Source organism: Streptomyces sp. NBC_01341 (genome assembly GCF_035946055.1).
In the GTDB taxonomy this organism is placed as follows: domain Bacteria; phylum Actinomycetota; class Actinomycetes; order Streptomycetales; family Streptomycetaceae; genus Streptomyces.
Genome location: NZ_CP108364.1, coordinates 1714052 through 1944737, shown reverse-complemented (window position 1 = coordinate 1944737; position 230686 = coordinate 1714052). Strand labels below are relative to the sequence as shown.

At 71.2% G+C, this 230686-nt stretch carries 159 protein-coding genes, 11 pseudogenes and 2 riboswitches (2 of these 172 cut by a window edge); of the genes and pseudogenes, 115 read left to right on the top strand and 55 right to left on the bottom strand.

What is annotated here, in order from left to right:
• The 3 genes from OG206_RS08220 to hflX form a co-directional block, all read left to right on the top strand.
• A protein-coding gene (locus tag OG206_RS08220; protein ID WP_327113789.1) for a RelA/SpoT family protein crosses the window boundary here: on the top strand, positions 1-1291 show its 3' portion. It extends 854 nt beyond the left edge of the window; only the last 1291 of its 2145 coding nucleotides appear in the window; the start codon falls outside the window, past its left edge; its stop codon occupies positions 1289-1291.
• 100 nt (positions 1292-1391) lie between these two features.
• Positions 1392-2882, top strand: a complete 1491-nt coding sequence (locus tag OG206_RS08215) for a M1 family metallopeptidase (protein ID WP_327113787.1) — start codon at positions 1392-1394, stop codon at positions 2880-2882.
• Positions 2883-3016: 134 nt separating this feature from the next.
• Positions 3017-4537, top strand: coding sequence for a GTPase HflX (hflX, locus tag OG206_RS08210; protein WP_327113785.1), 1521 nt, complete (start codon positions 3017-3019; stop codon positions 4535-4537).
• A 180-nt stretch (positions 4538-4717) separates the two neighbouring features.
• Here the strand turns inward: hflX and OG206_RS08205 are convergent, their stop codons facing one another.
• A complete protein-coding gene (locus tag OG206_RS08205; protein WP_327122211.1) occupies positions 4718-5929 on the bottom strand; it encodes a trypsin-like serine peptidase in 1212 nt (403 codons plus the stop codon).
• A gap of 346 nt (positions 5930-6275) precedes the next feature.
• Here OG206_RS08205 and OG206_RS08200 point away from each other — a divergent pair, with 346 nt between their 5' ends.
• The 5 genes from OG206_RS08200 to OG206_RS08180 are packed head-to-tail and all read left to right on the top strand — an operon-like array spanning position 6276 to position 14280.
• Positions 6276-7667: a diaminobutyrate--2-oxoglutarate transaminase family protein gene (locus OG206_RS08200; RefSeq protein WP_327113783.1), complete on the top strand. Its 1392-nt coding sequence runs from the start codon at positions 6276-6278 to the stop codon at positions 7665-7667.
• Positions 7668-7695: 28 nt separating this feature from the next.
• A complete protein-coding gene (locus tag OG206_RS08195; protein WP_327113781.1) occupies positions 7696-9621 on the top strand; it encodes an IucA/IucC family protein in 1926 nt (641 codons plus the stop codon).
• Between the two features lie 40 nt (positions 9622-9661).
• A complete protein-coding gene (locus OG206_RS08190; RefSeq protein ID WP_327113779.1) occupies positions 9662-10357 on the top strand; it encodes a GNAT family N-acetyltransferase in 696 nt (231 codons plus the stop codon).
• Between the two features lie 60 nt (positions 10358-10417).
• Positions 10418-12262 carry an IucA/IucC family protein gene (locus OG206_RS08185; protein WP_327113777.1) on the top strand — a complete coding sequence of 615 codons (1845 nt, stop codon included), beginning with the start codon at positions 10418-10420 and terminating at the stop codon, positions 12260-12262.
• A 50-nt stretch (positions 12263-12312) separates the two neighbouring features.
• Positions 12313-14280 (top strand): ATP-dependent DNA helicase, encoded by a 1968-nt coding sequence (locus OG206_RS08180; protein WP_327113775.1) that lies wholly within the window; start codon positions 12313-12315, stop codon positions 14278-14280.
• 277 nt (positions 14281-14557) lie between these two features.
• Here the strand turns inward: OG206_RS08180 and lexA are convergent, their stop codons facing one another.
• Positions 14558-15355, bottom strand: a complete 798-nt coding sequence (gene lexA / locus OG206_RS08175) for a transcriptional repressor LexA (RefSeq protein WP_327113773.1) — start codon at positions 15353-15355, stop codon at positions 14558-14560.
• A 567-nt stretch (positions 15356-15922) separates the two neighbouring features.
• Here lexA and nrdR point away from each other — a divergent pair.
• On the top strand, positions 15923-16438 hold the full coding sequence (gene nrdR, locus OG206_RS08170; RefSeq protein WP_327113771.1) for a transcriptional regulator NrdR: 516 nt from the start codon (positions 15923-15925) through the stop codon (positions 16436-16438).
• Positions 16439-16585: 147 nt separating this feature from the next.
• Complete coding sequence (locus OG206_RS08165) at positions 16586-19495, top strand: vitamin B12-dependent ribonucleotide reductase (protein ID WP_327113768.1); 2910 nt, start codon at positions 16586-16588, stop codon at positions 19493-19495.
• Positions 19496-19660: 165 nt separating this feature from the next.
• Here OG206_RS08165 and OG206_RS08160 read toward each other — a convergent pair whose 3' ends face one another.
• A complete protein-coding gene (locus OG206_RS08160) occupies positions 19661-20191 on the bottom strand; it encodes a TerD family protein (RefSeq protein ID WP_327113766.1) in 531 nt (176 codons plus the stop codon).
• Positions 20192-20394: 203 nt separating this feature from the next.
• On the opposite strand from OG206_RS08160, the gene OG206_RS08155 reads away from it, so the two are divergent.
• From OG206_RS08155 to OG206_RS08130, 6 genes are all read left to right on the top strand, one after another.
• A complete protein-coding gene (locus OG206_RS08155) occupies positions 20395-21000 on the top strand; it encodes a YdbC family protein (protein WP_327113764.1) in 606 nt (201 codons plus the stop codon).
• Between the two features lie 92 nt (positions 21001-21092).
• Positions 21093-21752, top strand: coding sequence for a histidine phosphatase family protein (locus OG206_RS08150; protein ID WP_327113762.1), 660 nt, complete (start codon positions 21093-21095; stop codon positions 21750-21752).
• A 12-nt stretch (positions 21753-21764) separates the two neighbouring features.
• Positions 21765-22679: an ADP-ribosylglycohydrolase family protein gene (locus OG206_RS08145; RefSeq protein ID WP_327113760.1), complete on the top strand. Its 915-nt coding sequence runs from the start codon at positions 21765-21767 to the stop codon at positions 22677-22679.
• 211 nt (positions 22680-22890) lie between these two features.
• Complete coding sequence (locus OG206_RS08140; protein ID WP_327113758.1) at positions 22891-24786, top strand: DUF4153 domain-containing protein; 1896 nt, start codon at positions 22891-22893, stop codon at positions 24784-24786.
• 539 nt (positions 24787-25325) lie between these two features.
• Positions 25326-26036 (top strand): ribonuclease HII, encoded by a 711-nt coding sequence (locus OG206_RS08135; protein WP_327113756.1) that lies wholly within the window; start codon positions 25326-25328, stop codon positions 26034-26036.
• Positions 26037-26091: 55 nt separating this feature from the next.
• Complete coding sequence (locus tag OG206_RS08130; RefSeq protein ID WP_327122210.1) at positions 26092-26739, top strand: hypothetical protein; 648 nt, start codon at positions 26092-26094, stop codon at positions 26737-26739.
• Between the two features lie 57 nt (positions 26740-26796).
• Here the strand turns inward: OG206_RS08130 and OG206_RS08125 are convergent, their stop codons facing one another.
• Positions 26797-27429 carry a hypothetical protein gene (locus tag OG206_RS08125; RefSeq protein ID WP_327113754.1) on the bottom strand — a complete coding sequence of 211 codons (633 nt, stop codon included), beginning with the start codon at positions 27427-27429 and terminating at the stop codon, positions 26797-26799.
• A 286-nt stretch (positions 27430-27715) separates the two neighbouring features.
• Positions 27716-29887: a RecQ family ATP-dependent DNA helicase gene (locus OG206_RS08120; protein ID WP_327113752.1), complete on the bottom strand. Its 2172-nt coding sequence runs from the start codon at positions 29885-29887 to the stop codon at positions 27716-27718.
• Positions 29888-29998: 111 nt separating this feature from the next.
• Here OG206_RS08120 and OG206_RS08115 point away from each other — a divergent pair, with 111 nt between their 5' ends.
• The 6 genes from OG206_RS08115 to OG206_RS08090 all read left to right on the top strand — a co-directional run bounded on the left by OG206_RS08115 (position 29999) and on the right by OG206_RS08090 (position 38072).
• Positions 29999-31378 carry a DUF4192 domain-containing protein gene (locus OG206_RS08115; protein WP_327113750.1) on the top strand — a complete coding sequence of 460 codons (1380 nt, stop codon included), beginning with the start codon at positions 29999-30001 and terminating at the stop codon, positions 31376-31378.
• A gap of 144 nt (positions 31379-31522) precedes the next feature.
• Positions 31523-32287 (top strand): NUDIX hydrolase, encoded by a 765-nt coding sequence (locus tag OG206_RS08110; RefSeq protein WP_327113748.1) that lies wholly within the window; start codon positions 31523-31525, stop codon positions 32285-32287.
• A 146-nt stretch (positions 32288-32433) separates the two neighbouring features.
• On the top strand, positions 32434-34194 hold the full coding sequence (locus OG206_RS08105; protein WP_327113746.1) for an ABC transporter ATP-binding protein: 1761 nt from the start codon (positions 32434-32436) through the stop codon (positions 34192-34194).
• A 180-nt stretch (positions 34195-34374) separates the two neighbouring features.
• Positions 34375-35235, top strand: a complete 861-nt coding sequence (locus OG206_RS08100; protein WP_327122209.1) for a FadR/GntR family transcriptional regulator — start codon at positions 34375-34377, stop codon at positions 35233-35235.
• 323 nt (positions 35236-35558) lie between these two features.
• Positions 35559-37106, top strand: coding sequence for an RNA polymerase sigma factor (locus tag OG206_RS08095; RefSeq protein ID WP_327113744.1), 1548 nt, complete (start codon positions 35559-35561; stop codon positions 37104-37106).
• Between the two features lie 135 nt (positions 37107-37241).
• Positions 37242-38072 (top strand): S1 family peptidase, encoded by an 831-nt coding sequence (locus tag OG206_RS08090; RefSeq protein ID WP_327113742.1) that lies wholly within the window; start codon positions 37242-37244, stop codon positions 38070-38072.
• A 106-nt stretch (positions 38073-38178) separates the two neighbouring features.
• On the opposite strand, the gene OG206_RS08085 is transcribed toward OG206_RS08090, so the two are convergent.
• On the bottom strand, positions 38179-38412 hold the full coding sequence (locus OG206_RS08085) for a DUF7455 domain-containing protein (RefSeq protein ID WP_327113740.1): 234 nt from the start codon (positions 38410-38412) through the stop codon (positions 38179-38181).
• A gap of 432 nt (positions 38413-38844) precedes the next feature.
• Between OG206_RS08085 and OG206_RS08080 the strand changes: the two genes are divergently transcribed.
• The 6 genes from OG206_RS08080 to OG206_RS08055 all read left to right on the top strand — a co-directional run bounded on the left by OG206_RS08080 (position 38845) and on the right by OG206_RS08055 (position 45616).
• A complete protein-coding gene (locus OG206_RS08080; RefSeq protein ID WP_327113738.1) occupies positions 38845-40971 on the top strand; it encodes a DNA gyrase/topoisomerase IV subunit B in 2127 nt (708 codons plus the stop codon).
• 121 nt (positions 40972-41092) lie between these two features.
• Entirely contained in the window at positions 41093-41620 is a 528-nt protein-coding gene (locus OG206_RS08075; protein ID WP_327113736.1) for a DUF1453 domain-containing protein, read from the top strand.
• Positions 41617-42780 carry a sensor histidine kinase gene (locus tag OG206_RS08070; RefSeq protein ID WP_327113734.1) on the top strand — a complete coding sequence of 388 codons (1164 nt, stop codon included), beginning with the start codon at positions 41617-41619 and terminating at the stop codon, positions 42778-42780. The genes OG206_RS08075 and OG206_RS08070 overlap by 4 nt, the downstream gene beginning before the upstream one ends.
• Entirely contained in the window at positions 42777-43454 is a 678-nt protein-coding gene (locus OG206_RS08065) for a response regulator transcription factor (protein WP_327113732.1), read from the top strand. Before OG206_RS08070 ends, OG206_RS08065 begins: the two co-directional genes overlap by 4 nt.
• A gap of 96 nt (positions 43455-43550) precedes the next feature.
• Positions 43551-44027 (top strand): DUF485 domain-containing protein, encoded by a 477-nt coding sequence (locus OG206_RS08060; RefSeq protein WP_327113730.1) that lies wholly within the window; start codon positions 43551-43553, stop codon positions 44025-44027.
• A complete protein-coding gene (locus OG206_RS08055) occupies positions 44024-45616 on the top strand; it encodes a solute symporter family protein (RefSeq protein ID WP_327113728.1) in 1593 nt (530 codons plus the stop codon). The genes OG206_RS08060 and OG206_RS08055 overlap by 4 nt, the downstream gene beginning before the upstream one ends.
• A 265-nt stretch (positions 45617-45881) precedes the next feature.
• Here OG206_RS08055 and OG206_RS08050 read toward each other — a convergent pair whose 3' ends face one another.
• Positions 45882-46559, bottom strand: a complete 678-nt coding sequence (locus tag OG206_RS08050) for a response regulator (protein ID WP_327113726.1) — start codon at positions 46557-46559, stop codon at positions 45882-45884.
• Entirely contained in the window at positions 46556-48286 is a 1731-nt protein-coding gene (locus OG206_RS08045) for a sensor histidine kinase (RefSeq protein WP_327113724.1), read from the bottom strand. The genes OG206_RS08050 and OG206_RS08045 overlap by 4 nt, the downstream gene beginning before the upstream one ends.
• A gap of 453 nt (positions 48287-48739) precedes the next feature.
• On the opposite strand from OG206_RS08045, the gene OG206_RS08040 reads away from it, so the two are divergent.
• Positions 48740-49747, top strand: a complete 1008-nt coding sequence (locus OG206_RS08040) for a LacI family DNA-binding transcriptional regulator (protein WP_327113722.1) — start codon at positions 48740-48742, stop codon at positions 49745-49747.
• A gap of 158 nt (positions 49748-49905) precedes the next feature.
• Here the strand turns inward: OG206_RS08040 and OG206_RS08035 are convergent, their stop codons facing one another.
• The gene (locus OG206_RS08035; protein WP_327113720.1) at positions 49906-51372 is read right to left on the bottom strand and encodes a citrate/2-methylcitrate synthase; all 1467 of its coding nucleotides are present in this window, start codon (positions 51370-51372) and stop codon (positions 49906-49908) included.
• A gap of 146 nt (positions 51373-51518) precedes the next feature.
• Here OG206_RS08035 and OG206_RS08030 point away from each other — a divergent pair, with 146 nt between their 5' ends.
• Complete coding sequence (locus tag OG206_RS08030) at positions 51519-52706, top strand: citrate synthase/methylcitrate synthase (RefSeq protein ID WP_327113719.1); 1188 nt, start codon at positions 51519-51521, stop codon at positions 52704-52706.
• On the top strand, positions 52703-53851 hold the full coding sequence (locus tag OG206_RS08025) for a CobW family GTP-binding protein (protein WP_327113718.1): 1149 nt from the start codon (positions 52703-52705) through the stop codon (positions 53849-53851). The genes OG206_RS08030 and OG206_RS08025 overlap by 4 nt, the downstream gene beginning before the upstream one ends.
• A 28-nt stretch (positions 53852-53879) precedes the next feature.
• On the opposite strand, the gene OG206_RS08020 is transcribed toward OG206_RS08025, so the two are convergent.
• On the bottom strand, positions 53880-56330 hold the full coding sequence (locus OG206_RS08020; protein ID WP_327113717.1) for a DNA gyrase/topoisomerase IV subunit A: 2451 nt from the start codon (positions 56328-56330) through the stop codon (positions 53880-53882).
• Positions 56331-56577: 247 nt separating this feature from the next.
• Here OG206_RS08020 and OG206_RS08015 point away from each other — a divergent pair, with 247 nt between their 5' ends.
• The 4 genes from OG206_RS08015 to OG206_RS08000 all read left to right on the top strand — a co-directional run bounded on the left by OG206_RS08015 (position 56578) and on the right by OG206_RS08000 (position 61409).
• Positions 56578-57930 carry a M16 family metallopeptidase gene (locus tag OG206_RS08015; RefSeq protein WP_327113715.1) on the top strand — a complete coding sequence of 451 codons (1353 nt, stop codon included), beginning with the start codon at positions 56578-56580 and terminating at the stop codon, positions 57928-57930.
• 26 nt (positions 57931-57956) lie between these two features.
• The gene (locus tag OG206_RS08010; protein ID WP_327122208.1) at positions 57957-59339 is read left to right on the top strand and encodes a M16 family metallopeptidase; all 1383 of its coding nucleotides are present in this window, start codon (positions 57957-57959) and stop codon (positions 59337-59339) included.
• Between the two features lie 189 nt (positions 59340-59528).
• Positions 59529-59697, top strand: a riboswitch (cyclic di-AMP (ydaO/yuaA leader).
• A gap of 13 nt (positions 59698-59710) precedes the next feature.
• On the top strand, positions 59711-60469 hold the full coding sequence (locus tag OG206_RS08005) for a M23 family metallopeptidase (RefSeq protein WP_327113713.1): 759 nt from the start codon (positions 59711-59713) through the stop codon (positions 60467-60469).
• Between the two features lie 235 nt (positions 60470-60704).
• Positions 60705-61409: a GntR family transcriptional regulator gene (locus OG206_RS08000; protein WP_327113711.1), complete on the top strand. Its 705-nt coding sequence runs from the start codon at positions 60705-60707 to the stop codon at positions 61407-61409.
• 160 nt (positions 61410-61569) lie between these two features.
• On the opposite strand, the gene OG206_RS07995 is transcribed toward OG206_RS08000, so the two are convergent.
• Positions 61570-61851 carry an HPr family phosphocarrier protein gene (locus OG206_RS07995; protein ID WP_018520603.1) on the bottom strand — a complete coding sequence of 94 codons (282 nt, stop codon included), beginning with the start codon at positions 61849-61851 and terminating at the stop codon, positions 61570-61572.
• A gap of 164 nt (positions 61852-62015) precedes the next feature.
• Here OG206_RS07995 and OG206_RS07990 point away from each other — a divergent pair.
• The 5 genes and pseudogenes from OG206_RS07990 to OG206_RS07970 all read left to right on the top strand — a co-directional run bounded on the left by OG206_RS07990 (position 62016) and on the right by OG206_RS07970 (position 68013).
• Positions 62016-64905 (top strand): annotated as a pseudogene (locus OG206_RS07990) (bifunctional acetate--CoA ligase family protein/GNAT family N-acetyltransferase).
• A 59-nt stretch (positions 64906-64964) separates the two neighbouring features.
• On the top strand, positions 64965-65561 hold the full coding sequence (locus OG206_RS07985; protein ID WP_327113707.1) for a DUF5998 family protein: 597 nt from the start codon (positions 64965-64967) through the stop codon (positions 65559-65561).
• Positions 65561-66748: an alkaline phosphatase family protein gene (locus tag OG206_RS07980; protein WP_327113705.1), complete on the top strand. Its 1188-nt coding sequence runs from the start codon at positions 65561-65563 to the stop codon at positions 66746-66748. The genes OG206_RS07985 and OG206_RS07980 overlap by 1 nt, the downstream gene beginning before the upstream one ends.
• A gap of 60 nt (positions 66749-66808) precedes the next feature.
• Positions 66809-67459: a thymidine kinase gene (locus tag OG206_RS07975; protein WP_327113703.1), complete on the top strand. Its 651-nt coding sequence runs from the start codon at positions 66809-66811 to the stop codon at positions 67457-67459.
• A 113-nt stretch (positions 67460-67572) separates the two neighbouring features.
• Positions 67573-68013 carry an SRPBCC family protein gene (locus tag OG206_RS07970; protein WP_327113701.1) on the top strand — a complete coding sequence of 147 codons (441 nt, stop codon included), beginning with the start codon at positions 67573-67575 and terminating at the stop codon, positions 68011-68013.
• 89 nt (positions 68014-68102) lie between these two features.
• Here the strand turns inward: OG206_RS07970 and OG206_RS07965 are convergent, their stop codons facing one another.
• The gene (locus OG206_RS07965) at positions 68103-68426 is read right to left on the bottom strand and encodes a hypothetical protein (protein ID WP_327113699.1); all 324 of its coding nucleotides are present in this window, start codon (positions 68424-68426) and stop codon (positions 68103-68105) included.
• Positions 68427-68592: 166 nt separating this feature from the next.
• Here OG206_RS07965 and OG206_RS07960 point away from each other — a divergent pair.
• A pseudogene (locus tag OG206_RS07960) lies at positions 68593-70045 on the top strand (ABC transporter ATP-binding protein).
• A 116-nt stretch (positions 70046-70161) separates the two neighbouring features.
• Here OG206_RS07960 and OG206_RS07955 read toward each other — a convergent pair.
• On the bottom strand, positions 70162-70938 hold the full coding sequence (locus OG206_RS07955) for a VOC family protein (protein ID WP_327113697.1): 777 nt from the start codon (positions 70936-70938) through the stop codon (positions 70162-70164).
• A gap of 239 nt (positions 70939-71177) precedes the next feature.
• Between OG206_RS07955 and OG206_RS07950 the strand changes: the two genes are divergently transcribed.
• Positions 71178-72005 (top strand): sulfurtransferase, encoded by an 828-nt coding sequence (locus tag OG206_RS07950; protein WP_327113695.1) that lies wholly within the window; start codon positions 71178-71180, stop codon positions 72003-72005.
• 83 nt (positions 72006-72088) lie between these two features.
• Here OG206_RS07950 and sepH read toward each other — a convergent pair whose 3' ends face one another.
• Positions 72089-73147 carry a septation protein SepH gene (sepH, locus tag OG206_RS07945; protein ID WP_327113693.1) on the bottom strand — a complete coding sequence of 353 codons (1059 nt, stop codon included), beginning with the start codon at positions 73145-73147 and terminating at the stop codon, positions 72089-72091.
• Between the two features lie 496 nt (positions 73148-73643).
• Between sepH and OG206_RS07940 the strand changes: the two genes are divergently transcribed.
• Positions 73644-74609, top strand: a complete 966-nt coding sequence (locus tag OG206_RS07940) for a hypothetical protein (RefSeq protein WP_327113691.1) — start codon at positions 73644-73646, stop codon at positions 74607-74609.
• A gap of 9 nt (positions 74610-74618) precedes the next feature.
• Here OG206_RS07940 and OG206_RS07935 read toward each other — a convergent pair whose 3' ends face one another.
• Both OG206_RS07935 and OG206_RS07930 read right to left on the bottom strand, forming a co-directional pair.
• Positions 74619-75938 carry a D-arabinono-1,4-lactone oxidase gene (locus OG206_RS07935; protein WP_327113689.1) on the bottom strand — a complete coding sequence of 440 codons (1320 nt, stop codon included), beginning with the start codon at positions 75936-75938 and terminating at the stop codon, positions 74619-74621.
• On the bottom strand, positions 75898-77142 hold the full coding sequence (locus tag OG206_RS07930; RefSeq protein WP_327113687.1) for an MFS transporter: 1245 nt from the start codon (positions 77140-77142) through the stop codon (positions 75898-75900). The genes OG206_RS07935 and OG206_RS07930 overlap by 41 nt, the downstream gene beginning before the upstream one ends.
• Before the next feature lie 126 nt (positions 77143-77268).
• On the opposite strand from OG206_RS07930, the gene OG206_RS07925 reads away from it, so the two are divergent.
• Both OG206_RS07925 and OG206_RS07920 read left to right on the top strand, forming a co-directional pair.
• Positions 77269-78393: a ferrochelatase gene (locus tag OG206_RS07925; RefSeq protein WP_327113685.1), complete on the top strand. Its 1125-nt coding sequence runs from the start codon at positions 77269-77271 to the stop codon at positions 78391-78393.
• Between the two features lie 67 nt (positions 78394-78460).
• Complete coding sequence (locus OG206_RS07920; protein ID WP_327113683.1) at positions 78461-79261, top strand: inositol monophosphatase family protein; 801 nt, start codon at positions 78461-78463, stop codon at positions 79259-79261.
• A gap of 102 nt (positions 79262-79363) precedes the next feature.
• Here OG206_RS07920 and OG206_RS07915 read toward each other — a convergent pair whose 3' ends face one another.
• The gene (locus OG206_RS07915) at positions 79364-79537 is read right to left on the bottom strand and encodes a hypothetical protein (RefSeq protein WP_327113681.1); all 174 of its coding nucleotides are present in this window, start codon (positions 79535-79537) and stop codon (positions 79364-79366) included.
• Between the two features lie 362 nt (positions 79538-79899).
• On the opposite strand from OG206_RS07915, the gene OG206_RS07910 reads away from it, so the two are divergent.
• The 4 genes from OG206_RS07910 (at position 79900) to OG206_RS07895 (ending at position 83475) form a co-directional block, all read left to right on the top strand.
• On the top strand, positions 79900-80553 hold the full coding sequence (locus OG206_RS07910; protein WP_327113679.1) for a response regulator transcription factor: 654 nt from the start codon (positions 79900-79902) through the stop codon (positions 80551-80553).
• A gap of 8 nt (positions 80554-80561) precedes the next feature.
• Positions 80562-81806: a sensor histidine kinase gene (locus tag OG206_RS07905; protein WP_327113677.1), complete on the top strand. Its 1245-nt coding sequence runs from the start codon at positions 80562-80564 to the stop codon at positions 81804-81806.
• 404 nt (positions 81807-82210) lie between these two features.
• Positions 82211-82507: a DUF4193 domain-containing protein gene (locus tag OG206_RS07900; RefSeq protein ID WP_003965732.1), complete on the top strand. Its 297-nt coding sequence runs from the start codon at positions 82211-82213 to the stop codon at positions 82505-82507.
• An 11-nt stretch (positions 82508-82518) separates the two neighbouring features.
• Entirely contained in the window at positions 82519-83475 is a 957-nt protein-coding gene (locus OG206_RS07895) for a hypothetical protein (RefSeq protein WP_327113675.1), read from the top strand.
• A gap of 5 nt (positions 83476-83480) precedes the next feature.
• Here the strand turns inward: OG206_RS07895 and OG206_RS07890 are convergent, their stop codons facing one another.
• Positions 83481-83936, bottom strand: a complete 456-nt coding sequence (locus OG206_RS07890; protein ID WP_327113673.1) for a DUF3093 domain-containing protein — start codon at positions 83934-83936, stop codon at positions 83481-83483.
• Between the two features lie 100 nt (positions 83937-84036).
• Here OG206_RS07890 and OG206_RS07885 point away from each other — a divergent pair, with 100 nt between their 5' ends.
• From OG206_RS07885 to OG206_RS07850, 8 genes are all read left to right on the top strand, one after another.
• Positions 84037-84579, top strand: a complete 543-nt coding sequence (locus OG206_RS07885; protein ID WP_442805939.1) for a PaaI family thioesterase — start codon at positions 84037-84039, stop codon at positions 84577-84579.
• Positions 84579-85106 carry a dUTP diphosphatase gene (dut, locus tag OG206_RS07880; protein ID WP_327113669.1) on the top strand — a complete coding sequence of 176 codons (528 nt, stop codon included), beginning with the start codon at positions 84579-84581 and terminating at the stop codon, positions 85104-85106. The genes OG206_RS07885 and dut overlap by 1 nt, the downstream gene beginning before the upstream one ends.
• Position 85107: 1 nt before the next feature.
• A complete protein-coding gene (locus tag OG206_RS07875; RefSeq protein ID WP_327113668.1) occupies positions 85108-85872 on the top strand; it encodes a DUF3710 domain-containing protein in 765 nt (254 codons plus the stop codon).
• A gap of 148 nt (positions 85873-86020) precedes the next feature.
• Positions 86021-86755 carry an ABC transporter ATP-binding protein gene (locus OG206_RS07870; RefSeq protein WP_327113666.1) on the top strand — a complete coding sequence of 245 codons (735 nt, stop codon included), beginning with the start codon at positions 86021-86023 and terminating at the stop codon, positions 86753-86755.
• A 168-nt stretch (positions 86756-86923) separates the two neighbouring features.
• The gene (locus OG206_RS07865) at positions 86924-89467 is read left to right on the top strand and encodes a DUF4118 domain-containing protein (protein ID WP_327113664.1); all 2544 of its coding nucleotides are present in this window, start codon (positions 86924-86926) and stop codon (positions 89465-89467) included.
• A gap of 70 nt (positions 89468-89537) precedes the next feature.
• On the top strand, positions 89538-90245 hold the full coding sequence (locus tag OG206_RS07860; RefSeq protein ID WP_327113662.1) for a response regulator: 708 nt from the start codon (positions 89538-89540) through the stop codon (positions 90243-90245).
• Positions 90246-90446: 201 nt separating this feature from the next.
• A complete protein-coding gene (locus OG206_RS07855; RefSeq protein ID WP_327113660.1) occupies positions 90447-90863 on the top strand; it encodes an OB-fold nucleic acid binding domain-containing protein in 417 nt (138 codons plus the stop codon).
• Between the two features lie 3 nt (positions 90864-90866).
• Positions 90867-91643 (top strand): DUF3159 domain-containing protein, encoded by a 777-nt coding sequence (locus OG206_RS07850; RefSeq protein WP_327113658.1) that lies wholly within the window; start codon positions 90867-90869, stop codon positions 91641-91643.
• 67 nt (positions 91644-91710) lie between these two features.
• Here OG206_RS07850 and OG206_RS07845 read toward each other — a convergent pair whose 3' ends face one another.
• Positions 91711-92388: a potassium channel family protein gene (locus OG206_RS07845; protein WP_327113656.1), complete on the bottom strand. Its 678-nt coding sequence runs from the start codon at positions 92386-92388 to the stop codon at positions 91711-91713.
• On the bottom strand, positions 92388-93056 hold the full coding sequence (locus OG206_RS07840; RefSeq protein ID WP_327113654.1) for a potassium channel family protein: 669 nt from the start codon (positions 93054-93056) through the stop codon (positions 92388-92390). Before OG206_RS07840 ends, OG206_RS07845 begins: the two co-directional genes overlap by 1 nt.
• A 345-nt stretch (positions 93057-93401) precedes the next feature.
• On the opposite strand from OG206_RS07840, the gene OG206_RS07835 reads away from it, so the two are divergent.
• The 4 genes and pseudogenes from OG206_RS07835 (at position 93402) to OG206_RS07820 (ending at position 98416) form a co-directional block, all read left to right on the top strand.
• On the top strand, positions 93402-95447 hold the full coding sequence (locus OG206_RS07835; protein WP_327113651.1) for an APC family permease: 2046 nt from the start codon (positions 93402-93404) through the stop codon (positions 95445-95447).
• A 149-nt stretch (positions 95448-95596) separates the two neighbouring features.
• Positions 95597-96955 (top strand): class I SAM-dependent RNA methyltransferase, encoded by a 1359-nt coding sequence (locus tag OG206_RS07830; RefSeq protein WP_327113649.1) that lies wholly within the window; start codon positions 95597-95599, stop codon positions 96953-96955.
• Between the two features lie 44 nt (positions 96956-96999).
• Positions 97000-97463 (top strand): annotated as a pseudogene (cobF, locus tag OG206_RS07825) (precorrin-6A synthase (deacetylating)); the annotation flags it as partial.
• A 368-nt stretch (positions 97464-97831) separates the two neighbouring features.
• Positions 97832-98416 carry a 3'-5' exonuclease gene (locus OG206_RS07820; RefSeq protein WP_327113646.1) on the top strand — a complete coding sequence of 195 codons (585 nt, stop codon included), beginning with the start codon at positions 97832-97834 and terminating at the stop codon, positions 98414-98416.
• A 249-nt stretch (positions 98417-98665) separates the two neighbouring features.
• Here OG206_RS07820 and OG206_RS07815 read toward each other — a convergent pair whose 3' ends face one another.
• The 3 genes and pseudogenes from OG206_RS07815 to OG206_RS07805 form a co-directional block, all read right to left on the bottom strand.
• Positions 98666-100054: an IS1380 family transposase gene (locus OG206_RS07815; RefSeq protein WP_327113643.1), complete on the bottom strand. Its 1389-nt coding sequence runs from the start codon at positions 100052-100054 to the stop codon at positions 98666-98668.
• A 973-nt stretch (positions 100055-101027) separates the two neighbouring features.
• Positions 101028-105745: pseudogene (locus tag OG206_RS07810) on the bottom strand (DUF6531 domain-containing protein); the annotation flags it as partial.
• A gap of 1302 nt (positions 105746-107047) precedes the next feature.
• Positions 107048-107467: a hypothetical protein gene (locus OG206_RS07805; protein ID WP_442805818.1), complete on the bottom strand. Its 420-nt coding sequence runs from the start codon at positions 107465-107467 to the stop codon at positions 107048-107050.
• Between the two features lie 228 nt (positions 107468-107695).
• Between OG206_RS07805 and OG206_RS07800 the strand changes: the two genes are divergently transcribed.
• The 5 genes and pseudogenes from OG206_RS07800 to OG206_RS07780 all read left to right on the top strand — a co-directional run bounded on the left by OG206_RS07800 (position 107696) and on the right by OG206_RS07780 (position 114561).
• Entirely contained in the window at positions 107696-108106 is a 411-nt protein-coding gene (locus OG206_RS07800) for a hypothetical protein (RefSeq protein WP_327113639.1), read from the top strand.
• Entirely contained in the window at positions 108103-108759 is a 657-nt protein-coding gene (locus tag OG206_RS07795) for a hypothetical protein (protein ID WP_327113637.1), read from the top strand. Before OG206_RS07800 ends, OG206_RS07795 begins: the two co-directional genes overlap by 4 nt.
• Positions 108760-108761: 2 nt before the next feature.
• Positions 108762-112996: pseudogene (locus OG206_RS07790) on the top strand (putative T7SS-secreted protein).
• Between the two features lie 7 nt (positions 112997-113003).
• The gene (locus OG206_RS07785) at positions 113004-113759 is read left to right on the top strand and encodes a hypothetical protein (protein WP_327113635.1); all 756 of its coding nucleotides are present in this window, start codon (positions 113004-113006) and stop codon (positions 113757-113759) included.
• Positions 113760-113802: 43 nt separating this feature from the next.
• Positions 113803-114561: a hypothetical protein gene (locus tag OG206_RS07780; RefSeq protein ID WP_327113633.1), complete on the top strand. Its 759-nt coding sequence runs from the start codon at positions 113803-113805 to the stop codon at positions 114559-114561.
• An 848-nt stretch (positions 114562-115409) separates the two neighbouring features.
• Here OG206_RS07780 and OG206_RS07775 read toward each other — a convergent pair.
• The 4 genes from OG206_RS07775 to OG206_RS07760 all read right to left on the bottom strand — a co-directional run bounded on the left by OG206_RS07775 (position 115410) and on the right by OG206_RS07760 (position 118509).
• Complete coding sequence (locus OG206_RS07775) at positions 115410-115646, bottom strand: contact-dependent growth inhibition system immunity protein (RefSeq protein ID WP_442805817.1); 237 nt, start codon at positions 115644-115646, stop codon at positions 115410-115412.
• Between the two features lie 41 nt (positions 115647-115687).
• Positions 115688-116128 (bottom strand): hypothetical protein, encoded by a 441-nt coding sequence (locus OG206_RS07770; protein WP_327113631.1) that lies wholly within the window; start codon positions 116126-116128, stop codon positions 115688-115690.
• 145 nt (positions 116129-116273) lie between these two features.
• Positions 116274-116915 (bottom strand): RNase A-like domain-containing protein, encoded by a 642-nt coding sequence (locus OG206_RS07765; RefSeq protein ID WP_327113629.1) that lies wholly within the window; start codon positions 116913-116915, stop codon positions 116274-116276.
• Positions 116916-117105: 190 nt separating this feature from the next.
• Positions 117106-118509 carry an NAD(P)-binding domain-containing protein gene (locus OG206_RS07760; RefSeq protein WP_327113627.1) on the bottom strand — a complete coding sequence of 468 codons (1404 nt, stop codon included), beginning with the start codon at positions 118507-118509 and terminating at the stop codon, positions 117106-117108.
• Between the two features lie 665 nt (positions 118510-119174).
• Between OG206_RS07760 and OG206_RS07755 the strand changes: the two are divergent.
• Positions 119175-119402, top strand: a pseudogene (locus OG206_RS07755) (IS5/IS1182 family transposase); the annotation flags it as partial.
• A gap of 169 nt (positions 119403-119571) precedes the next feature.
• Here OG206_RS07755 and OG206_RS07750 read toward each other — a convergent pair.
• The gene (locus OG206_RS07750; protein ID WP_327113625.1) at positions 119572-120006 is read right to left on the bottom strand and encodes a VOC family protein; all 435 of its coding nucleotides are present in this window, start codon (positions 120004-120006) and stop codon (positions 119572-119574) included.
• Positions 120007-120408: 402 nt separating this feature from the next.
• On the opposite strand from OG206_RS07750, the gene OG206_RS07745 reads away from it, so the two are divergent.
• Positions 120409-120786, top strand: a complete 378-nt coding sequence (locus tag OG206_RS07745; protein ID WP_327113623.1) for an ArsR/SmtB family transcription factor — start codon at positions 120409-120411, stop codon at positions 120784-120786.
• Positions 120787-121210: 424 nt separating this feature from the next.
• Here the strand turns inward: OG206_RS07745 and OG206_RS07740 are convergent, their stop codons facing one another.
• From OG206_RS07740 to OG206_RS07730, 3 genes are read right to left on the bottom strand one after another with little or no spacing between them, the layout of a single operon-like run.
• Complete coding sequence (locus OG206_RS07740; protein ID WP_327113621.1) at positions 121211-122272, bottom strand: ArsO family NAD(P)H-dependent flavin-containing monooxygenase; 1062 nt, start codon at positions 122270-122272, stop codon at positions 121211-121213.
• Entirely contained in the window at positions 122269-123387 is a 1119-nt protein-coding gene (gene arsB / locus OG206_RS07735; RefSeq protein ID WP_327113619.1) for an ACR3 family arsenite efflux transporter, read from the bottom strand. The genes OG206_RS07740 and arsB overlap by 4 nt, the downstream gene beginning before the upstream one ends.
• Positions 123384-123692, bottom strand: coding sequence for an ArsR/SmtB family transcription factor (locus OG206_RS07730; protein WP_327113617.1), 309 nt, complete (start codon positions 123690-123692; stop codon positions 123384-123386). The genes arsB and OG206_RS07730 overlap by 4 nt, the downstream gene beginning before the upstream one ends.
• 96 nt (positions 123693-123788) lie before the next feature.
• On the opposite strand from OG206_RS07730, the gene OG206_RS07725 reads away from it, so the two are divergent.
• On the top strand, positions 123789-124202 hold the full coding sequence (locus OG206_RS07725) for an arsenate reductase ArsC (protein WP_327113615.1): 414 nt from the start codon (positions 123789-123791) through the stop codon (positions 124200-124202).
• Positions 124199-125173, top strand: a complete 975-nt coding sequence (gene trxB / locus OG206_RS07720; protein ID WP_327113613.1) for a thioredoxin-disulfide reductase — start codon at positions 124199-124201, stop codon at positions 125171-125173. Before OG206_RS07725 ends, trxB begins: the two co-directional genes overlap by 4 nt.
• 371 nt (positions 125174-125544) lie before the next feature.
• Here the strand turns inward: trxB and OG206_RS07715 are convergent, their stop codons facing one another.
• Positions 125545-126876: a TerD family protein gene (locus tag OG206_RS07715; RefSeq protein ID WP_327113611.1), complete on the bottom strand. Its 1332-nt coding sequence runs from the start codon at positions 126874-126876 to the stop codon at positions 125545-125547.
• Between the two features lie 158 nt (positions 126877-127034).
• Here OG206_RS07715 and OG206_RS07710 point away from each other — a divergent pair.
• A protein-coding gene (locus OG206_RS07710) for an IS3 family transposase (protein ID WP_327111122.1) occupies positions 127035-128239 on the top strand; the annotation gives its coding sequence in 2 pieces (ribosomal slippage) (positions 127035-127326 and positions 127326-128239; 1206 coding nt in all).
• A 311-nt stretch (positions 128240-128550) separates the two neighbouring features.
• On the opposite strand, the gene OG206_RS07705 is transcribed toward OG206_RS07710, so the two are convergent.
• From OG206_RS07705 to OG206_RS07690, 4 genes and pseudogenes are all read right to left on the bottom strand, one after another.
• Positions 128551-129531: an NmrA/HSCARG family protein gene (locus OG206_RS07705; RefSeq protein ID WP_327113610.1), complete on the bottom strand. Its 981-nt coding sequence runs from the start codon at positions 129529-129531 to the stop codon at positions 128551-128553.
• Positions 129532-129905: 374 nt separating this feature from the next.
• The gene (locus tag OG206_RS07700) at positions 129906-130940 is read right to left on the bottom strand and encodes a zinc-dependent alcohol dehydrogenase family protein (RefSeq protein WP_327113609.1); all 1035 of its coding nucleotides are present in this window, start codon (positions 130938-130940) and stop codon (positions 129906-129908) included.
• Positions 130941-131030: 90 nt separating this feature from the next.
• Positions 131031-131879: an aldo/keto reductase gene (locus OG206_RS07695; protein ID WP_327113608.1), complete on the bottom strand. Its 849-nt coding sequence runs from the start codon at positions 131877-131879 to the stop codon at positions 131031-131033.
• A 103-nt stretch (positions 131880-131982) separates the two neighbouring features.
• Positions 131983-132239: pseudogene (locus tag OG206_RS07690) on the bottom strand (aldo/keto reductase); the annotation flags it as partial.
• Between the two features lie 349 nt (positions 132240-132588).
• Between OG206_RS07690 and OG206_RS07685 the strand changes: the two are divergent.
• Together OG206_RS07685 and OG206_RS07680 are read left to right on the top strand one after the other, a co-directional pair.
• Positions 132589-133314 (top strand): annotated as a pseudogene (locus OG206_RS07685) (helix-turn-helix transcriptional regulator); the annotation flags it as partial.
• A gap of 124 nt (positions 133315-133438) precedes the next feature.
• A complete protein-coding gene (locus OG206_RS07680) occupies positions 133439-134050 on the top strand; it encodes a dihydrofolate reductase family protein (protein WP_327113606.1) in 612 nt (203 codons plus the stop codon).
• A 136-nt stretch (positions 134051-134186) separates the two neighbouring features.
• On the opposite strand, the gene OG206_RS07675 is transcribed toward OG206_RS07680, so the two are convergent.
• Positions 134187-136205: a beta-N-acetylhexosaminidase family protein gene (locus tag OG206_RS07675; protein ID WP_442805816.1), complete on the bottom strand. Its 2019-nt coding sequence runs from the start codon at positions 136203-136205 to the stop codon at positions 134187-134189.
• A gap of 602 nt (positions 136206-136807) precedes the next feature.
• Here OG206_RS07675 and OG206_RS07670 point away from each other — a divergent pair.
• Positions 136808-137140 (top strand): annotated as a pseudogene (locus OG206_RS07670) (GNAT family N-acetyltransferase); the annotation flags it as partial.
• Positions 137141-137570: 430 nt separating this feature from the next.
• On the opposite strand, the gene OG206_RS07665 reads toward OG206_RS07670, so the two are convergent.
• Positions 137571-138662 (bottom strand): mannose-binding protein, encoded by a 1092-nt coding sequence (locus tag OG206_RS07665; protein ID WP_327113602.1) that lies wholly within the window; start codon positions 138660-138662, stop codon positions 137571-137573.
• A gap of 528 nt (positions 138663-139190) precedes the next feature.
• On the opposite strand from OG206_RS07665, the gene OG206_RS07660 reads away from it, so the two are divergent.
• The 4 genes from OG206_RS07660 (at position 139191) to OG206_RS07645 (ending at position 146056) form a co-directional block, all read left to right on the top strand.
• Positions 139191-140030 carry a type VII secretion system-associated protein gene (locus OG206_RS07660; protein ID WP_327113600.1) on the top strand — a complete coding sequence of 280 codons (840 nt, stop codon included), beginning with the start codon at positions 139191-139193 and terminating at the stop codon, positions 140028-140030.
• The gene (locus OG206_RS07655) at positions 140027-141373 is read left to right on the top strand and encodes a ricin-type beta-trefoil lectin domain protein (protein WP_327113598.1); all 1347 of its coding nucleotides are present in this window, start codon (positions 140027-140029) and stop codon (positions 141371-141373) included. Before OG206_RS07660 ends, OG206_RS07655 begins: the two co-directional genes overlap by 4 nt.
• A 145-nt stretch (positions 141374-141518) precedes the next feature.
• A complete protein-coding gene (locus tag OG206_RS07650) occupies positions 141519-144830 on the top strand; it encodes a right-handed parallel beta-helix repeat-containing protein (protein ID WP_327113596.1) in 3312 nt (1103 codons plus the stop codon).
• The gene (locus tag OG206_RS07645; protein ID WP_327113594.1) at positions 144827-146056 is read left to right on the top strand and encodes a S8 family serine peptidase; all 1230 of its coding nucleotides are present in this window, start codon (positions 144827-144829) and stop codon (positions 146054-146056) included. Before OG206_RS07650 ends, OG206_RS07645 begins: the two co-directional genes overlap by 4 nt.
• An 85-nt stretch (positions 146057-146141) precedes the next feature.
• On the opposite strand, the gene eccCa is transcribed toward OG206_RS07645, so the two are convergent.
• The gene (gene eccCa / locus OG206_RS07640) at positions 146142-150203 is read right to left on the bottom strand and encodes a type VII secretion protein EccCa (protein ID WP_327113592.1); all 4062 of its coding nucleotides are present in this window, start codon (positions 150201-150203) and stop codon (positions 146142-146144) included.
• Positions 150204-150605: 402 nt separating this feature from the next.
• On the opposite strand from eccCa, the gene eccD reads away from it, so the two are divergent.
• The 10 genes from eccD to OG206_RS07590 all read left to right on the top strand — a co-directional run bounded on the left by eccD (position 150606) and on the right by OG206_RS07590 (position 186226).
• Entirely contained in the window at positions 150606-152012 is a 1407-nt protein-coding gene (gene eccD, locus OG206_RS07635; RefSeq protein ID WP_327113590.1) for a type VII secretion integral membrane protein EccD, read from the top strand.
• A gap of 46 nt (positions 152013-152058) precedes the next feature.
• Complete coding sequence (eccB, locus tag OG206_RS07630; RefSeq protein WP_327113588.1) at positions 152059-153651, top strand: type VII secretion protein EccB; 1593 nt, start codon at positions 152059-152061, stop codon at positions 153649-153651.
• Positions 153652-154117: 466 nt separating this feature from the next.
• On the top strand, positions 154118-154453 hold the full coding sequence (locus OG206_RS07625; protein ID WP_327113586.1) for a hypothetical protein: 336 nt from the start codon (positions 154118-154120) through the stop codon (positions 154451-154453).
• Positions 154454-154542: 89 nt separating this feature from the next.
• Positions 154543-154851, top strand: a complete 309-nt coding sequence (locus tag OG206_RS07620) for a WXG100 family type VII secretion target (protein ID WP_327113584.1) — start codon at positions 154543-154545, stop codon at positions 154849-154851.
• Positions 154852-155004: 153 nt separating this feature from the next.
• Positions 155005-155469 carry a type VII secretion system-associated protein gene (locus OG206_RS07615; RefSeq protein WP_327113582.1) on the top strand — a complete coding sequence of 155 codons (465 nt, stop codon included), beginning with the start codon at positions 155005-155007 and terminating at the stop codon, positions 155467-155469.
• A 144-nt stretch (positions 155470-155613) separates the two neighbouring features.
• Entirely contained in the window at positions 155614-158964 is a 3351-nt protein-coding gene (locus OG206_RS07610; RefSeq protein WP_327113580.1) for an AAWKG family protein, read from the top strand.
• A 181-nt stretch (positions 158965-159145) separates the two neighbouring features.
• A complete protein-coding gene (locus OG206_RS07605) occupies positions 159146-159601 on the top strand; it encodes a YbaB/EbfC family nucleoid-associated protein (protein ID WP_327113578.1) in 456 nt (151 codons plus the stop codon).
• A gap of 2 nt (positions 159602-159603) precedes the next feature.
• The gene (locus OG206_RS07600) at positions 159604-159975 is read left to right on the top strand and encodes a hypothetical protein (RefSeq protein WP_327113576.1); all 372 of its coding nucleotides are present in this window, start codon (positions 159604-159606) and stop codon (positions 159973-159975) included.
• 84 nt (positions 159976-160059) lie between these two features.
• Positions 160060-185595, top strand: coding sequence for a lonely Cys domain-containing protein (locus tag OG206_RS07595; protein ID WP_327113574.1), 25536 nt, complete (start codon positions 160060-160062; stop codon positions 185593-185595).
• A complete protein-coding gene (locus tag OG206_RS07590; protein WP_327113572.1) occupies positions 185588-186226 on the top strand; it encodes a type VII secretion system-associated protein in 639 nt (212 codons plus the stop codon). Before OG206_RS07595 ends, OG206_RS07590 begins: the two co-directional genes overlap by 8 nt.
• A gap of 154 nt (positions 186227-186380) precedes the next feature.
• On the opposite strand, the gene OG206_RS07585 is transcribed toward OG206_RS07590, so the two are convergent.
• From OG206_RS07585 to epsC, 10 genes are all read right to left on the bottom strand, one after another.
• On the bottom strand, positions 186381-187007 hold the full coding sequence (locus OG206_RS07585; RefSeq protein WP_327113570.1) for a flavin reductase family protein: 627 nt from the start codon (positions 187005-187007) through the stop codon (positions 186381-186383).
• Complete coding sequence (locus tag OG206_RS07580; protein ID WP_327113568.1) at positions 187004-188485, bottom strand: dihydroorotase; 1482 nt, start codon at positions 188483-188485, stop codon at positions 187004-187006. The genes OG206_RS07585 and OG206_RS07580 overlap by 4 nt, the downstream gene beginning before the upstream one ends.
• Positions 188473-189708: an acyl-CoA dehydrogenase family protein gene (locus OG206_RS07575; protein ID WP_327113566.1), complete on the bottom strand. Its 1236-nt coding sequence runs from the start codon at positions 189706-189708 to the stop codon at positions 188473-188475. The genes OG206_RS07580 and OG206_RS07575 overlap by 13 nt, the downstream gene beginning before the upstream one ends.
• On the bottom strand, positions 189687-190790 hold the full coding sequence (locus OG206_RS07570; RefSeq protein WP_327113564.1) for a PrpF domain-containing protein: 1104 nt from the start codon (positions 190788-190790) through the stop codon (positions 189687-189689). Before OG206_RS07570 ends, OG206_RS07575 begins: the two co-directional genes overlap by 22 nt.
• A complete protein-coding gene (asnB, locus tag OG206_RS07565; RefSeq protein ID WP_327113562.1) occupies positions 190787-192643 on the bottom strand; it encodes an asparagine synthase (glutamine-hydrolyzing) in 1857 nt (618 codons plus the stop codon). The genes OG206_RS07570 and asnB overlap by 4 nt, the downstream gene beginning before the upstream one ends.
• A gap of 8 nt (positions 192644-192651) precedes the next feature.
• Positions 192652-193500, bottom strand: coding sequence for a cupin domain-containing protein (locus OG206_RS07560; protein ID WP_327113560.1), 849 nt, complete (start codon positions 193498-193500; stop codon positions 192652-192654).
• Positions 193501-193787: 287 nt separating this feature from the next.
• Positions 193788-194738: a DMT family transporter gene (locus tag OG206_RS07555; RefSeq protein ID WP_327113558.1), complete on the bottom strand. Its 951-nt coding sequence runs from the start codon at positions 194736-194738 to the stop codon at positions 193788-193790.
• A gap of 63 nt (positions 194739-194801) precedes the next feature.
• Positions 194802-195350 carry a cupin domain-containing protein gene (locus OG206_RS07550; protein ID WP_327113556.1) on the bottom strand — a complete coding sequence of 183 codons (549 nt, stop codon included), beginning with the start codon at positions 195348-195350 and terminating at the stop codon, positions 194802-194804.
• A gap of 2 nt (positions 195351-195352) precedes the next feature.
• Entirely contained in the window at positions 195353-196336 is a 984-nt protein-coding gene (locus OG206_RS07545; protein WP_327113554.1) for a PLP-dependent cysteine synthase family protein, read from the bottom strand.
• Positions 196337-196410: 74 nt separating this feature from the next.
• Positions 196411-197121, bottom strand: a complete 711-nt coding sequence (epsC, locus tag OG206_RS07540; protein ID WP_327113552.1) for a serine O-acetyltransferase EpsC — start codon at positions 197119-197121, stop codon at positions 196411-196413.
• Between the two features lie 270 nt (positions 197122-197391).
• Here epsC and OG206_RS07535 point away from each other — a divergent pair, with 270 nt between their 5' ends.
• The 3 genes from OG206_RS07535 to OG206_RS07525 all read left to right on the top strand — a co-directional run bounded on the left by OG206_RS07535 (position 197392) and on the right by OG206_RS07525 (position 199257).
• Positions 197392-197631: a tautomerase family protein gene (locus tag OG206_RS07535; RefSeq protein ID WP_327113550.1), complete on the top strand. Its 240-nt coding sequence runs from the start codon at positions 197392-197394 to the stop codon at positions 197629-197631.
• Entirely contained in the window at positions 197628-198614 is a 987-nt protein-coding gene (locus tag OG206_RS07530) for a hypothetical protein (RefSeq protein ID WP_327113548.1), read from the top strand. Before OG206_RS07535 ends, OG206_RS07530 begins: the two co-directional genes overlap by 4 nt.
• Before the next feature lie 241 nt (positions 198615-198855).
• Entirely contained in the window at positions 198856-199257 is a 402-nt protein-coding gene (locus tag OG206_RS07525) for a hypothetical protein (RefSeq protein ID WP_327113546.1), read from the top strand.
• A 160-nt stretch (positions 199258-199417) separates the two neighbouring features.
• Here OG206_RS07525 and OG206_RS07520 read toward each other — a convergent pair whose 3' ends face one another.
• A complete protein-coding gene (locus tag OG206_RS07520; protein WP_327113544.1) occupies positions 199418-202459 on the bottom strand; it encodes an AfsR/SARP family transcriptional regulator in 3042 nt (1013 codons plus the stop codon).
• 561 nt (positions 202460-203020) lie between these two features.
• Between OG206_RS07520 and OG206_RS07515 the strand changes: the two genes are divergently transcribed.
• Together OG206_RS07515 and OG206_RS07510 are read left to right on the top strand one after the other, a co-directional pair.
• Entirely contained in the window at positions 203021-203968 is a 948-nt protein-coding gene (locus OG206_RS07515; protein WP_327113542.1) for a sugar kinase, read from the top strand.
• A complete protein-coding gene (locus OG206_RS07510; RefSeq protein ID WP_327113540.1) occupies positions 203965-204591 on the top strand; it encodes a bifunctional 4-hydroxy-2-oxoglutarate aldolase/2-dehydro-3-deoxy-phosphogluconate aldolase in 627 nt (208 codons plus the stop codon). Before OG206_RS07515 ends, OG206_RS07510 begins: the two co-directional genes overlap by 4 nt.
• A 119-nt stretch (positions 204592-204710) precedes the next feature.
• Here OG206_RS07510 and OG206_RS07505 read toward each other — a convergent pair whose 3' ends face one another.
• On the bottom strand, positions 204711-206111 hold the full coding sequence (locus OG206_RS07505; RefSeq protein WP_442805814.1) for a lipase family protein: 1401 nt from the start codon (positions 206109-206111) through the stop codon (positions 204711-204713).
• A 290-nt stretch (positions 206112-206401) separates the two neighbouring features.
• Here OG206_RS07505 and OG206_RS07500 point away from each other — a divergent pair, with 290 nt between their 5' ends.
• The 3 genes from OG206_RS07500 to OG206_RS07490 all read left to right on the top strand — a co-directional run bounded on the left by OG206_RS07500 (position 206402) and on the right by OG206_RS07490 (position 210559).
• Complete coding sequence (locus OG206_RS07500) at positions 206402-207088, top strand: TetR/AcrR family transcriptional regulator (RefSeq protein WP_327113538.1); 687 nt, start codon at positions 206402-206404, stop codon at positions 207086-207088.
• A gap of 477 nt (positions 207089-207565) precedes the next feature.
• Positions 207566-209119: a pectate lyase family protein gene (locus tag OG206_RS07495; RefSeq protein ID WP_327113536.1), complete on the top strand. Its 1554-nt coding sequence runs from the start codon at positions 207566-207568 to the stop codon at positions 209117-209119.
• Positions 209120-209335: 216 nt separating this feature from the next.
• On the top strand, positions 209336-210559 hold the full coding sequence (locus tag OG206_RS07490) for a cysteine desulfurase-like protein (protein WP_327113534.1): 1224 nt from the start codon (positions 209336-209338) through the stop codon (positions 210557-210559).
• Between the two features lie 210 nt (positions 210560-210769).
• Here the strand turns inward: OG206_RS07490 and OG206_RS32595 are convergent.
• Positions 210770-210844 (bottom strand): annotated as a pseudogene (locus OG206_RS32595) (hypothetical protein); the annotation flags it as partial.
• A gap of 444 nt (positions 210845-211288) precedes the next feature.
• Here OG206_RS32595 and OG206_RS07480 point away from each other — a divergent pair.
• From OG206_RS07480 to OG206_RS07465, 4 genes and pseudogenes are all read left to right on the top strand, one after another.
• Complete coding sequence (locus OG206_RS07480) at positions 211289-212617, top strand: enolase C-terminal domain-like protein (protein ID WP_327113533.1); 1329 nt, start codon at positions 211289-211291, stop codon at positions 212615-212617.
• Between the two features lie 3 nt (positions 212618-212620).
• Positions 212621-213069 (top strand): annotated as a pseudogene (locus OG206_RS07475) (HAD-IC family P-type ATPase); the annotation flags it as partial.
• 84 nt (positions 213070-213153) lie between these two features.
• Entirely contained in the window at positions 213154-213606 is a 453-nt protein-coding gene (locus OG206_RS07470; RefSeq protein WP_327113531.1) for a flavodoxin family protein, read from the top strand.
• 131 nt (positions 213607-213737) lie between these two features.
• Entirely contained in the window at positions 213738-214376 is a 639-nt protein-coding gene (locus OG206_RS07465; RefSeq protein WP_442805813.1) for a TetR/AcrR family transcriptional regulator, read from the top strand.
• A 159-nt stretch (positions 214377-214535) separates the two neighbouring features.
• Here the strand turns inward: OG206_RS07465 and OG206_RS07460 are convergent, their stop codons facing one another.
• Positions 214536-214766 (bottom strand): hypothetical protein, encoded by a 231-nt coding sequence (locus tag OG206_RS07460; protein ID WP_327113529.1) that lies wholly within the window; start codon positions 214764-214766, stop codon positions 214536-214538.
• Positions 214767-215122: 356 nt separating this feature from the next.
• Positions 215123-215309: riboswitch (cyclic di-AMP (ydaO/yuaA leader) on the top strand.
• A gap of 2 nt (positions 215310-215311) precedes the next feature.
• Between OG206_RS07460 and OG206_RS07455 the strand changes: the two genes are divergently transcribed.
• Positions 215312-216166 (top strand): LysM peptidoglycan-binding domain-containing protein, encoded by an 855-nt coding sequence (locus OG206_RS07455; RefSeq protein WP_327113527.1) that lies wholly within the window; start codon positions 215312-215314, stop codon positions 216164-216166.
• 230 nt (positions 216167-216396) lie between these two features.
• Positions 216397-217008, top strand: a complete 612-nt coding sequence (locus OG206_RS07450; protein ID WP_327113525.1) for a hypothetical protein — start codon at positions 216397-216399, stop codon at positions 217006-217008.
• A gap of 70 nt (positions 217009-217078) precedes the next feature.
• On the opposite strand, the gene OG206_RS07445 is transcribed toward OG206_RS07450, so the two are convergent.
• On the bottom strand, positions 217079-217972 hold the full coding sequence (locus tag OG206_RS07445) for an SIS domain-containing protein (RefSeq protein WP_327113523.1): 894 nt from the start codon (positions 217970-217972) through the stop codon (positions 217079-217081).
• Positions 217973-218377: 405 nt separating this feature from the next.
• On the opposite strand from OG206_RS07445, the gene OG206_RS07440 reads away from it, so the two are divergent.
• The 12 genes from OG206_RS07440 to mmuM all read left to right on the top strand — a co-directional run bounded on the left by OG206_RS07440 (position 218378) and on the right by mmuM (position 228321).
• Positions 218378-219448 (top strand): MBL fold metallo-hydrolase, encoded by a 1071-nt coding sequence (locus OG206_RS07440; protein WP_327113521.1) that lies wholly within the window; start codon positions 218378-218380, stop codon positions 219446-219448.
• On the top strand, positions 219417-220892 hold the full coding sequence (locus OG206_RS07435) for an ATP-binding protein (protein WP_327113519.1): 1476 nt from the start codon (positions 219417-219419) through the stop codon (positions 220890-220892). The genes OG206_RS07440 and OG206_RS07435 overlap by 32 nt, the downstream gene beginning before the upstream one ends.
• A complete protein-coding gene (locus OG206_RS07430) occupies positions 220889-221311 on the top strand; it encodes a roadblock/LC7 domain-containing protein (protein WP_327113517.1) in 423 nt (140 codons plus the stop codon). Before OG206_RS07435 ends, OG206_RS07430 begins: the two co-directional genes overlap by 4 nt.
• On the top strand, positions 221308-221661 hold the full coding sequence (locus tag OG206_RS07425; protein WP_327113515.1) for a DUF742 domain-containing protein: 354 nt from the start codon (positions 221308-221310) through the stop codon (positions 221659-221661). The genes OG206_RS07430 and OG206_RS07425 overlap by 4 nt, the downstream gene beginning before the upstream one ends.
• Positions 221639-222253, top strand: a complete 615-nt coding sequence (locus OG206_RS07420; protein WP_327113513.1) for a GTP-binding protein — start codon at positions 221639-221641, stop codon at positions 222251-222253. The genes OG206_RS07425 and OG206_RS07420 overlap by 23 nt, the downstream gene beginning before the upstream one ends.
• Positions 222250-223557 carry a cytochrome P450 gene (locus OG206_RS07415; protein WP_327113511.1) on the top strand — a complete coding sequence of 436 codons (1308 nt, stop codon included), beginning with the start codon at positions 222250-222252 and terminating at the stop codon, positions 223555-223557. Before OG206_RS07420 ends, OG206_RS07415 begins: the two co-directional genes overlap by 4 nt.
• Before the next feature lie 75 nt (positions 223558-223632).
• Positions 223633-224040 (top strand): cell division protein SepF, encoded by a 408-nt coding sequence (locus OG206_RS07410; protein WP_327113509.1) that lies wholly within the window; start codon positions 223633-223635, stop codon positions 224038-224040.
• Positions 224041-224095: 55 nt separating this feature from the next.
• Positions 224096-225265 carry an ATP-binding protein gene (locus OG206_RS07405; RefSeq protein WP_327113507.1) on the top strand — a complete coding sequence of 390 codons (1170 nt, stop codon included), beginning with the start codon at positions 224096-224098 and terminating at the stop codon, positions 225263-225265.
• Complete coding sequence (locus OG206_RS07400; RefSeq protein ID WP_327113505.1) at positions 225262-225621, top strand: nucleotide pyrophosphohydrolase; 360 nt, start codon at positions 225262-225264, stop codon at positions 225619-225621. The genes OG206_RS07405 and OG206_RS07400 overlap by 4 nt, the downstream gene beginning before the upstream one ends.
• Positions 225622-225784: 163 nt before the next feature.
• Entirely contained in the window at positions 225785-226309 is a 525-nt protein-coding gene (locus OG206_RS07395) for a DUF6099 family protein (RefSeq protein WP_327113503.1), read from the top strand.
• 89 nt (positions 226310-226398) lie between these two features.
• A complete protein-coding gene (locus OG206_RS07390) occupies positions 226399-227322 on the top strand; it encodes an LLM class F420-dependent oxidoreductase (RefSeq protein ID WP_327113501.1) in 924 nt (307 codons plus the stop codon).
• A 66-nt stretch (positions 227323-227388) separates the two neighbouring features.
• Positions 227389-228321 carry a homocysteine S-methyltransferase gene (mmuM, locus tag OG206_RS07385; protein ID WP_327113499.1) on the top strand — a complete coding sequence of 311 codons (933 nt, stop codon included), beginning with the start codon at positions 227389-227391 and terminating at the stop codon, positions 228319-228321.
• 162 nt (positions 228322-228483) lie between these two features.
• Here mmuM and OG206_RS32590 read toward each other — a convergent pair whose 3' ends face one another.
• A complete protein-coding gene (locus OG206_RS32590; RefSeq protein ID WP_442805811.1) occupies positions 228484-229071 on the bottom strand; it encodes a DUF4328 domain-containing protein in 588 nt (195 codons plus the stop codon).
• A gap of 20 nt (positions 229072-229091) precedes the next feature.
• On the opposite strand from OG206_RS32590, the gene OG206_RS07375 reads away from it, so the two are divergent.
• A protein-coding gene (locus OG206_RS07375; RefSeq protein ID WP_327113495.1) for a 3' terminal RNA ribose 2'-O-methyltransferase Hen1 crosses the window boundary here: on the top strand, positions 229092-230686 show its 5' portion. The gene runs 31 nt beyond the window's last position; only the first 1595 of its 1626 coding nucleotides appear in the window; its start codon is at positions 229092-229094; the stop codon falls past the right edge of the window.

Below are 230686 nucleotides of genomic sequence, written 5' to 3'. Positions count from 1 at the left end.
ACGCGGGGAGATGCGCGGCACCGACTTCGGCCGGCTCCTGGTGCTGGTCGGCGAGGACGCCGACTGCTACGCGGTCCTGGGCGAACTGCACACCTGCTTCACCCCGGTGATCTCCGAGTTCAAGGACTTCATCGCGGCCCCGAAGTTCAACCTCTACCAGTCGTTGCACACCGCGGTCGTCGGTGCCGAAGGAGCCGTCGCCGAGGTCCTCATCCGCACCCACCGCATGCACAAGGTCGCCGAGGCAGGGGTCGTCGCCCTCGGCAACCCGTACACCCAGGACGGCACCGGCAGTGCGCACCAGGTCGAGCCCGCCGACGGCGAGCGCGCGGACCCGACGCGGCCGGGCTGGCTCTCCCGCCTCCTGGACTGGCAGGAATCCGCGACGGACTCCGACCAGTTCTGGACCACACTCCGCGCCGACCTGGCCCAGGACAAAGAGATCACGGTCTTCCGGACCGACGGCGGCACCCTCGGGCTGCCGGCGGGTGCCAGTTGCGTCGACGCGGCCTACGCGCAGTACGGCGAGGAGGCGCACGGCTGTATCGGCGCCCGCGTCAACGGTCGTCTGGCCACGCTCAGCACCGGGCTGAAGGACGGCGACACCGTGCAGCTGCTGATCGCCCAGGACGGCTCCTCCGGTCCGTCGCCCGAGTGGCTCGACCATGTGCGCACCCCCGGCGCCCGTATCGCGATCACGGCGTGGCTGGACACCCATCCCGACGGTGCGCAGGGCACCCACAAGAGCCCCGACGCCCCGAGACCGCAGGCGCAGCCTGCCGACGACACGGGGAACAGCAGGGAGAAGGCCACCGGCCGGGACCCGAGCGTGCTCGTCGACAGGCCGGGCGCACCGGTCCGGCTCGCGGGCTGCTGCACGCCCGTGCCGCCCGACGCCATCGTCGGATTCACCGTGCGGGGCGGCGCCGTCACCGTGCACCGGGACGAGTGCCCGGCGGTCGCCCGTATGCGCGGGCTCGGCCGGCCGGCCGTCGGGGCCCGCTGGAACGACCCGGGGGAGTGGAGCCGCAGCGCGGACTACCGGGTCACCCTCGTCGCCGAGTCGTTCGGACGGCCCCGGCTGCTCGCCGACCTCACCGAGGCCATCGCGGCAGCGGACGCGGCCATCGTCGCCGCGACCGTCGAACCGCCCAGCGAACAGCGCGTCCGGCACACCTACACGCTGCAGCTGCCCGACGCGGCGGGACTGCCCGGCCTCATGCGGGCGATGCGCGACGTGCCCGGTGTGTACGACGTGAGCCGGGCGCAGCAGCCCGCGGCCACCGGCTGACCGCGCTCCGCCCGCCACCTTGCCGGGTGCCGCGACCCGTTCGGGTGGTGCGGCGCGCGCCACCCCCCGTCCGGACGGTGCGCGCTGATAGCCGTAGTCCATGCCGCTCCCCTCGCGCCGACTGCGCGCCGCTCTGCTGGCCACCGCTTCGCTCACCCTCGTCGCCGCCACCCTGCCCGCACCCGAACCGCTGGGCATCGGCGACCGCCTGTTCCCGCATCTGGGCAACCCCGGTTACGACGTCCTCTCGTACGACATCTCGCTCACCTACAAGGGCGCCAACACCAAGCCCCTCGAAGCGGTCACCACCATCGACGCCCGCACCACCGCGCCGCTGGAGCGCATCAACCTGGACTTCGCTCGCGGCACCGTGCGCTCCGTCGAGGTCGACGGACTGAACGCCGACTTCGCCACCGCGCAGGAGGACCTGATCGTCCGGGCACCCGTCCGGCTGCCTTCCGGAGCGCATGTGCGGATCACCGTCCGGCACACGAGCGATCCCGCGGGGGAGAAGGCGAACGGGGGCTGGGTCCAGACCGCGGACGGACTCGCCATGGCCAACCAGGCCGACGCCGCGCACCGGGTCTTCCCCGGCAACGACCACCCGGCCGACAAGGCGTACTTCACCTTCCGCGTGACCGCGCCGGACGACCTCACGGTCGTGGCGGGCGGCCTGCCGGCCGGCAAGCGGCATCACGCGGGCGCCACGACCTGGACCTACCGCACCCGCCACCCCATGGCGACCGAGCTGGCCCAGGTGTCCATCGGCCGCTCCGCCGTGCCGCGGCGCACCGGGCCGAACGGGCTCCCCGTACGCGACGTGGTGCCCGCGGGCGACCGCGCGAGGCTGGAGCCGTGGCTGAAGAAGACGCCCGGGCAGCTGGCCTGGATGGAGAAGCAGGTCGGCGCGTATCCGTTCGAGACGTACGGACTTCTCGTCGCCGACACCGAGACGGGTTTCGAGCTGGAGACGCAGACGCTCTCGCTGTTCGAGCGCTCCCTGTTCACCGGCACCGGCTACCCGGAGTGGTACGTCGACTCCGTCATGGTCCACGAGCTCGCCCACCAGTGGTTCGGCAACAGCGTCTCGCCCCGCTCCTGGTCGGACCTGTGGCTCAACGAAGGGCACGCCACCTGGTACGAGGCGCGCTACGCCGAGGAACACGCGGACAAGCCGATGGAGCGGCGGATGAAGGACGCCTACGCGCGCTCCGACGCGTGGCGCGCCGCGGGCGGCCCACCGGCCCATCCCGACGTCCCGACCCCGGACCACAAGATCAGTCTGTTCAGGCCGGTCGTCTACGACGGCAGTGCGCTCATCCTCTACGCACTGCGGGAGGAGATCGGCAGGGCCGCGTTCGACCGACTGGAGCGGACCTGGGTCCGTGAGCACCGGGACGGGTCGGCGACCACCCGCCAGTTCACCGACCTCGCGTCGGGGATCGCCGGCCGGGACCTCACGGCGTTCTTCGACGGCTGGCTGTACGGCGAGAAGACCCCGCCGATGCCGGGTCACCCGGACTGGCGCAGCCAGAAGCCCCGGAACGCGGCGGGCGGGCAGAGCACGGCGAGGGCACCGAAACCCGCGTGACGGGCCGGGCGCGGACATGCCACTATCGACGGGTCGGCACGGCGGCCGGCCGGCCGGTCCCCCCTCGCGGGAATCTTCCGGTGGCGTCACGCGTTGTGACTGGCGTAACGGACTTCTATCGACGTAAGGATCCAATGACCTCCTCTTCTTCCCTTCCCCAGGACGCGCAGGACGCGCAGAGCGCCACGGAATCCGTATCCGAGAGCCTCAACGAGGGCCTTCGGGCCGACGCCCTGATGGAAGAGGACGTCGCCTGGAGCCACGAGATCGACGGAGAGCGGGACGGCGACCAGCTCGACCGTTCCGAGCGTGCGGCGCTGCGCCGTGTGGCCGGTCTCTCCACAGAGCTCGAGGACGTCACCGAGGTCGAGTACCGGCAGCTGCGCCTGGAGCGCGTCGTGCTCGTCGGTGTCTGGACCTCGGGCACGGTCCACGACGCGGAGATCTCGCTCGCGGAGCTCGCGGCGCTCGCGGAGACCGCGGGCGCCCAAGTGCTCGACGCCGTGTTCCAGCGCCGCGACAAGCCCGACCCGGCCACGTACATCGGATCGGGCAAGGCGCTGGAGCTGCGCGACATCGTGCTCGAGTCGGGGGCCGACACCGTCGTCTGCGACGGTGAACTCAGCCCGGGCCAGCTGATCCATCTCGAAGACGTCGTCAAGGTGAAGGTGGTCGACCGTACCGCCCTGATCCTCGACATCTTCGCCCAGCACGCCAAGTCCCGAGAGGGCAAGGCCCAGGTCTCGCTGGCGCAGATGCAGTACATGCTGCCGCGCCTGCGCGGCTGGGGTCAGTCGCTGTCCCGTCAGATGGGCGGCGGCGGTTCCAGCGGCGGTGGCGGCATGGCCACGCGTGGTCCCGGTGAGACCAAGATCGAGACGGACCGGCGTCGTATCCGCGAGAAGATGGCGAAGATGCGCCGGGAGATCGCGGAGATGAAGACCGGCCGCGAGATCAAGCGCCAGGAACGCAAGCGCAACAAGGTGCCCTCCGTGGCGATCGCCGGATACACCAACGCCGGCAAGTCCTCGCTGCTCAACCGGCTCACCGGTGCCGGGGTCCTGGTGGAGAACGCCCTGTTCGCCACCCTGGACCCGACCGTACGCAGGGCCGAGACCCCGAGCGGCCGGATCTACACGCTGGCCGACACCGTCGGGTTCGTACGCCACCTTCCCCACCACCTCGTGGAGGCGTTCCGGTCCACGATGGAGGAGGTCGGTGAGTCCGACCTGATCCTCCACGTCGTGGACGGCGCCCACCCGGTGCCCGAGGAGCAGCTCGCCGCCGTGCGCGAGGTGATCCGGGAGGTGGGCGCGGTCGACGTGCCCGAGATCGTCGTGATCAACAAGGCGGACGCGGCGGACCCGCTGGTACTGCAGCGGCTGATGCGTGCCGAGAAGCACGCGATCGCCGTGTCGGCGCGGACCGGTGCAGGCATCGACGAACTCCTCGCGCTCATCGACGCCGAGCTGCCGAGGCCGTCCGTCGAGATCGAGGCACTCGTGCCCTACACCCAGGGTGCGCTCGTCTCCCGGGTGCATGCCGAGGGCGAGGTCATCTCCGAGGAGCACACTCCGGAGGGCACGCTGCTCAGGGCCCGGGTCCACGAGGAACTCGCGGCCGACCTGGGCATGTTCGCACCGGTCGCCCACTGACACGACGGCGCTGACGCACGTGGGCCGGGCTCCCGAACGGGAGCCCGGCCCACGTGCGTCCCGGCGGCCCGCGCACCACCGGTTCGCCGGCGAAGCCCCCGGGCCCCCGCCCGGGACGGAGCCGGGGCGCACCGGGCCCCCGGCCGGCGGTCGCCGTACCGGGGGCCCGGAAGCGCGGTCCTACCGCCCCGCGTACTTCTTGCTGACGGAGTCGTAGACGCCCTTGGCCTCCTGGCCGAGGCGAGGCCCGGCCAGCCAGCCCGCCGTCACGGGGCCGATCGAGGTGTTGGACACCAGGGCCGGCTTGCCGTCCTGGCCCTCAGCGACCCAGCCGCCACCGGACGAACCGCCCGTCATCGTGCAGCCGATGCGGTACATCGTCGGCTGGTCCTCGAAGACCGCGAGGCGACCGGGCCGGTCGGTGCACTGCAGCGCGCTCTGGCCGTCGAACGGCGGGGCCGCCGGATAGCCGGTTGCCGTCATGCTCTCGATCTCCGGGACCGCCGGGGCGTTGAAGTCGACGGGGAGGGCCGAACCGACGGTCTCCTCCAGGGACTTGCCCGTGGAACCCTTCTCCGGTGCGACCTGCAGGACCGCGAAGTCGTACGGGGCACCCTGGCCACCGGTCGGCGCGCCCTGGTTGATCCACTGCTCGGAGGTCTGCGCCCACTGGCCCCACCACACGCCGTACGGGGCCACCTGCTCCCTGGAGGCGTTCTCCAGCCCGGCACCCGTGAGGCCGCTGTCGTTGTACGACGGGACGAAGGCGATGTTGCGGTACCAGCCGCCGTTCTTGCCCGCGTGGACACAGTGGCCCGCGGTCCACACCATGTTGGACCTGCCGGGGCGGGCGGGGTCCTGCACCACGGTCGCCGAGCACACCATCGAACCCTCGGGCCCGTCGAAGAGGAGCTTGCCGGACGCCGGGGCGTTGTCGTGGTACGGCGTCGCCAGGCCCGCCGCCCGTACCGGGGCGGGGGTCGGGTCCGTCACGCCCTCGTCGCCGGAGATGTCGTTGGCGACGGGATTCTCCGGGGGCTTGTCGGCCTCCCGCATCCGGTCCGGGTCCCAGAGGTCCTCGATGATCGGGTTCACGTAGTCCTGGGCCTCACGCAGCCAGGTGTCCTTGTCCCAGTTCCTCCACTCGCCGCCGCGCCACTTGTCGAGATCGATCCCGTGTTCCTTGAGACGGTCCTTCAGGTCGTCCGGGATGGCGATCTTTCCGTCCGTGGCCTGGTCGGCGGACGCGCTCGGCTCGCCGGAGGCCCCGTCGTCCTCGGGACCGCAGGCGGCCGCGGTGAGAGTCAGGACAGCGGCGAGAGCGGCTGCGGCGAACACCCGGGGGGTGCGACGGGCGCTCCCCCCGCGGCGTGCGGTGTCGATCGGGCGCATGGGTCGCATCTGGTGATCCCCCTGGGACTTCGTCACTGACTTCGTTACCGCACCGCGGACTTCGGGCGGGCCACGGCGTACCGCCTGACCGCGGCGACTCACCGAGGACGCCGGAGCAGGGCCCCGTCCGGGGTGCGGCACCCACTATGCCGGTGCCGTTGGGGACGGCGCTCGGCAGGTCCGCGGTTCCCCGCGCGCAAGGATCTTCCGATTTACCCGTGATCTCCCGCGTCCGGCGTCGTTGGTACGTACGGGGGACACCGGGACAGCGTTCATCGGCGCGGTCCGTCCCCGGGGGATCGCACCGAGGTGCAACGCAACTGTTACCGCAGGAGGACCGACAGCCGTGGCCGTGACCCAACCAGCTCCGGTGGCACCTCCCGTCACGCACGACGGGATTCTGCGGCGGCAGGCGCAGCGCGAGTCGGCGGCACGCACCTACGCGCGATCGCTGCCGATCGTGCCGGTCCGGGCGCGGGGCATGACCATCGAGGGCGCGGACGGGCGCCGTTACCTCGACTGCCTCTCGGGGGCCGGCACGCTGGCACTCGGTCACAACCACCCCGTGGTCCTCGAGGCGATCAGGAAGGTCATCGACTCCGGCGCGCCCCTGCACGTCCTCGACCTCGCCACCCCGGTGAAGGACGCGTTCACGACCGAGCTGTTCACCACCCTGCCCCGGGAGTTGGCCGACGACGCCCGGATCCAGTTCTGCGGTCCCGCGGGGACGGACGCCGTCGAGGCGGCGTTCAAGCTGGTGCGGGCGGCGAGCGGCCGCAGCGAACTCCTCGCCTTCACCGGCGCCTATCACGGGATGACGGCAGGCGCGCTGGGCGCGTCGGGCGGCGCCCCCGACGTGCGGGTGTCCAGACTGCCCTTCCCGCACACCTACCGCTGCCCTTTCGGCGTCGGCGGGGAGCGGGGCGCTGACATCGCCGCGCGCTGGACGGAGTACCTCCTGGACGACCCCAAGGGAGGGGTGCCCGCTCCGGCCGCCATGATCCTGGAGCCCGTCCAGGGCGAGGGCGGAGTCAATCCCGCGCCGGACGGCTGGCTGCGACGGATGCGGGAGATCACCCGGGACCGCTCCATCGCGCTGATCGCCGACGAGGTGCAGACAGGGGTCGGCAGGACCGGCGCCTTCTGGGCCGTCGAGCACAGCGGCGTCGTGCCCGACGTGATGGTCATGTCCAAGGCCATCGGCGGCTCGCTGCCCCTCGCGGTGATCGTCTACCGCTCGGGCCTCGACCTCTGGCAGCCCGGTGCCCACGCCGGCACCTTCCGGGGCAACCAGCTGGCCATGGCCGCGGGCACCGCCACCCTCGCGTACGTACGGGAGAACAAGCTCGCCGAGCGGGCCGGGACACTCGGCGCGCGCATGCTGGCCCGCCTCCAGGCCCTGGGCTCGGCCCATCCCAGCATCGGCGACGTCCGGGGCCGCGGCCTGATGATCGGGATCGAGCTGGTCGACCCCGAGGCCGAGCCGCTCACCGTCACCGCGGAGAGCGGCTCCGCCCCGCCGCCCGATCCCGCCCTCGCGGCGGCGGTGCAGCAGGAATGCCTGCGCCGCGGCCTCATCGTCGAACTCGGCGGGCGTCACGGCGCCGTGGTCCGGCTGCTGCCCCCGCTCACCCTCACCGACGAGCAGGCGGCCGCGGTCGTCGACCGTCTCGCCGACGCGCTGAGCGCCGCCGAGCGCTCTCCGAACCGCCGGGCCGCTGCCGGGCCGACCCGCTGATCCCGGACCCCTCACAAGAAAGACCGCCGTGAACCCCACCCCTGCGCCCGAGGCCGACGGCCCCCTCACCCGCGAGCAGCGAGGACACGAACTGCCGGACGGCCCGCTCGCGGTCGAGTCGACGACCGTGCCGCGTCAGAAGGCCGGTCCGCACGGAACCCCGCGCGCGGGTTCGGACACCCCGACGGGTGCCCTCCCGGCGGAACGCTCCGGCCAGGGCGGTCCGCCCGAACTCCCGGACCCGCTGGACCATCCGGACCCGCTCCGTGCCGCCGACTCGGCGGGCACGGAGAACCTGCTGCGCTGCTGGGCCAGGGAGAGCGACCTCCCCCGGCCGTTGGGGGCCACCCTGCGTGTCCCCCTCCCCGCGAGCGGTACGGCCCTGCTCGTCCCGGTCTCCCACTGGTCCCCCACCGGCTGGCACCGCTTCGGCACGCCGGTCCTGGAGAACGCGCCCTCCGGCACCCCGGGCGTGGACGCCGTCACCGTGGCCGCACTCCTCGGGCGCGAGAGCGAGCGGAGCGCGGGCGTCGATCTGGTGGCCAGGGTGGCCGACTCCGTACGGCACACGGCCACCTTCATCGCGGAGCGGCGGCGTACACCCTCCGCGTCGTCCGACGCGGGTCCCTTCCTGACCGGCGAGCAGTCCCTGGTCCTGGGCCACCCGCTGCACCCCACGCCGAAGAGCCGCGAAGGCCTCTCCGAATCCGAAGCGGTCCTCTACTCACCCGAGCTGCGCGGCTCCTTCCCGCTCCACTGGATGGCCGCGGACCACTCCGTACTGGCCACGGACTCGTCCTGGACGAAGGCCGGACGGCCGGTGACGGCCCGGTCGCTCCTCGCACCCCACGCCGACGGACTGCGCCTCCCCGAAGGCACTACAGCCCTGCCGCTCCACCCGTGGCAGGCCGCGGAGCTCATGCGGCGCCCCGAGGTCACCGCCCTGTGCGAGAAGGGGCTCCTGCACGATCTCGGTCCGCACGGCGCCCGCTGGCACCCCACGTCCTCGGTGCGCACCGTGTACCGGCCCGGGTCCGACCTCATGCTGAAACTCTCCCTCGGTGTGCGCATCACCAACTCCCGGCGGGAGAACCTCCGCAAGGAACTCCACCGCGGAGCCGAGGTCCACCGACTGCTGCGCACCGGGCTGGCCGACCGGTGGCACGCCGCACACCCCGGCTTCGACATCGTCAGGGACCCCGCGTGGCTGGCCGTGGACGGTCCGGACGGCACCCCCGTCCCCGGCCTCGACGTGATGCTGCGCCACAACCCGTTCGGCCCGGCCGACGACGCGGTCTGCATCGCCGGGCTCACCTCACCCCGCCCCTGGCCCGGGCGTCCGGGCACGCATTCACGGCTCGCGGACACGGTGTCCTCGCTCGCCGCCCGTACCGGACGGACGACCGGGGCGGTCTGCGCCGAGTGGTTCCTGCGCTACCTCGACCGGGTGGTCCTCCCGGTCCTCTGGCTGGACGCGCACGCGGGCGTCGCCCTGGAGGCTCATCAGCAGAACACGATCGTGCTCCTCGACGGAGACGGCTGGCCGGTCGGCGGCAGGTACCGGGACAACCAGGGCTACTACTTCCGTGAGTCCCACCGCACCGCGCTGGAAGCGCGGCTGCCCGGCATCGGAGCCGTCAGTGACACCTTCGTCTCCGACGCCGTCACGGACGAGCGTCTCGCCTACTACCTGGGCATCAACAACGTGTTCGGGCTGATCGGAGCCTTCGGTGCGCAGCGGCTCGCCGACGAGCGGCTGCTCCTCGCCGCCTTCCGGCGCTTCCTGGAAAGTACCGCGAAGCTCGGCTCTCCCCTCCCCGCGTATCTGCTCGGCACCGGACAGCTGCGCTGCAAGGCCAACCTGCTCACGAGGATGCACGGCCTCGACGAACTGGTCGGGCCCGTCGACACCCAGTCCGTGTACGTCACCATCGCCAACCCCCTCCAAAACTGAGAGACATGACCGCCTGAACGCACGAGAGGAGAGCGTCACCGTGCATCATGCCGAAGCGCACACCGGAGACGGCACCGAGGACACCCTCGAGCTGCGGCTCACCGAAGAGCTCCTCGGACTGCTCGGTGACGTCTCTCCGCAGCCGGCCGGACAGGCCGACGTCGCCGCCCTCGTGGGCAGCCCGGACGCGTGGAGCCCCGCCGCCACCTCCGCGGGAGCGTTCCATCTGGTCACCGTGGAACCGCAGCGCGACCTTTCCGTCATCAGTCGCTGGATGAACGATCCCGCGGTCGCCGCCTTCTGGGAACTGGCGGGCCCGGAATCCGTCACCGACGCCCATCTCCGGCGCCAGTTGGAAGGGGACGGCCGCAGCATCCCCTGTCTCGGAGTGCTCGACGGTAGGCCCATGAGCTACTGGGAGATCTACCGGGCGGACCTGGACCCGCTGGCCCGCCACTATCCCTCCCGCCCCCACGACATGGGCGTCCACCTCCTCGTCGGCGGTGTGGCCAACCGCGGACGGGGCATCGGCTCCGTACTGCTCAGGGCCGTCTCCGACCTCGTGCTCGACAACCGCCCGCTCTGCGCCCGCGTGGTCGCGGAGCCGGACCTGCGCAACACCCCGTCCGTCGCCGCCTTCCTGAGTGCCGGCTTCCGCTTCTGCTCGGAACTGGAACTCCCGGACAAGCCTGCCGCACTCATGATCCGCGACCGGGCTCACCGTGATCACCTGTGAACCACGCGCCGCACCGCACAGCCCGCTCGAACCCCATCGGTCCCACCCGGAGGAGTCCCCGTGCCGACATATCCCGCGAGCCCACACCCGGCGGCGCTCCACACACCGCTCGACACCCCAGAACTCGACCGGACGCGCTGGGAGCGGGTGGCGGCGGCGCTCCTGGCGAAGATGCTCGGTGAGTTCGCCTACGAGGAAGTCGTCCAGCCCACACCGCAGGAGTACGAGGGCCGCCAGAGCAGCGGCACCTACACCCTGACCCTCGACGACGGCGGCACCCTGTCCTTCCACGCCCGGCGGGGTGCCTACGGCAGCTGGCGGGTCGACCCCACGACGATCCGCGAGGTGAAGGCAGGCGGGGCCGACGGCACGCCCTTCCGCGACCCGCTCAGCTTCCTCGCGCGCGGCCGGCACCTCCTCCGCCTCGACGGTGCCACCCTCGCCCACCTCATCCGCGAGCTCACGGCCACGCTCGTCGCCGACGCCCGCATCGACCGGACCGCGCTGCGTGCGGCACAGCTGGCCGAACTTCCCTACGCCGAGCTCGAGGGCCACCAGACCGGGCACCCGTGGCTCGTCGCGAACAAGGGCCGCCTCGGCTTCTCCGCCGCGGACGCCGCGCGCTTCACGCCCGAGGCACGCTCGGCCACCGCGCTGCCCTGGATCGCCGTCAGCTCGCACATAGCGCAATACCGGGGGGTGGGACGCCTCGCGGCCCCGGACGTCCTCTACGACCAGGAACTCGACCCGGAGGTCAGGGACTCCTTCGCCACGATCCTGCGCGGACGCGGCCTGGACCCCGGGGACTACCTGTTCCTGCCCGTGCACCCCTGGCAGTGGGACGAATGGATCGTCCCCCTCTTCGCCCCCGCCATCGCGGACGGCGCCGTGGTGCCCCTGCACGCCGACGACGACCTCCGCCTGCCGCAGCAGTCCATCCGCACCTTCACCAACGTCGGACGGCCCGACCGGCACACGGTCAAGCTGCCGCTCTCGATCCTCAACACCCTTGTCTGGCGCGGCCTGCCCACCGAACGCACCCTCGCAGCCCCCGCCGTCACCGCGTGGGTCCAGGGGCTGTGCGAAGGTGACCCGTTCCTGCGCGACACCTGCCGGGTCGTCCTGCTCGGAGAAGTGGCCTCCGTGACCGTGGAACACCCGCTCTACGACCGCCTCCCCGAGTCGCCGTACCAGTTCAAGGAGATCCTCGGCGCGATCTGGCGCGAGCCCCTGCAGCCACGGCTGGCGGCCGGGGAGCGCGCCCGTACGCTGGCCTCGCTGCTGCTCACCGACCCCGACGGCCGCTCCTTTACCGCCGAACTCGTCGCCCGTTCGGGGCTGACCCCCGTGGCCTGGCTCACCCGGCTGTTCGCGGCGCTGCTGCCCCCACTGCTGCACTTCCTCTACCGCTACGGAACGGTGTTCTCCCCGCACGGCGAGAACGCCATCGTCGTCTTCGACGAGAACGACGTACCCGTACGCCTGGCGATCAAGGACTTCGTCGACGACGTGAACGTCAGTGCCCGGCGGCTGCCCGAACTCGACGCGATGCCGCCGCACGTCAGGGAGATCCTGCTCACCGAGGAACCCGCCTTCCTCACCCAGTTCATCCACTCCGGACTCTTCGTGGGCGTCTTCCGCTATCTGTCCCCGCTCTGCGAGGAACAACTCGACGTACCGGAGGGCGAATTCTGGTCACTCGTCCGAGCCGAGATCCTGCGGCACCATGCCCGCTTCCCCGAGCTCAAGGAGCGCTTCGAGATCTTCGACATGCTGACGCCGACGATCGAGCGCCTGTGCCTCAACCGCAACCGTCTGCATCTGGACGGCTACCGGGACCGGCCGCAGCGCCCGCACGCGGCCGTGCACGGGAGCGTCGACAACCCGCTCCACCCCTCCGTATGAGTCCGGGAGTGAGCACCGTTGTCGGTGGCGCGCCGTAGGGTGGACGCGCTATGACGAAGCCATCTCTCCCCGAGCTCCTCCACGCCGCCGTCGCCGCTGTCGGCGGTACGGAACGGCCCGGCCAGGTCTCCATGGCCGAGGCCGTGGCCGAGGCGGTCGACGACAATGCCCACCTGCTCGTCCAGGCCGGTACCGGCACGGGCAAGTCCCTCGGCTACCTCGTGCCGGCACTGGCCCACGGCGAGCGCGTCGTGGTGGCCACGGCGACGCTGGCCCTGCAGCGCCAGCTGGTGGAGCGGGACCTTCCGCGTACGGTCGACGCACTGCATCCGCTGCTGCGGCGCCGCCCCCAGTTCGCGATGCTCAAGGGCCGCTCGAACTACCTCTGCCTGCACCGGCTCCACGAAGGGGTCCCGCAGGACGAGGAGGACGGCCTCTTCGACCAGTTCGAGGCTGCCGCTCCGTCGAGCAAGCTGGGCCAGGACCTGCTGCGCCTGCGTGACTGGGCGGACGAGACGGAGAGCGGCGACCGGGACGACCTGACACCGGGTGTCTCGGACCGGGCATGGGCACAGATCTCGGTCTCCTCACGGGAGTGCCTGGGCGCGACGAAGTGTGCGTACGGCGCCGAGTGCTTCGCGGAGAGCGCCCGTGAGCGGGCCAAGCTCGCCGACGTGGTCGTCACCAACCACGCCCTGCTCGCCATCGACGCCATCGAGGGTGCCCCGGTACTCCCGAAGCACGAGGTGCTGATCGTCGACGAGGCCCATGAGCTGGTCTCCCGCGTCACTGGCGTGGCCACCGGTGAACTCACCCCCGGCCAGGTCAACCGTGCGGTGCGCCGTGCGGCCAAGCTGGTCAACGAGAAGGCAGCCGACGCACTCCTGACCGCCTCGGAGGGATTCGAGCGGGTGATGGAGCTGGCGCTCCCGGGACGTCTGGAGGAGGTGCCGGAAGACCTCGGCTACGCGCTGATGGCCTTGCGTGACGCCGCGCGTACGGTGATCTCCGCCCTCGGTGGCACCCGGGACAAGTCCGTCCAGGACGAGGACGCGGTGCGCAAGCAGGCCATGGCGTCGGTCGAGTCCATCCACGGGGTCGCGGAGCGCATCACCCAGGGCTCGGAGTACGACGTCGTCTGGTACGAGCGCCACGACCGCTTCGGTGCCTCCGTCCGCGTCGCACCGCTGTCGGTGTCCGGGCTGCTGCGCGAGAAGCTCTTCGCCGACCGCTCGGTGGTCCTGACGTCGGCCACGCTCAAGCTCGGCGGTGACTTCAACGGGGTGGGGGCGTCCCTGGGACTCGCGCCCGAGGGGACCGCGGGCGACGACATCCCCCAGTGGAAGGGACTGGACGTCGGCTCGCCGTTCGACTACCCGAAGCAGGGCATCCTGTACGTCGCACGCCATCTGGCCACGCCCGGGCGTGAGGGCTCCCGCACGGACATGCTCGACGAGCTCGCCGAGCTGGTGGAGGCCGCGGGCGGCCGGACCCTGGGCCTGTTCTCCTCGATGAGGGCGGCGCAGGCGGCGGCCGAGGAGCTGCGGGGCCGGCAGGACAAGCCGATTCTGCTCCAGGGCGAGGAGACGCTCGGAGAGCTGATCAAGAACTTCGCCGCGGATCCCGAGACCTGCCTCTTCGGGACGCTCTCGCTCTGGCAGGGAGTCGACGTGCCCGGCCCGAGCTGCCAGCTCGTGATCATGGACCGGATTCCGTTTCCGCGCCCGGACGACCCGCTGATGAGCGCGCGGCAGAAAGCGGTGGAGGAAGCCGGTGGCAACGGCTTCATGGCGGTGGCAGCGACCCACGCGGCCCTGCTGATGGCCCAGGGCGCGGGGCGTCTGGTGCGTGCCATGGGAGACAAGGGCGTGGTCGCTGTGCTCGACCCGCGTCTGGCCAATGCGAGGTACGGGAGCTACCTCCGCGCCTCATTGCCCGACTTCTGGTACACCACGGACCGCAATCAGGCCCGGCGCTCGCTGGCTGCGATCGACGCTGCTGCCAGGACGGCGGAGTGAGGGCCGAGTGAGCTGCTCTGCCGCCCGCCCCTGACATCGGAAACCGTGCGGGAGCGTGGGCGGCCTCACCGGTGTGCGCAGGTCTCACCGGGTGTGCAGGCGTCACCCGACATGCGCAGGCCCGCTCTGCGGCGGAGAGATCCCGCGCGCACAGCGCGCATTGCTGACGGGCGCCGATACCGAGGACGCCAGGCAGTGACATCCGGACATGCCCCGGACATGCCAGGGCCCCGGGATCGGCGCAGTGATCCCGGGGCCCGGTCCGAACCGGCGGGCCTCACACCCGCCGCAGCACCGCCACGACCTTGCCCAGGATCGTCGCCTCGTCGCCGGGGATCGGCTGATAGGCGGAGTTGTGCGGGAGCAGCCACACGTGGCCGTCCTCGCGCTTGAAGCGCTTGACGGTGGCTTCGCCGTCGAGCATCGCTGCCACGATGTCGCCGTTCTCCGCGACGGGCTGGCGCCGGACCGTGACCCAGTCACCGTCCATGATCGCCGCCTCGATCATCGAGTCGCCGACGACCTTCAGCACGAAGAGCTCGCCGTCACCGACGAGCTGGCGGGGGAGCGGGAAGACGTCCTCGACGGACTCCTCGGCCAGGATCGGCCCACCTGCCGCGATCCGGCCTACCAACGGTACGTACGAAGCCGCCGGCTTACCTGTGGTGTCGGTCGGCTGGTTGCTGGGCTGGTCCGAGCCCCGGACCTCGTAGGCGCGGGGCCGGTGGGGGTCGCGGCGCAGGAACCCCTTGCGCTCCAGTGCCATCAGCTGGTGGGCGACGGACGAGGTGCTGGACAGGCCCACCGCCTGGCCGATCTCCCGCATCGACGGGGGATAGCCCCGTCGTTGCACGGAATCCCGGATCACCTCGATCACGCGCCGCTGCCGGTCCGTGAGCCCTGAGCTGTCCGCCCGGATCCCGGGTGGGCGTCCGGGCAAGGAGCGCGCGGGTCGCGAGGGCTCTGGCCCCTCCGCGTTCATGACTGCGTCATTCATGGCATGCACCGGCTCAAGTCGGCTCTGGGAGCGGTGGTCCTGGGCAGTGATGGCGGCACTGTCTGCGGTGGTGGTCACGTCGGCCCCTCTCGAATGGTCTCCCTAGTTAGGCAACGGTAGTAGCTTTCGAAAGGTTGCGCCAAACACACGTTCGAGTGAAAAACAAATAAAGGGCTGTCGTGGTCCTACCGAGAGGTGTATGAGCTGACCCGACGAGCTGGGGTCGAACGGTGACTCCGGGGGTCCACGCTAGCGGCCCACCGGGCCGAGGGAGTCTCCGGGGGTGCGGCCGGGGATGTCCGCGGAGTGTGCCCGCGGGGGGTCCGGCCGCCGGACCCCTGGGGTTCCCCGCCGCCCTCCGGGGCGCCGGACCCCTGGGGCCCGATGCCCCGGCCGCCGGGCGTTTCCCATACCCTCGTGCCGGGCCGTAGGCTGCCTGCCGACCGCTGGGGAATCGCGACACGCGCCAGGTGTGGCGGTAAAGCCAAACCCAATATGTAGTGGTTGGATTGTCGTCGCAGCCCACAAGTAGTGGTCCCCGGTCCTCCTGGGTCGAGTTCATCGCCTATGCTTGAGGCTGTCATCGAGGGCCTGTGACGGGCCCCCGAGGCCATTCAGTCGTGCCGTGAAGGAGGGTTGGGAGACATGCACTGCCCCTTCTGCAGGCACCCCGACAGCCGGGTCGTCGACAGCCGTACGACGGACGACGGGACGTCGATCCGACGGCGCCGCCAGTGCCCCGACTGCTCCCGTCGTTTCACGACGGTGGAGACCTGTTCGCTGATGGTGGTGAAGCGCAGCGGCGTGACCGAGCCCTTCAGTCGCACCAAGGTCATTTCGGGTGTCCGCAAGGCGTGCCAGGGCCGTCCCGTCACCGAGGACGCACTGGCGAAGCTCGGCCAGCGGGTCGAGGAGGCAGTGCGGGCCACCGGGAGCGCCGAGCTGACGACGCACGACGTGGGCCTGGCCATACTCGGCCCTCTGCAGGAACTCGACCTCGTCGCGTATCTGCGTTTCGCGTCCGTGTACCGGGCGTTCAACTCCCTCGAGGACTTCGAGGCCGCCATCGCGGAACTCCGCGAGGAGCGGCCCCCCGCGGCGCAGTACGGGAGCGGTGGGACCCCCGAGGTCCCCGCGCCCGCCGCTGTCGCCGCTGATTGATCACCGAGCCGGGCCGGGGTACCGGCGGCCGGCGGCACCAGACCTGTTCCGAGGCGCTGTGCGTGGCGTCCGGAGCATAAGACACAGACTGTGCCCTGGGAAGAACTGGGTACTTCAGGGCGTTTTTGCCCACATATGGGAGGCGGCATGACAGAGACGGCGAGCGGCCCGGCACGAGGTTCCCGCACCAAGGGAGCCAAGTCGACTGCGACCAAGCAGGGCCTGCGCATCGAGCGCATCCACACGACTCCCGGCGTGCACCCGTACGACGAGGTCGCGTGGGAGCGCCGTGACGTCGTCATGACCAACTGGCGCGACGGCTCGATCAACTTCGAGCAGCGTGGCGTCGAGTTCCCCGACTTCTGGTCGGTGAACGCGGTCAACATCGTCACCAGCAAGTACTTCCGGGGGGCTGTCGGCACGCCGCAGCGCGAGACCGGTCTGCGCCAGCTGATCGACCGGATCGTGAAGACGTACCGGAAGGCCGGCGAGGACTACAACTACTTCACTTCCCCCGCCGACGCCGAGATCTTCGAGCACGAGCTGGCCTACGCCCTCCTGCACCAGATCTTCAGCTTCAACTCGCCGGTCTGGTTCAACGTCGGGACGCCGCAGCCCCAGCAGGTGTCCGCCTGCTTCATCCTCGCCGTCGACGACTCCATGGAGTCCATCCTCGACTGGTACAAGGAAGAGGGGATGATCTTCAAGGGCGGCTCCGGAGCCGGCCTGAACCTCTCCCGTATCCGCTCCTCCAAGGAGCTCCTCTCCTCCGGCGGCAACGCATCGGGCCCGGTCTCCTTCATGCGGGGCGCCGACGCGTCCGCGGGCACCATCAAGTCCGGTGGGGCCACTCGCCGCGCCGCCAAGATGGTCATCCTCGACGTCGACCACCCCGACATCGAGAACTTCATCGAGACCAAGGTGAAGGAGGAGGAGAAGATCCGCGCCCTGCGCGACGCGGGCTTCGACATGGACCTGGGCGGGGACGACATCACGTCCGTCCAGTACCAGAACGCCAACAACTCGGTCCGGGTGAACGACGAGTTCATGAAGGCCGTCGAGTCGGGCGGAAAGTTCGGCCTGCGCGCCCGGATGACCGGCGACGTCATCGAAGAGGTCGAGGCCAAGTCCCTCTTCCGCAAGATGGCGGAAGCCGCCTGGGCCTGTGCCGACCCCGGCATCCAGTACGACGACACCATCAACAAGTGGCACACCTGCCCGGAGTCCGGCCGCATCAACGGCTCGAACCCCTGCAGCGAGTACATGCACCTGGACAACACCTCGTGCAACCTGGCGTCGCTGAACCTGATGAAATTCCTGAAGGACGACGGCAACGGCCGCCAGTCCTTCGAGGTCGAGCGCTTCGCCAAGGTCGTCGAGCTGGTCATCACCGCGATGGACATCTCGATCTGCTTCGCGGACTTCCCGACGCAGAAGATCGGTGAGAACACCCGCGCCTACCGCCAGCTGGGCATCGGTTACGCCAACCTGGGCGCCCTCCTGATGGCGACCGGCCACGCGTACGACAGCGACGGCGGCCGCGCGCTCGCCGGCGCGATCACCTCGCTGATGACCGGCACGTCCTACCGCCGCTCCGCCGAGCTCGCCGCGGTCGTCGGCGCGTACGACGGCTACGCCCGCAACGCCGAGCCCCACCAGCGCGTCATGAAGCAGCACTCCGACGCCAACGCCGTGGCCGTCCACGTGGACGACCTCGACTCGCCGATCTGGGCCGCCGCGACGGAGGCCTGGCAGGACGTGATCCGCCTCGGCGCCAAGAACGGCTTCCGCAACGCGCAGGCTTCGGTCATCGCCCCGACCGGCACCATCGGTCTCGCGATGTCCTGTGACACCACCGGCCTCGAGCCCGACCTCGCCCTGGTCAAGTTCAAGAAGCTGGTCGGCGGCGGTTCGATGCAGATCGTCAACGGCACCGTCCCGCAGGCGCTGCGCCGCCTCGGCTACCAGCCGGAGCAGATCGAGGCGATCGTCGCCCACATCGGCGACAACGGCAACGTGATCGACGCCCCCGGCCTCAAGACCGAGCACTACGAGGTCTTCGACTGCGCCATGGGTGAGCGTTCCATCTCGGCCATGGGCCACGTGCGGATGATGGCGGCGATCCAGCCGTGGATCTCCGGCGCGCTGTCCAAGACGGTGAACCTGCCGGAGACGGCCACCGTCGAGGACGTCGAGGAGGTCTACTTCGAGGCGTGGAAGATGGGCGTCAAGGCGCTCGCGATCTACCGTGACAACTGCAAGGTCGGCCAGCCCCTCTCCGCGAAGACGAAGGAGAAGGAGAAGACCGAGGTGACCGCGAAGGCCGAGGGCACCATCCGTGCCGCGGTCGAGAAGGTCGTCGAGTACCGCCCGGTCCGCAAGCGTCTGCCCAAGGGCCGTCCGGGCATCACCACCAGCTTCACCGTGGGTGGCGCCGAGGGCTACATGACCGCCAACTCCTACCCGGACGACGGTCTCGGCGAGGTCTTCCTGAAGATGTCCAAGCAGGGCTCGACCCTCGCGGGCATGATGGACGCCTTCTCGATCGCCGTCTCGGTCGGTCTGCAGTACGGCGTGCCCCTGGAGACCTACGTCTCCAAGTTCACGAACATGCGCTTCGAGCCGGCCGGTATGACGGACGACCCGGACGTGCGGATGGCGCAGTCGATCGTCGACTACATCTTCCGCCGCCTGGCGCTCGACTTCCTGCCGTTCGAGACGCGCTCGGCGCTGGGGATCCACTCGGCCGAGGAGCGTCAGCGTCACCTCGACACCGGTTCGTACGAGCCCGAGTTCGGGGACGACGAGCTCGACGTCGAGGGGCTCGCCCAGTCCGCTCCCGTGCACGTGGAGCCGCTGAAGGCGGTCGCGTCGCCCGAGGTGAACGTCGCGGAGAAGCCCGCCCCCAGGGCGGCCCACACCTCGGCCGAACTGGTCGAGATGCAGCTCGGCATCAGCGCGGACGCCCCGCTCTGCTTCTCGTGCGGTACGAAGATGCAGCGCGCCGGATCCTGCTACATCTGCGAGGGCTGCGGCTCGACCAGCGGTTGCAGCTGATTCTGGGCGCCGCTGGGGCGTAGATTGCCTGGTCAGGGCGGTGGAGCCGGTCTCCGGCTCCACCGCCCTCGGCGTGCGTTGTGGGTGTTGCGGACGCGGTCACGCGTCCGGTGCGGCTACAGACCTCGGTCCGGCAGCGCCCTCGGTGACCGACCGGATGCGGGATCAGTCCGAGTGGTTTCCCATCACGGCGGCGAACGAACCGGGATCGCTGTCGAACCCGCGCACCGCCGGTATGAACCCCCACGATCCCGACGCGTCACGGACGAACTCCGCGACGACGGCCGCGGTGGCGTCGGCCACCGCCGAGAAGTCGTCCTCGGCCAGATTGGTGTAACCCTCGCGGACCTGCACGGCCGTGTTCTCTATGTGGCCGAAGGTCTTGCGACCGTCACGCTGCTGGATGGCCACACCGACGACGACCCGGGCGTAGGCATCCGACAGCCGGTCCAGTTCGAGTGTCATGACCTCATCGAAGCCGTAGCCCTGGCCCGTGCGGCTGTCCCGGTTCAGTGTGATCGTGCCGTCGGGCGACCTGCTGTCGAAGTGCACGAGGTACACAGGGCTGCCGTACGGCGCTTCCGTCCCGTAGGTGGCCGCGATGATGTCGAGGTCGTTGGCGGGCTCGCCCGTTTCGCTCGGGTCCCACTTGATCCGCACCTCGACCTTTTCGATGTCCTTGTTGGGGGTGCTCATCGGACGTGTCTCCTCGCGTCTGGGCCGACGGGCCGCTTACACCCTCAGATCATGTCCGTAACTGTCCGTGAATCCAACCGCGTTGGAAGTGGGCGTCGTTTTCGCGCCAGGGTGTGGCCGGGTGTGCGCGCTGCGGGGCCGCGCTCGGCCCGGGGCGGGTGGGAGCGTGACCCGCGCCACGCCCGGCGCCGTAGGATGGCGCGGTGCTGGTCAAGTGGATTCGCTGCACCGTGGTCGATCGCCAGGGTTTCGAGCGCGGGCAGCGGAAGTGGGCGGGGCTGCTCGGCGAGCCGGGATTCCGCGCGCAGAGCGGCGGCTGGAGCCGTGGCCTGCCCGATGTCGCTCATGTGTTCGCCTTCTGGGAGAACCGTGTCTTCTACGATGCCTTCATGGCCCGGGAACACGACCGGCTCGCCGCTGCCCAGTCCGGCACGTACAAGGACATGCAGGTCAAGCTCTTCGAGTACCGCTTCGATGTGAAGACCGGATTCGAGCCCCATTTCACCGACGCGGACGTGGTCAGAGTGGCTCACAGCCGGGTGTTCGAGGACCGGGCCGAGCACTTCGCCCTGATGCAGCAGAAGGTGTGGAACCCGGCAGTCGCAGGTTCGCCCGGCATGCTGCGCGGCGTCTTCGGTGAGGCGCCGGGCCACGAGTTCCTGGCGCTGTCGATGTGGCAGTCGGGCTCCGAACGCGGCAAGTACCGGCCGGAGGGAGCCGCCAGGCTTATGGCGCGCGCCGATACGGAGCGGGACGTGGAGACGCTCACCGGGGACGTGGTGCAGCTCGAACCCTCGTGGACGGTCTGATCGCACTCCCGCCCCGCGTCTCGTTGGTCACATATGCCCGATGGATCCCTCGCCGTCGCCCGATCGCGCCTGCGGGGATCTAGGGTCGTCACATGGCACGACCGCAACGCATCGTTCTCGTCCGGCACGGGGAGTCGGAGGGCAACGCCGACGACACGGTCTACGAACGCGAACCCGACCACGCGCTGAAACTCACGGCCAAGGGGCAGGGGCAGGCGCGCGAGACGGGTGCGCAGCTCAGGGAGATGTTCGGTGACGAGCGCGTCAGCGTGTACGTCTCCCCCTACCGGCGCACCCACGAGACCTTCAGAGCCTTCGGCCTCGACCCGGAGCACGTACGGGTCAGGGAGGAGCCCCGGCTGCGTGAGCAGGACTGGGGCAACTGGCAGGACCGCGAAGACATCAGGCTGCAGAAGGCCTACCGGGACGCCTACGGGCACTTCTTCTACCGCTTCGCGCAGGGCGAGTCCGGAGCCGACGTCTACGACCGGGTCGACGCGTTCCTGGAGAGCCTCCACCGGAGCTTCGAGGAGACCGACCATCCCCCGAACGTCCTGCTGGTCACCCACGGACTGACCATGCGGCTCTTCTGCATGCGCTGGTTCCACTGGTCGGTCGCCGAGTTCGAGTCGCTGTCCAATCCGGGCAACGGCGAGTCCCGGACCCTGCTCCTAGGCGAGGACGGTCGCTACGTACTCGACCGGCCCTTCGAACAGTGGCGTACCCCCGAGCCGTACGGCATCACCGGATAGGGTGGCATCGCGATGACCGCTGACTCCGCTTCCGACGGGCGCTTCGAACGCGCCCTGGCCAGCCTGCGAGGACTGTCCGTGGGAGATGCCCTCGGCTCCCAGTTCTTCGTCCCGGCCAACTACCCGCTGCTCAGGAACCGGACCTTGCCGCCCGACGCGTGGCAGTGGACCGACGACACCGAGATGGCCTGTTCCGTGCTGGCGGTGCTGGCCGCGCACGGGCGCGTCGACCAGGACGCCCTCGCGCGGTCCTTCGCCACACACCACGACTTCGACCGGGGCTACGGGCCCGCGGTCAACCGGCTGCTCAGGCTCGTGAGGGAGGGGGGCGACTGGCGTGAACTCGCCTCGGCGCTCTTCAAGGGCCAGGGCTCCTGGGGCAATGGTTCGGCGATGCGGATCGCGCCGCTCGGAGCCTGGTACGCGGACGACCCGGAGCAGGCCACCCATCAGGCCGAGATCTCGTCGTACACCACCCACCAGCACCGCGAGGCAGTCGTGGGCGCGATGGCCGTCGCGGCCGCAAGCGCCCTGGTTGCCGCACCAGGGGGCCCGCCGGCACCCGAGGCACTGCTCGACGGCGTCGTCGCTCTGGTCCCGCGCAGCGCGGTGGGGGCGGGGCTCCGCAGGGCGCGGGACATGCTCGACTACAGGGACGCCGGCACGGTCGCAGCGGTGCTGGGCAACGGGCGCCGCACCAGTGCCCACGACACCGTGCCGTTCGCCCTCTGGTCGGCGGCACGGAGTCTCGGCGACTTCGAGGAAGCCTTCTGGGTGACGGCGCAGGCGGGCGGTGACGTGGACACCACCTGTGCCATCGTCGGCGGGATCGTCGCCTCGAACCCGGCGGGAGCGCCCCCGGCCGACTGGCTGACCCGCACGGAGGAACTGCCCGGCTGGGTGCCCCTCGCACCGGTACGCGGCTGACGGTCCGCCCGCCGGGCCTCCCGCGAGGCCCGGAACACGTGTCACGGTCCTGCCACAGGGAACGCCCGGCCAGGCCGAACGGCCCGGGCGGCCCTTACTCTTTCGGCCACGCCGTCCCCCATTGATCCTGGGGGACGTGCGCCTGTAGACGCCGGGGCCGACGCGCCGCAACGTGGTCGTGCGAGCGGACCCCGGTGGGGGGAGGGGTCCCATGTCAGATCAGCCGTCAGACCAGCCGTCCGAGACGTCCCGCCGGACCGGTGCGTCACCGGAGTCCGGAGACGCGCGTACATCCACATCCGCACCCACATCCGGTTCCGGCCCGGCACCGGCGGGCGGAGAGACTTCCGCCGGTGCCGGGAGCGACGACGCTCCCGCAGGTCCTGTCGCGACGAAGCCCGCCGCGGGGCCGTCCGCAGGAGCAGCCTCCGCGCCTGTGCCGCCTCAGAACGCCGGCCCCGTCGCAGGCGGGACCGTGGACGCGGCCGCGCCCGTGCCGCCCCGGAGCGCCGGCCCGGACATACCGAACGTGCCCGCGTACCTCCATGCGCCGCCCGCCCCGGACGTCTGGCGGCGCCCTGGCGTGCACCCTGCGCCCGGTCCACTGTCCCGCCTTCGGCCGGGGCCCCCGCGGCCGGTCCAGCCGGCGACGCTGTGGTCGGTTCTCGCCACGGGTCTGCTGAGCGCCCTGCTGCTCGGCGACGGCCTGGGGCTGAACCTGCTGATGGTGGCGGTGCCGGCGGCCCTGGCCGCGTTCTTCGCCGCGCGGACCGCGGGAAGGAAGCTGCGGCCCTGGACCGCCGTCTGGGCGGTCGGCGGCCTCGCGCTCCTGGCGATACCGGCCCTCCGCGACGCGGGATGGCCGGTGTTCCTCGCTGTGGTGTCGGCCCTGGCCCTCGGCTCGCTCGCCTTGCACGGCAGCCGCAGCTGGCCGGGCGTACTGCTCGGCTCACTCGGGTTGTTCCCCGCAGTTGCGGGCGGCGTGCGCTGGGGCTGGCGTGGGGTCCGCGACCGTGCGGACGACTCCCGCGGCCGGGTGCGCACAGTGGTGCGCAGCACTGCGGTGGCTGTCGTCCTGCTCCTCGTGTTCGGCGCGCTCTTCGCCTCCGCGGACGCCGCCTTCGCCGATCTGCTGGGCGCGCTCACTCCCGACATCTCCGTCGGAGACAGCCCCTGGCGCGTCTTCCTGTTCGCGCTGGGCCTCGTAGGAGCCCTTTCAGCCGCCTACACCGCAGCCGCACCGGTGCGCTGGGACGGCATGACCGTCCGGCCCGGCAAAGCCAGGAACAGAGTGGAGTGGGCGCTTCCGCTGATCCTGCTCGACCTGCTGTTCGCGGCCTTCATCACGCTCCAGCTCGTCGTCCTTCTCGGCGGGTACGACAAGGTGGCGGAGAAGACGGGCCTACTGCCCGCCGAGTACGCCCGCCAGGGATTCTGGCAGCTCCTCTGGGCCACCGTGCTGACACTGATCGTCATCGCCCTGGCCCTGCGCTGGGCACCCCGAGGCGGTCCGCGCGACCGCACGCTGGTCCGGAGCGTCCTTGGTGTGCTGTGCACGCTCACCCTCGTCGTCGTGGCCTCAGCGCTGCGCCGCATGGACCTCTACGTGGACGCCTTCGGGCTGACCCGGCTGCGCATCTCCGTGGCGGCCGTGGAGCTCTGGCTCGGAGTGGTGCTGCTCCTGATCATCGCCGCGGGGGTCTTCGGAGCCCGGCTTCTGCCGCGCGCCGTCGCGGTGAGTGCCGCCGCCGGCGTACTCGCCTTCGGCCTGCTCTCACCCGACGGGCTGATCGCCGAGCAGAACGTCGAGCGGTACGGGAGCCACAAGTCGATCGACATCCAGTACCTCAAGGGGCTTTCGGCCGACGCCGTACCTGCTCTGGACACCCTTCCGGAGCCCTTGCGGTCCTGTGCGCTGGATTCCTTCCGCCGCGACTTCGCCGCATCCAGAGCATCGTGGTACGCCACCAGCTGGGGCGAGACCAGGGCCCGGGACATCCTCGAAAAGCATCCGGTGAAGGACGGCGGGATCCAGTGCTACGACGTCGGCAGGGAGGCCGACGAACGTGACGGCCACGAGGACGAGGACTCCTACGATCCGTACTGAGTGACCTCGCGGTGCGTTCCACCGCTCCGAGGCCCAGGCCCCAGGCCCCCCAGGGCCGGGCTTGGGCCGACCGTCCGCCGTTCAGCTGCCGTGCGATCCGCCGCACGCGCCCGGAATGGACGGCCCGCGTCGGGCCACGCCTGCGTGTCGGACCGGCTCGGGTTTCAGCGGCGGCCGCCCGGCCGAGGTTCCGCCCGGTCCTCCAGGCCGCTGCCGCGACTCCGGATCGACGGCACCCGGCGCTCTCTTGCCGAGGCCTCAAGGAACGGCCTCAGAGACGACTTGAGGGACGGCTCCACAGGCGGCTTGAGGGACGGCTCCACAAGTGCGGCACCACGTCCGGGCCGGCCTCTCCAGCACCGCTCCCGCACAGATCCGTCGGCTCCCCGGAGCACGGTCCCGCACCGGTCCGCGTCCCGCGCCCAACGCGCTGTGCGGGGGCCGGCCGGCCCCCGTCGGCGAAAGGGTGCGGGTCGCCCCCGCCGGACGGTGCCCCGGGGTGTTCTTGCTCCGCGTATCGGCGTAACCTTGCAGGCGCCATGCCGTACGAACCACCCACGCACACCGTCGAGCGCTCACTGCGCGCTACCTCCGGTGCCAGGATTGTCGCCGGAGTCGACGAGGTCGGACGCGGAGCGTGGGCCGGCCCCGTCACCGTGTGCGCGGCCGTCACCGGTCTCCGCAGGCCCCCCGAAGGCCTCACCGACTCCAAGCTGCTCACGCCCAAGCGACGGGCTGAACTTGCCCCGCTGCTCGAGAGCTGGGTCACGGCCTACGGGCTGGGGCACGCCTCACCGTTGGAGATCGACGACCTCGGCATGACCGCGGCACTCCGTCTGGCCGCTGTCAGGGCGCTCGACGCGCTGCCCGTGCGGCCGGACGCCGTGATCCTCGACGGAAAACATGACTACCTCGGGCATCCCTGGAAGGTCCGCACGGTGATCAAGGGCGATCAGTCCTGCATCGCCGTCGCCGCGGCCTCGGTGATAGCCAAGGTCAGGCGGGACACGATGATGGCCGAACTGGGCGCGGACGCGGGGCTGTACACGGACTTCGCCTTCGGCGCGAACGCGGGTTACCCGTCGCCCGTGCACCGGGCCGCACTCGAGGAGTTGGGGCCCACGCCCCACCACCGCCTCAGTTGGTCCTACCTCGACGCCCTTCCCAGGTGGCAGCACCTGAAGAAGGTCCGGTTCTCCGCCGAGGCGGCCGCACTCGAAAGCGGGGGCCAACTCGGCTTCGAATTCTGACCGCGCCAGCGCGTTTACCCGCCGACGCCTGCCGCGTCGGCTGTGACAGACAACCATTCATTTTCCCGAGGAGCCTCAGATTCCCGAGAGCGCCCAGAGTCCCCGCGTCGCATCGGCCACAGGCCGCGTCGCGCCGACCCCCCGCCCCGTACCCGGTCCGCGTTCAGCGGCCACGCCCCGTCCCGGAAGCCCGGGCCGTGGTCCCGCGCGCCCCGCGCCCCCGGCGCCGCGCCCGCATCCCACACCTGCCCCGGCACCCGCTGCGGCGTCCACCGTCGCTCCTGCTGCGCAGGCGCGGTCGGAAGACCGTGCCGCAGCTCAGTTCCAGCTGATCCCGGCCCCCGTCGGCGGCGCGATCGACGCCGCCGACGAGGCCGTCGACCTGCTGCTCGACTCCGGTCGGGCGCCTGGCGACATCCTGGTCCTCACCACCGGGGAGCAGCACCCCTGGGCCGCACACGAACTCTCCTTCGGAGAAGCCGCGTACTGGGCCCAGCACGACGCCGGCGACGACGTGTTCTTCGCCGGCACCGCGAACACGGGCCGCTACGCGCCCCGTCCGGTGATCATCGTCGCTGTCAACGGTGACCTCGACGACGCCTCGGTCCGTGCCCTGTCCGACGCGCGGGAGCGCGCCGGCGTGCTGCTGATCGTGTGCGGGGACCCGCAGAGCGTCAACGCCGCGCTGGGCGCGGGCGTCTGACTCGTCGGAACGTGGGTCCTGTCCGTCCGTCAAGGACGCTCGGGGCCCACGTCCCGTTCACCGGGCGGCGCTGCGGCGCAGTGCCTCCGCCGCTCCACCGCCCGTGCGCAGGGGAACCGGATCGCAGTCGGCCGACGCGTCCGCGAGGGTGGACGGCCCGGACAGTGAAGTCGGTCTGCGCCCGCCGCGGCCTTCACCCAGAACCTGCCAACCTCCGTGTGTCAGGGTGATGTAGGCGCCGCAGCGCAGTCCGTGCAAGGTGCAGGCATCCCTCAGACCCCACATCCATGCGCCGTCCTCCTCCGTCCACCGCTCGTCGCCTTCACGGCAGTAGAGCAGAACAGCGGTGCGCACCGGGGTACGGCGGCGCAGATCGTGCGGGATCACCCGCCGCAGGTGGGACAGCAGTGCGTTGCGGAACTCCCAGCCGTCCGCAGCCGTGGTGGTCCGCCGGACGAACGACGCGCTGGCCGTGAGCCGTTCCTCGTGGTCGAGTACCGCGACGACTGCGGTGGCCGGAGTCGGGCGGTGCCGTGCGTGGAGGCCGCTGACGACCTCGCGTGGACTACGCAGCAGCGGTATGCCGGCCGAAGCCCACTCGGCCGGCTCGAGCATTCTGGCGACGTGGTTGACGGAGCCGGCGGACGCCGACAGTGAAGTGGCTGCGGACGGAGCGAATCCGAAGGTCACGGTCCTCCCTTCGCTACGCGCCCACGATGGGGGCAGGGTCGAGTGGGGGCGCGCCGCGGCACAGCCCTTCCGGGCCCGCGAAGAGACCGTGCGGGGAGCGACTCCAATTCTTCCTGTCGTATCGGCAGGCGGCAACGAGCAATTGACTCGGCTGACGGGTATCAGTCGGAATGGCACAGATATCCCTGCCCGCTCGGCGGTGGATCAAGCCCTGGGCCGGGCATGGACGGCAGGTTCGGCGGGAACCCCGTCCAGCGATCGGCTCGGCGGCGTATGACGGCGAGCGTCACCCCTGAACGGCGAGGACCAGCGGGAACACCCCCTCAGCTCCCGCCCGGCGAAGCAGCCGCCCGGCCACGGCCAGGGTCCACCCGGTGTCGGAGAGATCGTCGACGAGCAGAACGGGGCCTTCCGCGGACGCGAGGGCTTCCGCCAGCGCGGGCTCCACCACGAGCGCCTCGTGCAGCGCCTTCACCCGCTGCGCGCTGTTGGTCTGAGAGATCCGCAGGTCTTCGCTGCCCGGCGCGTAGCTGACGGTGCCCAGCAGCGGCATGCGACCGACCTCGGCGATGTGGCTGCCGAGGGACTGGACGAGCTGCGGCCTCCGGCGGGAGGCGACCGTCACGACGCCGACCGGCCGCGGGGCGGCGTCCGGTGCCCCGGAAGCCCAGCCGCCCGGCCCCTTCGCCCAGTCGGTGATGACCGTGACGACTGCGGCCGACACGTCGTCGGGGACCGGGGTGTCCTGCGCCTGCGCAGCGAGCATCGGACGGAGTCTGTTGCCCCAGCCGATGTCCGAGAGTCGGCCGAGCGCCCGTCCCGGCAGGGTCATCTCGCCTGCTGGAATACGGCCCTTGAGATCGACTCCCACCGCAGAGAGACCCGTCGGCCACATCTTGCGCGGCTCCACCTCCACACCGGGCCTGCCGAGTTCGCCGCGCGCACCGTCCAGGGCCGCGGTGGAGACCTTGTCGTCGAACCGCGCCCCCGCACAGTTGTCGCAGCGTCCGCAGGCGGTCGCCTCCTCGTCGTCCAGCTGGCGTCGCAGGAACTCCATGCGGCACCCGGTCCCCGCGGCGTAGTCCCGCATGGCCTGCTGTTCGGCGGCCCGCTGCCGCGCGACCCAGGCGTACCGCTCGGAGTCGTAGATCCACGGCTCGCCGGTGGAGATCCAGCCGCCCTTGACCCGCTTCACCGCGCCGTCGACGTCCAAGACCTTGAGCATCGTCTCCAGGCGGGTGCGCCGCAGGTCGACGAGGGGTTCCATGGCGGGCAGCGACAGCGGGCGGCCCGCCTGGGCGAGGACGTCCAGGGTCCGGCGAACCTGCTCCTCGGGAGGGAACGCGACGGAGGCGAAGTACTGCCAGATCGCTTCGTCCTCCTTGCCGGGGAGCAGCAGCACCTCGGCGTGCTCCACACCACGTCCCGCACGTCCCACCTGCTGGTAGTAGGCGATGGGGGAGGAAGGCGACCCGACGTGCACGACGAATCCCAGGTCGGGTTTGTCGAAGCCCATACCCAGCGCAGAGGTGGCGACCAGCGCCTTGACCCGGTTGGCCAGCAGATCGTCCTCGGCCTGCTGCCGGTCGGCGTTCTCGGTCCTGCCGGTGTAGGAGGTGACCGGGTGTCCGCACTGACGGAGGTAGGCGGTGATCTCCTCGGCGGCGGCGACCGTCAGGGTGTAGATGATGCCGGAGCCCGGCAACTCCCCGAGGTGGTCTCCCAGCCAGGCCAGGCGGTGCGCGGCGTTGGGCAGTTCGAGCACACCGAGGCTGAGGCTCTCCCTCTCCAGCGGGCCGCGAAGCACCAGTGCGTCCGTGCCCGCGCCGGTCCCTAGCTGCTCGGCGACGTCCGCGGTCACGCGCGCGTTGGCGGTGGCCGTCGTGGCGAGCACGGGGACCCCCGCGGGCAGATCGGCGAGCATGGTCCGCAGCCGGCGGTAGTCGGGCCGGAAGTCGTGGCCCCAGTCCGAGATGCAGTGCGCCTCATCGACGACCAGCAGGCCGGTGGCGGCGGCAAGCTGGGGCAGCACCTGGTCCCTGAAGTCGGGGTTGTTGAGCCGCTCGGGGCTGACCAGCAGTACGTCCACCTCGCCGGCCGCCACCTCGGCCTGCACCGTGTCCCACTCCTCGGTGTTCGATGAGTTGATCGTGCGGGCGCTGATGCCCGCCCGGGCGGCCGCCGCCACCTGGTTGCGCATGAGGGCGAGCAGGGGGGAGACGATCACCGTGGGTCCGCTGCCCTGCGCGCGCAGCAGGGACGTCGCGACGAAGTAGACCGCGGACTTGCCCCACCCCGTCCGCTGGACGACGAGGGCTCTGCGCTTGTCGGCGACGAGGGCCTCGATCGCACGCCACTGGTCCTCGCGCAGTCGCGCCGTGCCGGTCGTGTCCCCGACCAGGCGGGCGAGTACGGAATCGGCCGAGGCCCTGAGATCTGCGCGGTCTGCGTTGGTCATACCCCCATGCAACCCGATGCGTACGACAATGCGCGAACGCTGGTGGGGTCCCTGTGGACAAAGTTATCCACAGGGGTCGCGGAAATCGGTGCCCCGCGGGACGGTCGTGGCATGAACAAGAGCCACGAATCCACCGGACCGTCCGACGTGCAGGAGATCACCCTGCGCAGTCCCGCCGAACTCGCCGACGCCCTTCCGTACCTGATGGGATTCCATCCGAACGACAGCGTGGTCATGGTGGCCCTGCACGGCGGCCGGGGCCGCTTCGGAGGCCGGCTGCGGCTGGGCATCCCGCACGATCCGCAGGAGTGGGCGCCGGTAGCCGCCCAACTCGCGCAGAGCCTGATCGCGGGCAGCGAGAAACGGGACTCCCGTCCGGACGCCATCGTCGTCTTCCTCTGTCAGGACCCGGCCGAGGGGGAAACCGCTCCCGAGACCATGGAGCGGCTCAGGCCGCTGGCGCAGAGCCTGCGCACGGCCTGCGGCGCGCTCGATGTCCCCGTGCTCGAGGCGCTGTGCATCTCGGACGGCCGCTACTGGTCCTACTGTTGTCCGGACGGCCGCTGCTGCCCTGCCGAAGGCAAACCGCTGGCACTTCCGGGCACCACGGTCATGGCGGCGGCAGCCGCATACGCCGGTATCCAGGTTCGAGGATCGCTGCGGGACATGGAGTCCGGGCTCACGCCGTGGCGGACTCCCGCGGCGGCGGAGCAGGAGCGCGCGCTGGATTCGGCGGGGGCCGTGATGGTGGCCCGGATCCTCGATGCCGACGGCCGGGGTGAGGTGGCACGAGAGACCCTGTCGCTCGCGCGCCGGTTGATGGACCGCCTGAGCGCTGCGCCGGCCGTGGGCCCCGGAAGCGCCGACGACAGGGACGATCGTCTGGTCGGTGCGGGCGAAGCTGCAGCCCTCGTCCTCGGTCTGCAGGACCGCGAGACGAGGGACAGGGCGGCCGAGTGGATGGAGGGCGGCGATGCCGAGAGCGCGCTGAGGCTGTGGAGGGCGCTCGCGCGTCGGTGCGTCGGCCCGTACGTGGAGCATTCCGCCGCTCCACTCGCGCTGGCGGGCTGGGTCTCCTGGTCGACGGGCGACGAGGCGGCGGCCCGGGTGGCCCTCGGGCTCGCACTCCGAGCGGACCCCGACTACACCTTCGCGCAGTTGCTGCATCAGGCGTGCAACCAGGGACTGGATCCCGAGACGCTTCGCCGGTGTCTGCGCGGGGAGCGGGAACTGCGACACGGTGATGTCGCGGAGAGCACCCTGGAGCAGGACGCCACACGACATCCCGGGCCCCCACCGGGAGGTCGGAGCCGGCGCGTCCCGGCTTCGAAACAGGGACAGAAGCCTCCGTGCGGTCCCACTCCGATGCCGGGGAACGGGCGGCCGCCGGGCGCCGGCCACCGGCCGAACGTGCCGGGAGGTCCACGCCATGTCCACGACGCCCGTAGGCGTGGCCGGTACGGCGCCGAAGGCACGGGGGACGGGGGCTGAGGTGCCTCTGGCGGTAAGGGCCGTGGCCTGCCGCGCCACGCGCATGGCGTCCCGGGCGGGCGAAGCGCACAGCACCCGCGCCGGGGAAGGAACCAACATCGCGAAGGGAGTGTTTATCGTCAGGGAGACGACTATGATTTCGGTATGCCGCCCTACGACCCGTCGACGTTCCCGCCCTTCGCCGTCACCGTCGATCTGGTTGTCCTCACGGTGCGTCGGCACGCTTTGTGCGCCTTGGTGGTCCGCCGTGGCGAATCGCCCTTCCAGGGCAGGTGGGCGCTGCCGGGCGGATTCGTCCGTGCCGACGAGGACCTCGGAGCGGCGGCCGCGCGTGAGCTCGTCGAGGAGACAGGTCTCTGTGCTCACGATCCGGCCGCACCCGCCGTCGGGAACGGTGCGCACCTCGAGCAGCTCGCGACCTACGGCGATCCCGGGCGGGACCCCCGGATGCGGGTCGTCAGTGTCGCTCATCTCGCACTCGCGCCGGATCTTCCCGCGCCACGTGCGGGCGGTGACGCGAACAGCGCGCGCTGGGCGCCCGTGGGCGACCTGCTCGGCCCCGGAAGCGGATTCGGTCCCGACGACGAGCAGTCCGCGTCACTGGCCTTCGACCATGCGCGGATCCTCGACGACGGTGTGGAGCGAGCCCGTTCCAAGATCGAATATTCATCGCTCGCCACTGCGTTCTGCCCGCCCGAGTTCACGGTGGGGGAGCTGCGAAGGGTGTACGAGGCCGTGTGGGGTGTGGTTCTGGACCCCCGCAACTTTCATCGCAAGGTCACCGGCACACCCGGCTTCCTGGTTCCGTCCGGGGGGACGACGACACGTCAGGGCGGGCGCCCCGCGCAACTGTTCCGGTCGGGTGCGGCCACGGTGCTCAACCCTCCGATGCTGAGGCCGGAGGTCTGACGGCGCCCGGGCCCGGCGCGGGTGCCGAGCGGGCCGCGCGGAACGCCCACAGAAACATTGGTGCACCGAAAGTCTGAAATGTCGCGTTATCTTGCTGGGGTACCCCACCCTGCCGCCGAGCGGTCTCACCCTCAGCGAGAGAAGCGATGCTCCAGGCCATCGGACTCACCAGTGCCCCCCGCCGCGACAACCCCCCCGCCGTGGACGACCTGACCTTCGAAGCCCCGCCGGGCCGTGTCACCGTGTTGCTCGGTGCTCCTGGGTCCGGCAAGTCCACCGCTCTCCGTCTGATGCTCGAACTCCAAGCGGGGCGGGGTGTCACCTACTTCAGGGGCCGACCGCTGCATCGCATCGGTCATCCCGCCCGCGAGGTTGGGGTGCTGCTCGGAGACGTACCGGGGAACCCGGTGCGCACTGCACGCGGGCAGCTCCGCATGCTCTGTGCCGCAGCCGGCGTTCCCGCCTCCCGCGCAGACGAACTGCTCGAGGTGGTCGGGCTCGCGGGACTGGGCGATCAGCGCATCGGCACTCTGTCGGCGGGCATGGACCGGAGGCTCGGCCTTGCCTCGGCGTTGCTCGGCGACCCGCACACCCTTGTGCTCGATGAGCCGTCCAAGGGCCTCTCGCCACGTGAAAGGAGCTGGCTTCACGGGCTGCTGCGTGCGCACGCGGCCGAAGGGGGCACGGTGCTGCACACGACGAGTGATCCCAAGGAGGCCGCCCGCGCCGCCGATCGCGTAGTCACCATCGACGACGGCCGGCTCGTCGCGGACCAGGACGTCGCGGATTTCTCCCGCACCCGTCTCCGTCCACGTGTCGCCGTACGGACCCCGCACGCGGCCCGGCTGGCAGCGGCGATGAGCCGGGAGGCCAGGGTCTCCCGGCGCTCGGTCGAGGTCGTGACCGAAGGTGGCAGCCGTTTGTCGGTGTACGGCAGCAGTTGCGCGGAGGTCGGGGACGCGGCGTACAGGCACGGCGTCCCCGTGCACCAACTCGCCGACGAGACCGGTGACGCGGGCCCTGTCCGAGTCCTGGGGCAAGGGCGGCCCGGGGGGGCACCGAGGATCGTTTCCCCTGGACCCGCCTCGGCGGTGGCGATCTCGGAGCTGCCTCCTCCGATCCCGGTACGGCCGGCGCGCGGCCCGCTGCGGCCCCTCCGCTACGAGCTGCGGCGCCTCTTCGGCGTCAGGACGACCATCATGATCATGGCGGCCGCACTCGTGGTCTCGGCGGCTCTGTCCGTGGTGCTGGCCCGGTCCGGGAGGGTGCCCCATTCTGATCTGTTGGTCGCGTGGCCGCCCCTGCTTCCCCTTCCTCCGGCCGCTTTCGCCGCGGGGCTGCTGGGCGCGCTGTCGTTCGGTGACGAGTTCCGCTACCCGGCGCTCGCCTCGGGGCGCGGGACGGTGCCGCGTCGTCTCGGCCTCCTGCTGGCCAAGCTGATGGTCTCCGCGGGGGTGGCCCTTCTCCTCGCTTTCCTCGCCGTCCTGGGCAACGCCGAAGTCCTGCGGCTCCTCTACGGGGGTGACTTGGTCTCTGTTCCAGACAACGCGCCTCGACTGGCGGCAAGTTGGGCAGGACTCTCGATCGGATGCGCCTGGGCCGGTTTGCTGGCCGCCGGTGTTTTCAGGCTCACGGGGGCGGGAGTCGCCGCCGTCCTGGCAGTTCCGGTTCTTGTCGTGCCACTGGTACAGAAGCTCCTCGCGGTCCCGTCCGCACGTTCGATCACGGGACTTCCGGGCCGGCTGCGCGAACTGGCCTGGCTGCAGTGGCCGTACGAAGTGGACCGTTGGGCCATGGCAGCCGTGAGAGTCGTGGCGCAACCCGTGGGGCTGGCGCTCACACTCTCGTTGTCGACTCTGATCTGCGCGTATGTGCTCACCGGCCTGCGCGGGAAAGCTCGTTGGTGATCACTGTGCGGCCAACGGCGACCCCTCATCCGTAACTCCGCTGGAAACGCTCGATTTCTACCGATAAGGCGTCAATTGAGAGGTGGGTGGCGATCACCCTTTCGTGTGCTTTTCAGCAAAGACCTCAAGGGGTGGCTGAGCCGCGCCGACAAAGGATGCGTGAGTACCCTTGCGCATACCATGATGACCGCCGCCCGCTCCGCCGACTCCGGCCTGGCCGGCCCGGGCGAAATCGACCGTTACCCGTACACGGAGGCGCCGCCCGGTGAACGTGCCGCGCTGCGCTCCTGGGGCGGCACCGATTCCGAACTGGGGCGGGTGGGCCGACGCGGCGCTGCCAGCCGCGGCCGCGGGCTTCACGGTCAACTGGTCCAGCAGCTCGGCCAGATGATCGTTTCGGGAGACCTCGGCGCCGACAGGCCCCTTGTCCCGGAGGAGATCGGGCAGCGTTTCGAGGTCTCCCGCACCGTTGTCAGGGAATCCCTGCGCGTGCTCGAGGCCAAGGGGCTGGTGAGCGCCCGGCCCAACGTGGGCACGCGGGTCCGGCCGGTGAGTGACTGGAATCTGCTGGACCCGGACATCATCGAATGGCGCGCATTCGGCCCGCAGCGCGAAGACCAGCGCCGCGAACTGGACGACCTTCGGTGGACCATCGAGCCGCTCGCTGCCAGGCTGGCGGCAGGTCATGGCCGGGAGGATATTCAGCAGCGCCTGGGCGACATGATCGAGATCATGGGGCACGCCATGGGGCAGGGTGACGCCATCACCTTCTCCCGGGCGGACGCGGAGTTCCACGCCCTGCTCATTCAGGCGGCGGGCAACCGCATGCTCGAACACCTCTCCGGCATCGTGTCGGCGGCGCTGCACGTGTCCGGCGGGCCGGTCACGGGTTGTGACAGGCCCGCTGAGTCGTCGCTCGGTCATCACGCGCGCATCGCCGAGGCTCTGGCTTCGGGTGACGGTGTCGGCGCCGAGACCGCGATGCGTCAGCTGCTGGTCGGGCACCAGGAGCGGGTGGTCCCCGCGCCCCGCGAGCACTGAACCAGCTGGCCCGGGGTATGGGGTCCGTGTGCCGCCGCGTCGGTGCGGCTCGGCGGCACAGTTATACGGAGATATGACCTCTGGTTCGGTTTGTCGCGAATGAGGTGTGACTGGGGCCACGCGAATTGGGCGTAACACTCCTCGAAACAGTGCGATGACCTAAGAGGTGACCGCCGCGGAAGGAATACAGCAGCCATGCAGTGCGCTGTGCAGTTCTGAGGCCAAGCCCGCGCCGTCGGCGACATCCCCAGCCGCCGGTCGTCGGTTCCAGTCCTCTTCAGGGCCGGGCCGGAAGCCGTTTCCATCGTTCCGAGAGGTTGTTCGTGTCGGCCAGCACATCCCGTACGCTCCCGCCGGAGATCGCCGAGTCCGAGTCTGTGATGGCGCTCATCGAGCGGGGAAAGGCTGATGGGCAGATCGCCGGCGACGACGTGCGTCGTGCCTTCGAGGCTGACCAGATTCCGCCAACCCAGTGGAAGAATGTTCTGCGCAGCCTCAACCAGATCCTCGAGGAAGAGGGTGTGACGCTGATGGTCAGTGCCGCGGAGTCGCCTAAGCGCGCCCGCAAGAGCGTCGCAGCGAAGAGCCCGGTCAAGCGCACCGCCGCCAAGACAGTCGCCGCCAAGACGACCGTGACACGAACCGTCGCGGCGTCCACCGCCCCGGCCGCCGAGAGCGCGGACGTCGCAGCGGACGACGCTGCCGTTGCCGCTCCTGCGAAGAAGACGGCAGCCAAGAAGACGGTTGCCAAGAAGACCGCCACGAAGAAGACCGTGGCGAAGAAGACCGCCGCGAAGAAGTCCGGCAAGCAGGACGACGAACTGCTCGACGGTGACGAGGCGGCCGAGGAAGTCAAGGCCGGTAAGGGTGAGGAAGAGGAGGGCGAGGGCGAGAACAAGGGTTTCGTCCTCTCCGACGACGACGAGGACGACGCGCCTGCCCAGCAGGTCGCTGTCGCCGGCGCCACGGCCGACCCGGTCAAGGACTACCTGAAGCAGATCGGTAAGGTCCCCCTCCTCAATGCCGAGCAGGAGGTCGAGCTCGCCAAGCGCATCGAGGCCGGCCTGTTCGCCGAGGACAAGCTCGCCAACTCCGACAAGCTCGCGCCGAAGCTCAAGCGCGAGCTGGAGATCATCGCCGAGGACGGCCGCCGGGCCAAGAACCACCTGCTGGAGGCCAACCTCCGTCTCGTGGTGTCGCTGGCCAAGCGCTACACGGGCCGCGGCATGCTCTTCCTGGACCTCATCCAGGAGGGCAACCTGGGTCTGATCCGCGCGGTGGAGAAGTTCGACTACACCAAGGGCTACAAGTTCTCCACGTACGCCACCTGGTGGATCCGTCAGGCGATCACCCGGGCCATGGCCGACCAGGCCCGCACCATCCGTATCCCGGTGCACATGGTCGAGGTCATCAACAAGCTCGCGCGTGTGCAGCGCCAGATGCTCCAGGACCTGGGCCGTGAGCCCACGCCGGAGGAGCTGGCCAAGGAGCTCGACATGACCCCTGAGAAGGTCATCGAGGTCCAGAAGTACGGGCGTGAGCCGATTTCTCTCCACACCCCGCTGGGTGAGGACGGGGACAGCGAGTTCGGAGACCTGATCGAGGACTCCGAGGCCGTCGTGCCGGCCGACGCGGTGAGCTTCACGCTGCTCCAGGAGCAGCTGCACTCCGTGCTCGACACGCTCTCCGAGCGTGAGGCAGGCGTCGTCTCGATGCGCTTCGGTCTCACCGACGGTCAGCCGAAGACCCTGGACGAGATCGGGAAGGTCTACGGGGTGACGCGCGAGCGCATCCGCCAGATCGAGTCGAAGACGATGTCGAAGCTTCGCCACCCGTCGCGTTCGCAGGTGTTGCGCGACTACCTCGACTAGACCGCGTCGAGTACGGACAGGGGCCGGGGCCCGGGACCAGAAGAGGTTCCGGGCCCCGGCCCCTGTCCGCGTGCGGCCCCCCTCGGCGGGTATCACGCTGAGTGGACACTGATCACCTCGGCGTAAGGAGTCTTCATGCCCCGCGTCCTCGCCCGTGTCCTGCCGGCGGCCTGCACTCTGGCGATAGCTACCGCCGTCATACCGCTCGGCCCCCCGCCCGCCGCGGCGGCCGACAGCATCATCGTCGGCGGCAGACCAGCGGCGGTCGCGGACAGTCCGTGGGTGGTGGCCCTGTCGAGCCGTGACCGATTCGGAGGAACCCGCGCGGGCCAGTTCTGCGGGGGTGTGGCGATCGCTCCCAAGCAGGTGCTGACCGCTGCCCACTGTCTGAGGCAGGACGTCCTCGGGGCGGCTGTCTCGGAGATCCGCGATCTGCGGATCATCGCCGGGCGGGACGAACTGGGCGGATCGGGTGGTCAGGAGATCTCGGTGCGGTCCGCATGGGCCAATCCGGCGTACGACCCCCGCACGAACGCCGGCGACCTCGCGGTGGTCACCCTGGCCCGAGCGCTCCCGGAGGGTAGCGTCATCCCGATGGCGAGAGCGGGGAGCGCGGCATACGAGCCGGGTACGGCTGCGAAGGTCTACGGCTGGGGGGACACGACCGGATACGGCACCTACGCGGTCCGGCTGCGTGCCGCATCGGTGCGAGTGCTGCCGGACGGCGACTGCGCCCGGGCCTACCCCGGCGGCACAAGGGGCACGTACGACGCCTCAGCGATGCTCTGTGCCGGTGACACCGCCGGGGGGCGGGATGCGTGCCAGGGGGACAGCGGAGGGCCGCTGGTGGCCCGTGGGCGCCTTGTCGGGCTCGTCTCGTGGGGCAGTGGCTGCGGGAGCCCCGGAAGCCCCGGTGTGTACACGCGTGTCTCGTCGGCGATCCGGTGGATGGCCGGTCGGAGCTGACCGCCGGATCGTGTCGCGGGCCATGAGAACGGGCGGCCCCCCTGCCGGGAGGCCGCCCGTCGGCCGGTCGTGGACCGGACCCATGGCTCGTCGTGGATGCGAGGTGTCAGTGTTGTTCCTCGTCGGCGGAACTGGCCTGCACGGCAGTGAGCCGGTCCGTCTCATCCTGTATTTCCGCGGCGATCTTCTTGAGTTCCGGCTCGAACTTGCGACCGTGGTGGGCGCAGAAGAGCAGTTCACCGCCGCTGATCAGGACGACGCGCAGATATGCCTGGGCGCCGCAACGGTCACAGCGGTCTGCTGCGGTCAGCGGGCTCGCGGGGGTCAGAACAGTAGTCACGTCGCCTCTTCTCTAGCTCGACGAGCTGTCGTACCAGGGTCAACATCCAACCAGGCCGAAAACGTTCCCGCTCGTGGCATTTCTTCGAAACTTCTTCTCGGGATGGCTGTCTGTCGCCGGTTGGCGGCGAATGTGCCGTATTGCGTAGCGCTACGGTTTCGCGTTGCTTGTGTGGGACGGTCCGCCGGCTGGCGTGCCGGTTGTTCATGAGGACGTGCCCGGAGCCTAAATGGTTCATGCCTCGAAGGGAACGTGATGTGCGCGTCACTCCGACGAGTGATCGAACGCCTATGCGAGGCTGGACTAGCATAAGGATTCCCCGTGGGTGGCGTTACAACCGCTCTACCAGGCCTCGGTAGGCTCTCAGCGGCTACCGAGGCCGAGCCCGACCCCCACTGGGCCCCACATGAAATTCAGCGAGGAGCGAACCGCGTGACCGCCGATTCCGTGCCGTCCACTGCGCTGCTGACCGGAGCAGGCGGCGCAGACAGGGACAGCTCCAACTACACCGCGCGGCACCTTCTCGTCCTCGAAGGGCTCGAAGCGGTTCGTAAGCGCCCCGGAATGTACATCGGGTCCACGGACAGCCGCGGACTCATGCACTGCCTCTGGGAGATCATCGACAACTCGGTCGACGAGGCCCTGGGCGGCTACTGCGACTCGATCGAGGTCATCCTGCACGACGACTCCTCCGTCGAGGTGCGTGACAACGGCCGGGGGATCCCGGTGGACGTCGAGCCGAAGACCGGCCTCTCCGGCATCGAGGTCGTCATGACCAAGCTGCACGCCGGCGGAAAGTTCGGCGGTGGCTCCTACGCGGCCTCGGGCGGCCTGCACGGTGTGGGCGCGTCCGTCGTGAACGCGCTCTCCGCCCGGCTGGACGTCGAGGTCGACCGCAACAGTGCGACCCACTCCATCAGTTTCCGGCGTGGGGTCCCGGGCATGTTCACCGAGCAGGGTCCCGACAGCCCCTTCGACCCCGCCAACGGCCTCCGCAAGGGCAAGCGGGTCGCCAAGACGCGTACCGGCACCCGTGTGCGGTACTGGGCCGACCGCCAGATCTTCCTCAAGGACGCCAAGCTCAACCTCGAGACGCTGTACCAGCGGGCACGCCAGACCGCCTTCCTCGTGCCCGGCCTCACCATCGTCGTACGCGACGAGCGGGGCGTCGACGGCGAGGGCAAGACGGAGGAGACATTCCGCTTCGACGGCGGGATCAGCGAGTTCTGCGAGTACCTGGCCCAGGACAAGGCCGTCTGCGACGTGCAGCGGCTGAGCGGGACCGGGACGTTCAAGGAGACCGTGCCGGTGCTCGACGACCGGGGACACATGACCGCGACCGAGGTCACCCGGGAACTGGGTGTGGACATCGCCCTCCGCTGGGGAACCGGCTACGAGACCAACGTCAAGTCCTTCGTCAACATCATCGCCACCCCCAAGGGCGGCACCCACGTGTCGGGCTTCGAACGCTCCCTGACACGGACGGTCAATGAGGCGCTGCGCTCCGCCAAGCTGCTGCGCGTCGCCGAGGACGACGTCGTCAAGGACGACGCCCTCGAAGGCCTCACGGCGGTCGTGACCGTGCGCCTCGCGGAGCCGCAGTTCGAAGGCCAGACCAAGGAGGTGCTGGGTACCTCCGCGGCCAACCGCATCGTCGCCAACGTGGTCGCCAAGGAACTCAAGGCCTTCCTGACGTCCACGAAGCGGGACGCCAAGGCCCAGGCCAGGGCTGTCCTGGACAAGGCCGTGGCCGCGGCCCGCACGCGCATCGCAGCCCGCCAGCACAAGGACGCGCAGCGCCGCAAGACAGCGCTCGAGTCCTCGTCCCTGCCGGCGAAGCTCGCCGACTGCCGCAGCGACGATGTGGAGCGCAGCGAGCTCTTCATCGTCGAGGGCGACTCGGCGCTCGGCACCGCGAAGCTGGCTCGCAACAGCGAGTTCCAGGCCCTGCTGCCCATCCGCGGAAAGATCCTCAACGTCCAGAAGTCGTCGGTCTCGGACATGCTGAAGAACGCCGAGTGCGGCGCCATCATCCAGGTCATAGGAGCTGGATCCGGCCGCACGTTCGACATCGACGCCGCGCGCTACGGCAAGGTGATCATGATGACGGACGCCGACGTCGACGGATCACACATCCGCACCCTGCTGCTGACGCTCTTCCAGCGCTACATGCGGCCCATGGTCGAGGCGGGGCGGGTCTTCGCGGCGGTACCCCCGCTGCACCGGATCGAGCTGGTCCAGCCCAAGAAGGGCCAGGACAAGTACATCTACACGTACTCCGACAACGAGCTCCGCCAGACGCTGCTGGAGCTGCAGCGGAAGAACGTCCGGATCAAGGAATCGATCCAGCGGTACAAGGGCCTCGGCGAGATGGACGCGGACCAGTTGGCGGAGACCACGATGGACCCGCGCCACCGCACCCTGCGGCGCATCAACATCGGGGATCTGGAATCGTCCGAGCAGGTCTTCGACCTCCTGATGGGCAACGAGGTCGCGCCCCGCAAGGAGTTCATCACCAGCTCGGCGGCCACACTGGACCGCTCGCGCATCGACGTCTGACCTCTCCACCCGTGGGTGGAGAGCGTTTCTCCACCCACGGTCAACCCCTGGGCCGATCTCATGATCACCGATCCTCCGTAGCGTCGAAGACAACACTTCGTCACGTCTCCCGGAGGCAGCCATGGCAGGGTTCTTCGACGTTCTGGTGATCTGCGCGGTCGTCGCGCTTCTCGTCGTGCGCCAGTTCTCGACCCAGCGGGTCGGTGACGAGCGGCGCTGGTGGCTGCTGCCGGCCGTTCTGATGCTCGTCGCCCTGAAGAACGACGGCGTCATCGACCCTCGTCACGAAGCGATGTCCGGTGCGATGCTCGGCATGGGTCTGCTGGTGGGGCTGGTCACCGGTGCAGGCTGGGGCTGGACCGCCCGGCTGTGGCAGGAGACCGACGCGTCGGTCTGGAGCCGAGGGACCAGGGCCACTCTCTTCGTGTGGGCCGCCGGCATGGGCCTGCGCGCATCCCTCGCAGCCGTCACCCTCGCCCTCGGCATACATCAGGGCACGGCGGCCCTGCTCGTCTCGCTGGCAGCGATGCTGCTGGCCCGCAGCGGCGTGCTGGTCCTGCGGGCCCGGGGGCTGCGTGAGCAGTACGGTGTCGCAGCGGGCGTCATGCCGCCAACGTCCGCGCAGAGCATGGGGAAGGGCCGCGCGTGATGCGGAGTACGTGGACGGGCTGGCCTTCGAGAGAAGCTCTCACCAGGGCGCCCCAGGCCCGCAGCCGGGCGGTGATCGCACGGATCGTGTGGAGCGCGGTCCTGATCGGTCTCCTCTGGTCCGCCTTCTCCGGCGGCCGGTTCGCGCTGTGGCAGATCGCGATCGGTCTGGTGCTGACAGTCGGCTGCGCGATGGCGGGCAGGGCGTTCTTCCGCACCTCCAGGGAACACCGGCTGTGGCCCTCTCTCGGGTTGCTGGTGTTGCTGATGGCGGTGGCGTTCGGGGCCCTGGAGGCGGGGGCGGGCGCGCTCGCGGTGGCGTTGTGGTGCGGCTGCGCCATGATCGCGCTGGAGCGCCTTCCGCTCTCGGCCGGGGTACCTTTCACGGCGGTGGCGCTCGTCGCCTACGCCGCTGTGAAACAGGACGGCTGGCTGACCACAGCCATTACCACGGGCAGCCTCTGCCTGGGCGGATACGTGCTGCGACTCGACGCGGAGGCCCGTGGCAGTTCCCAGAGGCTCCTCGCCCAGGAAAGGGCCGCCCGCGAAGCAGAAGCAGGGACGGCCGCCCTGGCGGAGAGATCCAGGATTGCCCGCGAGATCCACGACGTACTCGCCCACAGCCTGTCTGCACAACTGGTGCATTTGGAGGCGGCCAGGCTGCTGATCGAGCGGGAGCCTGCCGGGCCATTCCGTGATCAGGTGCTGGAGAGGGTGGTGGCCGCGCGGGCCATGGCGCGTGAGGGTCTCGCCGAGACGCGCCAGGCGCTCTCCGCGTTGCGTGGGGAGTTGACTCCGGTTGAGGAGTTCCTGAGACAATTGGTCGCCGGCGAGCCGGCCGAGGTGTCCGTGGCAGGGGAGCGCCGGGAGCTTACCGCGGAGGCGTCGCAGACGGTCCGCAGAGTCGCCCAGGAGGCGCTGACGAACACCCGGAAGCATGCCCCCGGGGCGGCCGTGTTCGTCCGCCTGGAGTACGGGCCGGAGTCAGTGGCACTTGAGGTTCGGGACGCCGGGGGTAACCGTCCAGGTGCGGACCTCGCTGACAGTGGGTCCGGTTACGGTCTTCTCGGGATGAGGGAGCGCGCCGAGCTGCTCGGCGGCACCCTGGAGGCAAGACCGGACGAGGAGGGGTTCGTGGTGAGTCTGCGGGTTCCCGCGTGACCGCGCGGGTGGTGGTCGCCGACGACCAGTCGGTCGTCCGCGAGGGCATCGTCATGCTGCTGGGACTGCTGCCCGGAATCGATGTCGTGGGGGCGGCCAAGGACGGGGAGGAAGCGGTCGCCCTCGTCGAGGAGAAGGCGCCCGACGTGGTCCTGATGGACCTCCGGATGCCGAGATGCGATGGGGTCGAGGCGACTCGTCGCATCCGCCGGGAGCATCCGCGTACTCAGGTGGTAGTCCTCACGACCTTCGCCGACGACGACTCCCTGTTCACCGCTCTGCAGGCGGGTGCTCGTGGCTATCTGACCAAGGACGCCCGCGGCGAGGAGATCGCGCAGGCCATCCAGGCGGTGTTGTCCGGTGAGGCGGGGCTGTCACCGAAGGTGCAGCGCAGGCTGCTTGAGCGGGTCACCGCCCAGGCCGTCCTGTCGGGTTCCCCGGCCCCGTCCGAACTGCCCGACGGGATCACGCCCCGCGAGGCCGAGGTGCTGATCCTCATCGCGGACGGGCTCTCCAACGCGGAGATAGCCCGCACCCTCCACATCTCGCGGGCCACGGTGAAGACGCACATCAACAACCTCTTCGCCAAGACGGGGGCGCGCGACCGAACAGGAGCCGTGCGCTATGCCTACGGCAGGGGGATCGCACACCCACCCGGGACTTCCGTCACCTGAAATGGTGAAGCACGACGAATGAAGTGCCCGGGATCTTCCCGATCTGCCCATTCTTGGCTACGCGGCCGAAAAGGCTCGTGGACAAGGGAGTTGTTGGTGGAGAAGGAAGCAGGGCCGGACGCCGCAGGACTGCGGCTCGACGACCCGTGGTACGAGGCGCCGGCCGCCGGGTGGGGCGAGCCGGACGGCGCGGGAGGCAGTACGGCCGGGGACGGCTGGTCCCATGCGGGGGCACGGCATGAGTACAGCGCGGCCGAGATCTATCTGGAGGTGCAGAACAGTCCGGCCTTTCGCGAAGTACGGCGCCGGTACAGGCGGTTCGTCGTACCTGCGGCTGCCGCGTTCCTGCTCTGGTACCTCGCCTATGTCATCGCGGCCACCGCGGCTCATGGCCTGATGGCGCACCCCGTGGCCGGAGCGCTCAACGTGGCGATGGTGGCGGGGCTGGGACAGTTCCTCACGACCTTCCTCCTCACCTGGGCGTACGCGCGTCATGCGCGGTTGCACCGTGACCGGGCTGCGTTGGAACTGCGTTGGGAGACACAGGAGATGACAAGAGGGATCAGCCGGTGAGCGGGAACCACCAGACGCTGGCGCTGCTGCTGTTCAGCGTGTTCATCGCCGTTACGCTCGGCATCACGACTTGGGTGAGCCGGAACCGGCAGGGCTCCGCAGAGGAGTTCTACGCCGGAGGCCGGTTGTTCTCACCCATGGAGAACGGGTTCGCCATCGCCGGGGACTACATGTCCGCCGCTTCCTTCCTCGGCATCTCGGGGCTGATCGCGCTCTTCGGCTACGACGGCATGCTCTACTCGGTCGGCTTCCTTGTGGCCTGGCTGGTCGTCCTGCTCCTGGTCGCGGAACTCGTGCGGAACTGCGGGCGTTTCACGCTCGCGGACGTGGTCGCCGCCCGTATGGCGGAGCGCCCCGTGCGTACGGCGGTGGGGACGTCGTCCGTCACCGTCTCGGTGCTGTACCTCGTGGCGCAGATGGTGGGCGCGGGAAGCCTTGTCGCGCTGCTGCTGGGTGGTACGAGCGGCACCGCCCGGTCCTGGACGGTGGTCGGGGTCGGAGCACTCATGGTGATCTACGTGTCCCTCGGCGGTATGCGTGCCACGACCTGGATCCAGATCGTCAAGGCCGTCCTGCTCATGGCCGGGGCCGTAGCGCTCACAGTCCTCGTCCTCGTGCACTTCCGAGGGGACTTCAACGCTCTCCTCACCACCGCCGCCGACCGCAGCGGCCACGGCAAGGACTTCCTCGCGCCAGGGCTCAGGTACGGCGGCAGCTGGACCGCGCGCTTCGACTTCATCAGCCTCGGCCTGGCACTCGTCCTCGGAACGGCGGGCCTGCCGCACATCCTGTCGCGCTTCTACACCGTGCCGACGGCGCGCGCGGCCCGTCGCTCCGTCGTCTGGTCCATCGGCCTGATCGGCAGCTTCTACCTGATGACGATCGTCCTCGGCTTCGGAGCTGCCGCGCTCGTGGGTTCGGCCGATGTCCGTGCGTCGAATGCCTCCGGGAACACGGCGGTTCCGCTTCTCGCGCTGGTCCTGGGAGGCGGGGAGGGCTCAACGGGAGGCACGGTGCTCTTCGCCGTGGCGGCCGCCATCGCCTTCGCCACGATTCTCGCCGTCGTCGCCGGCATCACCCTCGCCTCCTCCGCGTCCGTCGCCCATGATCTCTACGCCTCCTTCCGTCGGCCGGGTGCCAAGCAGCGCAGCGAGGTAGGCGTGGCAAGGGTGGCAGCGGCCGGCGTCGGGGTGGTGGCCATCGCGCTGGGTCTCCTCGCGCAGAACCTGAACGTCGCCTTCCTGGTGGGGCTGGCCTTCGCGGTCGCTGCTTCGGCCAACCTCCCGGCGCTGCTCTACTCGCTGTTCTGGCGGAACTTCACTACCCGGGGAGCGGTCTGGGCTGTGTACGGCGGACTGTTCCCGGCGATCCTGCTCGTGCTGCTCTCGCCGGTCGTCAGCGGGGGGCCGGCGTCACTTTTCCCCGGTGTGGACTTCGCCGTGTTCCCGCTGGAGAACCCCGGACTGGTGTCTATTCCGGCCGGATTCCTGGCGGGCTGGATCGGCACCGTCACGTCCTCCGAACCTCCGGACACGGCGAAGCACGCGGAGACGGAGGTCCGGGCGCTCACCGGAGCGGGGGCGGCGTAGCCCCGGCGAGCGGCGGGGCTTTCGGATCGTGGCCTTGGCTTCGCGGCTGTTGGGATCCAGGAGACCCTGAGGGCCCGCGGGGCGGCGGGAGTGCCCAGTGCCCGGTCTTGCGAGCGCACCGCCGTCCCGGCCGCCCTTCTGCAGAGTTGGGATGCCCGGCTGGCGTTGCGCGCACTGGGTGTGCCGCCGGACCGGCTGGGTCGCGTGCACTGGCCGTGCCGCCGGACTCCTCCGCGCAGACTTCAGAGGCCCGCTCCGGCGGAGCTCAGGATTTCGTGGCCCAGGTGTACCGGTGTTCGGGGCGGCCCGTCTCGCCGTACTTCAGGGTCAGCCGCACCCGGCCTGTGCGTTCCAAAAGCTTGAGGTAGCGCTGGGCCGTCTGCCTGCTCATGCCGACGCGTTCCGCGATCTCCTGAGCGGAGAGCGGCCCGTCGGCCGAACGAAGGGACTGACGGACGAGTTCCGCTGTCGTCGGCGAGTGCCCTTTCGGCAGGCCTGATTCGCCCGGCGCCCACAGAGCGCCGAACAAGCGGTCCACCTCGGTCTGCTCGGCCTCGCCGCCGCTCTCGAAGGTGCAACGCAACGCCGCGTACGCCTCCAGCTTGGTGCGGAGCCCGGCGTACGCGAACGGCTTCACCAGATACTGAAGGGCACCGTGGCGCATCGCGGCCTGGACGGTGGCGACGTCGCGGGCCGCGGTCACCATGATCACGTCGGCCTGGTGACCCAGTTCGCGCAACTCCCTCACCACGGACAGGCCGTTGCGGTCCGGCAGGTAGTGGTCGAGCAGGATCAGGTCGATCGGCATCTCTCCGACCCGGGCGAGAGCCTCGGCAGCGGAATGTGCCACGGCGGCCACGCGGAATCCGGGCACCTTGGCGGCGTAGGCCGCGTTGATGCGGGCCACCCGTACGTCGTCGTCCACGACGAGGACCTCGATCACAGGGCTTCTCCAGACTTGGCTGACTGTGCTCGGGCCGACGGGCCGCAGGGACCGGAGATACTCGGCTGGTCCTCGCCCGTCGGGTCCGGCCCGGGTTCCGATCCCGGCGTCGTCTCGCGCAGCGCCTCGGGGAGGACGACGGTGAACACCGCCCCGCCCTCGTCGGCGCCCGTCACGGAGACGCTGCCTCCCTGTCGCTCCGCGAACCGGCGTACGAGGGGTAGTCCAAGGCCCCGCTTGCCGTGGGCCGGAACCTCCTTGGTCGACCAGCCCTCGGTGAAGATGCGTTCCCGGTCCTCCGCAGCCACGCCCGGCCCGCTGTCGCGCACCCGCAGAACCGCGGTACGCCCTTCGGCGCGCAGCCCCACCTCGATCCGGGCGTCGGCGGATCCCGCAGCCGCGTCCAAGGCGTTGTCCACGAGGTTACCGAGGACTGTGACAAGGCCCCGTGGATCCACCAGCCGGTCCGGCAGCAACGACCCCGGCGCGATTCGCAGGGCGACACCCCGCTCCGCGGCCACGGTCGCCTTGCCGACGAGGAGCGAGGCCAGCAGAGGGTCGTGCACCTTCTCGGTGACCTGCTCGGCCGTCGCCCGGTGGACGCCGACGACTTCCGTGACGAACTCCATCGCATCCTCGTGCATCTCCAGCTCCAGGAGCCCCAGGAGGGTGTGCAGACGGTTCGCGTGCTCGTGGTCCTGAGCGCGCAGCGCGTCGATGAGGCCGCGGGTGGAGTCGAGTTCGCGGCCGAGGTACTCGAGCTCCGTGCGGTCCCGCAGGGTGGCGACGGCTCCGCCGTCGTCGGTCGGCATCCGGTTGGCGAGGAGCACACGGCTGCCGCGTACGGTCATCAGGTCGTCGCCGACGACCCTCCCTGCCAGCACATCGGCCGTCCGGCCTGGACCCAGGGCCTCCTCGAGCTTCTTGCCCGCGGCGTCCGGGCCGAGGCCGAGCAGGCGCTGGGCTTCGTCGTTCAGGAGCCTGATGTGCCCGGTGCGGTCCAGCGCGACGACGCCCTCACGGATGCTGTGCAGCATGGCCTCACGCTCTGTCAGCAGCGCGGAGATGTCGGAGAACGCCAGATCGTGGGTCTGCCGCTGGAGGCGCCGGGAGATGAGATAGGCGGCCAGGGCGCCCACAGCGAGTGCCCCGCCGGCGTAGGCGAGGAGACCGGGGATCACGGAGAGCAGCCGGGCGCGGACGCTGTCGTACGCGATGCCGACCGAGACGGCCCCGATGACACGGTCCGATCCGTCGCGCAGCGGCACCTTGCCGCGTGCAGACCGGCCGAGCGTGCCGCTGTCGATCTCCATCACCGGCCTGCCGGCGAGCGCGGTGCCGGGGTCGGTCGAGACGACGCCGCCGATGCGGGAGGTATCGGTGTGGGACCAGCGCACCCCGCGCACATCCATGATCACGATGTATTCGGCGCCGGTCGACCGCCGGATCCGTTCGGCGGCGGTCTGGACGGGGCCCTGTGGGCTCGCTTCGGTCGTGAGCAGGGACTCGGCGATCTGCGGTTGCGCCGCCGTACTCTGCGCGATGGCCAGGGCGCGTCGCATGGCCTGGTCGTCCAGCTGCGCACTGAGCGGCGCCAGGAAGAGCCCGGTGGCGAGAACGGTGACTCCGGTGACGATGGCCAGCTGCATCAGGAGGACCTGCGAGAAGACCCGTCTCGGCCGGCCGAACCGGCGCGGTCCCCGCGGGGTGGTCGGTGGGGCGCTCATCGTGCGAACGGTAGATGCCGAACGCGGCCTTCCCGAAATCTGCGCGGTTCGGTCTTGTCACCACGACAGCTGGTCACCGCCGGCGCTCACCGCCCCTGACCACGTACGCCTGGTCACCCATGCTGATCACGAACGCTTGATCACGAACGCTTGATCACGAACGTCTGATCACTGGAGCTGATCGCCGACGGTCGGCCGCCGAAGCCCGGCCCTCGTGCCCGATCATGGTCGGTGGCCGACGGTGTGCGACCGAGTCCGGGTGTTACCCCGCAGTCCGGCGCGGGGGCCCGTCCGCGCGAGGGGCTGGTGGACCGTGAAGGCAGCGCGTCGGCCAGGTTCGGCCGAAGACCGGCGCCACCGGAGCCCTTGCCTTCGGGAGCCGCGTCTGTGAGCGTTCTCTGGGCATCCGACTCCATGCAATCTGTTTGCGCTTCTTGCGCTAATCTTGCGTTCATGACGCGACGACTTGCTCAGGTTGCCAAGAAAGTAGGGGTCAGCGAGGCCACGGTCAGCCGCGTGCTGAACGGCAAGCCGGGCGTCTCCGACGCCACACGGCAAGCCGTCCTCTCCGCCCTCGACGTCCTCGGATACGAACGTCCCACGCAGCTCCGCGGTGAGCGGGCCCGACTGGTCGGACTGGTCCTGCCGGAACTGCAGAACCCCATCTTCCCGGCCTTCGCCGAAGTGGTCGGTGGCGCGCTCGCCCAGCAGGGGCTGACCCCGGTCCTCTGCACGCAGACCAAAGGGGGCGTCTCCGAGGCCGACTACGTCGAACTGCTGCTCCAGCAGCAGGTATCAGGAGTCGTGTTCGCCGGTGGGCTCTACGCCCAGGCCGACGCCCCCCACGATCACTACAAGGTGCTCGCCGACCGCAAGATCCCGGTCGTGCTGATCAACGCGGCCATAGCTCGTCTCGGCTTCCCCGCGGTCTCGTGCGACGACTCGGTGGCCGTCGAGCAGGCGTGGCGCCACCTCGTCTCCCTGGGACACGAGAAGATCGGGTTCGTCCTCGGCCCGGCCGATCACGTGCCCTCCCAGCGAAAACTGGCCGCCGCCCGTGCGCTGGCCGAGCAGTCGGGGGTCACGGTGCCGGACGAGTGGGTGGCACGTGCCATGTTCTCGCTCGAGGGCGGCCAGGCCGCGGCGATGCGGCTGCTGGAGCACGGCGTCACCGGCATCATCTGCGCCAGCGACCCGCTGGCTCTCGGGGCGGTGCGGGCGGCGCGTCGCCGCGGACTGTCCGTCCCCGGGGACGTCTCCGTCGTCGGCTATGACGATTCGGCGTTCATGAACTGCACCGAGCCGCCCCTGACCACGGTGCGGCAGCCGATCGAGGCCATGGGGCGGGCCGCCGTCGAGTTGCTTTCGGTGCAGATCGCCGGGCGTACGGTGCCTTCCGACGAGCTCCTGTTCGAACCGGAACTGGTGGTACGCGGTTCCACCACCCGTCCGCCCCGGTAGCGCCCAGGAGAGAATTGCCGTCGGGCTGTAGCTAATTTGCGGCGACGACCCAGGTGTTGGTTGCTTCAGCTTCTTAGGGCGACGGTCCGGGCAGTCGCACCCCCGCGTCGTACTACGGCCCCCGCGTTCGCGGCGCCCCACCCTCACACGACGGCGCCCTATTCTGCGCCCGGTGCGGGCAGGGGAGTCGGCAGGGGGCGGGGCGGGCGCGGCCCGCAGTACTGCCCGCTGGGCCGCATGCGCAGAGGACGCTCCCCGTACTCCTCCATGGCGTGGGCGATCCAGCCGACCGTGCGGGACACCGCGAACACCGTCTCGCCCGCCTCCCCGGCCATGCCGGAGGAGACCGAGAGCACGGCGAGTGCCAGGTCGATGTTGGCGTGCAGGGGGGTGTGGCGGGCAGTGGTGGTGACGACGTCGCGGGCTGCCGCGAGTGCGGGCTCCGCCTGGGGCACGGCCTCCAGCAGTGCGAAGAGCAGCCGTGCCCGCGGGTCCTCGCCCGTGTAGAGCCTGTGGCCCAGTCCCGGGATCGGCCGGCCCGCCCTCAGGTGTTCGGCGACCACCGGTGCCGCGCTGCCCCGGTCCACGACCTCGGCCAGCATGCGGTGGGCCGGCCCGCTCGCGGCGCCGTGCAGAGGGCCCTCCAGGACGCCGAGGCCGGCGGAGACCACGGCGTACGGGTGCGCGTGCGTCGACGCGGCGACCCGCGCGGCCAGGGTCGAAGCCGCCAGATCATGGTCGGCGAGCAGTGCGAGAGCGGTGTCCAGCACGTTCAGCGAGGCCGCGTCCACCGGTCGGGCCGAGAGCTTCGGCCACAAGCGGCGGGCCAGCGATCCACCCGCACCGCCGTCCCCGCCGGCGCCGCTCTCCTCCGCCTCCGGTGGATGGGCCACCGGCCCCGGCCTGACTGCGGCCGGACCTGCCGCAGCGGCATCGGGCAGGGCCCCGACCAGGGTGGGGACCAGGTTGCGGGCGCAGTCGATGACCCCCTGGGCGGAGAGATCGAACCGCAAGGGATCCGCAGCCGCCGCTGCTGCGACCGCCGCCCGCAGTCTGTCCGTGGAACTGCTGTGCCGGGGCAGCGCGGCAGCCGTGCGCCGGGCGGCGGCCAGTGAGTCGGGGGCCGCGGCGAAGCGGATGCCAGGGCGCAGCTCGCCGGTCCAGATCCACTCGGCGACCTCCTCGAAGCCGTACCGACGAGCGAGCTCCGTCGCGTCGACGCCGCGGAAGAAGTACCGGTCCGGCTCGATGAGCGTGAGGCCGGTGCGGAAGACCAGATCACCGGCTGCCGCGCCTGGATCCCTCCGCCCGGTCCGACGCGCCAGTGCCTCCACCTGTGCGGCATCGAGCGTGCTGCCGCGTCCGCCGGGAGTGCGCCTGCTGGTGAGCTGCCCCCGGCTGACGTACGCGTAGACGGTCTCGGGCTTCACCCCCAGCAGATCCGCCGCCTCCCGGGTGGTGAGCCTCCCGCTCCGGCCGGGCGTTCCGGCGTCCGGACCGCCGGCCGTCCCCCCGGCTTCCTGGCCGTCGGTCGTCCCCGGAGCCTCCCGGCCCTCGTCGGCCTCCCGGTTTCCACCGACCTCCTGGTCGTCCGGCGCGGCGCTCTGGACTGGCTCATGCGTCATGGCCTCACCGTACCCATATCCATGTCTCGTCCACATCACGTCAGATGCAGTCCGCCATATTCATTGATTCAATCAATGTTGACGCCACACCATCAACCCTGGACAGTGGAATCAATGCCTGACTCCACCGTGGAAAGAGACTTGCCATGCCTGCCACGCGCACAGAAATCACCCCGCTCGACGTGCCCCGGGGGCTCGCCGGTGTGATCGTCACCGACACCGCTCTCGGTGACGTACGGGGACGCGAGGGCTTCTACCACTACCGGCACTACTCGGCGATCGAGCTCGCGCGGACCCGTAGTTTCGAGGACGTCTGGTACCTGATGTTCCACGGGGAGCTTCCCGGCCCGGGCGCCTCCGAGGAATTCGCCGCACGTACCGCGGGTCTGCGGCGCCTGCCCGAGGAGGTGCGGGAGGCGCTGCCGTCCATCGCCCGCGCCGGAGCGGTTTCCGGTCCGCTCGCCGGCCTCCGTACCGCGCTCTCGCTCCTCGGCGCCACCGCCGGTTTCCGTCCGGTGTACGACATCGGCGCGGACCGGCGCCGGGACGACGCGCTCGCCGTGTGTGCCGTGGTTCCCACCGTGCTGACCGCCCTGTACCGCCTCGGCATCGGCCTCGAACCGGTCGAACCGCGCGACGACCTCCCCTTCTCGGCGAACTACCTGTACATGCTCACCGGTGAGGAGCCGGACGCGGCACGGGCCTCGGCGGTCGAGCGGTATCTCATCTCCACGGTCGATCACGGTTTCAACGCCTCCACGTTCACCGCGAGGGTGATCGCCTCCACCGGCGCCGACATCGCCGCGTGTCTGGTCGGGGCGGTGGGCGCGCTCTCCGGGCCGCTGCACGGCGGCGCACCCAGCCGGGCGCTGGACACCCTGGACGCCATCGGCAGCCCCGACCGCATCGACGCCTGGATCCGGGAACGGGTCCTCGCGGGGGAGCGGATCATGGGGTTCGGGCACCCCGTCTACCGCACCGAAGACCCGCGCTCACGCATGCTGCGCTCGATCGCGCAGGGGTTCGGCGGACCGCTGGCCGACTTCGCGGTCGAGGTCGAGCAGCGGGTCGAGGCGATCCTCGCGGAGCTCAAGCCCGGGCGTGAGCTGCACACCAACGTGGAGTTCTACGCCGGTGTCGTGATGGAGCTCTGCGGGCTTCCCCGCGAGATGTTCACCCCCACCTTCTGTGCCGCGCGCATGGTCGGCTGGAGCGCCAATATCCTGGAACAGGCGCAGGACCCGAAGATCATCCGGCCGGCGGCCCGCTATGTCGGAATGCCGCCGACGCGCTCCGTACCGGCGCTCCGGCCGACCCAGGAAGGCACCAGTTGACCCCGCCCCACACCTCGCAGATCCCGGTCGTCGTCCTGGCGGGGTTCCTCGGTTCCGGCAAGACGACGCTGCTCAATCATCTGCTCCGCAACAGGTCGGGCAACCGGATCGGCGTGATCGTCAACGACTTCGGTTCCATCGAGATCGATGCCATGACCGTCGCGGGCCAGGTCGGGTCCACGGTTTCCCTGGGCAACGGCTGTCTGTGCTGCGCGGTCGACGCGAGCGAACTCGACACCTTCCTGGAGACGCTCACCCGGCCGAGCGCCCGGCTCGACGTGATCGTGATCGAGGCCAGCGGCCTCGCCGAGCCCCAGGAACTCGTGCGGATGCTGCTGGCGAGCGACAACCCGCACATCAGGTACGGGGGACTGGTCGAGGTCGTCGACGCCGCCGAATTCCCCGCGACCAGGGCGCGCCACCCGGAGATCGACCGCCATCTCGCCGTCGCCGACCTGATCGTGCTGAACAAGACCGACCGGGTGACGGAAGCGGGCCTGAGCGAGGTGCGGAGGGCCGTCGGCGAGGCCGGCGGCAAGGCTGCGGTGATCGGCGCCGCGTACGGGAGAATCGACCCCGAGCTCCTCTTCGACCCCGCCCTCGGGCCGGACGAGGACGACATCGCGCGGCAGCTGACCTTCGAGGATCTGGTTCCCGAGGCGGACCGTCTGCACGAGGCCCATCTGCACGCGGCGTACGAGAGCGTCTCCTTCACCACCGAACTGCCTCTCAGCCCTCGCAGGTTCATGGAGTTCCTCGACTCCCGGCCGGCCGGGCTCTACCGCATCAAGGGCTTCGCCGACTTCGGCGCCGGCGACCGGGACAACCGTTACGCCCTGCATGCCGTCGGCAGGTTCCTGCGCTTCGTCCCGCAGGCGTGGCCCCGGCAGGAGCCCCGGCGGACCCAACTGGTGCTGATCGGGTCAGGCATCGACGCCGAGGCGCTCCACAAGCAGCTCGAGGGGTGCCGCGAGGAGCAGCGGAACGCCCCCGACGGGCAGGGGCAGGACCCCGGGATCATCCGCACGCGACAGGACACCGACGCCACCCGCGAGCGGCAGGACGCCGGCGCCGCCGATGAGCTGGAACGCAGCATGTGGGGCGTCCTGCGCTATGTGCGGCAGCCGGACGACGGGGCCCGATGACTTGGTGGCCCCGCCGTCCGGCCGGGTGCTACAGCGGTCCGGCGATCACCGCGACGGGGCTCGTGGACGGTGTCCCGGAACCGTCACGGCGCGGATCCGGGGCAGGCAGGTCGGCCGGCGTGCCGTTCTTCTGCGCCGCCCGTGCCGGCGTCTCCCCGGCCCAGGCGAACACCAGGACGTCCTCCCCCTTCAGGAAGCGCTGGCAGCGCACCCCGCCGGTGGCCCTGCCCTTGCGCGGATACTGATCGAACGGGGTGAGCTTCCAGGTCCGTTCCGAGTCGTCCAGCGTTCCGTGCGACCCCGCGACCGTGAACACCACCGCGTCCGCCGAGGGATCGACAGCGGCGAACGACAGGACCGCGGAGCCCGCCGCGAGCTTGATGCCCGCCATGCCACCGGCTGCCCGCCCCTGCGGACGGACCTGAGCCGCGGGGTAGCGCAGCAACTGAGCGTCGGACGTGATGAAGACCAGGTCCTCCTCGCCCGTACGCAGCTGGGAGGCGCCGACGATCCGGTCGCCGTCCCTCAGTGAGATGACCTCCAACTCGTCCTTGTTGGCCGGGTAGTCGGGCACCACTCGCTTCACCACACCCTGCAGAGTGCCGATGGCGAGACCCGGCGACTCCTCGTCCAGGGTGGTGAGGCAGACCAGGCTCTCGTCCGCCTCCAGCGTGAGGAACTCCGAGATCTGCGCCCCACCCGACAGGTTGGGTGCCGCGTGAGTGTCCGGCAGCTGAGGCAGGTCGATCACCGACAGGCGGAGCAGCCGTCCGCCGGACGTCACCGCACCCACGTCGCCGCGTGCCGTCGCGCGGACGGCGGAGACGATCACGTCGTGCTTCGCCCTCCTCGCGTCCTCGGCCTGGACGATCGGCTCGGCGTTCGCCGTACGGGCCAGCAGGCCGGTCGAGGAGAGGAGCACCTGGCAGGGGTCGTCGGCGACCTCCAACGGCACCGAGGCGACCTGCGAACCCGACGACTCCAGCAGGACGGTGCGCCGGTCGGTGCCGAACTTCTTCGCCACCGCGGCCAGTTCTGCGGAGACGAGCTTGCGCAGCTCGGCGTCCGACTCCAGGATCGCGGTCAGCTCGGCGATCTCCTGGTTCAGGCGGTCGCGCTCGGTCTCCAGCTCGATCCGGTCGAAGCGGGTGAGCCGGCGCAGCGGGGTGTCCAGGATGTACTGCGTCTGGATCTCGCTCAGCGAGAAGCGCTCCATCAGGCGCTCCTTCGCCTGACCCGAGTTGTCGCTGTCCCGGATGAGGCGGATGACCTCGTCGATGTCGAGCAGGGCGACGAGGAGGCCCTCGACCAGGTGGAGCCGGTTCCGGCGCTTGGTCCGGCGGAACTCACTGCGCCGGCGCACCACGTCGAAACGGTGGTCGAGGTAGACCTCCAGGAGCTCCTTCAGCCCCAGGGTGAGCGGCTGCCCGTCGACGAGCGCGACGTTGTTGATGCCGAAGGACTCCTCCATCGGCGTCAGCTTGTAGAGCTGCTCCAGCACGGCCTCGGGCACGAAGCCGTTCTTGACCTCGATCACCAGCCGGAGCCCGTGCGCGCGGTCCGTGAGGTCCTTGACGTCGGCGATGCCCTGGAGCTTCTTCGACCCGACCAGGTCCTTGATCTTGGCGATCACCTTCTCCGGACCGACGGTGAAGGGAAGTTCGGTGACCACGAGGCCCTTGCGGCGCGCCGTGACGTTCTCTATGGCGACCGTGGCGCGGATCTTGAACGTGCCGCGCCCGGAGGCGTACGCGTCCTTGATGCCGCCCAGGCCCACGATCCTGCCACCGGTCGGCAGGTCGGGTCCGGGGACGAAACGCATCAGCGTCTCGAGGTCCGCGCCCGGGTGCCGGATCAGGTGGCGCGCGGCGGCGACGACCTCGCCGAGGTTGTGCGGGGGCATGTTGGTGGCCATGCCGACCGCGATCCCCGAAGCGCCGTTGACCAGGAGGTTCGGGTACGCCGCCGGGAGGACGACCGGCTCCTGCTCCTGGCCGTCGTAGTTCGACTGGAAGTCGACGGTGTCCTCGTCGATCGACTCCGTCATCAGTGACGTGGCGTCGGCCATCCGGCACTCGGTGTACCGCATGGCGGCAGGCGGGTCGTCGTTGCCCAGGGAGCCGAAGTTGCCGTGCCCGTCGACGAGGGGCAGGCGCATCGAGAACGGCTGTGCCATGCGCACCAGTGCGTCATAGATCGACGCGTCGCCGTGCGGGTGCAGTTTGCCCATCACCTCGCCGACGACCCGTGCGCACTTCACGTACCCACGGTCGGGGCGCAGTCCCATCTCGTTCATCTGGGACACGATGCGGCGGTGCACGGGCTTCATGCCGTCCCGGGCATCCGGCAGAGCCCTGGAGTAGATCACCGAGTACGCGTACTCGAGGAAGGAGCCCTGCATTTCGTCGACGACGTCGATGTCGAGGATCTTCTCCTCGAAGTCGTCCGGCGGCGGGGTTTTGGTGCTGCGGCGGGCCATCGCGGCTGCGACTCCTTCACAGATTCTGTCGGGCAACCTCAGGTTCTGACGCCGACCATTGTGGACCGCCGCACCGACAACCCCGACCTCGACCCGTCCGAAGCGCTCTCCGGGGGCCCCGCGAAGCCCCTCTTCACGGCAGGATCTACGACAACATTCACCCGGCGGGAACTTCGCCAGGTGCCCGTGCGCTTGCTTACAGTGGCAGGTCCGGCAGGAAAATCCTGTACCGATCGAAGGGACGTACATGCCCATGGGTCACACGGCCACAGCCCAGGCCGGTTCCGGCGGCTTGACGGCGACCGAGCACCGGCTGGCCAACGGCCTGCGCGTGGTGCTCTCCGAGGACCATCTGACCCCGGTCGCCGCGGTCTGCCTCTGGTACGACGTCGGTTCCCGCCACGAGGTCGAGGGCCGTACCGGCCTGGCTCACCTCTTCGAGCACCTGATGTTCCAGGGCTCGGGCCAGGTCAAGGGGAACGGACACTTCGAGCTGGTGCAGGGAGCCGGCGGTTCCCTCAACGGCACCACCAGCTTCGAGCGCACCAACTACTTCGAGACGATGCCCACGCACCAGCTGGAGCTGGCCCTGTGGCTCGAGGCCGACCGGATGGGCTCGCTGCTCGCCGCGCTCGACGAGGAGTCCATGGAGAACCAGCGGGACGTGGTGAAGAACGAGCGCCGCCAGCGCTACGACAACGTCCCGTACGGCACGGCGTTCGAGAAGCTCACCGCGCTCGCCTACCCGGAGGGCCACCCGTACCACCACACGCCGATCGGTTCGATGGCCGACCTGGACGCGGCGACGCTCGAGGACGCGCAGGCGTTCTTCCGCACCTACTACGCGCCGAACAACGCCGTGCTGTCCGTCGTCGGGGACATCGACCCCGAGCAGACGCTCGCCTGGATCGAGAAGTACTTCGGATCCATTCCCTCCCACGACGGCAAGCAGCCCCCGCGTGACGGCACGCTGCCGGACACCATCGGCGGCCAGCTGCGGGAGGTGGTCCATGAGGAGGTGCCGGCACGTGCGCTGATGGCGGCCTACCGGCTGCCCCACGACGGCACCCGCGCGTGCGATGCCGCGGACCTCGCGCTGACCGTGCTCGGTGGCGGCGAGTCGTCCCGCCTGCACAACCGCCTGGTCCGCCGCGACCGCACGGCCGTGGCCGCGGGATTCGGGCTGCTCCGGCTCTCCGGCGCACCCTCGCTGGGCTGGCTGGACGTCAAGACGTCCGGCGGCGTCGAGGTCCCGCGGATCGAGGAGGCGGTCGACGAGGAGCTGGCCCGCTTCGCCGAGGAGGGCCCCACCCCGGAGGAAATGGAACGCGCGCAGGCACAGTTGGAGCGCGAGTGGCTCGACCGGCTCGGCACGGTCTCCGGCCGTGCCGACGAACTGTGCAGGTACGCCGTTCTGTTCGGCGATCCGCAGCTCGCGCTGACCGCGGTCGGCCGCGTGCTGGACGTGACCGCCGACGAGGTCAAGGCCGCTGCCCGGGCCCATCTGCGGCCCGACAACCGTGCCGTCCTGGTCTACGAGCCGGTCGAACCGGCGGACGAGACGGACGGCAACGACGCGCACGAGGGGGCCGACAAGTGACCGACGCCGCCGTGACTGGAGTAGCGATGGAGTACCACCCGCAGCCGACCGCCGGCGAGGCCAGGCCCTGGGCCTTCCCCGCGCCCGAGCGGGGCGCACTGCCCAACGGCCTGACCGTGCTGCGCTGTCACCGCCCCGGCCAGCAGGTCGTCGCCGTGGAGATCTTCCTCGACGCGCCGCTGGACGCCGAGCCCGAGGGCCTCGACGGTGTGGCCACGATCATGGCCCGCGCGCTGTCCGAAGGCACGGACAAGCGCTCCGCGGAGGAGTTCGCGGCCGAGCTGGAGCGCTGCGGCGCCACACTGGACGCCCACGCCGACCACCCGGGTCTCCGCGTCTCTCTGGAGGTCCCGGTCTCCCGGCTCGCCAAGGCGCTCGGCCTGGTCGCCGAGGCGCTGAGGGCCCCGGCCTTCGCGGAGAGCGAGATCGAGCGGTTGGTGGGCAACCGGCTCGACGAGATCCCCCACGAGCAGGCCAACCCCGCCCGGCGGGCGGCGAAGCAGCTCTCCAAGGAGCTCTTCCCGGCGACCGCCCGGATGTCGCGTCCGCGCCAGGGGACCGAGGAGACGGTGCGGCGCATCGACGCCGCGGCCGTCCGTGCCTTCTACGACGCCCACGTCCGTCCGTCCACCGCGACCGCCGTCGTCGTCGGCGACCTCACCGGCATCGACCTGGACGAACTGCTCGCCGAAACCGTCGGCGACTGGTCCGGCAATTCGGTCCGGGCACGCCCGGTGCCTCCGATCACCGCGGACGACACCGGACGTGTGGTCATCGTGGACCGTCCCGGGGCGGTGCAGACCCAGCTCCTCATCGGGCGGATCGGTGCCGACCGGCACGACAGCGTGTGGCCCGCCCAGGTCCTCGGCACGTACTGCCTGGGGGGCACCCTGACTTCCAGGCTGGACCGCGTGCTGCGCGAGGAGAAGGGCTACACCTACGGCGTCCGGGCCTTCGGCCAGGTACTGCGCTCGACAGGTCCCGGTTCGTCCTCCGGACCCACGGGCGCGGCGATGCTGGCCATCAGCGGCTCGGTGGACACGGAGTCGACGGGGCCGGCGCTCGACGACCTGTGGAAGGTCCTGCGCACCCTCGCGGCCGAGGGGCTCACCGACGCCGAGCGTGAGACCGCCGTGCAGAACCTCGTGGGCGTGGCCCCGCTGAAATACGAGACGGCGGCCTCCGTCGCGGGGACCCTCGCCGACCAGGTGGAGCAGCACCTCCCGGACGACTACCAGGCCACGCTGTACGCGCGCCTGGCCGATACGGGCACGGTCGAGGCGACCGCCGCGGTGGTCAACGCCTTCCCCGTCGACCGTCTGGTCACCGTGCTGGTCGGCGACGCCGCGCAGATCGCCGACCCCGTCAGGGCGCTGGGCATCGGCGAGGTGTCGGTCGTCAGCGGCTGACGGTCCGCCACATTCAGGACTCCGGCGGACACTCCGCCGGGGTCCTGTCTTTTGTCTGATTTATCAAGAGAAGTGCGTGTTCATCCTGTGGGATGTCCGACAAAAGACCCTTTCCGTTTGGTGAGGGGGAGGGGCCCGTCCTAGCGTCGGCTCGGCTGTCCGTCGGACCCGAGCCGCGACCGCGGCGCCGGACAGTCATCGCCGAGTCCCCGTCAGGCGCGAGCCTGGGGAGCCGGGGACCCACGAAGTCCCTGGGGTGAATCGGATCCCTGCGTCTCGCGCGAGACGAGAGGGGCCCGTAGGAGACCTTCCTGCTCCGAACCCGTCAGCTAACCCGGTAGGCGAGAAGGAAGGAAAGGACCAGCCACTTCATGGCGTTCATCCGTGCCACCGGGAAGCACCGTGCCCCGAGCCGCCTGACGCGCAGGAGCGCCCGGGTCGCCGGCATCGCGGCCCTGGCCACCACCGGTGTCATCGGCGCCACAGCATCCCCGGCGCTCGCCGCGGACTCCGAGGTCACCGCGAGCGGCACCGGTCTGGCGCAGACCGTCGCCCTCGACATGAGCCTTGCCGCGCAGATCGAGGCCCAGGCGCAGGCCCAGCAGCACCAGGCGGAGGTCGCGAAGGCGAAGGCCGAGGCCAAGCGCAAGGCGGAGGCCCGCGCCAAGGAGGCCCGTGAGGAGAAGGCGCGTGCCGCACGCGCCGCCGAGCGCGCCCGTCTCAACGCCTTCCACCTCCCGGTCGCCGGTTCGCACGTCACCACCGGCTACAAGTCCGGCGGCGCGCTCTGGTCCTCCGGCACCCACTCCGGCGTGGACTTCCAGGCCGCGTCCGGCACTTCCGTCGTCGCCGTCGGTGCCGGCACGGTCGTCGAGGCCGGCTGGGGCGGCGCGTACGGCAACAACATCGTGCTCAGGATGAAGGACGGCACGTACACCCAGTACGGCCACCTCTCCTCGATCGGCGTCTCGGTCGGCCAGAGCGTCGGCTCGGGGCAGCGGATCGGCCTCTCCGGGTCGACCGGCAACTCCACCGGACCGCACCTGCACTTCGAGGCCCGCACCACCCCCGAGTACGGCTCCGACATGGACCCCGTCGCCTACCTCCGCGCCCACGGCGTCCAGGTCTGACCCCGGGTCCGCCCCGTTCGCCCGCACGCACCGCTCCGACGAAGGCCCCGGCATCGCGCCGGGGCCTTCGCCGTGCCCCGCGGCACGGCGCATCCGAGCCGCGCGGAACTGCCTTCCGGCCAAAAGATATCCATGGATTCCACCCCGCCGTCGGAAATTCCGACCGGTTGCAATAGAGTCACAGAACAGGCGTCGATCGGCCGCGTTTCGCGGGGATTAAGGCGGAGGTTCGGACATGCGCATTCCCGCGCATTCGGTATGCACGGCAATCCGTGACGACATCGTCTCCGGTGTCTTCGAGCGCGGCAGCCGCCTCACCGAGGAGGTGCTCGCGCGCCGCTACGGCGTCTCCCGTGTCCCTGTGCGCGAGGCACTGCGCACCCTGGAGTCCGAGGGGTTCGTCGTCACCCGTCGGCACGCCGGTGCCTGTGTCGCCGAACCCACGGAGCAGGAGGCGGCCGACCTGCTGGAGATCCGGATGCTGCTGGAGCCGCTGGGCGCCGCGCGTGCGGCCCGGCGACGTACCGACGCGCACCTGAAGGTGCTCCGGGGCCTGGTCAGGCTGGGGCAGGAGAGGGTGCGGCGGGGCGAGGGGGAGGACCTGCGCTCGCTCGGTGGCTGGTTCCACGAGACGCTCGCCCAGGCGTCGGGCAGCCCCGCCCTGATCGCGCTGCTCACGCAGCTGAGGCACAAGATCGCCTGGATGTACGCCGTCGAGCAGCCGGCCAGGCCCGCGGAATCCTGGGCCGAGCACGGTGCCCTCGTGGACGCCGTGGCGCGCGGGGACGCGGAACGGGCCAGGGCGCTCGCCGTCCAGCACGCCGAGCGGGTCACGGCGGCCCACCGGCTGCGCCGCACGGACCGGCCCGACCGGGCGGCGGGCGGAGCCCGGGTGAGGACTTCGCAACACCACGTAAACATCGCGGGAGTCCGTCATTAACAATTGCACCGTATACAAAGAGGGCAATTGTCGAAGGGCTTTCTTCCTGCTGCCTTGATCCGCTTTTCCGGGGCTGGTTCCCGGCAGTTCGGGAAACAGAAAAGCCGCAGAGCCCGGTGGGGGCGCCGCGGCTTTTCCGCAGAGAGAATTCCGGCCGGGATCAGACGGTCTCCGGGAGCTCCTCGAGCCCTTCGGCAACCAGCTTCGCCAGGCGGTCCAGGGCGGCCTCGGCGTTGTCCGCCTCGGAGGCGAGCACGATCTCCTCGCCGCCCTGCGCGCCCAGGCCGAGCACCGCGAGCATGGAGGCGGCGTTGACGGGGTTGCCGTCCGCCTTGGCGATGGTCACGGGGACGCCGGAGGCCGTGGCGGCACGGACGAAGATGGAAGCGGGGCGGGCGTGCAGGCCCTCGGCCCAACCGACGTTGACGCGGCGCTCAGCCATGGTTCTGCCCTTCAGGTGTCAATGAGTTGTCTAGACCAGTCTCTCATGTGGTGCGCCCTGCTGTGCCCGGCCCCGGAGCGGGCCGGGCGGCCGCCCGCAGGCTCACTCAGCGTGCCCCCGCCGGGAACCCGCCGCGACCGCTGCGGCGGTCGTAGGCTTTGCCCATGGAGCCCATCCCGGAGCAGAGGCCGCATCACGCGTACCCCGACCACTGGGAGGCGGACGTGGTGCTCCGCGACGGTGGCACCGCCTGCATCCGGCCCATCACCACGGACGATGCCGAGCGGCTGGTCAGCTTCTACGAGCAGGTCTCCGACGAGTCGAAGTACTACCGCTTCTTCGCCCCGTACCCCCGGCTCTCCGCGCGTGACGTGCACCGCTTCACCCATCACGACTACGTCGACCGGGTGGGACTGGCCGTCACCGTCGGCGGCGACTTCATCGCCACCGTCCGCTTCGACCGCATCGACGAGCGGGGCCGCCCCGCCTCGGCCCCCGCGGACGAGGCCGAGGTCGCCTTCCTCGTCCAGGACGCCCACCAGGGCCGCGGAGTGGCGTCGGCGCTCCTGGAGCACATCGCGGCGGTCGCCCGGGAGCGGGGCATCCGTCGCTTCGCCGCCGAGGTGCTGCCCGCCAACACCAAGATGATCAAGGTGTTCCGCGACGCCGGGTTCACCCAGCAGCGCAGCTTCGAGGACGGCTCCGTCCATCTCACCCTCGACCTGGAACCCACAGCCGAGTCCCTCGCCGTCCAGCGCGCACGGGAACAGCGGGCCGAGGCGCGCTCCGTGCAGCGCCTGCTCGCACCCGGCTCCGTCGCGGTGGTCGGCGTAGGCCGCGCGGAGGGCGGGGTCGGCCGTACGGTCCTGCGCAATCTCCTGGGCTCGGACTTCACCGGACGCACCTACGCGGTGAACACCTCCTTCGCCACCGGCCTGGCCACGGTCGACGGCGTCCCCGCGCACCGTTCCGTGGGCGAGATCGGCGAGCCCGTCGACCTCGCGGTCGTGGCGGTCCCCGCCGACCGGGTGCCGGAAGCCGTCGCCGACTGCGGTGAACACGGGGTGCAGGGCGTCGTCGTCCTCTCCGCCGGCTACGGCGAGCGCGGCGCCGAAGGGCGGGAACGCCAACGCGAACTGGTCCGCCAGGCGCGGTCGTACGGGATGCGGATCATCGGGCCGAACGCCTTCGGCATCATCAACACCTCCGACGCCGTCCGCCTCAACGCCTCCCTCGCCCCGGAGTCGCCCCAGGCCGGGCGCATCGGGCTCTTCACCCAGTCCGGGGCCATCGGCATCGCGCTCCTGTCCGGTCTCCACCGGCGCGGCGCGGGACTGTCGTCGTTCATCTCCGCGGGCAACCGGGCCGACGTCTCCGGCAACGACTTCCTGCAGTACTGGTTCGAGGACCAGGACACCGATGTCGCCCTGCTCTACCTCGAATCACTCGGCAACCCGCGCAAGTTCACCCGGCTCGCCCGCCGGACCGCCGCAGTCAAACCCGTGGTCGTGGTCAAGGGCGCCCGGCACAGCGGTACGAACCCGCCGGGCCACGCCGTGCCCGTCAGCCGTATCCCCGACGCGACGGTCTCCGCCCTGATGCGCCAGGCCGGTGTGATCCGGGTCGACACGGTGACCGAGATGGTCGACGTGGGCCTGCTCCTCGCCGGACAGCCCCTCCCGGACGGCCCCAGGGTCGCGATCCTGGGCAACTCCGAGTCCCTCGGGCTCCTCACGTACGACGCATGCCTGGCGGAAGGACTGCGCCCGCGCCCGCCCCGCGACCTCACCACGGCCGCGGGCCCGAGGGACTTCCGGGACGCTCTCGCGCAAGCACTGGCCGACCCGGGCTGCGACGCCGTGATCGTGACGGCCATCCCCTGGGTGGGGGAGAACGGCGAGGCGCAGACCGGCGAGGGGGAGGTCCTCGGGGCCGCGCTGCGCGAGGCGGCGGCCGATGGCCCGGCCAAGCCGGTGGCCGTCGTGCACGTGGAGATGGGCGGCCTGGCCCACGCGCTCGCGGACGCGGCCGGCGACGGCCGCGCCGCCCCCGCCCCGGCCGTCCGCCGCCCCCGCGACAGGACCCCGGACCGCCGCGCCGGCCGGGAGCGAACCGCACGGCCCCGCACCGGCGGCGCCCGGAGCGGCCGCCGACGAGACGCGGCACGCCCCCCGCGCCGGACGGATCCCCGCCTACCCCGCGGCCGAGCGAGCCGTGCGCGCTCTCGCCGAAGCGGTGAAGTACGCGCAGTGGCGACGTCAGGCCGCGTCCCCCGGCAAGGTGCCCGAATTCCTCGACGACACCATCGACGGACCGGGCACCGCGGCACGCATCGACGCGCTCCTCGGCGCCGATCCCGACCCGCGCGGCCGTCCCCTCACCCACGACGAGTCCGAGGAGCTCCTGGCCGGCTACGGCGTGACCGTGCGTCCGGCGCTCCCCGCACTCGACCCCGAGGCCGCCGTCGCCGCCGCAGGGCGGCTGGGCTACCCGGTCGCTCTCAAGACCACCGCGCCCCATCTCCGCCACCGCGCCGACCTGGGCGGCGTCCGGCTCGACCTCGTCGACGAGGACGCGCTGCGCCGCGCCTACGACGAACTGACGGACCTGCTCGGCACACCCGCCGAACTCCGGCCCGTCGTCCAGGCCATGGCACCCCGGGGCGTCGACACCGTCGTACGGGCCTCGATCGACGCGGCCGCCGGGGCCGTCCTCTCCTTCGGCCTGGCCGGCGCACCCTCCGAGCTGCTGGGCGACACCGCCCACCGCCTCGTGCCCGTCACCGACCGGGACGCCGCCGAACTCATCCGGTCCATCAAGGCGGCGCCGGTCCTGTTCGGCTGGCGAGGCTCCACGCCGGCCGACACCGCGGCGCTCGAGGAGCTCCTGCTGAGGGTGTCGCGGCTGGTCGACGACCATCCCGAGGTGGTCTCGGTCGCCCTGGAACCGGTCGTCGTCGCGACGCGTGGCCTGACCGTGCTCGGGGCGAGCGTCCGTCTCGCACCGCCGCCCGCCCGGAGCGACCTCGGCCCCCGGCGGCTCCCCAGCTACTGACCCCGGCGGGCCGCGCACGGCGTCCCCGGCAGCCACCGGCCCCCCGTAGGATGGTCCGCATGGCAAAGACCGGTACGACGACCCAGGGGCTGCGCACGGCGATCGAGCGCAGCGGCTACTACCCGGCCCTCGTGGCCGAGGCGGTGGAGGCCGCCGTCGGCGGGGAGCCGGTCGCGTCGTACCTGGTGCACCAGGAGACCACCTTCGACTCCAACGAGGTCCGCCGCCACGTCACGGTCCTCGTCCTCACGGACACCCGCTTCATCGTCAGCCACACGGACGAGCAGGCTGCCGACAACAGTTCCCCGACGCCGTACGCCACGACGTCGACCGAGTCCGTCAAGCTCGACAGGATCTCGTCCGTCGTGGTGAGCCGCGTCGTCGCCGACCCCGAGAAGTACGTGCCCGGCACGCTGCCGCGCGAGGTCGTCCTCACCATCGGCTGGGGCGCCGTCTCCCGGATCGACCTGGAGCCCGCCGCCTGTGGCGACCCCAACTGCGAGGCGGACCACGGCTACACGGGCAGTTCCACCGCCGACGACCTGAGCCTGCGCGTCAGTGAGGCCGGCGACGGCCCGGACACCGTGCGCCAGACCCTCGCCTTCGCACAGGCCCTCTCCGAGGCCACGGCCGTGACCGCGGCGACCGGTCGCTGATGGTCCAGCCGGCCTGGCAGGATCCCGTCCTGCTCGCTCCCGAGTCAGCTCCGGCGCCGGAGTACGGCAGCGGTTCGCTCGCCGACCTGCTGCCCACCCTCGCCGCCGGACAGGGTGTACCCGGCTTCGAGGCGTCGATCCCCGAGCTCACCCCGGCCGACCGGAACTGCGTCTTCCTGATCGACGGCCTCGGCTGGGAGCAGATCACGGCGCACCCCGACGAAGCGCCCTTCCTGCACTCCCTCCTCCCCACCTCGCGGGGTGGTACCGGCCGGCCCATCACGGCGGGCTTCCCGTCCACCACGGCGACCTCGCTCGCCTCCGTCGGTACGGGCCTGCCCCCCGGGGAGCACGGCCTTCCCGGCTACACCGTGCGCAACCCGGAGACGGGCGCGCTGATGAACCAGCTCCGCTGGAAGCCCTGGACCGCGCCCAAGGTCTGGCAGCCCCACCCCACCGTCTTCCAGCTCGCCGACGCCGCGGGCGTACGTACGGCGCAGGTCTCCGCACCCCACTTCGAGCAGACCCCGCTGACCAAGGTCGCGCTCAGCGGCGGCTCCTTCCTCGGCCGGCTCACCGGCGAGGACCGCATGGACCTCGCCGCCGAGCGGCTGGGCGCGGGCGACAGGTCGCTGGTCTACACGTACTACAGCGAGGTCGACGGCCAGGGCCACCGCTTCGGTGTCGACTCCGACGCCTGGCGTGGCCAGCTGATGTACGTCGACGGGCTCGCCCGGCGCCTCGCCGAGCAGCTCCCGCCCCGCTCGGCGCTCTACATCACGGCGGACCACGGCATGATCGACATCCCGTTCGACGAACAGTCCCGGATCGACTTCGACGAGGACTGGGAACTCGGCGCGGGAGTCGCCCTGCTGGGCGGCGAGGGCCGCGCACGCCACGTGTACGCGGTGCCCGGCGCCGAGGCCGATGTGCTCACCGTGTGGCGCGAGGTGCTGGGCGAGCAGTTCTGGGTGGCGAGCCGGGACGAGGCCGTCGCCGCGGGCTGGTTCGGCCCCCGGATCGACGAGCGCGTGTACGGCAGGATCGGCGACGTCGTGGCCGCCGCCCACGACGACGTGGTGATCACCGCTTCCGTCAACGAACCCCACGAGTCGGTGATGGTGGGGATGCACGGCTCGCTGACCCCCGTGGAACAGCTGGTCCCACTCCTCGAAGTACGCTCGTAACCCCGCTTGCCCGCACCACGAACGCACCGCACACGCACCCCGAAAGGCGCGCACCCCCTCATGCCCGAGCTCGTGTTCTTCTCCGGAACGATGGACTGCGGAAAGAGCACCCTGGCCCTCCAGATCAGTCACAACAGGTCGGCCCGCGGTCTGCAGGGAGTGATCTTCACCCGCGACGACCGGGCGGGCGAGGGGAAGCTGTCCTCGCGGCTGGGCCTGGTGACGGACGCCGTCGAAGCGGCACCGGGTATGGACCTGTACGGCTATCTCGTGGGCCGCATGTCGAGGGGCGACAAGGTCGACCACGTGATCGTGGACGAGGCCCAGTTCATGGCGCCCGAGCAGATCGACCAACTGGCGCGGGTCGTGGACGACCTCGGCCTGGACGTCTTCGCGTTCGGGATCACCACGGATTTCCGGACCAAGCTCTTCCCCGGCTCGCAGCGGCTGATCGAGCTGGCGGACCGCATAGAGACACTCCAGGTCGAGGCCATGTGCTGGTGCGGGGCGCGCGCCACGCACAATGCCAGGACCGTGGACGGGGCCATGGTCGTCGAGGGGGAGCAGGTCGTCGTGGGCGACGTCGACCGGCCGGCCGGAGAGGTCGGCTACGAGGTCCTCTGCCGTCGTCACCACCGCCGCCACATGACGAGCGCCGCTGCCTACGCGGGTGCGCTCTCGCCGGACGTCCTGCCGGTCAACCACGGCTGAGCCCGCCCCTGCCGGCCGACCCGCAGCCGGGTGGGCCGGGGATCATGCGTGGGGGGACGCCGAGCGGGTACTCGGGAGCGGAAGTCGCAATCGAGTACGAAAAGGGTGATGACATGTCCTCCTCCCTCGTCGAAACCGTCGACATCAAGGCGCCGGTCGCCGTTACCTGGGCGCTGTGGAGCGATGTGACGCAGTGGCCGAAGTTCCTGAGCCACGTCCGGCGCGTCGACCCGATGGACGAGCGCCGCTTCTCCTGGCAGCTGTCCCTGCCGGGCGCCGACAAGGGCTTCGTCGCGGAGCTCACCGAGGTCGTCCCGCAGGACCGCATCGCCTGGAAGACGATCGAGGGTGTGCACCACGCGGGAGTGGTCACCTTCCACCGGATCGACGACCACTCCAGCCGGGTGGCCCTGCAGATCGAGTACGACCCCAAGGGGTTCGTGGAGCACCTGGGGGCCCTGACGAATCTGGACTCGGCGCTGGCCAACTACGACCTGGGCGAGTTCCAGAAGCTGGCCGAGGCGGCGGCGGGAGACGGCCCCCGGGGCCTGTGATCCGCAGCTGCCCGTACGTGAACCGCCCGTGTGCACCCAGGAGGCGCACACGGGCGGTTCACGTCGTCGGTCCCTGACCTGACGGTACGTCAGTGCGGCGCCTGAGCCGAGGAGTCCTGCGAGCGGCCGGCGGATCCGGCACCGGCATCCGTGCCGCTGTCCGCGTCCGATGTTTCCCCGTACGCCACGGCGGCCTCCCGGCGGCGCGCCTCCGCCGCCTCGCGTGCGGTGCGCAGCGGCGACTGCGTCCACTCCGCGAACCACCAGACGGCCGCCACCAGAGAAGCCCACAGCAGGCCGCCCATGGCCGCGCTCGGCCAGGGTGCGTCCTCGGCCACCCGCTCCACCGCGGTCAGTGCCACCCAGCCGCTGAGCAGCACGGTCAGAATTCGTACGCGCCTGTGCCTGAACATTCCTCGCGGCTACCCGGGCCGGAGACGCTCACGCGGCGAGTTCCCGAAAACAACCCCTTCGTTGGGAGTGCGGCCCGCGTGGGCAGGTATGCCGGCCGGTGTCCCGGGCGTCTCCGTACGCGGAACGGGGCTTGTCGGTGACCTCGGGACCGGGTGGGATGCTCGTATGAAGAAGGCGCTTCCGACGCTCTCCGCCGAACCCCTGGCACCCTTCGACCACCGCTACCGCGGCGAGAACCCGGTCCGTACCCTCGGCCACCTGTTCCGCCCCGACCGCGGCCGGCTCGCCCTGGCGGCGGCCGTCTTCGTCGTGAAGCACAGCCCCATCTGGCTGCTGCCGCTGATCACCGCAAAAGTGCTCGATGTCGTCGTCCAGCACGGCCCCGAGTCAGGCATCTGGAAGTCCACCGGCATCCTGCTGTTCATCCTCGTGATCAACTACCCCCTCCACCAGTGGTACGTGCGCCTTCTCGGCGGCAGCATCCGGCGTGGGTGAGATGACCACCCTCATCCCCATCACCCGGGCCCACGGCCTGGAGCGGACCGCCCTCGGCCGCGTCGACGGCTCCCTGCGCCAGGTGTTCGCGGCCGGTCTGCGCCTGGACATGATCAACGGCCGCTTCGGCCCGCTCGCCTGGGCCATTCTCAACACACTGGGCGTGCTGTGCCTTTCCGGCTCGGCGCTGGTGGCCTACCACGGGTGGATGCCGGTCACGGCCGGGGACGTGGTCATGCTCAGCGCCTTCTTCACCGTCCTGACGGGTTCGGTGACGACCCTGCTCGGCCTGGCCCCCATCCTCACCAAGGGAGTGGAGTCCGTGCGTTCGGCGGGGGAGGTGCTCCAGGCGCCCGACCTGGAGGACAACGCCGGCAAGGCGCAGGTGGACGACGTCGTCGGCCGCATCGACTTCGAGGACGTGGGCTTCGCCTACGACGGCGGGGAGCCCGCGGTCGACGGGTTCACCCTCTCCGCACGGCCGGGCGAGACCATCGCGCTGGTGGGCGCCTCCGGGGCGGGCAAGTCCACCGTGCCCAACCTGCTCATCGGGTTCATCCGGCCGACCTCGGGACGCATCCTCCTGGACGGCACCGACATGGCGGGGCTGGACCTGCGCAGCTACCGGCGCTTCCTGTCGGTGGTGCCGCAGGAGTCGATCCTCTTCGAGGGGAGCATCCGCGACAACGTCACCCACGGCATGGGCGACACGGACGAGGAGTCACTGACGCGCGCTCTCCGCGACGCCAACGCCCTGGAGTTCGTCAACGGCCTGTCGCGCGGCCTGGACACGGTCATCGGGGAGCGCGGTGCCCAGCTGTCGGGCGGTCAGAAACAGCGGCTCGCCATCGCCAGGGCACTGATCAGGGATCCGAGGGTGCTGGTGCTTGATGAGGCGGCCTCCGCGTTCGACAACCGTTCCGAGGCCCTCGTGCAGGAGGCCCTGACCCGGCTCGTGCGCGGCCGGACCGTCTTCGTCGTCGCGCACCGGCTGTCCACGATCCAGGGGGCCGACCGCATCGTGGCCATGCGGGGCGGCCGTGTCGCCGAGGTGGGCACGCACGAGCAACTGCTGGACAGGGACGGCGTGTACGCGGGACTCCAGCCGACACGGCCGAGCTGACATGCCCACCTCTCGCCGGGCGCCCCGAGCGGGCGTCGACTCCGGTACCGGCGTGCACCCGCCCGCAGCCCTCCGGCCCGTGGAGGTGCGCCGGGGGCGGCGGCCGACCCGTCCGCTCAGTCCTCCGGCGGCCTGACGACGGTGAACACCGCTCCCTCCGGGTCGGCCACCGTGGCCAGCCGGCCGCTCGGCGTGTCCCCCGGCGGGTGCAGTACCCGCCCGCCGAGTTCGGTCACCCGTGCCGCGGCCTCGTCGGTGTCGGCGACCTGGAAGTACGTCATCCAGTGCGGCCCCCGGTCGCGCGGCAGCCCGTGCCCCACGCCGTGCAGGGCCGCGACCGGGCGCCCCCGCAGGTGCAGCGTCTGGTAGTCGAAGTCGGCCGAGACGACCGCCTCGGTCTCGAAGCCGAACACCGCCTGGTAGAACTTGGCGACCGACGCGGTCTCCCGCGTCACCAGCTCGTTCCACACGGGGGTGCCGGGCGTGCCCGCCAGCGCCGTACCGAGGTGCTCGGCGGCCTGCCAGATGCCGAACACGGCACCGCCGGGGTCCGACGCGAGCGCCAGCCGGCCCGCACTGCCCGCGACGATGGGCCCGACCGCCACCGTACCGCCGCAGGAACGGATGGCCTCGGCCGTGGCGTCAGCGTCCTCCGTGGCCAGATAGGTCGTCCAGGCGATCGGGAGGTGCCGGTCCGGCGGCAGCTGCCCGATGCCCGCGACCTCCTTGCCGTGCAGGAGGGCCCGTACGTACGGCCCCAACTGCTCGGGACCCGGCCGGAAATCCCAGCCGAACAACTGGCTGTAGAAGTCCTGGGTCGCGGACAGGCCGTGCACGATCAGACTCACCCAGCACGGTGCTCCGGGAATGCGCCGGGTGGCAGCCTCGGTCATCTTCTTCTCTCTCCTCGTACCATCGGGGTCGCCGTACGGGAGGACGGGGCCTGCACGACGTCCAGCGGTACGGATACGGGTGCGTACGCTCCGTGCAGATGCTCGCACCACTGAGCCTCCGAGGCACCCCGGCCGCGCCGCATTTTCCGGCTTCCGCTCGCCGTGTTGCCTGCTTTGATGGGGTATATCCGCTTAGGTGAGGCGGCGTCGCGGGCGGTTACTGCGCGAGGATGGCACCCATGAAGCCCATCATCACCGCATCCGAATACCTGAGCGAGTCGACTGGGCCGCGCCCGCCGGTCCTCCTCGACGTCCGCTGGCAGCTCGGCGGACCGCACGGCCTCGCCGCCTACGAGGCCGGGCACATCCCGGGCGCGGTGTTCGTCGACCTGGACGCCGAGCTGGCCGGACCGGTGGGCAGCGGCGGCCGCCACCCCCTGCCGGACCCGGAGGACTTCGGGGCCGTCATGCGGCGCGCGGGTGTGGGGAGCGAGACCCCCGTGGTGGTGTACGACGGCGGTCAGGGCTGGGCGGCCGCCCGAGCCTGGTGGCTGCTGCGCTGGACCGGCCACCTCGACGTCCGCGTGCTGGACGGAGGGCTCGCCGCGTGGACGGGCGAGCTCACCACCGCGCTCCCGAAGCCCGCCGAGGGCGACTTCCGGCCCGCGCCGGGTGCGCTCGGTCTGCTGGACGCCGACGGCGCGGCCGGCCTCGCCCGCTCCGGGCTCCTGCTCGACGCGCGGGCGGCGGAGCGCTACCGGGGCGACGTCGAGCCCATCGACCGTGTGGGCGGCCACATCCCGGGCGCGGTCTCCGCCCCGACCACCCAGAACGTCGACGAGGACGGTCGGTTCCTGCCGGCCCGATCGCTGGCTTCCCGCTTCGCGGCCCTGGGCGCGGACGGCGCCACCGAGGTCGGTGTCTACTGCGGTTCCGGTGTCTCGGGCGCGCATCAAGTGCTGGCGCTGGAGATCGCCGGACACCGGGCCGCCCTCTATGCCGGCTCCTGGTCGGAATGGTCCGCGGACGAGTCCCGGCCGGTCGCCACGGGACCTGACCCGCGCTGAAGCCACCGACCGCCCCGAGGATTGAGGGCCCGTGCGCCACTGCGCACGGGCCCTCCTCATGACGTCGGCGTCCGGACCCGTCCTCAGTCCTGCTTCTTCCGGCGCGTACCGAAGACGATCTCGTCCCAGCTCGGCACCGCAGCCCGGCGTCCGGGGCGAACCCCGTCGGCCTCGGCCTGGCGGTCCGTGGTGCCGGTCAGCCGGTCCCGGTGCCCGGCCACCGCGCGCGGCATCAGCACGTCGGCGTAGGCGGAACCGGCGCCCGCCGCAGCCGCCGCCGGAGGCTCGTCCACCTCGGGCTCCTGCTGCGGCGCGGGTTCGAGTGCGGGCGGCTCGGGCTGTGACGGCCGCTCGGGTACGACCATGTCCCCGCGGAAGCTCGGTACCGCTTCCAGGAGGCTGGTCAGCGAGTCCCGCTCGCCCGCGGAGACACTGCCGAGGCGCTCGTCCGGCTCCGGCGCCGAAGGGGCGGGCCGCTCGATCTGGCGGTCCAGGGCACGGTCCAGCGGCCGGTCGCGCGGCAGGCGGGCGATCCGGGGTACGAACGGGAAGCTGGGCTCGGGGGCGGCGTCGTCGGTCTCGCCGATCAGCGAGCGCGCCTCCTCGTCCACGGCCTGGACCAGCCGCCGCGGCGGGTCGTAGGTCCAGCTCGCGGAGTGCGGTTCGCCTGCGACGCGATACACCAGGAGGACCTCCCAGGTGCCGTCGTCCCGGCGCCAGGAGTCCCACTGCACGGTCTCCCGGTCGGCGCCGCGCAGCAGCAGCCGCTCCTGCACCGCGTCACCGAGCTGGGGTCCGGTGTTCTCGCCGGGACGGCGCACGGCTGTCTTCCGGGCCCGCTCGGCCATGAAGGCGCGCTCCGCGAGCACCGGACCCTCGAAGCGGCGCACCCGGTCGACCGGGATGCCGGCGAACTGTGCGACCTCCTCGGCGGAGGCACCGGCGCGTATCCGCGCCTGGATGTCGCGGGGGCGGAGATGGCTCTCCACCTCGATCTCGATCTGGCCCAGGCGTGCGCGGTCGTTGCGCACGGCGGCACGCAGCCGCTCATCGATCGGAAGCGTGTACTCCGTGCTGTCCGCAGCCTTGAGCACCAGTCGTGTGCCGTCGTTTGAGACGGCCACGACACGCAGTTCGGGCATGGGAACCTCCCGGGTGGTGCCTGCCGACGTCACGTGCGTCGCTGCTTCCGCTAGTCGAGTGTGACCTGCCCGGGTTCAGCCTGCCACAACCTTGCCAAGTTACCCGGCGTGTCGGGCCTTGGCCCTGGAACGCCACGATGGCACGGTTACCAGTTTGCGACGCGGAGTGACCGATTCGTCACTCCGTGCAGCAGGCGCCCGTGCGATGCCGCGGCGCCGCCGGTTCGAGTGCCGATTTCGGCTCCCTCCCGTAGGTCCGGCCACCCATGCGGGAGTCCGGCCCCAGGGCTCGTCACAGTACTCCATTCGGGCCACGTGGGTGGACCGGCGCGCCGCCGAAGTTCACGCCGGACACGGGAGTTGGGTTACCCCGTTCTCGGCCGTATGCCCGCGTTGCGTGGGCTGCTTCACAGAAACTCCAGAATCGGAACTATCCGGTTCGCTCATATGTCCCTTCCTGGTGCAAGGTGGGGTAGTTGTCGAGCAGGGGCTGATCATGGTTCAGAAGCCGCAGAATGATGCGGAACGTAAGGAAAGGCGCATAGATCTGAGCCTGCCGCAGGTTGCCGGGAGCGCGGTCGCGGCGGTCGCGGCGGCGGTCATGGCCTCACAGCTGGGCGTGTACGGAACCATCGCGGGCGCCGGTGTGATGAGCGTGGTGGCCACCTGCGGAGGGTCGGTCTTCCAGCACTTCTTCCGCCGCACCGGCGAGCAGATCCGTGAAGTGACGGTCCAGGTGAAACATCCGGCGGGCCGTCAGGTGACGGTGCGCACCAAGGAGACGTCACCCGCGTCGCAGTGGCCGCGGGACGAGGCGACCACGGTGATGCCCCCCGTGACGGAGTCCGACGCCGAGCGCACCCGGCTGCTCCGCCGGGTGCGGCCCGGTGACGGCCGCCCGGTGACGGAGGCGGCCCACCTCGGGACGTTCCAGGGCGAGGCCACCGCGGACGACGCCTACTCCGCCGCCCGCACCCACGGCACCCGCGTCCGGGGCTGGAAGCGTTCGGCCCTGGCGGCGGCCGGTGTGTTCGTGATCTCGATGGCCGGCATCACGGTGTACGAGGCGGCGTCCGGCCATGATCTCGGCGGCAACGGGGGGACGACCGTCGGCTCGGTCGTCCGGGGCGAGCCCGACGGCAGGACGGAGTCCCCCGAACCGTCCAGCGGAACCGGGCAGGACGACGGGGACGACGTACGCCGCCCGGACACGGGGGCCACGACGACGCCCGGCACCGACCCCCGCGACGGGCAGAGCGCGTCGCCCGACGCGTCCGGAGGCGGCGGTGCGACCGAGGAACCGGCTCCCACGCCCTCGGCCTCCTCGGACCCCACCACGCCGGAGAGCACACCGTCCGCCCCCGGTGACGGTGGCACCCCGTCCGCACCCGCCACGACCGGTGCCGGCGACGCCGCCGGCGTGCAGGACGACGCGGCATCCGGGGCGGACACCGGCCGGTGAGCCCGCCCGTCAGGTGCCGAGCACGCGGCGCAGGTAGTCGTTGGCGAACAGCCGGCCCGGGTCGAGCCGGTCGCGTACGGCGGTGAACTCGCCGAAGCGCGGATAGGCCCCCGCCAGGTACGCGGCGTCCCGCGTGTGGATCTTGCCCCAGTGCGGGCGCCCGTCGTAGCCCGTCATGATCCGTTCGACGGCGGTGAAGTACGACTGGTACGGCGTGCCGCGGTACAGGTGCACCGCGATGTACGCGCTGTCCCGGCCCGAGGCCGTGGACAGCGCGATGTCGTCCGCGGGAGCCGTGCGGACCTCCACCGGGAAGCTGATGCGCAGCGGCGAGCGGTCGACCATGGCTTTGAGCTCCCGCAGCGCCTCGACGGCCGCCTCGCGCGGCAGGGCGTACTCCATCTCGACGAAACGCACCCGCCGGGGGCTGGTGAACACCTTGTACGGGATGTCGGTGTACGTACGGGCCGACAGGGCGCGGCTGGAGATCTTCGCGAGGGCGGGGATGGTCCGGGGGACCGCCCGGCCCACCGTGCAGGCGACCTGGAAGATCCCGTTGGAGAGCAGCTCGTCCTCGACCCAGCCCCTGACCCGACCGGGCGGAGCGGCCGGGCCGGCGCTGCGGTTGTTGCGCTTGGTGTTGCAGTTGCCCGTGTGCGGGAACCAGTAGAACTCGAAGTGCTCGTTCTCGGTGACGAGCTGATCGAAGTCGGCCGTGACCCGGTCGAAGGTCATCGGTTCCTCGCGGGCGGTCAGCAGGAAGACCGGCTCGACCGCGAAGGTGACCGCTGTGACCACGCCGAGCGCGCCCAGGCCGACCCGGGCCGCCGCGAAGACGTCAGCGTTCTCGACGGCCGAGCAGCGGAGCACCGTGCCGTCGGCCGTCAGCAGTTCGAGCGCCCGGATCTGCGCCGACACCGACGCCGAGTCACGTCCGGTGCCGTGGGTGCCCGTGGAGGTGGCCCCGGCGACCGTCTGCTCCATGATGTCGCCCATGTTCGTGAGGGAGAGCCCCTCGCGGGCGAGTGCGGCGTTGAGGCGCTTCAGCGGCGTGCCGGCCTCGACCGTCACCGTCATCGCCTCGCGGTCGATGTCCCGGATGCCGGTGAGCAGGTCCGGGCATATGAGGACCCCGTCCGTGGCCGCGGCCGCGGTGAACGAATGACCGGTGCCCGCCGGCTTCACGGTCAGGCCGTCCTCGGACGCCCGGCGGAGGACGGCCGCCAGCTCGTCGACCGATGCGGGGGACTCCACGCGCGCCGGCCGGGCGGTGACATTGCCCGCCCAGTTACGCCACGTGCTCGCTGTCCGTGCGTAGGTGTCGGTCATCTTCCCCGCGCCCTCCCGTAGGAACCGGCTCCGCGAGCCGGCGATACCCCAGGAACGCCACCGCGGCCGCGAGCGCCCCCGCTGCGACGGGCACCACGTACCCCGACTCGGCCCCCGAGGCGTCGACCACCCAGCCTGCGGCGGAGGAGCCGAGCGCCACCCCGACCGCGAGTCCCGTACTGGTCCAGGTCATGCCCTCGGTCAGCTGCGTGCGCGGTACGTGCTGCTCGACGAGGGCCATCGTGGTGACCATCGTCGGTGCGATGGCGAGGCCCGCGGCGAAGAGCGCCACGGCCAGGAACGGCAGGCTCCCGGCCAGTTGGAGGGGGATCATACTCACGGCCATCGCGCATACCCCCACCAGCCACCGGGTGGCCGGCTTCCCCTTGAGGTGGACCAGGCCGAAGACCGCCCCGGCGAGGCAGGAGCCCAGGGCGTAGACCGCGAGCACGAGACTGGCCGCCGCCTTGTGGCCGCGCTCCTCCGCGAAGGCCACCGTCACCACGTCCACGGCCCCGAAGATCGCGCCCGTGGCGACGAACGTGAGCACCAGCACCCGGAGACCCGACGAGCTGAGGGCCGAGCCGCCTGCGTGGTGCTCCTTCGGGTGCGGCGTGGGCTCCGTGGCGCGCTGCGCCGTCAGCCAGAACACACCCACGACCAGGAACCCGCCGGCCAGCAGGGGGCCCGCCTCCGGGAACCAGGCGGTCGACAGACCGATGGAGATGATGGGGCCGAAGATGAAGCACGCCTCGTCGACGATCGACTCCCACGAGTACGCCGTGTGCAGCTGCCGCCCCGACCCCCGGTAGATCTCGGCCCAGCGTGACCGGACCATCGACCCCACGCTCGGGACGCAGCCCGCGCCGGCGGCGAAGACGAAGAGTGTCCAGTCGGGCAGCCGCTGCTGCGCACAGATCAGCAGCCCGGCGACGGAGGCGACGGCGAACAGGGTGGCGGGGCGCAGGACACGGCGCTGCCCGTACCGGTCGACCATTCTGGACACCTGCGGCCCCATGGCCGCCGCCGCGAGTGCGAGCGTCGCGGAGAGCGCGCCCGCCAGCCCGTAGCGCCCGGTGAGCTGGGACACCATGGTGACCACGCCGATCCCCATCATGGCCAGCGGCATCCGGCCGAGGAATCCGGCGGCCGAGAAGGCCAGGCTTCCCGGGGCGGAGAAGATGGCGCGGTAGGGGCTGGGCAAGGGGTGCTCCGATGAAGCCTGTCAGGTGTGCAGATGCCTGATACAGCTTACGGGCGGTCACCCGGCACCCGGCACCGGCGGATGTCGGTTGCCGCGCCGCCGGTACCGGGTGGCAGGATCGGGGGCATGTCCGATCTGCGTGATCCAGCCCCGTACGACGCCCTGCTGCTGCTCTCCTTCGGCGGTCCCGAGGGCCCCGACGACGTGGTCCCGTTCCTGGCGAACGTGACGCGCGGCCGGGGCATCCCCGAGGAGCGCCTCAAAGAAGTCGGCAAGCACTACTTCCTCTTCGGCGGCGTGAGCCCGATCAACGCGCAGAACCGGGCGCTGCTCGACGCCCTGCGCAAGGACTTCGCGGACCACGGCGTGGAGATCCCCATCCACTGGGGCAACCGCAACTGGGCCCCGTACCTCACCGACACCCTCCGCGAGATGATCACCGACGGGCACCGCCGCATCGCCGTGCTCGCGACCAGCGCCTACGCCTCGTACTCCGGCTGCCGCCAGTACCGCGAGAATCTGGCCGAGTCGCTGGCCGCCCTGGAGGCCGAGGGGCTCACGGTGCCCCGGGTCGACAAGCTGCGGCACTATTTCAACCACCCCGGCTTCGTACGGCCGATGGTGGACGGCGTGCTCGCCTCGCTGGCCGACCTCCCCGAGGACGTCAGGGCGGGGGCGCACCTGGCCTTCACCACGCACTCCATCCCGACCTCCGCAGCCGACACCTCGGGGCCGGTGGAGACCCACGGTGACGGCGGCTCCTACGTGGCCGAGCACCTTGAGGTGGCACGCCTGATCGTCGATGCCGTGCGCGAGGAGACGGGCGTCGAGCACCCGTGGCAGCTCGTCTACCAGTCGCGCAGCGGCGCCCCGCACATCCCGTGGCTGGAGCCCGACATCAGTGACCACCTGGAGACCCTCCACGGTGACGGGGTCCCGGCGGTCGTCATGGCACCGATCGGTTTCGTCTCGGACCACATGGAGGTGCTGTACGACCTCGACACCGAGGCGACGGCTAAGGCCGCCGAGCTCGGGCTGCCGGTGCGCAGGTCGGCGACGGTCGGCGCCGACCCCCGCTTTGCCGCAGCCGTGCGCGAACTCCTGCTGGAGCGGGCCGCCGGCGAGCAGGACCGCCCGGCCGAGCGATGCGCCCTGGGCGCCCTCGGCCCCTCGCACGACCTCTGCCCCGTCGGGTGCTGTCCGGCCAGGGCCCCCAAGCCGGCCGCGGCAGGCGCCGACAGCCCGTACTGACCGCCTTCCCGCAGCGCGGGGCCGCCGACAGCCCGTCCCCGTCCCGCGACACCACGTCTGGAGCGTTGTGAACGACCCCCTCCTGTCCGAACTGCTCGACCTCGCCCTCGAAGCGGGACGCCGGGCCGGGGCCCTGCTCCGTGACGGCCGTCCCGCCGACCTGGGGGTGGCCGCGACCAAGTCCAGCCCCATCGACGTCGTGACCGAGATGGACATCCGGGCCGAGAAGCTGATCACCGGCTACCTCTCCGAGCACCGCCCCGCAGACGGCTTCCTCGGCGAGGAGGGCGCCAGCGCCGAGGGAAGCAGCGGCATCCGCTGGGTCATCGACCCCCTCGACGGCACCGTGAACTACCTCTACGGCCTGCCGACCTGGTCGGTGTCCATCGCCGCCGAGCGTGACGGCGAGCGGGTCGTCGGCGTCGTGGAGGCCCCGATGCGCCGCGAGACGTTCCACGCGGTCCTCGGCCGGGGCGCGTACGGCAACGGTGAGGCGCTGCGCTGCCGCCCCACTGCGCCGCTCGACCAGGCCCTGGTGTCCACCGGCTTCAACTACGTCACCGAGGTCCGTGCCCATCAGGCTGCCGTCGCGCAGCGACTGATCCCCAGGCTGCGGGACATCCGGCGCGGCGGATCGGCGGCCATCGAGCTCTGCGACGTCGCGGCGGGCCGCCTGGACGGCTACTACGAGCGAGGGCTGCACCCCTGGGACGTGGCGGCCGGCGACCTCATCGCCCGGGAGGCCGGCGCGCTCACCGGTGGACGCCCCGGCCTCCCCGCGGACGGGGACCTGACCGTCGCGGCGACACCCGGGGTCTTCGAGCCGCTGCAGGCGCTCCTCGATGAACTCGGCGCCTGGCACGACTGACACACGACCCTCCGGCGCCCCTGGAGGCGCGCCGGAGCCGCCCGGTACGACGGGAGGGCCCGGGCGCAGCCATAAAGGCTGCCCGGGCCCTCCCGTAGCGGCTCAGACGCTTGTGGCGCCGATTTCCACGCCGTGCTCGGCGGCCAGGCGGTGCAGGTCGTCGAGCTCTCCCTGCTCGACGTCCGCGAGGAAGTCGTCGCCCGTCTCACGGGCCATCGTGAGGTCGGACTCGGTGGTCTTGATTCGTTGCAGCAGACCTGCGGTGAAAGCGTCCATGGAGCGCCCCCTCATCGTGGGTCGGTGGCACGGGGGTGTGCCCGGTGGTCCCCCGGCGCGAAGGCCGGGGTGCGGGTGATCACGCAGTCCCTCTGGAAGCAGGACGGGCTGTGGTACGCCACATACATGGCGTGATCGCGGGTGTGAGGTCGTCCTCCCCCCGCCCGGCCCCGAAGAAACCTCAACTGCCCGGGAAATCCGGTCGATTCCTCGGAGGGGCGGCCCCGACGCGTCGTCTTACCGCCGGTTTATGGGTGTTGAAGGCAGGATGGACACGCACAGTCGGTGCCGCTGACGTGCAGCGAGCGGCCGTATCGAGGGCCGCTCGCCGTATTTCCGGAGATCTAGGGAAGGACTGCGCCGTGCGCGTACTCGTCGTCGAGGACGAGCAGCTGCTCGCCGATGCGGTGGCCACCGGACTGCGCCGGGAGGCCATGGCCGTCGACGTCGTCTACGACGGAGCGGCCGCCCTCGAGCGGGTCGGGGTCAACGACTACGACGTCGTCGTGCTGGACCGGGACCTCCCGCTCGTGCACGGTGACGACGTCTGCCGGAAGATCGTCGAGCTCGGCATGCCCACCCGGGTGCTCATGCTCACCGCGTCCGGTGACGTCAGCGACCGGGTCGAGGGCCTGGAGCTCGGCGCGGACGACTACCTCCCCAAGCCGTTCGCCTTCAGCGAGCTGACCGCCCGCGTACGCGCCCTGGGGCGCCGTACGACGGTCGCCCTGCCTCCCGTGCTGGAGCGGGCGGGCATCAAGCTCGACCCCAACCGCCGCGAGGTATTCCGGGACGACCAGGAGATCCAGCTCGCCCCGAAGGAGTTCGCGGTCCTGGAGGTCCTGATGCGCAGCGAGGGCGCGGTCGTCTCGGCCGAACAGCTGCTCGAGAAGGCATGGGACGAGAACACCGACCCGTTCACCAACGTGGTGCGGGTGACGGTCATGACCCTGCGCCGCAAGCTCGGCGAGCCCGCGGTCATCGTGACGGTCCCCGGCTCCGGATACCGGATCTGAGGGGCGTGATGGCGGCGTCCCCGGGGCCTGTCACGGCGCCCCCGAAACCGACCTGGGAACCGAAGCAGCAGGAGACCACCTACCCGTGGCTGCGTCCGACCATCCGGATACGGCTCACGCTCCTCTACGGCGGCATGTTCCTGATCGCGGGCATCCTGCTGCTCTCGATCATCTACATGCTGGCCGCGCAGGCCCTGCACGACGCGGGCGGCGGGCTCGTCTTCCAGGTCTCCGGCACGAATGTCCGGATCTCCAGCGACACCTGCCCGCAGCTCGGCTCCGCGCTGAACAACAGCCAGCTCAACGAGGCGATCAAGGACTGCACCGCCTCACAGCGGCAGCATGCCCTGGACAGCCTCCTGAACAGGGCGCTCCTGGCCCTCGTCGGCCTCAGCATCATCGCCTTCGCCTTCGGCTACGCCATGGCCGGCCGGGTCCTCTCCCCACTGGGCCGGATCACGCGTACCGCCCGGAGGGTCGCCGGCACGGACCTGACCCGCCGGATCGAGCTGGACGGCCCGGACGACGAGCTGAAGGAGCTCGCGGACACCTTCGACGAGATGCTCGACCGCCTGGAGCGGGCCTTCACGGCGCAGCAGCGGTTCGTCGGGAACGCCTCGCACGAGCTGCGGACACCCCTTGCCATCAACCGCACGCTCCTGGAGGTCCACCTCTCGGACCCCGGGGCGCCCATGGAGCTCCAGCAGCTCGGCAAGACGCTGCTGGCCACCAACGAGCGCAGCGAGCAGCTCGTGGAGGGCCTGCTCCTGCTCGCGCGCAGCGACAACCAGATCGTGGAGCGCAAGCCCGTGGACCTGGCCGAGGTGGCCGACAGGGCCATCGACCAGGCCAGGACGGAGGCTGCGGACAAGGGGGTGGAGATCCGGGGCGAGCGCGTGCCGGCGGTCGTCCAGGGCAACGGCGTCCTCCTGGAGCGCATCGCGCTCAACCTCGTGCAGAACGCCGTGCGCTACAACGTCGCGGAGGGCGGCTGGGTGGAAGTCACCACCGAACTCCAGCACGGGCAGGCGGTCCTCCTCGTCACGAACACCGGGCCCGTCGTGCCGGCGTACGAGATCGACAACCTCTTCGAGCCGTTCCGGCGGCTGCGCACGGAGCGGACCGGGAGCGACAAGGGCGTCGGACTCGGCCTGTCGATCGCGCGATCCGTCGCTCGGGCGCACGGAGGCCGTATCATCGCGGAGCCCCGCGAGGGCGGTGGTCTCGTGATGCGCGTCACCCTGCCGGTCTGAGAGGCTTCACGACGTGAGGCCGGATTGGATCGCTCTGTTCGCTTTGGGCGGAATTTTCGAACTCTCTTACCGTTCCGCCCCTGTGTGATCGATCACAAGAGCACATTCGGGCACCTCTACTCTCCGTGATCACAACTCTCCCAGAAAGCTTGGAAAAGTCCGGGTTTTCGGGGGGTGATATCACGGGAAGTACACGGGGTGGCGCCCGTGAACTGCAGTAATCGGACCGTGTACGGTCCCCATCGCCACCCAAGCTGATCGCTCACGGGAGATCCGGTTGGGTGTCGATTGAGTAACAGACCTTGATGTGAGGCAAAATCTCCGCCTCAGGTCGGGCACAAGTCCGGCCTCTCACGCGTTACGTGCGCTGAGACACCGCAGACACCCATGAGGGGGAGAGCGACATGGCAACGGATTACGACACCCCACGGAAGACCGACGACGACGTCGATCAGGACAGCCTCGAAGAGCTCAAGGCTCGTCGGAGCGACAAGACGGCATCCGCCGTCGACGTGGACGAGTTCGACGCGGCAGAGGGACTGGAGCTGCCCGGCGCAGACCTGTCCAACGAAGAGCTGGCCGTGCGGGTTCTGCCCAAGCAGGCCGATGAGTTCACCTGCATGAGCTGCTTCCTCGTGCACCACAGGAGCCAGCTGGCGCGCGAGAAGAACGGTCAGCCCATCTGCCGCGACTGCGACTGAGGGTTCCGGCCGTGGCAGGCGACACACCGTTCCGGAAGCGGCGCTTGCGGCGCACGAAGTCGTCGGAGGCGCAACAGGGCGGCACAGGCCCGGCGGAGGGCGAGAACCCCACCGCCGAGCATCAGGCCGCCCTGCCGCCCTCCCCTGGCACATCCGACAACGAGCGGGGCCGTCCGGCCTCGCTCGAAGCAGCACGGACTGCGGGCTCGGCACACGAGCCCGGGCAGGACGGACACGAGCCGTCCCCGGAGGAGTCCGGCTGCCTGAACTCACTGAAACGGGGCGTCCTGAGAAGCCGGGCGAGTGCCCGGGCCGCGGTCGGCATGGTGGCCGACCGGATCATCGACACCGCCCCTCGCGTCCCCGTGCGGGACCTCGCCACCCTGCGGAGACAGTTCCCGGGTCTCGGGCCCGAGGAACTCGCCGACAAGCTCGTCGCAGGTGCGTGCAACGCCACCGCGACCGTCGGCGCGGGCATCGGGGCGGCGGCGATGATGCCCGTCCCGCCCGCCATGCTGGCCGAACTCGCCGCGGAGATCACCGGTGTCGCCGTCGTCGAGATGAAGCTCGTCGCCGAACTCCACGAGGTCTACGGCCGACGCCCCCCGGGCAACCTCGGGCAGCGCAGCACCGCCTACCTCACGGCCTGGACGGAGGAGCGCGGCATCGACGTCTCGCGCCCCACCACCCTCAACGCCGCCCTCGGTGGGCAGATGAAGCGCGAACTGCGCCAGCAGATCATGAAGCGCACGGTGCGCGACCTGCCCAACCTCATCCCGTTCATGATCGGAGCCGTCGTCGGCGCGATGATGAACCGAAGGGACACCAAGAAGCTCGCCGACCGCGTCAGGGACGACCTGAGGCGCCACCAGGTGCCCTGGGACCGCCTCCTGGAGCTCCCCCCGCTGGAACAGCCCGCGCGGCCCGCCGAGGAGCTGCCCAAGGGCCTGGACGGCCCGGGCCTCTGACCGCTCTAGGCAGGCACCGGTGCGAGGGCCGCCACCAGGGCCTGCGGCTCCCGGGTCGACAGGTAGACGTACGGAGTCGGGTCGGCCGGGTCCGTCACCTTCACCCGGACCGCCGTCGGGATGTAGCTGCGCAGCAGCATGAAGGCCCGGAGGTCCGCCTTGTACGTGCGCCAGGCGCGGGCCTCCTCGCCCTCCAGGACCTCGGCGTCACCGAGCGCCTCCAGCGGGATCCGGGCGTCGCCCGCGACGAGCGCGCCCGCCACGACCCGGATCCGCGCGGAGCCGTACGAGCTCACGACGGCGCACGCCGCGGCCGTCCCTCCCACCAGGCCCCCGAGCAGCGGCAGGGCGCCGAGGGGAAGGAGGATCAGGGCACAGGCGACGCCGATCCCGAAGGCGATGAGCCACCACGTACGGGGCGCGGTGAGACGTTCGTCGAAGGGGGGTGCGGAAGGCTGCATGAAACCTAGCTTGGCACGGCGCGACCGCCGGTCGGCCGCGCGGGTAAGGTCTGCGCCTGTGAGTGGAACATCTGCACGTCTGACACCCCCGGCCGCGGCGGTGAAGCCGGTCCGTCATCCCGACGCCCCCGCGCCCGGTGAGCTCCTCGGCTCGCACTACGAACACTGTTTCGGCTGCGGAACCGGCCAGCCTCACGGACTGCACCTACAGGCGCGGGCCGGAGAGGGCGTGAACGTCACAGCCGAGTTCACCGTGAGGCCGGCCCACCAGGGCGCCCCGGGACTCGCGCACGGCGGTGTCCTGGCCACGGCGATGGACGAGACGCTCGGCGCGCTGAGCTGGCTGCTCCGGGTGATCGCGGTGACCGGACGGCTGGAGACCGACTACCTCCTGCCGGTGCCGGTGGGCACGGAACTCTTCCTCGAGGCCGAGGTCACCGCCGTGCACAGCCGCAAGAACTACTGTCGCGCGACGGCACGGATCGGCGGCCCCGAGGGACCTGTCGCCGTCCACGCCGAGGCGCTCTTCATCGAGGTCAAGGTCGAGCACTTCACCGAGAACGGACGGCCGGAGGAGATCCGGGCGGCGATGGCCGACCCGGACCAGATCAGGCGCGCGCGTGCCTTCGAGGTGAACCCCTGATGCGTAATCCCGTCGACGTACTGATCCGCCGGGTCGACCCCGAGGTCCCGATCCCCGCGTACGGACACCCGGGCGACGCCGGTGCCGACCTGGTCACCACCGAGGCCGCCGAGCTGGCCCCGGGCGAGCGGACCGTGCTTCCCACCGGAGTGTCGATCGCCCTGCCCGACGGGTACGCCGCCTTCGTGCACCCCCGCTCCGGCCTCGCGGCCCGCTGCGGGCTGGCCCTCGTGAACGCCCCGGGGACGGTCGATGCCGGGTACCGTGGGGAGATCAAGGTCATCGTGGTCAATCTCGACCCGCGCGAGACCGTGAAGTTCGAACGGTTCGACCGGATTGCCCAACTGGTCGTCCAGCAGGTCGAGAAGGTGCGCTTCCACGAGGTGACGGAGCTCCCCGGCTCGGCGCGGGCCGAGGGGGGCTTCGGATCCACCGGCGGTCACGCCGCAGTGGACGGCGTCACGGGCGGTAACACCCAGGGTGGGAACAGCTACGCTTCGGTCGTATCCGACCGGGAAGGACGTTGACGTGTTCGGACGTCGCAAGAACAGTGGTTCCGCCGAGGACACGGCGGACGAAGCGCGCGAGGCCGAGCAGGTCGCCGACGAGCTCGACGGCGCCGCGAGCGGCTCGCGCCGCACGAACCTTCCGCCCGCACCCCGGCCGGACGGGCCGTGGGACATCTCCGAGGTCTCCCAGCCCGGCGAGGGCCGGGTGGACCTGGGCGGCGTCTTCGTGCCCGGGGTCGAGGGCATGGAGCTGCGCGTGGAGGTCGCCGGTGACGCCATCGTCGCGGCCACCGTCGTGCTGCGCGACAGCGCGATCCAGCTGCAGGCCTTCGCCGCTCCGAAGAAGGAGGGCATCTGGGGTGAGGTGCGCGACGAGATCGCGTCGGGCATCACCCAGCAGGGCGGGATCATCGACGAGGTCGAGGGTCCGCTGGGCTGGGAACTGCGTGCCCAGGTACCCGTGCAGCTCCCGGACGGGAAGAACGGCGTGCAGCTGGTGCGCTTCGTCGGGATCGACGGACCGCGCTGGTTCCTGCGCGGCGTGATCTCCGGCCAGGGCGCCGTGCAGCCGGAGGCCGCCGGGCTGCTGGAGACGATCTTCCGCGACACCGTCGTCGTCCGCGGTGACGGCCCGATGGCCCCGCGCGACCCGATCGTCCTCAAGCTCCCCAACGACGCCCAGATGGTGCCCGAGGGTGTGCAGCAGGAGGACCAGGAGAGCTCCAAGTTCTCCGGCGGGATGGGCAACCTCCAGCGCGGACCGGAGATCACCGAGGTGCGCTGACCACGCCGCACGGCACGTCGAGGCCGGTGGGCCGTACCCGGGACCGGGTACGGCCCACCGGCCTCTCCGTTGCCTCTCCGGGGGCCGCACGGACATACTGGCGCTGCCGGAGAGCGGCACACACGGCGGCACACGCACGGGGAGAGCGATGACACGGAGCACCGGCGCACAGGGCGGTACGGCCCTGGCCGACAGCGCCACGGACGGCCCGATGGTGCGGATCGAGGACCTGCACCGCTCGTACGGCACCGGCGCCGCGGCCGTGCACGCCCTGCGGGGTGTCTCGTTCGAGATACCCCGCGGTGAGCTCGTCGCACTCAAGGGCCGTTCGGGCTCCGGCAAGACCACCCTGCTCAACCTCGTCGGCGGTCTCGACACCCCCGACGGCGGCCGGATCACCGTCGGCGGTACCGACCTCTCGGAGCTCGGCGAGGACGGGCTGCTGGAGCTGCGCAGGGACCGGATCGGCTTCATCTTCCAGTCCTTCGGCCTGATCCCCATCCTCACCGCGGCCGAGAACGTCGGCGTACCCATGCGGCTGCGGAAGACGGACTCCGCCGAACGCGAGGAGCGCGTCGCCCTGCTGCTCTCGCTGGTGGGCCTGGGCGACCACGCCCAGCAGCGTCCCGGGGAGCTCTCCGGCGGCCAGCAGCAGCGCGTCGCCATCGCGCGCGCGCTCGCCAACCGGCCCGCGCTCCTGATCGCGGACGAACCCACCGGGCAGCTCGACGCGGAGACCGGACTCGCGGTCATGCAGCTTCTCAGGGCCGTGGTGCGCAGCGAGGGCGTCACCGTGCTCGTGGCCACCCACGACCCCCAGCTGCTCGGATTCGCCGACCGGGTCCTGGAGCTCAGCGACGGGCACATCGTCGAGCACGCGTAACCCCGGGGGAGACGGGGCCGCCCGCCGCAGGTCACGGGCCCCGCATCAGAATCCCGTCAATACGGACCCCGCTCCAGGGGTCCGGCCCCGTATGCCGGGATTTCTCGGGGTAGCTTCGACAGCGGCTCCCGCATCGGCGGAAGTCGCTGCAGAGAAGACAATGGGGCCATGGCACGCGGCAAGCTTCGGATCTACCTGGGTGCGGCACCCGGTGTGGGCAAGACCTACGCGATGCTGTCCGAGGCCCACCGGCGGGTGGAGCGGGGAACGGACTGCGTCGTGGCGTTCGTGGAGCACCACGGCCGGCCGCGCACCGAGGTGCTGCTCCACGGGCTGGAGCAGATCCGGCGCCGGGACATCGAACACCGCTCGGCCGTCTTCTCCGAGATGGACGTGGACGCCGTCCTGGAGCGGGCCCCGGCCGTCGCGCTCGTGGACGAACTCGCGCACACCAACGTGCCCGGCTCCCGCAACGCCAAGCGCTGGCAGGACGTCGAGGAGTTGCTCAAGGCCGGCATCGACGTCGTGTCCACCGTCAACATCCAGCACCTGGAGTCCCTCGGCGACGTCGTCGAGTCGATAACCGGTGTGCGGCAGCAGGAGACCATCCCCGACGAGGTCGCCCGGCGGGCCGACCAGATCGAGCTCGTCGACATGTCGCCTCAGGCGCTGCGCCGGAGGATGGCCCACGGCAACATCTACCAGTCCGACAAGGTCGACGCGGCCCTGTCCAACTACTTCCGGCCCGGCAACCTCACCGCCCTGCGTGAACTGGCGCTCCTGTGGGTCGCCGACCGGGTCGACGAGTACCTCCAGCAGTACCGGGGCGAGCACGACATCAGCGCCCCCTGGCAGGCACGCGAACGCATCGTCGTCGGACTCACCGGCGGCCCCGAGGGGCGCACGCTCATCCGCCGTGCCTCCCGGATGGCGGCCAAGGGTTCGGGCAGCGAGATCCTGGCGGTCTACATCGCGCGCAGCGACGGACTCACCTCCGCCTCGCCCAAGGAGCTGGCTGTCCAGCGCACCCTCGTGGAGGACCTGGGCGGCACCTTCCACCACGTCATCGGCGACGACATACCCACGGCGCTCCTCGCCTTCGCCCGGGGCGTCAACGCCACCCAGATCGTCCTCGGCTCCAGCCGCCGCAAGACCTGGCAGTACGTCTACGGCCCGGGAGTGGGTGCCACCGTCGCCCGCGAGTCCGGTCCCGACCTGGACGTCCACATCGTCACGCACGAAGAGGTCGCCAAGGGACGCGGACTGCCCATCGCACGCGGCGCCCGGCTCAGCCGTGCCCGGATCATCTCGGGCTGGATCGCCGGCGTCGGCGGACCGGCCCTCCTGACCCTGCTGCTGCACGGACTGGAGAACGGACCGGGACTCGCCAACGACGTCCTGCTCTTCCTCTTCCTGACGGTCGCCGCCGCACTGCTCGGCGGGCTGGCCCCCGCGCTCGCCTCGGCAGCCGCCGGCTCCCTGCTGCTGAACTACTGGTTCACCCCACCCACGCACACCCTGACCGTGCAGGACCCCGAGAACTTCGTCGCCATCGTGATCTTCTTCGCGGTGGCGGTCGCGGTGGCCTCCGTCGTGGACCTGGCGGCACGCCGTACCCATCAGGCGGCCAGACTGCGCGCCGAGTCGGAGATCCTCTCCGCCCTGGCCGGGAGCGTCCTGCGGGGCGAGACGGCCCTCGACGCCCTGCTGGAACGCGTCCGCGAGACCTTCGCCATGGAGTCCGTCGCCCTCCTGGAACGCAGCAGCGACGTCGATCCCTGGACCAGCGCCGGATCCGTCGGTCCCGCACCCGTGACCCGGCCCGACGACGCCGACGTGGACATGCCCGTCGGCGACCACATGGCCCTCGCCCTCTCCGGTCGCGTGCTGCCCGCGGAGGACCGCCGCGTCCTCGGCGCCTTCGCAGCGCAGGCCGCCGTCGTCCTCGACCGGCAGCGGCTGGTCGGCGAGGCGGAGGCCGCCAGAAGGCTGGCCGAGGGCAACCGGATCAGGACCGCCCTGCTCGCCGCCGTCAGCCACGACCTGCGTACCCCCCTGGCGGCCATCAAGGCCGCTGTGAGCTCCCTGCGCTCCGACGACGTCGCCTGGTCCGACGCCGACGAGGCGGAGTTCCTCGCGGCCATCGAGGACGGCGCGGACCGCCTGGACCACCTGGTCGGCAACCTGCTCGACATGTCCCGCCTGCAGACCGGCACCGTCACCCCGCTCATCCGCGAGATCGACCTCGACGAGGTCGTCCCGATGGCGCTCGGCGGCGTACCCGAGGGCAGCGTCGACCTGGACATCCCGGAGACGCTGCCCATGGTCGCCGTCGATCCGGGACTGCTGGAACGGGCCGTCGCCAACATCGTCGAGAACGCCGTCAAGTACAGCACCGGCCGGGAACGCGTCGCCGTCGCCGCCAGCTCCCACGGCGAGCGCGTCGAGCTCCGGGTCGCCGACCGCGGCCGCGGAGTCCCGGACGAGGCCAAGGAACGCATCTTCGAACCGTTCCAGCGGTACGGTGACGCTCCGCGCGGCGCCGGGGTCGGCCTCGGGCTCGCCGTCGCCCGCGGCTTCGTGGAGTCCATGGGCGGCACGCTGGACGCCGAGGACACCCCCGGCGGAGGGCTCACCATGGTCCTCACCCTCACCGCCGCACCGGGCCAGGTGGGTACAGGCCCCGCGCCGCCCGCGCGGGTGGTGTCATGAGGCCCGGCGCCCCGCATTCCACGGGGCGCTTCCCCACCCCGTACACGTACTCCGGAAAGGCAGGTCCACGATGACAAGGGTGCTCGTGGTCGACGACGAGCCGCAGATCGTGCGCGCCCTCGTGATCAACCTGAAGGCGCGCAAGTACGAGGTGGACGCCGCGCCGGACGGAGCGACGGCCCTCCAGCTTGCCGCGGCCCGCCATCCCGACGTCGTCGTACTCGACCTCGGGCTGCCGGACATGGACGGCGTCGAGGTGATCAGGGGGCTCCGCGGCTGGACCCGCGTACCGATCCTCGTGCTCTCCGCCCGCCACACGTCCGACGAGAAGGTCGAGGCCCTGGACGCGGGGGCCGACGACTACGTCACCAAGCCGTTCGGCATGGACGAGCTGCTGGCCCGGCTGCGCGCCGCCGTACGCAGGGCGGAACCGGTCGGCGCGGAGGGCGGCGACGACCTGGTGGTCGTCGAGACCGAGGGGTTCACCGTCGACCTGGCGGCGAAGAAGGTCCACCGCGAGGGCCGGGACGTGCGGCTCACGCCCACGGAATGGCACCTGCTGGAGGTCCTTGTGCGCAACGCCGGGCGCCTCGTCAGCCAGAAGCAGCTGCTCCAGGAGGTCTGGGGGCCGTCGTACGGCACCGAGACCAACTACCTGCGCGTCTACATGGCGCAGCTGCGCCGCAAGCTGGAGGCGGACCCCTCGCACCCCAGACACTTCGTGACGGAACCGGGGATGGGCTACCGCTTCGAGCGCGGTCGGTCCGTGCCGGAGTAGCGGTCCCCCGGCGGGCGGGTCCTGCGGCCTCGTCCACCTGTGGGAGTTGGCCGGGGCGAGGCTTCACACGGGCCGCCCGGCCCTCGGGGGAGTGGGCGCCTCCACGCACGGGTGTCGGTTTCCGTCGCGCGAGCGTTCACTCGTCCGGGTGAGGACACCGCGGCCCGGCCGCCACCACGGGAGACCGGTACCCTTCGGGGTATGAGCGCTGTTCCCCGATTCGAGAAGCCAGGCAGGACGGACAAGCCGTCCGGCCGCTTCCGACGCATGCTCGACCGGCTGTCCAGCTCCCAGGAGGACCTCGAGTGCGAGGAACTCCGGGAGGACTCCCACGCCTCGGGCTGCACGCGCATCTCCGAGTGCTCGGACCGCCAGATCGTCAAGGTGACTGGTACCTTGCGGACGGTCACCCTGCGTCCGCGGGCCGGAGTGCCCGCCCTGGAGGCGGAGCTCTTCGACGGGACCGCACCGCTCGACGTGGTCTGGCTGGGCCGGCGTTCCATCGTCGGCATCGAGCCGGGCCGCAGGCTCATCGCGTCGGGTCGTGTGGCCATGAGCCACGGACGACGGGTGCTGTTCAACCCCAAATACGAACTCCGACCGCTCGGCAAGGAGTAGCCGGTGACGTCTCTCGACAAGCCGACGTCCGACACGGACCAGCCCCGCAGCACCGACCAGCAGGACGCCGACGCGAAGGCGGTCACGGAAGCCGCGCTCTTCGAGGCCTTCGGCGGCGTGCGCGGCATGGTGGAGACAGTCCTGCCCGGGCTGCTCTTCGTCACGATCTTCACCATCAACAAGGACCTGAAGGCGTCCGCCATCGCCGCAGTGGCAGTCTCCCTGGTCCTCGTCGTCGTACGCCTGGTCCGCCGGGACACCGTCAAGCACGCCTTCAGCGGCGTCTTCGGTGTGGCCTTCGGTGTCGTGTTCGCGATGATGACGGGCAACGCCAAGGACTTCTACCTCCCCGGCATGCTCTACACGCTCGGGCTGGCGCTTGCCTACCTCGTCACGTCGGTCGCGGGTGTGCCGCTGATCGGACTGATCCTGGGCCCGGTCTTCAAGGAGAACCTCTCCTGGCGCACCCGGAACCCCGGCCGCAAGAAGGCGTACACCAAGGCCGGCTACGCCTGGGGGCTCATCCTCCTCGCCAAGTGCGCGATCCTCTTCCCGCTCTACTGGTGGGCCGACACCGCCCAGCTCGGCTGGGTACTGGTCGCGCTGAAGATCCCGCCATTCCTGCTCGCGGTGTATCTGACCTGGGTGTTCCTCGCCAAGGCGCCGCCGCCCATCGACGTCTTCGCCGAGATGGAGGCGGAGGAGCAGGCCGAGAAGGCACGCAAGGCCGCCGCCGCGCAGAACGCCCAGGCCCCGGAAGCCCGCAACTCCGAGTACTGACGCGCGCCGCTCACGTGCGGGGGCCCCGGACCGTGACATGGTCCGGGGCCCCCGCACGTGAGCCGTCTCAGTCCTCTTCGGGATCGCGGCGGACCGACAGCAGGTCCTCCAGCTGCTCCTCGCGCGCCTGCGCCGCCACGAACAGCAGCTCGTCGCCGGCCTCCAAAGTCTCCTCGGGGCTCGGCGTCAGCACCCGCGTCCCTCGGATGATCGTGACCAGTGAGGTGTCCTGGGGCCAGTCCACGTCGCCGACCCGGGTGCCGGCCAGTGCCGACTCCGGGGGCAGCGTCAGCTCGACCAGGTTGGCGTCGCCGTGGCTGAAGCGCAGCAGCCGCACCAGATCACCGACACTCACCGCCTCCTCGACCAGCGCCGACATCAGACGCGGCGTGGAGACCGCGACATCTACACCCCAGGACTCGTTGAACAGCCACTCGTTCTTCGGGTTGTTCACCCGGGCGACGACCCTAGGGACGCCGTACTCGGTCTTCGCGAGCAGGGAGACGACCAGATTGACCTTGTCGTCGCCCGTCGCGGCGATCACGACGTTGCACCGCTGGAGCGCCGCCTCGTCGAGGGACGTGATCTCACAGGCGTCCGCGAGGAGCCACTCGGCCATCGGGACCCGCTCGACCGAGATGGCGGTGGGCGCCTTGTCGATCAGCAGCACCTCGTGACCGTTCTCCAGAAGCTCCGCCGCGATGGAACGTCCCACCGCACCCGCCCCGGCAATCGACACGCGCATCAGTGACCGCCCTCCTCGGGACCCTCGGCAAAGGCCTCCTCGACCTTCGCGATCTCGTCCGTACGCATCATCACGTGGACGAGGTCGCCCTCCTGCAGAACGGTCTGCGACGACGGCAGTATGGCCTCGCCGAGCCGGGTGAGGAACGCGACGCGGACGCCGGTCTCCTCCTGCAGCGTGCTGATCTTGTGCCCGATCCACGACGGCGTCGTGTGCACCTCCGCGAGCTGCACACCGCCGCTCGGGTCGCGCCACAGAGGCTCGGCTCCCGACGGCAGCAGCCGCCGCAGCATCTGGTCCGCCGTCCAGCGGACCGTCGCGACCGTGGGGATGCCCAGACGCTGGTAGACCTCGGCGCGCTTCGGGTCGTAGATGCGTGCGGCGACGTTCTCGATGCCGAACATCTCACGCGCCACACGGGCCGCGATGATGTTGGAGTTGTCGCCGCTGCTGACTGCGGCGAACGCCCCGGCCTCCTCGATACCCGCCTCGCGCAGGGTGTCCTGGTCGAAGCCGACACCGCTGACCCGCCGACCGCCGAACCCCGCACCGAGACGGCGGAACGCCGTGGGGTCCCGGTCGATCACCGCGACCGTGTGCCCCTGCTGCTCCAGGGTCTGCGCGAGAGCGGCTCCGACTCGCCCGCAGCCCATGATGACGATGTGCACCTTGCGCCTACCTCGCCGTCCTGGTCATCCGGATGACCTGCGAAAACACCCTGCTCACACTTCTCTCTCAGCTTGCGGGGGCAAACAACGGGGCAACCACCTCCGGCGTCGCCCCTGCATGAGCTTATGCGGCGACGTCCCCACCGCCTCATCCGAGTGCGCGTATCCCGGAGACCGACCCCCCACAAGGGGCCCCGAAGGGGCGCGTCACCGGCCCCCGGCGCAAGGATTTCGTTAAGGATTCCATGGACTTATCCGGTGAGGGCGGTTAATTATGAAGGTTTTCGGGGCATCGAGGGGGTGGTGCTTCGGCGGCGTGTCTCGCCAGCGCTTACGATCCTCACCGTGTCCAAACTGACCGACGTGCCCAAACGGATCCTGATCGGCCGGGCGCTGCGAAGCGACAAGCTGGGGGAAACACTCCTCCCCAAGCGCATCGCGCTCCCCGTCTTCGCGTCCGACCCGCTGTCCTCCGTCGCGTACGCACCCGGAGAAGTCCTCCTGGTGCTGTCCATCGCGGGCGTGTCGGCGTACCACTTCAGCCCGTGGATCGCGGCCGCGGTCGTGGTCCTGATGTTCACGGTCGTCGCCTCGTACCGGCAGAACGTGCGCGCCTACCCGAGCGGCGGCGGCGACTACGAGGTCGCCAACACCAACCTCGGGCCGAAGGCCGGACTGACCGTCGCGAGCGCCCTGCTCGTCGACTACGTCCTCACGGTCGCCGTGTCGATCTCCTCCGGCGTGGAGAACCTCGGCTCCGCGATCCCCTTCGTCATCGAGCACAAGACGTTCTGCGCCATCGGAGCCATCGTCCTGCTCACGCTGATGAACCTGCGAGGGGTCAGGGAATCCGGCAAGCTCTTCGCCATCCCGACGTACCTGTTCGTGGCCGGCGTCTTCGTCATGATCCTCTGGGGCGCCTTCCGGGGGCTTGCCCTCGGAGACACCATGCACGCGCCGACCTCGGACTACGAGATCAAGCCCGAGCACCAGGGGCTCGCCGGATTCGCGCTCGTCTTCCTGCTGCTGCGCGCCTTCTCCTCCGGCTGTGCGGCCCTCACCGGCGTCGAGGCGATCAGCAACGGCGTGCCCGCCTTCCGCAAGCCCAAGAGCAAGAACGCCGCGACCACCCTCGCGGCCATGGGGCTGCTGGCCGTCACCATGTTCTGCGGGATCATCGGCCTGGCCATGGCCACCGATGTGAAGCTGGCCGAGAACCCCGCGAAGGACCTCATCCACAACGGCTCCCCGGTCGGGGCGGGCTTCACCCAGGATCCGGTCATCTCGCAGGTCGCGGCGGCAGTCTTCGGCGAGGGCACATTCCTCTTCGTGTTCCTCGCGGCGGCGACCGCCCTCGTGCTGTTCCTCGCCGCCAACACCGCCTACAACGGCTTCCCACTGCTCGGCTCGATCCTCGCCCAGGACCGCTACCTGCCGCGCCAGCTGCACACCCGCGGCGACCGGCTGGCCTTCTCCAACGGCATCGTGCTGCTGGCCGGCGCCGCGATCCTGCTCGTCTGGATCTACGGCGCCGACTCGACCCGGCTCATCCAGCTCTACATCGTCGGCGTGTTCGTGTCCTTCACGCTCAGCCAGACCGGCATGGTCCGGCACTGGAACCGTCACCTGAGCACGGAGACCGACCCCGGGGCGCGGCGGCACATGATCCGCTCCCGGGCGATCAACACCTTCGGCGCGTTCTTCACCGGCCTGGTCCTGGTCGTCGTCCTGGCGACCAAGTTCACCCACGGTGCCTGGGTCGCGCTGCTCGGAATGGTCATCTTCTTCGGCACGATGACCGCGATCCGGAAGCACTACGACCGCGTCGCCGACGAGATCTCCGCGGACGAAGCCCCCTCGGACGACACGATCAGGCCCTCGCGGGTCCACTCGATCGTCCTGGTCTCCAAGCTCCACCGGCCCACGCTGCGCGCCCTCGCGTACGCCAAGCTGGTGCGTTCCGACCAACTGGAGGCACTGTCCATCAGCGTCGACCACGACGAGACGAAGGCGCTGAAGGCGGACTGGGAACGCCGTGGCATCGACATCCCGCTGAAGATCCTCGACTCCCCGTACCGCGAGGTGACCCGGCCGGTCATCGACTACGTCAAGAGCCTGCGCAAGGACCGGCCGCGCGACGTGGTCAGCGTCTACATCCCCGAGTACGTGGTCGGCCACTGGTACGAGCACCTGCTCCACAACCAGAGCGCGCTGCGGCTGAAGGGCCGGCTGCTGTTCACACCTGGTGTCATGGTGACCTCGGTGCCGTACCAGCTGGAGTCCTCCGAAGCCGCGAAGCTGCGGGCCCGTCGCCGGGCGGACTGGACGGCACCCGGCTCGGTCCGGCGCGGTCCGGTGGAACGGCGGCACAAGGAGCACAGCAAGGGGTGAGCCGCGGGGTGCGGTGGGGGACGGTGTGTGGTGAGCGGCCGGCTCCGGCCCACGTAGACTGGTGGGCTGTTGTCCGGCCGTCGCCGTTCTTGCACATCCGGACCCCTACATCTCGTACCACTCTTCCCGATCTCTGGAGCCACCCCCTCATGCAGAACGAATCCACGTCCTCGCAGCCCGGGGAGCCGCAGGCCGGAGAGTCCCTGATCGGCCGGGAGTACGAGGTCGAGGTCGGTCCCGTCGCCCACGGCGGGCACTGCATCGCCCGCACCGACGAGGGCCAGGTCCTCTTCGTCCGGCACACCCTGCCCGGCGAGAAGGTCGTCGCCCGGGTCACCGAGGGTGAGAGCGGCTCCCGCTTCCTGCGCGCCGACGCCATCACCGTCATCGAGGCGTCCAAGGACCGGGTCGAGGCCCCCTGCCCCTACGCCGGCCCCGGCAAGTGCGGCGGCTGCGACTGGCAGCACGCCAAGCCGGGCGCGCAGCGACGCCTCAAGGGCGAGGTCATTGCCGAGCAGCTCCAGCGCCTCGCGGGCCTCACGCCCGAGGAGGCCGGGTGGGACGGCACGGTCATGCCCGCCGAGGGCGACAAGCTCCCGCCGGGCCAGGTCCCGGCCTGGCGCACGCGAGTGCAGTACGCCGTCGACGCCGACGGCCTGGTCGGACTCCGCAAGCACCGCTCGCACGAGGTCCAGCCGGTCGACCACTGCATGATCGCCGCCCCCGGCGTCTCCGAGCTCGGCATCGAGAAGCAGGACTGGCCGCAGATGGCGACGGTCGAGGCCATCTCCGCCACCGGCTCCCACGACCGCCAGGTCATCCTGACCCCGCGCGAGGGCGGCCGGCTCCCGCTGGTCGAGCTGGACAAGCCCGTGTCCGTGATGCGCGTGGACGAGAAGGACGGCGGCGTCCACCGCGTCCACGGCCGCGCCTTCGTGCGCGAGCGGGCCGACGACCGTACGTACCGCGTCGGCTCCGGCGGCTTCTGGCAGGTGCACCCGCAGGCGGCGGACACCCTGGTGCGCGCGGTCATGCAGGGGCTGCTGCCCCGCAAGAACGACACCGCGCTGGACCTCTACTGCGGCGTCGGCCTGTTCGCGGGCGCGATCGGCCAGCGGATCGGTGAGAAGGGCGCGGTGCTCGGCATCGAGTCCGGGAAGCGCGCGGTCGAGGACGCCCGTCACAACCTGAAGGACCTGGAACGGGTCCGCATCGAGCACGGCAAGGTCGACCAGGTCCTGCCGCGCACGGGCATCACGGAGTGCGACCTGATCGTGCTGGACCCGCCGCGGGCGGGCGCGGGCAAGGCCACGGTCAAGCAGCTGGTCGCGCTGGGGGCACGGCGCATCGCGTACGTCGCGTGCGACCCGGCGGCGCTGGCACGGGACATCGCGTACTTCCGTGACGGGGGGTACCGGGTGCGGACGCTGCGGGCCTTCGACCTGTTCCCGATGACCCACCATGTCGAGTGCGTCGCGATCCTGGAGCCCGCCGCAAAGGGTGCCTGACCTGCAGGTTTAGGCGATGTGCATTATGCGCACTGTGGGCGTTCTGCGAGGAGCTGATCCGCGATGAGCTGGCCCCGGGGCGCTCCGGCGCGTTCCTGGTATGGGGTGGCCCCTCGCTCTACGACAGCACCATCGCCATCCTCGATGACATCCGAGCCCGCGAGGAGGTGGCGTTCGTGTACGAGGTGATTCCCGGGATCAGCAGCGTCTCGGTCTGGCGGCCCGACACCGCATCAGCCTGAACCGGGTCGGCCGGCCGATCCACATCACCCCGCGCCGACGGCTGTCCGAGACCCTCCCGAACGACGACGGCGACATCGTCGTCATGCTCGACGCGCACGAAAGCTTCCAACACCTGGCCGGCAACGGAATATGGATCTACTGGGGCGCCTACATCGGCATCCCTCACGAGATCCTGGTCTCCGGACCGCTCGACGAGGTCTCCGACCGAATTCGCCGCATGCGTGCCGAGGCGCGCGCCGAGCGCGGATGGATCATGGATACCTAGCTGATGAGGATCAACACGGACGGCGTCGAGGGCTGATCCGAGCGCTCGACCCACGCCGCCCTCGCCCGAACGCCCGAACAGGTGCAATGCACCGCCGAGCTGCTGAAGGGCCGTCAGGGGCGAAACCCCGATCAGTGGAACGACAGGATCCGGGACGGCCGAACTCTTGCCCTGCACGGCTACGGCAACACCACTCGGTCAGGATCCTGAATTCGTCGTCGGCGGACCCGCCACGCATAGGGGGTAGTCGTTCGACCGAGCCCACCTCGACCTGCTCCGCAAATGAGTGCCGCCTACAGCTCGAGGCTGGGGTGACCTTTCGCTGCTGGGTATGGGCCTGACCGCTGCGTCTCCCTATGCTTCTCGTCATGGACAGCACCTGGACCGAGAGTGTCGTCAACGTCGTGGACGTCGAAGCGACGTGTTGGGCCGGTTCCCCGCCGCCTGGGGAGGCCAGCGAGATCATCGAAATTGGGCTCACTGTGGTCGACCTGAACATCGGCGAGCGCCTTGGTCGGCACCGGATCCTGGTGAGGCCCGCCTGGTCCACCGTCAGTGAGTTCTGCACGGAGCTGACAGGACTCACTCAGGACAAAGTCGATCAGGGAGTCTCCTTCGCCGAGGCGTGCCGACTACTGACGGCGGAGCACCGCGCAGGCACCAGGCCCTGGGCCAGTTGGGGCGACTACGACCGTCACCAGTTCGGAAGGCAATGCCAGGCCACAGGGACGCCTTACCCTTTCGGCCGTTACCACGTCAATGCAAAAACTGTCTTCACCAAAGTCGAGGGCCTGCGCAAGGCCCCTGGCATGGCACGCGCCCTGCAGATCGTGGGGCGGCGTCTCGAAGGCCGTCACCACCGGGGTGAGGACGACGCCTGGAACATCGCTGCTCTCGTACTCCACCTCCACGAGAGGGGAGCCTGGCCGACCGCGGGAGGGCACCGGGCCTGACGCGCCGCCAGGGCGTGGGGCAGGGCATCCTGCATGTACGACAACGGTGCCGGCTGCAAGGAGTGCTGGTTGCGCCGATCTGCTCCGTCAGGTCTGTGCCTGGATCCACCGCCTGAATTCTGATCTTCGGTATCGGGTGGGCTCGGAATGATCTTTCGGGGTGCGGGCAGCGCGATGGGGCGGGTGGCCGTCCGGTGCGGGATCTCCGAGGTTCTTCCAGGTCGTGGGCGGTCAGGTTGAGCGTGTGGTTCAGGTGAGCATGCGCTGGCCGGTGGCTGTCCACAGGTCGGTGAAGTCGTTGGCCCAGCGCCAGCGTTCGGGCAGGTGGAGGGTGACGCGGCGGGCTCCGGTGGCGATCCGGGCGGGGGTGTTGATCAGGTGGCGGCGGATGGTGCCGGTCCTCGCCTTGGCGTGGAAGGCGGAGGCGAGGTGGCCGCTCGCGCGGGTGAGGTTGTAGGCGGTGGCGGCTAGGGTCAGCCAGGCGGCGTTCGCGGTGAACTTCCCCGAGGGCAGGTGGGCGAGCGCGGAGTCTTCCAGGTCGGCGAAGACCTGCTCGATGACGGCGTGTTCGCGGTGCATCGGCTCGGCCTGAGCCAGGATGAAGGGGCTGTCGGTGAAGATCACGTGATGTCGCCAGACGCCGAACAGCTCGGCCTGGCCGGCGGGCACGCTCTTGGGGTTCAGCCGTTTCACGCGGCGCACGATCAGTCGGGCGGTGGTGTGGAATGCCTTCTTCTTGTTGGTGCACGCGGTGAACTCGATCTCGGTGATCTCGGCGTCGGAGATCCAGCGTTCCTCCTCGGCGTCCCAGACGGCGCTGGCGTACTTGATCGGCGTCCAGGCATCCTCGGGGATCTGCATGATGGCCTCGCGGATGGTCTTCTTGACCGCGACGGCCAGGGAGAAGGCGGCACCCGCCCTGCGGCACACATCGACGACCTTGTGGGAGAAGTACGCGGAGTCCGCACGGACGACGATGTGTGCGGTGATGCCCATGGCCCGGACCGTGGCCAGGGCCTCGCGCAGCAGACTGGCCGCGCCCTTGCCGGAGCCTGCCGAGCCCTTACGCAGCCTGGTCGCCACGATCACGGGCGCGCAGCTGGAGGTCTTCACGGTGACGATCTGGAAGTGCAGGCCGCGCTGCTTGGTGTAGCCGAACGAGGCGCCCTGCTTGGCGGGGCCGTAGACCTGCTTGACCTTGGAGTCGATGTCCACGAACACCACCTCGTCCCGGTGGGGGACCAGACCAGTGTGCGTGGCCAGGCGGCAGGTGAACGTCCGTGTGGCGGACTCCAGTTGGCGCACATGCCCCCAGGTGAAGGTACGCAGGAAACTACCCAGCGTGGACGGCGCCCGCACCCCGCCGAACAGGCGCGGCAGCCCGTCGTGGCGCAGTATGTCCAGGTCGTCGATGCTGTCCGCCCCGGCGACCATGCCGCCCACGGTCGACATGGCTTTCGCGTCGGCAGCCGTACCGGCACCGTTCTTCGCACCGGTGAGCCTCACCTTCTGGGCCACCAAGGCGGGCAACCCGCACCGCTCGGCCAGCCGGATCGTCGGGATCAGCCCGGCGTGCGCGATCAGGTCCGAGTCGTCGAACGCGGCGAAGAGCTCCGCGGGTCTGTGGGAGACTTTCACTTACGAGGTGCCTTGCTTCGTGGGACTGATGAGGGCGTAGGAACTCCCATCATCCAGGTCAGCAGGCACCTCTTCTCTATTCGTCGCCCACAGACCGACCATCACGCGGTGGATCCAGGCTGTGGCCTTCGACCGGAGCCATGGATGGAACCGTCTTACGGCCTCTCAATCAGCGCATGACATCCTCAAGCGCTGAAGATGACCCGAATTTTCTAGTACCGATACCACACGTATGGTCGGCTCAGTGACATATACGAGCGTGGAGTATGTCGGAAAGTCCGGTTCGGCGAGGTAACCCTCGTCATCTTCCCAGTTTTCTTCGATTGTGATTTTTCCGGGAGCCTGTATTCGTGCTAGATAGTATCTGCCCCCCTTGTAATCGCTTTGGCGGGCGTCGAATGGGATTTGCAAGGAGGTCGACAGGGCATCGCCTACCTCTTGCAAGCTCATTTTGTCGGAGCCGTAGAGGTAGTAGCGATGCCCCATGGTTTTCCTCCCGTTAGTTCCGCGGTGCGATGATACTCGGTGCGCGTCCGGTTGCGCTCTCAACGGAATCGTAGACCATGAAGTGAACTGGTCGCCCGGCTGCCTCTGAGAGTTCTTGAGCGAGTCGAGTGAGGCGCATCTTTCGCAGATTTTCGTCCGTCAGCTCGCCGGTTCGGGTGCCCTTAGACCGAAGGCCCACGCCGGCTTTCTTAGCTTGTCCGAAGACGTCTGCTCCTGCGAGTGCGATGTCGAAGTCACTCTCCGGCCGGAAAGGCTCCCCCGTCCTGAAGCTTCGTCCAGTGACGGAGCTTCCGTGAAATATGGCCGTGGAGTCATTGTAGCCAGCTGCGCGCAGGCCGGAGTAGATTTTTTGCGTGAATTGGCCGTATGTCCCAGCGCTGAAGCCTCGAGGAATATACGGGTTTGCTCCACCCAGTGCTGGATCGTCGGAGTGTGCTGCCCCTGGTCCGAATCGGCCTGGAGCCTTGGGCTCGACGGCTGCCCTGCGCCACCCGGTCAGTCCGCCGAGTCCGGTGACGGCGAGCTGTTGGGTGAGTTCGTCGGCTGCTTCGGCGTAGAGGTCGGCGAGTGCGTCGCAGCCTTGTTGGCGGAGCATGTACTCGGCGCGGTAGAGGCGGTAGGCGGGGCGGACGGGGAGGTACTTGTCGACGAATGCGCCGGCGCCGCCGTTCTGGCCGGTGACGGCGTTGTAGGCGTCTCCGAGGAACTGGAAGGGTGCCTTCAGTCCTTGGAGGAAGCCCGAGCCGAAGTCGCCGAGGATCGCTCCTGGGCTGTTGGGGTCTTCGGGGGTGAGACCGCTGGGGTCGGTGAGCAGTGTGGGCTGGTTGTCTGCGTAGGCGTACGAGGACACGTAGGGAGTCGTGGCACCGCGGGCAGCCGGGTCGGTGCTGGCGAAGCGGCCGGTGGCCGGGGTGTACTGGCGGGCGTGGAGGTCGATGTTGCCAGTGGTGGTCTCGTAGCGGGCGCCGGTGTAGGTGGGGGTGCTTGAGGGCGCGCCGGTGGTGACGGTGCCCAGGACGCGGGTGCCGTAGGGGTCGTAGGCCCAGCGCTGGTGGAGGGTGCCGGTGCTGCTGGTGACGTCGAGCGGGGAGCCCTGGGTGTCGTGGTGGTAGTAGAAGACCGCGCCTGTGCCGGTTTTGGTGGCTGCGGGCTGGCTGAGGGGGTCGTAGCGGTAGGACTGCTTGACGGTCCAGGCGCTGTCGTACTCGGTGGCGAGGATCGGCAGGGGTGCGTTGGGGTCCCACTGGGTCCGGCTGGTGACCGCGCCGTCCTGGAGCGTGGCGACCTGGTTGCCGTTGGCGTCGTGGTCGTAGGTGAAGTTGGTACCCGCGACGGTGGCGGCGGAGATCTGTCCGGCCAGGTCGTAGGTGAAGGTGTTGGCGCCGGCCTTCGTCTGGTTGCCTTCCGCGTCGTAGTCGTAGGCAGTGGTGGTGGCCCCGGCGGTGGTGGATGTGAGCTGGTCGGCGTTGTCGTAGGCGTAGCTGGTGGACGTGGTGCCGAGGGTGGAGGTCAGGCGGTTGCCGACCTTGTCGTAGGTGTAGGACGTGGTGCGGGTCGCGGCGCAGCCGGTGATCCAGGGCTGGGGGTAGCAGCCGGAGGTGAGGCGGCCCGCGGTGTCGTAGGTCTGGTCGTAGCCGCCGGTGCCGACTCCGGCCCGGGTGACGTCGACGCGGGTGGGGAGGCCGGCCGCCGAGAGGGTCAGGGCGGTCTTTGTGACCGTCGTGCCCGCCTTGGCGGCGGTGACGGCGGTGACGCGGCCCGCCCGGTCGTAGGTGCGCTCCTCGGTCTCCGTGTTGGGCAGTGCCGTCTTGGTGAGGTTGCCCGCCGCGTCCGAGGTGTAGGTGGTGGTGGCACCGTCGGCCGTCATGGTGGCGGTGCGGCCGTCGTTGTCGTACGTGTAGCCGATGGTGTTGCCGTCGGAGTACTTACGGGTGAGCATCTGCCCGGCGGCGTCGTAGGTATACGCGAAGCCGCGGGTCTTGGTGAGGTCGCCGACCGCGTTGTAGACGAAGTCTTCGGACATCTTCGCGTTGGTACGGGCCGTCATCTGTCCGGCGTCGTCGTAGCCGAGGGTGACGTCCGGCGTGGCATCCGAGTAGTCGATCTTGGTAACCAGGCCGCGGACGTCGTACGTCCGGGTGGTGGAGCCGCGGGGCGTCGTCACTTTGACCAGGTTGCTGTCCGCGTCGTACGCGTACGTCGTCGCCCGGTCCAGCGGGTCGGTGACCGACGTCAGGCGGTGCGCCGCGTCATAACCGTAGGTGGTGACGTGGTCGTTGGCGTCGGTGCGACTGGTCATGTTGCCGACCGCGTCGTAGCCGTAGGTGGTGGACGCGCCGCCGGGGGCGGTGGCGGTGGTCAGCTGGTCGAGCTTGTCGTAGTTGTAGGTGGTGGCGCGCTGGTCGGCGTCCGTGCTCCGGGTGACCTTTCCGCCGGCGTCGTACTCGGTTCTGGTCACGTTGCCGAGTGGGTCGGTGACGGCGATCGGATTGCCCGACGGGTCGTAGTCGTAGGTGGTGGTGTACTGGGCAGGGGAGGCGCCGGTAGCGTTGCCTCGCGCATCGACGGCGGTGGCCTGGCGGCCGTCGTCGTCGTAGGTCCAGCTCTCCTTGTTCCCCAGCGGTGAGGTGCTGCTGAGGAGATTCCCGTCGGCGTCGTAGGTGTAGGTGCTCGTCTTGCTCAGCTGGTTGGTGCTGCTGCTCAGCCGATTGTTCTTGTCGTAGACCGAGAGGGTTGTCTTGTCCGCGGCGTCGGTGACCTTGACGACGTTGTCATTGGCGTCGTACGTGTAGCCGGTGGTGTGTCCGAGCTGGTCGGTGTTCACCAGAGGCCGGTTGATCGCGTCGTAGGTCGTCGTTGTGAACGCACCGGTGGGACCCGTGACCTTGGTGCTGTTGCCTGCGGCGTCGTAGGCGTAGCTCGTGGTGTAGGCGGCCGGATCGGTACCGACGACGTTGCCGCGCGGGGAGACGCTGGTGAGCAAGCGTCCCACCTTGTCGTAGGTGTAGGTGGTCTTGTTGCCGGCAGCGTCCGTCTCGGAGGCCAGGTGCCCGGCAGCGTTGTAGGTGCGGGTGACGAAATCGCCTGCCGCGTCCGTTGTCCTGGTCAGGTGCCCGGCATCGTCGTAGGCGAATGCCGTGGTGTCGCCCTCAGGGTTCTTCGCGGTGAGGAGCTGCTCCGCGCCGTTGTAGGTGTAGGACGTGGTGCGGTCCAGCGGGTCGGTGGTCGAGCTGAGCAGCCCTCGCCCGTCGTAGGCGTACGTCGTTGTGTAGGCGTCGGGGTCGGCGCCGGGGGCGTTGCCACGCGGGTCCGTCTTGGTCAGGATCCGCCCGGCCGCGTCGTAGGTGAACGTCGCCTTTTCACCCAGGGGTGTGGTCACCGACGTACGGTTCCCGGCTGTGTCGTAGCCGTAGGTGGTGACGTTGCCTCGTGGCGTTTTCACCGTCTGGATGGCGCCGAGTGCCGTGTACGTGTAGGAGGTGGTGCCGCTGAGCGGGTCGGTGGTCGTCGTCAGCTGGTTGGACGTGTTGTACGCGTAGGTCGTTTTGTTGTTGCGGCCGTCGGTGTGGCTGGTGATGTTGCCCGACGTGTCGTAGGTCCAGATTTCCTTGTAGCCGAGCACCGAGGGTGAGCTGCGCGTGAGCATGCGGCCGGCGCTGTCATACGTCATTGACGTGGTGTTGCCGCGCTGGTCGGTGATGCCCACGGGTCGCAGATTGCGGTCGTAGTCGTAGGTGATGCTTTTGCCGTAGGGGTCGATGGTTGACATGAGGACGTTGCCGGAGTACACGTCGGTCCACACGCCGCCGTCGGGCGCCGTGGTGTGCGACTCGCGACTGCTGTCCCAGGTGAATGTGGTCGTCTTGGTGTTTTGGTCGGTCTGGGAAGTGATCCGGCCCGCGGTGTCGTAGGTGTTGCTGACCTTGCCGTTCGCGGGGTCGGTGTATGACGACAGTCGCTTGTTCGCGTCATATGTGTAGGAAGAGGCTCTCTCGGCGGGGTCGGTCACCGAGGTCAGGAGCCCGTCGGTGTAGCCGTAGGACACCGACGTCGTGTCCGGCAAGCCCACCTTGGTCAGCAGTCCGTCGGCGCCGACCGTGAACGTCGTCGTGCGTCCGGCGGCGTCCCTGACGGACGCGAGCTTGCCGGACGCGTACGTCAGGTCCAGCCCTTTTCCTGCCTTGTCCACGACGGAAGCGAGCTGACCACCGCTGGTGAAGGTCCGCTTGGTGTGGTCGGGCGTCGTCAGGATGTAGTCACTGGTGCCTTTGACCAGCTTGGCTGCAGAACCAGCCGGGGCTTTGTATGTCCCGTCGCTGTTCTGCGCAAACACGAACGACGCCCCGTCGTCCGCCCGGTAGGTGACCTTTCCCGTCGCGACCGTGAGCTTCGAGTCGAACGGTGTCGCCCAGCCGCGGCCCAGCAGGCCCGCCGTGGTCGAGTCGGAACGGTACGTCCGCTCCAGGGCAAGGGGCACACCTGGGCCGACCAGAGAGGCGTCGGTGAGCTGCTCGAAGAACATGCCGGTCGCCGTGTTGACCGGGTCCGCACGGTGAGCCTGCGCATAGCAGGTGCAGATGCCCGCCTGCGCTCCGGGAATGTCAGGCGTGTAGAAGGCTTCCACCAGCGGCGAGGTGGTGCCGCCCGGACTCGAAGACCCGTCCGTGCCGGTGAGGAAGATCCAGGCGTAGTACTTCTTGCCGTCCTCGAGATGCCCCCGAGCGTGCTGCCACTCCACCAGAAGCACTGGTCGGCGGGGTAGGAGTTGCCCGACCACCACCCGTAGCACCAGGCGCCGCTGTCGAGATAGCGGCCCGAAGGGTCACCTGTGCTGCGTTTGATCTCCTGCTGGTGGACGTAGTTCCCCGCCTCGTCGCGGACGTAGAGCCACATCCCGGACACAGAGGAAGCCGTCGTGCCCGTCGGCAGCTGCAGTTGCCCGCCGATCGACAACATCGCCGGGTAAGCAGTGGCGTACGCGCTGACCCAGGTCGGATTGCCCGTTGCCTGCGCGCCGAAGGGCGATGCCGACTTGCCGGCGGCCGGGCCCCGGTCGGCTGGTTCGGTGGGACGGGGGTGCGGTGTGCCGGACGGCTTCTCTGCGCGCGGGTCGATGTAGTTGTGCATGGGCGACAGCTCGCCCCGGTCCCGTTTCACCTGCTGGCGTCTCTCGGCCAGCGTCATGGCCTTGGGCGGCTTCGGGAGGTCCGAAGCGGTCCTCGCCGCGGCCGTCCGTATGGCAGCCGATGGGGGTATGGAGGTCTGTTGGCCTCCGGGGGAGGCCCAGGAGGGGATGACCCCTGCGACGGCCAGGAGAGCCAGAGCCAGGAGTGTTGTGAGGAGTCTTCGCGCTTGTGTGCGCACAGTGCATCACCTGTGAGTAAGTCGTGAACAGAGTCGGGGTGATGCTTGATCCAAAAGTGAATCGAACTAACGCACGGCGGCGGATGGGGCTGGATCCCGACGTGTCGCACCGAACGGCGCCCGGAGTGTCCCCTGGTCGCAGGGTCAACCAGCCGTCCCCCTGATGGGTGATTGGCGTGAACACGCCTTCCTGCCCTGGAGGCGGTAGTTGAACACCCGGGGAGCAGCCAGCCAACCCTGGGTTTCTGTTCGGAGACTGGCGTGATTGGGGCGACTGGTGGGGGAGTGGAAGGTGCGCCTCGTTCGCGGACCTCGCTTGTTGTGCGGGAGTGGAGCTTCTAGTGGCGCTGTGGCTTCGCGGACCATGATCGGCCGGGTGCCGGCAACTGTCGTTGACGACGCCCTCGACTGGGCGGTCGGTGACTGCCCCGCGGGCCGGCGCGAGGCCGCCGAGGACAGGGCCGGACGCACCGAGGATCACCGTCGACGGCAGGGTGCTGAAGGGATCGGCCCATCTGGCCGCTACCCACAGGCGCCTGTTCTCCGCGGAGTTCCTCCGTACGGGTGCGGGGCGTCGTCGGCTGGCTGGCATGGCCCGTGATGTTGTTCGGACAGATGGTGGGGCACGACAGGTGAGTTGGCGTCCGGAGCCGGCGGGGTCGTACCCGATGGGTGACATGGCTTCGGCGGCCTGTTCGCCGGCTGTCGGCCATGACGCTCGTTTGACGCTCCAGGCAGCCATACGCAGGACGACGAGCTGAGAAACGGGCTCTGACCTGGGCTTTTCCATGACGGTCTCGAGCCGACATCTTTCCGATGACGTCGCATGTTGAGTGCGTCGCGATTCTGGAGCCTGCTGCAAAGGGTCTCTGACCTGCAGTTTCCCCGGGGTTCTCAGGCATGGCGGGATGCGCTCGACATGTTTCCCACCGGGGGGCGGGTCGAGTTGACGGCTCGACCCTTTAGACGTCTGAGCTGCGAATTCATCAGTAAGACGCTTGCAGCGGCGATGCTCTCAGGAGCTTGTTCGGAGATTCTTGACGCTCGTACGACGCTCGAATCGGGAGTCTCAACCTCACGGACGTCTCCGGCTGGGTGCGCAGGACCACGTCGATGTACCGGTCATTGCCAAGCGCCTGTCGGCCTGGGTCCCCTGCGCCTGTCGGCCTGGGTCCCCGTTTCCGACGTTCGACGACGTGAGGCCCGGGCGTGCGCCCGGGCCTCACGCATCCTGCTCAGGTCAGGCCGGAACCGGGCAGTAGGCGCAGACCAGGCCCCGTGCAGCGGCAACTCCACGATCTCCGGGTGCCCTGCGACTCGTGCAGCGATTCCCTGGTAGGTGCAGGCGAAGCCGCGGGTGTTGGTGAGGTCGCCGACCGAGTTGTAGACGAAGCCCTCGGCGATCTCCGCGTCGGCTCGGGGCGTGCGTCCGGAGTCGTCGGGTCCGAGAGCGACGAGGGGCCTGGTGTCCGAGTAGTCGATCCTGATCACCGGGCCGCGGCTGGCGTACGTCCGGGTGGTGGAGCCGCGGGGCGTCGTCACCCTGACCGGATTGCTGTCCGCGTCGTACGCGTAGGTCGTCGCCCGGCTTAGGGGGTCGGTGACCGACGTCAGGCGGTGCGCCGCGTCATAACCGTACGTAGTGCAAGAGCTGTTGGCGTCGGTGCTTGACCAATCACGCTGTGCGCGTCTTCACAAGAACTGCTGCTCCACGAGATGCGTCTTGATCTACGGTTGTGCACCATCCGCGATAAGAATGGGGGAGGGGCCATGGAGCAGGCAAGGACAGCTCTTGCCGAGCGGATAGGCAAGCAGAGGGCGGGGGACGGCGACCCGCGGGCTCTGGTCGGTGAGATGCGCCGTTCCGTCCTCCTGGTGCCGGTGGTCGGCGGCGGACTGTGGTCGGCGTGGTCAGGTGGAGTGCGCTGGGTCTGCGGGTTCACCGACGAGGCGGCGCTCGCCCGGTTCGCCCTCAGCCACGCTTCCGGTGACCGGCCCATGGAGTACGCGGCGCTGCTGGGTGCCCGGATCGTGGACGAGGTGGTGCCGTCGCTGGACGGGCCCGCCGGGTTGGCCGTCGACATTGCGACCGAGGACGGGTCGATGTTCTTCCCGCCGGCTGCCGGGATCGTGCCGGACGCTGTCGCGCTGGACGTGGGCTCCGAAGGGAGCGGGCGATGAGCGTAGACGGTGGGGACCTCAGCTTCGGCAAGGCGTCCGTCGTTAAGTTCACGCAGGGCTTGGGCTCGACGATCGACCAGCTCGGTGAACTCGGTGGGCCGACCGGTTCGGTGATGGGCAAGGGCTTCTCGGAGCTGTCCATGACCGGGATGGAGGCCGGGCACCACGGCCTGTCCGTCGACTTCGAGGACTTCTGCGAACGCTGGGAGTGGGGTGTGCGAGCCCTGGTGGGCGACGCCAGTGCGATAGCCGACCGACTCGGACTTGCGGCGGGCACCCAGTGGGAGCACGACCAGTACATCGAGGGCACGTTCAAGGTCGGCGTGAACTCGGTGATGGGCGGGAGCCCGCACGCCACCGAGGAGGAGATCACCCAGCAGGGTTGGGGCGACGTGTTCACTCCGGATTACCTGGACCCGGACTGGAGCGCCGATTCGTTCGAGCAGGCCGGTCAGGAGATGGAGCAGACGTGGAAGGACACCGGCCGCACTGTCCTGACCGAGGGCCAGGGCGGCCAGCGGTCCGAGATGCTCAAGGACGAGCTCGGCCTTTCCGACGACCAGTGGAACCGGGCGCTGGACGACGCCTTTGGCCCGTCGCCGGAGGAACGCGCCCTGCGGGCGCAGCAGCAGACTGAGCCCGGGGGGAACTGACTGTGGGTATCGGCGACTTCGTCAGTGACATCACGCCCGACTCGGTCGAGAGCGTCGTCGAGGACGGCGTCGAGTGGGCCGGCAACCGTGTCGAGGACGCGGGGAACTGGACCGCCGACCGGCTGGATGACGCCGGCTGGGAGTCCGGTGCGGACTGGGTCCGCGAGCAGTCCCGCTCCGTCGCCAACCGGATGGGCGCCGAGGTCGACGAGATGGACCTCGGGCAGACCGAGGACAAGACCAAGCTGATCTACGGCAGCGCGGGCAAGCTCGACGCCACCGCCAGAAGACTCCGGTCCTTCCAGACGGCCTTCGACACCACCGGCGACGGCCTCAAGAGCCTCGACTCCTCCCAGCTCAAGGGCGAGGCGGCCGACGCACTGCGCACCGCGGTGAGCACCCAGCCGCCCAAGTGGTACGCCGCCGCCGATGCCAGCGAGAAGGCGGTCGGCGCACTGGAGGCGTTCGCCGACACCGTCACCTGGGCGCAGGGACAGGCGCAGACGGCGATCGACAAGTGGAAGGAGGGTGTCAAGGCGTCCGAGGAAGCCGCCGACGCCCACCGAGCGAAGGTCGACGACTACAACGCGGCCGTCGACCGCTACAACGCCCAGCCCGCCGACAAACGCAAGCCGTCCTCGCTCCCTCCCATGCCCGCGGCTACGATCGAGGACCCCGGCAGGAAGCTGATGCAGGAGGCGCAGGACATCCTCGCCGAGGCCCGTAAGCAGCGGAACTCGGCGGCGGAGACCGCACGCACGGCGGTCCGCGCCGCCCGCGACATGGCCCCGGAGAAGCCGTCGTACGCCGAGCAGCTGGGCGACGGGCTCCAGGAGTTGCAGATCATGGGCGACCACGTCGGCGGCGGCATCATCAAGGCGCCATCGGCGTTGTCCACGTCACCGCCGAAGGACTTCTGGTCCCGTACCCGCACCCGGTCCCCGGCGCGCCTACCGCACCGGCGACCGGCCGTGCCCGCACGTCGCTGGCCCGTGATGTCGACGGCGACTACACGGTTACCGCCCCGGACAGCGGCCTGACGTTCCACTTCACCGCGCAGTCCGGCAGCGAACCGGGGGGCGACGGAACCGCCTGGCTGTCAGAAGTGACCGAACGAAACGGCCACACGATCCACATCGAGCGCGCTGAGGACGGTCTGCCGCTGGCCCTGGTTCACTCGGCGGGCCACCAGGTGAGGCTGTCGGCCACCGACGGCCTGGTCACCGCCCTGGCCCTTGCCGGTGCGGACGAAAGCGGCGCCGACCTGCCCTTGATGGCCTACGGCTACCAGGACGGCAATCTCACCGACGTCACCAAGCCGTCCGGCGCCACCACCACCTACGTCTACGACGACCGCCGGCGCGTCATCGCCTGGATCGACTCGAACAACAGCCGCTACGACTACGTCTACGACGACCGCGACCGTGTCGTGGCGGAGGGCGGCGAGGCCGGCCACGTCCAGATCAGCCTGGCCTACACCGACCCGGACCCCGAAACCGGTCACCACGCGACCACACTCACCACCGCCGACGGGCACACGACCCGCCACCTGTTCGGCCCCGGCTGCCGTCTCCTGGCCGTCACCGACCCGCTCGGCCACACCACCCAGTTCACCTACGACCCGCGCGGCAACACACGCACCCGCACCGACCCGCTGGGCCTGACCACCGCCTTCTCGTACGACGAGCACGACCGGCTGATCTCCGCCGTCCGCCCCGACGGAAGCGAACTGCGCACCGTGCGCGGTCAATTCGGCCTGCCGACCGAGGTCTACGGTCCGGGTGGCGCCCGCACGGTCCACGCGTTCGACGAACACGGCAACCGCACGGCGGTCACCGACCCGGCCGGCGCCATCACCCGCTACACCTACGACAGCGGCGGGCGGCTCACCTCGGTCACCGACGCCCTCGGCGCCACGACACACGCGGTGTGCAACGCGGCGGGACTGCCCGTAGAGGTGACCGACCCGGCAGGGGCTGTCACCCGCACCCAGCGCGACGCCCTCGGCAGACCGGTCCGCGTCACCGACCCGGCGGGCGCCGTCACCTGCTTCGAGTGGGACGCGGACGGGCAGCTCGCCCGGCGTACCGGGCCCGACGGGGCCACGGAGACGTGGACGTACGACGGCGAGGGCAACCTCCTCACCCGCACCGACGCGTCCGGCGGTGTCACCCGCTTCGAGTACACCCACTTCGACCTCCCACTCGCCCGTATCCACCCCGACGGCGCACGGTTCGAGTTCGAGCACGACGCCGAGCTGCGCCTCACCCGTGTCCACAACGCGCAAGGGCTGACCTGGACCTACGAGTACGACGCAGCCGGAAACGTCCTCTCCGAGACCGACTTCGACGCCCGCACACTCAGCTACGAGGTAGACGCGGCGGGACGGCTCGCCGTCCGTACCGACGCGCTCGGCGGGACGATCGCGTTCGAGCGTGACCAGCTGGGCCAGGTGATCCGCAAGAGTGTCGACGGCCGCGTGACGACCTACGGCTACGACCGGGCCGGACGACTGCTGGAAGCGGTCGGGCCGGACGGCGAACTGCACTACCAGTACGACCGTCGCGGGCTCACCAAGACGGAACTCGTCGACGGCCGCCCCACCACGTACGCCTACGACCTCCTGGGCCGCCGTACCCGCCGCACCACACCCACCGGTCACGTCAGCACCTACACCTACGGTGCCGACGGAATGCCCCACCGCCTGACCAGCGGCGATCGGCGGATCGACTTCACGCACGACGCGGCCGGCCGGGAACTCGCCCGCGTCTTCAGCGATGCGGTCACCGTGACCTCTGCCTGGGACGCGGCCGGAAGGCTGGCCGAGCAGCAGGTCACCACGTCGGGGCGTACCGTCAACAGCCGCGCCTACTCCTACCGCGCCGACGGTCAGCTGACCTCCGTCGCTGACCGGCTGACGGGCACTCGCACCTTCGACCTTGACGGGGCGGGCCGCGTCACCGCCGTCCACGCCAAAGGCTGGACGGAGCGGTACGCCTACGACGACGCCGGCAACCAGACCTCGGCGTCCTGGCCGTCCGGCCACCCCGGCCATGAAGCCACCGGGCCACGCACCTACACCGGCACCACCGTCACCCGGGCAGGCGATGTCCGCTTCGAGCACGACGCCCTCGGCAGGGTCACCCTGCGCCAGAAGACCCGCCTCTCCCGCAAGCCCGACACCTGGCGCTACACCTGGGACACGGAGAACCGCCTCACCTCCGTGACCACCCCCGACGGGACCCGGTGGAGGTACCGCTACGACCCGCTTGGACGCCGCACCGCGAAGCAGCGAATGGCGGACGACGGCGAGAGCCTGGTCGAGGAAGTCCGGTTCACCTGGGACGGCCTGACCCTGTGCGAACAGACCAGTCACGGTCCCGACCAGCTGAACACGGTCGCCCTCACCTGGGACCACCGCGGCCACACCCCCCTGGCCCAGACCGAGCGCCTCCTCACCGCCGACGACCGGCAGAACGAGATCGACCGCCGCTTCTTCGCCATCGCCACCGACCTTATCGGCACTCCCACCGAACTGATCGACGAATCCGGCGATATCGCCTGGCGCTCCCGAGCCACGTTGTGGGGCACCACGGCATGGGCCCGCGACGGCAGCACCTATACCCCTCTCCGCTTCCCGGGCCAGTACTACGACCCCGAGACCGGCCTCCACTACAACTACCTCCGGCACTACGACCCGGAGACCGGCCGCTACACCTCCCCCGACCCCCTCGGCCTCGCTCCCGCCCCGAACCCCGTCGGCTACGTGGACAACCCGAACGCCGCGTCGGACCCGCTGGGGCTCATGCCCAAGTACCCGAAGGAGGAGAAGGCACAGAAGCGGATCGACAAAATCTTGGACGGCATCGTGGAGAGGGCAGAGAACGGCGGGTTCAAGAAACACGCCGACTACCACGGGGACACGGGGCACGCCTTCACCGACGAACGAGTCCTGGAAATTCTGAAGAGCCCCGATGCCGTGTACCAGTCATCGGGCCAAGCAGGAAACTTCCTCTTTCGGAAGGACAATGACATTGCCGTGGTGTATGGGCCCGGCTCCAAGCAGGGCCAGGCCATCACGGCGTACGGAGAGTCGGGCATCAAGGGGGAATCCGGTGCGAGGGCGCTCGGTGGCAGTCCGTCGGACCCTGGTAAGCCAGTTACCCACGAGGACATCGTGGAGGGCAGAATCCCTGGCAAGTTCGGCAACCTGGCCCCGGGAGTGCAGATCAGATGAGGCAGGGATGACCATGAAATTGTCGTTCGACGGCGACTGGCGTGCAACGGTGACGGATGATCCGCTGCACACCACCCCTCGCTTCGCAGGCGACTCCGTGCGCGTCATGCACTATGCGGACGTGATGGAGCGCGAGCGGTTCGTCGCGCATAGCTTCGGTAGCCAGCACTGGCTGTGGGATACGCCGGACGTCTTCCGGTTCGACCAGGACAGCCGGCAGCTGGTCGGGGCCGAACTCCAGATGCCGTATGTATCCGCGAACGCCGAGACCTTCGCCGGCGTTCCCGTCATGCCCGAGGTTCGCCCTGGCGGGCTCCGTGCGGACGAGGTCCGGGACTTCCGCCACGAGTTGTGTACGGTGCTATGTCGGGCTCCCGGCGATGCCGTGCTGGCCTGCCTTCGTGACCTCGACGTCCTCGACAAACCCATGGACGCTTGCGTCGGCATCGCACCCGACGTGGCGCTTCTCGTCCAGGACGGCGCAGTCGTCGGCTGGAGCCTCACCGACCCCGCGCGGTACCTGACCACCGTGTACACCGACCCCGACTCCGATCCTCCCTCCCCGGCCACCCGTCGCCTGCTCACCGAGTGCCTGGACCTTGTCACCTCGCCGCTGGTGGACGACGTGGTGGACGGTGAACCGGCCGCCCTGACCCGCCTCCGGGCCGCCGACGAGACCCTCCGAGCCCAGCACGAAGACCGGCACCGGGCTGACGCCCTGCTCGCCTTGATCGCCACTTACGTGGACGATTACGCAACGTGAAGGTGAACCGGCCGGCGGTGGATGATTCGTACGGTGATGAGCGATGAGACTCGTCCTCGACGGCGACTGGAGTGCGATGGTGACGGACAACGCCCTGCGTATCTCCCCGCGCTTCGACTTCCGGGACCAGTGTGTGCGCGTCGCGGAGTACGAGGACGTGAAGGAATGGCAACAGTCCCTCGGAGACACCTTCGGCAGCCAGGAGTGGCTGTGGGACGACCCCGACGAGCTCCGGTTCGACCCGGACAGCCGGGAACTGGTCGGTGCCGGGTTCCGCCTCCCCCACGAGGCTGCCGACACTGAGGACTGTGCCCGCGTTCCCGCCGCACCCGCCGTCCGTCCGGGCGGACTTCGCGCCGAAGAGGTACGGGACTTCCGCCTGGAGATGACCACCGAGCTCTGCCGTGCTCCGGAGGACACCGCACTGACCTGTCTGCGTGACCTCGATGTCCTTGACGAGCCGCTGGAGGCGCGCATCGGAATCGCCCCGGACGTGGCACTCCTCGTTCAGGGGGGTGGCGTCGTCGGCTGGAGCCTGACCGATCCGGTCCGGTACGTGACCACCGGTTTCGCCGCCCCCGACCCGGCTCCTCCCGCCCCGTCGACCCGGGCTCTGTTCACCGTGTGCATGGACCTGGTCACCACACCGTGGCTGGACGCGGTGCGGCGCCGTGAGCCGGCCGCCGTGCTCGACCTGCGGGAGCTGGACCGTAGGCTGCGTGACCAGCGTGAGGACCGGAACCGGGCCGACGCGCTCCTCGCTCTGATCGGCGAACTGGTCGAGGACTACGGGAGCCCGTGAAGGCCGACGGATTCGACAGCGGTCCCGTGTCGCCGTAGCGACAGGTTCACCCCGAAGTGCGTTCGCCCCTCTGCGGAAGGTCCGCAGAGGGGCGTCGGCACCTCGGGGCCGGAAGTGCGGTGGTGACTGCCTGCGGCGATGACCGGTTCGGTCGCTGTTTGTGATCACCGCCGCGGCACGGAGGGCTCTAACGATGCGCCAGCTGGCGCGGGTCGATGTGGCCCGGCTGCGGCAGCCGTCGGCCGTAGGCGGCGGACGGCCGGGTGGTGCAGGCTGAAAATCCGTGCGCACCGGCCGTGACGCTCATTTGACGCTCCGAACCCTGGCAGCCCACCTGCAGAGCCGAGGGAACCCATCTGACCTGCAGCTTCTCCCGTATTGACTGTCGGTGACGTGTTTCCGATGACGCATCACGTGGAGTGCGTGGCGATTCTGGAGCCTGCTGCAAAGGGGCTCTGACCCGCAGTTTCCCGGGGTTCTCAGGTATGGCGGGATGCGCTCGACATGTTTCCCACAGGACACGAGGTGGAGCGCGCGGCCGTCCAGGCACACTGCTCTGACCTGCGGTTTCACCCAAGAGCGCAGGGGCAGGCAGTCTGCGGTGGCCTTCGTCGGGAATGGTGCGCGCGACAGGCTCGACGCTCATCTGTACGCCCGTTCTGATGGTGCGTCAGGTGAGCCTCGAACCCACGGCGCAGTACGGGGCCGTCGCGTCAATAGGGAGGACTGCGGTCACCGGCCGGTCGGACCTTCAGGTGGGGTCTCGCGAGGGCCCGGCCCTTCGATGCTGTCCACGTTCGTGCTGTCTTGCGGCTGTGGAGCGCCCGTCCCTCGGCCGTCCAGCCGGATCAGATGCCGGACAGTGTCGCCGCCAGCGATTGGAACCAGGCGCCGTGGGAGAACGGTTCCGGCGGGCCCACCTCCATGCCGAGTTCGGCGGCAGCCAGGGCATAGTCCCCCTCGTCCAGGGGGAGGGCGAGCAACTCGTGCAGTTCACCCACGAGGCGGGCGACCAACTGCGGGTTTGTGGTGTCGGCGTAGTCGGGATAGGAGGCGGAGCGGGCCAACTCGGGGCATCCTTTCAAATCACCTGGGCAGTGCCTGCGCTCGTACAAGTGCAGGCGGTTCAGTAGTCGGCGAAGTTCCAGAACATGCCGACTTCGGTGTCCGAGACGACGATCAGGCCGCAGTCCTCCGAGTAGACGCTCAGCGGGCTGTACGCCCAGCTCGACGATGTGAAGTCCAGTGTCCCGCGCACGTGACCAGGCATTTTGATGTTGGTGTGATAGGTGGTCTCGTCGCCGTAACGCGCAAGGATCGACTCCGCCATTGCCAAGAGTTCCTCCTTGCTCTCCGTGAAGCGCCTCAGGTTGGACAGGGTGCAGCGGTCGTCCGTGAGGGCAAGGAGCAGGTTCACGGCGCTGGCCCGGTCGACCTCCTGGAGACGCCTCGCGATGTACTCCGGCGGATGAGCGACGAAGGGGTAGGTGGGAGAAGCCTCACGCTCCGGGTTCTGAGCCGCGTCGTCGAGACCGGCCCAGCCACGAGGGTCCGGAACCCGCGCCATCAGCGCGATGACATCAAGGACCCAGTCCTCGTGTCGGCGTGGGCCGGTGGCGTCGTACGGGTATGCGTCCTCGTACAGGTGGCGTACGGCGGCTTCCCAGGACTTCTGGTCGACGGGTATGTCGTGCTGGCCTTTCTCGGCGGAGCTAGGGCTTGTAGGGCATCGACGTCATGACGGTGAACGGTGGGATGCGGTTGCTGTCGTACCGGATTCGCGTGTCGATACCGGTCACGTCGTACGCCTTGGCGTCGGACCCGCCCTGCTGGTACCCCGACATCGGGTCGCTCGGGTTCACCGGCTGCTTGAACACGCTGCGGCCGCTGGTCTCGCCGTTCGGCCCGGTCGACTGGAACTCTCTGATCCTGCCCTCCTCCGGCGGCGGCGGGCATTTGAGCCACACCTCGATGGCGGCCTTGTTCTTGTTGAGGTTGTACTCGGTCAGCTCCTCCGCCCGCTGATAGTTCGGGAAGGCCGAAGAGCTGCCGATCCTCGGCCTTCCATGTGGCCAAGCGGCGGTCGGGCCGTTCGACTGCTGGTCACGCAGGCGCTGCGCCAACTGTTCGTCCGTCTTGCCGACGTGCTTGTCCAGAGTATGGCCGTCTGCCATGTACTCGTTGGCGGCGAGGTCGAGGTCGTAGTTGCCGTTCGCGTCGATCTTCAGCCAGACCTTCGAGTCCTTGAACTCCTCCAGGGCGCGGGTGCCGAAGCCCTGGGCACGGGCGACGCCGGCCTCGAATTTCGGCGCACTCCGGTACGCCTCGTCCAGCGGCTCCCGCAGTGCTTCCATACGGTTGGTCAGGCCTCCCAGGATGCCGGTAGTGGTTGTCGCAACACCCCAGTTCAAGGGGTGCGATGGACTTCGAGATCCGCAAGGTGCCGACCACGGCTGCGTGGCGCAGGGGGCGGGCAGGCGGCGGGGGGCCGCGACCGGTCCCCTGTTCCGGTCGCGGCCCCGCGCGCGGGGATACCCAGGTCGGTCACGAGCCGCAGCAGCCACCCGCCGGAGTCTCCTCGGCAGGTGCGCCGACCGGGGCAGGGGTGCCGAGCTGGACGAGCTTCGGCTCGGGTGCGCAGCAGCCGGCGCTGTCGGCCTGCTGGGTGTCGGGGGTGTCGAACAGCCCGGCGCCGCCGCAGACTCCGGTCTCGGGGAGGGCGAGTTCTACGCGGTCGGCGGACTCGAGGTCGCCGGCGATTGCGGCGGCGACGGAGCGGACCTGCTCGTAGCCGGTCATCGCGAGGAACGTCGGGGCGCGGCCGTAGGACTTCATTCCGGCCACGTATACGCCCGTCTCCGGGTGGGAGAGCTCGCGGTGGCCGTGCGGGTAGACGGTGCCGCAGGAGTGCTGGTTGGGGTCGATCAGCGGCGCCAGCTCGGTCGGAGCCTGGAGGCGCTCATCGAGATCCAGGCGGAGCTCGTCCAGGAGGGTCAGGTCGGGGCGGAACCCGGTCAGGACGATCACCTCGTCGACTGCGTCCAGGCGCCGCCCGTCCTCGCTGACCAGGACCAGGCGGCCGTCGTGCGCCCGCTCGACTGCGTCGGTGCGGAAGCCGCTGACCGCGGCAGCGTGACCCTGGTCGACGGCAGCCTTCGCTGCCAGGCCCAGGGCGCCGCGCGCCGGTAGCTGGTCGGCTTCACCGCCGCCGAAGGTGGAGCCGGAGATGCCCCGGCGCAGGATCCATACCCCCTTCGTTCCCGCGCCGTCGTCGGACTTGGCGAGGTCGGCGAGGTAGGCGAGGGCGGTGAAGGCGGATGCGCCGGAGCCGATCACAGCGGTGCGCTTTCCCGCATAGCGGGCGCGGATGGCCGGGTCCTCGAGGTCCGGGACACGGTAGGTGATCCGGTCTGCCGCGGCCTTCTCGCCGAGTGCGGCAAGGCCGCTGCTGCCTGCCGGGCCGGGCGTGGTCCAGGTGCCTGAGGCGTCGATGACGGCGCGGGCGAAGAGGCGTTCCTCACGGCCGTCGGCGTGGGAGAGGTGGACGACGAAAGGCTGCTGTTCGCGGTCGGCGTCGACGAGGCGGTCCCGTCCTGCCCTGGAGACGCCGGTGACGGTGGTGCCGAGGCGGACGCGCTCGCCGAGCACGTCGGCGAGCGCCTGCAGGTAGAGGTCGGCCCACTCGCCGCCGGAGGGGTAGGCGGCCGGGTCGGGCCGTGTCCAGCCTGTGGGGGCGAGGAGCTTTTCGGCGATGGGATCGACGACCTCGCCCCAGGTGGAGAACAGGCGGACGTGCGCCCACTCGCGCACGGCGGCTCCGGCCCTCTGGCCGGCCTCCAGCACCAAGGGCTCGACGCCTTGGTCGACCAGGTGGGCGGCCGCGGCGAGACCGACGGGTCCCGCCCCGATCACGACGACGGGCAGCTCGGTAGTGGCGGGCGCGTTCACGACGACTCCTTGCTTGTTTCGACATCTATCGATGGCCTTCGCGATCCAGCATGTCACCTGCATTGATGAACGTCAACATAGATGTTTATCGAATTCGGGAGGACTGGTGACGGAGCAGATCGGCGTCGCCGTGATCGGCGGCGGACAGTCTGGACTGGCCGCCGCCCACGTGTTGCTGCGGTACGGGTCGCTGGTGCTGGAGGCATCAGGCCGCGGAGGCGGGGCGTGGCCGCGCTACTACGAGAGCCTCACGCTGCTCTCTCCCGCTCGGTACGGTTCTCCAAGTACCTCACCGCTTGCGCCGCCCGTCCGGACGCCTGCACCGGCCCGCCCTTTGAGGTCTGGAGGAGTTCACCGGGCAGAGTGCTGCATGCCGCCGGCTACTCGGCCCGGCTCCGTTCGCCAACTCCGTGGTGCGGATCGCCGCCGAGCTCGCCCGGACCACCCGCGTCACGCTCGCCGCCCGGGCGCCGGTGACGTTCGCGGCCCAGCGGGTTCTGGGCCGCGACCTGCACTTCCGGACGGCCCGCACGGGGCTGGATACCGCACCCCTTGGCCCGGCTTCTGTCGTGCTCGCCACCGGGTGCCGCCCGACCTGCCCTGCCTCGCGCGCCCAACGGCGCTCTCGGTGGCTAAGGTCGACCCGCAGGTGATCTTGCCTTGCGATGATCTTGACTGTGTCAGTTGTGATCACGGTGTCTGAGCCGTCCTGGACAGCCCCGTTCACAGGGCTCAGCCCGCGCTCCTTCAGCACGTTGGTGACGCATCTGCGGCGTGAGGGTGCCGACACCCCTGCCCGGGGGCGGCTGTGGAAGGTGCTACTGGAAGACCAGGTGCTGCCGGCCGCCGCGTACGTGCGGACGAACTTGACGATGCGGCAACTGGCCCCGCTGAAGGCATGGAAGATCTTGCGCGACTGCCGCCTGAGGGGCGACGGCGTGCGCCACGCAGTGCACGGCGTCGCCCGCCTGCACAAACTCGCTCTCCCGCGATAGCCGCGCCGCGTGCGGGATCTACGAGGCCCACCGGAGAGGGCTTCCGCCTCGCGGTCTCGGAGGAGGCTCAGTCGAGACAGAACTCGTTGCGCTCAAGGTCCTGCATCACAATGCAGGACTCGTTCTCGCCGTCGGCACGCATCGTTCGCACATGTACCGCGCCGAGCGCGACCAGCCGTGCGCACTCGGCCTCCAGTGTGGCAAGGCGCTCCTCGCCCACGAGCCCGGTACCGGCCCGCACATCGAGATGCAGCCGGTTCTTGACGACCTTGTCTTCGGGAACTCGTTGGAAGAGCAGGCGCGGGCCCACACCCGAGGGATCAGTGCACGCGAAGTAGATCACCTGCTCCTCGGGCGGCAGCGAGCGGTGGTACTCCTCCCACGTGGCGAAGCCCTCCGGGACCGTCGGAACGACGTACCCCAGCACCTCACACCAGAAAGCGGCGAGGCGTGCAGGTTCCGCGCAGTCGAAGGTCACTTGGATCTGCTTGATCGTTGACATCGGCGCACCCTACCAAGGGTGCCCCGCCGCCCTTTTCCCCTTTCCCCCCGTGGATCCCCATGCCATCGGGCTGTCGACCCAGCCGCGCAGAACCCTGCCCGGGTCGGACACCGGGTGATCAAACCGAACACGCCATGAGGACGACGTAAGCCCGGCGCGTAGCTGCGTGCCGGAGATCAGTTACGGGACGGCCTTCGGGAAAACCCCGGGCCTCGGGAGGGCCTGGCCACCGGTGCGCCGGCCGGCATTCGTCGGGCTGGAGTGACAGCGCGGTCTGTCGCCGAACTCGCCGCGCGGCCTGGGCCGGGACGCGGGACCGCGTCGCCCGGATGCTGGAACGCCCACCTCTCTCGCCGGTGACGGACCGCGCCGCCTTGGTTCGACATGTGTCAACATAGGCATATGTCGAATACGAAGGTGCTGCCGCTGCCCGTACCCGCTGACGGGCAGGGCGTAGCGCCGTGCTGCCCACCGCTGACCGAGCGCCCGATGACCGCCGAAGAGGCCGAGACCGCGGCGCGGATTTTCAAGGCACTCGGTGACCCGGTCCGCCTCCGGCTTTTCTCCGCAGTGGCCTCGCACGAGGACGGCGAGGCATGCGTGTGCGACATCTCCGACGTCGGGGTGTCCCAGCCCACCGTCTCCCACCACCTGAAGAAGCTGAGGGAGGCCGGGCTGCTCACCTCCGAGCGGCGCGGCACCTGGGTGTACTACCGGGTCGAGCCGTCCGTGCTCGCCGCCATGGGCCGACTGCTGGTAGGTGCAGCGGCTGCGGCGTAGCAACACAGGGCACCGCTGTGTCCGCCGCTCTTGCGGGTGTAGGGGTCGTAGTGCAGGCAGACCTGCGGGATGAGGGTGGGCAGGTCGAACCCGCCGGCCTCGGCGTAGCGGGCGCAGCAGGTGCCTGGGACGGTGTGCTCCGGCAGGGAATCGAGTGAGCGGTGCAGCCGCCGGTACAGGGCGTCGGCGGCCTCCGGCACTTCGGCGTCTGGCGTGTGGTTCGTCTGCCCGAGCAGTTCTCCGATGCACTCGCAAGGGCTGTCCCGTCATCCCTGGCCGGTGTGCGACGACAGCTACGGCGCCTCGCCGCGTTGTCGGAACGCCCGAATACATCAAGTACGCGAATGTCCCCCCGTCTTGCGATGCACCGCATCTGACGCCGCGCGCTGATCCGTCAGGGATTACGGGACAGCCCTTTTTGGTTTTAGGTGAGCAGGCCGGTGATTTCGCGGACGGCGTCCCGGGCGGTGCGCCCGACGCCGATGAGGGTGGCCGAGGCCGGGCCTGTCCAATCGCCGTAGCCGAGCAGGTGCAGCCGCGGCTCGTCCAGGGCGCGTGTGCCGTTGGTAGGAATGTGCCCGCGCGGGCCGCGCAGGTCCATCGGGGCGAGGTGGGACAGGGCCGGGCGGAAGCCGGTGCACCAGACGACCGCGTCGGCGCCCGTCCGGTTGCCGTCGGCCCACTGGACGCCGTCGGCGGTGAGCCGGCCGAACATCGGCTTCGCCTTCAGAAGCCCGGCGTCGCGGGCAGCGCGAACCGGGGGTACAGCGACGATGTCGCCGAGCGAGGCCACCCCGCCGGTGTCGGTGAGGCCGGCATCGAGGGCGCGGCGGCGGGCGGTGGCGACGTCGAACAGGGCGCGGCCGTCGATGTCATCGGCCAGGAACCGTGGCGGGCGCAGGGTCACCCACGTGACATCGACGCGGCCGTCGTGGGCGAGGTCGGCGGCGATCTGGGCACCGGAGTTGCCACCGCCGACCACGATGACGCACTGCCCGACGAACTCGGCCGGAGAGCGGTAGTTCACGGTATGGAGCTGCCGCCCGGTGAAGACGGACCGGCCGGGGACGGCGGGGAGGAAGGGCCGCGACCAACTGCCGGTGGCGCTGATGACCGCGCGGGCCCGCCAGGTGCCGGAGTCGGCTTCGACCAGGAGCCGGCCCGCGTCGCGGCGTACAGAGCGCACGCGGGTTCCGTGCTGGACGGGCAGGGTGTAGCGCTTTTCGTAGTCGGCGAGGTAGTTCACCACGTGCCCGGCATTCGGGTAGGTCTCGCCCGCCTGGGCGGGCATGAGGTGACCGGGCAGCGAGGAGTACCCGGCCGGGGAGAACATGTGCAGTGAGTCCCACATGTGCTGCCAGGAACCGCCCGGTGCCGGATCGCCGTCCAGGACGGCGAAGTCGAAGCCCTGGCGGCGCAGGTGGTAGCCGGCGGCGAGCCCTGCCTGGCCGCCGCCGACCACCACCACATCCATGTCGTGTGTCACGGGGCCGTCGTCACGGCCTTGGGTGCGAACTTCCTGCGCCAGGCGAGCGCGACGTACACAAGCCCGATCAGAACGGGCACCTCGATGAGCGGGCCGACCACGCCTGAGAGGGCTTGGCCGGAGGTGACACCGAACGTGGCGATGGCCACGGCGATGGCCAGCTCGAAGTTGTTGCCCGCGGCGGTGAACGCCAGCGTCGCAGTGCGGTCGTAGGCCAGGCCGAGGCCCTTACCGAGCACGAAACTGCCGAAGAACATGATCGCGAAGTAGACCAGCAGCGGCAGTGCGATCCGTACGACGTCCAGCGGCTGCGAGGTGATCGTCTTCCCCTGAAGGGCAAAAAGGATGACGATCGTGAACAGCAGTCCGTACAGCGCCCAGGGGCTGATCTTGGGCAGGAACTTCGCCTCGTAATCGCTGCGGCCCATCTTCTGCTCGCCGATGTGGCGGGTGAGGAAGCCCGCCAGGAGAGGGATCCCGAGGAAGACGACGACGTTCAGCGCGATGTGCCAGACGGGGACGTCAAGGCCCTGCCCGTCGCCTAGTCCCAGCCACCGCGGCAGCAGGTCCAGGTAGAACCAGCCCAGCAGGCCGAACGTGAGGACCTGGAATACGGAGTTCAGGGCGACGAGTACGGCTGCTGCTTCGCGGTCGCCGCACGCGAGGTCGTTCCAGATGATGACCATCGCGATGCAGCGGGCGAGGCCGACGATGATCAGCCCGGTGCGGTATTCGGGAAGGTCGGGGAGAAAGATCCACGAGAGCGCGAACATGACCGCGGGGCCGACGATCCAGTTGACGACCAGCGAGGAGACCATCAGCTTGCGGTCGCCGGTGACCCGGTCGAGCCGGTCGTAGCGGACCTTGGCCAGCACCGGATACATCATGACCAGCAGGCCGAGCGCGATCGGCAGGGAGATGCCGCCGACCTCGATCTTCGCCAGGGCATCGTTCATGCCCGGGATGACCCGGCCCAGTCCCAGGCCGGCAGCCATGGCGATGAGGATCCAGACCGCCAGATAGCGGTCGAGAGTGGAGAGTTTCCCGACGATCGAATCGTCCCCGGCAGGGCCGGCGCCCCGAGTGGTGCCGGAGGTGGGCTCGGTGAAGGTCACGGGCAGGCCCTCTTGTTCTCGGCGGCGGTGCGAGCGGAGTCAGCGAGCGCGGCGAACTGCTCGGACAGACCGGCCAAGAGCTCTGGCTTGAGCTTGTAGTACGTGAAGCGGCCGCACGGCTCGGTCTCCACCAGCCCGGCCTCGCGCAGCACTTTCATGTGGTTCGACAAATTGGTCTGCTTGGCTCCGGTCTCCTCGACCAGGTGCGTCGTGCAGAGTGTCTCGCGCGCCAGCAGGGTCACGATCCGGAGGCGGAGCGGATCGCCCAGCACCCGGATCAGATCAGGATCGACTGAAGTCAGCATGCGCTGATACTGTCACATCACTGCCCGCTGATACCAGCGGGTGCTGAAGTCATTGGCGGCTGGGTTTCCGCCGTGCGACGAGAGAGAACGATCACCATGGCCGACAAGCCGTCCGTCCTGTTCGTCTGTGTCCACAACGCCGGCCGCTCCCAGATGGCCGCCGCCTGGCTGAGCCACCTTGCCGGCGACCGAGTCGAGGTGCGTTCCGCGGGCTCCGACCCCGGCGATCAGGTCAACCCGGCCGCCGTCGAGGCCATGGCCGAGGTCGGCATCGACATCTCCCAGGAGACGCCGAAGATCCTCACCGTCGACGCGGTCCGCGAGTCGGACGTGTGCATCACCATGGGCTGCGGCGACACCTGCCCCGTCTTCCCCGGCAAGCGCTACCTCGACTGGACCCTCGAGGACCCGGCCGGTCAAGGCGTCGAAGCGGTCCGCCCGATCCGCGACGACATCAAGACCCTGATCGAGGGCCTGATCGCCGAAATCGCCCCGGATCAGCCGGCATGAGCGCGATACGCGACGTCGTCATCATCGGCTCCGGCCCCGCCGGATACACCGCTGCCCTCTACACTGCTCGCGCCCAGCTGAGGCCGCTGCTCTTCGGCAGCAGCATCTTCGTCGGTGGATCGCTGACCACCACGACCGAGGTCGAGAACTTCCCCGGCTTCCCCGACGGCATCGACGGCCCGGTCCTCATGGAGGACATGCGGGCTCAGGCCGAGAAGTTCGGCACCGAGATGATCGACGACGACATCGTGGCCGTCGACCTGACCGGCGACGTCAAGCTGCTCACCGACTCCGCGGGCACTGTTCACCGCGCGAGAACGGTGATCATCGCTACCGGATCCGGCTACCGCAAACTCGGTCTTCCTCACGAGGACGAGCTGTCGGGCCGCGGGGTGTCCTGGTGCGCGACCTGCGACGGGTTCTTCTTCCGCGACCGCGACATCGTCGTGGTCGGCGGCGGCGACACCGCTATGGAGGAAGCCACATTCCTCACCCGCTTCGCCAGATCGGTCACCATCGTTCACCGCCGCTCCACCCTGCGCGCCTCGAAGGTCATGCAGGACCGGGCGTTCGCCGACGACAAGATCTCCTTCGCCTTCGACAGCGAGATCGCCGAGATCAAGGAGGCGAACGGCATGCTCGGCGGCGTCGTCCTGCGCGACGTCTTCACCGGCGCTGCCCGCGACCTGGAGGTGACGGGCCTGTTCATCGCCATCGGCCACGACCCGCGCACCGGACTTTTCACCGGGCAGCTCGACCTCGACGGCGAGGGCTACATCACCGTCGCCTCCCCGACGACACATACCAGCCGGCCCGGGGTGTTCGCCGCCGGTGACGTTGTCGACCACACCTACCGCCAAGCCATCACCGCTGCAGGCACCGGTGCAGCCGCTGCTTTGGACGCCGAGCGCTACCTCGCCGCCCGCAACACTGCGCAGGCTCATCCGGATACTGCGGCAGTTGCTGCTTGATCAGCACAACGGCGCCGCCGCCCGCGGCCACGAATCGTGGGGGTCGGACCACGCCGTCGCCGTCCGTTTCCGGGTCGGCCTGGCAGCGCGTCGGTGCACGGGCCGGTCTGCGTCGGGGTCTGGCAGCCAGACCCGGTTCGAAGCCGCTGCCGACCCACCCCGATCGTCACCGAGGCCAAGACGGCGCCGGGCTGTGGCTGCAGGACTGAACTGGCGGCCGTCACCACCCGCTCAAGGGCCCTCCTGACGCACAAATGCCGCGGCCGCCTTCCGCACCGTCTTCGCCGCGTGGTCAGCCGAGCCGGCCGCGTCGTAGAGTGCGCCGGAGAACCGGCTGAGGAACTCAAGATCTCCGTTCCCGGCGCCGGCGATCACCCAGCGATGTCGACGCCGTATCCGCGTGCGAGAGCGTCGAGGCCGTGGTCGTAGCCCTGGCCGACAGCGCGTAGGCGCCAGACCGCGCCTCTGCGGTAGATCTCCGCCAGCAGCATGGTGCGTTCGGTGGTGGCGGCGTCCAGTGTGGCGCGGGCGAGCGGCGCCCCGCTGCTGCCGGGGGCTGCGCCGATCTGGATCGCACCGACCGCTCCGAAGGTCGCGGCGCCGTCGATGGCGGCAGCGACGACGACCTTGCGCGTCGCGGGCGGCAGAGAGGCCAGGTTGAGGGCGATGGTCTGTTCGGCAGGACCGCCGGTCAGCAGCCGCGCAGTTCCAGCCGGGCTCTCCGGGGCCCCGTAGAAGACGAAGTCCTCGTCGAAGGTGACCTGCTCGTCCTCGTCGAGGAGGAAGGCGACGACGTCGATCTCGTATCCGCACTGCGGGGCCCAGCCGGCGGTGACGTACCACTCCGGCGCGGTTCTGCCGTGCGGTATGGGCAGGTCGATGACGCCCCCTCTCGGCATCACATACGGCGCCCGGGGCCGGCGCGCCGCCGCAGCCGGTGTGGTGGCGGTCGGAGCGGAGAGCCAGTGCAGGTCGTGCGCGGGGAGTCCGAGGGCGGTGACGCGGCTCATGCGCCGGTCGCCTTCCCCTCCCTCCAGGAGTACGACGTCGGTGACGCCGGCGGACAGGTTGACCGCCGCGGACCCGCCCAGCTCGACGACGCGGGTGCGAGCCGCCGCGGCATCGGCATGGGCGCCACCGAGCACCAGCACACGACGTCCGGCGTGCAGTGACGCCCGCAGGATCCCGGCCAGAACACGGCTGTCGTCCAGCGCATCGTGTGCATGCTGCTGGGGGACGCCGTAGTGGGCGGCGAGGGTGCCGAGCTTCATGTCATCCGTCGGTGGGTCCACCTGACGATTCAGGGCCAGGGTGCACAGCCGCTGCGACACCGGCAGCCACGTCCGCGCACGGGCGAACTCGTAGGCCAGGAAGTCGTAGTCGAACTGGGCGTTGTGGGCAACCAGGACCCGGTCCTGAAGCATCGCTCCGATCCGCCCGGCGACCTGGTCGAACGTCGGAGCACCCCGCAGTCGCTCGACGGTCAGCCCGTGCACCTCCACCGGTCCCGGATCGCAGCCCGGATTGAGCAGGGTCGAGAACTCCCCGGTCTGCTCGCCGTCCCGGCCGATCGTGATCACCGCGACGGACAGCACGCGATCTCGCCGGGCTATGAGGCCCGACGTCTCCACATCAACCAAGGCCCAGTCGTAGGCGTAGTCGCCCATGGCGGGCACATCGAAGGAGGTGAAGACGAGACTCATGGCGACAAGGATGATCGGATATGCGGTCCCCCTTCAACCCGTATGCCGGCAGAGTCAACTCCCGGGGATCAACCTCACGGCCGACGGACACCGGGCCTTGACCCCTGATGTTGGACACACGAGACACTGGATCCTGCGGATCTGAGAACGGACATCTCGTGGTGATGAAGAACTACCCGCCGCAGTTCAAGGCGGACGCGGTCGCGCTGTACGAGTCGCGGCCCGAAGCGACGATCAGGTCGGTCGCCGCCGATCTGGGGATCAACCCGGAGACGTTGCGGAACTGGGTTCGGGCAGCCGGAGTAAGCCGTCCTCGGGGACGGCGGACGCAGGAACCCTCTCAGCCGCCGGCCCCGCTGGAAGTGGAGAACGCAGCCTTGCGGAAGAAGGTCCGTGAGCTGGAGGAGGAACGGGAGATCCTGCGCAAAGCGGCGAAGTATTTCGCCGGGGAGACGCGCTGGTGAACCGCTTCCAGTGTGTCGCCGACCTCCAGCGCCGTCACGGCGTGAAGCGGCTGTGCAGCATCCTCGGAGTCAGCCGCTCGAGCTTCTACTACTGGCAACGGACGGCCGCCGACCGGGCCGCCAGGCGGGCGGCTGATGCCCGCCTGGCGGCCCGGATACGGGCGGTGCATCAGGAATCGGACGGCACTTACGGCGCCCCCAGGATCACTGCCGAGCTTCGCGAGGAGAACGGTGAGGCGGTCAACCGCAAGCGGGTCGCCAGGATCATGAGGGTGTCCGGGATCGAAGGAGTCCGCCTTCGCCGCCGGCACCGCACCACCGTCCCAGATCAGGCTGCGGCCAAGGCCCCGGACCTGATCGGCCGCGACTTCACAGCGGACAGGCCGAACACGAAGTACGTCGGCGACATCACCTACCTGCCCATCGACGGCGGGAAGTTCTGCTACCTGGCGACCGTCATCGACCTCGCCTCGCGCCGTCTGGCCGGCTGGGCGATCGCCGACCACATGCGCGCGGACCTCGTCACCGACGCCCTGGCCGCGGCGATCCGCACCCGCGGCAGCCTCGCCGGATCGATCATGCACACCGACCACGGAGCCCAGTACACGAGCAGAGCATTCGCCGAAGCATGCAGGTCAGCAGGGGTTCGGCAAAGCATGAGCGCGGTCGGTTCCAGCGCGGACAACGCACTCGCCGAATCCTTCAACGCGACCTTCAAACGCGAGACCTTGCAGGGACGAAAGAGCTGGCCAGACGAGCGTGAGGCGCGACTCGACGCCTTCAGATGGCTCCACCGCTACAACACCCGACGCCGACACTCCCGCCTCGGACAACGATCACCGATCGCCTTCGAGAACGCCTTCCACCTCACACCAACTACGCTGGCACAAGCCGCATAAGCCGTGTTCAGGATTCGGGGTCAAGGCCCACCCTCCGGGTGGTCGGTCGGCTTGCCGAACCACGTGGCGGCACAATCACCCGACGGAACAGCCGATGTGAGCCCCGCAGCCCCAGAACTCACGCACGACTACGGCAACAGGGTCTCCCGGATCTCGGTCGGCTTCGCAACCCCGAGCCATCGAGAGACCCTGCCTTACGTCCGCGGCCGGCCACGATCATCCGATCGAGGCTCCCGTCCGGCGTCCACCCCTCAGCGGAACGACAGCGGCTTATGGGTGTCGCCGCCGCTGTCGCCGCCTCCGGTGGGGAATCAGCTGTTCAGCGCGCGCAGCTGGTCGCTGTGGGCCTCTGCCCAGGACCGGAACGATTCGAGCTGCGGATTGATGCTCCGGCTCCACTCGATGTCGCGTGCTGCGGTGAATTCGGTGTCGTTCTGCGCCATGTACTGGAGGTTGTTGGCGAACTCCACCGCGTGCGGGAAGCCGAAGCCCCGGAACTGGTCCCAGGTGAAGGGCTGGTAGGTCACCTTCTCGCCGACAGCCTCCGACAGCACGGCGGCCATCTCCTCGCCCGTCACATGGGCACCCGCGATGCCGACGGTCTTGCCGATGTAGGCACCCTCGGACTTGAACATGCCCAGTACCGTTCGGCCGATGTCGGTCGCCGCGTGTGCGGCCAGCTTGTGGTGGGCGAGCGGGATGGTGAGGATCAGCTCGCCTGCCTCGTTGCGGACCGGGCCCATCCCGATGAACAGGTTCTCGTAGAACCAGGAGGTCAGGAGGAAGGTCGTAGGCACTCCGAGGTCGGTGAAGAACGCGTCCGCCGCCGCCTTCACGTCCATGTGCGGAACCGTGTAGCCGGCCATGGGGCGCGGGACCTTGTCTCCGGTGCGCTCGAAGAAGGGGCGCGTGTCCTCGACGCTGGACCACACGGCGTGCTTGACACCCGCGGCCTTGGCCGCCCGTGCCGCGTTGGCAGCCTGCTCCAGTTCCATCTCGACCCGGGACCGTGCCGCCTCCTGCTCCGGCGTGAGGTCGGCCCAGAAGTTCGTCATGACGAATACCCCGAAAGCGCCGTCGAACGCCGCTACCAGACTGGCCTCGTCGTCGAGATCGGCCTCCACGACCTCAGCACCGCGCGAGGCGAGCGCCTTGGCCTTCGGTGAACCGGCGTCCCTGGTGAGGGCTCGTACGGTGAACTCCCCCGAAGTATCGGCCAGGATCGCCTCCACCAGGCCGCCACCCTGCTGCCCCGTGGCTCCGACGACTGCGATGACCTTCTGCTGCGCCACTTCTGTTCCCCTCCGCGCGAGTGAATACGGAGGGCGAACCTATAGTCACGTATTTGTACTGTCAAATAAATGTGCGGTCGGTTCTCCGGCGGAGTTCAGCGAGGCGGACCGGTGTGGTCGGAGGCACGCTGGAGGGCAGGTCGGACAGCCATTTCCGGCCCCCTGTGCCGGCGCCCCTGCGTCCCGGTATGTGCCCAGTTTCTCCAGGAGTTTGTCCCGGTTCCAGCGGTGCCGACCGCTGTGCGCCGCTCGGCGACGCCTTGTCGGCGTCGCCGAGTTGACATCGAGGCTGTCGCTCAATTCGACTCCGGATCAGTCGCTCTGTCCGACAGCTTCCTCGGCGACACGGTCTGAGAGCGGTACAGGGCATGCCGTCACGGGCGCACCAGTACCTTCAGTGCCTCGCGGTCGTTCATCGCCCGGTATCCGTCCGCGATGTCCTCCAGGCCGATCGTGCGGTCGAAGACCCGGCCGGGCCGGATCGAGCCGTCGAGGATGTGCGGCATCAGCTCCTCGATGTAGGCGCGGGCCGGGGCCACGCCGCCGGTGAGGGTGATGTTGCGCAGGAAGTCGGGGAAGCCGAAGGGGACGTCGGTGAACTGCGGGGCGCCGACGCGGCTGATGGTGCCGCCGGCGCGGACCACCCCGAAGCTCTGGACGATCGCGTCCTTCAGCCCCACGCATTCGAGGACCTTGTGCGTGCCCTCGCCGTCGGTCAGGTCACGTACTCGGGCGACACCTTCCTTGCCGCGCTCCGCGACCACGTCCGTGGCGCCGAAGTCGAGGCCGAGGTCGGTGCGCACGGTGTGGCGGCCCATGAGGACGATCCGCTCGGCACCCAGCAGCCTGGCCGAGATCACGGCGGACAGGCCGACCGCGCCGTCCCCGATGACGGTGACCGTGTCACCGGACCCGACACCGGCGGTGCGGGCCGCGTGGTAACCGGTGCTCAGCACGTCGGACAGGGTCAGGAGGTCCGGCAGCAGCTCGGAGTCCTCACCGACCGGGAGTTTGACCAGGGTGCCGTCGGCGTACGGGACCCTGGCGGCCTGGCCCTGACCGCCGTCCACGCCGTTCACACCCCAGGTCCCGCCGTGCACGCACGAGGTCTGCAGGCCTTCGCGGCAGTACGCGCAGGTGTTGTCGGAGTAGACGAACGGAGCCACCACCAGATCACCCGGCTCGACGGTGCGCACCTCGGATCCGGTCGCCTCGACGACGCCGAGGAACTCGTGACCCATGTGCCGGGGATTGTCCGTGCGCGGCGCCGACTTGTACGGCCAGAGGTCGCTGCCGCAGACGCAGGACAGCACGATCCGTACGACGGCGTCCGTGGGGTTCTTGATCTCAGGGTCGGTGACGTCCTCGACGCGCACGTCGTCGGCCGCGTACAGCAGGGTGGCTCGCATGGGCGCAACTCCTCGTGTGGGGTGATCGGTGGCGGGTGCCGCCGATGTCGATATCAGTGGGCCTTCTCGCTCCTGACCCGTGTCGGTGGTTCAGGAGTCGAGGGTGGCGTTGCCGAGCCGGCTGACCATGGCCGGGTCGCGGTGGTCGAAGAACAGCGATGCGCCGGTGTCCAGGGCGGCGACGGCGGCCATCTCTGCGTCGGTCAGTTCGAAGTCGAAGACGTCGAGGTTCTCCGCCATGCGCTCGGGGCGTACCGACTTGGGGATGACCACGACGTCGCGCTGGATGAGCCAGCGCAGTACGACCTGCGCCACGGACTTGCCGTGTGCGGTTGCGATGCCGCTCAACCCCGGGTCGGTGAAGAGGTTGTTGCGGCCCTCGGCGAAGGGGCCCCACGATTCGATCTGCACCCCGCGCTCCCGCATGAGGTCCTGGTCGGCCCTGCGCTGGTGGAAGGGGTGTGTCTCGACCTGGTTCACCGCGGGGGTGACCTCGTTGTGGTCGATCAGGTCCACGAGCCGGTCCGGGTGGAAGTTCGACACCCCGATCGCCCGGACGAGGCCGTTCCGCTGCAGGCTCTCCATGGCCCGCCAGGAACCGTAGACGTCGCCGAAGGGCTGGTGGATCAGGTACAGGTCGAGGTGGTCCAGACCGAGTCTGCGCAGCGAGGTGTCGAAGGCGCGCTTCGCCCTGTCCTCACCGGCGTCGGAGACCCACAGCTTGGTGGTGACGAACAGGTCCCGGCGCGGGATGCCGCTGTTCCTGATCGCGCGCCCGACTGCCTCCTCGTTGCGGTAGGCGGCCGCGGTGTCCAAGGACCGGTAGCCGGCCGCCAGGGCGTCACCGACGGCTTGCTCGGTCTGTTCGGGCGGGATCTGGTAGACGCCGAAGCCGAGGACGGGCATCTCGACGCCGTTGTTCAGGGTGACGTTCTGCATGGTGACGGGTGACTCCTTGCGGACAGTGCGGTCGTGGGGGTGAGACCAGCGTTCGAGGTGATCGAGGTGTTGGTGCGTCGGTGCGTCGGTGCGGCGGTGGGCCTCAGCGTTCGAGCATCTGCCGGGCGCCCTCCGCGTGGGTTTCCCCTGCGGCCGGGGGGAAGGCCGGAGAGCCTGTCGAGCACGTCGGCGGACAGCCGGAGGCCGGCCGCAGCGGTGTTCTCCTCGACCCGGGCCACCCGCTCGGTGCCGGGGACGGGGGGCGATGTCCTCACCCTGGGACAGCAGCCACGCGAGGGCCACCTGCGCAGGGGTCGCGCCCACTTCCGCCGCGATGGCCTGCACCTGGTCGGCGACGGACTCCGCCACGTCGGTCCCGGAGTCGGTGTAGCCGTGGGACATCCCCATCGCCCCCAGCCCGATGCGGGAAACCTCCAGCTCACCCAGCGTGATGTGCTGCATCACTCGTCACCTCTCGTCTCTCTTCGTCCCGCCCGGCTTCGCAGGTGAGGACTCGTACACCGCTACCCGCCGGTGGGCGATGCCTCCCGGCCGTTACGCCGTGCGGGGTTGCGGGGTCTTCGTGCGGACATCGGCCAGCCTGCCTCCGTACGCCCGCGACAGGCAGGGCGAGCTGTTCGGGGGAGCGGCGAGCGGGGGCGTGACAGGGCCCGCTCGGAAGGCGCGTCACGACGGCGGCGGGGGGACACTGGCCGCATGGCACTCGAGCAGCGGCGACGAACTGGGGCGCTTCCTGCGTGCGCGCCGAACGCAGACCAGCCCCCTGAGCGTGGGTCCGACTCCCGGCCCTGGCGTCCGCCGAACCCCCGGGCTGCGGCGCGAGGAGCTGGCCACCCTCGCCGGAGTCAGCATCGACTACTACACACGGCTCGAACGCGGCAAGGAGACCAGGCCGAGCCCCGCCGTGGTCGACGCGCTCGCCCGCGCACTCCAGCTGGACGACGCCGAGCACCAGCACCTGCGTGCCCTGGCCGTGCGCGCCGCCCGTTACGCGCCCGAGCCCGTGCCGGCGCCGGGCCGCACCGTGCGTGAGGCTGCTGCTGGAGGGCATGCGCCCGAACCCGGCCTACGTCGTCAGCCGGAGCATGGACGTCCTCGCCCACGACCCCGGGGGCTCGCCCTGTACGCGGGACTCGCCGACTGGCCGGAGAAGCAGCGCAACCTCGCCCGCTACCTGTTTCTCCACCCGGCCGCTCGCGACGTCTTCCCCGACTGGGAGAACCAGGTCCGCGGCTGCGTCGCCCGTCTTCGCGCGCTGGCCGGCACGGACCCCGACGCGCCCGACCTGACCACCCTGGTCGGCGAGCTGCTCCTGAAGAGCCCCGCGTTCGCAGGGCTGCGGGAGCGCCATGAGGTGACTGGCCGTAAGGCCGTCACCAACACCTTCCAGCATCCCGAGGTCGGGAAGATCACGCGGAGCCGGTGATCCTCCGGCACCCGCGCCACGGGGTGACCGATGATTTCCCGCACGTCACGAAGTCTGAGCAGGCGGGGACGGATGTCCTCCTTGTCCTCCTGTCCGAGAGAAGTGGTGCGCGATGAAGGTGGTACTGCAGGAGTTCCTGTCGCTGGACGGCGTCTCCCAGGGGCCCGGCTCCCCGGACGAGGACACCAGCGACGGGTTCACCCGGGGCGGCTGGTTCGTGCCGCACCTGGACGAGGCCTTCGAACGCGTGGCGGCCGGCTGGCTCGGCCGGGCGGACGCCTTCCTGTTCGGCCGCCGTACGTACGAGAACTTCGCCCGGGACTGGCCGGAGATGACCGACCACCCGAGCGCGGACATCCTCAACGGCTCGCCGAAGTACGTGGCCTCACGAACCCTGACCGAGGCCGGGTGGGACCCGACCACGATCCTGTCCGGTGACGTTCCCGCCCAGGTCGCCGAATTGAAGCGGCAGCCCGGCCGCGAGATCCAGATCCACGGCAGCGCCAGGCTCGGCCAGTCCCTGCTGGCAGCCGGCCTGGTCGACGAGATTCGGCTCGCGATCGCACCGGTGGTCGTGGGCAGCGGTCGGCGCCTGTTCCCGGACGGCGGCACCCCGGTGGGCCTGCGGCTGCTGGACCACGAGACGACGCCGAGCGGAATCGCGGTGTATGTCTACGAGTCGACGGGCCTGCCGGAGTACGGAACGTACGGGGCCGGCGCGTAGGTGCCGGACCGCGCCGACCGGAACGGGCGCGGGTGCCGACGATCTTCCGGAAGCGCGCGCCCTGCCCGACTGCGCATGCCGGAGGCGTGTGAAACCACGGCCCCCGGGCGCCGGTTCCCGGCACCCGGGGCTCGTGTCACATCGTCGGTGCCTGCTCGATGAACGTGTCCAGCACCCCGTCGGCCACCTTGATCTTCCCCTGCGGCCGGGTGGTGCCCGGGATGGTGGTGATCGCGGCTGCCTTCTTCGCCAGGTCGGCCGCCTCGGTGAAGTCGGCCTGCCCGCTTTCCGAGTGCAACTGGGCCCGCAGGCCGTCCAGGGTGGCATTCAGCGCGCCGCCCCACAGGTCAAGGGCGTCCAGCCAGGGCTTCGTCTGGGCCAGGAAGGCCGGGTCCCGCACGCCGGCCCGGATCTGCTCGGGGGCCCTGGACAGTACATCGGCGTACCCACCCAGCTCCCTCAGCGCGGTGTGACGGCGGACATGGGATCCGCTGTTCCACGCTGTCGTGAAGCCGGCCAGCCGCGAGGCGAGTTCGGGTGCCTGCGGCTGCCAGTTCGTGTCGCCGAAGGTGGGCGCCATGTGCTGGGTGTCGAAGAAGGCCAGCAGAGCCCGGGTGGTGGCGCGGTCACCGCCCGCAAGGTAGTCCGCGGCTGCCCGCCAGGTGCGTACGGGGTCGTAGTCCTTGTCGTTCCAGGCGAAGGACGCGCCGCCGAACAGGGCGACCTTGCTCGGCGCGGCCTGGTTCATCGGGTTGAGCACGATGCCGCTCAGTGCCTTGTGCAGCCCGGCCTCCCGCTTGTCGTACGGGGCCATCAGCAGGCGGCCCGCCGTCTGCCCGTAGTCGTTGACCGGATAGTTGTCCCAGAGGAACACCTTGCGCCCCCACACCGCCGAGGCGGCCTCGGCGTCCGCCACGCTGATCGAGGGGGGAACGACGTCCGTGCCCGTCCACTGCACGACCACCTTCGGGTCCAACTGCTCGCGCAGCACGGCCTTGTAGGCGGAGTCGGCCGTGTCGGAGTACTCCGTGGGCACGAACTGGAGCGGTCCGGCATCCGGGTGCCCGTCGATGAAGTCGTGCTGCACGGCGTTGAGCAGGTCGGCCTGTGCCCGACCCGCACTGCCCCTGCCCGGGGTGCCGTACTTCTCCTGGTCGGCGGCGCAGTTCCACTTGGTGTAGCTGATGTCGTCCAGCGCCACGTAGAAGCCGCGCGCGCCCTGCTCGTAGAGAGTGCCCAGCTTCTCCTTCAACGCGTTCACGTCTGCGGGGTCGCTGTAGCAGACGGACAGGCCGGGGGAGAGGGCGTAGGTGAAGTCGACGTGGTGGGCCGTGGCTTGCTCGATGAGTTCGCGCAGGTCGGCCAGCTTGTCGGCGGGGTAGGGCTCGCGCCACTCCTCCCTCAGGTAGGTGTCGTCCTTCGGTGTGTAGATGTAGGTGTTGGCCTTGATCTCGCCGTAGAAGGCGAGTTGGTCGAGCCGGTCGCTGTGTGACCAGGGTGCGCCGTAGAAGCCCTCGATGCTGCCGCGAAGGCGCATGGCCGGGTGGTCGGTGATCGACACGGCCGCCACGGAGTGCTTTCCCGTCACCAACTGCCGCAGGGTCTGGGCGGCGTAGTAGATGCCGTCCCCGTCGTTGCCGGCGAGCACGATCGTGTCGCCGCGGGAGGCCAGGGAGTAGCCCTCCGCGACCAGGGTGCCCGGTACGGTGCCACCCGCGGCGCGCAGTGCGCCGACCACCTCCGGGTCCTTGACGGAACCGGCCACGACGGTCAGCTCCGCCCCATGGGTGCGTGACGCCGGGGTGGCGACCGCTGCCGCGTCCGTGTCGATGTGACGGACCCCGGCCGCGGCCAGCGCACGCTTGATGACGGCGGCGCTCGGGGTATCGACGGCGTCACCGAGCACGAGGCGTACGCGCGCCGGTACGCGAATGTCCCGGCCCGCCGACTTCATGCTCCGGGGGGTCGGGGTGACAACAGGCGGCGTGGCGGCACCGGTGGCGGACGGCGTCGTGGTGGCCGGGCGCTCGGCTGCCTGGGTGGGAGCGGAGAGGGTACCGACGGCCAGCAGTGCGACGGCGCCGAGAAGCGGGAGTCGGGGAACACGTGGAACACGGGGAAGACAGTACGGGTGACTTTTTGACATAGGGGTCACTGCTCCTCCACGGAAGTGGACTGCCACATTCAGGTGTTGGAGTGGTCTAAACCACCACTCGTGGGCTTCGCTGTCAAGAGAGACGCCGGAACGGGCGGACCGTGGTGCGGTGGACGACGCGTGTGAGGGAATGCCGTCCGGCCGTCACGGGAACTGGGTCCGGTACCCGTGGTCGCGGCGCCTGGTCCACCTGCTTCCCCGCGAACGGTTCCGGCTGGTCCGCACGGACCGCAACCGCGACAAGATCACTCGTGGTGAACAAGGGACCCTGCTGGCCGGCCGCATCGGTGTGATCGGACTCTCGGTGGGCGAGGCGGCGGCCCTCACCTGTGCCATGGAGGGCGTCGGCGGATCCCCGTTCTCATGGACGCCAACGACCGCGGGCTCCTCGACGTGGAACGCTTCGACATGGAACCGGATCGCCCGCTCTTCCACGGTCGTGCCGGCGCGACCGTGGACAGAGTCCGTGGGCTCGACCACGACGGACTGGTGCGATTCCTCCTGGCCATCGTGGATGCCGACCGCATCAGCCCGGCGAAGACCGACGCACTCGGCAGAATCGGCACGACGCTGTCCAGCTGGCCGCAACTCGCCAGCGCGTCATGCTCGGAGGTGCTCTGGTGGCCGACGCAGCCACCCCCTGCTCACCCGCTACCTGGGTGTGGACCGGCTCGACCTCCGCCAGGCGCACGACTCGTTCGCCCTCTGCCTGGCTCAGCCCCCTCCCCCCACGCCGCCGCTACACCCTCGCCGTCTGCGCAGCGGGGGACGACGCCATGATCGGGACCATCGGACTTCTGGTGGAGGACTACGGCAGCAACGCCATGATCACCGGCTTGGTGCTCCTGCCCGACGCGCCGGTGCGCGGCCACGCACACGAGGCGGGCCGGTTGCTCATGGCCTACGCCCTCGGAGCCCTCGGCCTCCACCGAGTGTGGGCCGGCCATCGCGCCGATCACGAGCGCATGGCGCAGGTCATGCGGGCGTCAGGCCTGCGGCCCGAGGCGACCCTGCGGGGGCTCTTCAGGACCAGGGGCACCTGGCACGACGTCACCACCTACGCGGCACTGCTCCGGAGTGGAAGCAGCAGGCCCGTCCCGCCGAGGTCGACATCCTGGCCACGGTGCGGCGTCAGCCGGTGGGCGCGTCTCCGCTCGGCTGACCTCGATGCCGGCACCCACACCCGCGCCCGGACCGGTACCGGTACCGGGACCGGGACCGGCACCGGAGCCGGGGCGCGCACCGGCCGCTGCGGGGAGCCCCTCGGCCCACCCCGGGCAGGCGTCACGGCCGCAGTTCCGCCCGTCCGGCGGCCACGCGAACGTGGCCGCCGGACGGTCCGGCCGTCCGTGCTCCCACTCGGTGTCAGGTCGACCAGAGGACCGTGCCGTTGGCCACTACGGCCACCTTGGCATCCGGGCGCAGGACCAGTTGTGCGCCCGGATGGTCGTGGGTCTTGGAGGCCCAGATCGGGCGGTCGTCGCCGTTGTGGATGACGAGGTTGCCGTCGGGCTGGAAGATCGCCCGGTGGTTCGGACCGAAGGTCATGGACGCCCAGATCGGCTTGCCCTCCTCGTTGAGGACCACGAGATTGCCGTCGGTCTGCATGACCATCTTGATGCGGTTGGTCGTCCAGGCCTGATTGACCCCGATGACGCTCGGTGCGGAGATGGTCGCCGTGGTCCATTCCGGCTTCGGCGGAGCCGGCTTCGGCTTGGGCTTCTTGGCGGGCGTGCTGCTCGCCTTAGGCTTCGGGGCGGGCGACACCGGCTTGGGGGCGACGGGTACGGGGGCTTCGACCTTCTTCGGCTTCACCTTGCTCGGGGACGGGCTGGGCTTCCCGGCCACGTAGTCCTCAAGTGCCGCCGGAGCGGAGTTCGGGTTGAGGACCGTGTCGGCACTGCCCGCCGTCGGCGCCTTGGCGTCGTTGCCGCGGTCGTCGTCGTTCGCGGTCCCGACCAGCAGGATGGGTATGGCGATCAGCGCGGCGCCGAGAAAGGCCGCCCCCGCCAGGACCGGCGTGCGAGGGCGACTGCGGTCCACGGCGGTCGCCGTCATGGTGCCCGGCGCCGTCGCTGCCGCTGCCAGGGCTACGCCCTCTTCGGGTGCCTCACTGGTGGCAGTGGCGGCATCGGGGGCGGGAGCGGTGGCTGGGCCGGCCGGTGTGGTGGTGGCGGGCTCTGTCTCCGGTTCGGGTGCGGCGGTCGGGGCGGGCTTCTCGGCCTCGGAGCCGCCGGCCGGACTCGGTTGCGTACCCTGCGAACTGCCGGCCGTGACCGGCTTCCCCGGGTCGGGAGCAGGGGCCGGGCCAGGTGCCTTCGCCTCGGATACCGGGGACCCGCCGGGCGTTTCCGCGCCTGGTTCCGAGGGCCGCGGCGGTGGGGAACCCGCCTCCTGCGCGTCCGGATCTGCGGTTGCCGCCGTGTTCGCGCCGGGGGCGGGGTGCTGGGGGGACATGCGGTGACTCCTCATCGGGGCGGAGCTGTCGGTGGGCAGCGGTCGAGCCGGATGAACGTCGGGTGTCCTCGCGGGCGCCGACGACCGCCGAGTCGCATCGGGCCGGGCCGGGCCGATCCGTACACGGCGTCGGATTCGCCCGTGCCGGCTCGGTCGCCGTCGGCCGCCGGACGGACGCCCTGCCGGGCTGCGAGGTGTTCCCGTACGCCCCGGCCCGGACGTCCCGGCCAGATGGCTGTGTGCGTCGGAGGGGCCGATGGCGTACCCAACGTAGCCCGTCGCGGGACGGTGGCGGCCTCCTCGCTCCGATCGCGTCCGTCGCTTTGTCCTCCCGTGCCTCACTGGTCCCGGAAAGTTCTCGCTTCGGTCAGCAATCGGGCGCGTGCGCAGGTCATACGGGCAACCCTCAACCGCCAACGGTTGGGGCCCCTGTGACATCCTGTTGTCTCCATGACCTGAGTGATGTCGGCGCGCCCACAGGTCGTTGGGCCAGCCGAGAATGCGTACATACCTAAGGGTTCAGGTGAGATGCGGCCCGGAGAACGCCAAGACGTCGGTAACGGCGGCCCGTTCGTCATGCCGGAGGCCACCGGACCGGTCACCGCACCCGAGTCGTCCCTGTCCGGCCCCCTGCAGGCTGATGACAGCGACCTCAGCGGGATACCCGAAGCGGTGAAGGCCGCTGCCCGCCGGGCGCCAGGACACTGGATCGGCGTGGTGGATCCGGAGTGGGCGGAGGAACGGACGCCGCCGGAGTGGGCCGTGCTGGGGGAGTGGCAGTCGGACGGGTCCGGGGGCGTGGGTGAGTACCGCGCCAATCCGGCCTACCGGCCCTCGGCCCGAGTCCTCGGCTGGCCGGACCCCACCGACCCGGTCGACGCGGCGGCCCAGCGTGCCGCCACCGGATACGGCCCCGTGGAGGACGCCCTCGCGGCGCTCGCGGAGGCGGAGGTCAGCGTGGTGCGCGGGACGGACGGGGAGCCGCTCGCGGCCGCGGGTCGCGACGGGCAGCCGGTGATTCTTCTGTTCACCTCGCCCGCACACGAGTTCATGTCCGCCGAGCTTCACCACGACAGCCTGTCCGTAAGGGAATTGACTCGTTCGCCGAGAGGCCCCGGCGCCATGCTGATGGTCAATGCGGGGGCCGCCGCCCCCCTGCTCGTCCCGATGGAGAGTCTTGTCTGCCACCTGAGCGCCGCGGGCGGCGAGCACGTGCCCGCCGGCGACCCGGTTGAGGCTGCCGCCAAGGCGTCCTCCGCCCCCGGCGGTGCCGTGGACCGTACGGGTGCTCCGGACGCGGCCGCTGCCGTGGACCGGGCCCACAGCCCATCCGAACCCTGGCCCCGCACCACAGGGAGGACCCCGTGACACGTTCGGCCCAGAAGGCCCCCGCATCCTCCGGTTTCCGCTCGGTGCCCGTCGCCGAAGCCGAGGAGGCCGCCGTGCCCGCAGCCTCCGCCGCCGGGCCGAAGCCCGGGTCGGCCGGCGCGGATACTCCGGACGCCGGCTCGGAAACGCCCGCCGTCTCCGGACCCGGCAACACGTCGGGGGAGGCCGGGGACTTCGCGAACAAGTCCGGGGAGACCGAGAAGTCCGCGGCGGCCCCGGAGACGCCCGCGGAGGGCCGGTCCGGCGAGGCGGTGGCCGCGCAGTCCGGCATCGCACCCGGCGGCACCGCTGAGGGCCACGCCGTACAGGCCGGCACCGGCGAACCGGCGCAGCGGCCCGAGCTTTCCGCCGACGCCCACCTGCCGGAATCGGGGGCCGAGACCGAACCCGAGACCGAACCTGATGCCGCTGCCGCCGCGAAGAGCCGGCTGCCCGCGCTGGTGCGGACCATGACCGCCACCGCGATCGGGCAGTCGCAGCAGCAGGCCGGGCCGGTGGGCAGGCCGGGCAAGGCGGTGCTGGCGGGGGCCGCCGTCGCGGGGGCGCTCCTCGTGTCGGTGCCGTTCCTGGTCCTTGCCGGGAACGACGGCGACGGCCCCGGGAAGCAGTCGGTCGCCGCGGCGGGGACAGTCCTCGACGGCAGTGGGCAGGAGGCCCCGGGCGAGTTCGCGGTGACCCCGCCCGAGAGCGGTTCGCCCGACGAGGACAAGCAGGAGGCGGGCAAGGAAGGCGCCCCCGAGAAGCCGGTGCACCGGGTCCCGCCTTCCGGGAAGGACACGGACGACGCCCCGCCGAAGAAAGCGGCCGGGTCCAGGAGCGAGCCCAAGAGCGATCCCAAGAGCGGGCCGACGAAGCCGAGCGCTGAGAAGCAGTCCGGCGAGAAGCAGTCCGATGGCGCGAAGAGTCAGCCCGCCAAGGCCGCTCCCGCCGTCACGTTCAGTGGGCCCGTCTCCTTCCGCAGCCACCTTTCGGGCCGCTGCATCGACGTACCGAACCACGACTTCAGTGACGGCAAGGCGCTGCACGTGTGGGACTGCAACAACGCCCCAGCCCAGAAGTGGCGGTTCGCCTCCGACGGCACCATCCGCATTCAGGACAAGTGCCTGGACGTGGCCAACGCGAACTTCAGCGACGGCACGCCCATCCAGATCGCCTGGTGCAACGGCAATGACGCCCAGAAGTTCGCCCTGAACGGCAGCCACGACCTGGTCAACACCGTCGTCGGCATGTGCGTCGACATCGCGGGTGCCAACCGGAACAGCGGGGCACGGCTGCAGCTGTTGAAGTGCTCGGGCAACGACGCCCAGAAGTGGAGCACCTGACCCCGCCGGCCCGATCCCGGGGGCACCGCTCCCGGAACCCGCATGCCCCGCAACGAGGCATGATGACAACGTCGGCCCGCCGACACGCGCCCCCGGCCCATGGGGGCGTCCGTTGGAGAGGGCGCCGTAGCAAGGAGGTTGGTGCGTGTCGCGCCAGGTACTGTCGGTCGGCCCCGGGGACCGCTATTCGACGATCGGTGAGGCCCTCGCCGCTGCGCGCACGGGGGCACTCATCAGTGTCCGGCCCGGGACGTACGCGGAGAACCTCGTGATCCACACCAGGGTCACCCTCACGGCCGCCGAAGGCCGGGGCACCGTGGAGATACGCCCGCGTTCGGGCAGCGTGATCGCGCTGCGCGCCGACGCCGTGATGCTCTCGGAGCTGACGCTGCGCGGCGGCGACGCCGAGTTGCCCGCCGTGGACGTGCGGCGCGGCCAGGCCGCGTTCGACGGCTGCGAGATAGCCGGCGCCGCGTGGACCGCGATGCTGGCCGGCGGAACGGGCTCGCTCGCACTGCGTAACTGCCGGGTGAGCAACCCGAAGGGTGCCGGCATCGTGGTGACATCCACCACCCCCACCACCGTGGAGTCCTGCACGCTCGAACACCTGGGTACCAGTGGCCTGGTGCTCGCCGAACAGGGCGAGGCACGCATCCGTGACTGCACGGTGCGCGATGCCCGGGGCAACGGTCTGCTCGCCAACGGCGAGACCCGCGGCAGCGTCGAGGACTGCGACATATCCTCCACCGACAAGCCCTCCATCGCCCTGGAGGAGAACTCGGCCGTCTCGGTGGTCCGAACGGTGGTGCACGACACCAGCACCGGCGTCCACCTGAGCAGCAAGGGACGTACGACGCTGGAGGACGTCCGCGTCACCGGCGCGTCCGGGAACGGGTTCGCCCTCGCCGGGGGCACCGATCCGGTGCTGCGCCGCTGCCGCGTCTCGCGTGTCCGCGGCCACGGGGTGCTCGTCACGGACCAGGCGCGCGGAACCTTCGAGGACTGCTGGGTGGACGGTGCGCAGGGTGCCGCGCTGCGGGTCGCCGGGGCCGCCTCGCCGGCACTGACGGGCCTGACGGTCCGCGACTGCGACGGGCCCGGGCTGCTCCTGGAGGAGAACTCCGCCCCCGAGCTCGACCGCCTTGAGGTCATCGGCGGCTCGCCCGCGGTCGCGTTGCTCGGCGGAGCCAACCCGCTGCTGCGCCGCGCCCGGCTCGTGGAGCCCTCCGGTGACGGCATCCACGCCACCAAGGAGGCCCGGGGCCGGGCCGAGGACTGCGAGATCGTCCGTCCGAAGGGCGCCGGTGTCCGGGTGGCCTCCGGCAGCACCCTCTACCTGGCCGGCGGCGGGGCTTCCGACGCCGCCACCAGCGGCCTGGTCGTGGAGGACGGCGGCAACGTCACCGTCCGCGACTTCCGCATCGAGAGGTCCGGTGAGGAGGGCGTCGTCGTCGACGGCGGCGGCGAACTGACCGCCAACCGCACCACGGTCCACGCCCCCAAGGGGCACGGGTATCTGCTCCGTGAGGGCGCGCTGGGATCGCTCAGCGGCTGTGAGGTCAGCGGCGGAGCCCAGGACGGCTTCCGGGTGGAGTCGACGGCGCCCGTCTCGCTCGTCAACTGCTTCGCCCGCGAGAACGAGGGCGGCGGTCTGGTGCAGACGGCGCCGGGCGAACGGCTCGCCGTGGACAACCTGAGCAGCACCGGCAACGGCAAGCGGGACGCCTGGGGTACCGGAAGCGCGGAGAACACCGACCCGGCCGGTTCCGGTGCCGCGGACGGACCCCGGCCGGACCGTGCGGACGGCCCGCTCGGTGCCCTGAACGCGCTGATCGGTCTGGAGAACGTCAAGCAGCAGGTGGGCACCCTCGTCAACCTGACCCAGCTCGCCCAGCGCCGCGAGCAACTCGGCATGCCCGCACCGCCGATGAGCAGACACCTGGTCTTCGCGGGTCCGCCCGGCACCGGCAAGACCACCGTCGCGCGCCTGTACGGGTCGATCCTGGCCGAGCTGGGTTCGCTGCGCAGCGGGCACCTGGTGGAGGTCTCGCGGGCCGACCTCGTCGCTCAGGTCGTCGGCGGCACCGCCATCAAGACCACCGAGACCTTCCAACGGGCGCTGGGCGGCGTGCTGTTCGTCGACGAGGCGTACACGCTCACCGCGGACAGCGGCAACGGCGGCGCGGACTTCGGGCGCGAGGCGGTGGACACGCTGCTGAAGCTGATGGAGGACCACCGTGACGAGGTCGTCGTCGTCGCCGCGGGCTATTCCCGCGAGATGGAGTCCTTCCTCGGGTCCAACCCCGGTCTCGCCAGCCGCTTCTCACGGACCATCGAGTTCGAGAACTACTCCGTGCCCGACCTCGTGGCGATCATGGAGAGCATGTGCGCCCAGCACCAGTACGAGCTGGGTGAGGGCACCGCGGCGGCGCTGGCCGCACACTTCGGAGCGATGCCGCGGGACGCCGGTTTCGGCAACGGCCGTGCCGCACGCGGGGTGTTCGAGGAGATGGTCGACCGGCAGGCGGTCCGGCTGTCCACGCAGCCGCAGGTCGGTGAACGTGATCTGCGTCTGCTGCTGCCGGAGGACGTGTCCGCCACGTCGGCCGCGGCGGCAGCCGACACGACCGCACCGGATGACGACCCGCTGACCCGGCTCGGCGACATGATCGGGCTTGCCGAGGTCAAGCGCGAGGTGGCCGACCTGGTCAACCTCATCACCACCGCCCGGCACCGGGCCGCGGCGGGGCTGCCGGTGCCCTCGCTCAGCAACCACCTGGTTTTCACCGGTCCGCCCGGCACCGGCAAGACCACCGTCGCCCGTCTCTACGGCGAGGTCCTGACCCAGCTCGGCATCCTCCAACGGGGGCAGCTGGTCGAGGCGGCGCGCGCCGACCTGGTCGGCCGTTACATCGGCCACACCGCCCAGCTCACCCGCGAGGTCTTCGAACGGGCCCGTGGCGGCGTCCTGTTCATCGACGAGGCCTACACCCTCACTCCGCGCGGCGGCGGTGCGGACTTCGGCCAGGAGGCGGTGGACACCCTGCTGAAGCTGATGGAGGACCACCGTGACGAGGTCGTCGTCATCGTCGCCGGATACACCGACGAGATGGAACGCTTCCTCGAGTCCAACCCGGGCCTCTCCTCCCGCTTCCCGCGCCGCATCGCCTTCGCCGACTACTCCTCCGAGGAACTGGTCACGATCGTGCGCGCCCAGGCCGCGAGCATGGGCTACGACTGCGGGCCGGGCACCGGCCCGCTGCTCAAGGAGTACTTCGACTCGCTGCCCAGGGACCGGTCCTTCGGCAACGCCCGGGCGGCCCGCCAGGTCGTCGAGTCGATGGTCACCCGGCAGGCCGGCCGGCTCAGTTCGGTGGCCGTGCCCACACTCGACGACCTGCGCGTCCTCCTCCCGGAGGATGTCACCGCCACGGCACCGAAGGTGGCGCCCCGATGAGCCCGAACCCTCGCGGTGTCGCCCGGCTGCTGTCCGGCGCGGGCCTCGCCGCCGCCCTGGTGCTGCCGGTGGCCTACCCGGCCGCGGCGCAGCCCCTCCAGCGTGTCCCGGCGGCCGACGGGAAGAAGGGGCAGGAACTGCCCGGGATGCCTTCGGCCCTCGACGCCGAGGCGGCCTGCACCCCGGCCTCGCGCGCGGAGGCGAGGAAGCAGGACTGGTCGCGCCAGCGCCTGGACCTGGACCGACTGCACGGACAGAGCACCGGCGCGGGTACGACCGTGGCCCTGATCGACACCGGCGTGGCCACGGGCGCCGCCGGTCTCGACGGCCGGGTCACCGTGCGGGGAGCGGCCGGTGACGACTGTGTCGGGCACGGTACCTTCCTGGCCGGGCTGATAGCCGGGACCGGCGGGGACAGTCCCCGCCTGGCCGGGGTCGCGCCGGCCGCGAAGATCCTCGCCCTGCGCGGCACGGACCCGCGCGGGCAGGCGGGCGCGGACCTCGTGACGGCGGCGGTACGCGAGGCGACGGCCGCGCGGGCGGACGTGATCGCGGTCGCGGTGGCGCTGCCGCGCCGGGACGCGGCGCTGACCCGTGCGGTCGCCGACGCGCGCCGCGCGGGCGCGGTGGTGGTGGCCGCGGCCACCCCGGACCCGCCGTCCAGGGGTTCCGCGGACGAGATTCCCGTCCGCACGTACTGGCCGGCCGGGGAACCCGGTGTCCTCTCGGTCGCCGACATGCTTCCCGGCGGTCTCCGCCCGGACGGAGCCCTGCGCACCGACGGCATCGACCTGGTCGCCCCCGGCGCGGGCGTGGTCTCCGGCGGCCCTCGCGGCGACGGCCATTACCTCGGTGAAGGCGCCTCGGTGGCCGCAGCGTATGCGGCCGGGGCCGTCGCGGCGGTCCGCGCGGCCTATCCGGGCGAGGCGCCCGACGACGTCGTCCGCCGCGTGACGGCCACCGCGTACCCCGCGGACATCCCGCAGCTCGACCCCTACGCCGCCGTCACCACGATCCTCGGCGCACCCGGTGCGCAGGCCGGTGCCGAGCGCGCCGCGGAGCCCGTGGCGCTGCGCGACACCTCCTCGGCCGACCGCGCCACGAGCCGCGCCGCCCTCTTCGTGCTTCTCGGCTCCGCCGGGGTCCTCGCCGTCCTCTGGGCGGGCTTCGCCTTCTCCCGGGCCCGGGCCCGGGGATGGCGTCCGGCGGGGGCGAGCGGCACCTGAACGCGGTGAGCCGACAGCACGAGGGCGGCCTCCGTCCCCGAAGCACTGCTTCGGGGACGGAGGCCGCCCTCGTGCTGTCCAGGTCCTACTGGTTCTGACTCTCCTCCACCAGCGCGGTCTGCATCAGGCGCGGCTTGCGACGCGCGATGTGGAGGGCCCGGCCGGGCGGGAGGTTGAGTGGCTTGGCGTCGCCGAAGAGGCGGCCCTCCGTGGGCGGGCAGGAAAGGAGTACGGCGGGGTTGTTGGCCTCGTCCAGGCGGCGGATCAGACCGTCACTGAGTCCGCGCCCCGCGCCCATGGCACTGCGGGCCACGATCAGGTGCAGGCCCATCTCGAAGCCGAGGGTGACGTTCTCGAAGAGCGGCTCGAAGGGACTCTGGAACGAGTTGCCGGAGACCATGTCGTAGTCGTCGACCAGGATGAACAGCCGCGGCCCGGTCCACCAGTCGCACGTGCGCATGCGGGAGGGGGCGATGTCCGCGCCGGGCACGCGGGTCTTCAGCGCGCGGGACGCGCCCTCGATCGTCTCCTTGAGGTTGTCCAGCGAGATCACGTGACCCAGTCGGTACTCCTCGGGCACTGCGTCCACCAGGGTGCGGCGGTAGTCCACCGCGATGATCTTCGCCTCTTCGGGCGTGTACCGGGCGGTGATGCCCTTGCTGATGCCGCGCAGCAGGTTGGTCTTGCCGCTCTCGGTGTCGCCGACCACGATGAGGTGAGGCGTACGGCTGAAGTCGTGCCAGACCGGTTCCAGTGCGTCCTGGTCGATGCCGAGCGCCAGGCGCATGCCGCCGCCCTCGGTGGGCTCGGGTGCCGGGAGGTCCGACAGCGGGAGCCGGTGCGGCAGCATCCGGACCTGCGGGGCCGGTGCGCCCTGCCAGTGCCGGGAGATCTCGGCGACCAGATGGGCGACACCCTCGCCGAGGTCGTCGAGGGACCCGCTGCCGTCCAGCCGGGGCAGACCGGCGAGGAAGTGCATCTTGCTGTCGGCGGTGATACCGCGCCCACCGCTGCGCGGCACCGAGCGGGCTTTGCGGGTGTCGATCTCGGAGTCCATCGGGTCACCCATCCGCAGTTCGAGGCGGGTGGCCGCCTGGTCACGCACCTGGGCGGAGAGCTCCACCCACCGGGTGGTCGTGATGATGAGGTGGATGCCGTAGTTGAGTCCCCGCGCGGCGAGTTCGTTGAACTTCGGGATCAGGTCGTCGTAGTCCTGGCGGACCGTGGACCAGCCGTCGACGACCATGAACACGTCGCCGAAGGGCTCGTCGGGGAACTCCCCGGCGGCCCGGCGGCGGCGGTAGGACTGCATGGAATCGAGAGTGTGGTCCACGAAGAACTGCTCGCGGTGGGCGAGCAGCGTCATCACCTCGGCGACGGCCCGGTGCACCCGCTCCGGGTTGAGCCGCGCCGCGACCCCGCCGACGTGCGGGAGGGCCGCGAGCTGGGAGAGGCCGCCGCCGCCGAAGTCGAGGCAGAAGAACTGGACTTCGGCGGGGGTGTGGGTGAGGGCCAGGGCGGCGATCAGCGTCCTGGCCAGAGTGGACTTGCCGCTCTGGGAGCCGCCGGCGACCGCGACGTGGCCGCCGGCTCCCGAGAGGTCCACGACCAGAGGGTCGCGACGCTGCTCGAAGGGCTTGTCCACGAGGCCGACCGGGACCCGCAGCCTGCCCGAGCCGTGCCATCCGGCGGCCGTGAGACCGCGCTCCGGGTCGGCGGTGATGCCGGGGAGCAGGGCGTCCAGCGGGGAGGGCTCGTCGAGGGGCGGCAGCCACACCTGGTGCGCGGCGGGGCCGGAGTCCCGCAGCCGGTCGAGGGCGACGTCGAGCAGAGCCTCCTCGTCGCCCGGCTCCTCGGTCTCGGGTTCGGGCTGGGGCGCCGGGTCCAGAGTCCGCGGTACCACCCAGCCGCTGGTCCACGGCACCACCTGGCTGGCGACCCTGGCCCGCACCACCGCACCGGTCCGGCGCCGGTAGGTGCCGGACGAGTACGCGGCGCGGAACCGGGTCAGGGACTCCACGCCGGACTTCAGGTAGCCGCTGCCGGGCTGGGCCGGCAGCTCGTAGGCGTCCGGCACGCCGAGGACACCCCGGCTCTCCATGGCGGAGAAGGTACGCAGGCCGATGCGGTACGAGAGGTGGCTCTCGAGCTGGTGCATGCGGCCCTCGTCCAGGCGCTGCGAGGCGAGCAGCAGATGCACCCCGAGGGAGCGGCCGAGTCGGCCGATCATCACGAACAGGTCCATGAACTCCCGGTGTGCGGACAGAAGTTCGCTGAACTCGTCGACCACCACGAACAGGCTGGGCAGCGGAGCGAGGTCCGCGCCGGCGGCACGGGCACGCTCGTACTCCAGGGCGGACGTGTAGTTCCCGGCGGAGCGCAACAACTCCTGGCGGCGTATGAGTTCGCCGTGCAGGGCGTCCTGCATGCGCTCGACCAGGGCGACTTCGTCGGCGAGGTTGGTGATGACGGCGGAGGTGTGCGGAAGTTCCTCCAGGCCGAGGAAGGTGGCGCCGCCCTTGAAGTCGACCAGGATGAAGTTGAGGGTCTCGGAGGAGTTGGTCAGGGCGAGACCGAGCACGAGGGTCCGCAGGAGCTCGCTCTTCCCGGAGCCGGTGGCCCCGATCAGCATGCCGTGCGGCCCCATGCCGCCCTGCGCGGACTCCTTGATGTCGAGGTCGACGGGCCGGCCGTCCGCACCGACCGCGATCGGCACCCGCAGCCGGGTGGAGCCGGTGTGCCGGTTGAAGAGGGTGTGCGGGTCGTGCCGGTGCAGGTCGGGGATGCCGAGTAGCGTCGTCAGCTCGACGTCGGCGTCCAGCGGCTGCGCGATGTCGGTGCCCAGGCTCATCCGGCGGGGGGTGAGCAGCCGGGCGAGCGACTCCGCGCCGACCGGGCCGAGCCGGTCCGGCCTGCCGAGCGGCACGGAACGCTCCTTGCGGCTGCGGTCGGTGCGCACCAGGCTCACGCTGTCGGGCCCGACGGTCAGCCGGAGCGTGTTGCGGCCCGGCCGCCAGCGCAGCGCCCCGGACACGTCCAGTGCCAGGGCGTTGCGGTAGCCGTGCCCCTCCCAGCGGTGTCCCTCGGGTACGGCGACGCCGTCCAGGACGACGATCGTGTACGGCTCGTCACGGCCGGGGCGGGCATCCGGGTCGAAGGCCGGACGTTCGGCGAACTCGGCACCGAGCAGGTCGTCCAGCTCGGTCAGGTCGGCGGTGATCCGGCGGGCCTGGCCCGCACCGTCCTCCTCGTGCGGGTCGAGCACGTGCGGCAGCCACTTGGCCCACTCCCAGTCGGGCCGCCGCTCGTCGCTCACGCAGAGCGTGATCCACAGCTCCTCGGGCGCGTGGAACACCGCGAGCTGCCCGATCACGGCGCGCACCAGGGCGCGTACCGCCTCGGCTGCGGGGTCCTGGGCCGGGCCGGCGCCGCTCCCCCCGGGCGCCGGGGTGCCCGAGGAGGCCGCGTCGCCGCCGGGGGTCTCCTCGGGGCGCAGGATGATGCGGGCCGACGACCGCAGGTAGAGGCCGAGGGGCTGTTCGGGGATGGTGGAGTAGGCGCGGATGAAGCGGCGCAGGGCATGGGCGCAGAGGGGTTCGAGGTCCTCCACCGGGCGGGTGGAGACCGGGTCCAGCGTGAGAGCGAGCTGCTGTTCGCCCACCGCGAGCCGGACCTCGCCGAAGTCCTCGTCGGCCGGGCGTCGTTCCCAGAGTCGCGAGGTGCGGGCCAGGGAACGCAGGGAGTGCGGCTCCGGGTGGCGCCAGGCCAGTGCCCGCTGCTGCTCGGCGATCGTGGTGCGGACCCGCTTGCGGGTCTGCGCCAGGTAGCGGAGGTAGTCGCGGCGCTCACCCTTGAGGCGCTGCTTGCGCTCGCTGGAGCGGCGCATCAGCTGCCCCAGCAGCATGGCGCCGGCGGAGAGCGCCATGACGCCCATCGCCAGATACATGAAGACGCCGTTGCCGCCGCCGGGCCGCAGGAACATCAGCATCATCGACACCGACATCAGGGCCATAGGCAGATATGTCCATATCGCCGAGGTGTCGGGCACCGTCTCGGCGAGGACAGGTGGTTCCTGGAGGGTCAATTGCCCCTCGGGCATCTCCGGTCCGCGCCTGCGGGCCGGCCGGCGAAACAGCACCACACTCAAGGAACAGAACCTCCGGTTTCACGGCCTTTCGGTCCGTACCGAATACAGGAGAACCCGGTAGAGGGAAAGGCCGCGTGCGCTGATTCCCGGGCCCACGCGGGACGCGGTGGACGCCGGGCGAATGTTTCGAGCTGACAACGGCGGACGGCCAACTCCCTTGAAGGCCAATTGCATACGGAATAGGGCGCCCGGTCCGCAGTACGACGGTGGTCGTAGGCAGTAGTCTGCATTCACCGAACGCGACCTGTCCACGCGGGAGTGGTGGACGCCGGGCGCGCGGTCCCAATTGCGCTGCCCGGAACCCCTGTTCCCCTCCGTGCGGACCTTCCGTACTGTTCGCACATCCCCCGGTCCGGGGGAGTCCTCCTGTCAAAGCCTCCACGGAAGACGAGAGTTCAGCCGATGACCGACAGTGCGGTGGCCGAATCGTGCCGCCTGACCGTGCGTGCGCCGAGCGTCACCATTGATCTGGCCGTGCCTGCCGACGTCCCGGTCGCCGACCTGCTGCCCACGCTCCTGCGTTACGTCGGCGAGGAGGCCGAAGAGGCCGGGCTCGACCACGCGGGCTGGGTGCTCCAGCGGCTCGGTGACGCCCCGCTCGACGAGGAGAGCACCCTGGCCCGTGCCGGGCTGACCGACGGCGCCGTGCTCTACCTGCGCCCGCACACCGAGGCGCTGCCCGAGGCGCGGCTCGACGACCTGGTCGACGGGATAGCCGACACGGCCGCCCGACGGCTCCACACCTGGCACCCCGGCGCCGCCCGCGGGCTGTTGGTGGGCACCGTGGTCGCGACCGTGGCCGCGGCCCTCCTCCTCGTCTTCCGGCCCGGCGTGACCGGCTCCGGCTCCACCCGGGCCGCCTGCGCCGCCGTTGCCGGCGTCCTGCTGCTCGCCGGCGCGGGCTCCGCCAGCCGCGCGGTCGGCGACCGGCTGTCCGCGACCGCGCTCGGCCTGATGGTCGCCCCCTGCCTGGCCCTGGCCGGCTGGGTGCTTCCCGGCGGTGACATCACCGGACCGGACGCGGCACAGGTCGTGGGCGCGCGGCTGCTCGCGGCGGGCGCCGCCGGAGCGGGCGGCGCGGTCATCGCGCTCGCCGCGACGGCGGTCGGCGCTCCGGCGCTGCTGGCCACCGCGGTGGTCTCGGTCGCCTCGGCGATCGCCGGGGCCCTGATGGGATACACCGGCCTCGGCGTGCCCGCCGCTGTGGCGATCGTGGCCACGGTGGTGGCGCTCGCCGCCGGGACGGTCGCCCCCTTCGCCTTCAAACTGGCCGGGATGCGGATGCCCTCGCTGCCCTCGTCCGCCGGGCAGCTCCAGGAGGGCATCGACCCGTACTCGGGCGACGAGGTGGCCGAGCGCACCGAACTGGCCGGGCGCTGGGTCACCGCGCTCTTCGCGGCCACCGGGGTCATCGCCGCCGCCGCGCTGGCCGTACTCGCCGAGCACCCCGACCTGCCCGAGGTGCTGACCGCGCTGGTCCTGAGCCTCCTGCTGCTCCTGCACTGCCGGGGCCTGGTGCACATCGGCCAGCGGCTGACGCTGGCCGTCCCGGCGATCTGGGGACTGCTGCTGCTCGCCCGCGCCTGGGCGGTCGACAGCGACGGCACCGGGCGCCTGGTGGTCTTCGCGGTGCTGCTCGCCGCGGCCGCCGCACTCGTGACCGCCTCCTGGACGGTGCCCGGCCGCCGGGTGCTGCCTTACTGGGGCCGGGCGGCGGAAGTCGCGCACACCGGCTTCGCCGTCGCGCTGCTCCCGCTCAGCCTCTGGGTGGCGGGCCTTTTCGGCTGGCTGCGCGGCCTGTTCGGCTGAACACAGCCGTACGACCCGTACATCGGAAACGAGTTGAGGAGAGGCCGTGCAGTCCAAGCGCGACCAGGTGCATGCGCACAGCTTCATGATGGGCAGGCTCAGTTCGGGGCTGCTGACGGCCGATCCGGACGCCGCCGAGAGCCCGCTCGGGCGCACCACCCGGGGTGTGGTCTTCGGCGTCCTGGTGACCGTCCTGATCGGCGCGGGTGCGACCGTCTTCGGCCTGCTGCGCCCCGGCGGCAACGACGGCTGGCGCGACGGCGAGCACCTGGTGGTCAACCGTGACACCGGCGCCCGGTACCTCTGGACCGGCACCGACGGTGTTCTCCACCCCGTGCGCAACTACGCCTCCGCGCGGCTGATCGGCGGCTCCGACCTGGCGACCGTCGACGTGGCGACCGCCTCCCTGCGGGACGTTCCCGTGGGGCCGCCGGCGGGCATACCCGGCGCACCCGACGCGGTGCCCGGACCGGGCGAACTCGACGACGGCGCCTGGCACATGTGCGTCACCGGCCCGGACGGCGCGCTGCCCAGCACGTCCGGCGCGGCGACCGGCACCGGTGTGGACAAGCCCGGTGCCACCACCGTGGTCGCCGGCGCCCCGCTCGGCGCCCAGGGCATCGGCGGCGGCCGGGGAGTCCTCGTCGTCGGCCCGGAGGAGACCGAGTACCTGGTGTGGCGGGGCAGCAGGCTGCCGCTGGACCGCGAGTCCGACGCCCGCAACGCCCTCGGCTACGGCTCGGAGCAGCCGATGCCGGTCTCGGCGGCCTTCCTCGACGCGCTGGCACCCGGCCCCGCGCTGAAGCCGCCCGCGGTGCCGGGGCGCGGTACGGAAGGCCCCGCCCTGGGCGGCGAAGCCACCCGTGTCGGCCAGCTGTTCAAGGTGAGCGTGCCCGGCGGCGGCAGCACCTACCACCTGCTGCAGAAGGGCGGGCTCGTGCCGCTGACGCGCCTCGGCGCCGCCCTGGTGCTGGGTGACCCCGCCACGCAGAAGGACGCCTACGAGGGGCATTCGCCCGAGGTGCGGGCGGTAGGCGCGGACGCGCTGCGCGCACACCGGGCGAAGGACTCGTCGCCCGCGGGTTCCGCGGAGCTCCCGGACAGCCCGCCGGCCCCGCAGTCCGCGCCCCGCGGCACCGCGCTCTGCGCACAGGTGGACGGCGGCGACGGCGGCACCCGGATCAAGTCCGTGCTGGTCCCGCTGAGCCGCCTCGCGCCCGTCGTGGTGTCGGAGGGCACCGCCCAGCCACTCGCACCGGCCTGTGTCCGGACGGACGCCACGGTCGTACGGCCGGGACGCGGTGCCCTGGTGCGTGCCCTGAACGCCAGCGGTGCGGCGCACGCCGGGACCACCTACCTGATCGCGGAGAACGGCGTGAAGTACCGCGTTCCGGCCAAGGACGCGCTGGCCGCGCTCGGATACGGCGCGGGGGACATCGGCTCGGTCCCCGCGCCGATGCTGGCAGCCCTCCCGACCGGTGCCGACCTGGACCCCGGCGCCGCGTCGGGTGCCGCGGATCCCCGGGTCACGGCTCCGCGGTGCGGCACCGACGAGCCGCCGGCGGAGCGCGAGCCTGCCGGTGCGGCGGCCGCGACCGGCCGGTCCGGGGCCGCCGTCGCATCCGCTTCCGTGTCCTGACCGCCGTCCCGATCCAGGCATACACCGCATACGCCGCCGATGAATGGAAACCGGCGAGAGGAAAAGCTCCTCCCCACTCGCGCCGGTGCATCCGATCCGCCAGGTGTCGAGTGCGAAAGGAAACCTCAGAGAAAGCTCAGTTTCCCGTCGGGCCGCACCCGTGGAATGCCGGGAACGCGCGCACGTCGCGGGAAACGGGCCGTATCGATGACCGTTTGCCTTCTTGGGCCGCCCGTTTACCGACCGTTTCACGTCCGCGGACGGAGGGGCGCCCCCGTTACCCCGTCCTCGGAGCGCCGTGTTCACGCGGTGGCAACATCCAAACAACTCCCGTGCCATACAAGCATTCTGAAGAACTGACCTATGCTCAAATCTTCCCCAACATACGTTGCGCGGAACGCCGGGTTCTCTTTAGCCTCAGCGTGCAACGCGGCAACGAGACCGGCCTGAACGAAGGGAGTGCGACATGGCGGACAGCGCCGCAAGGAAAGCGGACTATGCCAAGGGCTTGGGAGGTGTCTCCTCCCTGGAGTCGGCCCGCAGCGCGGTCGAGAAGATCCAGAACAACGTGGGTGAGATCGCCGCGCGTTCGGGTGTCGGCGGGGACGAGGGCCAGGCCCTGCTGAAGCTCTTCCGCAGCTGGAACGCGGAGGCGCAGAAGGTCGTCATCCAGATCAGCAAGATGGTCGACGCGCTCCAGGAGAACGTCACCTCCGCCGACCGTCTGGCGAAGGAGAACCAGGACCTGACCGAGGTGCTCAACAGCAAGACCAGCCAGGGTGTCTTCGAAGCGCTGCGCTGACCCGCCCCTGCGGCGCCGGCCTCCTCAGGGACGGCCGGCATCCGTGACCTCGCCGGGCCTCGCGGCCCGGCCACCCGAGAGGAGATGCCATGGCTGACGGCATCATCGATGTGCAGTACTCCACGGTCCGGCACGCGATCGAGGAGCTGAAGGACCAGACCCAGCAGCTCATCACGACCCTCAACAACCTCGAGGACGAGCTGAGGCCGCTCGTGACCTCGTGGGAGGGTGACGACCAGCAGATGTACCGCGGGGTCCAGGCGGAGTGGGACCAGGCCACCAAGAACATGGCCCTCCTCCTCGGCGACAGCGGCGAGCTGGTGCAGAGCATCCACGACAACCACTCCCGTGACGAGCGCAAGAGCGCCGACAACTGGGGGAACGTCCGGGCCCGTTAGGCTCCGGCCGGGGCTCCCCTCCGCCCATCCGGAGGGTGGGCCCCGGCCTCCGTGCGCCTGTCCGGCGCGCATCCGCCGCACCGGCGTCCGTACAGGCCGCCGGGCCGGCCGCTTTGCTTCCCCGTCCGGCACCGAACCGCAGGAGGACGTCCCATGGCCGGTGAGAAGGCCGACGTCAAGCACTTCGACCTCAAGCAGATGGAGTACTTCCGGGACAACGAGGTGCAGCCGGTGTACACCGCCGCGAAGAAGCACCGGGAGGACGGCGACGGCGCCCACATCCGGCCGCTCGGTCACCTCATCGACGGTCACACCACCCCGGAGAACCTGGCCCAGGACAAGCAGCTCCTGCGCATCGGCCGGATGGTCACCGAACCCCTGGTCTCGGGGCCGAAGCTGATCGAGGGCATACGTACGGCGGCCGAGGCGGTCGACAAGCTGCTGGGCGACCAGATGGACCTCTTCAAGGAGCTGAAGGAAGCGCTCACCGAGACCATCGAGGAGGCCAACAAGACCAAGAACAAGAACCTCGACGCGATCGACGCGCAGACGCTGCTGCAGACCTTCGACGAGGTCGACACCCTCACCAGCGGGTCGTCGGGCGAAGAGACCACCTGACCGTCCCCCTCCCCGCATCCGTGCCACGCCCGCACACCCCGCGCATCGTCCGCCGGGTGGGTGCCGTGAGGTCCGCGCGGCCGCGCCCCCGCCCGCAGGGCCCGCGAGCCGCCCCGGACGACAACCGACCAGAAAGGGCCCCCGGTGGCCGATCGGTACGATCCCAACTCCGCCGCCAACCTCGACAAGTTCGACAACGCCGGCGACCCCTCGACCGATACCTGGGCCACTCTGGTCACCCACATCACGGGCTATCCGGTGCCGGACCGCAGCACCGTCTTCGACACGCTCCGGTCCGACCACGGCGGCAAGCTGTTCCGGATGGACATCAAGGAGCGCAGTCTCAGCCTGCTCGTCAAGGACTCCGGGTTCCTGACGAACAAGGGCGAGGACTATGACATCTGGTTCTTCGACAGCGGCAAGAAGCGGTCCATCATGCAGGCCCGGATCGTGTTCGAGGGCCGTGTGAAGGCGGGCGAGGAGATCATCTTCGCCGGTCCCGGCTCGGACAACGTCCACGACGCGCAGGTCCGCGAGGGCAACGAGTTCACGGACTACAACAAGGACAAGATGAGCACCATCCCGCTCGCCCGGTACATGAACGGGCCGCGGGCGGCGCTTCTCGGGCTGCTGGGCGGCAGCACGCAGGATGCCCGGTTCAGCAGCCTGGGCGTGCCCGGGGCCGATGTGGTGGACCTGAACTCCTTCAACACCACAGGTGATTCATTCGACTTCGCCGCCAAGTTCTTCAAGGACCACGCGGTGGTGCTGAAGGACTGGGAGGACCGCTTCGGCCGGGACGACGCCAGCTGGAAGGGCGAGGCGGCTGAGGTCTTCCGCAGTCTGCTGAAGAAGATCCGAGAGAACTACGACAGTTACGTCGAGACCTTCAACTCCAGCGTCGGCACCGGGGACGAGACCGGCACGGGCAACACGGTGTACTCGCGTGCCCTGTCCCTGGGCCGCACGTATCTGGAGGACTCGGCGACCACACTGCTGGACGCGTGGCTGGCCTGGGCCAAGTCCTCGTACTACGACCCGCACCAGGTGCTGCGCTACGTCCTGGACGAACTGGCGCAGTGGGTGGACGCCAACAACGTGGCCAAGACGGACATCAAGTCGTACTCGAACCGCTACACCACGACCGTCAGCCACAGCCCGCAGGGCGGCTTCTCCCAGGTGCATCCGGAGTACGGCGACCTCAGCGACATCGCGAACTGGGCGAAGGTCGGCGACAAGGCGGTCAAGATCTGGACCCAGGGCGTGGACGAGTACCTGGGCAAGCCCGCCGCCCAGGTGCAGTCGGGCCTGAACAACCACTTCCTCGATCTGGGCGCCGACTTCTCCGAGAACGTCCCGAAGCCGAAGTCGACGAGCACGGCCTCGGACGAGTACGAGAAGAAGAAGCTCAAGGAGGAACAGGACGAGATCAAGCGCCAGAACGAGGAGAACCGGAAGTACCAGGACGAGCTGCGCGAGGAGCAGGAGCGGCAGCGCGAGGAGGACAAGAAGTACCAGGACGAGCTGCGCGAGGAGCAGGAGCGGCAGCGCGAGGAGGACAAGAAGTACCAGGACGAGCTGCGCGAGGAGCAGAACCGGCAGCGTGACGAGGACAAGAAGTACCAGGACGAGCTCCGCGAGGAGCAGCGCAAGGAGCAGGAGGAGGCCAAGCGCCTCCAGGAGGACCTGCGGAACGAGCAGAACCAGCAGCGCGACGAGGACAAGAAGTACCAGGACGAGCTCCGCGAGGAGCAGCGCAAGGAGCAGGAGGAGGCCAAGCGCGAGGCCGAGGAACAGCAGAAGGCCGTGCAGGAGAGCCTCGGCGGGCTGAACGACCCGAACGGGGTCGGCGAGCAGAACCTCGACTCGCTGCTGAACAGCAACATCCCGGTCACGGAGAGCACGGGCAACCTGGGCGACCTGAACGGGGACCAGCAGGGCGGCGGCGGTCCGGTCGCACAGAGCCTGGGCAACCTCGGGGGGATCAACGGGGGTCCGGGCGGGACGAACAAGGCCGCCGGCGACGCCAACGAGGCCATCACCCAGAACCTCGGCAACCTCGGGGACCTGAACGGGGGTGCGGGCGGCTCCGTCGACACCCCGACCGGGGGCAGCACCCAGCTCACCGACGGGAACCTCACCACCGAATTCCCCGACGGGTCCACCAGTACGTTCGACCCGGACAGCGGACTGGTCACCACCACGCACCCGGACGGCAGCGTGACCACGCAGGACCTGGGCGACGGCACCCGGCTGACCAACCCGGACGGTTCCGTCACCTCCCTCGGCGACGACGGCCGACTGACCACGACCTTCCCCGACGGGACGACCCAGGTCGTCGACCCCGCCACCGGCCAGGTCACCTCCACTGCCCCCGACGGCACCACCACCACGCAGAACCTCGGCAGTCCCGGGAACCTGAACGGCCAGAACGGCCCCGGCGACCTGGGGGACCTCGGCGACATCGACTCCGGCGTCACGACGGAGTCGCTCGGTGACCTGGGGAACCTGAACGCCGACCGGTCCGCGCTGGAGACCCCCACCGGCGGGCACACCGCGCTCGACAACGGCGACTTCACCACCACGTTCCCCAACGGCGGTGAGGGCGCCTTCGACCCGGACAGCGGGATGTTCACCTCGACGAGCCCGGACGGCTCCACGGTGACGACCGACCTCACCCACGGGGCGAAGGTGACCAACCCTGACGGCTCCGTCACCTCACTGGACGACGGCCGGCTGTCCACGACCTTCCCGGACGGCAGCAAACAGGTCATCGACCCCGACACCGGTATCGCCACCGTCACCGATCCGCAGGGCAGGACGGAGACGGTGGACCTGCATGATCTCAATACGCGCAGCAACAGCGGTTCGGACTTCCTCGACGGACTCGGCAACCTCGGCGGCCCGACCGGATCCGACGGACTCGGCGGTCTCGACGGCGTGGGCGGTGGGGGTTCGACCACACGGGACGTGCCGTTCTCCGAACTGGGCGTCGGTGGCGGCCAGGTGAGCGCCGGGGCGTCCGTCGGCGGCGGCCTCGTGGCGGGCTCGTCCGCCCTGGGCGGCGGCCCGGTGGCCCCTCTCTCGGACGGCGTCGCAGGCGGCGCGGGCACCTCGCTGATCCCCGCCGCCGGGGCCGGCACCCCGGGAGCCCCGGGGACACCCGGCAGCCCGGGAATGCCCATGGGCGGCGGAATGGGCGGCATGGGAGGGGGCGGCGAAAAGGGCAACGGCGAGCGCGTTCGCGCCGTCCTGGTCGACGCGGCCGAGGAGAGCGAACGCCGCAACCGCCGCAGGCGCAGCCCGTGGAACCGGCAGGAGGACAGTGACACCTTCCTGACACCGGCGTCCCGGGTGGCGACGACCGGCGGCGAGTCCCGCGAGGAGGAGGCGGAGCCGGGCCGCAGGGCCACCACGTCCGCCGACTACCTGGAGGAGGACGCGGACGTGTGGGGCACCGAGGAGGGCGGCACTCCGGCCGTGATCGGGCGATGATGAGGCGTCAGGTCATGGGCCTCCGGGGAGTGAAGACGTTTCCCGCCCCGCCCCGGCTTCCACAGCGTGCCCCGCACCAGGCAAGATCAGTACGGCAGTTGTCCGAGTCGGGATCAGTTACAGGCGCGCCCGCCGGACGTCCGGGTGCACGGGGACAACGACGGAGAAGGGCGGAGCGGGCGTGACGGAACCTCTGGAGAAGCGTCTGGAGAAGGCCATGGCCGAACTCCAGGAAGCCCAGGAGGCGGTGGCGCGCACCGAGCGGGAGCTGCGGACGGCGTCGTTCGCCGCGCTCTCCTCCGACCGTGCGGTCCGTGCCACCGCGGGTCCGCAGGGCGAGCTGACCGGGATCGACTTCCTGGAGTACAAGTACCGCGACATGTCCCCGCAGGAGCTGGCCGCCAGCGTCCTGGAAGCGGCGAGCGCCGCACGCCTGAAGATGAACAGGCACGTCATGAAGGCGATGGCGCCCTTCTCCGAGCCCAGCAGCAACGTGCCGGAGCTCAAGGGCTTCGAGCTGGACTGGGAGCGGATCTTCGGGCCGGAGGTGCTGCGCGGGGACGACGAGGATCCCGCACGCGGCGGCCGCGCCGCCCCGGCCTGGCGGGACGCACTCGGCGAAGAAGGAGGGGACTGACCGTGGGACAGCGCTACTACGTGGACCCGCAGCGCATCGAGGCCCTGGCGAGGCAGCTGGAGGAGATCGGCACGCTGACCAGGAGCATGACCGAGGAGTTCCTGGACGAGCTGGCACCCACGGTGAACTGGCCGGGCACGGAGGGTGAGTTCGCCGAGAAGGCCAAGCCTCAGGAGCAGAAGGAACGGCAGACCACCAAGGAGACCATGATGTCCATCCGCGAGGCGCTCGTGGGCATCACGGACGCCACGGTCAGCCAGGTGCGGATGATGAAGGACACCCGCGACCACAACATCGAGGAAGTCGAGAAGGGCACCAACCGCATCAACACCGACGGACTCGACAGCGGCCCGGGCGGGCATGGCCGCCGCTGATCCCCGCACCGCCGGCCGCTCCCGCACCACCACGCCGGGAGCGGCCGATCCGTCCTGCCCCTGCGGACCCCAGGACGGTCCCCGATGAGCATCCAGGTCTCGCCCGAGGTCAACGCGATGATCTTCATCCTCACCGGGGAGAGGCTCATGGACGCCGACGAGGACCTCGCCTATGAGAGCCGTCGGCCCTACTCCGGCCTGGGCCGCAAGCTGGACAGGCTGTCCTCGCTGATCGACAAGTCGATCCACGACATCGGCGAGTCCATGCCCGACGACCTCGCCAAGTCGTACGGCAGGGCCATGGGCATGCTCATCGACGACGGCGGCAAGAACTACCTGCGCGACTTCTCCGACCAGCTCGACAAGATCGCGGAAGGCCGCCGCAAGACCTCCATGGACATCATGGAGTCCAAGTGGCAGGTCATCGCCGAGATCATCCGGCTGCTCATCGAGATCGCCATCTACCTCGCGATGTCCTTCTTCACCGGCGGTGCGTCGGCCAGCCAGATCATGATGGCCAAGCTGCGCAGCCGGTTCTTCATCCTCACCACCCTCAGCCACCTCCTCCAGCGGCTGCACCTGGCGCCCTCGCTGACCGAGGCGTTCGCCGAGGCGTTCACGACGTTCGCCGTGCGGCTGGCGATGATGAACTTCGCGCCGGACGGCCGACGGCCCGACGGCTTCGACTGGAACGACATCCTGAAGTCCGCCGCCTTCGGTGCCGCGGCCGGTTTCTTCACGAGCATCTTCGACAGTTTCGCGAAGAACATCGTCAAGAGCTTCGACAACAACTTCCTCAAGAACGGCCCCGATCTCGACTTCAAGAACAACCCGAACCTGAAGAACCCCCCGACCATCGATCTCAAGAACACCGGCCCGGGACCCAAGCCGAATCCCGGCCCCTCCCCGAACCCCGACCGTGACCGCCCCGGTCCGAACTCGAACGGCCCCGGCCCCTCGAACAATCCGCCGGTGACCTTCCGGAACGATCCGCTCTCCTTCCGGAACAACCTCAACCTCTGGCGGAACAACCAGATCCTACGCAACAACGCCGACCGGCCCGGAGCGGTGGCCGGGCACTACGGCATCAAGGGGACGGCCGACTTCATCGCCGCCGGTTCGGGCGAGGCGCTGGCGGAGATCCTGATCAAGGGCGCCTTCGACGGTGACTGGTCCACCAGCTGGTCCACCTTCGTCGGTGCGGGCATCAGCAGCCAGGTCGAGGGCACGCTCACCGACACCGCCCTGAACAGCGGCGCCGAACTGCGCCACGTCATCGACAAGCTGCGCACCCAGCCCCCCACCGTCTCCGGCGGTGACTCCGGCACGCGTGACTCCGAGGATGCCCCCCGCCCGGGCGGTGCCGACCGGGCGGGCGGCCCTTCGGACACGGACACCACCGGTGGCGCAGGCTCCGTACTCACATCGCCCCCGCCGGCCGTGTCGACCGGCCAGCCGCAGAGCGTCCCGGGCGACCGGCCGCCGCCGTACGCCGCGGGGAGCCCGCCGCCGTACACGACCGTGGACCCGCCGGCGTACACGCCGGGCTCACTGCCCGCGAACGCCGCGGAGAACGCGCTGTGGCAGCAGGTCCACCAAGGCCCGGCCGACGTCCGTGAGCAGGCGCTGCGCGACCTGGCCGCCCTGCGCGGCGCGACACCGCCCGGTGGCACCGAGATCGGTGTGCGCGACGGCCTGCACTCCGGCCTGTCGCAGCTGCCCGAGGTCCGCGTCGTGCCTTCCGGGAGCGGTCCCGCCGCCCAGGTCGACGCCGACGAGGTCCGCCGTGCCCTCGACGGCTTCGGCACCCAGGTCACGGTCGACACGCCGATCGCGGTGGGTGACCCGTCCGCGACCGGCACGGGCGGCCCCGGCAGCGGTTCCGCCGCACTCGGGGCGGACACCGGTCCGACGGCCGGGCAGAGCACCCCCACGGCCCCGGTGCAGGGGGCAGGTGCTCCCGTCGCCACCGGCGTATCCGCCAACCCGGCCGCGACCGGCACGGGCGGCGGCGCCCGGCCCGGCGGCGTGCCCCAGACCGGCGCGGGACCGGCTTCGTCCGCCACGCCGCCCCAGGGCGCGCGTACCGCGCACGGTGCGGACCCGGCCGACGGTGCGGCCCCGGCCGACGGTGCGGCCCCGGCGGACGGGGTGCAGCCGACCGACGGCGAATCCGCGCAGTCCGCCCCGTCTCCCGAGACCGCCCCCGCGCAGGAGTCCGCCGGGCCGGCCGGAACGGACCCGACACCGGACGGCGGCGGGCTGCCCGACCCGGCCGGCGGCACCGGTCCCGCCCCGGACGCGGGCGCCGCCGCCGCACCTGCCCCCGACGCACCCGGAGTTCCGGCCTCCGGCACGCCCGGCGCTCCGGACACCGCCGTCGTCGCCGCACCGCAGAAGGTGGGCACCGTCAGCTCGTTCACCGGCACCGGGGACGCGAAGGCCGTCGGTGGCGCATCGGCCGTCGGTGGCGCATCGGATGTCGGCGGCGCAGCCGACCCGAAGGCCGTCCCCCCGATCGCCGGTGACCCCGGCGCCACCCAGGCACCGCCGCTGACGATCGTCGTCTCCGCCGTGCCGCCGCCCGGGGAGGGCGCACCGGAGGCGGCGGAGCTGCTCGACGGCGCCGGTACCGACAGGGCCGTCGTGCTCGGGCCCGCCGTCGCGCAGGACGGGGGAGGGCGCCCGGTACGTGCCGCCGCCGAGCTCACCCGCGAGGGGCCCGGCGCACCGGTCCGCGTCCGCCCGCTCGCCGCCCCGGCACCCGCCCCGACGGCTGACGGGGCCACGGACACCGCTTTCCCCGGCGCGGACGTGCTGCTGCCGCTCGCCGACGCCATCGGTCCGGTGTCCCGCCCGGCCACCCAGAGCATCGGTACGACCGGCGGCGGTCCCGTCGACTCCTCCTCCCCGGCCGGGCCGCCGGCCGCACTCCAGGAGAAGGCGACACCGCCGCGGAGCAACGGGACGGGCCCGGCCGCCACCGTGTTCGCCCCGGACAAGATCGCCACCCTGTCCCGTGCCGGCGCCGAGACGGCCACCGACCCGCACCTGGAGTCCGGCGGGGGCGACAGCGACGGAACCGGGACCGCGACCGGTGGCCAGGCTTCCGGTTCCGGTACGGGACAGGGCGCCGGGACCGGCGGAAACTCGCCCCCGCCGGCGGAGAGCTTCCCCGCGGCGCCCCCCCAAACGCCCCCTGTCCCGCCGCGGGCCCGGATCGTCGTACGCCCCGAGCAGAGCGGTGCGGACGGCGGTGGCACGAGCGGATCCCCGGAGATCGCGGGCGAACCGGCCGTGATCACCCTGGACGGGCACACCGTGCCCCTCACCCAGGTGCGGCGGCTGGTTCCGGACGGGGCCGCGCGGCCCACACCGGGACGTGCCGTCCGGATGCTGACCATCTCGCAGAGCCCGGCCGAGGACGGCACCGCACGGGACACAGGACGACGAGCGCTGCTGGGCCAGGACACCTTCCGCGGCGTACGCACCGTCTCCGCACCCGCCTCCTCAGCGGCCCGGCCCGGGACGGAATCCGTCGCGGGGACCGAGGCGCCACCGTCCGTCCGCCGCACCGTGTTCACCGGGCCGCCGGCCCCGCTCCCCGGCGCGGACAGCGAACAGGGCGCCGACTACTTCGTGGGCCACGGCACGTCCCGCACCGTCACACTCGGCACCGACGACGCGGCACGGCCCAGCGTGAAGGTCAGCGGCGTACAGCTCGGTGTGGCGCTCACGGCGTGGGCGCAGGAAGGCGATCAGGACCGGCCGCTGGTCCTGTTCTCCTGTGAGACCGGACGGCAGCCGGAGATCGCAGGTCTGCCGGTGGCGCAGCACGTGGCCAACCGGACGGGACGGCCGGTGTACGCGCCGACCACCGAGGTGGGCACCGCCCGCGACCGGGACGGTGACGTCCGAGCGGTGCTCACCGAGGGCGCGGACGGACCGGGCCGCTGGCGGCTGTTCACCCCCGAGCCCAGCGGCACCGACCTCGACCGGGTGGCCCGCGACGCGGGTCTGCACGCGGGCCCCGATCCCGCCGACGTGTTCACCCGCGCCCGCACCCTCCAGCAGATACGTACGCTGCGCGACGCGCTCGGCCCGGACGCCGAACAGCAGCCGGAGAACCGCGATCTGCTCGCCGGACTGGCCTACGTGGACGGTCTGCGCTGGCTGACCGCCGACAGCGCGTCCCGTTACGGCGACGGCCGCATGACACCGGACCTGCTGCGCAGGATGGTCACCGACTGGCACGCGGCCAGAGGCGCCACGGCAGGCGCCCCGGCCGCCGGGCCCGGCGCGGACCCGGCGGGCGAGCCCACTCCCGAGCAGTACAGCGCGTTCCTGCGTGCCGCCGCCGGCCTGCGGGAGGGCGCGGAGCCGGACACCACACTCGACGATCTGCTGTCCGCGCCTCCGCCCGCACTGTCTCCGGCCGCACAGGTCTCCCAGGAGGACGCGCGCGGCCTCGACGTCGCGCCGTCGGCGCGGATCGCCTGGTCGCTGTCGAGCGCCCCGTTGCCGCTGTCGGAGCTGGGCCTGGGCCCCGAGGACACCGCGGAACTGACGCGCCGTCTGCATGCTCCGTCATCGGCGACCGCCGGCCCCGCACAACAGGTGACGCCGGCTCCGGGCCCGCCGGAGAGCATCGCCGAGGACACGACGCTCCTCAGCCGGACCACGCACGGCGCTGCGGACGCCGTGCACGCGGACGGGCTGGCCCTCCGGCGCCTGAACACGCCGGGCGGAGGCGACTGCCTCTTCCGGTCGCTGCTCGACAGCGCGCGCGGCCGGGACGTGCCGCCCGCGTGGGCCGCGCGGAGCATCGCCGGCCTGCGGCGCGTGCTGCGGGACAGGATCACCGGGTCCGAACTCGGCGACGTCGTGGCCGTGGCGATCCCGGACCCGGTGTTCGCCGTCGTGGACGACCTGCGCATGCGCGCGCTCGCCGGGGTGCGGGACTCCGCCGAGCGGACCCGGATCACGCGGCTCTGGAACCGGATCGCACAGGACGTCGTGACCGGAGGCGATCCCGCGGAGTGGCAGCGGATCCTGGGAGAGAGCGACTACCCGCACCTCGCCCGTGTGGCCCCCACCCCGGCCGACGCCGGGCGCCTCGGCGCGAGGGGACTGGTCGCATCGGCGGCCGAGCTCCCCGCGCTGTGGGCCTCACCCTTCGCCGACCTGCTTCCGGAGGCACTGGCGCACACCCTCGACCTGGACCTGCGGCTCGTCCAGCCCGACCCGCAATCGCCGGGCAACACCTTCGTCAACACCCTCAACCCCGGCGGGCGGAGCGGCACCCTGCATCTGGGCTACAACGGCACGGACCACTTCGACGCCCTGGTCCCGGCCTCGGCCCCGCTGCCGCCCGCGCAGGACCCTGACACCACCGGGGACCCGGTCACCACCCCGGAGCCGGACGATTCACCCGTCTTCGGGGAGTGGCTGCGCAGCATGGGCGGCATCACCGACCTCGACGGCACCGACGACGACGCCCCCGACCGGGGCGACCGGGTACCACTGGAGACCCAGCTCGAACGGCACCGCCCGGCACGCCTGATGACCGGCCAGGACGCCCGGCCACCGGGCCCGGCCCCGCGCACCGTCACCTTCGACGACGGCAGCCGGATACCCGCGACGCTCATCGATCCGGACGCCGACCCGGGCGACGGCACCCCCGGAAGCCGGACCGACGGCGCCGGGCGGAACCGGCCGGCCGGACTCTTCACCGGCCTGGGCAAGACCACCCTGCGCTCGCCCGAGCAGGTGGCCGAGGAGATCCTGGGCGGCCTCCCGCCGAAACTGCGCGCCCAGTTCGACGAGGCGGACCTGCTGAGGCTGCTGACCGAGCAGCCCGGCGCGTTCACCGCCCCGCGCGGCGCGCGGTTCGTGGGCCGGGAGAAGTCGGGGGTCGGCCACGAGTTGACGGTCGAGGCCATCCCGTACCACCGCTGGGAGCGGTTCTCCGACGTGGACGGCGGCACCGTGCGGCTGGACACCATGCGGCGCGGCCAGGCGGGTACGGGTGGCGGGCGCAGCGTCGGTTTCGGGCGGCGCATCGCGGGCGGACTGAGCATGGGGCCGCCCCTCAACTGGCTGCTCAAGCTCGGCTTCTCGCTCGGCTGGACCCGGAGGACCGACTACACGCAGGGCACCCAGGCGTACAACCAGTCCGAATGGCGCGCGCACGAGGGTTCCCACCTGCACCTCGACGACGTCCACTACCGGGTGCGGGTGGACCGCGTCACCGAGGCGCCCGCGGCCACGGGTTCACCGGCGCCCACGGGGAACAGCGGCACCAGGACGTCCCGTCCGGCCCGCGGCTGGCAGCGCTCGCGGGTGCACACCGCCGAGTTCGCCATGCGCGACGGGCTGAGCTGGCGGCTGCCGGACGACCTGACCGTGCCCTACAAGGGGCCCCGCCGGGCACCGAGGACGCTCACCTTCCCGGACGGCGCCGAGCCGCGCATGACCGACACCACCGGGCTGCACCTGACGGACCCGCCCGAAGATCTCGCACTCGCGATATCCGGTGCACGGCCCGGGAGTTCAGCGCACCGCACACTGGTCTCCTACGTCCGCCCCGGCAGGCTCCTCGCCCTGTTCGGCCGGTTCGCGGGGCCGGTCACCGGGCCGGAGCTGACCCGCGGCAGCGGGCAGCATCCGCTGGGGCACCTCATCGTGGAGCGGTCGGTGCCGCACCGGGCCACCCTGGTCGCGGAGTCCGTGAAGGCGGAGCTGCGCGACCTCACCCAGACCACGTACCAGAACGAGCGGGGGCACGTCCGCGACACCCGCCTGGGGTTCCAGGTCACCTCCGGGCCGAACTACACCCTCGCCGGCGCGGAGACCGACGTACGCCTCCAGGGCGGTCCGCTGATCCGGGCGGACATCGCCACCGGGCGGGGTCACTACCTCGGTGCGGACGCCGCACGGAAGACCACCGGCCGCGTCCGCAACCACCCGGTCGCCCTCTACCGGGTGGAGCGCACGCTGATGGTGCGCAAGCCCGGTGAACCGCGCTCCGCCGCCCGCCCGGTCAGGGTGGTCACACTGGACTGGATCTCCACCCAGGACGCCCGACGCCTGGCGGGCTGGGACAGCCGCACGCCCGGCCGGACCGGCCCCCACCCGGACGCCGAGCCGCCGGTCCCGTGGTACCTCACCCGCGAGGACCCGGTCCACCTGAGCGGACAGGTCCGGGCCGAGGGCTTCCGCCCCGGCCGCCCGCAGCCCCAGGAGCAGCCGCACGGGCAGACCCAGCCGCCGCCCCGGCAGCCCGCTCCCCAGGACCCCATGCAGGCCTTCGGGGACGCCGTCGTGGACACGCTGCACCGCTCGTACCCCTCCCTGTTCGTCCCGCCGCTCATGCTCCGGCATCCTCGGCTGGCGAAGTTCTGGTACGGCGACGGGCGGATGCGGACCGCGCTGCACAACGACCGGCAGGTGCGCGAGGCACTGAACCGGCCCAGCCTGGCGCAGAGCCTGGACGACCTGACCACGACGGGAGTGCCGGTCACGCTCACCGAGGACGGCAAGGTGCGACGTGGTCACCACACCCTGATCCTCAGGGCGCGCCTCACCGACCGGCGGTTCGAGTCCACGATGAGCGAGCGCTCGCTGCGTAACGCGGTCATCGGCACCGAGGTCTCCGGCCAGGGGCAGCAGGCGTCCATCACCCTCTCCGGCGGTGTCGAACTGGGCATCTCGCCGCGCGACCACGACAAGGTGCCCGACGCGGGACTGCCTCGCCAGGCCGGCAGCGTGGCGGTCGGCGCCCGTCACGCCAGGACCGACCAGAAGGCCACCAGGAACACGGTCGCGGTCACGCACGACCACCTGATGTTCCAGACCGGCGCCGACCTCTACAGCTACCAGGTGGAGCTGGGAGCCACGTTCGAGGGCCACCGCCGCCCGCGTGGCTGGGCGCGACTCGCGTCCGTCGGCCTGCTGGGCGCGGGTGTCTTCGTCAGCAAGGTCGAGGAGCGGCCCCTGTTCACCCGGGGCAACGAGACCGTGGGCCGAGTGGAGCTGGCCGTGCCGGCGGCACACGGTTCCGAGCGCCACGCCCCCGTCGATCCGCCGGCCACCGGGCCGGCGCCCGCACCGGTGGCGACGCCCGCACCGCGGCAGCTCTCCTCCACCGAGGCCGACCAACTGCTCGACGGCACGCGCCCGTTGCCGAGGTCCGATGCCGCCGACCGGCAGCTCACCACGAAGCTGCTGAGCGCCCCGCACGTGGTCCTGAGCGCCGAGGGCGGCCCGGAGCGCCAACGGCTCATGCAGGACACCGCCGACCGCGCCTCGGGGGCCTCCTGGCACGTCAGCGCGCCCGGCGCCCCGGTGCGCACCGCCCTGCGAAGGGCGATGGCGAACCTCGGTGTGGCCGGCCAACTCGGCCAGTACCTGGGCCCGTTCGGTTCCCGGATCACCGGACTCAACGGTGCCGGGCCGTTCCGTACGCATTACCTCAAGGCGGCCATCCGCGGCGAGCTGAGCAACTACCGGGTCAGGAGCGACCCGAAGCCGGCGAGCCTCGAGACCACCGTCGGCAACGAGCACCGCGTCAACGGCAGCGCGAGCACGGTCTCACGCACCACCCTCGGCCTCCAGGGCGCCGAGACACCGCTTCAGCAGGCGCCGGGCGGGCCCGCGGTGGTCGGTTCCTACTCGACCGCCCTGCAGTACGCGTGGGGCAAGGGCCGCGGCGTCTCGCAGACCGTGACCCGGGGGCGCAACACCACCCTCGCCTTCGCCGGGCGGATGTACCTCGTGGTCGCCGACACCGTCGAGACCGTCGCGGTGCGGGACCGCTGGACGGCCGTCATGGGCGCGGTGGGCACCGGCGCCGGAGCCCGCGTCAGTTCCGCGGCCGGCCGGCTCTCCGGGCGTCTCGGCAACAGCCTCGCCCCGCGCCGGGCCGCCGCCGCGCTCCAGCGCATCCGCGACGCGGTGATGTTCCACCTGCCGATGCAGGACGTCATCGAGGCCGGGCTCGCCCCGGACGGCCTGGGCACCGCCACCCCGCGCAACCTCGGCGGGGGTTACCGGGTGCCTCCCTTCCTGCGCGGCCGCCGCTTCCCCACCCATCCCAGCGGCCGGCTCGACGGCGCCCGGGCGGCGCAGCAGCTGATGGGGCAGCTGGAGGCGATCGGAGTGTCCTCGCACGACCGGGAACAGGTCCTGCAGCGCCTCTCCCCGGACTTCCTCGCCGCACACCTGCACGAGCTGACCACCGACGGGATGGCCCTGCCGGTCCGCTATCGCACCTGGTCCAGCCCCTTCCAGCTGCCCGTCGGCGGCAGCCCCGGACAGGTCAGGTTCAAGCTCACCCCCGTCACCACCACGGTGGACAGGCTGCGTACCGGCTACGAGCTGGAGGACTACCGCACCACCGCCCGCGACGACGCCGCCTCAGCCTCCCAGGACCGTGGCGCCGACGTGACGCTCAGCGGGGGCCAGCGCGCGGCGGACAGCGGCATCCTCGTGGCGAACCCCTCGCTCCAGGGAACCGCCGCGAAGCAGCGGGCGAGCACCAGGACCGCGACCGCCGGCACCACCGCGATGCCGAACATCGCCACCACCCAGGCGCACGCCGAGATCATCACCAGCTACACGCTGACCGTCACCATGACGGACGTGGCGGGTGACGCGCTCGCCCCCAGCGCCGTCGGCGTACCCGTCGGCAGCCTCAACGAGATCCTCCCGGCGAGCCTGCTCACCCCGGACGGCGACGGCGCCGACGGCGCGCTCACGGAGCGGGACGTGCCGGAACCCCAGCGCGCCGTGGCGATGCTGACCGCCGATCAGGCCCGCCCGGAGGGCATTGCCGCCTGGCGGACCTCCTCCGCCGGGGACGCCAACGGCAGCGCCGATCCGGACATCCTGCCCTTCGACGACCGGATCGGCTCCGGCATCCTCGCCGTGGACATCCGGGGCGCGGCGAACGTGCAGGACGCCCTGACCCTCGCCACCGCCCGGGCCCACGGACTCGGCGACGGCGACCTCGGCGAGCGGCACACCGGCACCGTCCTCGAATCACGCGTGCGCATGGCACATCTCACCCCGCTCACCGGCCTGGGCACCGCACCGGCCCAGGCGCAGCAGGAGGCCACCACGCAGGGCGGCCTGACCGCCGGGTTCCGCGAGGCGCTCGGCGCCGACGGCGCGTCGCTGCCCACCCAGTCGTCCGCCCACCTCCTCGGCCAGTTCCACACCGCCGACTCCCGCCTGTACGCGAAGATGCACCGCCGCGGTGCCCGGCTGCTGGCCGTCGAGAACAAGCCGCGCATGGAGGCCATGCAGCGGGCGAAGACCTCCGACGCGCTGGAAGCGGGCATCACCGACAACGTCGAGGGCGCGGCGGGCACAGCGCCCCTGGCCGGCACCAGCAACGCCGGGATGACCAACCCGGGCGCCACGTTCCCGGTCGGCGGCACGAACGACGGGACGACACTCAAGGGCACCGCGGACACCACCCTCGGCACCCACGTCAAGGTCGTCACCGACCGGAGCATGCTCTTCGCGCTGCCGGTGAGCTGGCTGTCGGTGGCCGAGGTCGACCACCGGATCACCGACAGCCGTCCGTTCCTCGCGCTCGGCAAGGCGAAGCGCGGGCCGCGCGCCACGGAGGCCGAGACCACCGCGCTGGTCTGGCTGCGCGAGGACATCGCCCGCGACTACGGCCTGCTGGACGATTCCTCGTTCACCGAGGAGGTCCTCGCGGCCTGGGACGGCCAGGCCAAGGCGGCCGGCGACCTGGCGGCGGCCGAGAAGGGGTACTACGACGCCAGGGCACGGGCCCGGGAGACATGGCTCGACCTGAGTGCGGAGGAACAGGCGGCGCTGGGAGCGGACGACTCCCACCGGCCGGCCGAACCGCCCCCGGCCCTCGACCGGTCCCCTGCCGTCGCCGCCTGGCAGACCGCCCGTGACGAGGTACGCGGTTGGGAGCAGCGCACCGCCGCGGCCGCCGCGGACCACCACCGGCTGCACCTCGCCGCCTCCCGCCTCACGGCCCACCACCAGGGTTCGGCCTCGGTCCCGGTGAAGGACGCGCCGCAGGAGTACACCGCACCGGCCTGGCGCTCGGAGGCGCCCGAGCCGTACCGGATCGCCGGCGGCACCGGCGCTGCGCCGCGCACCCTCACCTCCCCGGACGGCGCCACTGTGCGCGAGGTGCACGACGTGCCGCACGACGGTGCGTCGTTCTTCCACTCCCTGCTCGCCGCCGCCCAGCACCGAGGGCGGCTCGCGCACCTGCTCGGGACCGAGCTCGCAGAGCGGTTCGCGGCCGGCCCCGGCGATCCGGCGGCCACGGCGGAGGCGGTCGGCGCCGCTCGCGACCGTCTCGCCTGGGCGCTGGGCGAGGACGGCAACGAGGACCTGCTCGACGCCCTGGCGCTGGACGCCCTGGACACCTTCACCCAGGCCGAACTCGACTCCGCCGGCATCCGGCTGACCGCAGCCCAGCAGGCTGAGTTCGACGCGTTCGGGCGCCTCCCGCAGACCCTGTGGCCGACCCCCGCGCAGCGGGTCGCGCTGGCCACCGCCGCCCTCGCCCGCCCCTTCGCGAACGAGCCGCGCCAGGACGGCGCGGACGGCGAACCGGCACCGCCCGAGCGCCGGGCCGGCGACCACGGCGGCGCCGACCTGCTGCCCGCACTGGCCGCCCGCGTCATGGGCACCCCGCTCACCGTGGTCACCGGCGAGGGCCGCGAGCAGCTGTTCCTGCCGCACGGGACCGACCCGGCCGCCGTCGACGCGGCCACCGACCCCGTCCTCTTCACGACGGGCGGCTTCTTCCACGCCGCCCTGCCCCAGGGGAGCCCCGCGCCGGTCGCGGCGCCGCTGCCGGCCCCGGCGGCCACGACCTCCGGCACGGACAGCACCCGGCCCGTGTCCGGACAGCCGCCCGCGCACCGCAGCCACACCACCCCGCCCTGGATGCCGCCCCCGGACAGCACCGGCCCACGCCACCGCCTCGACCGGGACGGCGTCCTGACCGGCCCCGACGGCGCCACCTACACCCAGGGCACCCCCGCCGGCCGCGGCAACGGCTTCTTCGGCGCCCTCTCCACGGCCCTGCGCCTGGCAGCCGAACTGCCCGGCACGGAACGGCGCGAGGCGAACAGGCTGCGCACCCGCGCCGATCAGTCGCCCGCTCAGCTGATGCGGCTGAACGGCCTGCCCGGCGGCCCCGGCGAACGCGACTCCCTCTTCGCACCACCGCCGATGAACATCCGGCCGGGCGCGCCCCGGCCGAGCGCCGACGCCCGCGCCGGCCACCTGCGCCGGTACCTCGCCACGGCCCCCTGGGGGCCGGGGGCCGACCGTGCCGTCGCCGAGTGGGCCGCCTCCGCGACGGGCACCACCGTCACCCTGATCGAGGAGAACGGCGCCACCCACACCTACCCGGGACCCGCGGGAGCGCACTCCCCGCACATCCGGCTCCGCCGCCGCGGCGGCGACTTCGTCCCGGTGGCCCCGCGTACCCCGGCACCCGATCCGGGGACGCGCGACACGCCGAAGACGCCCGGCACGAGCGGTACGCCGAAGGCACCCCTGACGCCCGAGGCGAAGGAAGGGCCGAAGACCGAGCAGAAGGCACCCGAGGGCCGGGCCGCTTCCCCCGGCGGCACCGTACGGCCGGGCCCGGACACGGCCGGGCTGCCGGCCGGCACCGATCCGCCGGGGTTGCCGGGTGAGGAGGAGGCGTACGAACTGAGCACGCTCTCCGGCGCGGACGCGCTCGCGCAGTTCCGGTTCACCGACGACACCAGTGGATCCGACAGCGAGGACGAATCCGGGGAGACCGCGCACGAGCTGTGGCTCGGCCTCCTCTTCGGCACGGCCGCCCGGGACGACTACCCGCCCGAGATGCTGGTCGGCACGGCCCTGTCGCTGCGGGAACTCGCCCGGCGGCACCCGCAGCAGAACGGCGCCGGGGACACCCCGCACGGTCTCGCCGCCCGGGTGCTGAACCTGGGCCCGGACGCCGAGGTGGGCGAGCGGCACCTGCTGGTCCTCGGGTCGCTCGCGCTCAGCGCGTCCCCGGCTCAACTCGCCGACGAAGGCGCTCTGGCCGCGTACCTGAGAAGCCATGACGCCGCCCTGGGCCGAGGCACCCGGTTGGCGTCCCGGCAGGGCACCGGGCGGAACTGGACCGGCACCGGGGACGCGGTGCCGGCCCTGGACTCGTACGCCGTGGAGGGGGAGGACGGGCTGCTGAGCACCTGGCCCGCCCTGTGGTCGGACCCGTACGTGGTCCTCGCCCAGGCGGACGGCGACTCCGTACGCCTGAACACGCCCCGCGGCGTCCTCACGCTGGACGATCCCGGTGAGTTCGCCCGGCTCGTGGCGCGGGACCCGGCGCGGCCCGCGGGAGCGGACGTCGTCCTGGCCTTCCCCCACGACGACATCGAGTCCCTGGCCCAGCACGTCGCGGACCTGACCGGCGCGAAGGTCTGGTACTCGGAACACGCCCCCCGTCCGTCCACCGACTGGCGCACCGGAACCGACCACATCATGCTCGGGCCGGTCCCTGCCGGAGTCGGCAGGACGTGGAACTCCGTCCGGCCGGACCGGCACGCCGACAGCGACGACAGCGACGACGGTGACGACAGCGACGACGGTGACGTCGCGGACATCGTCGGCATGTACGGGAACGGCTCGGGCGCCGACGCGCGCCGGGCCGAACCGCTCACGACGACGGACTACGGGGTCATCGACACCCGGGGCACGGGCGTGCTCTTCCGCAGGCCCGGCGGGCTCCGGGGCAACTGGCAGACGCCGAGGGCGCTGGCGGGCAGGGAGGACGCCCCCGAACTCGCCATGTCCGTGCAGGACCACCACGAGACGCTCGTCACCGAGCGGCCCGCCCTGCGGATCTCCTCGGACCGCACGCTCGCGGTCGAGAACGGCGCCTACGGGCAGCAGATCTTCGCGACGGCCGAGGCCGTCGCCCGCGCGTCGGCCAAACTGTCGCGCGCGGGAGCGGCGGTGCGGCTGCGGGCCGACCGGGACCTGAGCGTCATCCTGCCCACCGCCGACGGGGGCAGCAGACAGCTGTTCCTCGTGACGCCCGTGTTCCTCACCGGCTCGGGGCGGTCGACGGAGGAGATCTGCAGGGACTTCGCCGACATGCTGGCCGGCGCCTCCCGCACATCGCACATGGTCTTCCGCACGCCCGCGGGCGGCCCGGTGGTGACCGCCCCGGTCAACGCCTCCGACGGTGCGGAGGTCACCGGTACCCACCACCTCGCCGAGGCCCTGGGCGGTGTCGCGGACGGGGACGACGACCCGGACCTGGCGGACCCGGAGTGGGCGGCGTCGCTCGTACGGCAGGACGACCGGCCCACCGGCGGCGACGGCGGTCCCCTGCCCGGCCGCTCGTACGGCAGCGCGCTCAGCCTCGCCCAGCAGACCGACCCGCGACGTGACGCCCTGTCGGACGCCGCGAGCCGCATCGGGGTCAACGAGCACGCGTGGGCCGACATCGGGGAGGGGTACGTCGTCCAGTCCGTCGCGGCGCCCGGCGAACACGGTCAGCCCAGCCTGGAGCACAACTACGCGAAGCCGCAGACCGAATCCGGCGGAGCGCACTTCGGCTACCACTTCCTCACCGTGGTCCTGGCCAGCGAGGACGGCAGCCACCAGATCTCCCTGGAGAACCACGCCAGGGCCTCCGTGCGCAACCACCGGCACCGCCGTGCCGTCCAGGCGAACCTGCGCAACCACGACCTGGGCGAGCTGCGGGACATGGCGTCACGGCTGCGCCAGGAGGTCGAGCGGCTGGAGGAGGAGGGCGGCGCTGAGCACCTCGTGGAACTGCGCGGCCACCTGGACCTGACCCTCGCGCTCGTCAGGGCCAAGCAGGCGCAGACGGATGCCCGGGCGGCGGCCGCGGGATCACCGGAGCGGGCCGCCGCCGAGCGGACGCTGGAAGGCGCCACCCGCGCCGCCGCGCTCCGTATCGGTCAGCTGGAAGCGGTCATCCCGGGCAAGCACCAGTGGTACATGCGGATGTACTCGCGGCGGCCGGGTGAGTCCGCGCACGACACCAACGCCGAACTGCTGGGCGACGGCCCCTCCGCCGAAGCCAATCCGCTGACCGCCGTCGTGCTCCGCGGCCAGCAGGCACTGCCGGTGTCCGTCTCGTTCGGCAAGGGTGTCCAGCAGACCCCCGACGGCGCGAAGCACTCCGTCCGGCACCTGGCCAAGGTGGTGGCCAGGGCGGCGCTGTGGAACGCCGCCAACGGGCTGCCGCTGCCGGACGTCCGGGTCAGCAGCCGACGCGCCGGGCGCTTCACCGGAAGGGACCTCGCGAGGGTGCGCGCCGAGGCGGTCGCGGCCTCGTTCCGGCAGGAACTCGCCGACGCGCTCGCGGCGCTCCAGGAAGGCACCCCGCAACCCCACATCGGCGCCGACCGGTTCACCGTCGAGCCGGTCCCGGTCTCCGGGCGCGGAGCGTCCACCGGTGACACCGCCGACGGCACCGTGGACATCACCGTCGAGGACCACCGCGGCGGTCCGCGGCAGGTCGCCACGCGCGGTCCGCGCGTCGGATCGCAGCAGGGCGGCCTGCCGGGCGGCTCGCGAGACGACGGCCTCGACCCGGTGGCGGAGCAGTGGCCGATCGGACACCCGATCACCGTCATGCGGCCCCGCTACGGTGGTGTCGACGTGGAATCCGTGGTGTCCGCCACCGATGTCCCCGGGGCCGTCGTGCCGGAGACCGGAGATCCCGCGGACACCGATGCCGGGACCTCTGACAAGGGCAAGGCCCCCGCCCTCACGGCCCCGCACGACGAGCCGGCCGCCCCGGGCCGCCGGCCGGACCAGTGGTTCACCTACACACGGTCCGCCGAGTCCCGCTCGGAGCCGTTCCGTTACGACGTCGCCGACACCGGGCACGTCAGGCTTCCCGACGGTGAGGAGATCCCGCCGACCGGCTGGACGCGGTTCGGGCACGACTTCGTCCACGGGGCGACGGGCGCGATCCTGCGCGGCGACAGCGGCTGGATCGGCCGCGTGGCCAACATGGACACCCTCGCGCCGGTGATGGCCGACCTGGACCAGGACTCCGCGCCCCACCGGATCGTGGCCGACTCGTCGGCCCTCTACCTGGTCCCGGAGGGCGACGGCGACTCCGCCCTCCGCATCCCGCTGCGGGAGACCACCGGCTCCACCGCCCCGGGGGACGCGTCCCCCGCCGCCCCCGTCGACCCGTCCTCCGCCACCCCGCCCGTCGAATCGGCACCTTCCGCCGGGGAGCCGTCCGCGCCCCGCGCCCGCCTGGACGACCGGCCGCGGTTCGTCGTGCGGTCCGCCTTCGACGTGCGGCGTTTCACCCACGGCGGCGAGACCGTCACCGACCTCACGGTCCGGATCGCCTTCGGCGACGGCGACGGCGACGGCCGGCACGACACGGACGCCGTCATGGCGCGGGTGCTCCAGGGCGTACGGGAGTTCTACAACGAGCCGGGCCACGAACTGCCCAACGGCGACCGGCTGCACGTCACCGTCGAGCGGGTCCCTTCCGACGGGAAACCCCACCTGACGGTCGATCTCGTCGGCCGTGACCAGCGGATGAACCAGCGCGCGTGGTGGGCCGACGCCGACCCGGTGGAATTCGCGCACGAACTCGCGCACCAGCTGTTCCTGCGGGACGAGGCCCGCGACGCCGGCAACCCCCGCCGGCTCGACGCACCGGGCAGCCTGCTCGGCGCGTTCCGCGAGACGGCCCCCTACGGTCTCGCGCAGAGCGGTCTGCGCCCGCGCCACCTCCAGTTGTGGGCCGCGGTGGCCGGGGACATCGAGCCGTACACCCCGCCCGAGGGGACGAGCTGGGCCGACGCGCGGAAGAACGCGACGCCGGAGCGCCGGGAACCCGTGTGGGTCGACCCGGTGTCGCTCCCCGCGGCCTCCCCGCAGACCGGTCCCGACGGCTCGGTGCCGCCCCCGCTGCCTCCCGGCGAGGCGCTCCCCGCACTGACGGAGGCGTCCGACGAGTCGGAGTCCGACACGGAATCCGACGACGAGGCCGAACCCCCGGGCTGGGCAGATCCGGAGTGGCTGGACCTGCTGTTCGGCCCGCTGCGCGGCAGCGTCCCGCGCGACCGGCTCAGGGAGACCTCCGAGGCGGTGTACGACCTCGTCCGGGCGGAAGCCGGACCCCGGCCGACGCAGCAGGCGCTGCGCGACGGCCTGATCCGCGTCACCCGGCAGGTCCTGCACATGGGGAGCCGGGCCAGGCCGGCTGCCGCGGACGTCCAGCTGCTCGGTTCCCTGGCGCTCGACGCCTCGTCCGACGACCTCGACACCACCGACGACCTCGCCCTGTACTTCATCGAGCGGCAGATCGAGACCGGACGGGGCGCGCTCGACGAGCCCACCCTCCTGCGCGACGGCACAGGCAGCCCGGTGGGGCGCGACTACACCGGGCCGGGGCGGGCCGCCCCCGAGACGGCGTCGTACGCCGTCCGGGGGCGGGGCCGGGTCGTCCCCAGGCCCGCTCCGTGGCGCAACCCGTACGTGGTCGTCGCGAAGGCGGCCGGCCGCGCCGTGGAGATCGCCATGCCGGGGCGGACCTTCCGGGTGGACAGCGCGTACGAGCTGGCGATGCTCATCTCGTACGACCCCAGGCGCCCCCGCGGCGCGGACATCGTCCTCGCGCTCCCCCAGGAGTACGCCGCGACGGTCGCCTCCCTCGTCGCCGGGACCACGGGCCGCCGCGTCTGGCGCCCCGAGGCGCCGGCCGTCCTGGACACCCATCCCGCCACCGGGACCCGCCACCTGATCCTGGAACCGGCGGACGGCGACAGCGGCGCGGGCTGGGCCTCGACCGACCCGGCCGCCGACGGCGGGCTGCCCGGAGCCCGCGACCTCAGCAGCGGGAGCGACGCCGACAGCGTTTCCGGCCCGGACGACACGGACGACCGGGCCGGCAGCGACGGGTCCAGCAGCGACGGGGACGCGGAGTTCGACCGGCTTGCCGATCAGGCGGTCCTGGAACGGCAGATCGAGGCGCGTCGCCCCCGGCCGCTGACGACACGCGACTACGGAGTCATCGACCGGCGCGGCACCGGTGTCCTGTTCACCCCGCCGCTCCCGCGGTCCGTCGGCGAGGTCAGGGCCGGGCAGGGCAGCGGCCCCGACACGCTCCCACTGGTCCTGCCGCGCCAGGACCACGCGCGCGTGCTCATGGCCGACCGGCCGCCGCTGCACATCTCCGAGGACCGGACACTGGCGACGCTCGCGGCCGACGACGGTGCGACCGGGCGCAGCCCGCAGGCGTTCGCCACACGCACGGCGATCGAGCGCTCGTCGGCACGGCTGGCCGCGGCCGGAGCAGGGGTACGCCTGAAGGCCGACGAATCGGTGGGGGTGCTGCTGCCGAAGAAGGACGGTTCCTACGGCGAGCCCCTCTTCCGGGTGGAACCGGAGTTCCTGACGCCGTCCGGCGGTTCGGAGCACGCCTTCACACGGGACTTCGCCCGGATGGTGGCCGGTTCGGCGACGGAACCCCTGTCCCACATCGCCTTCCGCGGCCCCGGCGGCGCCGTCACCACGGCACCGGTGAACGGGATGCACGGCCGCGAGGTCACCGGAACGCACCACCTGGCCGGCGCCCTGGTGGACGTCGCCCGCGGCACGCGCGCCGCCACCGACGTCACCCCACGCTGGGCGGCAGGCCGGACGGCACTGGACAACCGCTTCACCGGCGGTGTGGTGGGCGCCCCCACCCCGGGCAAGCAGTACGGCAGCGCCCTGAGCTACGAGCCGCAGGACAACCCGCTGCGACCCCGGCTGGCCGCCGCCGCGCGGCGTATCGGGGTCAACGAGTACGCGTGGGCGGGGGTCGGAGAGGGCTACCTCATCCAGTCGATCAGCACCACGAACGACGGCGGCGCCCAGCTGTTCACGCACAACCACGCCAAACCCGGCGACCCGGTGGGCCCGCACGCCCCGTACCACTTCGCGCAGGTCGTGCTGGCCGGCGAGGACGGCACCCACCAGATCACGCTGGAGAACGAGACCCACTCCCGGAGCGGGATTACGGCCGACGTCCTCGACGCCGTCATCGACGAGAACCTCGACCGCTACGGCGAGGACGAACTCACCGCGCTGGCCACCGAGGCCGAAGAACTCCTGGACGCGGCGCGGCGTGACGGGGCGGACGAGGCGGAGACCGCCCGCCTGGAGGGCTTCGCGAAGGCGGCCAGGTCCCTGGCCGACGTCCACCAGGCACAGCAACTGCCCTGGTACTTCGACGAGGACCGCCCCGAACACGCCCTGGCGCTGCGTGAGGTGGACGAGGCACGCTCCAGGGCCAGGGAGCTGATCCGGGCCGCGGCACCGGTGATCGAGAACAAGGACCTGTGGTTCTTCCGGGCGTACAGCAAGCGGCCTGGTGAATCGGCGCACGAGATCAACGCGGCCCTCCTGTCCGGGGATTCTCCGGCCGTGGCCAACCCGCTCACGACGGTGGTGCTGCACGGCCACACGCCGCGCGGCCACCAGCAGACCATCCGCTTCGCGGAGAAGGAGCACGGTGTTCCCGCCGAGGCGGACGACGCGATCGACGGCCTGGCAATGACGCTGGCACGCGCGGGGTTGTGGAACCGCGCCCACGGCCTGCCGATGCCGTCGATCACCGTCACCGGGCACGGCAACCGCTCGCAGGCGAGCGGCCGGGCGCGGGCCGACGCCGTCGCCGGGGCTCTCGGGGCACGGCTCGCCCAGGTCCTGAACACTTTCCAGAGCGGTGCGTCCGGGCCGCGCGTCGGCGTACGGGACTTCGGCCTCACCAAGTCCGCGAAGCGGGTGCGGAGCGCCACCGACCCGGACCGGGGACGCGTCGTGACGATCGAGATCGACGATCACCGGCTCGTCCCGTCGGCGCCGTCGGGCAGCGGCACGCCGGCCGGCGGGCACTCCCCGTCCGTGGAGGCCGCCGCCACCCGGCCGGCGACCGCCGAACCGGTGACGTCCGAACCCGGGCCGACGTCCGAGCCGTCCGAGGACCGGCCCAAGAGCTCCGGGACCACTCCCGGGCGCCCGAGGTCCCGGCCGCCCGGGCGTTCCCCGCAGCCCAGCCCGGAGCGCAGGAACAGCGACGCACCGCCGTGGGTCCTGGCACGCATCCGCTACGCCGAGGAGTCGGTCGCCTTCGACAGGCGGCTCGGCGAGTACCTGGCAGAGAACGAGGCGGTGACCGCCGAGTTCCGCAAGATGGCGAGTGCCGCGTGGGCGGCGACCCGGCAGCGGCATCCGCGTGCGCTGGCTACCTTCGGCGACACCAGCAAGTTCAAGGCGGGCGTCGTCGGCACGTCACGCGAAGCGCTCCAGCGGGTCGTGCGGAGCGGGAACCTGCGGGAACTCGTGGCGTTCCTGTACGAGGGCATCTCCAACGATCTCGTGCCGGAGATGCTCGGGGGCGCCGAGGAGCAGCACCCGGAGATCGCCGCGGAGCGCCCGAGCCGACGGCAGCGGGAGGCCTACGCCGAGTTCATGCGGCGTGCCATGGAGATCCAGGCGTCGGACGACCTGACCGCCGCGGAGAAGGAGGCCGCGGTGCGGGAACTCCAGGCATCGGTGGTGACCCGGGCGCGTCCGGATGCCGCGCGTCCGCCGCTGAGCGAGGCGGAGCGCAGGTTCGCTGTCGACGACGCGGGCCTGACCTGGATCCCGGCGACATCGGTGTACGACATCGCCATGAGCGCCGCTTTCCAGGGGAGTTCCGAGGACTCGGGCGGTCTGGTGGCCACGGGCACCGCCGGATCGACGTACCGCTTCATGCTCCACGCCGCCCGGATGCGTGAGCAGTGGGGCCTCGACCTGGATCTCGGTCTGATCCGGGCAGGGATGATGGCCATCTCGCTGACCGTGGGTCACCACACCGTCCACGAGGTGATGCGCGGCGCCCAGTTGGCCCTGGACGACGTCCCCGGGCACGACCCGTCCCTGGACTACACCGACAACTGGGGGCGGTACTGGGACATTTATCCGCTCGACGAGCAGGAGTTGCGGGAGAACGTCGCCCGCGACGGGCTCTTCCCGGACGAGCACGCCCAGGCCCTGCTGAACGAGCTCCGGGCGCCGTCCGGCACGGGCGCCGGTGCAAGTGAGGCCGGTGCGGGCGCCCGCGTGCTCCCGCACCGTCCTGCCCGCGCCCGCCCGGACCGCCCGCTGCCACAGATGCCTGCCGCACCCGGCACGCCCGCCACGGGCACGGACTCCGCCACCGCGGACCTCGCCGCCGCGTGGGAGGCCCACTCGCGGGCGCTGGCCGCGCTCGGCGACACGACCGCCGCAGCCGGCGTGGAGGAGCGGGACACCGGTGACGGGACGACGGCCGCATGGGCCGGTGCCGACGAGGCGCGCCGGCGACTGGAGGACGCCGAGGCCCGGCTCCGGGTCCTCGGCGTCACTCCCGGCGCACTCGACGAGGCCCGAGGGAGTGGGCCCGAGGCGGAGGGCGCGGCTCCGGTCGTGCCGAGGGATGCCGCCCACCGCCGGTGGATCGCGGGGCAGGTGACCGAGGCCGACCTGCCGCCGGCACCTCCGACGCCCGGCGCGGGGGAGACCGTCGGCACGACGGACCTGGACGCCGCCGGTGTCACCCTCACCCACGGACTGCGGACCGAGATGGTCCTGCGCGGCGACGGCAGGCTGCCCGCGGGCGCACTGACCCCGCTGGACCTGGTCCGAGTGCGGATGTCCGGCACCGGTCCGTGGACCGGCGTGCTGGACACGGTCGCCGCGCGCGCGTCGCGGAGGCTGTGGTCGCAGGCGTACGCCGCGTTCGCCGACGCGGCCCCCGGGGGCGCGGACGAGAGTGACCTGGTCCGTGCCTGGGCCGCCGCCGTCCTGCTGGTGCTCCCGGCCGAGCCGCACCCGGTGCTCGCCGACTCCCGGTACGCCGGCGACGGGTTCCGCAGCTCGGTGCGCCGGGTCGCCGGCCATCTGCTGGACGCGGGCACGGGCAACGGGCCGGTGCCGGAGTCCGCCGTCGAGCTGGCCGACACCCTCAGATCCGGCCTCGGTCTGCGGCCGCGCTGGACGGTGCCCGCCGTGGACACCACCGTCGACGGCGCACCTGTCGTGCAGTCGGGCACCGGGGCGGCCATGCCGGACCTCGACATGCCCGACCTCGACCTGTCGTACCTGGACGGCCTCGACGTGGACGACACCGGCTCGGGCGACTTCGGCTTCGACTTCGACTTCGACATGACCGGGCCCGGCCTCCCGGATCCGGACACGGCCGACTTCGACACGGCCGACTTCGACATGACCGGCCTGGACATGACGGCCCTGGACACCGGCGACGGGCAGCCGGTGTTCGTCGCACCGGTGGCAGCCTCGTCGGCCGGGCCGCTCGCCGCGCTGCCCCGGCTGAGCCTCGTGGAGTTCGGCCAGGGGCGGACGCAGCCCTCGTACGAGGCGCGGGAGAGCGTCGAAAAGCTGGCCTTCCGCGTGGCGCACGCCGGTCTGCGCAACCGGCGTGCGCGGGTGCCGCTGCCGAAGATCGGCATAGCGGGCTACGGCGCCGACGCGCGCGGGACCGGGACCGCACAGGACCGGGAGCGAGCCGCCCGGGAGAGGGGCGACCAGCGTGCGCGGGCCGCCCGCGAACTCTTCGTCCACTTGCTGGACCAGGCACTCGGCACCCTTCAGCAGAACCTGCCGGGCAGTCAGCGACCCCTGTCCGTACTGGACTTCGCGATCGCCTCGCGGGGCCGGACCCGGGTGCCCGGCCCCTCGCGGGGCCGGACCCGGGTGCCCGGCCGGAGTGTCACCGTGGGCTCGTCCGGGCAGGTGGACCGAACGGACCTGGGCCGGCAGGCCACGATCGCCGTCACCGTGCCGGGGCACGCGGCGGCGGTGGAGGCCCTGGACGCGCTGCGCGGCCAGGACCGGGAGCTGCGTGCCGGAGCGTTCGACGTGGACGCGGTCGCCCGGCGGGTTCTCCACCTGGAGCCGTTCGTGCCCGTCGACCCGGAGACGCGCCGGGACTTCTACGCGATGACCGGACGGGCGCTCGCCGCCGGGCGGGCGTCCGGCCTCGCCGCGCTCACGGCGTTCTCCCTGGAGGAGCAGGGCGTGCTCGCGGCGGACCGCACCCATTACGTCTCCGTGGCCGGAAGCCGGGTACCGGGCCTCAACTGGACCGGAACCGACACCGCCGAACTGGACACCATGTTCGTCGACAACCTCGCGCCCGACCGGGCGGGCGGGTTCAGTCCCACGCCGGGCCCGGACTTCGCACCGTGGCCGTGGGACGTGACCCCGTACGCCGTCCTGGCCGACGGGCGCCACGACAGGGTGACGGCCCGGCTGCCCGACGGGACGACACGGGACCTCGACGCCGACACGTTCGCCGAACTGGTCGCGGCCGACCTGGCCGGGCAGAGCCTGCCGGCCGGGGCGCCGATCGTGCTGGCCGTCCCGTACGCCGGCGACCGGTACCTGGAACTGCCGAGGAAGCTCGCCGAACGCACCGGCCGGACCGTCTGGGTGCACAGCGGCCTCGCGCGGCGCCACCCCGACCCCGCCGCGAGCATCACCCTCGCCGTGGTCCGTCAGGACGGGCTGCCGCACGGCTCCTGGGTCCCGGTCCGGCCCGGCCTGGCACCCGACGCGGACGGCGGCGCGCCGGACTGGCACCGCGAGGTGCTGACCCAGCCCATCGTCAGCGCGCTGACCGGACAGCAGATCGGCCGCAGCCTGCACGAACCCGGCGAACTCGCCGGGTCGCGCGAGGACGACTTCAGCCGTCTCGACCGGATGACGCTGTTCGTCCACTACAACCCCGCCACGGGCACGTACTCCGCCAAACTGCCGCTGGAGGACCCCGGCCCGAAGGACAAGGCGTACCACCTGGCGGGCCACGGGCTCCCGGGCAGCCTGATGATGCCCCTGGCCGACGGCGGTTCGAGGACGGCCGGCCGGCGCGAGGCGGGGGAGTGGCTGCGGCGGCGCAAGAGCCTGTCGAGCCTGCCCCGCGACCACTGGATCGACATGGTCGTCTGCTACTCGTCGGCCCCCCGGGACGCCACCACGCAGGACCTGTCGCAGGCGGGCCACTCCTTCCCCGTGCCGTTCGCCGCCGATCCCCTCGCCGACGACGCGATCTCCCTCGGGCAGCACCTCGCGAACGTGACGGGGCGCAAGGTACGCCTGTCCTACGCGCTCCAGGGGGCGTTCAGGTACCAGGACGACCCCGTGCGGGTCCTGTTCACCGACGCGCGCGGACGGCGCTGGTGGTGGGAGACCAGCCGTCCGGAGCCCGACGAGGCCGAGCTGGACCGGCTCGCACTGACGGCCGGCTTCGAGGGCGAACCGTCGGCGCGGAGCCGCGCCGAGATGCTGCGCCTGGTGCGTGCCCTGCGGCTGGTGTTCGGGCCCGACGTCGAGGACGCCGACGACTTCGCGACCCTGATCCGCGGGGCGGGCGCGATCGACAACATGTGGCACGCCGATCCGGACCTCGGCGCGACCGGCCCGTTCTCGCCCGACCTGCTGCGCCGGGTGATCGCCGCGCACCCGGAGGCCGCGACCGGGGTCGACCGGCAGGCCACCCGCCGCGTTCTGGCCGCCGCCGCGCAGGAGTGGCAGTCCGGGTCCGCCCCGACCGTCAGCCGGTTCGTCGACCTGCCGGTACTGCACTCGGCAGCCCGGTGGCTTCAGGACACGGCGGCGGTGGACGAGGCCGCACCTCCCGCGCCGAAGCACTCCACACCCGGCGGGGCGGACCGGGCGCGGATGTTCTGGGCACGGGTCAGGGCCGAGGAGACGCTTCTCGCCGCCGGTCCGGACGCCGACGCTCTCACCACGAAGGTGCTGCACCTCGACCCCGCCGTCGCGGTGGACGACACGCTGCGGGGCGAGGCGCCGGCCCTGCTCACCCGGGGGTTCGCGGCGGGCCGGGACATGGCCGACCCGGACGTGGCGGCCGCGTACGACCTGGAGGCGCGCGGTGCCTTCGACGCGGCCGTGCCGCCCACGACCATGGGCACGGCCATGGGCGGCGGACGCGACTGGAAGGACGGCTCGGCCTTCCTGCCCGAGCTGGGGAAGTTCCGGGCGCCGGGCGGACTCGTCGACGCACCGTGGGCCGGCCAGGACGCCTTCGGGAAGGACAAGCCCGTCCCCCACATGGTGCGGGCGTCCGTGGACCTCGAGGACAGCGACCACCTCGACGTGACCTTCGGCGGGGCGTCGTACCGGGTGCCTGCCGCCGAGTTCGCCGAACTGCTGGCAGCGGACATCGAGTTGCGGCGCAAGGACCTTTCGACCCCGGTGCTTCTCGTGCTCGACGGTCTCGGCGGGCCGGCGTCCGTCGTCGCGGACCTGATCGCCCAGCGGCTGGGCCGCAGCGTGTGGTGGAGCCCGTTCCCGGTGGAACTTACCGGGACGGACGACGCGGGGACCTCGGTACCCACGCTGGCCGACTCCCTGGCCACCCTGACCAGCCCGACGGCCGCCGACTGGCGGGAGGCGCGGCCCGTCGACCCGGCCGGGCCCCAGGAGGGCCCCCGCCCCGTCGAGCCGCCGTTGCCCGCGCCCGGCAGCGACTCCGGTACACCCAGCAAGCGAGGACACGATGACTGACCCCGGCGCCGACGGCCCCGCCTCTCCCGCACCGCCCGCGGAGTTCGTCCGGGCGGCCAGGCTCGCACCCGACCACTGGCTCTACCTCAGCGATCCCGCATGGCAGGGGGAGGGAACGCCGCCGGACTGGGCCGTGGTGGGGCAGTGGCGCTCCGACTCCGCGGGGGAGATCGTCGAATGGGAGGACAACGAGGGCTACCGGCCGTCGCCCGAGGCGCGGGGATGGCCCGAGCCCGCCGACGACGTGGACCGCGCCGTCCAGCGCGCCACCACCGGGTACGGCCCCGCCGAGGGGGTCACCGCCGCCCTGGCCGGTGCCGAGGTCGCGGTCCTGGTCACCGCGGACGGTGAGCCGGTGAGCGCCTCGGCCCCCGACGGCACCGCGGTCGTCCCGGTCTACACCTCCCCGCGCTACCTCACGGCCGCCGGACTGGGATACGTGACGCTGCTGGTCGCGGACCTGCTCGCCCGCATGCCTCCGGGTCACAGCCTGTGCCTCAACAGCTCGGCCCCCGTCGGCATGGTGCTGGCCACGGACGGACTCGCGGAGGCGCTGCGGGAGGCAGCGGCACCACCGGGCGGGGACGGGCCGGGAGACACGGCGGGGGCACGGCCGGCGCCGCCGTCCTGACGCCCGTGCCGGCGTCCGTGCCGCACACCCGGACGCGGCGGCGGCCCGGCCGGGGGACCGGCCGGGCCGCCGCTCGTCCTGCGCCCTCCCCGCGTCCGTGCACCCACCTCGCGGCGTCGCCGCCGGAAGCGCGGACGGCACCGCGCCCGCCCGCTCAGCGTGCCTCCGCCGGCCGCGCGTGGGCGAAGCCCCTGTGGTGCCAGACCAGGCCACCGGCCGGGCGGCCCAGGCAGTCGGCGACCGCGACCCGGCCGACCAGGATCGTGTGATCGCCCGCCTCGATCACGTCGTGCCGCGCGCACGTCAACCGCAGTGCGCTGTCGGCAAGTTGCGGGGCATGGCGGGAGACGGGCCCGGTGGCGAGCGAGACGTCCTCGAAGCGCTGTCCGGTGGGGCCGGCGAACTTCTTCGCCAGGGCCTCGTTCTCCGGGCCGAGCAGATGGACCGTGAAGGCGGCCGCACCGGTCAGCACGTCGTGGGTGCGCGAGCCCCGGTCCAGGCAGACCAGCAGGAGCGGCGGGTCCAGCGACAATGAGGACACCGCACTGGCCGTCAGGCCCCGCGGGCTGCCCGTGTCGTCGTAGCACGTCACGACGGTGACCGGGGCGGCGAGTGAGGCCATGGCCGCGCGGAACTCGTCGGCCGGGATGTCGCGGGACATGACCGAACCGGCCGCCTCGGGGGCCCGGCGGGCACCGCCGGACGGTGCCTCGCGGTCCCGGCCGCCCATCGTGCCGGCGGACGGTGCGCCGGATTCCGTGAGCAGAGTCGTGGCACTCATCGGGACGCCCCTTCCAGCTCCGGCTCGCGCTCCGCCACGGCGGGCGGCACCGCCGCGGGCCGAGGCCGCTCCGGTCCCGGCAGCCATCGGCCGAGCGGTTCACCCACCGTCCCCCGGGCCAGGTCCCAGGCGATGCGGCCGCCGGTCACCACCGTCGTGAACCGCCCGGTGAACATCCAGCCCTCGTACGCCGACCAGCCGCACAGGGACTGCACGTGCTTCGCGGACAGCTGCCAGCGCGCGTCCGGATCGAGGAGCGCGAGGTCGGCGTCCGCGCCGACCGCGAGACGGCCCTTGCCCGCCAGCCCGAACAGGTCCGCCGGCCCCGAGCCCATCAGGCGGGCCAGGTGCGCGGCCGCCGCGTCGGCCTGGATGCCCCGGGCGAGCATGCCCGTCCACACGGACACGGCGAGCTCCTGCACGCCCGGCAGACCGGGCGGTGCCTCGGCCGGCGGACGGTTCTTCTCCTCGACGGTGTGCGGGGCGTGGTCGCTGCCGATGGTGGCGGCCTCGCCGCTGAGCACCGCCTGCCACAGGCGTTCCCGGTCGCGCGGGGCACGGATGGCGGGGGACAGCCGGGTGCGCGGTCCGCGCCGGGCGGTGTCGTGGTCGGTGAACGACAGGTGGTGGCCGGTGACTTCGAAGGAGATCGGCAGCCCCTCGCCCGCCGCGGCCGCAAGCATGTCGGTCTCCTCCGCCGACGACACGTGCAGCACGTGCACCTTGGTGCCGTACGTGCGGGCCAGGTGCACGACCTTGGCGACGGCCACGATCGCCCCGGAGCGTGGGCGGTGCGGCTCGTACGCGTCGTAGGATTCGGGGTCCCCGCCGCGGGAGTCCAGCAGGTCGAAGACGTGCTGGTCCTCGGCGTGCAGCACGAGGCGTACGCCGCCGCGCGCGGCGGCCGCGAAGGCCGCCTCCAACTGGTGCGCCTCGCGGAAGACCACGGGCGCGGTGTGGTGCCCGGCCATGAAGGCCTTCGCCGAGGTCGCCACCGCCGGGTCCAGGCCGGCGAGGACCTCCGGGTGGTCCGGGTCGGCCCCCATGTGGAAGCGGTGGTCCACGTAGGACCGACCGGCGATCAGGGCGGCCTTGGCCCGCAGGGAGGCCGTGTCGAGGGACGGCGGGCGGGTGTTGGGCATGTCCATCACCGTGGTGACGCCGCCCGCGAGAGCTGCACGGCTGCCGTTCTCCCACGTCTCCTTGTGTTCGAGACCCGGAGTGCGGAAGTGCACGTGCGAGTCGATGAGGCCCGGCAGGACGTACCGGCCGGCGGCGTCCAGGCGCGGCCCCGGGGGCAGCGGGTCGCCGGGGGCGACGAGGGAGTCGACGCGGCCGTCGCGGAGGACGACGGCACCCTCGCGGACCCCCTCGGGGGTGACGAGCAGGCCCCCCTGCACCACCAGGTCCGCCTCCGGGGCGGAGGTGTGACGGGAGGTCGTGGACATACGGGACGAGGCGGTGTTCAACGGTTCCACGGCAGACTCACCAATTCCTTGCAGAGGTCGTTGGTCGGTCCCATCAGGGCGACGGCACGGGCGTCGCGCCCGAACCGGTTGATCGGGTGCGTCTCGACGTAGCCCGCCGAGCCGAGGAACTGCGCCACGTCCGCCACGACCCGCTCGGCCGTCGCGGAGGCCGCCAGCTTGGAGTGCAGGGTGGTCAGGCCGGGGTCGGCCGAGGTGCGGCGGCCGGCGCGTTCCACCACCGCGCGGGCGGTCTCGACCTGGGTCGTCAGGTCCACCAGCCGGTGGCGCACCGCCTGGTGGGCGTAGAGCCCGCGCCGCGCCGCGTGCTCGTGCGCGGCGTCGAGCGCCGCCTGGGCGATCCCGACGGCGACCGCGCCGAGCGTCGCGCCGCTGTCCCGGACCCGGGCGATGATGGACGCGGCGACGCCCGTCGCGCCCAGCCGTGCGGTGTCGGGGACGCGGCACTCCCGCACCGACACGAACCCCGTGGCGGAGCCGCGCATCCCGGCCAGCCGCATCGAGGTGTCGGGCAGCAGGCCCGCATGGTCGCCGGGGATCAGGAAGAACGTCTGCCCGGCGGCGCCGTACCCGGTGTCCTGCGCCGAGGCGGACGGTGCGGATTCCTCCTGCGACTGGGCCAGGACCAGATAGACGTCGGCCAGCCCCGCGCTCGTGGTGAAGGACTTGGCGCCGTCGAGCAGCCAGTCGCCGCCGGTGGTGCGGTGGGCTCTGGTCGAGAGGTTCTTCTTGGCGGCACCGGCTCCGCTCTCCGACCAGGCGGAAGCCGCCAGCCACCGGCCGTCGGCCAGCCTGGGCAGGACTTCGCGGTGCTGGGCGGGGGTGCCGTTCTCCACGATCCGGCTGGTGACGGCGCAGTGCTGGAAGAGCATGATCGCGGCGGAGGCGTTCACCGACGCGACGTGTTCGACACAGGAGTTGAGCGCCACCGCGTCCGCTCCGGCACCGCCGTGGGACGTGGGGACGACGAGCGCCAGCAGGCCGCTCTCGCGCAGCACGGCGACGGCCTCCCGGTCGGGCTCCCCGCTGAGGTCGGCCGCCTCGGCACACGCGGACAGACGGCTCAGCACCTCGGGCGAAGGGAGGAGGGGGGTGGTACGGAAGGCGTGGCCCCGGGCGGTGCCGGCCTCCACGAACGGGTCGGCGTACGTGTCGGGGAGCGCGGGGGGCACGGTGCTCCCGCGCACGGCGGTCAGGCTGTCAGCGGAACCCACGGTGTCTCCTCGGATGAGTGGTCGGACGTGGCGAGCACGGGAGTGCGGTCCCCGGCGACGGAGCCGGTCCGTGGGGTGACGGACCGCGAACGCGGCAGCAGCCCCCGGTAGTCGACCTGCTTCTCGGCCACCGACACCCAGGCGAGCCTGCGCACGTCGTCGGGGCCGAGCGTCGAGTGGGCGGCGACCCGCACGCACCCGCCGGGGGTGCGCACCGACAGCAGGGCGTCGGGGTCCTGCGCCGACGTCCCGGCCAGTGACCAGGGCACCGAGCCCACGATCCCGGCGGCCGCACCCAGGCAGATCGCACCGGTCAGGGCGACCGTGGGATGCCACGAGGGGACCGACACGGCCCGTACGAACAGTCCGCCGCCGTCCTGCGGCAACAGAGCGGCGATCTTCGGGAAGGCTCCGAAGGTGTCCCACCCCTGCGACTCGCAGACCGCGACCCGCAGCCGCGTCATGGCGGTGAACAGTCTCGGATCGTCCGCGAAGAGCGCGTCGGGTCCGCCGACCCCGAGGTGGGAGGCGTCGACGAAGGCGTACGGGTTGCCCATCGACACCAGTGACACGGGAACGGAACGGCCTTCGAAGGGGACGTGCGTGACCGGCTCGCCCGTCATCAGCAGTTCGGGCAGCCTCAGGGGTGGAGAGCACAGGAAGTGGGCGGTGAACCGGGTGCCGCCGTCGGAGGTCTCCTCCGTCTCGCACACCACGTTGTCGCCGTTGTTCAGGACGTTGACCCGGACCCGGCAGCCCGGCACGAGCGGCTGGATCATGCCGGTGCGCGCCGCCGCCTCGACGGCGGCCAGGATCGAGTGACCGCAGGAGCCGCGTAGGTCGAAGCTGTCGTGGCTCTGCGGGAGGGACTGCACGAACCGGTAGTCGAGGTCGAACAACGGGTGGCGGGAGGGCCGTACGATCGCGTTCTTCAGCACGTCGCCCGCGCCCTGCCCGCTCAGGTCCGCCCGTAGGCCGGCCAGCGCGTCCAGCAGTTCGGGCTCGGACTCCGGGAACACACGGCCGTCCAGGACGACGGTGGGGCAGGGCGCGCCGTGCGCCTTGGCCAGGGAGACGTTCATACGACCGCCCCCGCCGGCTCCGGAGTGCGCAGCGAGGCCCCGGCGGCCGCGCCGAAGAACTCGGTGCGCCACATCTGATGCGACATCAGCGCCCACAGGGCCAGTGACACCTGGTCGGACGGCTTGACCGCCTGCTCGGCGAACAGGGCGTCCACCGCCTCGTACCGCATCCTCCCGTCGGCACGCAGCGCCTGCGGGGACAGCACGTCGCGGGCCATGGCCCACAGCCGCTGCCCGGGGGCCAGCATCGCCGTGATCGGCAGGGTGAACGGCTGCTTGGGGCGGTTCAGGACACTGTCCGGAAGCAGGCCGTCCGCGGCCCGGTAGAGAGCGCGCTTGACACCCGTGCCGGGGACGGTGCGGTGGTGGTCGGGCAGCGTCGCCGCGTAGCGCACGATGCTCGGCTGGCAGAACGGCAGCCTGGCCTCCACGGAGCTCGCCATCGACAGGTGGTCGACACGGCGCAGGTGGTAGGCGGGCAGCCGGTAGCGCTGCTCGATGCGGGAGATCCGCTGGAGACGGCTGCCCGCGCCGTGCGCGAGCGTCTCGGTGAGGCCGGGCGGCATGGCCGTCCCGTGGGAGCGCACCCGGGCGGCGTAGTCACCGGTGTACAGGTGATCGCGCAGGGAACGCGGCACGGCGGCGAGGTGGTCGAGATAGGCGCCGGCCCAGTCCGAGCCCTCGGGCGCGGCGACGGCCTGCGTCATGCGCGAGTACCCGCCGAAGAGTTCGTCGGCCGCGTCGCCGGTGAGGGCGACCTTGAACCCCGCGTCGCGGACCGCCCGGAAGAGCGAGAAGGTGCTGAGCGTGATCGGGTCGGCGTTGGGCTGGCCCAGATGCCGTACGACGTCGCCCATCAGGTCGGGGAAGGTGGCCGGGTCGATCTCCACCTGGTGGTGGACGGTGCCGGTGTGCCGTGACACCTCGTCGGCGAAGACACGCTCGTCGCCCGGCCAGTCGCCCGTGTAGGCGATGTTGAAGGTGTGCAGGGCGCCGGACGCCCCGCGGTCCCGCAGGGTCCGGGCGGCGAGCGCGGTGACCAGGCTGGAGTCGAGACCGCCGGAGGTGATCGCCGCGACCGGGGCGTCCGCGATCAGCAGCCTGGACACTTCGCGGGCCAGCAGATCCCGCAGCTCTCCGCCCGTCTGCGCGAGACTGCGCTCCTCGCGGACCGGGGGCGCGCTCTCGTACCCCATCCGCCGGGTGGTGAGGTGCAGGCCCTCCTCGCGGGTGACGACCGCGGTGGCGGCCGGCGGCAGCACGTCGATGCCCTGGAACATGGTGCGCTGGCCGAAGGGCGTCTTCGCCGACAGGTAGGTGTGCAGACCCAGTTCGTCCTCGTAGGGGCGTACGTCGGTGAAGCCGAGCAGCGCGGGGAGCTCCGAGGCGAAGTGGAACCGGCCGCTGCGCTCCTCCCAGTGGTAGTAGAGGGGCTTCATGCCGGAGGCGTCGGTGGCGATCACCAGACGCGGGGCGGAGCGCAGGTCCATGACGGCCACGGAGAACATGCCGTCCAGTTGTTCGGCGAACCGTTCGCCGTAGGTGAGGTACAGCGCCGGCAGGATCGAGCCGTCGCAGCGGTCCTCGAAGTGGAAGCCCTGCCGTATGAGTTCGGTGCGCAGCCGGTCGTGGTTGTAGAGCTCGCCGTTGAAGACGACGGTGATCTCACCGAGGCGGTACGGCTGGGCGCCGCCCTCGGGGTCCATGATCGACAGCCGGTTGTTGCCGAGTGCCCAGCCGGAGTGCTGGGCGAAGGACTGGGCGTCGGGCCCGCCGTGGTGCTGGAGGGCGGCGACGTCGCGCATTTCCTGGGCGGTGGTGCGGGCGTGGAAGGATCCGTGGATGCGGCACATGGCTCAGATCACCTGACGTCGGAGGAGAGGCCGGCGGCGGAGTAGAGCGCCGGGTCGTACGGGCTGGGGCCGCCGCAGGTCACGAAGCGCCGGGCCTCGGGGCCGGTGTGCGGGTTGCGCGCGCCGTGCAGGACGCCGGGCGCGGCGTACAGGACGTCCCCGGCCTCGACGTCGATCCAGCGGTCGCGCAGGTACATCTGCCCGATGCCCTCGAAGGCGATGAACGCCTCGTCGCTGTCGGGGTGCAGGTGGACGTTGAAGGTCTGGCCCGGCTGCTGGATGCCGCAGTGCAGACACAGCTGGCTGCTGCCGTTGCCGGGCCAGAAGACGAAGTTCATGGTGGCGCGGTCGGCGTCCGGGGTGATCTGGCCGGTGCCGCCGAAGCCGCGCAGCTGGGTCGTCTCGTCCCAGAGGCTGGAGAACGGCTCGGGGTCCGTGCCGGGACGGCGTCCGGCGGCCAGGGGGGTGCGCCAGACGTAGGCGGTCAGGCCGCCCTCGCCGCCGGCGGCCGGGACCTGCGCGTCGGCGGTAAGGGTCAGGGACTGCCCGGTGGGTGCGTACACGGCGTGGCCGCGGGCCACACCGTGGCTGCGGGAGCCGACCGTCGCGGTGCCCAGGCCGGAGAAGACGACCACGGTGTTCTCCTCCTCGGTGCTCCTCTCCGGGGTGAAGGACTCGCCCGCCGCGACGCGCACGACGTGCAGAGTGACGTGAGTGGCGCCGGCGGCGGGGCTCACCGGGGTCGCGAGCATGGTCCGCCGGCCGGGCAGCGGGGCGAAGTCGAATGCGGCGGAGGCGATGATGCGGGCGTCCCCGAGGGGGATCGCCGCGAGGGTTCCCGAAGTGGATGCGTGCATGTGCGGTGTGCTCCTTGAGGGTGGGGGAGGGAGCGAAGAGGGTTCGGTGCTTCCCCTCGTCCTGTGACCCCAGGCTCGCTCCGGGCGATCCCGGCGCACTCCCGCTCCGCTACCCGTGCGAGGGACATGACCGGGAAGCGTCCCGGATCACCCAGGAACATCAACTCGCTTGCCAAAAAGCCGAGTTGATACGTCGTGGCGCGGCAACGAGCCGGGGCCGGCGCAGGCACCCGGAAGGGTGTCCGCGCCGGCCCCGGCTCGGTGTGGTGCGCTGTGCGCGCGGCTGCCTACGAGGCGGCCTTCTCCGGTACGGGGGCAGGCGCCGCAGGTGCGGGCGGCGCGGCCTCCGTCCGCCTGGACAGGGCGGAGATGCGGCCCTCGGCCAGCGCGAGCGCCGCGATGACGACGATGCCTCCCACCGGCACGTTCCACGTCAGCGGCTCACCGAGGGCGAGCACACCGACGACCACCGAGAACACCGGCACGAGGTAGTTCACCCCGGACGCCGTCGTCGGACCGGCGTCCGCGATCAGCCGGTTGAGCAGGGCGAACGCGAGACCGGTGGAGGCGGCGCCGAGTACCAGCAGGGCGAGCAGCGGCTTGGCGGTGAGGTCGCCGTGCAGAGTCCAGCCGGTCATGAAGGTGGTCACCACCACGGTGATGACGGCGGCGGAGCCGAGCTGGGCGGCGGTCACCGACAGGGCCGGCAGCTTGTGGGGTCCGATGAAGCGGCGCACGTACACGAAGCTGACGGCGTAGCTCGCCGCGGCGCCGACACAGGCCAGCTGACCGCCGAGGGTGCCGAACCCGTCGGTGTTCCACGGCCCGACGACCACGACCAGACCGATGAACCCGCCGATCAGACCCACCACCTTGCGGGTCGTCGGCCGCTCCTCGGAGAGCGCGAGGGCCGCGACGCCCATCGTGATGAGCGGCGTCGCGCCCTGGATGACTCCGGCGGTGGTCGCGGTGGTGTGCTGCTCACCGATGGCGAAGAGGGTGAAGGGGATGACGTTTCCGAAGACCGAAGCTACGGCGATGTGTCCCCAGAGTGTGCGGGAGGGCAGGCTCAGCCGCTTCAGGGCCAGGATCGCCAGGACGACGAGCGTGCCGACGATCAGACGGCCGGAGGCGAGCTGGAGCGGGGCGAACGCCTCCAGCGACATCTTGATGAAGGCGAAGCTGCAGCCCCACAGGGCGGCCAGGAGGCCGAAGCGGCCCCAGTTGGTGAGGTTCATGACGGGTTTCTCCTCGTCGAGGATGAGGCGGGGGTCCGGGGGGTGCGGGTGCAGCCGGTCCGGTCAGGCGTGAACACGCGTGTGGGTGTCGCCGGGGCCGTGGTGGTGGCCGGCCCCGTCTTCACGGGAGTGCGGGTGGTCGTGGTCCGTGTCGGGGGCTTCGACCTCGTACTGGTCGTACTTCTCCATCAGGGCGACCATCGCCTCGCGGGACGGGCGGTTGCCGTCGGCGAGCAGATCCGCCAGGCCCTGGAAGTAGCCCTCCCGGTGCTCCGCCGGCGTGAAGAGGATCAGCATCTCCGCGAGGGAGCCGCTCTCGTTGCGGAAGCCGTGCACGGCGTTCTCCGGCACGTGCAGGAAGTCGCCCGCCCTGGCGGTGCGCCAACCGGTTCCGTCGTGCAGGCGCACCTCGCCCGACAGCACGTAGAAGGACTCGGAGATCCGGGAGTGGTAGTGCGGGTCGGCACCCCCGGCGCCCGGGAGCATCGAGTGGTGGAAGAGTCCGAAGCGGCCGTCGGTCGTCTCCGCCAGGGCGATGAAACGGGTGGTCGTGGCCACCCCGATCTCGGCCTTCACCGCGTCGGCGTACGCCCGGAACATCGCGTGACTCATGCTCAGGCCTCCCACATGCTCAGGTAGCGCTCCCCGGTGTCCGGTAGCAGCGTCACCACGAGGCTGTCGGCGAACTCCGGCCTACGGGCGATCAGTTCGGCGGCACAGGTGGCCGCACCGGAGGAGACCCCGGCGAACAGGCCCTGGCCGCGGGCGAGCCGCCGTGCGGTGAGGAGCGCGTCCTCGTCGGAGACGGCGAGTACCTCGTCGATGAGCGTGACGTCGGTGGTGTCGGCGACGAAACCGCCGTTGAGTCCGGGGATGCGGTGCTGGCCCGCGTACCCCTGGGAGAGGATCGGCGACTTCTCCGGCTCGACGGCTATCACCCTCACGTCCGGGTCCTGCTCCTTGAGGTGGCGGGCGACGCCGGTCAGGGTGCCGCCGGTGCCAACCGCGCACACGAAGGCGGCGATGCGGCGGCCGGTCGAGGCGACGGCGGAGTGGATCTCGGGGCCCGTGGTCTCGTAGTGCGCGCGGACGTTGTCCTGGTTCTCGTGCTGGCACGGGAACCAGGAACCGAGGGTGGCGGCGTGGAGCCGCTCGGCCTCGGCGATCGCACCCGGGTAGCCGAGCGCGCTCGGCGTCTGGACGATCTCCGCCCCGAAGGCCCGCAGCAGCTTGACCCGTTCGGTGGTGGCGTTGTCCGGCAGCACGATCACACAGCGGTAACCGCGGGAGGCGGCGAAGGCGGCCAGCGAGATGCCGGTGTTGCCGGAGGTGGCCTCGATGACGGTGCCGCCGGGCGGGAGGTCGCCGCGGTCCTCGGCGGCGCGCAGCATGTAGAGGGCCGCACGGTCCTTGCTGGAGGACATCGGGTTGGCGGACTCCAGCTTCGCCAGCACGCGGGCGCCGGGAGCCAGATCCCGCAGGCGCAGTTCCAGCAGCGGGGTGGATCCGACCAGGTCCTCGACGCGGGAGGCGACCGCGGGGCGGACGGGGGCGATGGGGGCCAGGGGGGCCTGTGCGGTGGTCGTCACGGTTCTCATCTCTCGCAATCGGGAGGAGTCGGGGGAGTGGGTGGAGCCGGTGAGGGCGTACGGGTGCACGGAGGCCTGGAGCGTCACCAGGAGCCCGCGGAGGCGATGACGGTGAACACGTCCTCCATCAGTTCCGGCTTGCGGCCCGGCTCCTTGATGACGGCGGTGGGCGCGAGCACCCGCGCACCGCCGGGGACGTCCTTGTTGACGAGGGCCTGCGCGCCGATGACCGCGCGGTCCCCGACGGTCACCGGCCCGAGGACCGTGCAGTTGGCACCGAGGACGACTCCGCTGCCGACGACGGGGTGGCGGCGGTCGCCCTCCGGCCGCTTGTTGTCGCTCCACCAGCCGACCGCACCCAGGGTGACCTGGTGGTACATCGTCACGTCGTCGCCGACCACGGCGGTCTCGCCGATCACCACGCCGGCACCGTGGTCGATGAACACCCGGCGTCCCAGCACGGCGCCCGGATGGATCTCGACGGCCGTCACCCGCCTCGCCCACCGGGCGAGCAGCCGGGCCGGCATCCGCATCCTTCTGCCGTGCATGCGGTGGGCGACCCGGTGCGCCCACAGCGCGGTGAGGGCGGGATGGAGCACGGCCTCCTTCGTGCCCCGCACGGACGGGTCCCGTGCGACGACGACGTGGAGGTCCTCGCGAAGCGTGCGCAGAAGACGCGGGGTGGGGGAGGCGGGGGTTGCGCCCGTCGTCCCGGGGCCCCCCTCGGGGGCGGTGCCGGACGCGGGGCCGGGGACCGGATTCGGCTCCGGTTTCGTCGGACTGAGCAGGCTCATCGTGGCTCCAGTGGCGGGGCGGGCCTCTTGACTGGGACAGAGCCTGCCGGTCCGCCTTCCCGCCGGAGTCCCGGCCCGTTCCCTCCCCTCCGGCCCCCGGCGGCCGGGCCGGAACGAGGAGGGAACGTGGCGGGAAACGAACGGGAACGGGCACATCCACACTCGCCGGAGACCACCCCCGCCGGACACCGGCTTCCCGGAGTCCGGAGCCGGGGGTGCGACCGCCACCTCGCACACCGACTCGTCAGACATCGAGCAGAGGAGCTTCCCGTGCCCGTGATTTCCGTGGACTGGTGGAAAGGCAACGACCGTGCCCAACGTGAGGAGCTGGTCAGTGAGCTGACCGCCAGCGTGTCCCGCATAGCGGGGTGCCCCAAGGAGGCCGTCACCGTCATCGTGCGGGACGTGGAACCCGGCCACTGGGGGAAGGGCGGCGTGCTCGCCGACGTCCTCCTGGCGGATACCCCCACCGACGCCCCCACCCCACAGGACACGGGCGCACGGCCATGACGTCACCAGCAGGATCCGGTCACCCCGATCCGAGGCGGATCCTCCTCGTCGCCCCGTCACCCCGTCTGGTGGCGGAGGCGACGGAGGCCGGCTTCGACGTCCTGACCCTCACCGACACGACCGGGTTCCGGGACGACGACGCGCTCCGCGAGCACCTCGTCGACCTCGCCCGCACCCACCGGGTGAGCAGGCTCATCGCCTGCGGAGAGGCGAGCGCCCTGCCGGCCGTACTGGAGACGGCCGAACACCTCGGCCTGTCCCCGAACCCGGCCGCCGTGGCCCGGCTGCTGGCCGACCCCTCCGAGATCCGGGGCCTGCTGACCCGCAGCGGCCCCCAGTGGGAGGCGGTCGCGCTGCCCGCGGGGTCCTGGGAGCCATCGCCCGCCCACGACATCGAATACGGCGTGGAGACGCTGACGGCGGAAGGGATGCACCGGGTCACCGGCATCGTCGAGCTGCGCCGTACGGACACGACCGGGGACCCGGGGGGACCGGCGGCCTCCGGTGGTGGGCCGGGCGACGACGTCACCCGCCCCGCGCACGCTCCCCTCCATACCTTCCCGGCCCCGCTCACGGGCCAGGAGGAGGCCGAGATCAGGGCCCTGGCCACCGGACTGCTCGACCTCGCGGGTTACGAGTTCGGATACGCCTTCACCCGTATCGCGCACACCGGTCGAGGCCCCCGCATCATCAACGCGCTCACGCGGCAGGCGAGCCGGCCCGTGTCCCGGCTCATCGAGCTCACGACGGGGCTGGCGCCCGAGCGGGAACTGGTGCGCGCCCTGGCGGGGAAGCCGATGGAGGCGCCGGTGCTCGTCGGCTGCGCGGCGGCCGTACCGCTGCCCTGTCCGGACGACGTGCCCCACGACATCACGCTGCTGGCCGGCGTACGGGAACTGCGGGACGGGCACGTGCTGGTGACGGCCCTCACGCCTGCCGAACTCACCGGCCGGACCGCGGCCGTTCGCGACCGGCTGGCCTGAGCCCGTACACCCCCGTGTCGCGCGGGGCCTGCCGGCCGGGCCGGCGCGCCCTTCGCGCATCCCGGATCCAGAGGCCCTCCACCAGCGCTCTTCCCCTGTGTGCGAGGTGGTTTCCCGCTCCGTTCCCTTCGGGCCGCGCAGACCGGTAGCGGATGTGGAACAGGCCGGGAGCGGGTCCCGCGAATGTCGTTCCTGTCAGCAGGAAAGCCCAGGCAGGACACATCAGAAGGCGGGAAATCAGATGCGGAACACGGCGCTCACGTTCGCGGGAATCGTCACGGCGGCCGTCCTCACGCTGGGGGCCGGCGGCGCGGTCGCCGCAGAGGCCACGACGGACCGCACGGCGCACGCTTCCGCGGTCACCATCGCGCATGTCACGGACAGCGGCGAGGGCCCGAACATCGCGCCGGTGTCCGGTGAGGGTCCGAACATCGCGCCGACCTCGGGTGAGGGCCCGAACCTCGTGCCCGTCTCGGGTGAGGGGCCCAACGTCGCGCCGACCTCGGGTGAGGGTCCGGACCTCGTGCCCACATCCGGCGAGGGTCCCAACATCGCTCCGACGTCCGGCGAGGGCCCCAACGCGTCCGGCGAGGGCCCCAACGTCGCGCCCGTCTCGGGTGAGGGGCCCAACCTCGCGGCCTGATCCTGGTTCGCCCCCTGCCTGATGGCCCTCACACCTCGGTGCCTGTCCAGCGGATGCCCTGCTCCCCACCACGGGAGCGGGGCATCCGCGTCCGTGCCGACGAGCGTCCGCCGGGATCCGGAGTACGCGACCGCACAGGGGTTCCCGGAGGGCCGTCGGGTCATCCGTCCCTCGGGATGCCCATCGCGTCGAACGCCCGATCCGCGGAGGCGCGATGGGTCCGGGCCGCCTCGTGTTCGCCGAGGTGGTCGAGGGCCTGCCCCATGCCCGCCCGCGCGCGCGCCTCCTCCACGCGGTAGCCGACACCGGAGGCGGCACGGTACGCCTGCTGGTGGAGTTCGAGGGCCAGGACGTACCTGCCCCTGCGGCTGTGCATGCGCCCGACGATGTTGCCGACGGCCGCCTCCCGCATCGGTGCGCCGCTCAGGTCCCCGAGCTGGAGCGCGGAGTCGGCCCACTCCGTGGCCTGCGCCGACTCGCCGAGCCGGTCGGCGGTCTCCGCGGACAGGGCGAGCAGCAGTGACATGTCGGCGGGCGACATCACGTCCAGAGCCAGCTTGCGGGCCCGCCGCAGCAGGTCCGCGGCGTCGTCGACCGCGCCCAGACCCAGCCGGGCGACCGCGAGATCGGTGAGGCCCTCGACCTCCTTGTCGACCGCCCCGATGCTGCGCGACAGCCTGACGGCGCGGGTGGCGGCCTCCACGGCCTCGGGGAAGCGGCCCCACTCGGCGTACAGATTGCTGAGACTGGTGAGGGACTCGGCCTCCGCCCGCTCGGCGCCGAGTTCCCGCTTGATCGCGATGGACCGTTCCAGCCGCGGCAGCGCCTCGGCGTACCGTCCCAGGGCGCTCAGCAGGAGCCCGAGGACGCCGGTGTCCTTGGCCTCGCCGCGCCGGTCGGCGAGACTGACGGCCAGCGCGAACGCCTCCTCGGACATCTCTATGCCCTCCTCGAAACGCCCGAGCTTCCAGCAGGCGACGGCGAGGTTGGACAGGCTCAGTCGCAACAGCGCGTGGTCACCGAGCCTGCGGGAGGCCGCGACCGCGATGCGGCTCAGTTCCCGGAACTCCTCCAGCCGTCCGCGCAGGTCCAGTGGGAAGACAACGTTGGCGGTGAGCAATCCGACATGACGGTCGAGTTCCCAGCGGTACGCCAGGGACACGGCGGCCAGCAACGAGTTCTGTTCCCGCTCCAGCCAGAGCCTGGCCTGCTCCGGGGTGTCCAGGGGCGGGAGCTCGCCCTCCCACCGGTGCTCGGAGTTCCGTATCCGGGCCCGCCCCGGGAAGAGGAGGTCGCAGGCCGCGTCGGTGGCGCCCAGGGCGAAGTCGAGGAGGCGCCGTACGGCTCGGGCGGCCTCCTCGTCACCCGGACTCCCGGCGCCTGCCCCCGGCGTAGGGCCGCTGCCGCGCGAGAGGTTCTGGGCGAAGCTGCGGACCAGGTCGTGGAAGGCGTAACGGCCGGTCTCGTGCTGCTGCAACAGGTGCATGTCGAGGAGGTACTCCAGCACGTCCTCCGCGTCCCGGGCCTGTTTGTCGAGCAGGGCCCCGGCCGCGTACACCTCGATCTCGGCCCCGGGATGCTGGCCCAGCAGGCGGAACGCCTCCCGCGTCTCGGCCGACAGGCCCTCGTAGGAGAGGCGCAGGGTCACCTCGACGCTGCGTTCGCCCGAATTGAGCTCGGCCAGCCGGTGGGCGTCGTCGCGGAGCCGGTCGACGAGGTAGCGCACGGTCCAGCGGGGTCGCTTGCGCAGGCGGGCGGCGGCGATGCGCAGTGCGAGCGGCAGATGGCCGCAGAGCTCGGCGAGCTGCGCGACGGCCTCGGGCTCGGCACGGGCACGGGTGCTGCCGAGGACCCCCTCGACGAGGGCGACGCTGTCGTGCGGGGGCATGACGCCGAGGGACACGGTGTGAGCGGCGTCCAGGTCCACGAGCAGGGCGCGGCTGGTGACCAGGACGAGCGTCTGGGTGGGGGACGCGAGGAGCGGCCTGACCTGGGACTCGTCGACCGCGTTGTCGAGCAGCAGGATCATCCGGCGGGAGCTCATGGTGCGCCGCCACAGGGCGATGCGGCCCTCCGCGTCGTCGGGGATGCGTTCGCCGGGGGCGCCCAGCATGCGTAACAGGGCCTCGGCCGCGGCCCCCGCGGTCAACGGCTGCTCGCTGGGGGTGAAGCCGCGCAGATCGAGGTGGAGTTGTGCGTCGGGGTAACGATCGGCGAGCTGATGGGCGGCCCGCACGGCCAGAGAGGTCTTCCCACTGCCGCCCATGCCGTCGATGGCCACGATGAGTGGTCCGGTGCCCGGTGCCTCGTCCACGAACCCGAGCAGCTGACGGACCTCCTCCTCTCGGCCGGTGAAGTCCCGCAGGTCGTAGGGGAGGGTGGAGGGCGTGCCCTCCGGGGAGAACGGGGCGGGCCCCGCCGGCTGGGGCGGTGCGGCGAGCTCGGGGCTGTTCCGCAGGATGGCGTGGTGCAGGTCGGTGAGGGCGTCCCCCGGACCGATGCCGAGTTCGTCGACCAGGAACTCGCGGACCTTGGCGAACTCCTCCAGGGCCTCGGCCTGCCGACCGGACCGGAAGAGGGCGAGCATGAGCTGTCCGCGCAGGGTTTCCCTCAGTGGATTCGCCTCGATGAACTCGCGTAATTCACCGATGAGTTCACCGTTCTCGCCCGCCGCGAGCCGCAGATCGAAGAGCTGCTCCACCGCGGTCAGCCGGCGCTCCTCGAGCGCTGCGGAAGCGGCGCTGAGCACGGAGCCGCCGCTGCCCGAGAGCAGAGGGCCCCGCCACAGGTCGAGCGCCTCGCGCAGCGCTGTGGCGGCGTATGCGCTCTGCCCGGCCGCGGTCGCCTCCCTGGCTTGTTTCAGCCCGTCGGTGAACCTGCTGAGGTCCACCTGTCCGGGTGTCGTCAGCGCCCGGTAGCCGGGCCCCTCGGTGACGATGAGGTTCCGCCCGTCGGGGATCCGCTGGCGTAGCTCGGCGACCGCCTTGCGCACCTGATGGGCGGCGGTGGCGGGCGCGTTCTCGTCCCAGACTGCCTCGACCAGCCGGAAGACGGGAAGCACGCGTTGCGGCTCCAGAAGCAGCGTGACCAGCACCCTTTCGTGCACGGGACCACCCACCCGGACGCGATCCTGTCCGTCCCAGCATTCGAACGAGCCCAGAATCCGGAACCGGACCCCGTGCGCCCCTATGTCCTCGCCCATGAAAAGCGTCCCTCCTGAGGGCCCCTGTGCAGCTGCCTGCTGCCACCCCACGGACACCGGCGCACCCCAGCCGTGCCGGTCCCGCATCTTCATCACATCAGGGCCCTTCGGCGGGCGGCAAGACGGCCCTCCGTCCCGTTGCTCCGAATTCTCGCCATTGCAAAAGAATCAATATGCCTTCAACACATATTCGCCGTCCCGATTTCCCGGCCGAAGACGGCGTCTTCACTGCACGAGGGGGCGGCAACGGGGGACCGGGGAAGCGGAACGGAGTACCGCACCACGCGCACTGAGTCCCCCGCCACCGGCACGGGCCTCGGTCCTCCGGCCGGAAATACGACGGTGGGCGAGGCCGGACACCCGCCACCGGGGTACGCGTACGCGAACGGGCGGGGGCTTTCACCGGATACGGCTTCCCGCCCTTCGGCGCGGGAGGCCACGAGGCGTAGTGTCCCCGACCGGTGGCCGGCGGTACGGCCCGTACGCGGTGTGTCACGGCTTCGCGGGGCGAAGCGGTGAACCGCGTGGAGTGCGACGGGAACTTCTGGAAAGGCGTCACGCGTGACTGATATTCCGGCCGATGCGGTCTGCATCGGCGAAAGCATGGCCATGCTCGTTCCCGAGGACGCGAGATCCATCACCGCCGACTCGCGCTTCGTCCTGCGCGTCGGGGGCGCGGAGTCGAACGTGGCGGTCTCGCTCGCACGGCTGGGCCACCGCTCACGCTGGGTGAGTGCGCTGGGCGCCGACCCCTTCGGTCGCATCGTCCTCGACGAACTCGAGGGGGCGGGCGTCGACACCTCGTTCGTCGTCACGGACGAGGATGCGCCGACGGGCATCTACGCCAAGGACCCGCAAGGGCGGTCCACCCGGGTCCACTACTACCGCAGGGGCTCGGCCGCCTCGCGTCTGGACGTGACGAGCATCGCCCCCTCGGCGGCGCACGGCGCACGTGTGGTGCACCTCAGCGGCACGACGCCCGCACTCAGCGAATCGTGCCTGCGGCTCACACACGGCGTGGTGGGGGACCGGATTCTGGGGCCCGCGGCCGTCAGCTTCGACGTGAACTACCGCCCCGGGCTCTGGTCCGTGGCCGAGGCGGCCGGAGAGCTGGCCGCGATCGCGCGGCGGGCCGACATCGTCTTCGTCGGCCGCGACGAGGCGGCCACGCTGTGGGGCACCGACAGGGCGGAGGAGGTCAGGGAGCTGCTGCCCGAGCCCACGGTCCTCGTCGTGAAGGACGGTGCGACCGGTGCCAGCGTCCACGGGCAGGGCGGGAGGGCGTGGGCGGACGCGCTGAGCGTCCCGGTCGTCGAGACCGTCGGTGCGGGCGACGCCTTCGCCGCGGGGTGGCTGAGCGGCTGGCTGCGCGGGCTCGGCCCCGAGCGCTCGCTGCGGCTCGGGCACCTGGTGGCCTCGCGCGCCGTGCAGATCGTCGGCGACTGCCCCGTCGTCCCGGAACGCGGTGACATCGACAGGTATCTGCGGCATGAGGAGGAGCGGGCGTGAGCGGGGCGGAACTCTTCGACGGGCTCTTCGCCGACGTCCGGGTGATGGGCATCTTCCGTGGAGCGTCCCCGCGCGAGACGGTCCGGCTGTGCCACGCGGCGTGGGACGCGGGCGTGACGGCCGTCGAGGTGCCGGTGCAGACGGAGGAGGCGTTCGGGGCCCTCGCCGCCGCGGTCGCCGCGGGCCGTGAGCGTGGCCGCACGGTGGGCGCCGGCACGGTGCGCTTTCCGGAGCAGTTGCGCAGGGCCGTGCAAGTCGGGGCGCGGTTCACGGTCGCCCCGGGCCTCGACCTCGGCATCGTCCGGCTCTCCGGGGAGATGGGTGTCCCGCACCTGCCGGGCGTGGCGACGTCCACCGACATCGACACCGCGCTGAAGGCGGGTCTCACGTGGCTCAAGGCGTTCCCGGCCTCGGTACTCGGCGCGGGGTGGGTACGCGCGCAGCTCGCGCCGTTCCCCGAGGTGCGTTTCGTCGCGACCGGTGGCGTGGGAGCGTCGAACGCCCATGAATTCCTCGGCGCGGGCTGCCGCGCCGTCGCGATCGGTTCGGCGTTCGGGGACCCGGAACAGCTCGCGAGGCTGGTGGACGAGGGCCTGCTGCCCGTTGTCGGCAGCCGGACGTGAGGCCGCACGCCCGGCGCGACGAGGTCCCGTGATCCACGGTGCGTGCCGTCGACGGCGTGCGCCCGGGAACGCCGCGCCCGGTGGGGCGAGCCCTCCGGTGAGCGCGGCGTTGCCCGGCGTCAGGGCTGGATCGGCATCGTCCAGCAGTTGGAGGATGCCGGCTTGCCCGCGAAACGGTCCGTGAGCCAGGAGATCGCGTCGCCCTGGTCGGTGATCAGGGGCACCAGGTGGTTGGTGAGGATCTTGTCCCCGAGGTTCGGCAGCGCGATGGCGTCGTAGGTGACGTTGCCGCCCTTGCGGCACCAGTCCACAGCCAGTTGCCGGGCCTGTGCGTGGGGGACGATGTCGTCCTGGATGCCGGTGGCCACCCGTACCGGGCCGACCGGCCTGAGGGTGCCGATGCGCTGCCTGTCGAGGGCGGCCAGGGCGCGCGGCTCGGCGGCGATGACGTCCCCGATGGAACGGCCGTCGTTGGTCCACTTGTTGCTCTTGGTGAAGCCGAAGCCGAAGATCGCGTCGCCGACGCACATCGTCGACGCGTCCTTCAGCGCCGCCTTGCCGGTGGCGCTGATGTTCGCCTCGACGACCGCCCGCACGTCGGGATCCGATTGTGCGAAGCCGTTGATCGACCAGGCGAGCGCGCCGGCGAGCGCACTGCCGTCGATGCCCTTCATGACCGAGGTCAGGTTCGCCGGCGGTGCGCCGGCATAGGTCCCGGCCACCAGGACGTCGGGAGCGTAGGAGGGCTGGAGCTCGGCAGCGGCCGCGCTGGCACCGCCGCCCTGGCTGTAGCCGTACAGACCGGTGCGTGAGCCGGCCGTGACCGAGGCGCCGGGGACGGAGCGGGCGGCTCGGGCGGCGTCCAGCAGGGCGTGCCCCTCGTCGAGGCGGTTGACGTAGGTGTGCAGCCGGTCGGTGGTCCCGAGGCCGGCGTAGTCGGTGACGACGACCGCCGCCCCGGTGGCCAGGATCCGGTAGACGGCCAGGGCCTCGTAGCCCACCGACACCGTGTCGCCGCTGAGGGTCAGGGGATGCTGCAGCGCGAACGACGGTGCGCACTGGTCCCCCTGGCCCATCGTTCCCGAGGCCACTGCCACGAGAGGGCGCGGTCCGGTGCCCTTCCAGGCGGCAGAGGGTTCGATGTAGGCGCCGGTCACGGCCACGGGCTGTCCGGCCGAGTCGGTGGACCTGTACATCAGGCGGGTCGCGGTGCCCGGCATCGGCCGGCCGTCCAGCCCGGGGATGCTCAGTCCGAGCGGCAGGGCCTCGGTGCGGATCAGCGCACCGTTCGCGGAGGGCAGTTCGGCCGGCGGGTTGTAGAACGCCGGGATGGTCACGCCGCGGGACACGACGGGCTCCGTATCGGCAGCGGTGGCCGGGACCGAGCACAGCCCGACGCAGACGGCGCCGGTCAGGGCGACGGCCGGCAGGCGCAGGCGCGCGGCGCGGCCGGCCGGTGCGGCGGGACGGTCCGCGCGGGTGCTGTGGGGAAGGATCGAACGGGTTCTCTTGCGGCTCACGTCATGCTCCTCGCTCGTCGTCCGGTTGATGGTGCCGATGCCGCCGGCGGCAGCGGTTCCCCGCCGCTTCGTCCGGGCAGCGGGGGCATCGACGGCCGGCGAGCTCCGGCTCGCCTCGGTGGCGCGGGAATGCGGTGACACACAGGCGGTGGAGGGTGCGCGGAGGAACCGGTGGTCGCCGAACTCCGCCTGACCGATACATGGTTACTCACCGGTCAGTTACTGCACAGTAAGACCGGCTGTCACTTGGTGACAAGACGTCTGCGTATGTCATTTCGGAGCGGCTCGCTATGCTGCGGTGGCCGGAGGCGGAGGGTGGTGGGGTGAGGGTGCGCGAGGCGCTGTCCGTGGAAGAGGGGCCGGCGGCGGAGGGCGCCGACAGGCCGTCGCTCGTCCAGCGGCGCAAGGCCGCACTCCGCTTCGAGATCGCCCGTGAGGCCGTCCGTCTCTTCATCTCCCAGGGGGTCACCGCGACCACGGGCGAGCAGATAGCGCAAGCCGTCGGGGTCTCCTCGCGCACGCTGTGGCGCCACTTCCCCACGAAGGAGAGCTGTGTCCTGCCGCTGCTCGCGGCCGGCCTCGACTCGGCCGTGGGTCAACTGCGCCTGTGGCCCGCGGACATGAGTCTTCTGGACTTCTTCGCGGATGCCTGTGGACGCGGCGGGCCGCCCCCGGCCGATCCCGCCGTCCTCGACCTGATCCGCATGACCTCCGCCGACCCGGCTCTGCGCGCTGTCTGGCTCCAGGCCCACGACGACGCCCTCCCCGTCCTCGCGGAACTCCTCGCCCGGCGTTCGGGCGGCAGCCCCGACGACCTGAGGGTGAGGGTGCACGCGGCGACCCTCAACGGCGCACTGCGCGCGGCTGCCGAGGACTTCGCCCGGCGATACGCGGACGACCCCGTGGCCCCGGACCGTGCGATCGCCCGATGTCTGCTCGACGCCGTACGCGCGGCGTCGGAGGGCCTGCCCTACTGACGTCCCGGGCTGTCGCGCGGCGGGGGCGGGGGCGCGTATCGAAGGCAAGCGCAGCCGGTGGGCCGGTAGGTGCCCGCTCTCCCGTTCCGGATGTCATGAACCTTGTCAGCCTGGTGTCGGTCACTCTATTGTCGCGGACAGAAAGCGCTTTCCCCCTGGGGTTCCCGCCCGGTGGAAGCGCCCGTCGCGACGGCCATCGTGACGGTCGCGCACGCGCCGCCACCGGCCCGGTGCAGGCATGTGCCCAGATCGCCGACTCGCCTCGTCGCGCATGGTGCACGGCGTCCGAGGCCGACCCGGCGATCACCCGTGCGCCCGGTCGGCGGCAGACCGCCGCCCGGACCGCATCGGGTGGGCCCTGCGCACAACCAGGTCGACGAGGTCCGGCCGGCGCCTGTCCGGCGGACGCGCCGACGGGGGCAGCGCCGCGGTATCCAGCAGCACCACCCGGCATACGAAAACGAATGGGACACCGACATGAGACGACCAGTCGCGCTGCGACTCTGTGCGGCGCTGGCCACGACTGCCCTGGCGACAGCGACCGGTGTGATGGTGGCGATGCCTTCGGCATCAGCCGCGGTGACCGGAAACGCCACCGGATACGCGACCCGGAACGGCGGGACGACCGGCGGTGCGGGCGGACAGACGGTGCGCGCCACCACGGGTACCGCCATCCACCAGGCCCTGTGCGGCAGGGCGAGCAGCAGCACCCCGATCACCATCGAGGTCGAGGGCACGATCAACCACGCCAACACCGCCAAGGTGTCGGGCGACAGTTGCAACACCGCCGCCGGTGTGATCGAACTCAAGCAGATCAGCAACGTCACGCTCGTCGGTGTCGGAAACGGCGCCGTGTTCGACCAACTGGGCATCCACATACGCCAGTCCAGCAACATCATCATCCAGAACGTGACCGTGAGGAACGTCAAGAAATCGGGTTCGCCGACCTCCAACGGCGGTGACGCCATCGGAATGGAGAGCGACGTCCGTAACGTCTGGGTCGACCACACCACACTGGAGGCGTCCGGCGGCGAGTCGGAGGGCTACGACGGCCTCTTCGACATGAAGGACAACACCCAGTACGTCACCCTCTCCTACAGCACGCTGCGCAACTCCGGCCGCGGCGGTCTCGTCGGATCCAGCGAGACCGAGCTCTCCAACGGCTTCATCTCCTACCACCACAACCTGTACGAGAACATCGACTCGCGGACCCCGCTGCTGCGCGGCGGTATCGCCCACATCTACAACAACTACTACGTGAAGCTCAACGAGTCCGGCATCAACTCCCGGGCCGGTGCCCGCGCCAAGGTGGACAACAACTACTTCAAGGACTCCAAGGACGTCCTGGGCACCTTCTACACCGACGCTGCCGGATACTGGCAGGTCAGCGGCAACACGTTCGACAACGTGACCTGGTCCGCCAAGGGTTCGGAGAACAACCCCGCAGGACCGGACCCGAAGTCGAACACCACCGTCAGCATCCCCTACGCCTACAGCCTCGACGGCGCGAGCTGCGTGCCGGACATCGTCACCCAGACGGCCGGCGCCAACAAGGGCCTCAAGGTGTCGAACGGCAACTGCTCCGCACAGACGCCGAGTCCGACCACCCCGACGCCCGACCCGACCACTCCGGAGCCCACCACTCCGACGCCCGACCCCACCCAGCCCAGCGGGACCAACCTCAGCATCGGCGCCGGCTCCGACGGCTCCAGCAAGGCCGACGGCACCAGCTACGGCAACGTGCGGGACGGCGACCTGAACACCTACTGGTCACCGTCCGGTCCGACCGGTTCGGTCTCGATCAAGTGGGGCACCGCCACCTCGGTGTCCAGGGCCGACATCCGCCAGGCCTCGGGCTCGGCCATCGGTTCCTGGAGGCTCGTCAACGGTGACACGGGCGCCGTCCTGACCTCCGGCACCGGAGCGGGCGTCATCACTTTCCCGAAGACCGCGCTGAAGAAGATCACGTTCGAGATCACCGGCTCCACGGGAACGCCGAGGATCGCGGAGTTCGCGACCTACGCCGGATAGCCGTTCCGGTTCCGGTCGGGCGGGGCGGGGGCGGTCGGACGCGACGGCCCCCGCCCCGTCGTGCCGCCCGGGCCGGAACGGGCGGTCATTGACCGCGGATCACGCAGGGCGGCCCCGGTGTCCGGGTGGCGGACCGGTCGCCCCGGTTGCCGGAGTGGGTATGTCCACCCCGTAGCGTTCCCGCGGCACCAGCTTCCGCCTTCCCCTGGAGTTCTCTTGACCAGCGACATCACCACCGGCGACGCCCTCGACGTGCAGGCGATCCGTGCCTGCTTCCCCGCGCTGAAGGCGGGGACCGCGCGGTTCGACGCCCCGGGCGGCACCCAGACGCCCCAGCAGGTGATCGACGCGATCTCCGAGACCCTGTCCCGTCCGCTCGCCAACCGGGGAGGTCTGACCGAGGGGGGCCGCAACGCCGAGGCGATCGTCGTCGGCGCCCGGCGGGCGCTGGCCGACCTGCTCGGTGCGGAGCCGGGCGCGGTGGTGTTCGGGCGCAGTGCCACGCAGCTCGTCTACGACCTGGCGCGCACCCTGGCCAAGGGCTGGGGGCCGGGCGACGAGGTCGTCGTGTCCCGGCTGGACCACGACTCGAACGTGCGGCCCTGGGTGCAGGCGGCCGAATCCGCCGGGGCGACGGTCCGGTGGGCCGACTTCGACCCCGCCACGGGTGAGCTGGAAGCCGGACACGTCGAAGCGGTGCTGTCGGGGCGCACCCGGCTCGTCGCCCTCACCGCCGCCTCCAACCTCATCGGCACCTGCCCCGACATCCCGGCCGTGGCGGAGCTGGTGCACCGGACGGGTGCGCTGTTCCACGTCGACGCCGTGCACTACGCCTCGCACATGTCGGTCGACCTGGACGCGCTGGGAGCGGACACCCTGGTCTGCTCGCCGTACAAGTTCCTCGGACCGCACCTCGGCGTGCTGACGGGGCGGCCCGAGCTGCTCGAGCGTCTGCGTCCGGACAAACTGCTGCCTTCCAGCGACGCCGTGCCCGAGCGTTTCGAGCTGGGGACGCTGCCCTACGAACTGCTGGCGGGCGCGACCGCGGCCGTGGACTTCCTCGCGAGCCTGGTCAGCGGCGAGGGAAGCCGACGGGAGGCCCTGCGTCGCGCGTTCACGGCGCTCGCCTCGCACGAGGACCGGCTGCGCGAGCGCATCGAGGGCGGCCTGGCGGAGCTGGGAGGTGCCACGGTGTACTCGCGAGCCGCGCGGCGCACCCCGACGACGCTGTTCACGATCGCGGGAAAGACCCCGGCGGAGGTGTCCCGGAAGCTTGCCGAGTGTGAGGTGGACGCGCCCGCGGGCTCGTTCTACGCGGTGGAGACGTCCCGGCGGCTCGGCCTGGGAGTGGACGGCGGCGTGCGGGTCGGCCTCGCGCCCTACACCAGCGACGACGACGTCGACCGGCTGCTGAACGCCCTCGACCTGCCTCGCTCCTGACCCTCCGCGAGGCGTCGCCGCCGGTCGCGCGCACGGCGCGCGACGCACGGTCCCGACTCCTCGCGCCCGGCGGGGTGCGACGCCTCGCGCGAGGACGGGGCAGAGTCCACCGCCGGCCGTCGAGCCGGGCCGGGTGGATCGTTTCTCACAGTGCGTCCGCAGCAGCCGGTACGTGCTGCTGCGTGGGACGCCCAGTTCCTCGGCGAGTTCGTCGAGGTGGGCCGGAGGGTCGTCCCGGGATGCGAGGAGTTCGAGCAGCGGGACCGTCCGGGACGCCGACTTCACACCGCGGACACCGCTGTTCTCGGTATGGCCGCATCGTGAATCCGCGCTGCCACGCCCATTGACCTCCGCGCGGTCACAGGCCTAGCCTCCGTTCCCATACGTGTACGTCGTCTGTATATGGAGATGGGGAACTGTGGAGCGGTCCCGCACGGAATCGGAACCCGGGGGAGTCGCCCAGCGGCTGCGCGAAGGCATGGTGCTGGGCATCGCCGGCGCCGAGCGGCGGCGCACCGCCTGACAGGCCGACAGCCGCCACTCCGTCGGCTCGGCAGCGAGTACGTCAGCCTCTCGGTCGTCCAGGCGATCAAGGTCCGCACGAGCTGCACGACCGTGCTCGCGGTCATCGGCCTGGGCGGTGTCCTGGCCGGGAACAGATCCTCGACGCACTCGGACTCCGCGGCACCCGACCACGCCCGCCTCACGCACCCAAGGAACCCGACAGCCATGAACCAGCCGACCGTCACCCGCTTCGCCGTCTACCCCGTCGCGGGCCGCGACAGCATGGAACTGAACCTCTCGGGCGCCCACGGCCCCTACTTCACCCGCAACATCGTCGTCCTGACGGACTCCGACGGCCGTACGGGACTGGGAGAGGTGCCCGGCGGGGAGAAGATCACCCGGACACTGCGGGACGCCGAACCGCTGGTCGTCGGCGCGAAGGTGGGCGACTACGCACGTGTACTCCGCGAGATCGGCAGCCGGTTCGCGGACCGCGATCCGGGCGGACGGGGCGCCCAGACCTACGACCTGCGGACCACCGTGCACGCCGTCACCGCCGTCGAGGCCGCACTGCTCGACCTGCTCGGACAGCACCTCGACGTGCCGGTTGCCGCACTTCTCGGCGACGGCAAGCAGCGCGACTCGGTACGGGTGCTGGGCTACCTCTTCTACGTCGGCGACCCCGACCGCACCGACCTGGAGTACGTCAGGGAGCCCGGATCCGACACCGAGTGGTACCGCGTCCGGCACGAGGAGGCGCTCACCCCGGAGGCGATCGTCCGCCAGGCCGAGGCGGCCCACGACCTCTACGGCTTCCAGGACTTCAAGCTCAAGGGCGGAGTCCTGCCGGGACCCGAGGAGATCGAGGCCGTCCGGGCGCTCAAGGAACGCTTCCCCGCGGCGCGGATCACCCTGGACCCGAACGGTGCGTGGTCACTGCGGGAAGCGGTCGAGCTGTGCTCCCCGCTCGGCGGCACCCTCGCGTACGCCGAAGACCCCTGCGGGGCCGAAAACGGCTACTCGGGGCGCGAGGTCCTCGCCGAGTTCCGCCGCGCCACGGGCCTTCCGACGGCGACCAACATGATCGCCACCGACTGGCGCCAGCTGACCCACGCCCTCGCGCTGCAGTCGGTGTCCATCCCGCTGGCCGACCCGCACTTCTGGACCATGCGGGGTTCGGTACGCGTGGCCCAGCTGTGCAATGCGATGGGACTGACCTGGGGTTGCCACTCCAACAACCACTTCGACATCTCGCTCGCCATGATCACGCACTGCGGTGCGGCGGCCCCGGGGGAGTACAACGCACTGGACACGCACTGGATCTGGCAGGAGGGCCTGGAACGTCTCACCGTCACGCCGCCCCGCATCGCCGACGGTGAGATCGCGGTGCCGGACGCCCCCGGCCTGGGCGTCGAGCTCGACATGGACCGCCTGCTCGCGGCCCACGAGCTCTACCGCAAGGAGGCGCTGGGCGCCCGGGACGACGCCCGGGCCATGCGCTACCTCGTGCCGGGCTGGACGTTCGACGCCAAACGCCCGTGCCTCGTGCGCTAGCGGGGGCGCCCGTCAGTGCCGGTGGCCGCTCTCGCCAAGTCCCCCGACGCGGTCAAGGAGACCGGTGCGGAGGCCGTCCGGCGGCTGCGGGCACGGGGCCTGGCCCCCCCGATCCTGATGACCGGCGACAACAAGGCGGTCGCGGGCTGGGTCGCAGCCGAAGTCGGCATCGACGAGGTCGTCGCCGACGTCATGCCGCAGGAACAGGCCGACGTCGTCCGGAAGCTGCAGGAGCAGGGGCGGAGCGTCGCCATGGTCGGCGACGGTGTCAACGACGCCTCGGCTCGCGCCCGGGCCGATCCGGGTCTGGCCATGGGCACGGGTACCGACGCGGCCATCGAGGCCGGGACCTGACTCTCGTGCGGGGGGACCTGTGGGCCGCCGCCGACGCGATACGGCTCGCCCGGCGGACGCCGGGCACGATCCGCCTGCGCGGCTTCCGCGCCGCGGCCTGACGGCCGGGAGACCGAGGTCCCCGGCGGGGGCCGGGGACCTCGGTTTGCGTAGGTCTGCCGAGAGCGGCAGGGTTCGGGGGTGTGGCCACTCTGCTGATCGTGCATCACACCCCGTCGCCCAACTGCCAGGCGCTGTTCGAAGCCGTCGTCGCGGGGGCGACCGCGGACGACATCGAGGGTGTACGGGTCGTGCGCCGGGCGGCGCTCTCCGCCACGGCGTCCGACGTGCTCGCCGCCGACGGCTATCTGCTCGGAACACCCGCGAACCTCGGCTACATGTCCGGAGCCCTCAAGCACTTCTTCGACCAGGTCTACTACCCGTGCCTCGACGCCACGAAGGGCCGCCCCTTCGGCTTCTGGGTACACGGGGGCAACGACGTCACCGGCGCCGTCCGGGGCATCGAGGCGATCACCACCGGCCTCGGCTGGCGGCGTGCGGCGGAGGGCGTGACCCTCACGGGAGAGCCTGGCAAGGCCGACGAGGAAGCCTGCTGGGAGCTGGGCGCGACCGTGGCCGCCGGTCTCATGGCCTGACGTCCGCCACCACCGTGACATCGGCCGGGAGGCCCGGGACGCGGCCGGCGTACGGGATGTTGGTTCCGCTGTCCGGGAACCGCACCCGCCCCATAGAATGGACCTGTGAGTCCAGTAATGGAGGTGCCGGGATGCCGCCCATGAAGCCCACCGAGCAGCGGCTCACCCCCAAGGGGGCAGCCACCCGCAGTCGTATCGTCGAGGGCGCCGCGGCGCAGATCCGGGCCGGGGGCGCCGCGGCGAGCACGCTGGACGACATCCGCGCGCGCACCTCGACCAGCAAGAGTCAGATCTTCCACTACTTCCCCGGTGGCAAGGAGGAGCTGCTGCTCGCGGTCGCCGCGCGTGAGGCCGAGCTGGTCCTGGAGGACCAGGAACCGCACCTCAGTGACCTGGGCAGCTGGGAGGCGTGGCAGGACTGGCGGGACGCCGTCCTCCGCCGTTACGAGCAGCAGGGCGTCACCTGTCCGCTGGGCGTGCTGATGACCGAACTGGGCCGCACCACCCCCGCCGCCCAGGTGCTCACCGGTCGGCTGATCGACCAGTGGCAGGCCGCTCTTCGCCGCGGTGTCCGGCGTATGCAGGACTGCGGTGAGATGGACGCGGGACTGGACGCCGATCGTACGGCGGCAGCCCTGCTCGCCGCCGTACAGGGAGGCGTGGCCATCCTGATGTCCACCGGCCGGGTCACGCACCTGGAGGCCGCGCTCGACACCACGCTCGGTCTGCTGCGGGCCACAGCCCCGGGGGCCGGCCTCCGCCAGGAGTGACGGCCAGGCCCCCTACCGGAGGCGTGGCTGTCGTCGGAGGGGGAGGCGGGCGCGCCCGTCGGGAGCGTGCGGTTCGCCGGGCGGTCCCGTGCCGGCGTCCGGAGCGGCAGGAGCGGGCGATCGCGCCGTGCCTCGCGGTGGTGCCGTCCCCCGATTCGCTCAGTGCAACCGCCAGCTGAGCTTTCCGCCACCCACCCACCGGACGGCGGCCGGGTCGTCCAGGTCGTGTACGGGGATTCCGGCCGCGGCCGCGGCGATGAGCACGTCGGTCACAGCGGTCGCTGTTCCGATCACCTCTCCGTCGATCTCCACGATGCGGAACGGCGGGTCGCCGGGCTGAACGGGCAGCACGGTGATCCGCGGGTTCGGGAACTGAGGGGTGTAGGTCATGCGGGATCGGTTCCACGGGACCGCGCTCCCTATGCCTGAATGAGGCCGCAGTGAGCCTTATGACCGATTTACTCAGTTATGCAGGATTTATCCTGTAATCCATAAAAGGCCATTTCGTGTGACCTGGGGACCTTCGTGAGGGTGCAAATCGCCCTTATCGGACCCAGTGACCAGCGTCACCCTCAACCCCCCGGACGCCGAAACGGGCCCGCCGGTTCCCTTGTGTGCCAAGAGGGATGGGAGGGGCTGTGTGCGATGGATTACAGGAATTACCGAAATTCGATCTTGCGCTTGAATTTTGATCATTACTCCGGGCTTGTTCCTTTCGCTATTTCTCGCCTACGGTCACCCTCATTCCGGATGGAACGCCGAATCCTGCCGCCGTCCGGTTACCCGACCACTTCTCGTACGGCAGGAGCGGGGGACCCAAGTAAGCGCCGACCCGGTGTCCGGGACGGCTCGGGGTGAAGTCGCATGTCATGCGGCCGGGCATCTCCAGCTCGAACCCGACAGCTCACTTCGTAGGCGACGGAGAGGAATTCAGCATGCCCGTTTTTTCCAAGCCCCGTCGTTCCAGGACCAGTTCGCTGAAGCGCGGCGTCATCGCCGTGACCACGGGTGGAGTCGCTCTCGCGCTTCCCGTGATCGGCGCGACCGGTGCCTTCGCGGCCCCGGCCCAGCCGGCCGCCGCTGAAAAGACGGTGACGTCGACTGCCCTGTCCGCACAGGGAATTGCCGCAAAGCACGCCACGCCCAGGAGCTATTCCGTCGTCATCGGCGACACTCTCGCCAAGATCGCTCGCGAGCATTCTGTCCACGGCGGCTGGAAGGCTCTCTACGAGGGCAACAAGAAGGCTGTCGGAGCGAACCCCGACCTCATTCACCCCGGCCTCGAGCTGACCATCGGCGGCAAGCACGGGAAGAAGTCCGCGGACAAGCCGGCGAAGGCCGACAAGGCCGCCAAGACCGAATCCAGGGCTTCCGGCCGCGCGGACCGTTCGGAGCGCGCGAGCACCGGACTCGCCGCACAGGGCGCACCCGCCGCGCAGGCGGTTCCCGCCGCCGAGCGGACCGCGTACACGAACGACCTCGACGGCTGGATCAGGGAGTCGCTGGCCGTCATGGCCGAGCACGGCATCCCCGGCAGCTACGAGGGCATCCACCGCAACATCATGCGCGAGTCGTCCGGCAACCCGATGGCCATCAACAACTGGGACTCGAACGCCGCTGCGGGCATCCCGTCCAAGGGTCTGCTGCAGGTCATCGACCCGACCTTCCAGGCCTACCACGTGCCCGGCACGTCGCTGGACAGCTACGACCCGGTCGCCAACATCACGGCCGCGTGCAACTACGCCGCCGACCGGTACGGCTCGATCGACAACGTCTTCGGGGCCTACTGAGCCTCCGGCGACGCGTAACCCTCCCGCACGCGGCGTGTGAGGCAGGGGCAGGAACACAGGGTGGTACGGGTTCGGCGGAACCCGTACCACCCTTCCTTCGTGTACGGCGCCGGGTGGGGGCGGCGCGCGAAGGTGCCGGACCGCCCCACCGGGTGGTCCGGCTGCGGCGTCAGGCCTGCCGGGCCGCGGTCGACTGGTCTCGTACAGGTTCGTCGTCCATACTGCCCGCCGTGGAGCAGCGCATAGATTCCAACACCAAGCCCGAGTTCGCCGCGGGGACAGACCCGGCGTACATCCCAGGCCTGACGGCCCCTGCCCCCGCGCGGACGGAGGCGGATGCGGAGGCGGCCGACGCGGCACCGGAGGATGCCGGCGGGCACGACGACACGGACGTCCAGGACACGGCCGACATCCAGGACGCCGTGGTCGAGCAGCCGGCCGGCGACCGGGCGGCCGGTCCCGACGACGCGGTGCTGAGCGGCACGGCGGTCACCGACGACGACGAGGGGACTGCCGCCGTCACCGGCGCGGCGGGCACGGACGAGCCGGGCGCGACCGGCGACGGCCCTGTCTTCGAGGTCAGCGACCGGCGTGGATCCATCAGGGTGGACGCCGAGGGTGTCCGCTTCCGGCTGGACGACCAGGAAGCGGAGTTCGACTGGTCCGAGATCGGTGCGGTCGAGGTCACGACCGGCCGCTTCGGGCGCCGGTTCACCGTCACGGTCCACCTGTCGAGCCGCCGGTGGTTCAACGCCGAGGTCGAGGCCGACGCCCGGGGCCGCCTCAAGGAGTGGACGGCCGAACTGGACGCCGCGCTGGACGCCCACTTCGAAGAGGGCTGACCGGCCGCTCGTCCGCGGCCGCGCACCGGGCTCCGTGCGAGCCCGGTGCGCGGCATGCCGTGACGTGGTGTCAGGCCCGATCCGTCCCGTCGAGCACCACCGACCGGGTCAGATGGCGCGGCAGGTCCGGGTCGAGGCCACGGGCCGTGGCGCGGGCGATCGCCAGCCGCTGCACCCGGACCAGGTCGGCCAGCGGGTCCAGGTCGCTCTCCACCCAGCGCGCACCCGTCGCGCGCACCTGCTCGGCCAAGCCCTCCGGGGCGGAGCCGAACATCCATGTGGCGGTCCCGGCCGTGGCGATGCTGATGGGTCCGTGGCGGTATTCCATCGCCGGATACGACTCGGTCCAGGAAAGCGACGCCTCCTTCATCTTGAGCGCCGCCTCGTTGGCCAGCCCGACCGTCCAGCCGCGCCCCAGGAAGCTGAACTGGGTCGCCTCCAGGAGGCCTTCGGGCAGCGGTTCGGCGAGTGCGGTCTCCGCATCCCGTACGGCCTCCTCCGTGTGCAGCCCGAGGTGGGCGCGGAACAACGTCAGCGCGGTGGTCGCGAAGCGGGTCTGCACCACCGAGCGTTCGTCGGCGAAGTCGAGGACCACCACCTGGTCCGCGGCGTCCATCACCGGCGTCAGCGGGTCCGCGGTGACCGCGACGGTCCGGGTGGAGCCTCGCAGCCGGGTCAGCAGCTCCAGTACCTCGGTCGTGGTCCCCGAACGCGTCAGAGCGACCACCCGGTCGTACGTGCGGCCGAAGGGGAACTCCGAGGCGGCGTACGCGTCCGACTCGCCCTGGCCCGATTCCTCGCGCAGTGCGGCGTAGGCCTGCGCCATGTAGTACGACGTGCCGCAGCCGACGACGGCGATGCGCTCACCGGTGGCGGGCAGGGCCGCTCCCCGGGCCGCGGCGATCTCCGCGGCCCGGCGCCAGCACTCCGGCTGACCGGCTGTCTCGGTCTCGACATGGGACATGTCCGCACTCCGCTTCCGCTGCTGCTCGCGTCCGGTGGGATGACATGGACGAAACCGTCATCCGATTGATCGATTCTGCATATTACATGGGTCAAATGAACAAGAACAAGCATTCGGATCACTCTTGCGCGATCACGGGATGGGCTGTTTTCGGCCATGCTCGGTGGGTAGTCGGCTGAATGAGGTTCCGTCGCCACCTTCTGGGTATTCACCGTGCCGCAGGTGTCCATTGCGTGGCATACCGGATATCGGGCGGAAGATGGCCCGTAGGTGCGATGTGTGGTGACCCCGGACCGTCACCGGCGGGCGGCCGTCGGCCGACGGCAGGGGCGATTTCGCGTCACGGGCGCCACGAGTCCGCCGAGTTCGAACGCGCGGCCGGATCGAGGTCGGCATAATCACCTCATGTCGATCACGGGCGGGGACGTCGTTGTCCTCGGCAGCGGCCTGTACGCCTGGCTGCCGCCGAAGCGGGGGTGGGGGCTGGCCAACTGCGGCCTCCTGGTGACGGACCATGGCGCCCTGTGGATCGACACCCCCTACGACGCGGTGCTCGCGGGGCAGTTCCTGGCGGAGAGCCGGAAACTGCTGCCGGACGGGGTGAACATCGGCCGAGTGATCGTCACCCACGCCAACGGCGACCACTTCTGGGGCGCCGGCGTGCTTCCCGACGCCGAGATCATCGCCACCCGGGAGGCGCGCGAGCACATCCACTACGACCCCACCCCGCAGCAGCAGCACGCCCTGGTGGCCGGGAGCGACCCGGCGACGCCCCTCGGTGCCTACCTCGCCCGCCACTTCGGCGCCTTCGACTGGTCGGCCACCGAGCAGGTCACGCCGACGACCTACTTCACCGGGGAACTCGAACTGACCCTGGGGGACTGTCCGGTCCAGGTGATGTCCCTGCCACCCGCGCACACCGGTGGCGACCTCATCGTCCATCTCCCGGTGCAGCGAACGGTGTTCAGCGGTGACATCATCTTCTCCTCCACCCCCAGGCAGCCCGGCGACCACCCGGTGCACTGGGCGGGACCGCTGAGCAACGTGATCGACGCCTGCGAACGGGTCCTGGCCACGGGCGCCGAGGTGATCGTGCCCGGCCACGGGCCGGTACTCGATCCGGCAGGGGTGCGGGAGCACATCGGCTATCTCGCGTACGTGCGGGAATGCGCCCACGCCCTGCACGCGGCGGGTGTGCCCGCGCTCGAGGCGGCCCGCCGGGTGATCGGCGAGGGCCGCTACCCGGCGCTCGGGCTGCCGGAGCGGCTGGTGGTGACGATCGGGAGCGAGTACCGGCACCTGGACGGATCCGCGATGCCGGGAGTCCTCCAGGTGATGTCCGACGTGGCCGAGGTCGCCCGGGAGGCCGAGGCCGCGTGCACCGGCGGGCCGGCGTCGACCGCCGGCCGCGACGACCGGCGCGGGCCCCGCGGCGGCGCGGGCCGTGAGCCGTCCCCGACAACAGGAACGCGGTGACGCCGTGGTGGCATGGATCGTGGCCCTCATCGCCGTCCTGGCGGCGATGTGGTCCGCCTCACAGACGCAGCAGGCCAGGCGGGACGCCTACGGTGCCTCCGCGCGGGCCGAGCTGACCGAACGTCAGGCGAAGGCGGCGGAGGCCCGCACCGTCGCCCTCACCGAGGAGATACGCCAACTGGCAGAGAAGCGGATCCCCGCTGCGGCCACCGCCCTCTCCCACCGGACCGCGGCCGTCCCCGGTCTGCGGGAGGCCGCCGAGATCGAGGGTGATGCCGCGCGCCTGCTGACCGAGGCGGTACGGGCCGCGCGTACGGCGATCCTGGAGGAACGCCGCCGCGTCGACGCGGCGGCCCGGTCCGCCATGCGGGGAACCTCCGCCAAGATCCAGTCGCTGCTCAACCAGTCGCAGCACCTGCTGCAGGAACTGCAGCACGAGTACGACGACCCGCGCATCCTGCAGCTCGACTTCCGCAACGAACTGGCACTGCGCCGCACCCAGGCCACGGCCGTGCTCTGTGACGCTTGGCCGGGCCTCGCCCGCCAGAACTCCTCGCTCGTCGAGGTCGTGCTCGGCGCCCAGTCCCGGGTCGCCGGATACGAGCGCGTCAAGGTCGCCAACCACCTCCGCCAGGAGCGCCTCGCGCTGGTGGCCCGGGCCGCCGAGCCCCTCGCGATCGCGCTCGCCGAGCTGCTGGCCAACGCCACGGCCTACTCGCACCCGGACACCGAAGTGCCGGTCACGGTCCAGCAGGCCGCCGGCCGCGGTGCCCTCATCCTGGTCGACGACGCGGGAATCGGCATGGACGACGACGCGCTGAAGAGGGCACGCGCACTGCTCACCGGCCCAGCCGAGGTCCTGCTCACCGAACTCGGCGACCCGCCGCAGACCGGCTTCGCCGTGGTGGGACGGCTCATCGCGCGCTACGGCTTCAGCTGCCACATCGAGTCGTCGCCGTACGGGGGTATGCGCGCCATGCTTCGGATCCCGGCGCACCTGCTCACCGTGATGGACGACGACCGCACCCTGTCCGTGCTCGCACCGAAGCCCGTCCACGCGCGTTCGGGGGACGCGGACGCCGCACCCGTCACCGCGGGCACCGGCTCCACGGCCGCCGCCGGGGCGACCGGAGACCCCGCCGCATCGGAACCGGCGGCGGCCGGAGACCCCGGCGCACCCGCCACCGCCGACGGGCCGGACGGCGGCCTTCCGGCCGGGCTGCCCACCCGCCGGCGCCGCTCCCGCAGGACGGACGCCCCGGGTGCGCCCGCCGCCGCACGCGCGGCGGACGAGGAGCCGCCGGTGCTCCGTACCCCGGAACAGGCCGGAGCCGCCTGGACCGCCCTCCAGGAGGGCACCCTCAGCGGCAGGCAGGCTCCCGCGGCGGCGGGACCCGCACCCTCAGCATCCTCATCGGACGACCAAGGAGACGACGAGACGTGAGCACCACTCCCACCACCGGTGATCTCGCCTGGGTGCTGACCCCGTTGCTGGAACTGCCCGGCGTACAGCACGCCGTGGTGGCGACCGGTGACGGGCTCGTCGAGGGCGCCTCGCCCGGCCTCGACCGTGCGTCCGCCGAGCGTGTCGCCGCCATGACGGCCACCCTGCACGCGGCTGCCCGCGCCTTCACCACCGCGTTCACCGAGGCGGAGTCGCCGCGCCTGGCGCAGACGGTCGTGGAGTCCGAACTGGGCTTCGCCATCGTCGTACCCGCGGGCAGGAACACGACACTGGCGCTGTTCGCCGCGCCCGACGCGCACCTCGGCAACATCGCCTACCAGATGCAGGTGCAGGTCACCGCGCTGACCAGGGCCATGCACGCCCCCACCCGCCAACCGGACGCTGCCGCCCGGCCATGACCCCTGGCCCAGGGCGCCGCCTGATCCCCGCCTATCTGGTCACCGGTGGCCGTTCCGTGCCCACCGGCCCCGCGCTCGACCGTCTCGCCGTGCTCGTCCGCACGGACGAGCACGTCCCGCCGGACATCGGCTCGGAGCAGCGGAGGCTGTGCGAGCTCCTGGAAGGGGGAGCCCTCACCGTCGTCGAGTGCGCCGCCCATCTGGACCTGCCGGTCAGCGCCACGGTCTTCCTGGCCACGGACCTCGTGGCCGCGGGACATCTGCACGCTCGACCACCGATACCCCGTGCCGGTGAGATCGACCGGTCGCTCGTCGAGAGGCTGCTCGTTGGACTCCGTTCCCTCCACTGACCGGGGCGGCGTCGGCTATCTGCCGAGTGCTGCCGAGACCCTGATGAAGCTCGTCGTCACGGGTCCCTTCGGCGTGGGCAAGACGACCCTGATCCGCACCCTGTCGGAGATCCCGACCCTGCACACCGAGGAGGCGATGACACGGTCCAGCGAGGGTCTCGACGACACCGCCGGGCTGCCGGACAAGACCACGACCACGGTCGCCGTCGACTTCGGCCGGCTGACCGTGCAGGACGACCTGGTGCTCTACATGTTCGGCACGCCAGGTCAGGAGCGCTTCCTCCCGCTCTGGGAGGACATCGCGCGAGGCGCACTCGGTGCCCTCGTCATGGTCGACACGCGGCGGCTCGAGGACTCCTTCGCGGTGATGGACGTGGTGGAGGAGCAAGGACTGCCGTACGCCGTCGCCGTCAACCACTTCCCGGACGCCCCCGTCCACCCGGACGAGGTCCTGCGCAAGCATCTCGACCTCGACCCCCGCACCCCGCTGATCCAGTGCGACGCCCGCGAGCGCCGGGGCAGCATCGACGCCCTGATCGCGCTCGCCGAGCACGCGCTCACCCGACTGCCCGCGCCCCAGGAACCCTCATGACACCGCCCGTGCCCGCCATTTCACCCGCTCCCGCCACCTCCGGGAACGAGCCGCTCGCCCTGTACGGCCCAGGCTTCGCCGCCGACCCGCACGGCCACTACCGCAGACTGCGCGACCAGGGACCGCTCGCCCGGGTCCGTATCGCCCCCGACGTCGACGCGCTGCTGGTCGTCGACTACCAGGCCGCCGTCGACCTGCTGCGCGACACCGACACCTTCACCAAGGACCCGCGCGCCTGGCAGGCGGGGATACCGGCCGACTCACCCGTCCTGCCCGTACTCGGCCACCGCCCCACCGCGCTCTTCACCGACGGCGAGGTGCACGCGCGCTACCGGGACGCCATCAACGACACCCTCGCGCTGATCGAACCCCACCTGCTGCGCGCCGAGGTCACCGCGGTGGCCCGGCGGCTCATCACGGGGTTCGCGGCCAGCGGTAGCTGCGACCTCATCGCCGAGTACGCGCGTCGCCTGCCCCTGCACGTCTTCACCGCCGCCTTCGGGGTGGCGTCCGGAGCCACCGAGCGAGTGGTCCGGGGCATCGCCGGGATGATGGACTCGGCCGGAAACGCGGCGGCCGCCTACGACGACCTCGTCGGAGTCGTCGCCGGGCTCGTCGCCGAACGGCGCTCCAGGCCGCGCCGCGACCTCACCACGTACCTGCTCCAGCACCCCGCCGGTCTCGACGACGACGAAGCCGTGCGTCAGATCACCCTCATCATGAGCTCGGGCCACGACCCGACGACAAACCTGATCGGCAACGCACTCCTGCGCATGCTCGGCGACCCCGGGTACGGACGAGCCCTGCACGGCGGCGCAACGACCGCCCGAGAGGCGATCGACGACGTGCTCTGGCGCGATCCGCCCCTGGCCAACATGGGGGCGCACTACCCGCGTCACGACACCGAGTTCCACGGGGTCGCGCTGCGCGCCGGGCAGTTGGTCCTGGTCTCCTTCGCCGCCGCCAACACGCAGTCGCTGCCGTCCACCTCGGACCAGGCGGTGCGTTCGGGTGACGGTGCTCACCTGGCGTGGTCGACCGGCCCGCACCGGTGCCCCGCCAAACAGCCGGCCCTGCTGATGGCCATGACCGCGATCGAGGAGCTCACCAGCCAGCTCTGCGACCTCGAACTCGCCGTAAATCCGGGCGAACTGGTCTGGCGACCGGGCCCCTTCCACCGGGCGCCGGCCCACCTCCCGGTCCGCTTCACCCCCCTCGACACGCTCCCCGAAGCCGGGGGTTCAGGTACACCGGAAGCTGTCGATCACGTTCCGGCCCGTGTCGGTGGTACGCCGAACGGGTGAGGGACGAGAGAATTGCCCGATGAACAGCGAGCGCAGCCGGCGCACAGCCAACCGGCATACGGACGGGGTGGTTCTGTGAGCAGGTACGACAGGTACGACAGGTACGACGCCACCGATGAGCAGTGGGACGGGCTCGCCCAGGTCGTACCCCTGAGGGGGCGCAACGAATGGCCGTCCAGGGTCGACCACCGCACGGTCCCCGAGCAGCGCGAGGCGGCCGACCAACGACGCCTCGTCGTCCTGCGGGTGCAGGTGTTCGCGGACGCGCGCGAGGTGGCCGAGTACCTGGTGGCACAGATCCCCGTCCTGCTGGACCTCACCGGCGCCGAGAGCGACGTGGCCAAGCGCATCCTGGACTTCAGCAGCGGTGTGGTGTTCGGGCTGGGCAGCGGCATGCACCGGGTCGACCGCAACGTCTTCCTGCTCGCGCCGGTCGGCATGGAGGTCGAGGGGGTCACCGCCGTGGGCGTACCCCAATCGTAGGAAGGTCGCGCGGGCGGAACGGTTCGCCGCACAGGGGCGTGCGTACGGTCCACTCATGACTGTGATCCCCCTGGGGAAGACGGCCCCGCCGCCGTCCCGCGCGGACCGCCCCGCCCGCCCCCGCGTCTGCGAGGTACGGCTGGACGCCTTCGCCTCGCACCGCCGCACCGTCATCCCGCTCGACCCGTTCACCCTGCTCACCGGAGGCAGCGGATCGGGCAAGTCGAGCGCCTTACGGGGGTACGAGGCGCTGGCGCGGCTCGCCGCCGGTGAACCGCTGGCAGAGGTGTTCCCCGACCCGGCGGCGTGGGTGCCGGAGTGGGCCCGCGCGGACGCGCAGGGCCGGCGCGGATTCAGGATCGGCTGCACGGTGGACGGTCCGGCCGGCCGGGTGAGGCTGGATCTGGCCGTCCAGGCGGAACCCGCGCTGCGCATCGTCGGGGAGAGGCTGGCTGATCGTCAGGAAACCTTGTTCAGCACGGCGTTGAGGGAACCCCGCCGCGCCACGGTCCAGGCCGCCTGGCACTCCGCCGGGACCGTTCCGGTGACGCGCGCGCCCTTTCCGGGCGACCGCCTGGGAACAGCGCTCCTGCCCCTGCGGGTGGCGGGTGCGACGGGCGGGGAGCTGAGAATGCTGGCTGCCTCGGAGCAGGTCGTGGTGGCGCTGCGGTCCGTCTTCGTCTGCGATCCGCAGCCGGCGCGGATGCGCGCGGCGGTGCCGGCCGGGGAAGGGCGGCTGACCTCGGACTGCGGCAACCTCGCTGAGGTGCTCCACCGCACCCGCGCGCTGTGTGCCCGACGCTACGCGCGGCTGGTCGCCGGTGCGGACACCGGGTGCGCGGGGCCGGTGACAGGGCTGACCGCCGAACGGCTGGCCGACGGGACGACGCGGGCCCGGATGGAACGCGGACCGGGCCCCGGCACCCCCCTCGGCCGGCTCGGCGACGGCGAGCTGCGGTATCTCGCCCTGACGCTGGCGGTGTTGACCGGCTCCCGGGCCATGGCGGCCGACCCGCACAGCGAGGTGCCGTCGGCCATGCGGGCGGTCACCGTCCTCGCCGACGGACTCGACCGGAACCTGGACACCCGCCAGACCCGAGAACTGCTGACCCTGGCCGCGGCGGTCTGCGGGGGCGGCCACACGCGGCTCCTGGGCACGGTCGGCGAAGCGGCTGCGGCTGTGGCCCGGGCGGCCGGCGTGACAGTGGTAGACCTGGCACCGTGACGGAACTTGACGCAGCACAACTGCAACGGAGACTGGCCGACTTCGCGGAGTCCCGTGGCTGGGAGCCCTACCACACGCCCAAGAACCTGGTCGCCGCCCTCGGTGTCGAGGCTGCCGAACTCCAGGAGATCTTCCAGTGGCTGACGCCGGAGCAGTCGGTGCGGGTGATGGACGATCCCGGCACTGCGTTCCGCGTCGAGGACGAGGTCGCCGACGTCCTGGCGTATCTGCTCCAGTTCTGCGAGGTCCTGGGCATCGACGCGCTGGCGGCGCTCGCGGCCAAGATCGACCGGAACGAGGTGCGTTTCCCCGCTGCGGAGAGCACGGAGGCGCCGCCTCGTCACTCTTCGGAGTGATCGACTTATTCACATTCGACATCCTGTCCACAGATTTCCGATTTCCTCTGGCTTTCGTGTGCCACGCACCTCACTGTGGGTAATGAAGAGAGTGAGTGGGCTTTTCGTACCGGCAGTACGGCGGCCGGTATCGCCGACGGACATCAGCGACGGGGGACATCGCATGGAAGCGGAGCGGTTGATCGAGGCGGGTCGAAGGGCCCTGGCGGAAAGCACGGACGTGCCCGCTGTCATGGCGGAGGCGTGGCAGGCGCAGGCGCTCGCCCGCGCCGTGGGCGGCCACCTGGCCCGCTGCGGGCCCGCGGAGGTGCGGACCGAGGCGGGCGAGCTCAGTGACACCGGCGCCCCGGGTGCACCGGTGTCCGACCACCCCGTGGTCACCACGGGAGGCGTGCGGGCGTCACACCTCACCGAAGTGACGGATGTCGCGGGGACGTTGGCCGCCCTCGCCCTCTATCTCGGCGAGCTGGGCATCGCGCTCGTCGGCGTCGCCTGCGGGACTGACGAGGAAGGGCTCTACTGGCAGTGCATCGAGGCCATAGACGCAGCCGACGAGTCGGTCGACCGCGTGCACGGGATGCTGCGACGGCTCGCCGACCACGAGCGGGAGAGGGAGCCGGGCGGTGAGCGCGACGGACCGTACGGCGTGATCCGCGGGCCGGCGGACCCGGTGGCCGGCAGGCCGTGAAGGGGTGGGCCCGCTGCGTCACCGGGTCCGCCGGCCCGGGCGGGGCACGGGAGGCGGACGCGCAGGTCCCGAAGGTGCAGGATGGAGGCATGGATCTTCGAATCTTCACCGAGCCCCAGCAAGGGGCGAGCTACGACACCCTGCTCACCGTCGCCAAGGCCGCCGAGGACCTCGGCTTCGACGCCTTCTACCGGTCCGACCACTACCTGCGCATGGGTTCGGGCGACGGCCTGCCCGGACCGACGGACGCGTGGATCACCCTGGCCGGTCTGGCGCGCGAGACCAAGCGGATCCGCCTGGGCACCCTCATGACGGCCGGGACCTTCCGCCTGCCCGGGGTGCTGGCCATCCAGGTCGCCCAGGTCGACCAGATGTCCGGCGGCCGCGTCGAGCTGGGCCTCGGCGCCGGCTGGTTCGAGGAGGAGCACAAGGCGTACGGCATCCCGTTCCCCAAGGAGAAGTTCGGCCGTCTGGAGGAGCAGCTGGCCATCGTCACCGGCCTGTGGGAGACGGAGACCGGCAAGACGTTCAGTTACGACGGGACGTACTACCAGCTGACCGACTCACCAGCACTGCCGAAGCCCGCGCAGACGAAGATCCCGGTGCTGATCGGCGGCCACGGCGCGGTCCGCACGCCCCGTCTCGCCGCACGGTACGCCGACGAGTTCAACATTCCGTTCGCCTCCCTCGAGGACAGCGAGAAGCAGTTCGGCCGGGTCAGGGACGCAGCCGTCGCCGCGGGCCGTGCGCCCGACGATCTGGTGTACTCCAACGCCCTGGTGGTCTGCGTCGGCAAGGACGACGCGGAGGTGGCACGGCGGGCGTCCGCCATCGGGCGCGACGTCGAGGAGATCAAGGCGAACGGGCTGGCCGGCTCGCCCGACGAGGTCGTCGACAAGATCGGCCGCTTCGCCGCGATCGGCGCCTCCCGCATCTACCTCCAGGTGCTGGACCTGGACGACCTGGACCATTTGGAGCTGATCGCGTCGCAGGTGCAGTCGCAGCTGCGCTGACGCCTCCGGTGGGCGGCGAGGCACGGCACGGTGCGGCCGGCGGCATCACTACAGCGAGGAGCGGCCGTGAACACTGCCCGGACACTGGAGGTTCCGTCCCGTCGTCCCCTCGGCGAGGCCCTCGCCGAGGGGACGGTCCTCCTGGACGGCGGCCTCTCCAACCAGCTGGAGGCGCAGGGCTGCGACCTGTCCGACGCCCTGTGGTCGGCCCGGCTGCTCGCCGACGCGCCCCAGCAGATCGAGGCGGCCCACACGGCCTATGCGCGGGCCGGGGCGCAGGTGCTGATCACCGCCAGTTATCAGGCCACCTTCGAGGGGTTCGGCAGGCGGGGGATCGGCCGTGCGCGGGCCGCCGAGCTGATGGCCGGGAGTGTGGAGTCGGCGCGCCGCGCGGGCGCGGTGACCGGACGGGAGCAGTGGGTCGCCGCCTCGATCGGGCCGTACGGGGCCATGCTCGCGGATGGCAGCGAGTACCGGGGCAGGTATGGGCTGACCGTCCGCGAGCTGGAGAGCTTCCACCGACCCCGGGCGGAGACGCTGGCCGAGGCGGGGCCCGACGCGCTGGCCCTGGAGACGGTGCCCGACATCGACGAGGCCGAGGCGCTGCTCCGGGTGGTCCAGGACCTCGGGGTGCCGGTGTGGCTGTCGTACAGCGTCGCCGACGGCCGGACCAGGGCCGGACAGCCCCTGGAGGAGGCCTTCGGGCTCGTCGCGGGCATCGACCAGGTGATGGCGGTCGGCGTCAACTGCTGCGACCCCGCCGACGCGGACCGTGCGGTGGAGGCGGCGGCCGCGACGGGCAAGCCCGTGGTCGTCTATCCGAACAGCGGGGAGTGGTGGGACGCCACCGCCCGGCGGTGGACCGGTAGCGGCACGTTCGAGGCGGCCCGGGTGCGGGACTGGCAGCGCGCGGGCGCGCGCCTGATCGGCGGCTGTTGCCGGGTGGGCCCGCGCGACATCGAGGAGCTGGCCGGACGAGTGGGGTGGTCGGGAGTATGAACGGCCGGGCCCCCTGACGTTGTGCTGCACCGTCGCCGGTGCAGCACCGTCACGGAGCCCGGAGCCCGGAGCCCGGTGCGCGGGTCGGTCTGGTCCTGCCGAATTGACCGATCGACCCGAACTCCCCTCCTCCACGGGCCCCGACGACTGCTGGGGCGACGCTCAGAGCAGCTGCCTCATGCCTGGGCGAGAGGGAGCGACGGGCGGGGTGGCGGCGAGCTCGGCCGTCTGCAGCGCCGTGATGCGCTCGATGATGAGACCCAGGAGGACCGCCGCCGCGATCATGAGCGCCTCCGACATCACGAGGAGGCCCACCGGTGCCGCAAGCGTGGATACCACCGCGTGCGCGATCAAGGCGGCCCACCAGAGGTTCACCGGCGCCGTGTCTCGCTTCTGCCCCCACGCCGGGGAGTTGGCGCGCCCGATGTCGAGGACGAGACGGCGCGGAACGAAGAGGTTGACCACCTGTACGAACCACGCGCCGATCGTGCATGTGCCGTTGCCGATCTCGCTGTGCGAAGCCGCAGGATGGATGTGGTTGACCGCCGCGTAGGCGAGATTCCGCGTCTGACAGAGCTTCGCCTTTCTGTTCAGCCATGTCGGATCACTGATTGCCGAGATTCTCGCGATTGAGGAAGGAGTGAACCAGTCAAGCGCGCGCCCGGCAGGGCGGCCGCGGGGCTTCGCCGGGCTCCCGCCGGTGGATGGACCAGGGCATGCCCTGGTAATCCGCTGTCGCAACAGGCCCACCGACGCACATACTCGGTCATGTGTTCCTGACGATCTCAACCACTGGCGACGAGCGGCACCCGGCTACTGACCTGGGGTTCCTCCTCCACAAGCATCCCGACAAGGCCCAGACGTTCTCGACCTCCCACGGCACGGCCCACGTCTTCTACCCCGAGGCGTCGCCGGAGCGGTGCACGGCAGCCCTGCTGCTGGAGGTGGACCCGGTGGCGCTCGTGCGGCGGGGCAAGGGGAAGGGCCGGGGCGGAGCGCCCGACGCGGCGCTCGCGCAGTATGTCAACGACCGGCCGTACGCCGCGTCGTCGCTCCTCTCGGTCGCGATGACGACCGTGTTCAAGTCCGCGCTGAACGGGGCGTGCCGGGCCATGCCCGAACGTGCCGCGGAGCCCCTGCCGCTGCGGATCGAGGTGCCCGCGCTTCCAGCACGTGGTGGCGCGGATCTGGTGCACAAGCTCTTCGCGCCGCTCGGCTGGACACGCGTGGAGGCCGTCACCGTGCCGCTCGACGAGCAGTTCCCGGAGTGGGGCGACTCGCGTTATGTGAGCCTGGTACTGGAGGGGGAACTCCGGCTCGCGGACGCACTGCGCCAGCTGTACGTCCTGCTGCCGGTGCTCGACGACGCCAAGCACTACTGGGTCGCGCCCGACGAGGTCGACAAACTGGTGCGGGCCGGAGAGGGCTGGCTGGCCGGGCACCCTGAGCAGAAGCTGATCACCAGCCGTTACCTCTCCCGGCGCTGGAGCCTCACCCGGCAGGCGACGGAGCGCCTGGAGCTGGTGAGGCTCGCCGAGTCCGACGACCTGGAGGTGGAGAGCGTCGACAACGCGGTGGACGAGACCACCGACACGGAGGAGCGTCCCGTGCCGCTCGCCGGCCGGCGTCGTCAGGCGATCGTCGAGGCACTGAGGGCCGCCGATGCGCGCCGGGTGCTCGACCTGGGCTGCGGCCAGGGGCAGCTGGTGCAGGAACTGCTCAAGGACGTGCGCTTCACGGAGATCGTGGGGGTGGACGTGTCGATGCGCGCCCTCACCGTCGCCGCACGCCGGCTGAAACTTGACCGGATGGGCGAGCGGCAGGCAGGTCGCGTCGCCCTGCGACAGGGTGCTCTGACCTACACCGACAAGCAACTGAAGGGCTACGACGCCGCTGTGCTCAGCGAAGTCGTCGAGCACCTCGACCTGCCGCGGCTCCCGGCCCTGGAATACGCGGTGTTCGGGTCGGCGCGACCCCGCACCGTGCTCGTCACCACGCCCAACGTGGAGTACAACGTCCGCTGGGAGACGCTCCAGGCCGGGCACGTACGCCACAGCGACCACCGCTTCGAGTGGACCCGGGGTGAGTTCCGCGACTGGGCAGGGCAGGTGGCCGCACGCCACGGCTACACGGTGGAGTTCGTACCCGTGGGGCCTGACGACCCGGAAGTGGGCCCGCCCACGCAGATGGCCGTGTTCACGATGGCCGGGGCGGACGGCCGGGCGCCGGACGAGGCGGACGCGGACACCCGGAGCGCCCGGACCCGGCGGACCCCTCAGCCCACCGAGAGCCCGCAGTCCACCGAGTCCACCCAGAGCCCGCAGCCCACAGAGAATCCGCAGCCCACGCCGGAGTCGCCCGCCGT

What these genes read in the sequence shown, in the direction of transcription:
- OG206_RS07455 (WP_327113527.1), top strand. Translation starts at nt 215,312, where the DNA reads ATGCCCGTTTTTTCCAAGCCCCGTCGTTCCAGGACCAGTTCGCTGAAG.
- OG206_RS07955 (WP_327113697.1), bottom strand. Translation starts at nt 70,938, where the DNA reads ATGACCGAGGCTGCCACCCGGCGCATTCCCGGAGCACCGTGCTGGGTG.
- OG206_RS07915 (WP_327113681.1), bottom strand. Translation starts at nt 79,537, where the DNA reads ATGGACGCTTTCACCGCAGGTCTGCTGCAACGAATCAAGACCACCGAG.
- OG206_RS07645 (WP_327113594.1), top strand. Translation starts at nt 144,827, where the DNA reads ATGAGCCCGAACCCTCGCGGTGTCGCCCGGCTGCTGTCCGGCGCGGGC.
- OG206_RS07800 (WP_327113639.1), top strand. Translation starts at nt 107,696, where the DNA reads ATGGAGCAGGCAAGGACAGCTCTTGCCGAGCGGATAGGCAAGCAGAGG.
- OG206_RS07860 (WP_327113662.1), top strand. Translation starts at nt 89,538, where the DNA reads ATGACAAGGGTGCTCGTGGTCGACGACGAGCCGCAGATCGTGCGCGCC.
- OG206_RS07785 (WP_327113635.1), top strand. Translation starts at nt 113,004, where the DNA reads ATGACCATGAAATTGTCGTTCGACGGCGACTGGCGTGCAACGGTGACG.
- OG206_RS07440 (WP_327113521.1), top strand. Translation starts at nt 218,378, where the DNA reads ATGTCGATCACGGGCGGGGACGTCGTTGTCCTCGGCAGCGGCCTGTAC.
- OG206_RS07905 (WP_327113677.1), top strand. Translation starts at nt 80,562, where the DNA reads ATGGCGGCGTCCCCGGGGCCTGTCACGGCGCCCCCGAAACCGACCTGG.
- OG206_RS08010 (WP_327122208.1), top strand. Translation starts at nt 57,957, where the DNA reads ATGGAGTACCACCCGCAGCCGACCGCCGGCGAGGCCAGGCCCTGGGCC.
- OG206_RS07545 (WP_327113554.1), bottom strand. Translation starts at nt 196,336, where the DNA reads ATGAGAACCGTGACGACCACCGCACAGGCCCCCCTGGCCCCCATCGCC.
- OG206_RS07780 (WP_327113633.1), top strand. Translation starts at nt 113,803, where the DNA reads ATGAGACTCGTCCTCGACGGCGACTGGAGTGCGATGGTGACGGACAAC.
- OG206_RS07820 (WP_327113646.1), top strand. Translation starts at nt 97,832, where the DNA reads ATGGACAGCACCTGGACCGAGAGTGTCGTCAACGTCGTGGACGTCGAA.
- OG206_RS08150 (WP_327113762.1), top strand. Translation starts at nt 21,093, where the DNA reads ATGGCACGACCGCAACGCATCGTTCTCGTCCGGCACGGGGAGTCGGAG.
- OG206_RS07560 (WP_327113560.1), bottom strand. Translation starts at nt 193,500, where the DNA reads ATGCACGCATCCACTTCGGGAACCCTCGCGGCGATCCCCCTCGGGGAC.
- OG206_RS08105 (WP_327113746.1), top strand. Translation starts at nt 32,434, where the DNA reads ATGCTCCAGGCCATCGGACTCACCAGTGCCCCCCGCCGCGACAACCCC.
- OG206_RS07995 (WP_018520603.1), bottom strand. Translation starts at nt 61,851, where the DNA reads ATGGCTGAGCGCCGCGTCAACGTCGGTTGGGCCGAGGGCCTGCACGCC.
- OG206_RS07980 (WP_327113705.1), top strand. Translation starts at nt 65,561, where the DNA reads ATGGTCCAGCCGGCCTGGCAGGATCCCGTCCTGCTCGCTCCCGAGTCA.
- OG206_RS08035 (WP_327113720.1), bottom strand. Translation starts at nt 51,372, where the DNA reads ATGACGCATGAGCCAGTCCAGAGCGCCGCGCCGGACGACCAGGAGGTC.
- OG206_RS07965 (WP_327113699.1), bottom strand. Translation starts at nt 68,426, where the DNA reads ATGTTCAGGCACAGGCGCGTACGAATTCTGACCGTGCTGCTCAGCGGC.
- OG206_RS07555 (WP_327113558.1), bottom strand. Translation starts at nt 194,738, where the DNA reads ATGAACCTCACCAACTGGGGCCGCTTCGGCCTCCTGGCCGCCCTGTGG.
- OG206_RS07975 (WP_327113703.1), top strand. Translation starts at nt 66,809, where the DNA reads ATGCCCGAGCTCGTGTTCTTCTCCGGAACGATGGACTGCGGAAAGAGC.
- OG206_RS07950 (WP_327113695.1), top strand. Translation starts at nt 71,178, where the DNA reads ATGAAGCCCATCATCACCGCATCCGAATACCTGAGCGAGTCGACTGGG.
- OG206_RS07935 (WP_327113689.1), bottom strand. Translation starts at nt 75,938, where the DNA reads ATGACCGACACCTACGCACGGACAGCGAGCACGTGGCGTAACTGGGCG.
- OG206_RS07730 (WP_327113617.1), bottom strand. Translation starts at nt 123,692, where the DNA reads ATGCTGACTTCAGTCGATCCTGATCTGATCCGGGTGCTGGGCGATCCG.
- asnB (WP_327113562.1), bottom strand. Translation starts at nt 192,643, where the DNA reads ATGTGCCGCATCCACGGATCCTTCCACGCCCGCACCACCGCCCAGGAA.
- OG206_RS07585 (WP_327113570.1), bottom strand. Translation starts at nt 187,007, where the DNA reads ATGAGTGCCACGACTCTGCTCACGGAATCCGGCGCACCGTCCGCCGGC.
- OG206_RS07520 (WP_327113544.1), bottom strand. Translation starts at nt 202,459, where the DNA reads ATGGGCGAGGACATAGGGGCGCACGGGGTCCGGTTCCGGATTCTGGGC.
- OG206_RS08015 (WP_327113715.1), top strand. Translation starts at nt 56,578, where the DNA reads ATGCCCATGGGTCACACGGCCACAGCCCAGGCCGGTTCCGGCGGCTTG.
- OG206_RS07550 (WP_327113556.1), bottom strand. Translation starts at nt 195,350, where the DNA reads ATGAGTCACGCGATGTTCCGGGCGTACGCCGACGCGGTGAAGGCCGAG.
- OG206_RS08090 (WP_327113742.1), top strand. Translation starts at nt 37,242, where the DNA reads ATGCCCCGCGTCCTCGCCCGTGTCCTGCCGGCGGCCTGCACTCTGGCG.
- OG206_RS07985 (WP_327113707.1), top strand. Translation starts at nt 64,965, where the DNA reads ATGGCAAAGACCGGTACGACGACCCAGGGGCTGCGCACGGCGATCGAG.
- OG206_RS07595 (WP_327113574.1), top strand. Translation starts at nt 160,060, where the DNA reads ATGAGCATCCAGGTCTCGCCCGAGGTCAACGCGATGATCTTCATCCTC.
- dut (WP_327113669.1), top strand. Translation starts at nt 84,579, where the DNA reads ATGCGTAATCCCGTCGACGTACTGATCCGCCGGGTCGACCCCGAGGTC.
- OG206_RS07660 (WP_327113600.1), top strand. Translation starts at nt 139,191, where the DNA reads ATGCGGCCCGGAGAACGCCAAGACGTCGGTAACGGCGGCCCGTTCGTC.
- OG206_RS08045 (WP_327113724.1), bottom strand. Translation starts at nt 48,286, where the DNA reads ATGAGCGCCCCACCGACCACCCCGCGGGGACCGCGCCGGTTCGGCCGG.
- OG206_RS07700 (WP_327113609.1), bottom strand. Translation starts at nt 130,940, where the DNA reads ATGCGAGCCACCCTGCTGTACGCGGCCGACGACGTGCGCGTCGAGGAC.
- OG206_RS07890 (WP_327113673.1), bottom strand. Translation starts at nt 83,936, where the DNA reads ATGCAGCCTTCCGCACCCCCCTTCGACGAACGTCTCACCGCGCCCCGT.
- OG206_RS07570 (WP_327113564.1), bottom strand. Translation starts at nt 190,790, where the DNA reads ATGAACGTCTCCCTGGCCAAGGCGCACGGCGCGCCCTGCCCCACCGTC.
- OG206_RS07970 (WP_327113701.1), top strand. Translation starts at nt 67,573, where the DNA reads ATGTCCTCCTCCCTCGTCGAAACCGTCGACATCAAGGCGCCGGTCGCC.
- OG206_RS08160 (WP_327113766.1), bottom strand. Translation starts at nt 20,191, where the DNA reads ATGAGCACCCCCAACAAGGACATCGAAAAGGTCGAGGTGCGGATCAAG.
- OG206_RS08135 (WP_327113756.1), top strand. Translation starts at nt 25,326, where the DNA reads ATGCCGTACGAACCACCCACGCACACCGTCGAGCGCTCACTGCGCGCT.
- epsC (WP_327113552.1), bottom strand. Translation starts at nt 197,121, where the DNA reads ATGAGCCTGCTCAGTCCGACGAAACCGGAGCCGAATCCGGTCCCCGGC.
- OG206_RS07925 (WP_327113685.1), top strand. Translation starts at nt 77,269, where the DNA reads ATGTCCGATCTGCGTGATCCAGCCCCGTACGACGCCCTGCTGCTGCTC.
- OG206_RS07390 (WP_327113501.1), top strand. Translation starts at nt 226,399, where the DNA reads ATGGATCTTCGAATCTTCACCGAGCCCCAGCAAGGGGCGAGCTACGAC.
- OG206_RS08040 (WP_327113722.1), top strand. Translation starts at nt 48,740, where the DNA reads ATGACGCGACGACTTGCTCAGGTTGCCAAGAAAGTAGGGGTCAGCGAG.
- OG206_RS08030 (WP_327113719.1), top strand. Translation starts at nt 51,519, where the DNA reads ATGCCTGCCACGCGCACAGAAATCACCCCGCTCGACGTGCCCCGGGGG.
- OG206_RS07525 (WP_327113546.1), top strand. Translation starts at nt 198,856, where the DNA reads ATGCGGAACACGGCGCTCACGTTCGCGGGAATCGTCACGGCGGCCGTC.
- OG206_RS07830 (WP_327113649.1), top strand. Translation starts at nt 95,597, where the DNA reads ATGCAGAACGAATCCACGTCCTCGCAGCCCGGGGAGCCGCAGGCCGGA.
- OG206_RS07865 (WP_327113664.1), top strand. Translation starts at nt 86,924, where the DNA reads ATGGCACGCGGCAAGCTTCGGATCTACCTGGGTGCGGCACCCGGTGTG.
- OG206_RS07855 (WP_327113660.1), top strand. Translation starts at nt 90,447, where the DNA reads ATGAGCGCTGTTCCCCGATTCGAGAAGCCAGGCAGGACGGACAAGCCG.
- OG206_RS07795 (WP_327113637.1), top strand. Translation starts at nt 108,103, where the DNA reads ATGAGCGTAGACGGTGGGGACCTCAGCTTCGGCAAGGCGTCCGTCGTT.
- OG206_RS07940 (WP_327113691.1), top strand. Translation starts at nt 73,644, where the DNA reads ATGGTTCAGAAGCCGCAGAATGATGCGGAACGTAAGGAAAGGCGCATA.
- OG206_RS07900 (WP_003965732.1), top strand. Translation starts at nt 82,211, where the DNA reads ATGGCAACGGATTACGACACCCCACGGAAGACCGACGACGACGTCGAT.
- OG206_RS07395 (WP_327113503.1), top strand. Translation starts at nt 225,785, where the DNA reads ATGGAAGCGGAGCGGTTGATCGAGGCGGGTCGAAGGGCCCTGGCGGAA.
- nrdR (WP_327113771.1), top strand. Translation starts at nt 15,923, where the DNA reads ATGCACTGCCCCTTCTGCAGGCACCCCGACAGCCGGGTCGTCGACAGC.
- OG206_RS08100 (WP_327122209.1), top strand. Translation starts at nt 34,375, where the DNA reads ATGATGACCGCCGCCCGCTCCGCCGACTCCGGCCTGGCCGGCCCGGGC.
- hflX (WP_327113785.1), top strand. Translation starts at nt 3,017, where the DNA reads ATGACCTCCTCTTCTTCCCTTCCCCAGGACGCGCAGGACGCGCAGAGC.
- OG206_RS08000 (WP_327113711.1), top strand. Translation starts at nt 60,705, where the DNA reads ATGCGCATTCCCGCGCATTCGGTATGCACGGCAATCCGTGACGACATC.
- OG206_RS07445 (WP_327113523.1), bottom strand. Translation starts at nt 217,972, where the DNA reads ATGTCCCATGTCGAGACCGAGACAGCCGGTCAGCCGGAGTGCTGGCGC.
- OG206_RS07765 (WP_327113629.1), bottom strand. Translation starts at nt 116,915, where the DNA reads ATGGAAGCACTGCGGGAGCCGCTGGACGAGGCGTACCGGAGTGCGCCG.
- OG206_RS07495 (WP_327113536.1), top strand. Translation starts at nt 207,566, where the DNA reads ATGAGACGACCAGTCGCGCTGCGACTCTGTGCGGCGCTGGCCACGACT.
- OG206_RS07770 (WP_327113631.1), bottom strand. Translation starts at nt 116,128, where the DNA reads ATGGCGCGGGTTCCGGACCCTCGTGGCTGGGCCGGTCTCGACGACGCG.
- OG206_RS08205 (WP_327122211.1), bottom strand. Translation starts at nt 5,929, where the DNA reads ATGCGCCCGATCGACACCGCACGCCGCGGGGGGAGCGCCCGTCGCACC.
- OG206_RS07415 (WP_327113511.1), top strand. Translation starts at nt 222,250, where the DNA reads ATGACACCGCCCGTGCCCGCCATTTCACCCGCTCCCGCCACCTCCGGG.
- OG206_RS08180 (WP_327113775.1), top strand. Translation starts at nt 12,313, where the DNA reads ATGACGAAGCCATCTCTCCCCGAGCTCCTCCACGCCGCCGTCGCCGCT.
- OG206_RS07480 (WP_327113533.1), top strand. Translation starts at nt 211,289, where the DNA reads ATGAACCAGCCGACCGTCACCCGCTTCGCCGTCTACCCCGTCGCGGGC.
- OG206_RS07745 (WP_327113623.1), top strand. Translation starts at nt 120,409, where the DNA reads ATGTCGAATACGAAGGTGCTGCCGCTGCCCGTACCCGCTGACGGGCAG.
- OG206_RS07715 (WP_327113611.1), bottom strand. Translation starts at nt 126,876, where the DNA reads ATGAGTCTCGTCTTCACCTCCTTCGATGTGCCCGCCATGGGCGACTAC.
- OG206_RS08145 (WP_327113760.1), top strand. Translation starts at nt 21,765, where the DNA reads ATGACCGCTGACTCCGCTTCCGACGGGCGCTTCGAACGCGCCCTGGCC.
- OG206_RS08075 (WP_327113736.1), top strand. Translation starts at nt 41,093, where the DNA reads ATGGCAGGGTTCTTCGACGTTCTGGTGATCTGCGCGGTCGTCGCGCTT.
- OG206_RS07405 (WP_327113507.1), top strand. Translation starts at nt 224,096, where the DNA reads ATGACTGTGATCCCCCTGGGGAAGACGGCCCCGCCGCCGTCCCGCGCG.
- OG206_RS08110 (WP_327113748.1), top strand. Translation starts at nt 31,523, where the DNA reads ATGCCGCCCTACGACCCGTCGACGTTCCCGCCCTTCGCCGTCACCGTC.
- OG206_RS08115 (WP_327113750.1), top strand. Translation starts at nt 29,999, where the DNA reads ATGAACAAGAGCCACGAATCCACCGGACCGTCCGACGTGCAGGAGATC.
- OG206_RS08005 (WP_327113713.1), top strand. Translation starts at nt 59,711, where the DNA reads ATGGCGTTCATCCGTGCCACCGGGAAGCACCGTGCCCCGAGCCGCCTG.
- OG206_RS08120 (WP_327113752.1), bottom strand. Translation starts at nt 29,887, where the DNA reads ATGACCAACGCAGACCGCGCAGATCTCAGGGCCTCGGCCGATTCCGTA.
- OG206_RS07625 (WP_327113586.1), top strand. Translation starts at nt 154,118, where the DNA reads ATGGCGGACAGCGCCGCAAGGAAAGCGGACTATGCCAAGGGCTTGGGA.
- OG206_RS07695 (WP_327113608.1), bottom strand. Translation starts at nt 131,879, where the DNA reads ATGCAGAACGTCACCCTGAACAACGGCGTCGAGATGCCCGTCCTCGGC.
- eccD (WP_327113590.1), top strand. Translation starts at nt 150,606, where the DNA reads ATGACCGACAGTGCGGTGGCCGAATCGTGCCGCCTGACCGTGCGTGCG.
- OG206_RS07665 (WP_327113602.1), bottom strand. Translation starts at nt 138,662, where the DNA reads ATGTCCCCCCAGCACCCCGCCCCCGGCGCGAACACGGCGGCAACCGCA.
- OG206_RS07725 (WP_327113615.1), top strand. Translation starts at nt 123,789, where the DNA reads ATGGCCGACAAGCCGTCCGTCCTGTTCGTCTGTGTCCACAACGCCGGC.
- OG206_RS07845 (WP_327113656.1), bottom strand. Translation starts at nt 92,388, where the DNA reads ATGCGCGTGTCGATTGCCGGGGCGGGTGCGGTGGGACGTTCCATCGCG.
- trxB (WP_327113613.1), top strand. Translation starts at nt 124,199, where the DNA reads ATGAGCGCGATACGCGACGTCGTCATCATCGGCTCCGGCCCCGCCGGA.
- OG206_RS07465 (WP_442805813.1), top strand. Translation starts at nt 213,738, where the DNA reads ATGCCGCCCATGAAGCCCACCGAGCAGCGGCTCACCCCCAAGGGGGCA.
- OG206_RS07425 (WP_327113515.1), top strand. Translation starts at nt 221,308, where the DNA reads ATGACCCCTGGCCCAGGGCGCCGCCTGATCCCCGCCTATCTGGTCACC.
- OG206_RS07870 (WP_327113666.1), top strand. Translation starts at nt 86,021, where the DNA reads ATGACACGGAGCACCGGCGCACAGGGCGGTACGGCCCTGGCCGACAGC.
- OG206_RS07750 (WP_327113625.1), bottom strand. Translation starts at nt 120,006, where the DNA reads ATGTCAACGATCAAGCAGATCCAAGTGACCTTCGACTGCGCGGAACCT.
- sepH (WP_327113693.1), bottom strand. Translation starts at nt 73,147, where the DNA reads ATGCCCGAACTGCGTGTCGTGGCCGTCTCAAACGACGGCACACGACTG.
- OG206_RS07680 (WP_327113606.1), top strand. Translation starts at nt 133,439, where the DNA reads ATGAAGGTGGTACTGCAGGAGTTCCTGTCGCTGGACGGCGTCTCCCAG.
- OG206_RS07460 (WP_327113529.1), bottom strand. Translation starts at nt 214,766, where the DNA reads ATGACCTACACCCCTCAGTTCCCGAACCCGCGGATCACCGTGCTGCCC.
- OG206_RS07500 (WP_327113538.1), top strand. Translation starts at nt 206,402, where the DNA reads ATGCTGCGGTGGCCGGAGGCGGAGGGTGGTGGGGTGAGGGTGCGCGAG.
- OG206_RS08215 (WP_327113787.1), top strand. Translation starts at nt 1,392, where the DNA reads ATGCCGCTCCCCTCGCGCCGACTGCGCGCCGCTCTGCTGGCCACCGCT.
- OG206_RS08140 (WP_327113758.1), top strand. Translation starts at nt 22,891, where the DNA reads ATGTCAGATCAGCCGTCAGACCAGCCGTCCGAGACGTCCCGCCGGACC.
- OG206_RS08165 (WP_327113768.1), top strand. Translation starts at nt 16,586, where the DNA reads ATGACAGAGACGGCGAGCGGCCCGGCACGAGGTTCCCGCACCAAGGGA.
- OG206_RS07590 (WP_327113572.1), top strand. Translation starts at nt 185,588, where the DNA reads ATGACTGACCCCGGCGCCGACGGCCCCGCCTCTCCCGCACCGCCCGCG.
- OG206_RS08020 (WP_327113717.1), bottom strand. Translation starts at nt 56,330, where the DNA reads ATGGCCCGCCGCAGCACCAAAACCCCGCCGCCGGACGACTTCGAGGAG.
- OG206_RS07620 (WP_327113584.1), top strand. Translation starts at nt 154,543, where the DNA reads ATGGCTGACGGCATCATCGATGTGCAGTACTCCACGGTCCGGCACGCG.
- OG206_RS07530 (WP_327113548.1), top strand. Translation starts at nt 197,628, where the DNA reads ATGACGTCACCAGCAGGATCCGGTCACCCCGATCCGAGGCGGATCCTC.
- OG206_RS07615 (WP_327113582.1), top strand. Translation starts at nt 155,005, where the DNA reads ATGGCCGGTGAGAAGGCCGACGTCAAGCACTTCGACCTCAAGCAGATG.